Origin of the sequence: Pseudomonas sp. 8AS (assembly GCF_902506505.1) — a bacterium.
GTDB lineage: Bacteria > Pseudomonadota > Gammaproteobacteria > Pseudomonadales > Pseudomonadaceae > Aquipseudomonas.
Genome location: NZ_LR733406.1, coordinates 1,067,638 through 1,292,062, shown reverse-complemented (window position 1 = coordinate 1,292,062; position 224,425 = coordinate 1,067,638). Strand labels below are relative to the sequence as shown.

205 protein-coding genes, 3 tRNA genes and 4 pseudogenes (2 of these 212 running past the window's edge) are annotated in these 224,425 nt (G+C 66.5%); 101 read left to right on the top strand and 111 right to left on the bottom strand.

Features of this window, described 5'->3' with window-relative positions:
- The 9 genes from bamA to rpsB all read right to left on the bottom strand — a co-directional run.
- A protein-coding gene (bamA, locus tag GV001_RS06000) for an outer membrane protein assembly factor BamA (RefSeq protein WP_160078733.1) crosses the window boundary here: on the bottom strand, positions 1 to 1,963 show its 5' portion. It extends 446 nt beyond the left edge of the window; 1,963 of the gene's 2,409 nt are visible here — the first part of the coding sequence; its start codon is at positions 1,961 to 1,963; its stop codon lies beyond the left edge, outside the window.
- A 74-nt stretch (positions 1,964 to 2,037) separates the two neighbouring features.
- A complete protein-coding gene (gene rseP / locus GV001_RS05995; RefSeq protein ID WP_160078732.1) occupies positions 2,038 to 3,390 on the bottom strand; it encodes an RIP metalloprotease RseP in 1,353 nt (450 codons plus the stop codon).
- A gap of 16 nt (positions 3,391 to 3,406) precedes the next feature.
- Entirely contained in the window at positions 3,407 to 4,597 is a 1,191-nt protein-coding gene (ispC, locus tag GV001_RS05990) for a 1-deoxy-D-xylulose-5-phosphate reductoisomerase (protein WP_160078731.1), read from the bottom strand.
- Complete coding sequence (locus GV001_RS05985; protein ID WP_160078730.1) at positions 4,594 to 5,409, bottom strand: phosphatidate cytidylyltransferase; 816 nt, start codon at positions 5,407 to 5,409, stop codon at positions 4,594 to 4,596. Before GV001_RS05985 ends, ispC begins: the two co-directional genes overlap by 4 nt.
- On the bottom strand, positions 5,409 to 6,164 hold the full coding sequence (gene uppS, locus GV001_RS05980; RefSeq protein ID WP_160078729.1) for a polyprenyl diphosphate synthase: 756 nt from the start codon (positions 6,162 to 6,164) through the stop codon (positions 5,409 to 5,411). Before uppS ends, GV001_RS05985 begins: the two co-directional genes overlap by 1 nt.
- A 13-nt stretch (positions 6,165 to 6,177) precedes the next feature.
- A complete protein-coding gene (frr, locus tag GV001_RS05975; protein ID WP_160078728.1) occupies positions 6,178 to 6,735 on the bottom strand; it encodes a ribosome recycling factor in 558 nt (185 codons plus the stop codon).
- A complete protein-coding gene (gene pyrH / locus GV001_RS05970) occupies positions 6,732 to 7,475 on the bottom strand; it encodes a UMP kinase (protein ID WP_160078727.1) in 744 nt (247 codons plus the stop codon). Before pyrH ends, frr begins: the two co-directional genes overlap by 4 nt.
- A gap of 179 nt (positions 7,476 to 7,654) precedes the next feature.
- On the bottom strand, positions 7,655 to 8,521 hold the full coding sequence (gene tsf / locus GV001_RS05965; RefSeq protein ID WP_160078726.1) for a translation elongation factor Ts: 867 nt from the start codon (positions 8,519 to 8,521) through the stop codon (positions 7,655 to 7,657).
- Between the two features lie 122 nt (positions 8,522 to 8,643).
- Positions 8,644 to 9,384: a 30S ribosomal protein S2 gene (gene rpsB, locus GV001_RS05960; protein ID WP_160078725.1), complete on the bottom strand. Its 741-nt coding sequence runs from the start codon at positions 9,382 to 9,384 to the stop codon at positions 8,644 to 8,646.
- Positions 9,385 to 9,636: 252 nt separating this feature from the next.
- Here rpsB and map point away from each other — a divergent pair, with 252 nt between their 5' ends.
- From map to GV001_RS05925, 7 genes are all read left to right on the top strand, one after another.
- Positions 9,637 to 10,437: a type I methionyl aminopeptidase gene (gene map / locus GV001_RS05955; RefSeq protein WP_160078724.1), complete on the top strand. Its 801-nt coding sequence runs from the start codon at positions 9,637 to 9,639 to the stop codon at positions 10,435 to 10,437.
- A 20-nt stretch (positions 10,438 to 10,457) separates the two neighbouring features.
- Positions 10,458 to 13,160: a [protein-PII] uridylyltransferase gene (locus GV001_RS05950; RefSeq protein WP_160078723.1), complete on the top strand. Its 2,703-nt coding sequence runs from the start codon at positions 10,458 to 10,460 to the stop codon at positions 13,158 to 13,160.
- Between the two features lie 49 nt (positions 13,161 to 13,209).
- Positions 13,210 to 14,418 (top strand): succinyldiaminopimelate transaminase, encoded by a 1,209-nt coding sequence (gene dapC, locus GV001_RS05945; RefSeq protein WP_160078722.1) that lies wholly within the window; start codon positions 13,210 to 13,212, stop codon positions 14,416 to 14,418.
- Between the two features lie 19 nt (positions 14,419 to 14,437).
- Positions 14,438 to 14,785 carry an ArsC family reductase gene (locus tag GV001_RS05940; RefSeq protein WP_160078721.1) on the top strand — a complete coding sequence of 116 codons (348 nt, stop codon included), beginning with the start codon at positions 14,438 to 14,440 and terminating at the stop codon, positions 14,783 to 14,785.
- Positions 14,786 to 14,851: 66 nt separating this feature from the next.
- The gene (gene dapD, locus GV001_RS05935) at positions 14,852 to 15,886 is read left to right on the top strand and encodes a 2,3,4,5-tetrahydropyridine-2,6-dicarboxylate N-succinyltransferase (protein ID WP_160078720.1); all 1,035 of its coding nucleotides are present in this window, start codon (positions 14,852 to 14,854) and stop codon (positions 15,884 to 15,886) included.
- 156 nt (positions 15,887 to 16,042) lie between these two features.
- Positions 16,043 to 17,248, top strand: coding sequence for an aminotransferase class V-fold PLP-dependent enzyme (locus tag GV001_RS05930; RefSeq protein WP_160078719.1), 1,206 nt, complete (start codon positions 16,043 to 16,045; stop codon positions 17,246 to 17,248).
- On the top strand, positions 17,245 to 17,652 hold the full coding sequence (locus GV001_RS05925; RefSeq protein WP_160078718.1) for a SufE family protein: 408 nt from the start codon (positions 17,245 to 17,247) through the stop codon (positions 17,650 to 17,652). Before GV001_RS05930 ends, GV001_RS05925 begins: the two co-directional genes overlap by 4 nt.
- A gap of 59 nt (positions 17,653 to 17,711) precedes the next feature.
- On the opposite strand, the gene GV001_RS05920 is transcribed toward GV001_RS05925, so the two are convergent.
- Both GV001_RS05920 and tcdA read right to left on the bottom strand, forming a co-directional pair.
- Complete coding sequence (locus tag GV001_RS05920; RefSeq protein WP_160078717.1) at positions 17,712 to 18,173, bottom strand: DUF1456 family protein; 462 nt, start codon at positions 18,171 to 18,173, stop codon at positions 17,712 to 17,714.
- Positions 18,174 to 18,290: 117 nt separating this feature from the next.
- Positions 18,291 to 19,103, bottom strand: a complete 813-nt coding sequence (tcdA, locus tag GV001_RS05915) for a tRNA cyclic N6-threonylcarbamoyladenosine(37) synthase TcdA (protein ID WP_160078716.1) — start codon at positions 19,101 to 19,103, stop codon at positions 18,291 to 18,293.
- A 252-nt stretch (positions 19,104 to 19,355) separates the two neighbouring features.
- On the opposite strand from tcdA, the gene GV001_RS05910 reads away from it, so the two are divergent.
- The 4 genes from GV001_RS05910 (at position 19,356) to GV001_RS05895 (ending at position 24,412) form a co-directional block, all read left to right on the top strand.
- Positions 19,356 to 21,953, top strand: coding sequence for a glycosyltransferase (locus GV001_RS05910; RefSeq protein WP_160078715.1), 2,598 nt, complete (start codon positions 19,356 to 19,358; stop codon positions 21,951 to 21,953).
- A gap of 89 nt (positions 21,954 to 22,042) precedes the next feature.
- Positions 22,043 to 23,185: a succinyl-diaminopimelate desuccinylase gene (gene dapE / locus GV001_RS05905; protein ID WP_160078714.1), complete on the top strand. Its 1,143-nt coding sequence runs from the start codon at positions 22,043 to 22,045 to the stop codon at positions 23,183 to 23,185.
- Positions 23,179 to 24,030 carry a putative RNA methyltransferase gene (locus GV001_RS05900; RefSeq protein ID WP_160078713.1) on the top strand — a complete coding sequence of 284 codons (852 nt, stop codon included), beginning with the start codon at positions 23,179 to 23,181 and terminating at the stop codon, positions 24,028 to 24,030. Before dapE ends, GV001_RS05900 begins: the two co-directional genes overlap by 7 nt.
- A 10-nt stretch (positions 24,031 to 24,040) precedes the next feature.
- Positions 24,041 to 24,412 (top strand): hypothetical protein, encoded by a 372-nt coding sequence (locus GV001_RS05895; RefSeq protein ID WP_160078712.1) that lies wholly within the window; start codon positions 24,041 to 24,043, stop codon positions 24,410 to 24,412.
- Positions 24,413 to 24,478: 66 nt separating this feature from the next.
- Here GV001_RS05895 and GV001_RS05890 read toward each other — a convergent pair whose 3' ends face one another.
- The 4 genes from GV001_RS05890 to GV001_RS05875 all read right to left on the bottom strand — a co-directional run bounded on the left by GV001_RS05890 (position 24,479) and on the right by GV001_RS05875 (position 28,630).
- Positions 24,479 to 24,688, bottom strand: coding sequence for a cold-shock protein (locus GV001_RS05890; protein ID WP_160078711.1), 210 nt, complete (start codon positions 24,686 to 24,688; stop codon positions 24,479 to 24,481).
- Between the two features lie 449 nt (positions 24,689 to 25,137).
- The gene (locus GV001_RS05885; protein WP_160078710.1) at positions 25,138 to 26,973 is read right to left on the bottom strand and encodes a Gldg family protein; all 1,836 of its coding nucleotides are present in this window, start codon (positions 26,971 to 26,973) and stop codon (positions 25,138 to 25,140) included.
- A 2-nt stretch (positions 26,974 to 26,975) separates the two neighbouring features.
- Positions 26,976 to 27,710: an ABC transporter permease gene (locus GV001_RS05880; protein WP_160078709.1), complete on the bottom strand. Its 735-nt coding sequence runs from the start codon at positions 27,708 to 27,710 to the stop codon at positions 26,976 to 26,978.
- Entirely contained in the window at positions 27,707 to 28,630 is a 924-nt protein-coding gene (locus GV001_RS05875; RefSeq protein ID WP_160078708.1) for an ABC transporter ATP-binding protein, read from the bottom strand. The genes GV001_RS05880 and GV001_RS05875 overlap by 4 nt, the downstream gene beginning before the upstream one ends.
- 236 nt (positions 28,631 to 28,866) lie before the next feature.
- Between GV001_RS05875 and plsB the strand changes: the two genes are divergently transcribed.
- From plsB to GV001_RS05860, 3 genes are all read left to right on the top strand, one after another.
- The gene (plsB, locus tag GV001_RS05870) at positions 28,867 to 31,353 is read left to right on the top strand and encodes a glycerol-3-phosphate 1-O-acyltransferase PlsB (protein WP_160078707.1); all 2,487 of its coding nucleotides are present in this window, start codon (positions 28,867 to 28,869) and stop codon (positions 31,351 to 31,353) included.
- Between the two features lie 89 nt (positions 31,354 to 31,442).
- On the top strand, positions 31,443 to 32,405 hold the full coding sequence (locus tag GV001_RS05865; RefSeq protein WP_160078706.1) for a class I SAM-dependent methyltransferase: 963 nt from the start codon (positions 31,443 to 31,445) through the stop codon (positions 32,403 to 32,405).
- Positions 32,406 to 32,475: 70 nt separating this feature from the next.
- Positions 32,476 to 33,153 carry a DUF4197 domain-containing protein gene (locus GV001_RS05860; RefSeq protein WP_160078705.1) on the top strand — a complete coding sequence of 226 codons (678 nt, stop codon included), beginning with the start codon at positions 32,476 to 32,478 and terminating at the stop codon, positions 33,151 to 33,153.
- A 69-nt stretch (positions 33,154 to 33,222) separates the two neighbouring features.
- Here the strand turns inward: GV001_RS05860 and GV001_RS05855 are convergent, their stop codons facing one another.
- Genes GV001_RS05855 through GV001_RS05840 form a run of 4 tightly spaced genes read right to left on the bottom strand, consistent with a single transcriptional unit; the run spans position 33,223 to position 37,223 of the window.
- Entirely contained in the window at positions 33,223 to 34,401 is a 1,179-nt protein-coding gene (locus GV001_RS05855; protein WP_256664872.1) for a serine hydrolase, read from the bottom strand.
- Between the two features lie 38 nt (positions 34,402 to 34,439).
- Positions 34,440 to 35,558, bottom strand: coding sequence for an extracellular solute-binding protein (locus tag GV001_RS05850; RefSeq protein ID WP_160078703.1), 1,119 nt, complete (start codon positions 35,556 to 35,558; stop codon positions 34,440 to 34,442).
- 53 nt (positions 35,559 to 35,611) lie between these two features.
- The gene (locus GV001_RS05845; protein ID WP_160078702.1) at positions 35,612 to 35,968 is read right to left on the bottom strand and encodes a RidA family protein; all 357 of its coding nucleotides are present in this window, start codon (positions 35,966 to 35,968) and stop codon (positions 35,612 to 35,614) included.
- A gap of 13 nt (positions 35,969 to 35,981) precedes the next feature.
- Positions 35,982 to 37,223 carry a D-amino acid dehydrogenase gene (locus GV001_RS05840; RefSeq protein ID WP_160078701.1) on the bottom strand — a complete coding sequence of 414 codons (1,242 nt, stop codon included), beginning with the start codon at positions 37,221 to 37,223 and terminating at the stop codon, positions 35,982 to 35,984.
- Positions 37,224 to 37,293: 70 nt separating this feature from the next.
- Between GV001_RS05840 and GV001_RS05835 the strand changes: the two genes are divergently transcribed.
- Positions 37,294 to 38,241 carry a LysR family transcriptional regulator gene (locus GV001_RS05835; protein WP_160078700.1) on the top strand — a complete coding sequence of 316 codons (948 nt, stop codon included), beginning with the start codon at positions 37,294 to 37,296 and terminating at the stop codon, positions 38,239 to 38,241.
- A 346-nt stretch (positions 38,242 to 38,587) separates the two neighbouring features.
- Here the strand turns inward: GV001_RS05835 and GV001_RS05830 are convergent, their stop codons facing one another.
- Positions 38,588 to 41,659 (bottom strand): efflux RND transporter permease subunit, encoded by a 3,072-nt coding sequence (locus GV001_RS05830; RefSeq protein ID WP_160078699.1) that lies wholly within the window; start codon positions 41,657 to 41,659, stop codon positions 38,588 to 38,590.
- 4 nt (positions 41,660 to 41,663) lie between these two features.
- On the bottom strand, positions 41,664 to 42,767 hold the full coding sequence (locus GV001_RS05825; RefSeq protein WP_160078698.1) for an efflux RND transporter periplasmic adaptor subunit: 1,104 nt from the start codon (positions 42,765 to 42,767) through the stop codon (positions 41,664 to 41,666).
- Between the two features lie 94 nt (positions 42,768 to 42,861).
- Here GV001_RS05825 and GV001_RS05820 point away from each other — a divergent pair, with 94 nt between their 5' ends.
- Positions 42,862 to 43,503: a TetR/AcrR family transcriptional regulator gene (locus GV001_RS05820; RefSeq protein ID WP_160078697.1), complete on the top strand. Its 642-nt coding sequence runs from the start codon at positions 42,862 to 42,864 to the stop codon at positions 43,501 to 43,503.
- 161 nt (positions 43,504 to 43,664) lie between these two features.
- On the opposite strand, the gene GV001_RS05815 is transcribed toward GV001_RS05820, so the two are convergent.
- Complete coding sequence (locus tag GV001_RS05815) at positions 43,665 to 44,426, bottom strand: class I SAM-dependent methyltransferase (protein WP_178091804.1); 762 nt, start codon at positions 44,424 to 44,426, stop codon at positions 43,665 to 43,667.
- A 124-nt stretch (positions 44,427 to 44,550) separates the two neighbouring features.
- Between GV001_RS05815 and GV001_RS05810 the strand changes: the two genes are divergently transcribed.
- Entirely contained in the window at positions 44,551 to 45,342 is a 792-nt protein-coding gene (locus GV001_RS05810) for a hypothetical protein (protein ID WP_160078695.1), read from the top strand.
- A gap of 21 nt (positions 45,343 to 45,363) precedes the next feature.
- Here the strand turns inward: GV001_RS05810 and GV001_RS05805 are convergent, their stop codons facing one another.
- From GV001_RS05805 to ppc, 5 genes are all read right to left on the bottom strand, one after another.
- Positions 45,364 to 46,230, bottom strand: a complete 867-nt coding sequence (locus GV001_RS05805) for a DUF72 domain-containing protein (RefSeq protein WP_178091845.1) — start codon at positions 46,228 to 46,230, stop codon at positions 45,364 to 45,366.
- A complete protein-coding gene (locus GV001_RS05800; protein ID WP_160078693.1) occupies positions 46,227 to 46,571 on the bottom strand; it encodes a hypothetical protein in 345 nt (114 codons plus the stop codon). Before GV001_RS05800 ends, GV001_RS05805 begins: the two co-directional genes overlap by 4 nt.
- Before the next feature lie 74 nt (positions 46,572 to 46,645).
- Complete coding sequence (gene tsaB, locus GV001_RS05795) at positions 46,646 to 47,326, bottom strand: tRNA (adenosine(37)-N6)-threonylcarbamoyltransferase complex dimerization subunit type 1 TsaB (RefSeq protein WP_160078692.1); 681 nt, start codon at positions 47,324 to 47,326, stop codon at positions 46,646 to 46,648.
- Between the two features lie 88 nt (positions 47,327 to 47,414).
- On the bottom strand, positions 47,415 to 48,062 hold the full coding sequence (gene adk, locus GV001_RS05790) for an adenylate kinase (RefSeq protein WP_160078691.1): 648 nt from the start codon (positions 48,060 to 48,062) through the stop codon (positions 47,415 to 47,417).
- 159 nt (positions 48,063 to 48,221) lie between these two features.
- On the bottom strand, positions 48,222 to 50,858 hold the full coding sequence (ppc, locus tag GV001_RS05785; protein WP_160078690.1) for a phosphoenolpyruvate carboxylase: 2,637 nt from the start codon (positions 50,856 to 50,858) through the stop codon (positions 48,222 to 48,224).
- Positions 50,859 to 51,055: 197 nt separating this feature from the next.
- Between ppc and GV001_RS05780 the strand changes: the two genes are divergently transcribed.
- Positions 51,056 to 51,400 (top strand): pilin assembly protein, encoded by a 345-nt coding sequence (locus GV001_RS05780; RefSeq protein ID WP_160078689.1) that lies wholly within the window; start codon positions 51,056 to 51,058, stop codon positions 51,398 to 51,400.
- A 73-nt stretch (positions 51,401 to 51,473) separates the two neighbouring features.
- Here GV001_RS05780 and GV001_RS05775 read toward each other — a convergent pair whose 3' ends face one another.
- The 8 genes from GV001_RS05775 to GV001_RS05740 all read right to left on the bottom strand — a co-directional run bounded on the left by GV001_RS05775 (position 51,474) and on the right by GV001_RS05740 (position 59,651).
- Entirely contained in the window at positions 51,474 to 51,806 is a 333-nt protein-coding gene (locus GV001_RS05775; RefSeq protein WP_160078688.1) for a hypothetical protein, read from the bottom strand.
- Positions 51,807 to 51,938: 132 nt separating this feature from the next.
- Complete coding sequence (locus GV001_RS05770) at positions 51,939 to 52,688, bottom strand: TIGR00266 family protein (protein WP_160078687.1); 750 nt, start codon at positions 52,686 to 52,688, stop codon at positions 51,939 to 51,941.
- 116 nt (positions 52,689 to 52,804) lie between these two features.
- Positions 52,805 to 54,094 (bottom strand): flavohemoglobin expression-modulating QEGLA motif protein, encoded by a 1,290-nt coding sequence (locus GV001_RS05765; RefSeq protein ID WP_160078686.1) that lies wholly within the window; start codon positions 54,092 to 54,094, stop codon positions 52,805 to 52,807.
- Positions 54,095 to 54,106: 12 nt separating this feature from the next.
- Positions 54,107 to 54,664 carry a hypothetical protein gene (locus GV001_RS05760; RefSeq protein WP_160078685.1) on the bottom strand — a complete coding sequence of 186 codons (558 nt, stop codon included), beginning with the start codon at positions 54,662 to 54,664 and terminating at the stop codon, positions 54,107 to 54,109.
- Between the two features lie 98 nt (positions 54,665 to 54,762).
- Positions 54,763 to 55,476, bottom strand: coding sequence for a TetR/AcrR family transcriptional regulator (locus GV001_RS05755; RefSeq protein ID WP_256664871.1), 714 nt, complete (start codon positions 55,474 to 55,476; stop codon positions 54,763 to 54,765).
- A gap of 138 nt (positions 55,477 to 55,614) precedes the next feature.
- Positions 55,615 to 57,117, bottom strand: coding sequence for a lysine--tRNA ligase (gene lysS / locus GV001_RS05750; RefSeq protein WP_160078683.1), 1,503 nt, complete (start codon positions 57,115 to 57,117; stop codon positions 55,615 to 55,617).
- A gap of 236 nt (positions 57,118 to 57,353) precedes the next feature.
- Positions 57,354 to 58,449 (bottom strand): peptide chain release factor 2 gene (gene prfB / locus GV001_RS05745; protein WP_160078682.1). Its coding sequence is split into 2 segments (ribosomal slippage): positions 57,354 to 58,376 and positions 58,378 to 58,449, totalling 1,095 coding nucleotides; the frame shifts between segments, so codons are not numbered across the junction.
- Between the two features lie 200 nt (positions 58,450 to 58,649).
- The gene (locus tag GV001_RS05740) at positions 58,650 to 59,651 is read right to left on the bottom strand and encodes an autotransporter domain-containing protein (RefSeq protein WP_160078681.1); all 1,002 of its coding nucleotides are present in this window, start codon (positions 59,649 to 59,651) and stop codon (positions 58,650 to 58,652) included.
- A gap of 265 nt (positions 59,652 to 59,916) precedes the next feature.
- On the opposite strand from GV001_RS05740, the gene cax reads away from it, so the two are divergent.
- Both cax and GV001_RS05730 read left to right on the top strand, forming a co-directional pair.
- A complete protein-coding gene (cax, locus tag GV001_RS05735; RefSeq protein WP_160078680.1) occupies positions 59,917 to 60,990 on the top strand; it encodes a calcium/proton exchanger in 1,074 nt (357 codons plus the stop codon).
- A 17-nt stretch (positions 60,991 to 61,007) separates the two neighbouring features.
- Positions 61,008 to 62,756 carry a SulP family inorganic anion transporter gene (locus GV001_RS05730; protein WP_160078679.1) on the top strand — a complete coding sequence of 583 codons (1,749 nt, stop codon included), beginning with the start codon at positions 61,008 to 61,010 and terminating at the stop codon, positions 62,754 to 62,756.
- A 128-nt stretch (positions 62,757 to 62,884) separates the two neighbouring features.
- Here GV001_RS05730 and GV001_RS05725 read toward each other — a convergent pair whose 3' ends face one another.
- Positions 62,885 to 63,646, bottom strand: coding sequence for a tellurite resistance TerB family protein (locus tag GV001_RS05725; RefSeq protein WP_160078678.1), 762 nt, complete (start codon positions 63,644 to 63,646; stop codon positions 62,885 to 62,887).
- Positions 63,647 to 63,874: 228 nt separating this feature from the next.
- Here GV001_RS05725 and GV001_RS05720 point away from each other — a divergent pair, with 228 nt between their 5' ends.
- The 9 genes from GV001_RS05720 (at position 63,875) to GV001_RS05680 (ending at position 73,728) form a co-directional block, all read left to right on the top strand.
- Positions 63,875 to 64,786 carry a LysR family transcriptional regulator gene (locus GV001_RS05720; RefSeq protein WP_160078677.1) on the top strand — a complete coding sequence of 304 codons (912 nt, stop codon included), beginning with the start codon at positions 63,875 to 63,877 and terminating at the stop codon, positions 64,784 to 64,786.
- 134 nt (positions 64,787 to 64,920) lie between these two features.
- Entirely contained in the window at positions 64,921 to 66,375 is a 1,455-nt protein-coding gene (locus tag GV001_RS05715; protein ID WP_160078676.1) for a gamma-aminobutyraldehyde dehydrogenase, read from the top strand.
- 77 nt (positions 66,376 to 66,452) lie between these two features.
- Positions 66,453 to 67,628, top strand: coding sequence for a putative ABC transporter substrate-binding protein YdcS (gene ydcS, locus GV001_RS05710; RefSeq protein WP_160078675.1), 1,176 nt, complete (start codon positions 66,453 to 66,455; stop codon positions 67,626 to 67,628).
- A 287-nt stretch (positions 67,629 to 67,915) separates the two neighbouring features.
- Positions 67,916 to 68,944 carry an ABC transporter ATP-binding protein gene (locus tag GV001_RS05705; RefSeq protein ID WP_160078674.1) on the top strand — a complete coding sequence of 343 codons (1,029 nt, stop codon included), beginning with the start codon at positions 67,916 to 67,918 and terminating at the stop codon, positions 68,942 to 68,944.
- A 1-nt stretch (position 68,945) separates the two neighbouring features.
- Entirely contained in the window at positions 68,946 to 69,893 is a 948-nt protein-coding gene (locus GV001_RS05700) for an ABC transporter permease (RefSeq protein WP_160078673.1), read from the top strand.
- Positions 69,883 to 70,689, top strand: a complete 807-nt coding sequence (locus GV001_RS05695) for an ABC transporter permease (protein WP_160078672.1) — start codon at positions 69,883 to 69,885, stop codon at positions 70,687 to 70,689. The genes GV001_RS05700 and GV001_RS05695 overlap by 11 nt, the downstream gene beginning before the upstream one ends.
- A gap of 75 nt (positions 70,690 to 70,764) precedes the next feature.
- Complete coding sequence (locus GV001_RS05690) at positions 70,765 to 72,189, top strand: gamma-aminobutyraldehyde dehydrogenase (RefSeq protein ID WP_160078671.1); 1,425 nt, start codon at positions 70,765 to 70,767, stop codon at positions 72,187 to 72,189.
- 166 nt (positions 72,190 to 72,355) lie between these two features.
- Positions 72,356 to 72,832, top strand: a complete 477-nt coding sequence (locus GV001_RS05685; RefSeq protein WP_160078670.1) for an ester cyclase — start codon at positions 72,356 to 72,358, stop codon at positions 72,830 to 72,832.
- Between the two features lie 212 nt (positions 72,833 to 73,044).
- Entirely contained in the window at positions 73,045 to 73,728 is a 684-nt protein-coding gene (locus GV001_RS05680; RefSeq protein ID WP_160078669.1) for a transglutaminase-like cysteine peptidase, read from the top strand.
- Between the two features lie 18 nt (positions 73,729 to 73,746).
- Here the strand turns inward: GV001_RS05680 and recJ are convergent, their stop codons facing one another.
- The 4 genes from recJ to GV001_RS05660 form a co-directional block, all read right to left on the bottom strand.
- Complete coding sequence (recJ, locus tag GV001_RS05675) at positions 73,747 to 75,462, bottom strand: single-stranded-DNA-specific exonuclease RecJ (RefSeq protein ID WP_160078668.1); 1,716 nt, start codon at positions 75,460 to 75,462, stop codon at positions 73,747 to 73,749.
- A gap of 126 nt (positions 75,463 to 75,588) precedes the next feature.
- A complete protein-coding gene (locus GV001_RS05670) occupies positions 75,589 to 76,128 on the bottom strand; it encodes a YaeQ family protein (protein WP_160078667.1) in 540 nt (179 codons plus the stop codon).
- Between the two features lie 85 nt (positions 76,129 to 76,213).
- Positions 76,214 to 77,371: a diguanylate cyclase gene (locus GV001_RS05665; protein ID WP_160078666.1), complete on the bottom strand. Its 1,158-nt coding sequence runs from the start codon at positions 77,369 to 77,371 to the stop codon at positions 76,214 to 76,216.
- A 107-nt stretch (positions 77,372 to 77,478) separates the two neighbouring features.
- Positions 77,479 to 78,042, bottom strand: coding sequence for a rhomboid family intramembrane serine protease (locus GV001_RS05660; protein WP_372238510.1), 564 nt, complete (start codon positions 78,040 to 78,042; stop codon positions 77,479 to 77,481).
- A gap of 155 nt (positions 78,043 to 78,197) precedes the next feature.
- Here GV001_RS05660 and GV001_RS05655 point away from each other — a divergent pair, with 155 nt between their 5' ends.
- Positions 78,198 to 79,394, top strand: a complete 1,197-nt coding sequence (locus GV001_RS05655; RefSeq protein ID WP_160078665.1) for a CaiB/BaiF CoA-transferase family protein — start codon at positions 78,198 to 78,200, stop codon at positions 79,392 to 79,394.
- Between the two features lie 24 nt (positions 79,395 to 79,418).
- Here GV001_RS05655 and GV001_RS05650 read toward each other — a convergent pair whose 3' ends face one another.
- The 6 genes from GV001_RS05650 to GV001_RS05625 form a co-directional block, all read right to left on the bottom strand.
- Positions 79,419 to 80,399: a LysR family transcriptional regulator gene (locus tag GV001_RS05650; RefSeq protein ID WP_218582991.1), complete on the bottom strand. Its 981-nt coding sequence runs from the start codon at positions 80,397 to 80,399 to the stop codon at positions 79,419 to 79,421.
- Positions 80,400 to 80,483: 84 nt separating this feature from the next.
- Positions 80,484 to 81,932, bottom strand: a complete 1,449-nt coding sequence (gene lysA / locus GV001_RS05645) for a diaminopimelate decarboxylase (protein ID WP_160078664.1) — start codon at positions 81,930 to 81,932, stop codon at positions 80,484 to 80,486.
- A gap of 44 nt (positions 81,933 to 81,976) precedes the next feature.
- Positions 81,977 to 82,750 (bottom strand): ATP-binding cassette domain-containing protein, encoded by a 774-nt coding sequence (locus tag GV001_RS05640; protein WP_160083196.1) that lies wholly within the window; start codon positions 82,748 to 82,750, stop codon positions 81,977 to 81,979.
- 5 nt (positions 82,751 to 82,755) lie between these two features.
- Positions 82,756 to 83,499: an ABC transporter permease gene (locus GV001_RS05635; protein WP_160078663.1), complete on the bottom strand. Its 744-nt coding sequence runs from the start codon at positions 83,497 to 83,499 to the stop codon at positions 82,756 to 82,758.
- On the bottom strand, positions 83,496 to 84,221 hold the full coding sequence (locus GV001_RS05630; protein ID WP_160078662.1) for an ABC transporter permease: 726 nt from the start codon (positions 84,219 to 84,221) through the stop codon (positions 83,496 to 83,498). The genes GV001_RS05635 and GV001_RS05630 overlap by 4 nt, the downstream gene beginning before the upstream one ends.
- Positions 84,222 to 84,313: 92 nt before the next feature.
- A complete protein-coding gene (locus GV001_RS05625) occupies positions 84,314 to 85,105 on the bottom strand; it encodes an ABC transporter substrate-binding protein (protein WP_160078661.1) in 792 nt (263 codons plus the stop codon).
- 368 nt (positions 85,106 to 85,473) lie between these two features.
- Here GV001_RS05625 and GV001_RS05620 point away from each other — a divergent pair, with 368 nt between their 5' ends.
- Positions 85,474 to 85,947: a hypothetical protein gene (locus GV001_RS05620; protein ID WP_160078660.1), complete on the top strand. Its 474-nt coding sequence runs from the start codon at positions 85,474 to 85,476 to the stop codon at positions 85,945 to 85,947.
- 98 nt (positions 85,948 to 86,045) lie between these two features.
- On the opposite strand, the gene moaE is transcribed toward GV001_RS05620, so the two are convergent.
- The 6 genes from moaE to GV001_RS05590 all read right to left on the bottom strand — a co-directional run bounded on the left by moaE (position 86,046) and on the right by GV001_RS05590 (position 91,411).
- On the bottom strand, positions 86,046 to 86,501 hold the full coding sequence (gene moaE, locus GV001_RS05615) for a molybdopterin synthase catalytic subunit MoaE (protein WP_160078659.1): 456 nt from the start codon (positions 86,499 to 86,501) through the stop codon (positions 86,046 to 86,048).
- 4 nt (positions 86,502 to 86,505) lie between these two features.
- Positions 86,506 to 86,751: a MoaD/ThiS family protein gene (locus GV001_RS05610; RefSeq protein WP_160078658.1), complete on the bottom strand. Its 246-nt coding sequence runs from the start codon at positions 86,749 to 86,751 to the stop codon at positions 86,506 to 86,508.
- Positions 86,748 to 87,224 carry a cyclic pyranopterin monophosphate synthase MoaC gene (moaC, locus tag GV001_RS05605; protein WP_160078657.1) on the bottom strand — a complete coding sequence of 159 codons (477 nt, stop codon included), beginning with the start codon at positions 87,222 to 87,224 and terminating at the stop codon, positions 86,748 to 86,750. Before moaC ends, GV001_RS05610 begins: the two co-directional genes overlap by 4 nt.
- Positions 87,225 to 87,319: 95 nt before the next feature.
- Positions 87,320 to 88,711: a PhoH family protein gene (locus GV001_RS05600; protein WP_160078656.1), complete on the bottom strand. Its 1,392-nt coding sequence runs from the start codon at positions 88,709 to 88,711 to the stop codon at positions 87,320 to 87,322.
- A 347-nt stretch (positions 88,712 to 89,058) separates the two neighbouring features.
- Positions 89,059 to 90,186, bottom strand: coding sequence for a polysaccharide deacetylase family protein (locus tag GV001_RS05595; RefSeq protein WP_160078655.1), 1,128 nt, complete (start codon positions 90,184 to 90,186; stop codon positions 89,059 to 89,061).
- Between the two features lie 64 nt (positions 90,187 to 90,250).
- Positions 90,251 to 91,411 carry a YfaP family protein gene (locus GV001_RS05590; protein WP_160083194.1) on the bottom strand — a complete coding sequence of 387 codons (1,161 nt, stop codon included), beginning with the start codon at positions 91,409 to 91,411 and terminating at the stop codon, positions 90,251 to 90,253.
- 189 nt (positions 91,412 to 91,600) lie between these two features.
- Between GV001_RS05590 and yaaA the strand changes: the two genes are divergently transcribed.
- Both yaaA and GV001_RS05580 read left to right on the top strand, forming a co-directional pair.
- Positions 91,601 to 92,380: a peroxide stress protein YaaA gene (gene yaaA / locus GV001_RS05585; protein WP_160078654.1), complete on the top strand. Its 780-nt coding sequence runs from the start codon at positions 91,601 to 91,603 to the stop codon at positions 92,378 to 92,380.
- A 142-nt stretch (positions 92,381 to 92,522) separates the two neighbouring features.
- On the top strand, positions 92,523 to 93,353 hold the full coding sequence (locus GV001_RS05580; protein ID WP_160078653.1) for an SDR family oxidoreductase: 831 nt from the start codon (positions 92,523 to 92,525) through the stop codon (positions 93,351 to 93,353).
- Between the two features lie 36 nt (positions 93,354 to 93,389).
- Here GV001_RS05580 and GV001_RS05575 read toward each other — a convergent pair whose 3' ends face one another.
- Together GV001_RS05575 and GV001_RS05570 are read right to left on the bottom strand one after the other, a co-directional pair.
- Positions 93,390 to 94,355 carry a PA2778 family cysteine peptidase gene (locus GV001_RS05575; protein WP_160078652.1) on the bottom strand — a complete coding sequence of 322 codons (966 nt, stop codon included), beginning with the start codon at positions 94,353 to 94,355 and terminating at the stop codon, positions 93,390 to 93,392.
- Complete coding sequence (locus GV001_RS05570; protein WP_160078651.1) at positions 94,343 to 94,738, bottom strand: PA2779 family protein; 396 nt, start codon at positions 94,736 to 94,738, stop codon at positions 94,343 to 94,345. Before GV001_RS05570 ends, GV001_RS05575 begins: the two co-directional genes overlap by 13 nt.
- Before the next feature lie 151 nt (positions 94,739 to 94,889).
- On the opposite strand from GV001_RS05570, the gene GV001_RS05565 reads away from it, so the two are divergent.
- The 3 genes and pseudogenes from GV001_RS05565 to GV001_RS05555 form a co-directional block, all read left to right on the top strand.
- A complete protein-coding gene (locus tag GV001_RS05565) occupies positions 94,890 to 95,267 on the top strand; it encodes a hypothetical protein (RefSeq protein WP_160078650.1) in 378 nt (125 codons plus the stop codon).
- 7 nt (positions 95,268 to 95,274) lie between these two features.
- Entirely contained in the window at positions 95,275 to 95,643 is a 369-nt protein-coding gene (locus GV001_RS05560) for a hypothetical protein (RefSeq protein ID WP_160078649.1), read from the top strand.
- Between the two features lie 18 nt (positions 95,644 to 95,661).
- Positions 95,662 to 95,913: pseudogene (locus GV001_RS05555) on the top strand (hypothetical protein); the annotation flags it as partial.
- 16 nt (positions 95,914 to 95,929) lie between these two features.
- Here the strand turns inward: GV001_RS05555 and GV001_RS05550 are convergent.
- Complete coding sequence (locus tag GV001_RS05550; RefSeq protein WP_218573300.1) at positions 95,930 to 96,367, bottom strand: phosphate-starvation-inducible protein PsiE; 438 nt, start codon at positions 96,365 to 96,367, stop codon at positions 95,930 to 95,932.
- Positions 96,368 to 96,604: 237 nt separating this feature from the next.
- On the opposite strand from GV001_RS05550, the gene GV001_RS05545 reads away from it, so the two are divergent.
- Both GV001_RS05545 and GV001_RS05540 read left to right on the top strand, forming a co-directional pair.
- Complete coding sequence (locus GV001_RS05545) at positions 96,605 to 96,865, top strand: YebG family protein (RefSeq protein ID WP_160078646.1); 261 nt, start codon at positions 96,605 to 96,607, stop codon at positions 96,863 to 96,865.
- A gap of 430 nt (positions 96,866 to 97,295) precedes the next feature.
- Positions 97,296 to 98,150, top strand: coding sequence for a DMT family transporter (locus tag GV001_RS05540; protein ID WP_160078645.1), 855 nt, complete (start codon positions 97,296 to 97,298; stop codon positions 98,148 to 98,150).
- 108 nt (positions 98,151 to 98,258) lie between these two features.
- Here the strand turns inward: GV001_RS05540 and GV001_RS05535 are convergent, their stop codons facing one another.
- From GV001_RS05535 to GV001_RS05525, 3 genes are all read right to left on the bottom strand, one after another.
- Positions 98,259 to 99,281, bottom strand: a complete 1,023-nt coding sequence (locus tag GV001_RS05535) for a Glu/Leu/Phe/Val dehydrogenase dimerization domain-containing protein (RefSeq protein ID WP_160078644.1) — start codon at positions 99,279 to 99,281, stop codon at positions 98,259 to 98,261.
- Positions 99,282 to 99,412: 131 nt separating this feature from the next.
- Positions 99,413 to 100,003, bottom strand: coding sequence for an ACP phosphodiesterase (locus GV001_RS05530; RefSeq protein WP_160078643.1), 591 nt, complete (start codon positions 100,001 to 100,003; stop codon positions 99,413 to 99,415).
- Entirely contained in the window at positions 100,000 to 101,040 is a 1,041-nt protein-coding gene (locus GV001_RS05525; protein ID WP_160078642.1) for an AraC family transcriptional regulator, read from the bottom strand. The genes GV001_RS05530 and GV001_RS05525 overlap by 4 nt, the downstream gene beginning before the upstream one ends.
- A 126-nt stretch (positions 101,041 to 101,166) precedes the next feature.
- On the opposite strand from GV001_RS05525, the gene GV001_RS05520 reads away from it, so the two are divergent.
- The 5 genes from GV001_RS05520 (at position 101,167) to GV001_RS05500 (ending at position 105,285) form a co-directional block, all read left to right on the top strand.
- Positions 101,167 to 102,336 carry an alkane 1-monooxygenase gene (locus GV001_RS05520; RefSeq protein WP_160078641.1) on the top strand — a complete coding sequence of 390 codons (1,170 nt, stop codon included), beginning with the start codon at positions 101,167 to 101,169 and terminating at the stop codon, positions 102,334 to 102,336.
- The gene (locus tag GV001_RS05515; protein WP_160078640.1) at positions 102,333 to 102,500 is read left to right on the top strand and encodes a rubredoxin; all 168 of its coding nucleotides are present in this window, start codon (positions 102,333 to 102,335) and stop codon (positions 102,498 to 102,500) included. Before GV001_RS05520 ends, GV001_RS05515 begins: the two co-directional genes overlap by 4 nt.
- Positions 102,501 to 102,682: 182 nt before the next feature.
- Complete coding sequence (locus tag GV001_RS05510; protein WP_160078639.1) at positions 102,683 to 102,988, top strand: helix-turn-helix transcriptional regulator; 306 nt, start codon at positions 102,683 to 102,685, stop codon at positions 102,986 to 102,988.
- Between the two features lie 55 nt (positions 102,989 to 103,043).
- A complete protein-coding gene (locus GV001_RS05505; protein WP_160078638.1) occupies positions 103,044 to 104,213 on the top strand; it encodes an MFS transporter in 1,170 nt (389 codons plus the stop codon).
- Positions 104,214 to 104,235: 22 nt separating this feature from the next.
- Complete coding sequence (locus tag GV001_RS05500) at positions 104,236 to 105,285, top strand: alkene reductase (RefSeq protein ID WP_160078637.1); 1,050 nt, start codon at positions 104,236 to 104,238, stop codon at positions 105,283 to 105,285.
- Between the two features lie 236 nt (positions 105,286 to 105,521).
- Here the strand turns inward: GV001_RS05500 and GV001_RS05495 are convergent, their stop codons facing one another.
- Both GV001_RS05495 and GV001_RS05490 read right to left on the bottom strand, forming a co-directional pair.
- The gene (locus GV001_RS05495; protein ID WP_160078636.1) at positions 105,522 to 105,728 is read right to left on the bottom strand and encodes a SlyX family protein; all 207 of its coding nucleotides are present in this window, start codon (positions 105,726 to 105,728) and stop codon (positions 105,522 to 105,524) included.
- Between the two features lie 3 nt (positions 105,729 to 105,731).
- Positions 105,732 to 106,157, bottom strand: a complete 426-nt coding sequence (locus tag GV001_RS05490) for an HIT domain-containing protein (RefSeq protein ID WP_160078635.1) — start codon at positions 106,155 to 106,157, stop codon at positions 105,732 to 105,734.
- 829 nt (positions 106,158 to 106,986) lie between these two features.
- Here GV001_RS05490 and GV001_RS05485 point away from each other — a divergent pair.
- Entirely contained in the window at positions 106,987 to 108,318 is a 1,332-nt protein-coding gene (locus GV001_RS05485; protein WP_160078634.1) for an OprD family porin, read from the top strand.
- A 66-nt stretch (positions 108,319 to 108,384) separates the two neighbouring features.
- Here GV001_RS05485 and GV001_RS05480 read toward each other — a convergent pair whose 3' ends face one another.
- Positions 108,385 to 108,792, bottom strand: a complete 408-nt coding sequence (locus GV001_RS05480; RefSeq protein ID WP_160083192.1) for a PaaI family thioesterase — start codon at positions 108,790 to 108,792, stop codon at positions 108,385 to 108,387.
- A 102-nt stretch (positions 108,793 to 108,894) separates the two neighbouring features.
- Here GV001_RS05480 and GV001_RS05475 point away from each other — a divergent pair, with 102 nt between their 5' ends.
- Together GV001_RS05475 and GV001_RS05470 are read left to right on the top strand one after the other, a co-directional pair.
- Positions 108,895 to 110,610, top strand: coding sequence for a proline--tRNA ligase (locus tag GV001_RS05475; protein ID WP_160078633.1), 1,716 nt, complete (start codon positions 108,895 to 108,897; stop codon positions 110,608 to 110,610).
- A 25-nt stretch (positions 110,611 to 110,635) separates the two neighbouring features.
- Positions 110,636 to 111,586: a hypothetical protein gene (locus GV001_RS05470; RefSeq protein WP_160078632.1), complete on the top strand. Its 951-nt coding sequence runs from the start codon at positions 110,636 to 110,638 to the stop codon at positions 111,584 to 111,586.
- Between the two features lie 145 nt (positions 111,587 to 111,731).
- Here GV001_RS05470 and GV001_RS05465 read toward each other — a convergent pair whose 3' ends face one another.
- Positions 111,732 to 112,007, bottom strand: a complete 276-nt coding sequence (locus tag GV001_RS05465) for an acylphosphatase (RefSeq protein ID WP_160078631.1) — start codon at positions 112,005 to 112,007, stop codon at positions 111,732 to 111,734.
- Between the two features lie 4 nt (positions 112,008 to 112,011).
- On the bottom strand, positions 112,012 to 112,479 hold the full coding sequence (locus GV001_RS05460; RefSeq protein ID WP_372238508.1) for a TlpA disulfide reductase family protein: 468 nt from the start codon (positions 112,477 to 112,479) through the stop codon (positions 112,012 to 112,014).
- A 30-nt stretch (positions 112,480 to 112,509) separates the two neighbouring features.
- Between GV001_RS05460 and GV001_RS05455 the strand changes: the two genes are divergently transcribed.
- Positions 112,510 to 113,919, top strand: coding sequence for a PilZ domain-containing protein (locus GV001_RS05455; protein WP_160078630.1), 1,410 nt, complete (start codon positions 112,510 to 112,512; stop codon positions 113,917 to 113,919).
- Positions 113,920 to 114,031: 112 nt separating this feature from the next.
- Positions 114,032 to 114,424 (top strand): hypothetical protein, encoded by a 393-nt coding sequence (locus tag GV001_RS05450; protein ID WP_160078629.1) that lies wholly within the window; start codon positions 114,032 to 114,034, stop codon positions 114,422 to 114,424.
- A gap of 55 nt (positions 114,425 to 114,479) precedes the next feature.
- Here the strand turns inward: GV001_RS05450 and GV001_RS05445 are convergent, their stop codons facing one another.
- Complete coding sequence (locus tag GV001_RS05445) at positions 114,480 to 114,677, bottom strand: hypothetical protein (RefSeq protein WP_160078628.1); 198 nt, start codon at positions 114,675 to 114,677, stop codon at positions 114,480 to 114,482.
- A gap of 427 nt (positions 114,678 to 115,104) precedes the next feature.
- Here GV001_RS05445 and GV001_RS05440 point away from each other — a divergent pair, with 427 nt between their 5' ends.
- Entirely contained in the window at positions 115,105 to 115,392 is a 288-nt protein-coding gene (locus tag GV001_RS05440; RefSeq protein WP_160078627.1) for a hypothetical protein, read from the top strand.
- 30 nt (positions 115,393 to 115,422) lie between these two features.
- On the opposite strand, the gene GV001_RS05435 is transcribed toward GV001_RS05440, so the two are convergent.
- Positions 115,423 to 116,058: a response regulator transcription factor gene (locus GV001_RS05435; RefSeq protein ID WP_160078626.1), complete on the bottom strand. Its 636-nt coding sequence runs from the start codon at positions 116,056 to 116,058 to the stop codon at positions 115,423 to 115,425.
- A gap of 4 nt (positions 116,059 to 116,062) precedes the next feature.
- Positions 116,063 to 118,339: a PAS domain S-box protein gene (locus tag GV001_RS05430; RefSeq protein ID WP_160078625.1), complete on the bottom strand. Its 2,277-nt coding sequence runs from the start codon at positions 118,337 to 118,339 to the stop codon at positions 116,063 to 116,065.
- 230 nt (positions 118,340 to 118,569) lie between these two features.
- Between GV001_RS05430 and GV001_RS05425 the strand changes: the two genes are divergently transcribed.
- From GV001_RS05425 to GV001_RS05395, 7 genes are all read left to right on the top strand, one after another.
- Positions 118,570 to 120,192: an acyl-CoA synthetase gene (locus tag GV001_RS05425; protein WP_160078624.1), complete on the top strand. Its 1,623-nt coding sequence runs from the start codon at positions 118,570 to 118,572 to the stop codon at positions 120,190 to 120,192.
- 120 nt (positions 120,193 to 120,312) lie between these two features.
- Entirely contained in the window at positions 120,313 to 120,639 is a 327-nt protein-coding gene (locus GV001_RS05420; protein ID WP_160078623.1) for a DUF485 domain-containing protein, read from the top strand.
- On the top strand, positions 120,636 to 122,315 hold the full coding sequence (locus GV001_RS05415; protein ID WP_256664869.1) for a cation acetate symporter: 1,680 nt from the start codon (positions 120,636 to 120,638) through the stop codon (positions 122,313 to 122,315). The genes GV001_RS05420 and GV001_RS05415 overlap by 4 nt, the downstream gene beginning before the upstream one ends.
- A gap of 123 nt (positions 122,316 to 122,438) precedes the next feature.
- The gene (locus GV001_RS05410; protein WP_160078622.1) at positions 122,439 to 124,211 is read left to right on the top strand and encodes an acyl-CoA dehydrogenase C-terminal domain-containing protein; all 1,773 of its coding nucleotides are present in this window, start codon (positions 122,439 to 122,441) and stop codon (positions 124,209 to 124,211) included.
- A 159-nt stretch (positions 124,212 to 124,370) separates the two neighbouring features.
- Entirely contained in the window at positions 124,371 to 125,237 is an 867-nt protein-coding gene (locus GV001_RS05405) for an MBL fold metallo-hydrolase (protein ID WP_160078621.1), read from the top strand.
- A 76-nt stretch (positions 125,238 to 125,313) separates the two neighbouring features.
- Positions 125,314 to 127,887, top strand: a complete 2,574-nt coding sequence (locus GV001_RS05400) for an EAL domain-containing protein (protein ID WP_160078620.1) — start codon at positions 125,314 to 125,316, stop codon at positions 127,885 to 127,887.
- A gap of 103 nt (positions 127,888 to 127,990) precedes the next feature.
- Positions 127,991 to 128,608, top strand: coding sequence for a hemolysin III family protein (locus GV001_RS05395; protein WP_160078619.1), 618 nt, complete (start codon positions 127,991 to 127,993; stop codon positions 128,606 to 128,608).
- Between the two features lie 81 nt (positions 128,609 to 128,689).
- Here GV001_RS05395 and ftsH read toward each other — a convergent pair whose 3' ends face one another.
- The 5 genes from ftsH to GV001_RS05370 all read right to left on the bottom strand — a co-directional run bounded on the left by ftsH (position 128,690) and on the right by GV001_RS05370 (position 134,422).
- Positions 128,690 to 130,504: an ATP-dependent zinc metalloprotease FtsH gene (gene ftsH / locus GV001_RS05390; protein ID WP_160078618.1), complete on the bottom strand. Its 1,815-nt coding sequence runs from the start codon at positions 130,502 to 130,504 to the stop codon at positions 128,690 to 128,692.
- A gap of 92 nt (positions 130,505 to 130,596) precedes the next feature.
- Positions 130,597 to 131,754, bottom strand: coding sequence for a phosphatidylserine/phosphatidylglycerophosphate/cardiolipin synthase family protein (locus GV001_RS05385; RefSeq protein WP_160078617.1), 1,158 nt, complete (start codon positions 131,752 to 131,754; stop codon positions 130,597 to 130,599).
- Entirely contained in the window at positions 131,751 to 132,326 is a 576-nt protein-coding gene (locus tag GV001_RS05380) for a YceI family protein (RefSeq protein ID WP_160078616.1), read from the bottom strand. Before GV001_RS05380 ends, GV001_RS05385 begins: the two co-directional genes overlap by 4 nt.
- Before the next feature lie 177 nt (positions 132,327 to 132,503).
- Complete coding sequence (locus tag GV001_RS05375) at positions 132,504 to 133,289, bottom strand: MBL fold metallo-hydrolase (RefSeq protein WP_160078615.1); 786 nt, start codon at positions 133,287 to 133,289, stop codon at positions 132,504 to 132,506.
- A 251-nt stretch (positions 133,290 to 133,540) separates the two neighbouring features.
- Positions 133,541 to 134,422 (bottom strand): acyl-CoA dehydrogenase, encoded by an 882-nt coding sequence (locus tag GV001_RS05370; protein ID WP_160078614.1) that lies wholly within the window; start codon positions 134,420 to 134,422, stop codon positions 133,541 to 133,543.
- Between the two features lie 172 nt (positions 134,423 to 134,594).
- Here GV001_RS05370 and olsB point away from each other — a divergent pair, with 172 nt between their 5' ends.
- Positions 134,595 to 135,350, top strand: a complete 756-nt coding sequence (gene olsB, locus GV001_RS05365) for an L-ornithine N(alpha)-acyltransferase (protein WP_160083186.1) — start codon at positions 134,595 to 134,597, stop codon at positions 135,348 to 135,350.
- A gap of 68 nt (positions 135,351 to 135,418) precedes the next feature.
- Positions 135,419 to 136,186 (top strand): lysophospholipid acyltransferase family protein, encoded by a 768-nt coding sequence (locus tag GV001_RS05360; protein WP_160078613.1) that lies wholly within the window; start codon positions 135,419 to 135,421, stop codon positions 136,184 to 136,186.
- Between the two features lie 42 nt (positions 136,187 to 136,228).
- Here the strand turns inward: GV001_RS05360 and GV001_RS05355 are convergent, their stop codons facing one another.
- Positions 136,229 to 137,218, bottom strand: a complete 990-nt coding sequence (locus GV001_RS05355; protein WP_160078612.1) for an NAD(P)-dependent oxidoreductase — start codon at positions 137,216 to 137,218, stop codon at positions 136,229 to 136,231.
- Here GV001_RS05355 and GV001_RS20295 point away from each other — a divergent pair.
- A pseudogene (locus tag GV001_RS20295) lies at positions 137,102 to 138,262 on the top strand (cache domain-containing protein); the annotation flags it as partial. The gene GV001_RS05355 and the pseudogene GV001_RS20295 overlap by 117 nt on opposite strands.
- Positions 138,263 to 138,277: 15 nt before the next feature.
- Positions 138,278 to 139,381, top strand: a complete 1,104-nt coding sequence (locus GV001_RS20290) for a methyl-accepting chemotaxis protein (protein ID WP_372238571.1) — start codon at positions 138,278 to 138,280, stop codon at positions 139,379 to 139,381.
- A 168-nt stretch (positions 139,382 to 139,549) separates the two neighbouring features.
- Here the strand turns inward: GV001_RS20290 and GV001_RS05345 are convergent, their stop codons facing one another.
- Positions 139,550 to 140,440, bottom strand: coding sequence for a LysR family transcriptional regulator ArgP (locus GV001_RS05345; protein ID WP_160078610.1), 891 nt, complete (start codon positions 140,438 to 140,440; stop codon positions 139,550 to 139,552).
- A gap of 163 nt (positions 140,441 to 140,603) precedes the next feature.
- Here GV001_RS05345 and GV001_RS05340 point away from each other — a divergent pair, with 163 nt between their 5' ends.
- The 3 genes from GV001_RS05340 (at position 140,604) to GV001_RS05330 (ending at position 144,242) form a co-directional block, all read left to right on the top strand.
- Positions 140,604 to 141,206, top strand: coding sequence for a LysE/ArgO family amino acid transporter (locus tag GV001_RS05340; protein WP_160078609.1), 603 nt, complete (start codon positions 140,604 to 140,606; stop codon positions 141,204 to 141,206).
- A 179-nt stretch (positions 141,207 to 141,385) separates the two neighbouring features.
- Positions 141,386 to 141,967, top strand: coding sequence for a superoxide dismutase [Fe] (gene sodB / locus GV001_RS05335; protein ID WP_160078608.1), 582 nt, complete (start codon positions 141,386 to 141,388; stop codon positions 141,965 to 141,967).
- Between the two features lie 211 nt (positions 141,968 to 142,178).
- Positions 142,179 to 144,242 (top strand): bifunctional diguanylate cyclase/phosphodiesterase, encoded by a 2,064-nt coding sequence (locus tag GV001_RS05330; RefSeq protein WP_160078607.1) that lies wholly within the window; start codon positions 142,179 to 142,181, stop codon positions 144,240 to 144,242.
- A gap of 258 nt (positions 144,243 to 144,500) precedes the next feature.
- Here the strand turns inward: GV001_RS05330 and lptG are convergent, their stop codons facing one another.
- Together lptG and lptF are read right to left on the bottom strand one after the other, a co-directional pair.
- Positions 144,501 to 145,562, bottom strand: a complete 1,062-nt coding sequence (gene lptG, locus GV001_RS05325) for an LPS export ABC transporter permease LptG (protein WP_160078606.1) — start codon at positions 145,560 to 145,562, stop codon at positions 144,501 to 144,503.
- Entirely contained in the window at positions 145,549 to 146,685 is a 1,137-nt protein-coding gene (lptF, locus tag GV001_RS05320; protein WP_160078605.1) for an LPS export ABC transporter permease LptF, read from the bottom strand. The genes lptG and lptF overlap by 14 nt, the downstream gene beginning before the upstream one ends.
- 144 nt (positions 146,686 to 146,829) lie before the next feature.
- Here lptF and GV001_RS05315 point away from each other — a divergent pair, with 144 nt between their 5' ends.
- From GV001_RS05315 to GV001_RS05240, 16 genes are all read left to right on the top strand, one after another.
- Complete coding sequence (locus GV001_RS05315) at positions 146,830 to 148,314, top strand: leucyl aminopeptidase (RefSeq protein ID WP_160078604.1); 1,485 nt, start codon at positions 146,830 to 146,832, stop codon at positions 148,312 to 148,314.
- On the top strand, positions 148,311 to 148,727 hold the full coding sequence (locus tag GV001_RS05310; RefSeq protein ID WP_160078603.1) for a DNA polymerase III subunit chi: 417 nt from the start codon (positions 148,311 to 148,313) through the stop codon (positions 148,725 to 148,727). The genes GV001_RS05315 and GV001_RS05310 overlap by 4 nt, the downstream gene beginning before the upstream one ends.
- Positions 148,728 to 148,876: 149 nt before the next feature.
- Positions 148,877 to 149,332 carry a DNA polymerase III subunit chi gene (locus GV001_RS05305; protein WP_160078602.1) on the top strand — a complete coding sequence of 152 codons (456 nt, stop codon included), beginning with the start codon at positions 148,877 to 148,879 and terminating at the stop codon, positions 149,330 to 149,332.
- 217 nt (positions 149,333 to 149,549) lie between these two features.
- On the top strand, positions 149,550 to 152,381 hold the full coding sequence (locus tag GV001_RS05300; protein WP_160078601.1) for a valine--tRNA ligase: 2,832 nt from the start codon (positions 149,550 to 149,552) through the stop codon (positions 152,379 to 152,381).
- Between the two features lie 140 nt (positions 152,382 to 152,521).
- A complete protein-coding gene (gene nhaD / locus GV001_RS05295) occupies positions 152,522 to 153,874 on the top strand; it encodes a sodium:proton antiporter NhaD (RefSeq protein WP_160078600.1) in 1,353 nt (450 codons plus the stop codon).
- A gap of 11 nt (positions 153,875 to 153,885) precedes the next feature.
- A complete protein-coding gene (locus GV001_RS05290) occupies positions 153,886 to 154,182 on the top strand; it encodes a helix-turn-helix domain-containing protein (RefSeq protein ID WP_160083184.1) in 297 nt (98 codons plus the stop codon).
- A 235-nt stretch (positions 154,183 to 154,417) separates the two neighbouring features.
- Positions 154,418 to 155,377: a DUF523 and DUF1722 domain-containing protein gene (locus GV001_RS05285; protein WP_160078599.1), complete on the top strand. Its 960-nt coding sequence runs from the start codon at positions 154,418 to 154,420 to the stop codon at positions 155,375 to 155,377.
- The gene (locus GV001_RS05280; RefSeq protein WP_160078598.1) at positions 155,377 to 156,303 is read left to right on the top strand and encodes a MerR family transcriptional regulator; all 927 of its coding nucleotides are present in this window, start codon (positions 155,377 to 155,379) and stop codon (positions 156,301 to 156,303) included. The genes GV001_RS05285 and GV001_RS05280 overlap by 1 nt, the downstream gene beginning before the upstream one ends.
- A 9-nt stretch (positions 156,304 to 156,312) precedes the next feature.
- Complete coding sequence (gene phrB / locus GV001_RS05275; RefSeq protein WP_160078597.1) at positions 156,313 to 157,767, top strand: deoxyribodipyrimidine photo-lyase; 1,455 nt, start codon at positions 156,313 to 156,315, stop codon at positions 157,765 to 157,767.
- On the top strand, positions 157,760 to 158,182 hold the full coding sequence (locus GV001_RS05270; RefSeq protein ID WP_160078596.1) for a nuclear transport factor 2 family protein: 423 nt from the start codon (positions 157,760 to 157,762) through the stop codon (positions 158,180 to 158,182). Before phrB ends, GV001_RS05270 begins: the two co-directional genes overlap by 8 nt.
- Positions 158,179 to 158,943 (top strand): SDR family oxidoreductase, encoded by a 765-nt coding sequence (locus GV001_RS05265; RefSeq protein WP_160078595.1) that lies wholly within the window; start codon positions 158,179 to 158,181, stop codon positions 158,941 to 158,943. The genes GV001_RS05270 and GV001_RS05265 overlap by 4 nt, the downstream gene beginning before the upstream one ends.
- Complete coding sequence (locus GV001_RS05260; protein WP_160078594.1) at positions 158,940 to 160,187, top strand: NAD(P)/FAD-dependent oxidoreductase; 1,248 nt, start codon at positions 158,940 to 158,942, stop codon at positions 160,185 to 160,187. The genes GV001_RS05265 and GV001_RS05260 overlap by 4 nt, the downstream gene beginning before the upstream one ends.
- A complete protein-coding gene (locus GV001_RS05255) occupies positions 160,184 to 161,002 on the top strand; it encodes a DUF1365 domain-containing protein (RefSeq protein ID WP_160078593.1) in 819 nt (272 codons plus the stop codon). Before GV001_RS05260 ends, GV001_RS05255 begins: the two co-directional genes overlap by 4 nt.
- On the top strand, positions 160,989 to 162,263 hold the full coding sequence (locus GV001_RS05250) for a cyclopropane-fatty-acyl-phospholipid synthase family protein (RefSeq protein WP_160078592.1): 1,275 nt from the start codon (positions 160,989 to 160,991) through the stop codon (positions 162,261 to 162,263). The genes GV001_RS05255 and GV001_RS05250 overlap by 14 nt, the downstream gene beginning before the upstream one ends.
- A 79-nt stretch (positions 162,264 to 162,342) precedes the next feature.
- Positions 162,343 to 162,864, top strand: a complete 522-nt coding sequence (locus GV001_RS05245) for a DUF2878 domain-containing protein (RefSeq protein WP_160078591.1) — start codon at positions 162,343 to 162,345, stop codon at positions 162,862 to 162,864.
- 447 nt (positions 162,865 to 163,311) lie between these two features.
- Complete coding sequence (locus GV001_RS05240) at positions 163,312 to 163,620, top strand: YkgJ family cysteine cluster protein (protein WP_160078590.1); 309 nt, start codon at positions 163,312 to 163,314, stop codon at positions 163,618 to 163,620.
- A 204-nt stretch (positions 163,621 to 163,824) separates the two neighbouring features.
- On the opposite strand, the gene GV001_RS05235 is transcribed toward GV001_RS05240, so the two are convergent.
- From GV001_RS05235 to hemA, 6 genes are all read right to left on the bottom strand, one after another.
- Complete coding sequence (locus GV001_RS05235) at positions 163,825 to 164,337, bottom strand: acyloxyacyl hydrolase (protein ID WP_160078589.1); 513 nt, start codon at positions 164,335 to 164,337, stop codon at positions 163,825 to 163,827.
- A gap of 91 nt (positions 164,338 to 164,428) precedes the next feature.
- Positions 164,429 to 165,244: a glutamate racemase gene (murI, locus tag GV001_RS05230; RefSeq protein WP_160078588.1), complete on the bottom strand. Its 816-nt coding sequence runs from the start codon at positions 165,242 to 165,244 to the stop codon at positions 164,429 to 164,431.
- A complete protein-coding gene (locus GV001_RS05225) occupies positions 165,241 to 166,002 on the bottom strand; it encodes a molybdopterin-synthase adenylyltransferase MoeB (RefSeq protein WP_160078587.1) in 762 nt (253 codons plus the stop codon). The genes murI and GV001_RS05225 overlap by 4 nt, the downstream gene beginning before the upstream one ends.
- Positions 165,999 to 166,829: a peptide chain release factor N(5)-glutamine methyltransferase gene (gene prmC, locus GV001_RS05220; RefSeq protein ID WP_160078586.1), complete on the bottom strand. Its 831-nt coding sequence runs from the start codon at positions 166,827 to 166,829 to the stop codon at positions 165,999 to 166,001. The genes GV001_RS05225 and prmC overlap by 4 nt, the downstream gene beginning before the upstream one ends.
- 79 nt (positions 166,830 to 166,908) lie before the next feature.
- Positions 166,909 to 167,991 (bottom strand): peptide chain release factor 1, encoded by a 1,083-nt coding sequence (prfA, locus tag GV001_RS05215; RefSeq protein ID WP_160078585.1) that lies wholly within the window; start codon positions 167,989 to 167,991, stop codon positions 166,909 to 166,911.
- The gene (gene hemA, locus GV001_RS05210; RefSeq protein WP_160078584.1) at positions 167,988 to 169,256 is read right to left on the bottom strand and encodes a glutamyl-tRNA reductase; all 1,269 of its coding nucleotides are present in this window, start codon (positions 169,254 to 169,256) and stop codon (positions 167,988 to 167,990) included. Before hemA ends, prfA begins: the two co-directional genes overlap by 4 nt.
- Positions 169,257 to 169,440: 184 nt before the next feature.
- Here hemA and GV001_RS05205 point away from each other — a divergent pair, with 184 nt between their 5' ends.
- The 11 genes from GV001_RS05205 to GV001_RS05155 all read left to right on the top strand — a co-directional run bounded on the left by GV001_RS05205 (position 169,441) and on the right by GV001_RS05155 (position 176,936).
- On the top strand, positions 169,441 to 171,171 hold the full coding sequence (locus tag GV001_RS05205; RefSeq protein WP_160078583.1) for a tetratricopeptide repeat protein: 1,731 nt from the start codon (positions 169,441 to 169,443) through the stop codon (positions 171,169 to 171,171).
- Between the two features lie 3 nt (positions 171,172 to 171,174).
- Positions 171,175 to 171,789, top strand: coding sequence for a lipoprotein insertase outer membrane protein LolB (gene lolB / locus GV001_RS05200; RefSeq protein WP_160078582.1), 615 nt, complete (start codon positions 171,175 to 171,177; stop codon positions 171,787 to 171,789).
- Between the two features lie 10 nt (positions 171,790 to 171,799).
- Positions 171,800 to 172,666, top strand: a complete 867-nt coding sequence (gene ispE, locus GV001_RS05195; RefSeq protein WP_160078581.1) for a 4-(cytidine 5'-diphospho)-2-C-methyl-D-erythritol kinase — start codon at positions 171,800 to 171,802, stop codon at positions 172,664 to 172,666.
- 18 nt (positions 172,667 to 172,684) lie between these two features.
- Positions 172,685 to 172,759: transfer RNA gene (locus GV001_RS05190), tRNA-Gln, on the top strand.
- Positions 172,760 to 172,810: 51 nt separating this feature from the next.
- Positions 172,811 to 172,885: transfer RNA gene (locus GV001_RS05185), tRNA-Gln, on the top strand.
- Between the two features lie 82 nt (positions 172,886 to 172,967).
- The gene (locus tag GV001_RS05180) at positions 172,968 to 173,909 is read left to right on the top strand and encodes a ribose-phosphate pyrophosphokinase (RefSeq protein ID WP_160078580.1); all 942 of its coding nucleotides are present in this window, start codon (positions 172,968 to 172,970) and stop codon (positions 173,907 to 173,909) included.
- Positions 173,910 to 174,020: 111 nt separating this feature from the next.
- Positions 174,021 to 174,620, top strand: a complete 600-nt coding sequence (locus GV001_RS05175) for a 50S ribosomal protein L25/general stress protein Ctc (protein WP_160078579.1) — start codon at positions 174,021 to 174,023, stop codon at positions 174,618 to 174,620.
- A 35-nt stretch (positions 174,621 to 174,655) separates the two neighbouring features.
- Positions 174,656 to 175,243 (top strand): aminoacyl-tRNA hydrolase, encoded by a 588-nt coding sequence (gene pth, locus GV001_RS05170; protein ID WP_160078578.1) that lies wholly within the window; start codon positions 174,656 to 174,658, stop codon positions 175,241 to 175,243.
- Between the two features lie 36 nt (positions 175,244 to 175,279).
- A complete protein-coding gene (ychF, locus tag GV001_RS05165) occupies positions 175,280 to 176,380 on the top strand; it encodes a redox-regulated ATPase YchF (protein WP_160078577.1) in 1,101 nt (366 codons plus the stop codon).
- 79 nt (positions 176,381 to 176,459) lie between these two features.
- Positions 176,460 to 176,536, top strand: a tRNA-Met gene (locus GV001_RS05160).
- Positions 176,537 to 176,732: 196 nt separating this feature from the next.
- The gene (locus GV001_RS05155; protein ID WP_160078576.1) at positions 176,733 to 176,936 is read left to right on the top strand and encodes a hypothetical protein; all 204 of its coding nucleotides are present in this window, start codon (positions 176,733 to 176,735) and stop codon (positions 176,934 to 176,936) included.
- 110 nt (positions 176,937 to 177,046) lie between these two features.
- On the opposite strand, the gene GV001_RS05150 is transcribed toward GV001_RS05155, so the two are convergent.
- Genes GV001_RS05150 through GV001_RS05130 form a run of 5 tightly spaced genes read right to left on the bottom strand, consistent with a single transcriptional unit; the run spans position 177,047 to position 180,851 of the window.
- Positions 177,047 to 178,048 carry an isocitrate/isopropylmalate dehydrogenase family protein gene (locus GV001_RS05150; protein ID WP_160078575.1) on the bottom strand — a complete coding sequence of 334 codons (1,002 nt, stop codon included), beginning with the start codon at positions 178,046 to 178,048 and terminating at the stop codon, positions 177,047 to 177,049.
- Positions 178,045 to 178,950, bottom strand: a complete 906-nt coding sequence (locus tag GV001_RS05145) for a DMT family transporter (protein WP_256664868.1) — start codon at positions 178,948 to 178,950, stop codon at positions 178,045 to 178,047. The genes GV001_RS05150 and GV001_RS05145 overlap by 4 nt, the downstream gene beginning before the upstream one ends.
- Position 178,951: 1 nt before the next feature.
- Entirely contained in the window at positions 178,952 to 179,596 is a 645-nt protein-coding gene (can, locus tag GV001_RS05140; protein ID WP_160078573.1) for a carbonate dehydratase, read from the bottom strand.
- Positions 179,597 to 179,610: 14 nt separating this feature from the next.
- Positions 179,611 to 180,063 (bottom strand): ribosomal protein S18-alanine N-acetyltransferase, encoded by a 453-nt coding sequence (gene rimI / locus GV001_RS05135; RefSeq protein ID WP_160078572.1) that lies wholly within the window; start codon positions 180,061 to 180,063, stop codon positions 179,611 to 179,613.
- A complete protein-coding gene (locus tag GV001_RS05130) occupies positions 180,060 to 180,851 on the bottom strand; it encodes an energy transducer TonB (protein ID WP_160078571.1) in 792 nt (263 codons plus the stop codon). Before GV001_RS05130 ends, rimI begins: the two co-directional genes overlap by 4 nt.
- Positions 180,852 to 181,024: 173 nt before the next feature.
- On the opposite strand from GV001_RS05130, the gene mksB reads away from it, so the two are divergent.
- From mksB to mksF, 3 genes are read left to right on the top strand one after another with little or no spacing between them, the layout of a single operon-like run.
- The gene (gene mksB / locus GV001_RS05125) at positions 181,025 to 182,272 is read left to right on the top strand and encodes an Mks condensin complex protein MksB (protein ID WP_160078570.1); all 1,248 of its coding nucleotides are present in this window, start codon (positions 181,025 to 181,027) and stop codon (positions 182,270 to 182,272) included.
- Positions 182,269 to 182,970: an Mks condensin complex protein MksE gene (mksE, locus tag GV001_RS05120; RefSeq protein ID WP_160078569.1), complete on the top strand. Its 702-nt coding sequence runs from the start codon at positions 182,269 to 182,271 to the stop codon at positions 182,968 to 182,970. Before mksB ends, mksE begins: the two co-directional genes overlap by 4 nt.
- Positions 182,967 to 185,786 carry an Mks condensin complex protein MksF gene (gene mksF, locus GV001_RS05115; RefSeq protein ID WP_160078568.1) on the top strand — a complete coding sequence of 940 codons (2,820 nt, stop codon included), beginning with the start codon at positions 182,967 to 182,969 and terminating at the stop codon, positions 185,784 to 185,786. The genes mksE and mksF overlap by 4 nt, the downstream gene beginning before the upstream one ends.
- Positions 185,787 to 185,846: 60 nt before the next feature.
- Here the strand turns inward: mksF and GV001_RS05110 are convergent, their stop codons facing one another.
- Both GV001_RS05110 and GV001_RS05105 read right to left on the bottom strand, forming a co-directional pair.
- A complete protein-coding gene (locus GV001_RS05110; protein WP_160078567.1) occupies positions 185,847 to 186,155 on the bottom strand; it encodes a PepSY domain-containing protein in 309 nt (102 codons plus the stop codon).
- A 91-nt stretch (positions 186,156 to 186,246) separates the two neighbouring features.
- On the bottom strand, positions 186,247 to 188,547 hold the full coding sequence (locus tag GV001_RS05105) for a PqiB family protein (protein WP_160078566.1): 2,301 nt from the start codon (positions 188,545 to 188,547) through the stop codon (positions 186,247 to 186,249).
- Positions 188,548 to 189,136: 589 nt separating this feature from the next.
- Here GV001_RS05105 and GV001_RS05100 point away from each other — a divergent pair.
- The 6 genes from GV001_RS05100 (at position 189,137) to GV001_RS05075 (ending at position 195,996) form a co-directional block, all read left to right on the top strand.
- The gene (locus tag GV001_RS05100; protein WP_160078565.1) at positions 189,137 to 189,850 is read left to right on the top strand and encodes an SIMPL domain-containing protein; all 714 of its coding nucleotides are present in this window, start codon (positions 189,137 to 189,139) and stop codon (positions 189,848 to 189,850) included.
- A gap of 503 nt (positions 189,851 to 190,353) precedes the next feature.
- A complete protein-coding gene (locus tag GV001_RS05095; RefSeq protein ID WP_160078564.1) occupies positions 190,354 to 191,955 on the top strand; it encodes an ABC transporter substrate-binding protein in 1,602 nt (533 codons plus the stop codon).
- 138 nt (positions 191,956 to 192,093) lie between these two features.
- Complete coding sequence (locus GV001_RS05090; protein WP_160078563.1) at positions 192,094 to 193,104, top strand: ABC transporter permease subunit; 1,011 nt, start codon at positions 192,094 to 192,096, stop codon at positions 193,102 to 193,104.
- 12 nt (positions 193,105 to 193,116) lie between these two features.
- Positions 193,117 to 194,028, top strand: coding sequence for an ABC transporter permease subunit (locus tag GV001_RS05085; protein WP_160078562.1), 912 nt, complete (start codon positions 193,117 to 193,119; stop codon positions 194,026 to 194,028).
- 10 nt (positions 194,029 to 194,038) lie between these two features.
- Positions 194,039 to 195,028 carry an ABC transporter ATP-binding protein gene (locus tag GV001_RS05080; protein ID WP_160078561.1) on the top strand — a complete coding sequence of 330 codons (990 nt, stop codon included), beginning with the start codon at positions 194,039 to 194,041 and terminating at the stop codon, positions 195,026 to 195,028.
- Positions 195,025 to 195,996: a peptide ABC transporter ATP-binding protein gene (locus tag GV001_RS05075; protein ID WP_160078560.1), complete on the top strand. Its 972-nt coding sequence runs from the start codon at positions 195,025 to 195,027 to the stop codon at positions 195,994 to 195,996. Before GV001_RS05080 ends, GV001_RS05075 begins: the two co-directional genes overlap by 4 nt.
- 15 nt (positions 195,997 to 196,011) lie before the next feature.
- Here the strand turns inward: GV001_RS05075 and GV001_RS05070 are convergent, their stop codons facing one another.
- The 9 genes from GV001_RS05070 to GV001_RS05030 all read right to left on the bottom strand — a co-directional run bounded on the left by GV001_RS05070 (position 196,012) and on the right by GV001_RS05030 (position 207,855).
- The gene (locus tag GV001_RS05070; RefSeq protein WP_160078559.1) at positions 196,012 to 197,154 is read right to left on the bottom strand and encodes an ABC transporter substrate-binding protein; all 1,143 of its coding nucleotides are present in this window, start codon (positions 197,152 to 197,154) and stop codon (positions 196,012 to 196,014) included.
- Positions 197,155 to 197,354: 200 nt separating this feature from the next.
- Positions 197,355 to 198,275 carry a biotin-dependent carboxyltransferase family protein gene (locus GV001_RS05065; protein WP_160078558.1) on the bottom strand — a complete coding sequence of 307 codons (921 nt, stop codon included), beginning with the start codon at positions 198,273 to 198,275 and terminating at the stop codon, positions 197,355 to 197,357.
- A complete protein-coding gene (gene pxpB / locus GV001_RS05060; protein WP_160078557.1) occupies positions 198,272 to 198,949 on the bottom strand; it encodes a 5-oxoprolinase subunit PxpB in 678 nt (225 codons plus the stop codon). The genes GV001_RS05065 and pxpB overlap by 4 nt, the downstream gene beginning before the upstream one ends.
- A complete protein-coding gene (locus GV001_RS05055) occupies positions 198,946 to 199,689 on the bottom strand; it encodes a 5-oxoprolinase subunit PxpA (protein ID WP_160078556.1) in 744 nt (247 codons plus the stop codon). The genes pxpB and GV001_RS05055 overlap by 4 nt, the downstream gene beginning before the upstream one ends.
- 141 nt (positions 199,690 to 199,830) lie before the next feature.
- On the bottom strand, positions 199,831 to 202,203 hold the full coding sequence (locus GV001_RS05050) for a sulfite reductase flavoprotein subunit alpha (protein ID WP_160078555.1): 2,373 nt from the start codon (positions 202,201 to 202,203) through the stop codon (positions 199,831 to 199,833).
- A 106-nt stretch (positions 202,204 to 202,309) separates the two neighbouring features.
- Positions 202,310 to 203,416 (bottom strand): alpha-hydroxy acid oxidase, encoded by a 1,107-nt coding sequence (locus GV001_RS05045; RefSeq protein ID WP_160078554.1) that lies wholly within the window; start codon positions 203,414 to 203,416, stop codon positions 202,310 to 202,312.
- Between the two features lie 2 nt (positions 203,417 to 203,418).
- Positions 203,419 to 204,096 (bottom strand): Fe2+-dependent dioxygenase, encoded by a 678-nt coding sequence (locus GV001_RS05040; protein ID WP_160078553.1) that lies wholly within the window; start codon positions 204,094 to 204,096, stop codon positions 203,419 to 203,421.
- Positions 204,097 to 204,158: 62 nt separating this feature from the next.
- Complete coding sequence (locus tag GV001_RS05035) at positions 204,159 to 206,456, bottom strand: catecholate siderophore receptor Fiu (RefSeq protein ID WP_160078552.1); 2,298 nt, start codon at positions 206,454 to 206,456, stop codon at positions 204,159 to 204,161.
- 235 nt (positions 206,457 to 206,691) lie between these two features.
- Positions 206,692 to 207,855, bottom strand: a complete 1,164-nt coding sequence (locus GV001_RS05030; RefSeq protein ID WP_160078551.1) for a type III PLP-dependent enzyme — start codon at positions 207,853 to 207,855, stop codon at positions 206,692 to 206,694.
- Between the two features lie 435 nt (positions 207,856 to 208,290).
- Between GV001_RS05030 and GV001_RS05025 the strand changes: the two genes are divergently transcribed.
- Positions 208,291 to 209,874, top strand: coding sequence for a peptide chain release factor 3 (locus tag GV001_RS05025; RefSeq protein WP_160078550.1), 1,584 nt, complete (start codon positions 208,291 to 208,293; stop codon positions 209,872 to 209,874).
- 140 nt (positions 209,875 to 210,014) lie between these two features.
- Positions 210,015 to 211,244, top strand: coding sequence for a DUF3422 domain-containing protein (locus GV001_RS05020; protein WP_160078549.1), 1,230 nt, complete (start codon positions 210,015 to 210,017; stop codon positions 211,242 to 211,244).
- Positions 211,245 to 211,292: 48 nt separating this feature from the next.
- Here the strand turns inward: GV001_RS05020 and GV001_RS05015 are convergent, their stop codons facing one another.
- The 14 genes and pseudogenes from GV001_RS05015 to GV001_RS04955 form a co-directional block, all read right to left on the bottom strand.
- Positions 211,293 to 212,525 (bottom strand): EAL domain-containing protein, encoded by a 1,233-nt coding sequence (locus tag GV001_RS05015; RefSeq protein ID WP_160078548.1) that lies wholly within the window; start codon positions 212,523 to 212,525, stop codon positions 211,293 to 211,295.
- A gap of 12 nt (positions 212,526 to 212,537) precedes the next feature.
- A complete protein-coding gene (locus tag GV001_RS05010) occupies positions 212,538 to 213,602 on the bottom strand; it encodes a chemotaxis response regulator protein-glutamate methylesterase (RefSeq protein WP_160078547.1) in 1,065 nt (354 codons plus the stop codon).
- Positions 213,599 to 214,105 (bottom strand): chemotaxis protein CheD, encoded by a 507-nt coding sequence (locus GV001_RS05005; RefSeq protein ID WP_160078546.1) that lies wholly within the window; start codon positions 214,103 to 214,105, stop codon positions 213,599 to 213,601. The genes GV001_RS05010 and GV001_RS05005 overlap by 4 nt, the downstream gene beginning before the upstream one ends.
- The gene (locus GV001_RS05000) at positions 214,102 to 214,941 is read right to left on the bottom strand and encodes a protein-glutamate O-methyltransferase CheR (RefSeq protein ID WP_160078545.1); all 840 of its coding nucleotides are present in this window, start codon (positions 214,939 to 214,941) and stop codon (positions 214,102 to 214,104) included. The genes GV001_RS05005 and GV001_RS05000 overlap by 4 nt, the downstream gene beginning before the upstream one ends.
- Before the next feature lie 10 nt (positions 214,942 to 214,951).
- The gene (locus tag GV001_RS04995; RefSeq protein ID WP_218583055.1) at positions 214,952 to 215,452 is read right to left on the bottom strand and encodes a chemotaxis protein CheW; all 501 of its coding nucleotides are present in this window, start codon (positions 215,450 to 215,452) and stop codon (positions 214,952 to 214,954) included.
- Positions 215,453 to 215,495: 43 nt separating this feature from the next.
- Entirely contained in the window at positions 215,496 to 216,656 is a 1,161-nt protein-coding gene (locus tag GV001_RS04990) for a methyl-accepting chemotaxis protein (RefSeq protein ID WP_372238570.1), read from the bottom strand.
- Positions 216,636 to 217,115, bottom strand: a pseudogene (locus GV001_RS20285) (MCP four helix bundle domain-containing protein); the annotation flags it as partial. The gene GV001_RS04990 and the pseudogene GV001_RS20285, both read right to left, overlap by 21 nt.
- Positions 217,116 to 217,147: 32 nt before the next feature.
- The gene (locus tag GV001_RS04985; RefSeq protein ID WP_160078542.1) at positions 217,148 to 219,367 is read right to left on the bottom strand and encodes a chemotaxis protein CheA; all 2,220 of its coding nucleotides are present in this window, start codon (positions 219,365 to 219,367) and stop codon (positions 217,148 to 217,150) included.
- Positions 219,364 to 219,702, bottom strand: a complete 339-nt coding sequence (locus GV001_RS04980; protein WP_160078541.1) for a lipid asymmetry maintenance protein MlaB — start codon at positions 219,700 to 219,702, stop codon at positions 219,364 to 219,366. The genes GV001_RS04985 and GV001_RS04980 overlap by 4 nt, the downstream gene beginning before the upstream one ends.
- A gap of 11 nt (positions 219,703 to 219,713) precedes the next feature.
- Positions 219,714 to 220,082, bottom strand: a complete 369-nt coding sequence (locus GV001_RS04975) for a response regulator (RefSeq protein WP_160078540.1) — start codon at positions 220,080 to 220,082, stop codon at positions 219,714 to 219,716.
- A gap of 40 nt (positions 220,083 to 220,122) precedes the next feature.
- Positions 220,123 to 220,698: pseudogene (locus tag GV001_RS20280) on the bottom strand (methyl-accepting chemotaxis protein); the annotation flags it as partial.
- A gap of 809 nt (positions 220,699 to 221,507) precedes the next feature.
- Positions 221,508 to 222,149 (bottom strand): response regulator transcription factor, encoded by a 642-nt coding sequence (locus GV001_RS04965; protein WP_160078539.1) that lies wholly within the window; start codon positions 222,147 to 222,149, stop codon positions 221,508 to 221,510.
- A gap of 391 nt (positions 222,150 to 222,540) precedes the next feature.
- Entirely contained in the window at positions 222,541 to 223,809 is a 1,269-nt protein-coding gene (locus tag GV001_RS04960) for a cyanophycinase (RefSeq protein ID WP_178091802.1), read from the bottom strand.
- 107 nt (positions 223,810 to 223,916) lie between these two features.
- Positions 223,917 to 224,425, bottom strand: the 3' portion of a protein-coding gene (locus GV001_RS04955) for a transporter substrate-binding domain-containing protein (protein WP_256664866.1). Its footprint extends 181 nt past the window's final position; only the last 509 of its 690 coding nucleotides appear in the window; the start codon falls outside the window, past its right edge — the gene reads right to left on this strand; its stop codon occupies positions 223,917 to 223,919.

The following is a 224,425-nucleotide window of genomic DNA, read 5'->3' as shown; positions in this document are numbered from 1 at the left end:
CCTCGAAGCCGCGCACCGAGTTGAAGCCGCCGGCGTAGTAGTTCTCGTAGAACGGCAGGTCGGAGGTGGAGCCGTAGCTGTCGCCATAGCCCAGTTCGGTATGGAAGCGCAGGGTGTAGTTGTCGGTCACCGGTTTGAACAGCTGGCCTCGGTAGTCCAGCTTGAAGAACGACAGGTCGCTGCCCGGCACGGTGCTTTCCAGCACCAGGCTCTGGGAGTGGCCGCGGGTGGCCAGCACGCCACGGTTGAGGGTGGACTCGGACCAGCCGATCGAGGCTTTCAGGTTCAGGTAGTCCTCGCCCTCCTCCTCGAGGAAATCGAGGATTTCATCGACGGTGTAGGAGCCCGTATCGATGCTGTCACTCTGGATGGTCAGTCCATAGGTCAGGCGCGATATCTCGCTGATCGGGTAGCCGATGCTCACCCCGGCACCATAGCTGTCCACCGCATAGCTCGACACATCGTAGTCGAGGTCGTCGTAGTCGGTGGTGCGGTAGAAGGCGTTGTAGCCCAGACTAACACCGTCCGGCGTCCAGTAGGGGTCGACGAAGCCGAAGTTGTAGCTGGTCTGGTATTCGCTGCGGGTCAGGCCGACACTGACCTTGTTGCCGGTACCGAGGAAGTTGTTCTGGCTGATCGAACCGCCGAGGATCAGGCCGGCGTTCTGGGCGAAACCGACGCTGGCGGTGATCGAGCCGGAGGCCTGTTCCTCGACGCTGTAGTTGACGTCGACCTGGTCGTCGGTACCCGGCACCTGCGGGGTCTCGACGTTGACTTCCTTGAAGTAGCCCAGGCGCTCGAGGCGGGTCTTGGACTGGTCGATCAGGTAGGTCGAGGCCCAGCCACCTTCCATCTGGCGCATTTCGCGGCGCAGCACTTCGTCTTCGGTCTTGGTATTGCCACGGAAGTTGATGCGATTGACGTAGGCGCGCTTGCCCGGGTCGACCACGAAGGTGATGGCGACGGTCTTGTCTTCGTCGTTGGGCTGCGGCACGCCGTTGACGTTGGCGAAGGTGTAGCCCTCGTTGCCCAGGCGGCGGGTGATCAGCTCGGAGGTGGTGGTCATTACCTTGCGCGAGAAGACCTGGCCCTGCTTGACCAGCAGCAGTTTCTTGACTTCCTCTTCCGGCACTTTCAGGTCACCGGAGAGCTTGACCTCGCTGACGCTGTACTTGTCGCCTTCATCGACGTTGACGGTAACGTAGACGTGCTTCTTGTCCGGGGTGATGGATACCTGAGTGGAGGAGATATCCATGTTGATGTAGCCGCGATCCAGGTAGTAGGAGCGCAGACGCTCCAGGTCGCCAGACAGCTTCTCGCGGGCATACTTGTCATCGTTCTTGAAGAAGGACAGCCAGTTGGTGGTCTTCAGCTCGAACAGGCCGACCAGGTCCTCATCGGAGAAGACCGTGTTGCCCACCACGTTGATGTGCTGGATGGCGGCAACCGAGCCTTCGTTGATCTCGATCTTCAGTGCCACGCGGTTACGCGGCTGCGGAATCACTTCGGCTTCGATGCTGGCCGAATAGCGGCCCTGGGCCACGTACTGGCGCAGCAGCTCGTTGCGCACGCCTTCGAGGGTGGCGCGCTGGAAGATTTCGCCCTCGGCCAGGCCGGACTGCTCCAGGCCCTTCATCAGGTCTTCGGTGCTGATCGCCTTGTTGCCTTCGATCTCCACGCCGGAAATCGACGGACGCTCGACCACGGTGATGACCAGCACATCGCCATCGCGACCGAGCTGGATATCCTGGAAAAAACCGGTTTTGAACAGTGCACGGGTGGCCTCGACCAGGCTGCCGTCATCCGCCTGCTCACCGACGTTGAGCGGCAGGGCGCCGAACAGGCTGCCCGCGGAAACCCGCTGCAGGCCGTTGACGCGAATATCTGAGATGGTGAAGGACTCGGCGTGAACTTCGGCGATCATCAATGCGGCGAGTACCGCAGGTAGCAGCAGACGTTTCATGAAGTCCTTTCTTATTCCAACTGACAATAAAGAAGCCGCCGCAATGGGCGGCAGCTTCGCAATTCAGCGATTTGTTACAGACGGCCCAAGTCGTTGATCAGGGCCAGCAACATCACCCCGAGCACCAGACTGATGCCCACCTGCATGCCCCAACTCTGCACCCGCTCGGACAGTGGGCGACCCCGCACCCACTCGATCAGGTAGAACAGCAGATGCCCCCCATCCAGCACAGGAATGGGCAGCAGATTGAGAACCCCCAAACTAATGCTCAGCAGGGACAGGAAATAGAGGAAATCCCCCACTCCCGACTGGGCTGAAGCGCCCGCCACTTTAGCAATGGTTATCGGCCCACTCAAGTTTTTTACCGACAGCTCGCCGACCAGCATTTTGCGCACCGAATCGAAGGTCAGCAGGGTCATGTGCCAGGTGCGCCGCAGCCCTTCGCCCAGCGCATCCAGCGGACCGTAGCGGACTTCGCGCAGCATCTGCGGCGGCCACTCGACGGCACCGACGCCGACGCCGAGATAACCGCCTCGCGCCTCACCTTCGCCGCGCACGGCAAGATTCACCGTGAACTCCAGCTCGCGCCCGCCGCGCTCGACCAGCAGGCGCACCTGCTGGCCCGGCAGTTCGCGCAGCACATCCAGCACCTGCTGCCAGTCATCGATGCGCTGCTCGCCGATCAGCAGCAGGCGATCGCCCTTGCGCACGCCCGCCGCCTGCGCCGGCCCCTCGGGGTCGATTTCCTGCAGAATCGGCGCCATGGCCGGGCGCCACGGGCGAATACCCAGTGACTGCAGCGGATCGGGCTGCTCGACACCTTTCTGCCAATCACGCAACACCAGCTGGCGAGTGCTCTGTGCCGTCGAATCGGGCTCGCGCAGCAACAACTCGAGCGTGCCGCTCTCGCCGAGACGCCGCACCAGCTGCAGATTGACCGCCCCCCAGCCGGCAGTTGGCTCGCCATCCACGGCCAGGATCTCCTGCCCGGCCTGCAGGCCCGCCGCCGCCGCCAGACTGTCCACCTGCACGGCGCCGATAACCGGCCTGGCCTGCTGACTACCGAGCATGGCCAGAACCCAGAAGAACAGGATGGCCAGCAGGAAGTTGGCGATAGGCCCGGCGGCGACGATGGCGATGCGCTGACGCACCGACTTGCGATTGAAGGATTGCTCGATCTGCTCGGCCGGAACATCCCCCTCGCGCTCGTCGAGCATCTTCACGTAGCCACCCAGCGGGATGGCGGCCACGACGAACTCGGTGCCCTGGCGATCATGCCAGCGCAGCAGGGGGCTGCCGAAGCCCACGGAGAAGCGCAAAACCTTGACCCCGCAGCGCCGCGCCACCCAGAAGTGACCGAACTCGTGGATAGTCACCAGCACACCCAGCGCAACCAGGGTGCCGAAGAACATGTATAGCGCGCTCATCCTACTTCCTCCGGGCTCAGAGCCCGTGGCGACTCAGCCATTCACCGGCCAGCACCCGTGCCCGGGCATCGGCCACCAGCACCGCGTCGAGGTTTTCGACCGCCGCGACCGGTGCAAGATTCAATACTTCATCGATGATACGCGCGATCTCGGGGAAGCGGATGCGCCGTTCGAGGAAGGCCGCCACCGCTACCTCATTGGCCGCGTTGAGCAGCGCCGGGGCACTGCCGCCCGCCTCTGCGGCCTGGCGCGCCAGACGCAAGCAGGGAAAACGCTGCTCGTCCGGACGCTGGAAGTCCAGACGCGCCACGGCGAACAGGTCCAGCGGCGCCACGCCGGAGTCGATCCGCTGCGGCCAGGCCAGGGCATGGGCGATCGGCGTGCGCATGTCCGGGTTGCCCAGCTGCGCCAGCACCGAACCATCGACATAGTCGACCAGCGAATGGATCACGCTTTGCGGATGGATCACCACCTCGACCTGGCTCGGCCTGGCGTCGAACAGCCAGCAGGCCTCGATCAGCTCCAGCCCCTTGTTCATCATGCTCGCCGAATCGACCGAGATCTTGCGCCCCATCGACCAGTTTGGATGGGCACAGGCCTGCTCGGGGCTGACCTGCTCCAGCTCGGCCAGCGGGGTTTCGCGGAACGGGCCGCCGGAGGCGGTCAGCAGGATGCGCCGCACCCCGACCGCCCCCAGGCCGCGGGCGTAGTCGCCCGGCAGGCACTGAAAGATCGCATTGTGCTCGCTGTCGATCGGCAGCAATACCGCGCCGCTGCGGCGCACCGCCTGGATAAACAGGTCGCCGGACATCACCAGCGCTTCCTTGTTGGCCAGCAGCACCTTCTTGCCGGCCTCGACCGCCGCCAGGGTCGGCTTGAGGCCGGCCGCGCCGACGATCGCCGCCATCACCGCATCGACTTCGGGATGCGCCGCCACTTCGCACAGACCGCCCTCGCCCACCAGTACCCGGGTCGGCAATCCGACCTGCTGCAGCGCCGCCTGCAACGCCTCGCCGGCCGCCGCATCGGCAACCACGGCATAGCGCGGCCGATGCTTGACGCACAGGGCCTGGAGCTCGACCAGGCGGGTGAAACCGCTGAGGGCGAAGGCCTGGTAGCGCTCGGGGTGACGGGCGATCACGTCCAGAGTACTCAGGCCAATGGAGCCGGTAGCCCCCAGCACGGTGACCTGTTGCACCCGGCTCACAGCGCGCCCCAGCCGGCCAGCCACAGCAGCACGGCAAATACCGGCACGGCCGCCGTCAGGCTGTCGATGCGATCCAGCACGCCACCGTGACCGGGCAGCAGGTTGCTGCTGTCCTTGATCCCGGACTGGCGCTTGAACATGCTTTCGGTCAGGTCACCGACCACCGAGATCAGCACCACCAGCGCCGCGCCAGCCAGGGCCAGGGCCAGATCCTGGCCCTGCCAGCCCTGCTGCAGACCGACCGCCGCGGTGATCAGCAGACTGGCCAGCAGGCCGCCATACAGCCCTTCCCAGCTCTTGCCGGGACTCACCCGCGGCGCCAGCTTGCGCTTGCCGAAGGTCTTGCCGGCGAAATAGGCACCGATATCGGCCCCCCACACCAGCACCATGACGGCGATGATCAGCAGGTTCGCCTGCGGCCACTGCTTGAGCAGGACCAGGCCCTGCCAGGCCGGCAACAGGATCAGCAGACCGATCAGCAGCTTGCCGGGCAGGCCGCCCCAGTAACGGCTGCTGGCGGGATAGGTCAGTACCAGCAGGGTCGCCAGCAACCACCACAGCACAGCCGCACCGAGCAACCATGGAGCCAGGCCTGGAGCGCGATACAGCCCGTAGAGCAGCGCCGCCACGGCGGCGGCATAAGCCACGCGCTGCGCCTGCCCGGCGAAACCAGCCAGGCGCGCCCATTCCCACGCCCCCACAGTCACCACCGCACCGATGAACAGGGCGAACGGCCCGCCATCGAGCAGGAAGAAACCGCACAGCACGACGGGCAGCATCAGCAGCGCCGTGATGATCCGTTGTTTGAGCATCAGCGACGCGCCTCGGCTTCCACCTGTTCACTGGTCTTGCCGAAGCGACGCTGGCGGGTAGAGAAATCGGCCAGCGCCTTGCGCATGGCCTCGTGTTTGAAATCCGGCCAGAACAGGTCGGAGAAATACAGCTCGGAATAGGCCAGCTGCCACAGCAGGAAATTGCTGATGCGGTGCTCGCCGCCGGTACGGATGCACAGGTCCGGCAACGGCAGATCGCCGGTGGCCAGGCAGCTCTGCAACAGCTCGGGAGTCAGGTCTTCCGGCTGCAGGTGCCCGGCTTGCACATCGCGCGCCAGACGTTGCGCGGCCTGGGCAATATCCCATTGGCCGCCATAGTTGGCCGCCACCTGCAGGACGAAGCGCTTCTCGCCGGCAGTGATCTGCTCGGCTTCGCGCATGGCCGCCTGCAGCTCCGGATGGAAGCGCGAGCGATCGCCAATGATGCGCAGACTGATGCCGTTTTCCTTGAGCTTCTTCGCCTCGCGACGCAGCGCCCCGAGAAACAGCTCCATCAGCGCACCGACCTCTTCGGCCGGGCGCTGCCAGTTCTCGCTGGAGAAGGCGAACAGGGTCAGCACCTCGACCCCCACCTCGGCACAGACCTCGATCACCGCCCGCACGGCGTCGACGCCGGCCTTGTGCCCGGCCACGCCCGGCAGCAGGCGCTTCTTCGCCCAGCGGTTATTACCATCCATGATGATGGCCACATGACGCGGCACTATCGCCGGGGCTTCCTGCTTGCTCTTGACCATGACTAGGGGACCGTCACACCGCCATCAGATCGGTTTCTTTGGCTTCCAGCGCCTTTTCCACCTCGGCGACGAACTTGTCGGTCAGCTTCTGCACCTCATCGGCGGCGCGACGCTCCTCGTCCTCGCTGATTTCCTTGTCCTTGGTCAGCTTCTTCAGCTCGGCCAGGGCATCGCGACGCACGTTGCGCACGGCCACCTTGGCATCCTCGGCAACGCCACGCGCCTGCTTGGTGTAGCCGCGGCGGGTTTCTTCGGTCAGGGCCGGCATCGGCACGCGGATGGTGGTACCGGCACTGCTCGGGTTCAGACCGAGGTCGGAGGTCATGATGGCCTTCTCGATCGCCGCGCTCAGGGCTTTATCGTGAGCGACGATCTTCAAGGTACGCGCATCTTCCACACTGATCGCAGCGACCTGATTCAGCGGCATCTCGCTGCCGTATGCCGGCACTTTGACGCTGTCCAGAATGCTCGGATGCGCCCGGCCGGTACGAATGGAGGCCAGGTTGCGCCCCAGGGATTCCAGGGATTTGACCATGCGCTCCTGGGCGTCTTTCTTGATCTCGTTGATCATTGTGCTTCCTCCTCGATCAGGGTTCCTTCGGCGCCGCCCACCACGATGTTCAGCAGGGCGCCCGGCTTGTTCATGTTGAAGACCCGCAGCGGCATCTTGTGGTCGCGGCACAGGCAGATGGCCGTCAGATCCATCACGCCCAGCTTGCGGTCGAGCACCTCGTCATAGGTCAGACGCTCGAATTTCTCCGCATTGGGGTCCTTGAACGGATCGGCAGTGTACACGCCATCGACCTTGGTGGCTTTGAGCACCAGATCGGCATCGATCTCGATGGCACGCAGACAGGCCGCCGAGTCGGTGGTAAAGAACGGATTGCCGGTGCCGGCGGCGAAGATCACCACTTCCCCGGTAGCCAGGTGACGCAGCGCCTTGCGCCGGTCGTAGTGATCGGTCACCCCGACCATGGAAATCGCCGACATCACCGTGGCCGGGATGTTCGAGCGCTCCAGCGCGTCGCGCATGGCCAGGGCGTTCATCACGGTAGCCAGCATGCCCATATGGTCACCGGTGACCCGATCCATGCCGGCAGCGGACAGCGCCGCACCGCGGAACAGGTTGCCACCGCCGATCACCAGCCCGACCTGCACGCCGATGCCGACCAGCTGGCCGACTTCCAGCGCCATGCGATCCAGCACCTTGGGATCGATACCGAACTCTTCCGAGCCCATCAGGGCCTCGCCGCTAAGTTTGAGCAGAATGCGTTTATAGCGAGGTTGGCGACCACTCACCTGCTGAGCCATGCGTATCTCTCCTGCGGCGTTGTTTTCTAGTCGAAGCACTGCGGCTTCGTATTTTTACCCGGCAATCAGACAACTGCCCGGTGAATTGGTGCGGCGCGACGAACGATTATGCCGCGCTTTGCAAAAGAGGCTGCACGCGCGAGCGGGCAGCCTCTTCGGTACGGCAGTGCAGAACCGTCTTACTGCTTGCTGGCGGCAGCCACTTGAGCAGCAACTTCGTCAGCGAAGTTGTCGACTGGCTTCTCGATGCCCTCGCCTACCGCGAAGCGGGTGAAGGAAACGATTTCAGCGCCGCCTTTCTTGGCCAGGGCACCGACGGTGATTTCCGGATCCTTGACGAACGCTTGCTCAACCAGGCTGGCTTCGGCCAGGAACTTGCTGATACGACCGGCAATCATCTTCTCGACGATCTCGGCCGGCTTGCCCTTCATCTTGTCTTCGTTCAGGGACATGAACACGCTCTTCTCGCGCTCGATGGCCTCCTGGGAGACTTGGGTCGGCAGCAGGAATTCCGGGTTGCTGGCAGCCACGTGCATGGCGATGTCCTTGGCCAGTTCGACGGAACCGCCTTTCAGGGCCACGACCACACCGATCTTGTTGCCGTGCAGGTAGGAACCCAGCACGTCACCCTCAACACGCGCCAGACGACGGATGTTGACGTTTTCACCGGTCTTGCCGACCAGGATCAGACGATCGGCTTCACGGGCTTCGATCAGCGGCTCGACGGTGGTCAGCTTGTCGGCGAAAGCCTGGTCGACGCTGGCGGCGACGAAGGCCTTGAAGTCGTCCTGCAGAGCCAGGAAGTCGGTCTGCGAGTTGACTTCCAGCAGAACGGCGGACTTGCCGTCGTCCTTGATCGCGATGGCGCCTTCGGCGGCAATGTTGCCAGCCTTCTTGGCGGCCTTGATGGCGCCCGAGGCACGCATGTCGTCGATGGCTTTTTCGATGTCGCCGCCGGCCTTGGTCAGGGCCTTCTTGCAATCCATCATGCCTTCGCCGGTGCGCTCGCGCAGTTCTTTAACCAGGGCTGCAGTAATTTCTGCCATGTTCTTGATCCTCTTGAATCGGTAGTCAACCAATCAACCCGGATACCGGGTACAAATTCGTAAGTGGCAAAAAGGGGGCCTAGCCCCCTTTTTGCGCAACGGGTGACCTCAGTCGCCCGCTATCAGCCTTCGCTGGCCTCGGAGGAAGCTTCTTCGACGAACTCGTCGGCGCCGCCGGCAGCATTGTTGCGGCCACGGATCACGGCGTCGGCCATGGCACCCATGTACAGCTGGATGGCGCGGATGGCGTCGTCGTTACCCGGGATGATGTAGTCAACGCCTTCCGGGCTGCTGTTGGTATCGACGATGCCGATGACCGGGATACCCAGCTTGTTGGCTTCGGTGATAGCAATGCGCTCGTGGTCGACGTCGATCACGAACAGAGCGTCCGGAAGACCGCCCATGTCCTTGATACCACCCAGGCTGCGATCCAGCTTTTCCAGATCGCGCGAACGCATCAGGGCTTCTTTCTTGGTCAGCTTGGCGAAGGTGCCGTCCTGGGACTGGACTTCCAGTTCGCGCAGGCGCTTGATCGAAGCACGGATGGTCTTGTAGTTGGTGAGCATGCCGCCCAACCAGCGGTGATCGACGTACGGCGAACCGCAACGTGCGGCTTCGTCGGCCACGATCTTGCCGGCGGAACGCTTGGTGCCCACGAACAGGATCTTGTTCTTGCCCGCAGCCAGCTTCTCAACGAAGGACAGAGCCTCGTTGAACATCGGCAGGGTTTTTTCCAGGTTGATGATGTGGATCTTGTTGCGCGCGCCGAAAATGAACTTGCCCATTTTCGGGTTCCAGTAACGGGTCTGGTGGCCGAAGTGCACACCGGCCTTCAGCATATCGCGCATATTGACTTGGGACATGATAGTTCCTTGATAAGTCGGGTTAGGCCTCCACGCATCCCGCTATCCAACCCTTGCAGGCACCCAGGATAACGTGTCGATACGTGTGCGGATTAAAGCTTCACGAGCCCACAGCCCGTAAAGCGGCGCATTTTATATCACAGAACGGCGCCACAAGCTACCCGCCTCGACTCACCGCGCGCAGGGCGCTTATGGCTTGCAGCCCGAAGCTGTTAACATGCGCCCTTGTCCTGCCTGCGCCCGAGAGCCCATATGACCGTCACCATCAAGTCGCCGGAAGAAATCGAAAAAATGCGCATCGCCGGCCGCCTGGCCGCCGAAGTGCTGGAAATGATCGGCGAACACGTCAAGCCAGGCGTCACCACCGAAGAGATCGACCGCATCTGCCACGACTATATCGTCAACGTGCAGAAGGCCATTCCCGCCCCGCTCAACTATGGCGCCGCCCCCGGCCGCCCGGGCTTTCCCAAGTCGATCTGCACCTCGCTCAACCACGTGGTCTGCCACGGCATCCCCAACGACAAGCCGCTGAAGGACGGCGACGTGCTGAACATCGACGTCACCGTGATCAAGGACGGCTACCACGGCGACACCAGCAAGATGTTCATGGTCGGCAAAGTCGCCGAGTGGGCGGTCAAGCTGGCCCAGGTCACCCAGGAGTCGATGTACAAGGGCATCGCCCTGGTCAAGCCGGGCGCACGCCTGGGCGACATCGGCGAGGTGATCCAGAAGCACGCCGAGAAGCACGGCTTCTCCGTGGTCCGCGAATACTGCGGGCACGGCATCGGCGCGGTGTTCCACGAAGAGCCGCAGGTCCTGCACTACGGCCGCGCCGGTACCGGCCTGGAACTCAAGGCAGGCATGACCTTCACCATCGAGCCGATGATCAACCAGGGCCGCCCGGAAACCCGCCTGCTCGGCGACGGCTGGACCGCCATCACCAAGGATCGCAAGCTGTCCGCGCAGTGGGAACACACCGTGCTGGTCACCGACAGCGGCTACGAGATCCTCACCCTGCGCAGCGACGACACCATCGCGCGCACCTCAGCCTGAGCATATAGAAGGTAGGCCGCATGCCGCAGATGGATCCGGAGTTGTTTGATCGCGGCCAGTTCCAGGCCGAACTGGCGCTCAAGTCCAGCCCCATCGCCGCGTTCAAGAAGGTCCTCAAGCAGGCGCGCGAGGTGCTCGACGGACGGTTCCGCGAGGGCCGCGACATCCGCCGCCTGATCGAGGACCGCGCCTGGTTCGTCGACCAGATCCTGCGCTGCGCCTGGGATCGCTTCGACTGGAGCGAAGACGCCGACATCGCCCTGCTGGCGGTCGGCGGCTACGGCCGCGGCGAGCTGCACCCCAACTCCGACATCGACCTGCTGATCCTGCTCGACAGCGCCGACCACGAAGTCTTCCGCAGCCCCATCGAAGGTTTCCTCACCCTGCTCTGGGACATCGGCCTGGAAGTTGGGCAGAGCGTGCGCTCGGTGGATGAATGCGCCGAAGAGGCGCGCGCCGACCTGACGGTGATCACCAACCTGATGGAAAGCCGCACCATCGCCGGCCCCGAGCGCCTGCGCCTGCGCATGCAGGAGGTCACCGGCGCCGAACGCATGTGGCCGAGCAAGCACTTCTTCCTGGCCAAGCGCAAGGAACAGCAGGCGCGCCACGCCAAGTACAACGACACCGAATACAACCTGGAGCCCAACGTGAAGGGTTCTCCCGGCGGCCTGCGCGACATCCAGACCATTCTCTGGGTGGCGCGCCGCCAGTTCGGCAGCCTCAACCTGCACTCACTGGTGCAGCAGGGCTTCCTGGTCGACAGCGAGTACGGCATGCTCGCCTCCAGCCAGGAGTTCCTGTGGAAGGTGCGCTACGCCCTGCACATGCTGGCCGGGCGCGCCGAAGACCGCCTGCTGTTCGACCACCAGGGCAAGATCGCCGCCCTGCTCGGTTTCAAGGACGGCGACGGCAAGCTGGCGGTGGAAAACTTCATGCAGAAGTACTACCGGGTGGTGATGGGCGTCGCCGAACTCTGCGACCTGATCAACCAGCACTTCGAGGAGGTGATCCTGCGCACCGGCGAACCGGGCCCGGCACAGCCGCTGAACAGCCGCTTCCAGCTGCGCGACGGCTACCTCGAAGTCACACACGCCAAGGTGTTCCGGCGCACCCCGTTCGCCATCCTCGAAGTCTTCGTGCTGATGGCCCAGCATCCAGAAATCAAGGGCGTGCGCGCCGACACCATCCGCCTGCTGCGCGACAGCCGGCACCTGATCGACGACGACTTCCGCCGCGACATCCGCAACACCAGCCTGTTCATCGAGCTGTTCAAGTCGACCCAGGGCATTCACCGCAACCTGCGGCGGATGAACCGCTACGGCATTCTCGGCCGCTACCTGCCGGAATTCGGCCACATAGTCGGGCAGATGCAGCACGACCTGTTCCACATCTATACGGTCGATGCGCACACCCTCAACCTGATCAAGCACCTGCGCAAACTCAAGCGCCCGGAGCAGGCGGAGAAATTTCCGCTGGCCAGCAAGCTGATCGACAAGCTGCCCAAGCCCGAGCTGATCTACCTGGCCGGGCTCTACCACGATATCGGCAAGGGCCGCGGCGGCGACCACTCCGAGCTCGGCGCGGTGGATGCCGAAGCCTTCTGCGCCCGCCACCAGCTGCCCAACTGGGACAGCCGGCTGATCGTCTGGCTGGTGCAGAACCACCTGGTGATGTCGACCACCGCCCAGCGCAAGGACCTGTCCGACCCGCAGGTGATCTTCGACTTCGCCCGGCAGGTCGGCGACCAGACCCGCCTTGACTACCTCTACGTGCTGACCGTGGCCGATATCAACGCCACCAACCCCAGCCTGTGGAACTCCTGGCGCGCCAGCCTGCTGCGCCAGCTGTATACCGAGACCAAGCGCGCCCTGCGCCGCGGCCTGGAAAACCCGCTGGACCGCGAGGAGCAGATCCGCCAGACGCAGAGCGCGGCCATCGACATCCTGGTGCGCGGCGGCACCGACCAGGACGATGCCGAGCAGCTCTGGTCGCAACTGGGCGACGACTACTTCCTGCGCCATACCGCCGCCGACGTGGCCTGGCACACCGAGGCGATCCTCCAGCACCCGGCCGGCAAGGACCCGCTGGTGCTGATCAGGGAAACCGCCCAGCGCGAGTTCGAGGGCGCCACCCAGATCTTCATCTACGCCCCGGACCAGCACGACTTCTTCGCCGTGACCGTGGCGGCCATGGACCAGCTCAACCTGAACATCCATGACGCCCGGGTGATCACCTCCAGCAGCCAGTTCACCCTCGACACCTACATCGTCCTGGATGCCGACGGCGGGCGCATCGGCGACAGCCCGGCGCGGATCAAGCAGATCCGCGACGGCCTGGTCGAAGCGCTGAAGAACCCGGACGAGTACCCGGCGATCATCCAGCGCCGCGTGCCGCGCCAGCTCAAGCACTTCGCCTTCGCCCCGCAGGTGACCATTCACAACGACGCCCAGCGCCCGGTGACCGTGCTCGACATCACCGCGCCGGACCGCCCCGGCCTGCTGGCACGGATCGGCAAGATCTTCCTGGACTTCGACCTGTCCCTGCAAAACGCCAAGATCGCCACCCTGGGCGAGCGGGTGGAAGACGTGTTCTTCATCACCGACTCCCACAACCAGCCGCTGTCCGACCCCGAGCTGTGCGCGCGCCTGCAGGACGCCATCGTCCAGCAGCTGTCGCAGGCCAACGGCGAAACCATCGGCCTCGGCTCGATCAGCATATGAACCCGGCCGGGCCCCGCGCCGCCCGGCACGCACGCGACCAAGAGACGTTATGAACCACGCCCTGACCCAACTGCAGCCCTACCCCTTCGAGAAACTGCGCGCCCTGCTGGCCGGCGCCCAGCCGCCGGCCGACAAGCGCCCGATCGCCCTGTCGATCGGCGAACCCAAGCACAAGTCGCCGGATTTCGTCGCCAAGGCCCTGGCGGACAACCTCGACCAGCTGGCCGTGTACCCGACCACCCTGGGGCTGCCGGCACTGCGCGAAGCCATCGCCGCCTGGTGCGAACGCCGCTTCGGCGTGCCGGCCGGCTGGCTGGATGCCGCCCGCCACGTGCTGCCGGTCAACGGCACCCGCGAGGCGCTGTTCGCCTTCACCCAGGCCGTGGTGAACCGTGAGGTCTCTTCACAAGAACCAGGCCTGGTCGTCAGCCCCAACCCCTTCTACCAGATCTACGAAGGCGCAGCCCTGCTGGCCGGCGCCGAGCCGCACTACCTGCCGTGCCTGCAAGAGCATGGCTTCAACCCGGATTTCGACGCGGTCAGCGACGACGTCTGGCAGCGCTGCCAGATCCTCTTCCTGTGCTCGCCGGGTAACCCCACCGGCGCCCTGATCCCGCTCGAGACGCTGAAAAAGCTGATCGCCCTGGCCGACAAATTCGATTTCGTCATCGCCGCCGACGAGTGCTACAGCGAGCTGTATTTCGACGAGGACAACCCGCCACCGGGCCTGCTGACCGCCTGCGCCGAACTGGGCCGCAGTGATTTTGCGCGCTGCGTGGTGTTCCACAGCCTGTCCAAGCGCTCCAACCTGCCGGGCCTGCGCTCGGGCTTCGTCGCCGGCGACGCCGATATCCTCAAGTCCTTCCTGCTGTACCGTACCTACCACGGCTGCGCCATGCCGGTGCAGACCCAGCTGGCCAGCGTCGCCGCCTGGAACGACGAGGCCCACGTGCGCGCCAACCGCGACCTGTACCGCGAGAAGTTCGCCGCCGTGCTCGACATCCTCGGTCCGGTGCTGGACGTGCAGCGCCCCGACGGCGGCTTCTACCTGTGGGCCAGGACCCCGGGCGACGACCAGAGCTTCACCCGCGAACTATTCGCCCAGCAGCACGTGACCGTGGTGCCCGGCTCCTACCTGTCGCGCGAGGTCAGCGGCGAGAACCCCGGCGCCGGCCGCGTGCGCCTGGCCCTGGTCGCGCCGCTGGCCGAGTGCGTAGAGGCCGCCGAGCGCATCCGCGCCTTCGTCAAAGGACTGTGAGTTTCAAAGGACTCTAACCATGAGCATCACCCTGTACGGCATCAAGGCCTGCGACACCATGAAGAAGGCCCGCACCTGGCTCGACGAGCACGGCGTAAGCTATGCCTTCCACGACTACAAGGCCGCCGCCATCGACCGCGCCAGCCTGCAGCAATGGTGTGCCGAACACGGCTGGGAGACCGTCCTCAACCGGGCCGGCACCACCTTCCGCAAGCTCGACGAGGCGCACAAGGCCGATCTCGACCAGGAGCGCGCCATCGAACTGATGCTGGCCCAGCCCTCGATGATCAAACGCCCGGTCCTCGATCTGGGCGGCAAGACCCTGGTCGGCTTCAAGCCCGAGCTGTACACCGCCGCCCTGAACTGATCCACCCACGAATTCGCCTGGCTGCTGCCGCGCCGGCTTCAACCCAATTCAGCAAGAGGAATTGCCATGTCTACCCAACTGTTCAGCATCGCCTTCGGTGTCGGCACCCAGAATCGCCAGGGCAACTGGCTGGAAGTCTTCTATGCCCAGCCGCTGCTGCACCCGGCCACTGCCCTGTCCGACAAGGTTGCGCAGAAGCTCGGCTACACCGGCGGCAACCAGGCCATCGCCTTCACCACCCAGCAGGCCGCCGAACTGGCCGAAAGCCTGAAAGGCATCGACGCCGCCCAAGCCGCCCTGCTCACCCGCCTGGCCGAGAGCCACAAGCCGCTGGTGGCGACCTTCCTCGATGCCGACATCGCCCTGAGCAGCACGCCCGAGGCCTACCTCAAGCTGCACCTGCTGTCGCACCGCCTGGTCAAACCGCACGGCCTGAACCTGACCGGCATCTTCCCGTTGCTGCCCAACGTGGCCTGGACCAGCCAGGGCGCCGTGGACCTGGCCGAGCTGGCCGAGCTGCAGCTGGAAGCGCGCCTGAAGGGCGAGCTGCTGGAAGTGTTCTCGGTGGACAAGTTCCCCAAGATGACCGACTACGTGGTGCCGGCCGGCGTGCGCATCGCCGACAGCGCCCGCGTGCGCCTGGGCGCCTACATCGGCGAAGGCACCACGGTGATGCACGAAGGCTTCGTCAACTTCAACGCCGGCACCGCCGGCCCGGGCATGATCGAAGGCCGCGTCTCCGCCGGCGTGTTCGTCGGCAAGGGCTCGGATCTGGGCGGCGGCTGCTCGACCATGGGCACCCTGTCCGGCGGCGGCAACATCATCATCAGCGTCGGCGAAGGCTGCCTGATCGGCGCCAACGCCGGCATCGGCATCCCGCTGGGCGACCGCAGCACCGTGGAGTCCGGCCTGTACATCACCGCCGGCACCAAGGTCGCCCTGCTCGACGAGCAGAACAACCTGGTCAAGGTGATCAAGGCCCGCGAACTGGCCGGCCAGGCCGACCTGCTGTTCCGCCGCAACTCGCAGACCGGCGCGGTGGAATGCAAGACCAACAAGACCGCGATCGAGCTGAACGAGGCGCTGCACGCGCACAATTGATGGGTATCGCTGCGCTCGCCCCATCCTACTGATCGCCCGCAGGATGGGCCGAGGTGCGTAGCGCCTACCCATAGTGCAATACAGGCAGCGACAGGCCGGGCCCATGCCCGGCCTGTCTATTTATACTCAGCAGACATTTCAGCGGTGCCGAAGCCCATGTCACTGACTTCTCCCTGGCGCGCCGACTTCCCCGGCATCCTGGCCCTCGACGGCGCAGGCCAGACCTACCTGGACAGCGCCGCCACCGCGCAGAAGCCGCAGGCCATGCTCGACAGCCTGCTGGGCTACTACGCCGGCGGCGCGGCCAATGTGCACCGCGCCCAGCACCTGCCGGGCGAGCGCGCCACCCGCGCCTTCGAGGCCAGCCGTAGCCAGGCGGCGCACTGGCTCAACGCGGCCAGCAGCGAGGAGATCGTCTTCACCCGCGGCAGCACCGAAGCCCTCAACCTGCTGGCCTACGGCCTGGAACATCGGTTCGCCGCCGGCGACGAAATCGTCGTCAGCGCCCTGGAGCACCACGCCAACCTGCTGCCCTGGCAGCAACTGGCGCTGCGCCGTGGCCTCAAGCTGGTGGTGCTGCCGCTGGACGAGCTGGGCCAGATCGACCTGGCGCAAGCCGCCACGCTGATCGGCCCGCGCACCCGCCTGCTGGCCGTATCGCAACTGTCCAACGTGCTCGGCTGCTGGCAGCCCGTGTTTGAGCTGATCGCTCTGGCCCGGGCGCAAGGCGCGCTGACGGTGGTCGACGGCGCCCAGGGCGTGGTGCATGGCCGCCACGATGTGCAGGCCCTGGGCTGCGACTTCTACGCCTGCTCCAGCCACAAGCTGTATGGCCCGGACGGCGTCGGCCTGCTCTACGGCCGCCGCGAGGCCCTGGCGCAGCTGCGCCACTGGCAGTTCGGCGGTGAGATGGTGCTGGAGGCCGACTACCAGCACGCCCGTTTCCGCCCCGCACCGCTGGGCTTCGAGGCCGGCACCCCGGCGATCTCCAGCATCATCGCCCTGGCCGCCAGCCTGGATTACCTGGCCAGCCTGGATCAGGCGGCCGTCGCCGGCCATGAGGCGGCCCTGCACGCCAGGCTGCTGGCTGGCCTGGCCGCCCGCGCGGGCGTGCGCCTGCTCGGCGCGCCCCAGGTAGCCCTGGCCAGTTTCGTGGTGGACGGGGTGCACAGCGCCGACCTGGCCCACCTGCTCAGCGAACAGGGCATCGCCGTGCGCGCCGGCCATCACTGCGCCATGCCGCTGCTGAAAAGCCTCGGCCTGCCCGGGGCGATCCGCGTGTCCCTGGGCCTGTACAACGACGCTGGCGACCTGGAACGCCTGTTCGCCGCCCTGGACAAAAGCCTGGAGCTGCTGCGATGAGCCTGCCCGCCGCCGCCCGCGAAGCGCTGGACGCCTTCGGCCAGTGCCCCGGCTGGGAACAGCGCGCGCGCCTGCTGATGCAGTGGGGCGAAGGCCTGCCAGCCCTGAACGACAGCGAAAAAAACGAAGCCAGCCGCGTGCATGGCTGCGAGAGTCAGGTCTGGCTGGTCGGCGAATGCCGTGATGGATGCTGGCAGTTCCGCGCCGCCAGCGATGCCCGGCTGATCCGCGGCCTGCTGGCCGTGCTGCTGGCGCGGGTCAACGGCCTGGACGGCGGCGAGCTGCAAGGCGTCGACCTGGCCGACTGGTTCAGTCAGCTGGGCCTGGCCCGGCAGCTGTCGCCGTCACGCAGCAACGGCCTGAATGCCGTGCTGCAGCGCATGCGCGAGCTGACGCAGGGTTAGAGCCACGCGTCAGAACCATCGAAGGACAAGGCTGTGCCCATCCACCTTCAAGCAGGTTCTCAGCCGCGCTGGCGCTGGGTCAGGCCACGGAGGAAGTTGCGCAGCACCTGGTCGCCACACAGGCGGAAGTTCTTGTGCCCCGGCTTGCGGAACAGGGCGCTGAGTTCGGCCTTGGTCATCGGCAGGTCGGCGGCCTGGAGGATGGCGTGCATGTCGTCATCCTTCAGTTCGAAGGCCACCCGCAGCTTCTTCAGAATGGTGTTGTTGGTCAGGCGCTTCTCCACCGGCAACGCCGGGCGGCTGTCGTCCTTGCCGCGCTTGAAGAACACCAGGCCATCGAGGAAATGCGCCAGCACCTCGTCGCTGCACGGCGCGTAGCCCTCTTCGTCATCCTTGAGCAGGAAGGCCGCCACATCGGCCTCGGCCAGTGGGTAGTCGGCCAGCTGGCAGATTTCCACCAGCTTGGCGTCGCTGACATCCAGCAGGTAGCGCAGGCTGCGCAGCACATCGTTGTTGATCATGGGAGCATCTCGTTCAGGCCGCAGCCACATCGGCGGGCTGGGCGCGGGGAATCCGGCAGGCGGGCAAGCGGCGATTATAGGGCCTGGCGTCGCCCCGCGCGGCAGAAAAACCGCCCGTTACGCGGGTTTGCCCGCCCGTTCCGCCGGGCGCCGCGCCCCGGCTACCAGCTTGTCGATGATTTTCGCCGCGGCGACCATGCCGAAACTGGCGGTCACCATCATCGCCGAGCCGAAGCCGCCGGCGCAGTCCAGGCGGGTGCCGTCGCCGGGCATGACCTTGCTCAGGCACACGCTGCCGTCGGGCAAGGGGTAGCGCAGCTGCTCGCGCGAGTAGACGCAGGTGATGCTGTAGGTGCGCCCCGGGGTGCGCGAGAAGTTGTAGTCGCGGCGCAGCAGCGAGCGCACCTTGGCGATCAGCGGGTCGTTGACCGTCTTGTTCAGGTCGGCGATCTCGATCTTGGTCGGGTCGATCTGGCCGCCGGCGCCCCCGGTGGCGACGATCTGGATCTTGCGCCGCTTGCACCAGGAAATCAGCGCCGCCTTGGCCGCCACGCTGTCGATGCAGTCGATCACCGCATCCAGCTCCTCGGTGATGTACTCGGTCATGGTCTCGCGGGTGACGAAGTCGGCCACCGCATGCACCACGCAGGCCGGATTGATGGCACGGATGCGCTCGGCCATCACCTCGACCTTGGCCTGGCCCACCGCGCCGCTCAGGGCATGCACCTGGCGGTTGGTGTTGGTGATGCAGACGTCATCCAGGTCGAACAGGGAAATCTCGCCGACCCCCGAACGCGCCAGCGCCTCGGCCGCCCAGGAGCCCACGCCGCCGATACCGACCACGGCCACATGCGCCGCCTGCAGGCGCTGCAACCCTTCTAGGCCGTAAAGCCGGGCAATCCCACCGAAACGCTGATCATCTGTCGCCATGCCACCACCCTCGCAAACCGGCCGGCATTATAAGGGTGGCGGGCACCAGACTCACCAGCGCCGCGCACTGCGCGAGTGCGTTGCGCGCCGTGCCCGGCGAACGTTTCCGCACGGCTGTTGCCCAACGGCAAAGCCCCGCCAACAGCGGGCCCGGCCGGTGCTATACAGCTAACAGGCGGCGGAGTAGCATGCGCGCCGACCGGCGTTCGCCGGAAACTCCCCTGTTCCACCCTGCGGAACCTGAAAACAGCTATGCCAACGCGTAAATTCGGACTCAATCTGGCAGTCTTCGTGGCGGTCGCCGCCCTGTTCACTGGCATCTGGGCGCTCTACAACCGCCCGGTCAGCGCCCCGGACTGGCCCGAGCAGATCTCCGGCTACTCCTTCTCGCCCTTCCGTGCCGGGCAGAACCCGCAGCAGAACACCTACCCGAGCGATGCGCAGATCCGCGCCGATCTGGAACTGCTGAGCAGCCAGACCGACAACATCCGCACCTACTCGGTGGATGGAGAGCTGGCCAAGATCCCCTACCTGGCCGAAGAGTTCGGCCTGCGCGTGACCCTCGGCATCTGGATCAGCCCGGACCTGGAACGCAACGAGCGCGAGATCGCCAAGGCCATCGAAATCGCCAACGACTCGCGCAGCGTGGTCCGCGTGGTGGTCGGCAACGAGGCCCTGTTCCGCCGCGAAGTGACCCCGGAGAACCTGATCGCCTACCTCGACCGGGTGCGCGCCGCGGTCAAGGTGCCGGTGACCACCTCCGAGCAGTGGCACATCTGGCAGGAATACCCGCAGCTGGCCAAGCACGCCGACCTGATCGCCGCCCACGTGCTGCCCTACTGGGAGTTCGTGCCGATGGAGGACTCCACCGAGTTCGTCCTCGAACGCGCCAAGGACCTGAAGAAGCTGTTCCCGAAGAAGCCCCTGCTGCTCTCCGAAGTGGGCTGGCCGAGCAACGGTCGCATGCGCGGCGGCGCCGACGCCTCCCAGGCGGACCAGGCCATCTACCTGCGCACCCTGGTCAACGCGCTGAACGCCAAGGGCTACAACTATTTCGTCATCGAGGCCTTCGACCAGCCGTGGAAGGCCAGCGACGAAGGCTCGGTGGGCGCCTACTGGGGCGTGTACAACCTCGACCGCCAGGCCAAGTTCGCCTTCGAGGGCCCGGTGGTGGCCATTCCGCAGTGGCGCCTGCTGGCCATCGCCTCGGTGGTCCTGGCCCTGCTGACCCTGGCCCTGATGCTGATCGACGGCAGCGCCCTGCGCCAGCGCGGGCGCACCTTCCTGACCTTCGTCGCCTTCGCCGGCGGCTCGGTGCTGGTGTGGATCGGCTACGACTACAGCCAGCAGTACAGCACCTGGTTCAGCACCATAGTCGGCCTGCTGCTCGGCATCGGCGCCTTCGGCGTATTCATCGTGCTGATCACCGAGGCCCACGAGCTGGCCGAGACCGCCTGGACCCGCACCCGCCGCCGCCCGTTCCTGCCGGTGCTGACCGACACCGCCTACCGGCCCAAGGTGTCGATCCACGTGCCCTGCTACAACGAGCCGCCGGAGATGGTCAAACAGACCCTCGATGCCCTGGCCGCCCTCGACTATCCGGACTACGAAGTCCTGATCATCGACAACAACACCAAGGACCCGGCCGTGTGGGAGCCGGTGCAGGCCTACTGCGAGCAGCTCGGCCCGCGCTTCCGCTTCTTCCACGTCGCCCCGCTGCACGGTTTCAAGGGCGGCGCGCTGAACTACATCCTGCCGCACACAGCAAAGGATGCCGAAGTGGTGGCGGTGATCGACTCCGACTACTGCGTCGACAAGAACTGGCTCAAGCACATGGTGCCGCACTTCAGTGATCCGAAGATCGCCGTGGTGCAGTCGCCGCAGGACTACCGCGACGGCAACGAAAGCACCTTCAAGAAGCTCTGCTACGCCGAGTACAAGGGCTTCTTCCATATCGGCATGGTCACCCGCAACGACCGCAACGCGATCATCCAGCACGGCACCATGACCATGATCCGCCGCACGGTGATGGACGAGCTGCAGTGGGCCGACTGGACCATCTGCGAGGACGCCGAGCTGGGCCTGCGCGTGTTCGAGAAAGGCTACGCCGCCGCCTACGCCCACCAGAGCTTCGGCCGGGGGCTGATGCCGGATACCTTCATCGACTACAAGAAGCAGCGCTTCCGCTGGGCCTACGGCGCCATCCAGATCATGAAGGGCCATGCGCGCAGCCTGTTCCTCGGCAAGGGCTCCGAGCTGCAGCCGGGCCAGCGCTACCACTTCATCGCCGGCTGGCTGCCGTGGATCGCCGACGGTCTGAACATCTTCTTCACCATCGGCGCCCTGCTCTGGTCGGCGGCCATGATCATCGTGCCGCAGCGGGTCGACCCGCCGCTGATGATCTTCGCCATCCCGCCGCTGGCGCTGTTCTTCTTCAAGTTCGGCAAGATCCTGTTCCTCTACCGCCGCGCGGTGGGTGTCGACCTGGTGCGCTCGTTCCAGGCCGCCATCGCCGGCCTGGCGCTGTCGCACACCATCGCCAAGGCCGTGTTGTACGGGGCGTTCACCAAGACCATCCCGTTCTTCCGCACGCCGAAGATGGCCAGCAACCACGGCATCCTCGTGGCCCTGGCCGAGGCCCGCGAGGAAGTCTTCATCATGCTCCTGCTGTGGGGCGCGGCACTGGGCATCGGCATCGTCCAGGGCCTGCCCAGCGCCGACGTGAAGTTCTGGGTGGCCATGCTCCTGGTGCAGTCGCTGCCGTACCTGGCGGCGCTGATCATGGCCCTGCTGTCGTCCCTGCCCAAGCCGGTGGAAGCCAGCGAGGACGAGGCCACGGCCCCGGTCTGAGTGGGCCCTGCCTGTCGAAACGGCGGCCTCGGGCCGCCGTTTTGCTTTAAGATGGCGGCCTTTCTGAATTCCGCTGCTCCGGAGCTGCAATGACCACCCTCTCCCCCACCCTCGAGCTTGCCTGCGACCTGATCCGCCGCCCGTCCGTGACCCCGGTCGACGAAGGCTGCCAGGAGCTGATGATGCGCCGCCTGGCCGCCGCCGGCTTCGCCCTGGAGCCGATGCGTATCGAGGAAGTGGACAACTTCTGGGCGCGCCGCGGTGGCGACGGCCCGGTGCTGTGCTTCGCCGGGCATACCGACGTGGTGCCGACCGGCCCGCTGCAGTCCTGGCAGCACCAGCCGTTCGATGCGCTGATCGACGAGACCGGCATGCTCTGCGGCCGTGGCGCGGCGGACATGAAGGGCAGCCTGGCGTCGATGATCATCGCCGTCGAGCGCTTCGTCGCCGACCATCCGAAGCACAAGGGCGCCATCGCCTTCCTCATCACCAGCGACGAGGAAGGCCCGGCCCAACACGGCACCAAGGCCGTGGTCGAACGCCTGCGCGCGCGCGGCGAGCGCCTGGACTGGTGCATCGTCGGCGAGCCGTCGAGCACCACCCTGGTCGGTGACATGGTCAAGAACGGCCGCCGCGGCTCCCTCGGCTGCACCCTCACGGTACGCGGCAAGCAGGGCCACGTGGCCTACCCGCACCTGGCCCGCAACCCCATCCACCTGGCCGCCCCGGCCCTAGCCGAACTGGCCGCCGAGCACTGGGACAACGGCAACGCCTACTTCCCGCCGACCAGTTTCCAGGTCTCCAACCTCAACGCGGGCACCGGCGCCACCAACGTCATCCCCGGCGAGCTGAAAGCGGTGTTCAACTTCCGCTTCTCCACCGAATCCACGGTCGAAGGCCTGCAGCAGCGCGTTGCCGCCATCCTCGACAAGCATGGCCTGGACTACAGGCTGGACTGGGCGCTGTCCGGCCTGCCGTTCCTCACCCAGCCGGGCGAGCTGCTCGATGGCGTGGCCGCCAGCATCAGGACGGTCACCGGGCGCGAAACTACCCCGTCCACCTCCGGCGGCACCTCGGACGGCCGTTTCATCGCCACCCTGGGCACGCAAGTGGTCGAGCTGGGCCCGGTCAACGCCACCATCCACCAGATCGACGAGCGCGTGCTGGCCAGCGATCTGGATGTGCTGACCGAAATCTACTACCAGACCCTGGTCAATCTGCTCGCATGCTGATCTGCCCGATCTGCCAGCAGGCGCTGAGCGTCGTCGACAACGGCGTGGCCTGCCCGGCCAACCACCGCTTCGACCGCGCGCGCCAGGGCTACCTGAATCTGCTGCCGGTGCAGCACAAGAACAGCCGCGACCCGGGCGACAACGTCGCCATGGTCGAGGCGCGCCGGCGTTTTCTCGATGGCGGCCACTATGCGCCGCTGGCCCGGCGCCTGGCCGAGCTGGCCGCCGAGCGCGCGCCGCAGCGCTGGCTGGATATCGGCTGCGGCGAGGGCTACTACACCGCGCAGATCGCCGAGCTGCTGGCGGATGCCGACGGCTATGCCCTGGATATCTCCCGCGAGGCGGTCAAGCGTGCCTGCGCGCGCAGCCGCGCGCGTTCCCTACGCGATGCGGCACTTCCAACATCCCTGTCGGTCGCCAGTCTGACCTGGCTGGTGGCGAGCATGGCCCGCGTGCCGCTGGCGGATGCCAGCTGCAACCTGCTGGCCAGCGTGTTCAGCCCGCTCGACTGGCAGGAGGCGCTGCGCCTGCTCGCCCCCGGCGGCGGCCTGCTGCGCATGGGCCCGACCAGCGAGCACCTGATGCAGCTGCGACAGAAGCTGTACGACGAGGTGCGCGACTATGACGAGCAGAAGCACCTCGGCCTGATTCCGCCGGGCATGCGCCTGGCCCACAGCGAAACCCTGCGCTTTGCCCTGAACCTGACCAGCAGCCAGGCCCGCGCCGACCTGCTGGCCATGACCCCGCACGGCTGGCGCGCCAGCGCCGAACGCCGCGCCGCGGTGATTGCCGAAGACTTCGAAGTCACCGTATCCATTCGCTACGATTGGATCGAGAAACTCTAGGGACACACTCATGCGCCAACCCGATATCGAGATCTACCTCAAGGACGCCGACCACAAGGCCATCGCCGCCTGGCTGGGCCAGGCCATCGGCCCGGTCAGCGAATGGCGCCAGCAGGGCCAGACCTTCAAGTGCCGCGCCGGAGACGTGCCGGTGACCTGGCTGCCGAAGGCCGTGGGCAAGTGGCACAGCCTGTACCTGGAAAGCGACGCCACGCCCTGGGACGACGACCTGGCCTGCGCCCGCGCCGCCTTCGCCGCGCTGGAGGTGGAAGTGCGCTGCGCCCCGGGCGGCTGGGACGAGGAGGAAAGCGTCGAGACCGCCGACCGCTGGATCCGCGTCAGCAGCGATGGCGAAGAAGAGATCATCTGGCGCACCGACTGAAACGCCGCCCCGAAAAACAAAAGGCCCGTCACTGACGGGCCTTTTGCATGCGGCGAGTGGCCTGGATCAGAGCTGGGAAACGTCTTCCGCCTGCAGGCCCTTCTGGCCCTGGATCACGGAAAACTCGACCTGCTGGCCCTCGACCAGCGAGCGATGCCCCTCACCGCGGATAGCGCGGTAGTGGACGAACACGTCCGGGCCGCTGCCACGCTGAATGAAGCCATAGCCCTTGGAATCATTGAACCACTTGACGGTTCCGGTCTCACGATCAGCCATTCGTACTTCCCTCGACTCACATTATTGTTATTGCCCGACTGGGTCTCGGCGGGTCGGTAAAAACGTCTTCGTCTGCTCTCCAGCCCCGGCCGTACAGCATGGAGCGGGGTTGCGAACGGCGTTCCCAATGCGACCGCCTGGCGAGTATAAAACAACTCAAGACGCTGCCAAGGACTTTTTAAAACAGCCCGCAAGCCACGCACGGCGTGGCCTGCAGCCATTTCCACGGAAGCCGCGACGAGCGCAGCGGTCAGCTTTTTTGCCAGATTCGGGAGCTGTTGCGGCCCCGCTCGACAGCCCCGGTCCGGAGTTGTGCAGGGTGCGCCGTGCGCACCGGCAGGACCACACAGGGCCGGTGGCGCGCGCGGCGCACCCCACGCGAAAACGACGTTGGGGGGTTGGTGCATGAGCCAGGCAGGGCGCCTGGCTCACGAACCCCGAACGGCCTGTCAGGCGGCCTTGCGCCGCCGCCACAGCCACAGGGCCAGCACGCCGAGGGTCAGCAGCAGCGGCACCAGGGCGATGTTGACGAACTTCAGGGTGCGCCCCAGTTCCTCGATCTTCGAGTTGAGCTGGAAGCGCACCTCGCGCAGCTCCTTGCGGATGCGCACCTTCTCGGCAAGGAACTGCTGCACGGTGGCCTGCTGTTCCGGGGTCAGCTCCATGACCTTGCTCGGGTCCTGGTTCTGCTGCAGGGCGGCGAGCTTCTGCTCGGTCTCGCCCAGGCGCTTCTGCAGGTCTTCTTCCTTGACCCGGAACTGCGCCTCGGCCTCACGCTGCAGCGCCTCGACCACCTCGAACGGGCGGCTGAAACGGCCGCGCGAACGCACGCTGATCAGCGCGTCGGAGCCGGACAGGTTATCCAGGGCGTTGATGGCGAAACCGGCGTTGTCGGCGAACGGCTGCGGCACGCGCTGGCCGAAGAAGTCCTGCACCTGCACCCACATGCGGTCGGTCAGCAGGTCGGTGTCAGCCACGGCGATGACGTTGATGTTGTCCGCCGCCTTGAGGCCGTCCTTGCGCCCCTCGATGCCGTTCGGGTAGGCCGACTGCACCGGGCCGCTGATGCGCGCGGCGATGGCGTAGCGCTCGCCGGTCGGCTGCAGGTCGCGCAGCAGCTCTTCCGGATTGTTGAGCATGGCAAAACGCGCGGCGTCGAACGGCATGGCGTATTCCGAGCTCTGCAGCAGCGGCAGGAACTGGGTCTTGGCGCCTTCGAGCGGTTCGAGGATGCCGCTGGTGGCGACGTTGATGCTTTCCAGGCCGGCGGTACTGACGTCGTCCTGGTTCAGCGCGCGGGCCTGCAGGCCCAGCCAGCCGGCATGACGCACCGGGCGCTGGCCCTGGCCCATGCCCACGGCCATGGCGTAGGAACCGTCGCCGAGCACCTTGCCCGGCTGCAGGCGCAGGCCCCAGGCCTTGAACAGCGGCTCGAGGTCCGAGGACTTGTCGGCGCCATCGCCCGGCAGCATCGGCATGCCGGTGTCGGCCTCGCTGTAGGGGTCGACGAACACCATCAGCTTGCCGCCGCGCAGGACGAACTGGTCGATGGCGTACAGGGTCTGCTCCGGCAGCTGCTTGGGGTGCACCAGCAACAGCACCGAGACCTTCTCCGGGATCTGGTCGACGCCGATCTTCAGGCTCTCGATCTGGAACAGCTGGCGAACTTCCTCCATCACCATCCAGGGAGCGGTCGGCTGGCGGCTGGCCATGTCGAAGCCGCCATTGATCTGCAGCCCGGACAGCACGCCGACCACCGGCCGCTGCGGGCTGGCCAGGGTCTGCACCAGCTGGCTGACCTGGTATTCGAGCAGCTCTTCCTGGTCCAGCGGGAAGAACGGGATGATCTGCTTGCCGTCCTGGCTATTGGTGCCGGCCAGGCCGAAGTAGATCTGCGCGCCGTCCTGGTTCGCCGGCACGGCCTGCAGGCCGAAGCCGGCGGCCTTGTCCTCGTCCTCGGAGAACGGCTCGGGGTCGACCACGTGCAGGGTGATCTTGCCCTTGGCCGCGCGCTCGTAGGCCTTGAGCAGCTCTTGCACGCGAGTGGCGTAGTTGCGCAGCACAGCCAGGTCGCGGGCCGACTTGTCGGAATAGAAGAAGTACAGGTCGATCGGCTCCTGCAGCTCGCCGAGGATCTGCTCGGTGCCGGCGGAGATGGTGTAGAGCTTCTGCTCGGTCAGGTCGAGACGGGCGTTGTTCAGGGTCAGCCCGGCGAACAGATTGAACGCCAGGAAGGCCGCCGCAATCAGCAGCAGGCCGGCGCCGGAATACATCAGTTTTTTCATCTTCAGTCAGCCTTCTTCAGATCGACCACGATGGCGGTGGCGGCGAGCCAGGCGGCCATCAGGGTGATGAAATAGAGCAGGTCGCGCAGGTCGATCACGCCCTTGCTGATCGCATCGAAGCGGGTCAGGAAGCTCAGCGAGGCCACCGCGTCCAACAGCCACTGCGGCGCCCAGCCGGTGAAGGCATCCAGCACCATGGGGAAGCCGCTGACGATGAACAGGAAGCAGGCGCTGACGGCGAGGATGAAGGCGATCACCTGGTTCTTGGCCAGGGCCGACATGCACGAACCGATGGCCAGGTAGGAGCCGGCCAGCAACCAGCTGCCCAGGTAGGCGGTGATGATTGCGCCGTTGTCCGGCTCGCCCAGGTAGTTGACCGTGATGATCATCGGGAAGGTCAGCAACAGGGCGATACCGGCGAACACCCAGGCGGCGAGGAACTTGCCGGTCACCGCGTCGAAACGGGTGATCGGCAGGGTCATCAGCAGCTCGATGGAGCCGGATTTGCGCTCCTCGGCCCACAGGCGCATGGCCAAAGCTGGCACCAGGAACAGGTAGAGCCAGGGGTGGAAGCTGAAGAAGGCCTTGAGATCGGCCTGGCCGCCTTCGTAGAAGCCGCCCAGGTAGAAGGTGAAGACCCCGGACAGGACCAGGAAGATCAGGATAAACACGTACGCAAGAGGGGTAGCGAAGTAGCTGGCCAGCTCGCGCTTGAATACCACCGGTAGCTGCTTCATGCGGCTTCTCCCCGGGTCAGGCTGCGGAAAACTTCATCGAGGCGGCCGCGCTCCACGTCCAGTTCCTCCACGTGCCAGCCGCGCTGGTGAATCAGCGCGTTGACCTGCGGGAAGATCACCTGGCCCGGCTGGGCCAGCACGGTGAGGCTGTGCTCGCTGCGATTCTCCTCGACCCCGGCCACGCCCGGCAGGGCGGCCAGGGCGGCCTTGTCCAGCTCGCCGCGGCTGACCAGGGTGACGGCCTGGTGGTAGCGCGAGCGGCTCTCCAGCTCCAGCGGCGTGCCGTCGGCGACCAGCTTGCCGGACGCGATCACCACGGCGCGGGTGCACACGGCGCTGACTTCTTCGAGGATGTGGGTGGAGATGATCACGATCTTGTCCTGGGCCAGGCTCTGGATCAGCCCGCGCACCTGGTGCTTCTGGTTCGGGTCGAGGCCGTCGGTGGGCTCGTCGAGGATCAGCACCTTGGGATCATGCAGGATCGCCTGGGCCAGGCCGACGCGGCGCTTGAAGCCCTTGGACAGGGTGTCGATGGACTGGCCGAGGACCTTGTCCAGCTCCACCTGGCCGACCGCGCGCTGCACCCGCTGCTGCTTCTCGGCGCCGCGGAAGCCGCGCACCTCGGCGATGAATTCGAGGAAGCCACGCACCGTCATGTCGCCGTAGCACGGCGCGCCTTCCGGCAGGTAGCCGATCTGCTGCTGGGCCTTGAGGGTCTGGCGCTGGATGTCGCAGCCGAGGATGCTCGCCGTGCCGGAAGTCGGCGCGAGGAACCCGGTCAACATCTTCATGGTGGTGGATTTGCCGGCCCCGTTGGGGCCGAGAAAGCCCAGCACTTCCCCCTGCTGGACGCCGAACGACAGGCCGTCGACGGCCGTGTGTCCCGCAAAACGCTTGGTCAGGTTTCTTATTTCGATCATGGCCTCTCACCATCGCGATAAAGGCCCGCCGCGCCACGCCGCGCGTGAAACGGGCCCGATAAATGCCGGCCGGACTATAAGGAGTCGGTCGTCGGCAATGCAAGACCGCATTGCCTGCGAAAAGTTGCCGGTTTTTTCCCGCCTGTCGGCGCCATATCGGTTTTGCCGCGCGGCGGGTGATGCGGCAAACTAGCGCCCCCGAGCAAATGCTCGCTTGATTGCCCCGCAGAGTCCGTATGACCCGCTCGCCCTTCCGCCGTCTCGCCTTTGGTGCCCTGCGCCGCGTCCTCTATCTGTGGGTGCGCTCGGAAACCATCAACCAGTCCGCCTTCACCCTCAAGCTGGATCGCAGCAAGCCGGTGTTCTACGTGCTGCAGCAGCCCTCGGCGAGCGACCTGGCGGTGGTCGACACGGAATGCCGCAAGGCCGGCCTGCCGCGCCCGGTGCTGCCGGTCACCATCGGCGAGCAGATCGAGCCTGCCGCCTTCTTCTACCTGACGCCCGAGCCGGGCTGGTTCGGCGGCCATGACAAGCGCGGCGCGCCGCCGGCACTGGTGCGCACCCTCGCCGCCCTCGAGCGCAATGCGGTGGACGACGCGCAGATCATCCCGGTCAGCGTGTTCTGGGGCCAGTCGCCGGACCGCGAGACCAGCGCCTGGAAACTGCTGTTCGCCGACAGCTGGGCCGTCACCGGGCGCCTGCGCAAGCTGGTCAGCATCCTGATTCTCGGCCGCAAGACCCGCGTGCAGTTCTCCGCGCCGATCCACCTGCGCGAGCTGCTGGCCCAGGACAAGGGCCTGCAGCGCACCCAGCGCATGGCCCAGCGCATCCTGCGCGTGCACTTCCGCAACCAGAAGGCAGCGGTGATCGGCCCCGACGTGTCGCACCGGCGCAACCTGGTCAAGGGCCTGATCCACGGCCCGCAGGTACGCCAGGCGATCCTCGACGAAGTCGAACGCGAGAAGATCAGCGTGGAGAAAGCCGAGGCCCAGGCCCTGCGCTACGGCAACGAAATTGCCTCGGACTACACCTACACCGCCATCCGCTTCCTCGAAACAGTGCTCAGCTGGTTCTGGAACAAGCTGTATGAAGGCATCCAGGTCAACCATATCGACGCCGTACGCGAAGTGGCCCACGGCCACGAGGTGATCTATGTGCCCTGCCACCGCAGCCATATCGACTACCTGCTGCTGTCCTACCTGCTGTTCCGCAACGGCCTGACCCCGCCGCATATCGCCGCTGGGATCAACCTCAATATGCCGGTGATCGGCGGCCTGCTGCGCCGCGGCGGCGCCTTCTTCATGCGCCGCACTTTCAAGGGCAACCCGCTGTACACCGCGGTGTTCAACGAATACCTGCACACATTGTTCAGCCGCGGTTTCCCGGTGGAGTACTTCGTCGAGGGCGGCCGCTCGCGCACCGGGCGCATGCTGCAGCCGAAGACCGGCATGCTGGCCATCACCCTGCGCAGCTTCCTGCGCTCCAACCGCCTGCCGGTGGTGTTCGTGCCGGTCTACATCGGTTACGAGCGCGTGCTCGAAGGCCGCACCTACCTGGGCGAGCTGCGCGGCGCGGCGAAGAAGAAGGAGTCGATCTTCGACATCTTCAAGGTCATCAGCGCCATCCGTAAACAGCGCTTCGGCAGCGTCTGGGTCAACTTCGGCGAGCCGATCAAGCTGGCTGAGTTCCTCGACGCCGAGCAGCCGGACTGGCGCAGCCAGGACCATGGCCCGCAGTTCCGCCCGGACTGGCTGAACGCCGCCACCAACCGCCTCGGCGAGCGCGTGGCCCAGCACCTCAACGAGGCCGCCGCGGTCAACCCGGTCAACCTGGTCGGCCTGGCCCTGCTCTCGACGGCTAAGCTGGCACTGGACGAGAAGAGCCTGGTACGGGTGCTCGACCTCTATCTGGCGCTGCTGCGCCAGGTGCCCTACTCGCCCCACGCGACCCTGCCGCAAGGCGATGGCGCGGCGCTGATCCGCTACGTGCAGAGCATGGACCTGCTGGCCGAGCAGAAGGACGCGCTGGGCAAGATCCTCTATCTGGACGAGCAGAACGCCGTCCTGATGACCTACTACCGCAACAACGTGCTGCACATCTTCGCCCTGCCGGCGCTGCTGGCGAGCTTCTTCCAGAGCAGCTCGCGGATGAGCCGCGAACAGATCCTGCGCTACACCACGGCGCTGTATCCGTACCTGCAGTCCGAGCTGTTTATCCGCTGGAAACGGGAAGAGCTGGAATCAGTCGTGGATCAGTGGCTGGCCGCCTTCGTCGAACAGGGCCTGCTGCGCCAGGAAGACGACCTGTACATCCGCCCGGCACCGAGCTCGCGCCAGTTCGTCCTGCTCACCCTGCTGGCCCGCGCCATCGTGCAGACCCTGCAGCGCTTCTACATGGCCACCGCCCTGCTGAGCAACGCCGGGCAGAACGTGCTGTCGGCCGAGGAGCTGGAGAACCTCTGCGTGGTCATGGCCCAGCGCCTGTCGATCCTGCATGGCCTGAACGCCCCGGAGTTCTTCGACAAGAGCCTGTTCCGCCACTTCATCCAGACCCTGCTGGACGAAGGCGTGCTGCGCCAGGACAGCGCCGGCAAGCTCAGCCACCACCCGCAGCTGGCCGAACTGGCCGAAGGCGCGGCCAAGCGCGTGCTGCCGGCGGAGATCCGCCTGTCGATCCGCCAGGTGGCGCTGCAACGCGGCGAAGATGGCGACGACGCGGTCTGACCCGCCAGCGCATGCACAGACAAGGGCCGCCACTGCGGCCCTTGTCGCTTCCACAGCCCCTTTATCTCAGACACCGGTAACGATCAGCGATGAACCCAGCCGCCCTCGCCACCCTGCACCAGCACCTGCTCTCGGCCCTGAGCCCGCCACCCGGCGAAGTGCGGCGCCTGTTCCACGGCCGCGGCCGCTGCTGGCCGGGGCTCGAACAGCTGACCGTCGACTGGCTGCAGGGCGTGCTGCTGGTGGCGCTGTTTCGCCAGCCCGAGGCGGACGAGCTGAGCGCCCTGGAGGCCATGCTGCTGGCGCTGACCGCCGCCCCCGCCTGGCAACAGTGCGGGGCGCACAGCCTGCTGCTGCAGCACCGCTACCGCCAGGACAATGGCGCGCAGTGGCTGCTGGGCGAGCCGCTGGAAGGCTGCGTGGTGGTCGAGAACGGCCTGCGCTTCCAGCTGGACCTGGGCCGGTTCCAGAACACCGGACTGTTCCTCGACATGCGCCATGGCCGGCGCTGGGTCCAGGAACGGGCGGCGGGCAAGCGCGTGCTGAACCTCTTCGCCTACACCTGCGGCTTCTCCGTCGCCGCCATCGCCGGCGGCGCCGAGCAGGTGGTCAACCTGGACATGGCCAAGGCGGCCCTCAGCCGCGGCCGGGACAATCACCGGCTGAACCGGCATGACCTCAGCCGCGTCAGCTTCCTCGGCCACGAGCTGTTCAAGTCCTGGAGCAAGCTGAAGAAGTACGCGCCCTACGACCTGATCATCATCGACCCGCCCTCGTTCCAGAAGGGCAGCTTCGTCCTGACCAAGGACTACCAGAAGATCCTGCGCCGCCTGCCGGACCTGCTCGGCGCCAGCGGCAGCGTACTGGCCTGTTTCAACGACCCGAGCATCGGCCCCGACTTCCTGATCGACGGCATGGCCCGCGAGGCGCCCGGCCTGCGCTTCGTCGAGCGCCTGGACAACCCGCCGGAATTCGCCGATATCAGCGAAGGCAGCGCCCTGAAGGCCCTGGTGTTCACCCGCCAGCCGCCTGCCGAGGCCACCAGCCCCTGAGCAGGCGGTTTGGCGCCGCTGCCCCAGTCCGCTAAGCTCGCCTGATCCCCACCGCCATAAGGAAAGCCCCATGCTCCGCCTCACCGCCCTGGCCGCCGGCCTGCTGTTGTCCGCCAATGCCTTCGCCCTGTCCCTCGCCGACCTCAGCCAGACCGACGCCAGCAGCGGGCTCAAGGATGCCCTGACCCAGGGCGCGCAGGTCGCCGTGCAGCAACTGGGCAAGCCCGGCGGCTTCAGCGACAACGAGGACGTGCGCATCGAACTGCCGGGCAAGCTCGGCAAGGCGGCCAAGACCATGAAGATGATGGGCATGGGCGAGCAGGTCGACCAGCTCGAAGCCAGCATGAACCAGGCCGCCGAGGCGGCCGTGCCGCAGGCCCAGGCGCTGCTGGTGGATGCGGTGAAGAAGATGACGGTCAGCGACGCCAAGAGCATCCTCGCCGGGCCGAACGATGCCGCCACCCAGTACCTGAACAAGACCAGCCGCGAGCAGATCCGCGCCAAGTTCCTGCCGATCGTCAAGCAGGCCACCGACCGGGTCGGCGTGGTCCAGCAGTACAACGCCTTCGCCGGCCAGGCCGCAGCCCTGGGCGTGGTCGATGCGAAAAGTGCCAACGTGGAGAACTACGTCACCGAGCAGGCGCTGGACGGCCTGTTCAAGATGATCGCCGAACAGGAGGCGAGCATCCGCGAAAACCCGGCCGAAGCGGCCACCAGCCTGGCGAAGAAGGTGTTTGGCGCTCGCTGACGTCTGCGCCGACTTGTGGGGCCCCGGCAGGCAAATCCAGGGCGACTCACGCTGCAGTTTAAGCTCCCGTTAAAGCTGCTCGATGAACAGCTTTAACAACGAAGCTTCCCACTGACTGAATCCCTTGTGGGGGCGGGTGTTGGCCAGATAGGGATCCTGCGGGTTGGTCCCGCCGATCAACCAGACCAAGGCTGATCGACTTTGCCGATGCAGGTAAAGGCCCGACAGCAATCCATAGGCCGCCCCCGCATGCCCCCACAGGTAGTCATCGTCAGGTAGCGCAACCCGGTGACTGCCAAGCGTGGCCAGGCTGAACAGCCCGTCACAGTCATCCTCTTTCTGGCCGTTTTCGGCTTGCCAGGATGGCTGATCGAGTAATGCCGCATGGCGACTTATACGGGCGTCATCCAGTATGCCCAGAGCAAGCGCGGCTAAACCCTCCAGCGAAGTACGCAATCCGCCCTGGGGCGAGAACGCCGAGCCATTGCTGCCCAGCACGTAACTTTCGCCCAGCCACGGCCCATCGGCGGTGGCTGTTGCGGTCAGGCCAACGTCCGGATTTTCACTGGGCAACTCTTCCAGACGGGGCACGCGCCCTTGCCAGAGATCAATCTGCGGCACCCATGCCCCGGCCTGCCACTGATGCACAGGCGCAAGCTGTTCAATCTCGGCCTGCGAGAACGCTGCAACGTTAAAGCCACCGGGGATACCCAGCGGCTCAAGCAATACCTGCTTAAGGTACTGGTCAAAGCGCACACCCGTGATCCGCTCCATCACGCAGGCCAATAGGCCATAGTTGAGGTTGCAGTAGTTGAAGCACGTCCCCGGCCGGTACTGTTGCGCACTCAGCCAGCGCCCAGAGTCGCGCAGAAGAGGGAGCAGCGGCTGTTGCAGCGGGACGCTATAGCGCGCGCTGTCGGCAAGCAAGCTGGTGTGGGAGAGCAGATGACTAAGACGAATCGGCTCATGGGGCAAATCGGGATGGCGGATAGGCTGGCCAAGCAGTTCGCTGAGATCCTGCTGCAGCGAGACTTGGCCTGACTCCAGCAGCGGAGCCAGTGCCAAGGCTGTCACCAGCTTGGACACTGAGGCGATCCGCATCAGCTGCGCACTACTGAAAAGCGCCTCGCCAAAGCGCCCATCAAGGCCAAAGTGGGAATGCCCATAGGCGCCGCGATACACCACGCGCCCGTCTTGAATGACACAGACACCAAGCGATGCAAGAGGGTGCGCCGCACACCCTTGCATCTGCCGGCACAGTGCTTCCCAGCGTGCGGCCCCGCTTGTCACTGCGTGGTGGTACGCAGGCTATTGAAGGCACGGGTCATGCGGCGCTGCTCCTGCTGGTCCAGATCGACAGTAAACAGGCGTTGCTTGGTTTCAGCGCTCGGGTACTGATAAACGTCGGATCGGAATTCCGCATCCAGCAGCGGCGCTGCAGCCAGGTTCGGGGTGGCATAGCGCAGCTCGTTAGCAATGGTTGCAGCGTTTTCCGGGCGAAGGATGTAGTCGATAAACTTCAAGGCGTTGTCGGCATTGGCGGCACTTGCCGGGATGGCAAAGCTATCCACCCACAGTTTGGTGCCCTGCTTGAGGTCATAGGCATAGCTCAGACGAAGCGGCGACCCCGAGTCGATGAGCTTCTGGTTACCCAGTGCCGCATCCCCACTGTAGCCCATTGCGGCGCACAAATTGCCGCTGGCCAGGTTCACCGTAATCATCGAAGTGAACTGCCGAACATCCGGGCGAATCTTCTTTAACCGCTCAGTGGCGTCCTTGATATCGGCTTCTGTGGCGGTTTGCGCGGGGCGTCCCAGATAGTGCAGGGTGACTGGCAGGGTTTCGAAGGGCGAATCCATCAGGCTCAGACCGCACTGTTTGAGCCGCTCGGTGTACTGCGGGTCGAACAGCAGGCTCATCGGGTTTTCCGGCCATGGCAGGTCGCCGAGTGCCTTGCGCACGGCCTGCTCTTGATACACCACGCCAGTGGTGCCGTACAGGTAAGGCACCGCATGGGTATTGCCGGGGTCCAGCGTGGCCATCTTCGCCATGAGTTCGGGGTCAAGGTTGCCGTAATTGCCCAGTTTCTTTTTATCCAGCTCAGCGTACACACCGGCCTTGATCTGCGGAGCCAAGGTATCGGAGGCGGTGATCACCAAGTCATAACCGGTGTTGCCGGTCAGCATCTTTGCCTGCATGACTTCAATGGAGTCATACACCTGCTGAATCACGTCAATCCCCGTGTCCTTCTCGAAGGCTTCGACGACCTGGGGGCTGATGTAATCTGCCCACGTATAGAAATACAGCTTTTCCTGCTCGGCAGCCCCAGCCAGGCTGGGTAGACAGAAGGCTATAAAGGTGCTGGGCAACAGTGCGTGATGCAGCATGTTTTTGTTCTTTTTCACGACAACTCTCCTCGGGTATGAACAGGCTGAAACGGCGTCAGAGGCTGTTTCGCTTAGTGCGGTAACGCGGCGCTAACCATTACTTCGACTTTGGCTCCCGCTCTGGCCAGTGGGCTCTGCACGGTTGCACGGGTGGGCGGCGGACAACCCTGCAGCCATGTCTCCCAGACGTGGTTGAAGACGGCAAAGTCCGCGTTAATATCGGTCAGCCATATTTGTGCACAGAGCAGGTGCGCCCTCTCGGTACCGGCCTCAGCCAGTAGCGCATCAATTTTGCCGAGCACCTCCAGGCACTGCGCTTCACAACCGGCATCGACCTGATCCGGCACCTGGCCCGAAAGGTATACCAAGCCATTGTGGACAAGCACTGCAGAAAGGCGTGAGTTGGATCGGAGTCTAGTAATGCTCATGTTTGGCGCTCGCTTATGCCGGGATAAATGACAGACATTCGAGGGTTTCTCGCCCTTGAAGCAGACTTTCGCTGAGGATTTGCGCGCAGCCAGCGGCCAATGTGAAGCCCAAGGCGCCATGGCCAGCGTTGTACCAGATGTTTCGATGGCGGCCGCGACCGATGATGGGCATCCCGCTGGGTGTGGCGGGTCGCAGGCCCGCCCAGGCACGCGTATCACCACCGAGTTGCAACTGAGGAAAGGCCTGCTGCGTAAGCTGCTGCAGGTGAGCGATGCGGCGCCCATCAACAGAGCGGTCATAGCCGACGATATCGACCATTGCGGCGGCGCGCAGCGTGTCGCCAATGCGGGCATAGACAATCTTGTTGTCGAGGTCCGTGACGGACACGCTGGGCGCCGCCTGATCGGCGCCGACCGGCACGCTCAGGCTGTAGCCTTTGAGCGGGTAGATGGGCAAGCGCTCGCCCCATTGCCGGGCCAGCTGTGCGACTGCAACTCCATTGGCCAGGATCACCTCGTCACATGGGATATCTCCTTGCGACGACACAACGGCCGCCGCCAGCCCTGCCTGCACGCGTATCTGATTAACACTGCAGTTTTCCAGCAAGGTGAACGTAGGCGCCTCACACAAGCGCTGGAGCACGGCCTGGCAGAATGCATGGCAGTCCGCCACATCATCGCCGGGGGTGAAAATGCCGCCGCAAGCGTCAGCTGCCAAGTGCTTCAAGGCACCATCCAGGGCCAGGCATTGATCTGACGACAGGACTTGCTGCGAGGATTCCAACAACTGCTGGCTGGCTGTTTGCAAATCCGCCGTCTTTCGGTAAAGCACCAGCTTGCCACTGTTACGCCAGGAAAAATCGGCAAGCGATGCTTGTGTTTGCCACGCCGATAACACCTCGCGACTTTTCAGGGCCAAGGCCAACAGGTGCGTGGTGTTTCGGGCATTCACGCGGCGCCGGCAGAGCAGCAGAAACTGCCACAGCCATTTCCACTGAGCAGGATCTAGCGTTGGGGCGAACTTCAGCGGGCTTCGATTACCGGCGGCCATCCAGGCGAGGGCTTTCCACGGCACATGGGCGTCGGCCAGAGGCGATACATAGCGATAACTCAGCTGCCCTCCATTGGCGAAGCTGCAACCTTGCGCCACGCTGCTTGCAGCTTCCAGCAGTGTCACCCGCGCACCGGCCTGTATCAGGGCGTAAGCCGTGGTCAGTCCGATAACACCACCACCTATCACCACGACCTGTTTCATGCTGCGTGAAGCCCTTGTTGACTCAATGCCCCCAAGGTAGGCGCGATCAGCAGGAGTGGAAAATTGCTATATGATCCCAGCCCATAACCTGAAGTTATGGGCTGGGAAAGAGGGAGGGGCAGACATGCGTCTAAGGCATATCGAAGTCATACAGGCGATTCTGGAAACTGGCAGCGTCACTGCTGCCGCAAACCTCCTGCATATTTCTCAGCCGGCCGTGAGCAAGGTGTTACAACATGCCGAGCAGCAAGTTGGCTTTGCCTTGTTCACCCGGGCTAAAGGACGGCTGGTGGCCACTCGAGAGATGACCATTTTGCGGGGGGAGATCAACGGTTTAAGTGAGAACCTGCAGCGCATCCGCGAATTAGCCGGCAACCTGCGCCTCCAGGATTGCCCCCCCTTGCGAGTGATCTGCACCCCCACGCTGGCGAGCAGTGTATTGCCTACCTGCATGCAGCAATGGCGACAGCGTTACCCAGACAAGCACTGCTCACTGGCTACCCAGCACACGGACAACATTCAACGGGCACTGCTGCTAAGAGACTTCGATTTGGGGCTCTCGCTACAGCCATCTTTTCATCCGGCGATTCGCAGCACCTGTCTCACCGAGGGCAGCGTCAAGGCCATTGCGCCGCCGGGATTCTGGCCATCAGGCACCAAGACCCTTGCACTGGAGCAGCTCGCAGGCCTGCGACTGACAGGCCTGGATGCCAGAGACCCGATTGGCATGCGCCTGAATGCCCTGCTGGAAAACCTGCAACCTCCGCCCCAGGTGTGCACGCGCGTGCAAACCTACCAGCTGCAATTGAGCATGGTTGCCAGCGGTGAAGGCATTGCCCTGGTCGACCCCTTCACCGCTACGCTTGCTACCCAGCAAGGTCTTGAGCAGGCCACCCTGGCTCCGCAAATCACAGTCGGTCTGCATGCCTGGTGGCTGGATGAACAGCCGCTGCTGCATTACCACCAGCATTTTTTGGATGTGTTGCGCTCCACTACCTCGAATATCAAGGACGCCTAGCACACTGTTGAAAAACCACCTGCGCGCCTCCTGCGGCCAGCACATCTTGAACCGCCCCGCTTTCTCGGTTCCATGCACGGTGGTGCCAACACCTCTGCCCTGTCCCTTGCCGGCCCAGACCGCCACCAGGAGCAGCCTCAAAGATGCCATGAGCCATGGGAGTGCGAGTCGCCGCCCCGCAACTCGGCCAGCCCGACGGCTTCAGCAGCAACCTGCTCGACGCCCTCTGACGGCATGGTCTGTGTAAGAACGACTTTAGCCGCAATGGCTGGCGAATAAGCCTGTCCCATAAAAACAAAAAGCCCCGCACAGTGACTGTACGGGGCTTTCTCTTGCTTGCTCGAGCTTACGCCTCGACTTCCCTGACCTTGAACCAGGCCGCGTACAGCGCCGGCAGGAACAGCAGGGTCAGCGCCGTGGCGACGATCAGGCCGCCCATGATGGCCACCGCCATCGGCCCGAAGAACACGCTGCGCGACAACGGGATCATCGCCAGCACCGCCGCCAGGGCGGTCAGTACGATGGGGCGGAAGCGCCGCACCGTGGCCTCGATGATGGCGTGCCAGCGATCCTGGCCGGCGGCGATGTCCTGTTCGATCTGGTCGATGAGGATCACCGAGTTGCGCATGATCATCCCCGCCAGGGCGATGGTGCCGAGCATGGCGACGAAGCCGAACGGCTGCTGGAACACCAGCAGGAACAGGGTCACGCCGATCAGCCCCAGCGGCGCGGTGAGGAACACCATCACCGAGCGCGAGATGCTCTTGAGCTGCAGCACCAGCAGGGTCATCACCACCAGGATGAACAGCGGAATGCCGGCATTCACCGACTTCTGCCCGCGCGCCGAGTCCTCGACGGTGCCGCCGACTTCCAGCAGGTAGCCGCTGGGCAGCGCATCGCGGATCGGCTGCAGGGTCGGCAGGATCTGCTTGACCAGGCCGGCCGGCTGCTCGCCACCGTAGATGTCGCCGAGCACGGTGACGGTCGGCAGGCGGTCGCGGTGCCAGATCACGCCTTCCTCGAAGCCGTATTCCAGGGTGGCGATCTGCGACAGCGCCACGCTCTTGCCGTTGCTGATCGGCACCGCCAGGCTCGGCAGCAGCTCCAGCTGCTGGCGCTCGCGCACGGTGCCGCGCAGGAGTATCTCGATCAGCTCGTTGCCTTCGCGGAACTGGCTGACGCTGGAACCGGACAGCGAACTCTGCAGGAAGCGCGAGACATCGGCGGTGCTCACCCCCAGGGCACGGGCGCGCTCCTGGTCGATGTTCAGGTAGATCACCTTGCTCGGCTCTTCCCAGTTCAGGTGCACGTTGGACACATGGCTGTTCTCGCGCACCTTGTCGGCCACCTGGCGGGCAATCGCGCGGACCTCGTCGATATGCTCGCCGGAAACGCGGAACTGGATCGGGTAGCCCACCGGCGGGCCGTTCTCCAGGCGCGAAACGCGGGTGCGCAGGGTCGGGAACTCGTCGTTGAGCACGTCGATCAGCCAGGTACGCAGCGCCTCGCGGTCCTCGATCGACTTGGCCAGCACCACCACCTGGGCGAAACGGGTCGCCGGCAGCTGCTGGTCCAGCGGCAGGTAGAAGCGCGGCGAACCGGTGCCGACATAGGCCACGTAGTTCTCGATGCCGTCGTGTTCCTTGAGGCGCGCCTCCAGGCGCTTGACCTGCTCCTCGGTGGCCTTGAGCGAGGAGCCTTCGGTGAGCTTGAGGTCGATCATCAGTTCCAGGCGCCCGGATGCCGGGAAGAACTGCTGCGGCACGAAGCGGAACAGCACCACCGAGGCGACGAACAGGCCGACGGTGACCAGGATCACCGTGCGCCGGCGGCGCACGCACCACTCCACCACTTCGCGCACCGTCTGGTAGAAGGTGGTCGAATAGGGATCATGGCCGCTGGCGCTGCCGCCGTGCTTCTTCGCATGCAGCTTGGCCAGGTCCGGCAGCAGGCGGTCGCCCAGGTACGGCACAAACACCACGGCGGCGACCCAGGACACCAGCAGGGCGATGGTCACCACCTGAAAGATCGAACGGGTGTACTCGCCGGTGCCGGATTGCGCGGTGGCGATCGGCAGGAAGCCGGCGGCGGTGATCAGGGTGCCGGTGAGCATCGGGAAGGCCGTACTGGTCCAGGCGAAGCTGGCCGCCTTGAGCCGGTCGTAGCCCTGCTCCATCTTGATCGCCATCATCTCCACAGCAATGATCGCGTCGTCCACCATCAGGCCGAGGGCCAGCACCAGCGCGCCGAGGGAAATCTTGTGCAGGCCGATGCCGAAGTAGTGCATCACGGCAAAGGTCATCGCCAGCACCAGCGGGATCGAAAACGCCACCACCAGGCCGGTGCGCAGGCCGAGGGAGAAGAAGCTCACCAGCAGCACGATGATCAGCGCCTCGACCAGCACCCGGATGAACTCGCCGACCCCGGTCTTCACCGCCGCCGGCTGGTCGGAGACCTTGCGCAGCTCCATGCCGACCGGCAGGGTTTGCTGCAGGCGGGCGAACTCCTGTTCCAGCGCCTCGCCGAGGACCAGGATGTCGCCACCGGCCTTCATCGACACGGCCAGGCCGATGGCGTTCTGCTCCATGAAGCGCATGCGCGGCGCGGGCGGGTCATTGAAGCCGCGGTGCACCTCGGCCACATCGCCGATGCGGAAGGTGCGGTCGCCGACGCGGATGGGGAAATCGCGGATCTCGTCGACCGTCTCGAAGCTGCCGGACACGCGCAGCTGCACACGGTCGGTGGTGGCCTCGAAGAAACCCGAGGAAGCCACCGCGTTCTGCTCCTCCAGCGCCTGCTGCACGACCGCCAGCGGCAGTCCGAGGGTGGCCAGCTTGACGTTGGACAGCTCGATCCAGATCTTCTCGTCCTGCAGGCCGATCAGCTCGACCTTGCCCACGTCCTTGACCCGCTGTAGCTGCAGCTGCAGGCGGTCGGCGTAGTCCTTGAGCACGGCATAGTCGAAGCCTTCGCCGGTCAGAGCGTAGATATTGCCGAAGGTGGTGCCGAATTCGTCGTTGAAGAACGGCCCGCGGACATCCGGCGGCAGGGTGTGGCGGATGTCGCCGACCTTCTTGCGGATCTGGTACCACAAATCGGGAATGTTCTTCGACAGGATGTTGTCGCGGGCCATGAAGGTGACCACCGACTCGCCGGGACGCGAGTAGGACATGACCAGCTGGTAGTCGCCGGTTTCCATGACCTTGCGCTCGATGCGCTCGGTGACCTGGCGCGAGATCTGCTCGGCGGTGGCACCCGGCCAGTCGGTGCGGATGACCATGGCCTTGAAGGTGAAGGGCGGGTCCTCGCTCTGCCCCAGCTTGGTGTAGGAGATGGCGCCGACCACGGCGATCACCAGCATGAAGTAGAGGACCACCGCGCGGTTGCGCAGCGCCCATTCGGAGAGGTTGAAGGACATGCGCTTACTCCCCGGCGACCAGCTGGACGGTGCGATTGTCGCGGTCCACCGGCTTGACCTTCTGCCCGTCACGCAGCATCTGCACGCCGGCGGCGACCACCCAGTCGCCCTCCTTCAACCCTTCGAGCACCGACACGCGTTCCTGGCCATAGCGGCCGATGCGCACGGCGGTGCGCACCACCTTGGACTCCCTGGGGTCGACCACCCAGACGAAGGGCACGTCCTTCTCGGCGCTGAGCGCCGACATCGGCACCGACAGCGGCACCTCGCCCTCGGCCTTGATCGCCACGCGGGCGCTCTGCCCCAGCTCGGCCGGCACCGCACCACCGGCAAAGGCCACGCGCGCGGCGAAGGTGCGCGACTGCGCGTCGGCGGCCGGCGACAGCTCGCGGATGCGTCCGGGGAAACGCTTGCCCGGCTGCGACCACAGCTCGACGCTGACCTCCTGACCGATGCGGAAGCGCTCGAAGGCATGTTCCGGCACGCTGATCAGCACTTCGCGCTCGCCATCGGTGGCCAGGGTGAACACCGTCTGCCCGGCGGCCACCACCTGCCCGACCTCGGCCAGGCGCCGCGCCACCACGCCATCCTGGGAGGCGCGCAGCACCGAATAGCCGGCCTGGTTGTTGGCCACGTTGAACTCGGCCTGGATCTGTTTGACCCGCGCCTCGCCGGCGCGGTACTGGTTTTCCACGTTGTCGTACTGCGACTGGCTGATCAGCTGGCGGGCCAGCAGGGTCTTGTAGCGATCACGCTCGGTGCGCACCAGCTTGAGGTTGGCCTCCGCCGCCGCGACCTGGGCGCGCGCGGCTTCCAGCTGCAGCTTGACGTCCTCGGGGTCCAGCTCGGCCAGCGGCTGATCCTTCTTCACCCGCGCACCGGCATCCACCAGGCGCTTGCTGATCTTGCCGCCGATGCGGAAGGCCAGCTCAGGCTCGAAACGCGCGCGCACCTCGCCCGGGTAGGTCTCCATGGCGTCCCCGGCCGGCAGAGGCTGTACCACCATGGCCGGGCGCGCCGGCGCCTCGACGGGCTCGCCGTTGCCGCAGGCAACCAGCAGAGGAATCAGGCATACGGGCACAGCGAGGGACAAGGCATGGCGAAACATGATGGGTGACCTTTCGCAAAGAAACGCTTGGAATACTTATACTGAGCGGTATAGTAAAAATAGCAAACTCACCAGTCCAGTATTAAAACGCGAAATGTCCGACAAACTGTTGCAGTCATCCAGCGGCCCCGGACGGCCCAAGGACCCGGCCAAACGCCTGGCCATACTCGAAGCCGCCAAGCGCCTGTTCATGCGCCACGGCTACGACGGCAGCAGCATGGATGCGATCGCCGCCGAGGCGCGGGTTTCCAAGCTCACGGTGTACAGCCACTTCACCGACAAGGAGACGCTGTTCGCCTGCGCGGTGGAATCGAAATGCGAGGAACAGCTGCCCCAGCTGTTCTTCACCCTGCAGCCGGACACCCCCATCGAGGCGGCCCTGCTGGCCATCGGCCGCGGCCTCAACAGCCTGGTCAACAACGAGGAATCGGTGGCCATGCTGCGCCTGATGATCGCCCAGGCCACGCAGAACCGGCGCCTGTCGGAGCTGTTCTACAACGCCGGGCCGCAGCGCATGCTGGACGCCATGCAGCACCTGCTGGAGCAGGCCAATGCCCACCAGCAGCTGCGCGTGGACAACCCGCAACACGCCGCCGAGCACTTCTTCAGCCTGATCAAGGGCGGCTGCAACTTCCGCCAGCTGATCGGCTGCGGCGCCAGCTTTGCCGACGAGGCGGCGGCCGAGCAGCATGTGCGCGAGATCGTCAGCCTGTTCCTGCGCGCCTATCGGCCCTGAGCCGGGGCGCGGCGCAGCCAAGGGCCTGTTTACGATCTTTTGAGCTAGAGCCAGGCAAGGCGAAATTGGGCGAGGGCGCGCAGTTTACGAGCTGTAAATGAGCAGCCCGAGCCCGATTTCAACGCAGCATGACCAACGATCAAGAGATCGTAGACAGGTTCTCAGGGCTTGAGGGCTTTCTTCGGGTAGATGTCGTAGCGACTGGACTTGCCTTCCAGCGCGTAGCTGGGCTTGGCGCCCTCGATGATCGGCGCCTTGCGCGGGCGCTTGACCACCACCCGATGGGTCGCCAGGGCCAGCGCGGCCTGCAGCAGCGCCGGGGCATCCAGGTCGTCGCCCACCAGTGGGCGGAACAGGCGCATCTCCTTCTTCACCAGGGCGCTCTTGTCGCGATGGGGAAACATCGGGTCGAGGTAGATCACCTGCGGCGGTTCGCCCTGCCACTGCCCCATCAGCTCGATGGCATTGCCACTGAGCAGGCGCATCTGCGCGGCGATCGGCGCCACCTCGGCATCCTGCCTGGCGCGCGCCAGGCCATCTTCGAGCAGGGCGGCGATGATCGGCTGGCGCTCTATCAGGCTCACCTGGCAACCCAGGCTGGCCAGGACGAAGGCATCACGGCCCAGACCCGCCGTGGCATCCAGCACCACGGGACGCACACCGGGCTGCACGCCGACCGCCTTGGCGATCATCTGCCCACTGCCGCCGCCGAACAGGCGCCGGTGCGCCACCGCCCCTTCGACGAAGTCGACCCGCACCGGCCCCGGCGCCTGCGGCCCCAGCTCCGCCAGCTGCAGGCCCTCGCCGCCCAGCTGCAAGGCGAACTCGGCCTCGCCATCCAGGGGCAAGCCCAGGCGCTGCGCCCACTCGGCGCAGGCCGCCTGGTAGGTTGGCGCCAGGGCCTCGGCGCGGATTCTGGCCATATGCCGCTCGTCGCTCATCAGGAAATATGCTCAAAAATTGTTCAATTCGACCGCTTGGCAGCCGATACAGGCATGACGCCGCATTTTGCCAGACGCCGTGGCCGCCAGCCGCATCGAGTTGATCATGTTTGACGTAGTTTCCGCGCCCCATGGCGCCGCCCACCAGGCGCGCCGCGACAATCTGGACGAAAGCCTGGATGCCGGCCTGCGCGACTCGCTGGATTACCAGATCCTGCGGCGCACCCTGATGCCCGACGAGCCGCTGCCGGCCGCGCCGCCCGCAGCCAGCGCCGCCACCGAGCCCGGCAGTGCCCAGGCCAGTGCGGCGACGCCGCCGGTCGAGGCCGGCGCGCAGGTCGCCAGCTTCCAGCAGGTTCTGCAGCAGCGCGAGCTGGAGCTGAACGTCAACGCCAATCCGCCGCCGCAGAAGACCGACCCGCTGGCCCTGGATCTGGCCGGCAACGGCTTCAGCACCCGCGGCCTGAACGATGCCGTGCGCTTCGACCTGGATGCCGACGGCCGCACCGACAGCATCAGCGTGCCCAGCGGCGACGACGCCCTGCTGGCCCTGGACCGCAACGGCAATGGCCGCATCGACGACGGCCGCGAGCTGTTCGGCGACCAGCATGGCGCCGCCAACGGCTTCTCCGAGCTGGCCAGGTACGACGACAACCGTGATGGGCGCATCGATGCCCAGGACGCCATCTTCGAACGCCTGCGCCTGCTGCGCTTCGACACCCAGGGCCGCCAGCAGCAACAGAGCCTGAGCGAGGCCGGCGTCGGCGCCATCCAGCTGCAGGCCCGTGATGTCCGGCAGGCCCTCGGCGCCTATGACGAAATCGCCCAGCTCGGCAGTTTCGACTTCGCCGACGGGCGCCACGGCCAGGCCGCCGACCTGCTGCTGGCGCGGCGCTGAAGCCGCACCCAGGAAAGCCTGCTAGAGCAACCCCAGCTGCATCTCCTGCGCCTGCCGGTGGGCAAATGCCAGCGCCGGCAGGCCTGGCAGGCGCTCACCCAGCTGCTGGTGAAAACGCAACGCCAGGTGCGGCGCCCGCAGGTTGTCCGGGGTGTGCAGGAACACGAACGGCTGCAACCCCGCCTCGATCCAGGCCGCCACCTTGTCCAGCCAGGGCGCCATGAACGCATCGTTGACCGCCAGCTCCGGATGGCCGATGAAGCGCAGCTGCGGCTGCCCGCTGAAGGCGGTGGGGCGTGGCGGTAGACGCGGCTTCTTGGCCTGCGCGTGCAGCACCGCCGGTGCGCTGGAGACGCAGCTGAACAGGGCCCGCGAGTCCAGGCAGATGCGCTCCACCTGGCGCTCGTGGAGCAGGCGATTGAGCGCCCGCTCCTCCTCGCCCCTGGCGAAGAACGCCGGGTGGCGCACTTCCACCGCCACCTTGCCCTGCAGGGTGTCGAGCAGCGCCGGCAGCTCGGCCAGGCGCGCGGGGCCGAAGCTGGCCGGCAACTGCAGCCAGAACGGCGAACAGCGCGCGCCCAGCGGCCGCAGCAGGCTCACGAAAGCCTCGGCGGCCGTCAGTTGCTCGCGCAGATCGCCGCCATGGCTGATATCGCGCGGCAGCTTGGCGCAGAAGCGAAAGCCGGCCGGCATCTGCTGCGCCCAGCGCGCCACGGTCTCGGCGGAGGGCCGCGCATAGAAGGTGGTGTTGCCTTCCACGGCATTGAACAGCTGCGCATAGTGCGCGAGGAAGTCGCCGCTGCGGGCGCTAGCGGGATACAGCGAGCCGCGCCAGGCCGGCTCGCTCCAGGACGGGCAGCCAAGGAAGTAAGGCAGCACGGGGGTCAGGCGTAGAGATCGAGGCCAAGCACTTCGGCGGCATCCCGCTCGCTGGTGAAGCTGGCGGTACTGCCGTAGGCGGCCAGGGCCTGGCTGGCCCTGGCATTCGGCGGGCGCTGCTGGCTGAGTACGTCCTGGCTGCGCGCCGGCAGGCTGTCGCTGCTGGCGCCGCTGGACTGCACCCGGCGCAGCTGCGGCGTCTGCTCAAAGCCCTGGCTGCTGGCCGGGCTGGCGGGCAGCTCGCGGCGCACCTCGACTTCGCGCTGGCTTTCGCGATAAGGCGTTACCGCACTGCCCGGGCGGGGCGTGCGGTCCAGCGAATAAGAGGAGGTGAAGCCATCGATGCGCATCGGTTACTGCTCGAACTACATAGGGGCAATTTAACGACGCCGCCGGCAATTGGCAATTGCCGGCGGACGCCGGGTTACGGCGCCGCCTTGGGAGTCGCCACCTTGTCGCGCAGGTAGACCGGCAGCGCCTGGTCGGCCGGCAGCGCCTCGCCGCGCTCCCAGGCGAAGCCGGCCAGCTGCAACAGGTCCTCGGCGTGCGGCAGCATGCCGGCGTCCTGACCGGCCGGCGTCAGCGCCAGGCGCGCGGCGTAGCTGCCCCAGCCGGTGCCGGCGCCGAACCAGTCGCCCGTGGCGCCGCGCGGCAGGCTGACCTGTTCCGGCGCCAGCACCGCCTCGACGCCCTGCAGACGCATTTCCCCCTGCTCCTCGCGGTAGCAGCCCCAGTACACCTCATCCATGCGCGCGTCGATGGCCGCGGCCACCTGCCGGGCGCCCTGCTCGCGCAGCGCGCGCTGGGCCAGCACGGCCAGGTTGGACACCGGCAGCACCGGCTTGTCCAGGGCGAACGCCAGGCCCTGGACCACGCCGATGGCGATGCGGATGCCGGTGAACGCGCCCGGCCCGCGACCGAAGGCGATGGCATCCAGCGCCGCCAGCTCGACCCCGGCCTCGTCGAGCAGGTTGCGGATCATCGGCAGCAGGCGCTGGGCGTGCAGCCGCGGGATCACCTCGTAATGGCTGAGCACTCTGCCCTCATGCAGCAGGGCAACGGAGCAGGCTTCGGTGGCGGTATCCAGGGCCAGCAGGGTGGTCATCGGGGCAATCCGGTCAGGCAAAAAAGGGGATGCAGTATAAACGCCAACGGCCCGCAAGCGGGCCGTTGGTTCATCCAGGGTGGCAGGCTCAGCTCAGAGCGGCCAGCACCTTGGCGGTGATCTCGTCCACCGAGCCGACGCCGGCGATGGCGCTGTACTTCGGCGTGCCGTCGACGGCAGCCAGCTTCTGGTAGAAGTCCACCAGCGGCTTGGTCTGCGAGTGATACACGGACAGGCGATGACGCACGGTCTCTTCGGTGTCGTCCTTGCGTTGCACCAGGTCGTCGCCGGTGACATCGTCCTTGCCCTCGACTTTCGGCGGGTTGTAGACGATGTGGTAGACGCGGCCGCTGGCCTCGTGCACCCGACGACCGGCGATGCGCTGAACGATCTCTTCGTCGTCGACGGCGATTTCGAGCACGTTGTCGATGACCACGCCGGCTTCCTTCAGGGCTTCGGCCTGGGGAATGGTGCGCGGGAACCCGTCGAAGAGGAAACCCTTGGCGCAGTCGGCCTCGGCGATACGCTCCTTGACCAGGTTGATGATCAGGTCATCGGAGACCAGACCACCGCTTTCCATGATGCTCTTGGCCTTCAGACCCAGCTCGGTGCCGGCCTTGACCGCTGCACGCAGCATGTCGCCGGTGGAGATCTGTGGAATACCAAATTTTTTGGTAATGAAACCAGCCTGGGTACCTTTGCCGGCACCGGGCGCCCCCAGCAGAATCACGCGCATCGATGTGCTCCTCAAGAAATGACTAGAAATCGTCGGATTCGCCTCATGGGGCCAATCTCAATATTCGGGTTTCGGCGTCACTGAGCGGCCAAAAGGTTGACCAAGATACACAGCAGCCCCCTGCCACACAAGCCACCCAAAGTAGCAGTCCGAAAGGCCTTAGCCGGTGTTGCGCAGGCCCGCGGCAATGCCCGCGACAGTCACCAGTAAAGCCTGTTCCAGAGGGCTGTCCACCGGCCCCTGGCGCTGCCTGGAACGGGCCAGGAGCTCGGCCTGCAGCAGGTGCAGCGGGTCCAGGTAGATGTTGCGCACGGTGATCGCCTCGCGGGTCTCCGGACTGTGGGCAAGCAGCTCCGACTGGGCGGTCAGGCCGAGGACGATGGCGCACGACTGCGACAATAAGTCGCGTAAATGTGCGCCCAGCGGTCGCAAATCGTCGGCGACCAGGCGCTGGTCGTAGAGCGCGGCGATCGCCTGGTCGGCCTTGGCCAGGACCATCTCGAGCATGTCGATGCGCGTGCGGAAGAACGGCCACTGCTCGCGCATCTGCGTCATGAGGGCCTGTTCGCCACGCTGCAGGGCGTTGCCCAGCGCCGTTTCCCAGCCCAGCCAGGCCGGCAGCATCAGGCGGGTCTGGGTCCAGGCGAAGATCCACGGGATCGCCCGCAGGCTCTCCACCCCGCCGGCCCGGCGCTTGGCCGGGCGACTGCCCAGCGGCAGGCGGCCGAGTTCCTGCTCCGGAGTGGCCTGGCTGAAGTATTCGACGAACTGCGGGTGCTCGCGCACCACCGCGCGGTAGGCGGCCAGGCCGTCGGCGGCCAGCCGGTCCATGGCCGCGCGCCAGGCCGGCTCGGGCGCCGGCGGCGGTTGCAGGGTGGCTTCCAGCACGGCCGCCAGGTACAGGTTGAGGTTCTGCTCGGCCAGGTCCGGCAGGCCGAACTTGAAGCGGATCATCTCGCCCTGCTCGGTGGTGCGGAAGCGCCCGGCCACCGAGCCCGGCGGCTGCGAGAGGATCGCCGCATGGGCCGGACCGCCGCCGCGGCCGACCGTGCCGCCGCGCCCGTGGAACAGCAGCAGCTCGACCTCGTGCCGGCGGCAGACCTCGACCAGCGCCTCCTGGGCACGGTACTGGGCCCAGGCGGCGGCCAGGGTACCGGCGTCCTTGGCCGAGTCGGAATAGCCGATCATCACCTCCTGCGGCCCGTGCAGGCGCGCGCGGTAGCCGTGCAGGCCGAGCAGGCGGTCGATGGCCGGCGCGGCGTTGTCCAGGTCGGCCAGGGTCTCGAACAGCGGCACCACGCGGATCGGCCGCTGCAGGCCGGCCTCCTTGAGCAGCAGCTGCACGGCCAGCACGTCCGAGGGGGCGCCGGCCATGGAGATCACGTAGGAGCCCAGCGCCGCGGCCGGCGCGCCGGCCACCACCCTGCAGGTGGCCAGGACCTCGGCGGTTTCCGCCGAAGGCCGGTGTTGCGGCGGCAGCAGCGGGCGGCGGTTGTCCAGCTCGCGCAGGAGGAAACCGAGGCGGGTGTCCTCGTCCCACTCGGCATAGCGGCCCAGGCCCAGGTAATCGGTGATCTCGCTGAGCGCCGCGGTATGCCGCGCGGCGTCCTGGCGGATGTCCAGACGCAGCAGGAACAGGCCGAAGGTGGCCGCGCGGCGCAGGCTGTCGAGCAGCGCGCCCTCGGCAACCACGCCCATGCCGCAGGCGTGCAGCGAGTGGTAGCAGAGCTCCAGGGGTTCGAGCAGCTCGCGGTTGTCGTGCAGCACCTCGGGGCCGGGGGCGACTTCGCCGGCCAGCGCCGCCTCGGTCCAGGCGCGGGTGGCGCGCAGGCGCTCGCGCAGCTGCTTGAGCAGGGCCCGGTAGGGCTCCGGATGCACGCCGACCACCCGGCGCAGCTCGTCGCTGGCCTGCTGCATGGACAGCTCGCTGGCCAGCTGTTCGATGTCGCGCAGGTACAGGTCGGCGGCCATCCAGCGCGCCAGCAGCAGCACCTCGCGCGAGACCTGGGCGGTGACGTTGGGGTTGCCGTCGCGATCGCCGCCCATCCACGAGGCGAAGCGGATCGGCGCCGCCTCCAGCGGTAGGCGCAGCCCGGTGGCGGCCTGCAGGGCCTGGTCGGCACGACGCAGGAAGCTCGGCACGGCCTGCCACAGGGAATGCTCGATGACGGCGAAGCCCCACTTGGCCTCGTCCACCGGGCTCGGCCGGCTGCGGCGGATCTCCTCGGTGTGCCAGGCCTCGGCGATCAGCCGGCGCAGCTTCTGCTGCAACAGGCCGCGCTCGCTGGCGGACAGGTCGGTGTGGTCCAGCGCCGCCAGCTGCGCGGTGATCGCATCGTATTTCTGGATCAGGGTGCGCCGCGCCACTTCGGTCGGATGGGCGGTCAGCACCAGCTCGATATCCAGCCGCCCCAGCTGGCGGGCCAGCTGCTCGGGCTTGTGCCCGTCGCCCTGCAGGCGCTGCAGCAGCTCGGCCAGCACGCGATTCTCGAACGGCTCGGCCTCGCCCGGCCGGCGCCGGCGGATGCGGTGGTACTGCTCGGCGATATTGGCCAGGTTGAGGAACTGGTTGAAGGCCCGCGCCACCGGCAGCAGCTCGTCGTCGCTGAGGCCGTCGAGACTGGCGCGCAGCTGCTGCTCGCCGGCGGCCGAGCCCTTGCGCCCGGCCTTGGCGCCCTGGCGGATCAGCTCGATCTTGTCGACGAACGCCTCGCCGCGCTGGCTGCGGATGGTGTCGCCGAGCAACTCGCCGAGCAGGTGCACTTCTTCGCGCAGGCGCGCATCGATTTCCGCCATGGCCGAGCACTCCCCTGGGGTAGAGGCTTCAGCTTGCCCAGCATGGCGATTTCTGACAAGTCCACGACGAATGGCGATACAGCCGGCGAGCGCGAGCTAGGCTGAACATAACGGTCGTCAAAAGCGCCCGCCGGTCGGGCCTGTGCCGTGCCCGGCCAGTACCGTCGCCCACCACGAGTGGGCCTGTAGAGGTGTTTATGAAAATCCGTGAGCTTGCCCGCCACTGGGAGCAGAACGCCAAGGGCCGCCTGACGCCCAGCCACTACCAGATCCACCTGGACCTGGAGTCCGCCGCGCGCCTGGCCGCGCTGGCCGAGATGTATCCGAAGCGCAGCAGCGAGGAGCTGATCGGCGAACTGATCAGCGCCGCCCTGGAGGAACTGGAAGCCAGCCTGCCCTACGTCAAGGGCAGTAAGGTGGTGGCCACCGACGAACAGGGCGACCCGCTGTACGAGGACATCGGCCCGACGCCGCGCTTTCTCGCCCTGTCGCGCCGCTACCTGCAGACCCTGAGCGCCCAGCAGGACGGCGCCAAGCACTGACAGCGCGCGCCCACAGGCTGCGCCATGCACATAGGTGCGATGTGCGGGCCTGTGGTGCAGATTCGCCGCGGTCTTACTGGGCAGCCGGGGCCGGCGGGGTTTCCTCGCCCATGCAGCGCACGGCCTGTTTCTTGTCGTCCACCAACACGCCGGTCAGGCCCTTCTGCTGGGTGTCGAACAGCACCAGTACGCCGTCGATGCAGTGCGCCACCTGGTTGGCCGGTTTCACCGAGAGCTTGTAGTCCTCGCCCGGGATGGTCTTGAGCATGGTGAACTCGGCCAGCAGCAGGGCGTCTTCTTCCTTGGCGAAATGCAGGTAGCCGTAGAACCACAGCACCGCGATGGTGCCGACGATGCTGGCGATACCGGTGAGGATCAGGGGGATGGCGTTACGTTCTTCACTCATGGCGTGGTTCACTGCTCGAACTGGCTGAAAGGGGACCTGGCTGCCGGCAGCCAATGGCGGCGCAGCCTGATACAGGCGTGCGCCATTGGCAAGAGGGCGCGACCGATAGCCGCTGCGGCAGCGGGCAATGGCTCAGGACTTGCCGCCGGCGCGGACTTCCTCGCGGGCGCGGAAGGTCGCCTCGTAGATGCGTTCGGCCAGGCGCGAAAACGGCAGGCTCTGCACCCACACGGTACCGGTGCCCTTGAGGGTGGCCAGGAGAATGCCCTCGCCGCCGAACAGCATGCTCTTCAGGCCGCCGGCCAGACCGATGTCGTAGTCGATGCCGCTGGTGAAGGCCACCAGGCAGCCGGTATCCAGGCGCAGGGTTTCGTTGTTCAGCTCCTTGCGGATCACCGTGCCGCCGGCATGCACGAAGGCCAGGCCATCGCCTTCCAGCTTCTGCAGGATGAAGCCCTCACCGCCGAAGAAGCCGGCGCCGATGCGCTTGTTGAAGCTGATGCCGATCGCGGTGCCGTGGGCCGCGCAGAGAAAGGCGTCCTTCTGGCAGATCAGCTGGCCGCCGACCTGGCTCAGCTCGATGGGCACCACGCTGCCCGGATAGGGCGCGGCGAAACCGACCCGCTGCGGGCCTTGGCCTTCATTGCTGAAATGGGTCATGAACAGCGACTCGCCGGTGAGCAGGCGCTTGCCGGCGCCCCACAGCTTGCCCAGCACGCCGCTGGCCGAACCATCGCCCATGCGCGTCTCGAAGCGGATGCCTTCGGTCATGTAGTTCATCACCCCGGCCTCGGCGATCACCGTCTCGCCCGGGTCGAGGATGATCTCCACGGTCTGCGCCGAGGCGCCGAGGATTTCGTAGTCGAGTTTGTGGCTGGGCATGGCAGGCTCCATGAAAGACGAAGGAATACTGTAGGAGCCAGCTTGCTGGCGATACGTTCACCCGAGGGCAGATGATCGCCAGCAAGCTGGCTCCTACAGATAACGCGGCGCGCGCGTCAGAGAATGTTGGCGTAGTCCGCTTCGATGCGGTCCAGGCTCAGGTGATTGAGGAAGTTGGAGAAGCACATCCAGGCCGACAGCGCGTTGAGATCGCGGAACTGCGGCGGCAGGTACTTGGGCGGCGTGACCAGGCCTTCGTCGACCAGCTGGCGCAGGGTGCGCATGTCTTCCAGGGTGGTCTTGCCGCAGAACAGCAGGGGGATCTGCTCCAGCTTGCCCTTGCGCACGGCCAGCTGGATGTAGTTGTAGATCAGGATGAAGCCCTTGAGGTAGGACAGATCCTTGGTGAACGGCAGGCCATCCGGGGTCGAGCCGCGGAAGGCGCGGCTGGCGTTGCCGTAGCTTTCCTCCAGGCTGAAGCCCTGCTCGCGGTAGAACTCGTGGACCTGCAGGAAGTCGGCGCCCTCCTCGGCCATGTGGATGGCGCGGGTGCGGTTGGTCAGCTTGCGCAGGCGGGTCGGGTAGGAGGCGAAGGCGATCACCTCCATCAGGATCGCCAGGCCTTCCTGGGTCACGGTCGACGAGGGCGGGCCCTTGGCCAGGAAGGTGCAGATCGGCTGGCTCAGGCCGTTCAGCGTGGTGCCGACATGCACCATACCCTCGTGCACCTCCAGGGCGCGCACGTCGCGCTGGTTGAACAGCGCGTCGGCACGCACCTTGATGTAGTCGGCACCGGCCGCCGCGTCGGCGACGATGCCGTCGGACTCGAACACGCGGATGGTGTCGTCGCCGAACACCGCGGCCAGGCGCTCCTGGAGGATGGCCACGGCGTCCTTGGCGGTGAGGGTCTTGGCCTCGTCTTCCAGGTCACCGCGGGCGGCGATGTTGTTCAGGTAGTCGGACAGCATCAGGCCGAGGTCGGCCAGGGTCGGGTCGCCAGCATGGAAGGCGTCCGAGGCGGCGCCGTACAGTTCCTGGGAAATCAGGCCGAAATCCGCGGTGCCGCGTGCCTCGAGCATGCGGATGACCATGCGGTATTCCTTGCACATGCGCCGCATGATCTGCCCGACCGGGTTGAACTGGCCGAGCTGGCGGGTGATGTCGCGCTCGATGTTCTGGAATTCCAGCTTCTTCGCCGTCGAGTCGAAGCTCAGCGGGCGGCTGTCGTAGTAGCTGCGGTCGACCGCCGGCATGGCCTTGCCCTTGGCCTTGATGAAGCCCTGGCGGATGCTGTCGTCCCACTTGATCGCATCGAGCACGCGGATCGGCGTCTGCGCCTCGACCAGACGATCGGACAGGGTGCGAATGGTGGCGTGGTAGTCGTCCAGCGTCTTGCGTCTGCTCATCGACCTGCTCCGTTACTGCCCGCTGCTGCGCTGGTAGCGCGCGACCTCGACGAACACGTCGGCATTGGCCTGGTCGTCCAGGTAGCGGAACACCTGATCCAGCGAACTGCTGACCAGCACGCCCTCGCCTTCCGGGGTTTCCACCGGCTGGCCCTGCAGGGTGCCGCTCTGCATGTCCTGCAGGATGCGCTCGACATCCAGGTTGTAGATCACCAGCTCGTTGCCGGCGGTCAGCTCGAAGCCGGCGATGGCGAAGTTCGCCCCCAGGCGCTTGGGCAGGCCCGCGGAGATGTACCAGCGGCGACCATGGTGAGCCACGGTGAAGCCGTACTCCTCGACACTCTTCAGGTTGTCCTCGCTGTCGACCCAGGTGCGCGCCTTGTAGACATTGGAGCCGGCGCGGCTGATCGCCAGGAACTGGCGCTCGCCCCACTCGTCCTGGCGCTCCCAGTCGCCGAGCAGCGGTATCGGCGCGGCCTCGTTGGCCGGGATCGGATCCTTGAAGGTGACCAGGCAGCCACTCACCAGCAGACAGGCGACGGCAGCTACCGCAAAGCGCCAGGCATTCATTACGCACTCCTTGTGAGATCCGTGAGCCAGGGTCGGCAGCGGCTTTGCCGGCTGCAGAAACAGCGAGCCCCGCAACAGCGGGGCTTGGCCTGCCAATCCTACAGCCCGATGGCCAGGTTCAGAAAGCGCCGCAGCACGGCGCTCTGGCCTGGCAGGTCCAGGTTATCCGCGCCATCGACCAGGGCATGATATTCCATCCGCAAAATAAGCGTAGTCAACACCTGCGCATCCTCGACCGGCGCCGCCGAGCCCAGGGCGCGCAGGGCCAGCTCGGCGAACTGCAGGCGCAACTGCTGGTGGGCCATGGCCAGCGGGGTCAGGGTCGGGTTGGTCAGCGCCTCCTGGCGGAAGGCCAGCTCGGCGAGCAGCTCGGCATTGCCGTCGCGAACCTTGGCCTGGACATGGGCGACGATCAGTTCGATCAGCTGTTCGGCCATCTGCCGGCGCAGCAGCGGATTGGCGTCGACCGCCCCGGCCAGGCCCTGGAAGTCGCGGGCGATATCGGCCCAGAGCAGCGCCAGACTGGCCGAGCTGCGCTCGACGAACAGCACGAAGCTGTCGCTGATCAGGTCCTGGATGTCCTTGAAGTAGTAGGTGGTGGCCGACAGCGGCACGCCGGCCTCGGCGGCCACGGCGCGGTGGCGCACGCCACGCAGGCCGTCGCGCACGATGATGCGCAGGGCCGCGTCGAGGATGCTCAGGCGGCGCTGCTCGCTGCCCTGGCGGCTGGCCTTGCGGCCCTGGTACTGGACACTGTCGGCGAGCTCACCAGCCAGCTGGGCCGGGCACGCAAGGACGGAGCTGTGAGTCACTACGGCTGAATCCCCCACGAATTGCGGACAAAAAACAGGGCCTGCCATGGGCAGACCCTCCTTTTTCGGCACCGGCACACAGTGATAGCCATGTGCCATGCCGCAAGTTCCGCACAGTGCCCGTTGCGGGCACTGCAATCAAGCCTGCGGGCGCATATGCGGGAACAGAATCACATCGCGGATCGATGGCGAGTTGGTCAGCAGCATGACCAGGCGGTCGATACCGATACCCTCGCCGGCGGTCGGCGGCATGCCGTATTCCAGGGCGCGGACGAAGTCGGCATCAAAGTGCATGGCTTCGTCGTCACCGGCGTCCTTGTCGGCCACCTGCTGCATGAAGCGCTCGGCCTGGTCTTCGGCGTCGTTCAGCTCGGAGTAGGCGTTCGCAATTTCCCTGCCACCGATAAACAGCTCGAAGCGGTCGGTGACGCTCGGATCATCGTCGCTGCGGCGGGCCAGCGGCGAGACTTCGAACGGGTAGCGGGTGATGAAGTGCGGCTGCTCCAGTTTGTGCTCGACCAGCTCCTCGAAAATCATCACCTGCAGCTTGCCCAGGCCTTCGAAGCCGAGCACCTTGGCGCCGGCCTTCTTGGCAATTTCGCGGGCCTTGTCGATGTCGGTCAGGTCGGCGGCGGTCAGCTCAGGGTTGTACTTGAGGATCGAGTCGAACACCGACAGGCGGGCGAACGGCTCGCCGAAGTGGAACACCTTGTCGCCGTAGGGCACGTCGGTAGTCCCGAGCACCAGCTGGGCCAGCTCGCGGAACAGCTCCTCGGTCAGGTCCATGTTGTCTTCGTAGTCGGCGTAGGCCTGGTAGAACTCGAGCATGGTGAACTCGGGGTTGTGCCGGGTCGAAACGCCTTCGTTACGGAAGTTGCGGTTGATCTCGAAGACCTTCTCGAAGCCGCCGACCACCAGGCGCTTGAGGTACAGCTCCGGGGCGATACGCAGGAACATCTGCATGTCCAGGGCATTGTGATGGGTCTCGAACGGCTTGGCCGCGGCGCCGCCGGGGATGGTCTGCAGCATCGGCGTTTCGACTTCGAGGAAGTCGCGCTTCATCAGGAAGCTGCGGATGTGGGCGATGACTTGCGAGCGCACGCGGAAGGTCTCGCGCACTTCCTCGTTGACCATCAGGTCGACATAGCGCTGGCGGTAGCGCTGCTCGGTGTCGGTCAGGCCGTGGTGCTTGTCCGGCAGCGGGCGCAGCGACTTGGTCAGCAGGCGCACGTCGGTCATTTCCACGTACAGATCGCCCTTGCCGGAGCGAGCCAGGGTGCCGACGGCGGAAATGATGTCGCCCATGTCCCAGTGCTTGACCTCGGCGAGCTTCTCTTCCGGCAGGGTCTTGCGGTTGACGTAGACCTGGATGCGCCCGCTCATGTCCTGGATCACCATGAACGAACCGCGGTTGAGCATGATGCGCCCGGCCACCTTGACCGGAATCGCGGCCGCTTCCAGCTCTTCCTTGGTCTTCTCGGCGTACTGTTTCTGCAGGTCGGCGCAGTAGCTGTCACGGCGAAAATCGTTGGGGAAGGCATTGCCCTGCTCACGGATGGCAGCAAGCTTTTCCTTGCGCTGGGCAATCAGCTTGTTTTCTTCCTGCAGCAGTTCGTGGTGGTCGAGTTGTTGGTCGCTCATGGTCTTGGTGGTTCCTGGTTAGGCTCTTGCCTGTATGGAAACGGTTTGCGAAACAGGGGTTGTAAAGCGTAGCGAGCGCAGGTCAGGCAAGGCGGGAAATGGCGAGGACGCGGAGTTTACGAGTGTAAATGAGCAGTACTCACTTACGTTCGCCCTACCGGGCCGCCCTTCGGGCGTTCGGTGGCAAGCCACCGTCCGAGCCATTTTCCAACGCCGCCTGGCCAAGCGCAGTAGCTTTACAGCCCCTGTTTGAGGCTGGCCTCGAGGTATTCGTCGATATCGCCGTCCAGCACCTTGTCGCAGTCGCTGCGTTCGATGTTGGTGCGCAGATCCTTGATCCGCGAGGCATCCAGTACGTAGGAGCGAATCTGGTGGCCCCAGCCGATATCCGACTTGGTCTCTTCCAGCGCCTGGGAGGCGGCGTTGCGCTTCTGCACTTCCTGCTCGTACAGACGGGCACGCAGCATCTTCATCGCGGTGTCTTTGTTGGCGTGCTGCGAGCGTTCGTTCTGGCACGCCACCACGGTATTGGTCGGCACGTGGGTGATACGCACGGCCGAGTCGGTGGTGTTGACGTGCTGACCACCGGCACCGGAGGAACGGTAGGTGTCGATGCGCAGGTCGGCCGGGTTGATCTCGATCTCGATGTTGTCGTCGATTTCCGGCGAGACGAACACCGCGGAGAACGAGGTGTGGCGTCGGTTGCCGGAGTCGAACGGGCTCTTGCGCACCAGGCGGTGCACGCCGATCTCGGTACGCAGCCAGCCGAAGGCGTACTCGCCCTTGATGTGCACGGTGGCGCCCTTGATCCCGGCGACTTCGCCGGCGGACAGTTCGACGATCTCGGCACTGAAGCCGCGTTTGTCGGCCCAGCGCAGGTACATGCGCAGCAGGATGTTGGCCCAGTCCTGCGCCTCGGTGCCACCAGAGCCGGCCTGGATATCCAGGTAGGCGTTGTTCATGTCCATTTCGCCGCTGAACATGCGACGGAATTCGAGCTTTTCGAGGATGTCGCGCAGGCGCTCAATTTCGCTGACGATGTCGCTCACCGCGCCTTCATCGTTCTCCTCGACAGCCATGTCGAGCAGGTCACGGGAATCGGCCAGGCTGTCGGTGAGGTCGTCGATGGTTTCGACGATCTGCGCCAGCATGGCGCGCTCGCGGCCCAGGTTCTGCGCGTATTCGGGGTTGTTCCAGACACTGGCGTCTTCGAGTTCGCGGTTTACTTCGACCAGACGATCATGCTTGTGATCGTAGTCAAAGATACCCCCGAATGGTCTGGGTCCGCTCGGACAGGTCCTTGATGCTGTTGAGGATCGGGTTGATTTCCATGGCTGTCAGCACTCGCAGGCGAAAGAGGGACGCAGCAACCCTGTGCGGCCCGGCGAGCCGGCCTGGACGGCCGCTGACCGGGCACGGCGACAGGCCGTGACCCCGAAGTTTCAGAAAAGCCGGCGAGTATACCCGAGTCCGCGCCGCGCGGGCAGCCCGCCACGGGCGCTGAGCAGACCCGGCCTGACCGGCGGAAGCACTCAGAACTGCAGGCTGAGGCGCCCACCCAGCTGGTTGTCGCGGGCATCTTCGGCGTACTGGACGGCGTAGGTCAGGCCCAGATACAGCTGCTCGCTCAGCTGGTAGTCCAGACTCAGGTCCAGGCGCAACTGGTCGCGCTCGAATTCGCGTCCGCTCAGCTCGAAACTCTGCCCGGTCGCCGGCTGCCAGGCCTGGGCCGTGGCCCGGTCATCGAGAAAGCCATGCCGCGCGGCCAGGCTGGCGCGGCCGACCAGGCGCCGTTCGCGCAGCTGCCAGGCACTGGCCAGGCGCCAGCCCAGGGTCAGGTAGGCGCCATCCTGCTGCTCGCCGCTCAGCTGCAGGGCGTCGGTGCCGCCCGTCTCGTGCAGGCTGTCGGCGTCCAGATGGACGTAGGCCAGGCCGGCGAAGGGTTCCAGGGTGAATTCACGGAAATCCAGGGGGTAGCTGGCTTCGCCGAACAGCTGGGTGCTGGCGGCCTGGCTGTCGCCACGCAGGCGTTGCCCGGCGCTGCGGCGCTTGCTGTCCAGCTCATGCCAGCTGTAGGCGGCGCCGAGCTTGAAGCCCAGCTGGTAATAGCGGGTCGTCGCATAGGCGGCCAGGTGATAGCTGTCGACATCGCTGTCGCCGCCCTCATCGGCCTGCAACTCGCTGCGACCGACGCCGGCCAGCGCACCGGCCATCCACATGCCCGCCAGGGGCCGATCGACGCCGACCAGCAGCCCGGCGCCGCGCCGCTCCAGGCGCGGCGAATCGCTGCCGCCATCCCAGGAACCCTGGCCGCCATAGGCGCGCGACCAGCCCCGCAGCTCGCCAGCCGGCGCCGGCCGCTCGCGGAAGGCGAAGCGGATCTGCTGCATGCGATCGAGCGCCGCCTCGCGCGGCAGCCGGCTGTCGTCGAGCAACAGGCTGCGCTGGCTGAGCGGCAATTCGGCCGCCCGCACACCGGCTCCAGCCACGGATAGCAGAAAAATCAACAGCGCAATACTGGAACTGGCTTGCATGCCTGCAGGCTCCCTTTACGATCCGCGAATTCTAAACCCGTACGGACTCCAGAAACTGTCGACGCACGCTGCGCCCGGCGCATATTGCCTCGACGAAGCTGTGGAGCCGGCCGACCAGGCCTGCAACGCCCCGGCAGCCGCCTGGTTCGGTTCTTATGGATGGTGGCAGCCTGGCAAACATAGACTCCAGTCAATTGCCGTTTCCAGCCGATAAGCCATGCTGACAGGGTGTAATTCCTGTCACTTGCCTATGGATGGCAACCCCATGCTCAACTGGCTACTGCTGTGTGTGCCACTGACCCTGGCGCTGGAATACCTGGCGCCCCAGCAGCATCTGGCGATCTTCATCGCCGCCGCCATCTCGATCATCCCCCTGGCCGGCTGGCTGGGCAAAGCCACCGAGCAGCTGGCCGAGCGCTGCGGCGAAGGCGTCGGCGGCCTGCTCAACGCCACCTTCGGCAACGCCACCGAGCTGATCATCGCCATCGCCGCCCTGCGCGCCGGCCTGCATGACGTGGTCAAGGCCTCGCTGGCCGGCTCGATCATCGGCAACATCCTCCTGGTGCTGGGCGCCGCCATGCTCTGCGGCGGCCTGCGTTTCAAGGAGCAGCATTTCAATTCCGAGGGCGCGCGGGCCGAAGCCAGCCTGCTGACCCTGGCCGCCATCGCCCTGGTGCTGCCAGCGGTGTACATGATGCGCGCCGAAGACGCGCCCGAGCTGCTGGGCAAGGTGCAGCACCTGAGCAACGCGATCTCGGTGGTACTGCTGCTCGCCTACGGCCTGTTCCTCTATTACTCGCTGGTCACCCACAAGGCGCTGTTCGCCGGCAATCGCCAGGATGAAAGCGCAGTGGCCGCCAGCTGGCCCATGGGCAAGGCCCTCGGCGTGCTGACCGTGGCCACCGGTCTGATCGCCTGGGTCAGCGAAATCCTGGTCGGCGCCATCGAGCCCAGCGCCGAGGCTTTCGGCCTGAGCAACATCTTCATCGGCGTGTTCGTCGTGGCCATCCTCGGCAACGCCGCCGAACATGCCACGGCCATCACCGCCGCCATGAAGAATCGCATGGACCTGGCCCTGTCGATCGCCATCGGCTCCAGCCTGCAGGTGGCGCTGTTCGTCGCCCCGCTACTGGTGCTGGCCAGCCTGCTGATCGGCCCGGCACCGATGGACCTGGCCTTCACCGCCGGCCTGACCCTGACCGTGCTGCTGGCGGTGCTGATCACCGGCCAGGTGGCTGGCGACGGCCGTTCCGACTGGCTCAAGGGCGTGCAACTGCTGGCCGTCTACCTGGTCTTCGGCCTGGCCTTCTTCTTCATTCCCACCACATCCGCCCCCTGAACCGCGAGCGCACACCCATGACCAGTGAAGCACCGGAGCCAAACCCCGCCCTGCCCATCGTCACCCCGCCGAGCGGCTGGCTGCGCTGGCTGCCGGGCCTGCTGATGCTGAAGAACTATCAACTGGCCTGGCTGCCCAAGGACATCGCCGCCGGCCTGGTGCTGACCACCATGCTGGTGCCGGTGGGCATCGCCTATGCCGAGGCCTCCGGCGTGCCCGGCATCTACGGCCTGTACGCGACCATAGTGCCGCTGCTGGCCTATGCCCTGTTCGGTCCCAGCCGCATCCTGGTGCTCGGCCCGGATTCGGCGCTGGCGGCACTGATCCTCGCCGTGGTGCTGCCGCTGTCCGGCGGCGACCCGCTGCGCGCGGTGATCCTGGCCAGCATGATGGCGGTGGTCGCCGGCCTGGTGTGCATCCTCGCCGGCCTGCTGCGCCTGGGCTTCATCACCGAACTGCTGTCCAAGCCGATCCGCTACGGCTACATGAACGGCATCGCCCTGACCGTGCTGATCAGCCAGGCGCCCAAGCTGTTCGGCATTTCCGTCGACGGCGACGGCCCGATCCGCGATGTCTGGCTGCTCGGCCAGGCGCTGCTGGATGGCCAGGCCAACTGGTACAGCTTCGCCGTCGGTGGCGGCACCCTGGTGCTGATCCTCGCCTTCAAGCGTTTCCAGCAGCTGCCGACCATCCTCATCGCGGTGATTCTGGCCACCGTCGCCGTCGGCCTGTTCGACCTCGGCGCGCAGGGGGTCAAGGTGCTCGGCGAGCTGCCCCAGGGCCTGCCCAGTTTCGTCCTGCCCTGGCTCAGCGGCGTCGACCTGGCCGCCGTGGCACTCGGCGGCGTGGCGGCGGCGCTGGTGGCCTTCGCCGATACCAGCGTGCTGTCGCGCACCTACGCCGCGCGCACGCGCAGCTATGTCGACCCCAACCAGGAAATGCTCGGCCTCGGCGCAGCCAACCTGATCGGCGGCCTGTTCCAGGGCTTCCCGATCAGCAGCAGCTCCTCGCGCACCCCGGTGGCCGAAGCCGCCGGCTCGCAGACCCAGCTCACCGGCGTGGTCGGCGCCATCGCCGTGGCCATCCTGCTGCTGGTGGCGCCCAACCTGATGGAGTTCCTGCCCAACAGCGCCCTGGCCGCCGTGGTGATCGCCGCCGCCATCGGCCTGTTCGAGTTCGCCGACCTCAAGCGCATCTTCAAGGTGCAGCAATGGGAGTTCTGGCTGTCGATGACCTGCTTCGCCGGCGTCGCCGTGTTCGGCGCCATTCCCGGCATCGGCATCGCCGTGGTGCTGGCGGTGATCGAATTCCTCTGGGACGGCTGGCGTCCCTACTACGCCGTACTCGGCCGGGTCGAAGGCATCCGCGGCTTCCACGATATCGCCCGGCATCCCGATGCCCGCCTGGTGCCCGGCCTGGTGCTGCTGCGTTGGGACGCGCCGCTGTTCTTCGCCAACGCCGAGCTGTTCCAGCAGTGCGTGCTCAAGACCCTGGCGCAATCCCCCACCCGCGTGCGCCGCCTGGTGGTGGCGGCCGAGCCGGTGACCAGCATCGATGTGACTTCGGCCGACATGCTCGGCGAACTGGGACAGACCCTCGCCACTGCCGGCATCGACTTCCACTTCGCCGAGGTCAAGGGACCGGTGAAGGACAAGCTGCGCCGCTTCGGCCTGCTCAAGCCGGAAGAGGAGCAGCGCATCCACCCCACCGTCGGCGCCGCCGTCGACGCCTACCTGGCCGATTACCAGGTCGACTGGACGCCGTAAGAAGCGGTTGACGACCGCTCGCGTGGGGTGCGCCGCGCGCACCAAGGACCTATGTGCGGCCGGCGGTGCGCATGGCGCACCCTTGCAAGAGTAGCCAGCCGGCGCTGGTCAGCGGCTGGCGCACTGCATCAGCTGGCCGCCACCGTCTGCCGCACCTGGGCCTCCAGCTCGGCCTTGAGCCCGGGCTCAAGCTTGAGCTGGCGGGCCAGTTCCTCCAGGTAGGCGCGTTCCATGAAGTGTTCCTCGTCGACCATCAGCACGCTGGCGATGTACATCTCGGCGGCCATTTCCGGGGTCGTCGCGGCACGCGCCACCTCGGCCGGGTCGAGCGGCTTGTTCAACTCGGCTTCCAGCCAGTGCATCAGTTGCGGGTCGCCCGCCAGCTGGCCGATCTGTTCCTCGATCAGCTGACGCTCCCTGGCGTCGACATGGCCATCGGCCTTGGCCGCCGCCACCAGCGCCTTGAGGATGGCCTGGCTGTGCAGCTCGGCCTGCGGCGCCGGCAGGCGATCCACGGTCTGCGGCTCATGGGCCGGCTGCGCCGCGCCACCCTGCTGTTGCTGGGCCTGCCAGTTGCCATAGGCCTTGTAGGCGATCACCCCGAGGGCCGCCAGGCCGCCATAGGTCAGCGCCTGGCCACCCAGCTTGCGCGCACTCTTGTTGCCCAGCAGCAGGCCCAGCGCGCCGGCCGCCAGGGCGCCACCACCAGCTCCCTTGAGCAGGGTGCCGAGGTCGCCGCCGCCCTGCCCGCCTTTGCCGGCACCTTTGCCACCGCCGAGCAGGCCACCCAGTGCATCACCGAGGCCGCCGGCAGATGAGCTGCCGGACTTCTGTTGCAGCAGGTCCTGGCCGGATTTCAGCAGTTGATCGAGCAAGCCGCGGGTATTCATGAGCATCTCCTGTGAGTTGTTGCCGTTCCTGGCTACTGACCGATTCTAACCAGTCGGGTTGCCGGGTCGCGGCCGGCAGAGTGCTTCGAGATATTGCGATCAGCCGGCGCAGCGCCAGCGGCCCCGCGCTCACAGGGGATTGCCCTTTAAATTCGATAAAAAAGAAGGCCTTCCTCCATTATCGACAAACCATAATGCTGACAGCCCCGCGCCGCCCGGATGCCCACCATGATGACCCTGCGCCAGATCCGCCATTTCATTGCCGTCGCCGAGACCGGCTCGATTTCCGCCGCCGCCCAGGCGGTGTTCATCTCCCAGTCGACCCTGACCCTGGCCATCCAGCAACTGGAGGAGGAGATCGGCGTCAGCCTGTTCAACCGCCACGCCAAGGGCATGAGCCTGACCCACCAGGGCCACCAGTTCCTGCGCCAGGCGCACCTGATCCTGGCCACCGTGGACAACGCCAAGCGCAGCCTGCAGCAGAGCACCGACCAGGTCGCCGGCAGCCTGACCATCGGCGTGACCAGCCTGGTGGCCGGCTACTACCTGGCCGACCTGATCACCCGCTTCCAGCGCGCCTACCCCAACGTGCAGACCCGCGTGGTGGAGGACGAGCGGCCCTATATCGAGCACCTGCTGGTGGCCGGCGAGATCGATGTCGGTGTGCTGATCCTGTCCAATCTGGAAGACCGCCACGCCCTGCAGACCGAGGTGCTGACCCATTCGCCGCACCGCCTGTGGCTGCCGGCGCGGCATCCGCTGCTGGAGCGCGACAGCATCAGCCTGGCGGATGTGGCCGGCGAGCCGCTGATCCAGCTCAACGCCGACGAGATGGGCCTGCACACCCAGCGCATCTGGAGCCGCGCCGGCATGAGCCCACATGTCACCCTGCGCACCGCCTCGGTGGAGGCAGTGCGCAGCCTGGTGGCGGCCGGCCTCGGCCTGTCGATCCAGCCGGACATGACCTACCGCCCCTGGTCCCTGGAGGGCGACATCATCGAGGCGCGCCCGCTGGCCGATCTCGGCGAAACCCTCGACGTCGGCCTGGCCTGGCGCCGCGGCAGTTCGCGGCCGGTACTGGTCGATCCGTTCCTGACCCTGGCGCGCGAACAGCCGCATAACCGCAAGGTTTCGATTTAATCGAACGCTGCTTTCAATATTTAGAATTTGTCGACCTCTGTGCCGGGGCCTAGTCTCAGTTCCTTATGGACGCAGGCGTTCCGCGCAGTACTGGAGCCGCCATGCAGGCAGAAAGCAAAAGAAGAAGTCCGAAGATGCCCGAACCCACCCTGTACAGCGCCTTGCTGATCGACGGCCAACTGGTCGCCGGGGAAGGTTTGGTCGAAGCCATCATCAATCCGGCCAGCGGCGAGGTGCTTACCCGCATCGCCGAGGCCTCGCTGGAGCAGGTGGAAAGCGCCGTACAGGCCGCCCACCGCGCCTTCGCCGGCTGGTCGCGCACCACCCCGGCGCAACGCGCCACGGCGCTGCTGGCCATCGCCGATGCCATCGAACAGAACGCCGAGCAACTGGCCCGCCTGGAGTCGCTGAACTGCGGCAAGCCGCTGCACCTGGCACGCCAGGACGACATTCCCGCCACCGCCGACGTGTTCCGCTTCTTCGCCGGCGCCGTGCGCTGCCAGCAGGGCCAACTGGCCGGCGAATACGTGCCCGGCCACACCAGCATGGTGCGCCGCGACCCGGTCGGCGTGGTCGCCTCCATCGCGCCGTGGAACTACCCGCTGATGATGGCCGCCTGGAAGATCGCCCCGGCCCTGGCGGCCGGCAATACGCTGATCTTCAAACCCTCGGAACACACGCCGCTGTCGATCCTGGCGCTGGCACCGGCCCTGGCGCAGATCCTCCCGGCGGGGGTGCTGAACATCCTCTGCGGCGGCGGCGAAGGCGTCGGCAGCCAGCTGGTCGGCCACCCGCGGGTGCGCATGGTGTCGCTGACCGGCGACATCGTCACCGGGCAGAAGATCCTGCAGAGCGCCGCGCGCACCCTCAAGCGCACCCACCTGGAGCTGGGCGGCAAGGCACCGGTGATCGTCTGCAACGACGCCGACCTCGACGCCGTGATCCAGGGCATCCGTACCCACGGCTACTACAACGCCGGCCAGGACTGCACCGCCGCCTGCCGCATCTATGCCCAGGCCGGCATCCACGACCGCCTGGTGGCGGAGCTGGGCGACGCCGTGGCCAGCCTGCGCTTTGCCCGCAAGAAGGACGCCGACAACGAAATCGGCCCGCTGATCAGCGCGCGCCAGCGCGACCGCGTGGCCAGCTTCGTCGAGCGGGCGCTGGGCCAGCCGCATATCGAGCGGGTCACCGGCGCCGCCGTGCACTCCGGGGCCGGTTTCTATTACCAGCCGACCCTGCTGGCAGGCTGCAAGCAGGGCGACGAGATCGTCCAGCGCGAAGTGTTCGGCCCGGTGGTCACCGTCACCCGTTTCGACCAGCTGAGCCAGGCCGTGGACTGGGCCAACGACTCCGAGTACGGCCTGGCCAGCTCGGTGTGGACGCAGAACCTGGACAAGGCCATGCAGGTGGCCGGGCGCCTGCAGTACGGCTGCACCTGGATCAACACCCATTTCATGCTGGCCAGCGAGATGCCCCACGGCGGGCTCAAGCGCTCCGGCTACGGCAAGGACCTGTCCAGCGACTCGTTGCAGGACTACAGCGTGGTGCGCCACATCATGGCGCGCCACGGACTACAACTAGACTGACTGATTACACCCGTTCGGCAGCGGTATCGCCGACATTTTGCTGCCCCAATAACAGTCCACAAGAAGAGGGAATCCCGATGTCCGCGCACAAAACCGCAGCGCTCAGCGCACCCAAGATGACTGCATTCAGCGCACTGGCCACCGCTCTGCTCGCCGCAGGCGCCGCCCAGGCCGCCGAACCGCTCAAGACCCTCGGTGCCGCCGAAGGCCAGCTCGACATCATCGCCTGGCCCGGCTACATCGAGCGTGGCGAGACCGACAAGAACTACGACTGGGTGACCCAGTTCGAGAAGGACAGCGGCTGCAAGGTCAACGTCAAGACCGCCGCCACCTCCGACGAGATGGTCAGCCTGATGGCCAAGGGCGGCTACGACCTGGTCACCGCCTCCGGCGACGCCTCCCTGCGCCTGATTGCCGGCAAGCGTGTGCAACCGGTCAACATCGACCTGATCCCCAGCTGGAAGAACGTCGACGAGCGCCTCAAGGATGCCGCCTGGCACACCGTGGCCGGCCAGCATTACGGCACGCCCTACCAGTGGGGCCCGAACGTGCTGATGTACAACAGCAACGTGTTCAAGACCGCCCCGACCAGCTGGTCGGTGGTGTTCAAGGAACAGAACCTGCCCGACGGCAAGAGCAACAAGGGCCGCGTGCAGGCCTATGACGGCCCGATCTACATCGCCGACGCGGCGCTGTACCTGAAGGCGACCCAGCCGGAGCTGGGCATCACCGACCCCTACCTGCTCAACGAAACCCAGTACGCCGCCGTGCTGGAGCTGCTGCGCGCCCAGCAGCCGCTGATCCACCGCTACTGGCACGACGCGACCGTGCAGATGAGTGACTTCAAGAACGAAGGCGTGATGGCTTCCGGCTCTTGGCCGTACCAGGTCAACGCCCTGCAGCTGGAGAAACAGCCGATCGCCTCCACCGTGCCGGTCGAAGGGGCCACCGGCTGGGCCGATACCACCATGCTGCACGCCGAGGCCAAGCACCCGGTGTGCGCCTACAAGTGGATGGACTGGTCGCTGCAACCCAAGGTGCAGGGTGACCTGGCTTCCTGGTTCGGTTCGGTGCCGGCCGTGCCGGCCGCCTGCCAGGGCAACGAGCTGCTCGGCGCCGAGGGCTGCAAGACCAACGGCTTCGACAACTTCGCCAAGATTGCCTTCTGGAAAACCCCGCAGGCCGAGGGTGGCAAGTACGTGCCCTACAGCCGCTGGACCCAGGACTACATCGCCATCATGGGCGGCAGGTAAGCAGGCCTGATGGCCTAGGTAGGATGGGTTGAGCGCAGCGATACCCATCGATGAGCCCAGATCGTCGTCCGCGTGACGATGGGTATCGCAGGCTCAACCCATCCTACGCGCCGCCTCGGCGTAGCCCACTGGGCCGATCTGATGACGGCTGGATAACGCCTTATCCAGCTGCCTATCCAAGCAATTGATTTCACCGTTGTACATCCACCACCGACTCGCCCGTCTTGTGTCGGCAAACCCAACCCGGACGAGTCGGTGGTGGATGGCTTATATCCTGGAGCTTTGCCATGACCCTTGCAGTGCAATTTACCGATGTGTCCCGCGCGTTCGGCGACGTCAAAGCCGTCGACCGGGTGTCCATCGACATCCAGGATGGCGAATTCTTCTCCATGCTCGGCCCTTCCGGTTCGGGCAAGACCACCTGCCTGCGCCTGATCGCCGGCTTCGAGCAGCCCAGCGCTGGCTCCATCCGTATTCATGGGGTGGAGGCCGCCGGCCTGCCGCCCTATCGCCGCGACGTCAACACGGTGTTCCAGGACTACGCCCTGTTCCCGCACATGGACGTCCTCAACAACGTGGCCTACGGCCTCAAGGTCAAGGGCGTCGGCAAGGCCGAGCGCCTGGCCCGCGCCGAGGATGCCCTGGGCATGGTCGCCCTCGGCAGCTACGGCGCGCGCAAACCGGCGCAGCTGTCCGGCGGCCAGCGCCAGCGCGTGGCCCTGGCCCGCGCCCTGGTCAACCGCCCGCGGGTGCTGCTGCTCGACGAGCCGCTCGGGGCGCTGGACCTCAAGCTGCGCGAGCAGATGCAGAGCGAGCTTAAAAAACTGCAGCGCCAGCTCGGCATCACCTTCATCTTCGTCACCCACGACCAGAGCGAGGCGCTGTCCATGTCGGACCGCGTGGCGGTGTTCAACAAGGGCCGCATCGAGCAGGTCGACACCCCGCGCAACCTGTACATGAAGCCGGCCACCCCCTTCGTCGCCGAATTCGTCGGCACCTCCAACGTGCTCAAGGGCGAACTGGCCGCGCAGATCACCGGCTCGCCGCTGCCGGTGTCGATCCGCCCGGAACACACCCGCCTGGGCAATGGCGAGGCGCTGGGCAGCGACGAGGTGGAAGTCAGCGGTTTGCTGCACGACATCCAGTACCAGGGCGCCGCCACCCGCTTCGAGATCCAGCTGGACAACGGCCAGAACTTCTCCGTCAGCCAGGCCAACAACCAGTGGCAGCTGGGCGAGGCGCCGCTGCAGCCGGGCCAGCGGGTCAGCGCGCGCTGGGCCCGCGGCGCCATGGTCGGCCTGCGCGAGGACGTGTGACATGAGCAGCCAGACTCTCACCCTCGCCAGCGCCGGCGGCGGCCTGATGCGCCGGCTGTCCGACCTGCTCTACCGCAAGCCGACGCTGTACCTGTCGCTGCTGCTGATTCCGCCGTTGCTGTGGTTCGGCGCGGTGTACCTGGGCTCGCTGCTGACCTTGCTGTGGCAAGGCTTCTACACCTTCGACGACTTCAGCATGACGGTCACCCCGACCCTCACGCTGGCCAACTTCGCCGCGCTGTTCCAGGCGGCCAACTTCGACATCATCCTGCGCACCGTCGGCATGGCCGTGGCGGTGTCGATCGCCAGCGCCCTGGTGGCCTTCCCCATCGCCTACTACATGGCGCGCTACACCACGGGCAAGACCAAGGCGTTCTTCTACATCGCGGTGATGCTGCCGATGTGGGCCAGCTACATCGTCAAGGCCTACGCCTGGACCCTGCTGCTGGCCAAGGGCGGGGTGGCCATGTGGTTCATCCAGCAACTGCACCTGCAACCGCTGCTGCAGCTGATCCTCGAAGTGCCGGGCGTGGGCGGCAACACCCTGTCGACCTCGCACCTGGGGCGCTTCCTGGTGTTCGTCTACATCTGGCTGCCATTTATGATCCTGCCGATCCAGGCCTCTCTGGAACGCCTGCCGCCTTCCTTGCTGCAGGCCTCGGCGGACCTGGGCGCCAAACCGCGACAGACCTTCATGCAGGTGATCCTGCCGCTGTCGGTGCCGGGCATCGCCGCCGGCTCGATCTTCACCTTCAGCCTGACCCTGGGCGACTTCATCGTGCCGCAACTGGTGGGGCCGCCCGGCTTCTTCATCGGCAACATGGTCTATTCGCAGCAGGGCTCGATCGGCAACATGCCGATGGCCGCCGCCTTCACCCTGGTGCCGATCGTGCTGATCGCCATCTACCTGTCCATCGTCAAACGTCTGGGGGCCTTCGATGCACTCTGAGAAAGCTTCCCTCGGCCTGAAACTGGCCGCCTGGGGCGGGTTGGTGTTCCTCCACTTCCCGATCCTGATCATCCTCCTGTACGCCTTCAACACCGAGAGCTCGGGCTTCAGCTTTCCGCCCCAGGGTTTCACCCTGCACTGGTTCAGCATCGCCCTGGCGCGCCCGGATGTGCTGGAGGCGATCAAGCTGTCGGCGCAGATCGCCTGCCTGGCCACTCTGGTTGCCATGATCCTCGGCACCCTGGCCGCCGCCGCGCTGTACCGCCGCGACTTCTTCGGCAAGGAAAGCATCTCCATGCTGCTGATCCTGCCGATCGCCCTGCCCGGCATCATCACCGGCCTGGCCCTGCTGGCGGCGTTCAAGAGCTTCGGCATCGAGCCGGGCTTCCTGACCATCGTCATCGGCCACGCCACCTTCTGCGTGGTGATCGTCTACAACAACGTCATCGCCCGCTTTCGCCGCACCAGCCACAGCCTGATCGAGGCCAGCATGGACCTCGGCGCCGACGGCTGGCAGACCTTCCGCTACATCGTCCTGCCCAACCTCGGCTCGGCCCTGCTGGCCGGCGGCATGCTGGCCTTCGCCCTGTCGTTCGACGAGATCATCGTCACCACCTTCACCGCCGGCCACGAACGCACCCTGCCGCTGTGGCTGCTCAACCAGCTGGCCCGCCCGCGCGACGTGCCGGTGACCAACGTGGTGGCGATGCTGGTGATGCTGGTGACCATGCTGCCGATCCTCGGCGCCTACTACCTGACCAAGGGTGGCGAAGGCGTGGCCGGCAGCGGCAAGTAACAGCCTTACTCCCCTCTCCCACGCTGGAGAGGGGCTTAATTCAGCCCAAACAATAGCGATAGCGAGGCTTATGCGATGCAAACCAAACTGCTGATCAACGGCGAACTGGTCGACGGCCTGGGTGCCGCGCAGCCGGTGCTCAACCCCTCCCTGGGCAGCACCCTGGTACAGATTCCCGAAGCCACCGCCGAGCAGATCGACGCCGCCGTACACGCCGCCGACGCCGCCTTCGACGGCTGGTCGCAGACCACCCCCGGCCAGCGCTCCGCCCTGCTGCTGGCCCTGGCCGATGCCATCGACGCCAACGCCGACGAGCTGGCGCGCCTGGAGTCGCAGAACTGCGGCAAGCCCTACGCCGCGGCGCGCAATGACGAGCTGCCGGCCATCGCCGACGTGTTCCGTTTCTTCGCCGGTGCCGCGCGCTGCCTGCAGGGCTCCGCCGCCGGCGAGTACCTGCCGGGGCACACCTCGATGATCCGCCGCGACCCGATCGGCGTGGTCGCCTCCATCGCACCGTGGAACTACCCGCTGATGATGGCCGCCTGGAAGCTGGCCCCGGCCCTGGCCGCCGGCAACTGCGTGGTGCTCAAGCCCTCCGAGCAGACCCCGCTGACCGCCCTGCGCCTGGGCCAGCTGATCGCCGGGATCTTCCCGGCCGGCGTGGTCAACATCGTATTCGGCCGCGGCGCCAGCGTCGGCGAGCCGCTGGTGACCCATCCCAAGGTGCGCATGGTGTCGCTGACCGGCTCCATCCCCACCGGCGCCAACATCATTTCCAGCACCGCGGCCTCGGTTAAGCGCATGCACATGGAGCTGGGCGGCAAGGCCCCGGTGATCATCTTCGACGACGCCGACATCGACGCGGCCGTGGAGGGCATCCGCACCTTCGGCTTCTACAACGCCGGCCAGGACTGCACCGCCGCCTGCCGCATCTACGCGCAGAAAGGCGTCTACGAGAAGTTCGTCGCCGCCCTCGGCGCCGCAGTCGGCTCGATCAAGCACGGTCTGCAGGACGACGCCGGCACCGAGCTCGGCCCGCTGATCACCGAGGTACACCGCCAGCGCGTGGCCGGCTTCGTCGAGCGCGCCAGCGCCGTGCCGCACATCGAAGTGGTCACCGGTGGCAAGGCCCCGGCCGGCAACGGTTTCTTCTTCCTGCCGACCGTGCTGGCCGGCGCCAAGCAGAGCGACGAGATCGTCTGCCGCGAGGTGTTCGGCCCGGTGGTCTCGGTCACCCCGTTCGACGACGAGGCGCAGGCCCTGGCCTGGGCCAACGCCTCCGACTACGGCCTGGCCAGTTCGGTGTGGACCCGCGACGTCGGCCGTGCCCACCGCATGGCCGCGCGCCTGCAGTACGGCTGCACCTGGGTCAACACCCACTTCATGCTGGTCAGCGAGATGCCCCACGGCGGCATGAAACTGTCCGGCTACGGCAAGGACATGTCGATGTATGGCCTCGAGGACTACACCGCCATCCGCCATGTGATGTTCAAGCACTGATTTGGGCTACTGCGCTCAGCCGGGCGTTGTTGGCCAGAACCTCGAAATGCTCATGTACTCCAGTACATTGCGCTTTCTTGGCTCTGGCCGCCTAGCCCGGCAGTCGCTCGCTACGCCCAAATCGCTCCGATTTTTCCACCCCCGAAAATCAGCTGGAGCAACAACAATGAAAAATGCACTGCGCAGCATCGCTTTCATCGCCCTCGGCGCCCTTGCCGGCCTGGCACAGGCGGCGGATGACGCCAAGGCCATAGTCGACGGCTACATGGCGGCGTGGAACGCCCACGATGCCAACAAGGCCGGGGAGTTTCTCGCCGAAGACGCCGAGTACTACGACGTGACCGTCGGCACCCCACAGAAGGGCCGCGCCGCCGCCCGCGACAACGTGATCAAGGTATTTGTCGGGGCGATCCCCGACCTGAAGTGGCAGATGACCGGCGCGCCCATCGTCAGCGCCGACGGTATCGCCTTTCAGTGGGTCTTCAGTGGAACCAACACCGGCGCCTGGAGCGCGGAAACCCCGGCTACCGGCAAACCGGTGAAGTTCGAGGGGGTCAGCTTCATCCGCATCAAGGACGGCAAGATCGCCTACCAGGGCGACTACTACGACGCCCTCGGCTTCAACAAGCAGCTCGGCTGGTAAACCTCGCCTGCAGCAAACAACCCCGGCCACGTGCCGGGGTTGTGCGTTTATGCGTGACAGTTCGCCGATTTGCCGGCGAAATCTTGTGCAAAAGGCGGCCAGCGTCACAGCGCGGGCCTAGGCGCTGGCGAACGCGCGTCGATAGCATGGCGGCATAACGATAAACGGCGGCCACCCCGGCCAGCCAATAAGCCGGAAGCGCCCCTGCCACCATGCCCGAACAGCCCCTCCGCGGCGCGCCTGCCCTGCGCCGCCTGTTGCTCTGCGCCAGCGGCCTGCTGCTGTGCCTGGCCGGCGCCCCGGGCCATGCCGAGGGCAGCCGCGCACCGACGGCCCTGGCCGAGGCCCTGCGCGATGCGCGCCTGAGCAGCTGGCAGCAACTGCTGCGGCAATCGGCCGGCGGCGACGAGCAGGCCCGCCTGGAATCGGTCAACCGCTTCATCAACCGCAGCATCGTCTACACCGAGGACCAGCAGCTCTGGGGCAGCGCCGATTACTGGGCCACGCCCCTGGAAACCCTCAACCAGGGGCGCGGCGACTGCGAAGACATCGCCATCGCCAAGTACTTCAGCCTGGTTCGCCTGGGCGTGCCCAGCGCCAAGCTGCGCCTGACCTTCGTCAAGGCCCTGCGGCTCAACCGTGCGCACATGGTGCTGGCCTATTACCCCAGCCCCAGTGCCGAACCGCTGCTGCTCGACAACCTGCAACAGCAGATCCGTCCGGCCAGCCAGCGCCGCGACCTGCTGCCGGTGTATGCCTTCAACAACCACGGGATCTTTCTCGGCAGCGCGCCGCAGCGCCAGTCAAGCCAGTCGCCGCAGCTCTTGTCGCGCTGGCAGGAGGTCAGCGCCCGCGCCCTGGTCGATGGCTCGACGCAGCCGGCACCGCAGGGCTAAGCAGAAGCAAGCCGAGCCTCAGCGCGGCGCGATATGCGCCACCATCAGCTGCACGCTCTCGCGGCCCTGGTATTCGTTGACGTCCAGCTTGTAGGCCAGCTCCACCCAGCGCACGTTGGGGTTGGGCCAGACCTCGCGGTCGATATTGAAGGCGATGCCATCCAGGGTCTGGCCGCCGCATTCGGTCTTCAGCACCAGCTTGAGGTGCTTGTCGCCGACCAGGCGCTGCTGGACGATCTGGAACAGGCCGTGGAACAGCGGCTCGGGGAAGTGCTGGCCCCAGGGCCCGGCATGGCGCAGGGCCTTGGCCAGTTCCAGGTGGAATTCCTCGACGCCGAGCTGGCCGTCGGAAAGCAGGCGCCCGGTGAGGTCGTCTTCCGTCAGCTGGCGGCGCACCTCGGCATCGAAGGCCGCGGCGAACGCACCGTAGTTTTCCTGGGGCAGCGACAGGCCGGCGGCCATGGCGTGCCCGCCGAACTTGCTGATCAGCCCCGGATGCTTGGCCGCCACCGCGTCCAGCGCATCGCGGATGTGCAGGCCCGGCACGGAGCGCGCAGAGCCCTTGAGCAGGCCGTCGCCGGCATCGGCGAAGGCGATGGCCGGGCGGTGGTAGCGCTCCTTGAGGCGCGAGGCGAGGATGCCGATCACCCCCTGGTGCCAGTCCGGCTCGAACAGGCACAGGCCGAACGGCAGGCTGTCCAGCGGCAGGTCCTTGAGCTGGGCCAGGGCCTCGCGCTGCATGCCCTGCTCGATGGCCTTGCGGTCCTTGTTCAGCTCGTCGAGCTGCTGGGCCATGTCGCGGGCCAGGCCCTCGTCGTCGCACAGCAGGCATTCGATGCCCAGGCTCATGTCGTCCAGGCGCCCCGCCGCATTGAGCCTGGGGCCTAGGATAAAGCCGAGGTCGGTGGAGGTGATCCGCCCGTGCTGCCGTCCCGCCACTTCCAACACCGCACGCAGGCCCGGGCGGGCGCGCCCGGCACGGATGCGCGCCAGGCCCTGATGCACCAGGATGCGATTGTTGGCGTCCAGCGGCACCACGTCGGCCACGCTGCCCAGGGCGACCAGGTCGAGCAGTTCGCCCAGGTTCGGTTCGGCCAGGCCGCTGCTGGCGAACCAGCCGATTTCGCGCAGCTTCGCGCGCAGGGCCAGCAGCACGTAGAACATCACGCCGACCCCGGCCAGCGCCTTGCTGGGGAACTCGCAACCCGGTTGGTTGGGGTTGACTATGGCATCGGCCGCCGGCAGTTCCGGGCCCGGCAGGTGGTGGTCGGTGACCAGCACGGTCAGCCCGGCGGCCTTGGCCGCGGCCACGCCGTCGACGCTGGAGATGCCGTTGTCCACGGTCAGCAACAGGTCGGGCCGGCGCTGCAGGGCCACGGCGACGATTTCCGGGGTCAGGCCGTAGCCGTATTCGAAGCGGTTCGGCACCAGGTAGTCGACATGCGCCGCGCCGAGCATGCGCAGGCCGAGCACGCCGACCGAGCTGGCGGTGGCGCCGTCGGCATCGAAGTCGCCGACGATCAGGATGCGCTGGCGCTGCTGCAGGGCCTGCACCAGCAGCTCGACCGCGGCGTCGATGCCCTTCAGCCGCTGGTACGGGATCAGCCGCGCCAGGCCCTTGTCCAGCTCGGCAGCGGACTGCACGCCGCGCGCCGCATACAGGCGGGTCAGCAGCGGCGGCAGGTCACCGAGGTCGGGCAGGTTGGCGGGAAGCGGGCGGGGGTCGATGCGCATGGGGGACGAGCCTAGTGTCTTAATGATGGTTCCTACGCTCTGCGTGGGAACCTCTCCTGGGACGCTTCGCGTCCGCACTGCATTCCCACGCGGAGCGTGGGAACGATCAAACGCCAGAGGTTGAACTCAGCGTTCGCCGACCAGCCACTCCAGGGGAATCTCGTGCTGGCCGCGCTCGTCGGTGACGTACAGCAGGCCGTCGCTGATCATCACGCTCCAGCTCACCGAGCGCGGCAGGTCGCGGGCCAGGTTTTCCAGGGCCTCCTGGTCCACGCCGACCACGTTGATGTTCTTCAGGTTGCGCACGCTGTCGAGCACCTTGGTCTGCCACACGCGCAGGTTGCCGTAGGCCACCAGGCTGAACTTCTCGGTGCGCCGCGAGCACCAGGTGATGCGCTCGGCATCCGGCTGGCCGACCTCGATCCAGTGCAGCACCCGGTCGTCCAGGCTCTTTTCCCACAGTGCCGGCTCGTCGACGTCCGACAGGCCACGACCGAAGGCCAGCTGCTCGTGGTACCACAGGGCGTAGGCGATCAGCCGCACGCACAGGCGTTCCTCGGTTTCCGAGGGGTGCTTGGCCACGGTGAAACGCAGGTTCTCGTAGACGTTGCGGTCGATATCGGTGAGGTTCAGGTCGACTTTGTAGGGCGTGGCTTGCAGGGCCATGGGCGGGCTTCTTGGCTGTTCGGGAAGGGGCGCAAGTCTAGCGCGAATAGCACCGGCATGGGGCGGCTTCCGGTCGCCGGGCCGTTCAGCTGGGCAGCGCCTGGCCCGCCTCGGCGTAGGCCTGCACCCGGTTGCGCCCGCCGCCCTTGGCCTGGTACAGCGCCTGGTCGGCCAGTGACAGCAGGCGCGTCAGGTCATACCCGGCCTGCAGGCTGCTCGCCACGCCGATGCTCACGCTCTGCGGGCGCTGGGCCGGTGCCGCGGCGGCGAACGCGAGGCGGATGCGCTCGGCCAGGGCCAGGGCATCGGCCTGGGTGCCCACCAGCAGGCAGGCGAACTCCTCGCCGCCGATGCGGCCGAACACATCGCTCTTGCGCAACTGCAGCGCCACCCCGGCGCTGAACTGCTGCAGCACGAGGTCGCCTGCCGAATGGCCGTAGCGATCGTTGATCGCCTTGAAGTGGTCGAGGTCGCACAGCAGCAGGGCCACCGGCTGGTGCTGCTCGGCGCACAGGCGCAGCAGGCGCTCGCCGGCGCTGAGAAAGGCGCGGCGGTTGCCGATGCCGGTCAGCGGGTCGGAATAGGCAGCCGCCCGGTACTGCTGCTCGGCCCGTTCCTTGACCATGGACAGCAAGAGGAAAGCAATGCCCACCGCATACAGCATGCTCTCGACCAACAGCATGGCGAAGAGCGGGCTGGGCGCGGCACCCGCAGCACTTGATGGCGCGGGATCGACCAGCATGCGTATCAGGTAAAACAGGCTGTGGGCGCCCATCAGCAGCAATGCGGGCAGGCTGGACACGCCCAGCACATGGCGGCTGCGCCACAGCTCAGTCATGGACGCCAGCATGTACAGGGTCATCAACAGGGTATAGGCGAGCAGCCGCCAGCGGATTTCGCCATAGAACGCCGGCCACAGGCACAGCAGCAGCCACAGCAGGGAGCCCAGGAACATCCAGGGCCAGGCCGTGGCACGACCGCAGAAGGCGCGCACCGCCGCCCAGTTCATCGCCACGCAGAACTGCAGAACCATGTTGCCGAGGATAATCGACAGCCAGTCCAGCCCCATCCCGCGCAGCGAGTTCAGCACCAGCCCGACCGCGGCCAGCAGCAACATGCCACCGCCCCACAGCAGGGTGCGTTCATGGCGGCCGCGCCACCAGCTGAACAGCATCAGCAGGCCGCAGAGAATGACCACGCTGGCATTGGCCAGCAGCAGGGTGGGAATGTGCAACTGCAACATGGGGAAAGGCTCTGCTCCCTGAGCGCCGGACTCGGCGGTAGTGCTACTTAGCCAGCACTGTAGCAAAAGACCTGAACACTCGGTCAGCACGACCGCTGCTCCGCCGCCTAGGCTTCCTCGCCACGGCTGACCAGGTGCTGCTGCAGCGCGGCGAACAGCACTCCGCACAGCGCGCCGAACAGGTGGTACTCGAAAGACACGCCCTGGCTCGGCAACAGGCCGAACCACCAGCCGCCGTAGTAGAACAGCACCAGCACGGCGACCAGCAGATTGCCCAGGCTGCGCTGGAACCAGGCCTGGGCCAGCAGCAGGCCCCACAGGCCGAACAGCCAGCCGCTGGCGCCCAGATGCAGGCCCGGGCGGGCGAACAGCCAGACCAGCAGGCCGCTGCCGAGGATGATGAAGGCGCTGGCGGCGAACAAGCGGCGCAACGAGCCCAGGCTGACCAGCCAGCCCAGCACCAGCAGCCCCGGCAGGTTGTTCAGCAGGTGCAGCCAGCCGGCATGCAGCCAGGGCGCGGCGAGGATGCCGAGCAGGCTGGCCGGATCGCGCGGCAGCACGCCCCAGGCATTCAGGGCATTGCCGCTGAGGCTGTTGACCAGCTGCAGCGCCAGCATCAGGGCGGCGATGCCGAGCAGCACCTGCAGGCGCGGGACTATCCAGGCTTTCACGTTCCGTTGTGCTCCATGGACCGGGCTATCTGTGCGTGCGCCGGCGATTTAAGCGCACAATGCCGGCGCACAACAGCCTCGTCATCCGCCCCGCGCTCCCCAGCCAGCCCGCAATGGCATAGGCTTATGTGCTGCCCTTCTGCCCCGGAGCCGCCATGATCCCCAGCAAACCCCTCGCCGGCCTGAAAGTGGTCGAACTCGGCACCCTGATCGCCGGCCCCTTCGCCTCGCGCATCTGCGCCGAGTTCGGCGCCGAGGTGGTCAAGGTCGAGTCGCCGGATGGCGGCGATCCGCTGCGCAAGTGGCGCAAGCTGTACGAGGGCACCTCGCTGTGGTGGTTCGTGCAGGCACGCAACAAGCAGTCGATCACCCTCAACCTCAAGCATGAGGCCGGCCGCGAGGTGCTGAAGAAGCTGCTGGGCGAAGCCGACATCCTGATCGAGAACTTCCGCCCCGGCGTGCTGGAAAAGCTCGGCCTCGGCTGGGACGTGCTGCATGCACTGAACCCCAAGCTGGTGATGGTGCGCCTGTCCGGCTTTGGCCAGAGCGGGCCGATGCAGGACCAGCCGGGCTTTGGCGCGGTGGGCGAGTCGATGGGCGGGCTGCGCTACATCACCGGCTTCGAGGACCGTCCGCCGGTACGCACCGGCATCAGCATCGGCGACTCGATCGCCGCGCTGTGGGGGGTGATCGGCGCCTTGATGGCGCTGCGCCATCGCGAGGTCAACGGCGGCACCGGCCAGGTGGTGGACGTGGCGCTGTACGAGGCGATCTTCGCCATGATGGAGTCGATGGTGCCGGAGTTCGACGTGTTCGGCTTCATCCGCGAACGTACCGGCAACATCATGCCCGGCATCACGCCCTCCTCCATCCATACCTGTGGCGACGGCAAACATATCCAGATCGGCGCCAACGGCGATGCGATCTTCCAGCGCTTTATGCGCGCCATCGACCGCGATGACCTAGCCGACGACCCAACGCTCGCCGACAACGCCGGCCGCGATGCGCGGCGCGACGAGCTGTACGGGGTGATCGACCGCTGGGCAGCCAGCCTGCCTCTGAGCGAAGTGGAAGCCACCCTGGTGCGCGCCGAAGTGCCGGCCAGCCGCATCTACTCCGCCGAGGACATGTTCAGGGACCCGCAATTCCTCGCCCGCGAGATGTTCCTCTCGGCCAAGCTGCCGGACGGCAAGCCGTTCAAGATGCCCGGCATAGTGCCCAAGCTCTCCGACACGCCGGGCGGCGTGGAGTGGACCGGCCCGGCGCTGGGCGAGCACAACGAGCAGGTGCTGGGCCGCCTCGGCTATAGCGCCGGGCAGATCGCCCAACTGCGCCGCGACAAGGCCATCTGAGTCAGGGCGGCAGGAGCCGCCCGGCTATTTGAAATAGCGCTCGCGGACCGCCGCCACGCTGGCCTCGCGCAGCAGGCCGATAAACAGCTGCTCCACGTCGCTCAGCAGCTGGTTTTCCGGGGTGACCAGGTAGACCTCGTTGACCGGCAGTTCGTCGTAAGGCGGCAGCTGGAACAGCAGCTTCTGCGCCACGAAGGGCTTGGCCCCCTCCACGGTCAGGGCGCCGAAGCCGAGGCCGGCGAGGATCAGGCGGCGCACCTCTTCCTCGTTGGGCGACACCGCCACCAGGCGCCCCCAGAACTGCTGTGCGGTGCGCACCGAGTTGACCGCACTGAGGCCTTCGCCGGGCTGGTCGCTCTCGAAGGAGACATAGGCCAGGCCGCGCAGGTCCGCGGCGGTCAGGTCCGGGCGGCCGAACAGCGGGTGGCGTGGGCCACAGTAGAAGGCCATCTGCTCGTAGCCGAGCAGGTCGAAGTGCAGGCCGGTCTGGGCGGTTTTCTTGTTGCTGATGCCGATGTGCAGGTCACCCCTAGCCACCGCGTCGACTATATCGGCGCTGGGCTGGCAGCTGAGGCTGATCAGCACATTGGGATAGAGGCGGTGAAACTCCGCCAGGCTGTCGTCGAAGGGCTGGCAGCTGACATGGCTGGCGATCTGGATAGACAGCTCGCCGAGCACCGCGCCGGCCTCGCCGGCATACTGCTCGGCCATCTTGCCGATGATGCTGCCGGCCGAGGAAATGTATTCGTAGACCCGCAAGCCCTGCTCGGTCAGGGAGAACAGGCCCTTCTTGCGCTGGATCAGGCGCATGCCCAGGTGTTCTTCCAGACGTTTGAGGGCATTGCTGACGCTGGGCTGGCTGAGCGACAGCTTGCGCGCCGCGCCGGTGATGCTGCTTTCCTCGACTATCACCAGGAAGGTGTACAGCAGGTTCCAGTCCAGATTGCGCAACAGGCGCTCGCGGGGCGACAGCATGATCGACAGTTCTCCCAGGCAGGCCGTCATGGTGGCGGCTCCTGGCAGACCTTAGCACTGTCATCCTCCCGAGGGGCAGCACAAGGCTGCCCCTGAGGCGACACGCCGTTGCGCTCAGTCGACATCGTGGGCCAGCAGGTCGGCATATTCGCCACGGCGACGGATCAGCCGGCTGCCCTGGCGCAGATCGACCAGCGCGGCGGCCGCGGCCTGGCGGCCGCAGTACTGGCTCATCATTTCCAGCGCGTAGGCGCCGACATCCAGCAGCGCGATCACATCGCCCTGGGCCGTGGCCGCCGGCAGCTCGCGCAGGTTGGGCTGGTGCACCAACACCTGCTCCAGCACCGCGCGATGCTGGGCCAGAGCCGGCTGCTCGGCGATCAGCTCGGCCACCGCGCCCTCGCCCTCGATGTCGTAGTAGGTGTCGCTGCTGTCGCACAGCGGGCCGGCCATGCGGAACAGCGCCGTGTCGCGGTCATCGCTGCGCGAGGCGTTGAGCATGTGGAAGTACCAGCCGTTGTACAGGTCGAACAGCACGCTGTAGCCGGCATCCAGGTAGAACACCGGGGTCTGGCGCGCCTTGTGCGCCTCGATGCGGGTCAGCAGGATGGCGGTGTCGCTGACCATGCTGCGCCCCGGCTCGACGATGATCTCGATGCCCTGCCCCAGCGCCTGGCTGATCGGGCGGATCAGCTGCTCGGCCAGGCGGGCGAAGTCGATGTCGGTGCGGTAGTTGTCGCGGTAGTGCGGCGCCACCGTGGCGAAGTTTTCCTCGGCGCTGCTGTAGTTCTTGGCGAAGCCGCCGCCCAGGTTCACATGCTCCAGGGCATAGGGCAGGCGCTCGCTCACCTCGCGCACGTAGTCGATGAGGAAGGCCGCCTCGGCCTGGTACACCGCGATGTCGGTGATCTGGGTGCCGATATGGGCATGCACGCCGACCATCTTCACCGCCTGCGGCTGGGCGAGAATGCGCTCGATGGCCTCGGCCTGCTCGTCGGCGGTCATGCCGAACTTGGAGCTGGAGGTGCCGGTCTGCCAGCCGGCAGCGGCGCCGCCACGAATCTCCGGGATGATGCGCAGGGCCACGCGGGCCTGACGGCCCAGCTCGGCGGCCACAGTGATGATGCGGTCGAGTTCGGACAGCGAGTCGACGTTGATCGAGCCGATGCCCGCCTCGATCACCTCGCGCAGCTCCTGCACCTGCTTGGCCACGCCGTTGAACACCATCTCGCCCGGGGCGAAACCGGCCACGCAGGCCTTGTGGAACTCGCCGCCGGAGTTGACCTCCAGGGCCAGGCCGCAGTCCTTGAACACCTTGAGCACGGCCAGGTTCGCGCAGGCCTTGCTGGCGAAGCAGACGCGGGTATTGGCGTGCTCGCGGCGGAAGTTGTCGAGGATGTCGCGGGCATTCTGGCGCAGGCGCGCCTCGGAATAGACGTAGAGCGGCGAGCCATAGCGCTCGACCAGTTCGACGGCGCTGACGCCATCGATCAGCAGCTGGTTGTCGGCGCTGGTCAGGTGCGCGGCGCGTTTCCACGGGTGCAGGGAGACGACTGAAGTCATGTCGGTACTCTTTCAGTAAAAATTGGCAGTAGGAAAAAGGGAAATCAGTGCTGGGTGGCCAGCAGGCGCCGCAGATTGGCCGACTGCGGGTCGCCGAACAGCTGCTCGGGCGTGCCCTGCTCCTCGATGCGGCCCTGGTGCAGGTAGACCACGCGCGAGGACACCTCGCGGGCGAAGCGCATCTCGTGGGTGACCATGATCATGGTGCGGCCCTCCTCGCCCAGCTCGCGGATCACCTTGAGCACCTCGCCGACCAGCTCGGGGTCGAGCGCCGAGGTGGGCTCGTCGAACAGCATCACCTCCGGGTCCATGGCCAGGGCGCGGGCGATGGCCACGCGCTGCTTCTGCCCGCCGGACAGGCACTCGGGGTAGACGTGGCACTTCTCCAGCATGCCGACCCGCGCCAGCAGGCTGCGCGCCTTGGCCTCCACCTCCTCGCGCGGGCGGCCGAGGACGATGCAGGGGCCCATCATCACGTTCTCCAGCACGCTCATGTGCGGCCACAGGTTGAACGACTGGAACACCATGCCCAGACGCGTGCGCACCCGCTCGATCTGCCGCTGGAAGCGCTTGGAGCGGTTGCCGCGCGAGTCGGCGGCCAGCTCCAGTTCCTCGCCGTGCACCCGCAGGGTGCCGCTGTCGGGGAACTCCAGCAGGTTCATGCAGCGCAGGAAGGTGCTCTTGCCCGAGCCGCTGGAGCCGATGATGCTGATCACCTCGTGCTTGTGGGCGGTCAGCGACACGCCCTTGAGCACCTCGGTGCCGTCGTAGGACTTGTGCAGGTTCTCCACCTCCAGGGCGGCCTGCGGATGGTGCATGGTGGTCATGGGGCCACTCCTGTGGAAAGGCGGTTGAACAGGCCGCGACGCTTGCCCGGCTGGGCGCTGCGGCAGTGCAGATGACGGGTCAGGCAGCGCTCCAGGCGCCGCCAGAGCAGCACGAAAATCGTGGTCATCAGCAGGTAGAGCACGGCGGCCCAGAAGTACACGGACAGGTCGAAGGTCTGCGAGAAGGCGCGGCGGGTCTGGCCCATCACGTCCAGCACGGTGATCACGCTGACCACCGCGCTGCCCTTGAGCAGCAGGATCAGCTCGTTGCCCAGCGCCGGGAACGCGATGCGGTAGGCGTTGGGCAGGATGATCCGGCGGTACAGCTCAAACTTGCGCAGACCCAGAGCGATGCCTGCCTCGATCTGCCCGCTGGGTACCGCACGCAGCCCGCCGCGCAGGATTTCCACCTGGTAGGCGGTGGAATTGAGCACGAAGGTCAGCAAGGCGCAGTAGTACGGGTCGCGGAAGAACCACCACAACCCCGCCTCGGTCAGCGGCACGCGGAACTGCCCGGAGCCGTAATAGACCAGGAACAGCTGGGCCAGCAGCGGCGTACCGCGGAAGAACGACACGTACAGGCGCACCGGCCAGCGCCAGACCACGCTCGGGCTGCGCCGCAGCAACGCCAGCGGCAGCGACAGGCAGCACGCCAGCACGGACGCGATCAGGGTGATCTGCAGGGTCAGCCCGGCGCCGGACAGCAGCTGCCCGGAAAAACGTTCGAGTATGTCGATCATGCTGCGCGCCCCTCGCGTTCGAAGCCCCGGTTGGCGCGCTGCTCCAGGCGGGCCAGGCCCCACTCGCAGAGCAGGCAGATGGCCCAGTAGACCAGGCACACCACGGCGAAGAACAGGAAGGGTTTCTTGGTCACCCCCACCGCCACGTTGGCCATGCGCATCAGGTCGTTCAGCGCGATCACCGACACCAGCGCGGTGTCCTTGATCAGGCTGACCCACAGGTTGCCCAGCCCCGGCAGCGCCAGGCGCAACAGCTGCGGCAGCTCGATCAGGCGGAAGATGGTCAGCCGGCGCACGCCGATGGCCTGGGCGGCCTCCAGCTGGCCGCGATCCAGCGCCTGCCAGGCGCCGCGCCAGACCTCGCTGGAGTAGCCGGCGAACACCAGGCCCAGGGCGATCACCCCGGCCAGGAAGGGACTCAGCTCGACGGGCGCCGCCCCCGGACTGAACCACTTGAGCAGGCTGTTAATCCCAAGGCCCACGCCGTGGTAGATGATGAACAGGGTCAGCAATTCCGGCAGACCGCGGATGGTGGTGCTGAAGCCGACCGACAGGCCGCGCCACAGCGTCCGCCGGCACAGGCCGAGTGCCGCCACGGCCAGCCCCAGGGCCAGGCCGACCGGCAGGCTGGCCGCCGCCAGCGCCAGGGTCACCCCCAGGCCGCGCAGCAACTCGTCGCCCCAGCCGCCGCCGGTGAAACTCAGGTAGGAGAGCCACTCCATAGAACAGCCTCTTCTCGATCAGAAGTAAGAAAAATGCGAGCCCAGCCGCCCACCGGCGAACCCGCTAGGGCTCGCCGGTGGGTGACCGTGGATCACTTCTGCAGGGTCAGCAGGTTGACCGAGAAGTACTTGTCGTTGATGGTCTTGTAGGTGCCGTCGGCGATGATCGCCGCCAGCGCCTGGTTGAGCTGGTCGCGCAGGGCGGCATCTTCCTTGCGCAGGGCGATGCCGACACCCTCGCCCACGTACTTGGCCTCGCTGATGGGCGCGCCGGCCAGCCTGCAGCAGGCGCCGTCCTCGCTCTTGCCCGTCCACTCCAGCATCGGAATCATGTCGCCGACCTGGGCGTCCAGGCGGCCGGAGACCAGGTCCAGATTGACCGCGTCCTGGGTCGGGTACAGGCGCACGTCGGAGTCCGGGAACATGGCCGAGAGGTAGTCGCCCTGGGTGGTGGAACCCTGTGCACCGATGGTCTTGCCGGCCAGGCCCTTGGGCGAGAAGTCCTTGAGGTCGGAATCCTTGGGCACCACGAAGCTCATGGCCGACTTCTGGTAGGGGTTGGTGAAGGCGACCTTCTGCTTGCGCTCCTCGGTGATGAACATGGAGGCGATGATCAGGTCGTACTTGTCGGCCAGCAGCGCCGGGATGATGCCATCCCAGTCCTGGGCGACGAACTCGCAGTCGGCCTTCATCTGGGCACACAGGGCACGGCCGATCTCGATGTCGAAACCGCCCAGCTGGCCATCGGCGGTGAAGAAGTTGAAGGGTGGGTAGGCGCCTTCGGTGGCGATACGCAGGGTCGGCCCTTCGGCGGCCTGGGCGGCAGCGAACGGCAGGGCACCGAGGCTGGCACAGAACAGCAGGGAGCGGAGAGTCTTATTCATCTTGTTTTCCTCTGGAATCGGGGTTCGCTGTGAAACTGGCCGTCAGCCGCAAGCCACTTCACATCGCACTGGATGACCACCCGGTCACCGCCGCGCCCCAAGAATCCGCCCGCCCCAGGCATTTATCAAATGCATATTTATTATGTTATGCATACTCCACGGCTATGCATGAACCTGCAAAACACGCGGCCCCTGACGGCACAGCGGTTCGCCGTCTTCGGCCTGAGCGCCGCGATGCCCGCGCCTTCCCGCCCGCGCCAACTTGCGGCACACTCGCTGCGCACCATTGCCCGGGCGCAGCAGACAGGAGCCCGCGCATAACCGATCCCCCGCCGCCTCCCCGCGCAACACAGCCCCGCGAGTCCGCCATGCCTACCGAAACCTGGGAACTGCTGTCCTACATCGTCACCGTAGTGGCCCTGCCCTTCGCCATCGCGGTGTTCATTTTCGAGCAGCGCAAGGAGCGCGAGAACGAGGAGGAAGCCACCTGGCAGCAGATCTCCGATGCCTACATCGACTTCCTCGAAGTGGTGCTGAACAACCCCGACCTGCGCCTGCGCAGCCAGCGCGCCACCTGCGACCTCAGCGACGAGCAGCGCGAACGCATGTGGGTGATCTTCGACATGCTCATCTCGCTGTTCGAACGCGCCTACCTGCTGGTCTACGAAGACAACATGGACAAGAAGAAGCTGCGCCGCTGGCACTCCTGGGAGGACTACATGCGCGAATGGAGCCGCCGCGAAGACTTCCGCCAGCGCCTGCCGGAACTGCTGCGCGGCGAGGACGAGGGCTTCGCCCGCTACATCCAGCGCCTGGCCGCGGAAGAAGCCGCCCAGGCCTGATGCCGCAGGGCTCGGCACGGGCTATCCGGTGCGCACGGCGCACCCTACGGAGGCCTGCAGCGCCGATATGAGCCCGTAAAAGGGCCAGTGACTGCCTCTCAGGACTTGGCCCAGCGCCCGGCCGCAGCCTGGTCGCTGCAGCGCCCTTCCACCCAGCGCGGGCCTTCCGCGGTGTCTTCCTTCTTCCAGAACGGCGCGCGGGTCTTGAGGTAGTCCATGATGAAGTTGCAGGCGTCGAAGGCCGCCTGGCGGTGGGCGCTGGCGGTGCCGACGAAGACGATCGGCTCGCCCGGCGGCAGCTGGCCGACGCGGTGAACGAGCGCCACCCGCAACAGCGGCCAGCGCTGCTCGGCTTCCTCGACGATCTTGGCCAAGGCCTTCTCGGTCATGCCCGGGTAGTGTTCGAGGAACATGCCGCGCACGTCCTGGCCGTCATTGAAGTCGCGCACATAGCCGACGAAGCCGACCACCGCACCGATGCCCAGCTGGGCGGCGTGCAGGGCGTTCAGCTCGGCGCCGGGATCGAAGGCTGCAGATTCGACGCGAACGCTCATCACACTAGCCCCCGGTTACTGTGGGGAAGAACGCCACTTCATCGCCATCGGCCAGCTCGCTGTCCAGGCTGCACAGTTCCTGATTGCGCGCACACATCAGGTTCTGTTCGGCCAGCACCTGCCATACCCCGCCACGGCTGAGCAGGTGCTGGCGCAGCTGCTCGAGGCTGCTCAGTGCGGCGGGCTGCAACTGCTCGCCATCGATGCCCAGCACCTCGCGGTAACGGGCGAAATACTGCACGCGGATCATGCCTGCTCCTCCGCCACGAAGTGGCCGCTCTTGCCGCCCAGCTTCTCCAGCAGGCGGATGGATTCGATGACCATGCCGCGGTCCACCGCCTTGCACATGTCATAGATAGTCAACGCGGCGACACTGGCGGCGGTCAGCGCCTCCATCTCCACCCCGGTCTGCCCGGCCAGCTTGCAGCGCGCCTGGATGCGCACGCAGTCCTCGCCGCAGGCCTCTAGTTCGACCTTGACGCTGGTCAGCAGCAGCGGATGGCACAGGGGAATCAGGTCGGAGGTCTTCTTCGCCGCCTGGATGCCGGCGATGCGCGCCACGGCGAACACGTCGCCTTTCGGATGGCCGCCGGCCACGATCATCTGCAGGGTGGAGGGCAGCATGCGCACGCGGGCTTCGGCCACGGCCTCGCGGGAAGTCGCGGCCTTGTCGGTGACATCCACCATGTTGGCGCGGCCTTGGGAATCGAGATGGGTCAGCACGGTCTTGCTCCGGAATAGATACGGCCATTGTAACGCCGCCGCCAGCCGAAGCGCGCTTCCCCTCCCCCGAATGGGAGAGGGGAATACCGCGTGATTTACATGTGGGTTTCCGCGTACTCGGCCAGCAGCGAACGCGGCACGCCCTGCAGGGTGATGTGCACGCCGTGCTCGAAGTCCTTGAAGCGCTCGGTGAGGTAGGTCAGGCCCGAACTGGTGGCGGACAGGTAAGGCGTGTCGATCTGCGCCAGGTTGCCCAGGCAGATCACCTTGGAGCCGCTGCCGGCGCGGGTGATGATTGTCTTCATCTGGTGCGGCGTGAGGTTCTGGCACTCGTCGATCAGGATCAGGCTGTGCTGGAAACTGCGCCCGCGGATGTAGTTGAGCGATTTGAACTGCAGCGGCACCTTCTGCAGGATGTAGTCGACGCTGCCGTGGGTGCTCTCGTCGTCCATGTGCAGCGCTTCCAGGTTGTCGGTGATGGCGCCCAGCCAGGGCTCCATCTTCTCGGCTTCGGTGCCGGGCAGGAAGCCGATGTCCTCGTCCAGACCCTGCACGCTGCGGGTGGCGATGATCCTCCGGTAGCGCTTGCTGACCATGGTCTGTTCGATGGCCGCGGCCAGGGCCAGGATGGTCTTGCCCGAGCCGGCGGCACCGGACAGGTTGACCAGGTGGATGTCCGGATCGAGCAGGGCGAACAGTGCCAGCGACTGGTAGATGTCGCGGGGTTTGAGGCCCCAGGCTTCCTGGTGCAGCAGCGGCTCCTGGTGCAGGTCGAGGATGGTCAGGGTGCGCCCCTCGATGCCCTTGACCCAGCCGACGAAACCCTGCTCGTCGATGATGAACTCGTTGATGTGCACGGCCGGCAGGTTGTCGGTGAGCTGCACCTGGTGCCAGGTGCGGCCGTGGCCCTGGCGAGTCTCGACCTTGTTCACCCGGTCCCAGAACGAGCCCGTCATGGTGTGGTAGCCACGCGACAGCAGGTTGACGTCGTCGACCAGCTGGTCGGTGTGGTAGTCCTCCGAAGAGATGCCACAGGCTCGCGCCTTCAGGCGCATGTTGATGTCTTTGGTCACCAGCACCACGCGCACGCCCGGATTGCGGCTGCGCAGGTCGACCAGCTGGTTGATGATCTTGTTGTCGTTGAGGTCTTCCGGCAGCCAGGTCAGCGGCTCGGCGCGCTTGCTCATGAGGATCGACAGGCTGCCGCAGGGCCCGCTCTTGCCACGCTGGATGGGTACGCCTTTTTCCACTTCCTCCGGGCTGGCCTCGCCCAGCACCTGGTCGATCAGGCGGATCGCCTGGCGGCATTCGGCGGCGACCGAGTGCTTGCCGGCCTTGAGCTTGTCCAGTTCCTCGAGCACGGTCATGGGGATGGTGACGTGGTGTTCCTGGAAGTTCAGCAGCGCGTTGGGATCGTGGATCAGGACGTTGGTGTCGAGGACGTAGAGGGTGGGCTGGGTGGAACGGCTGTGTCCGTGATCATCCATACTCGGTCACCTTATCTGCGGGCCATGCGGAGCCGGCAAAGCGCTCCGACGAAGGGCCGCCGACCTCCCGGGCGAAGCCGGGAACGTGCGAGCAAAGGTGATGGCCGATGGCCGCCACCTGTGCTGCAGGGTTCGGCGGTCTGTCTTCGTTAATACTCCATTCGGGATGACAGAAAAAAGAACTTTTTCATCGTGGACAGACTTTTTTATCGGCTCGACGAATAACCCTTGGCGTACCCGAAAGCCGCCGTTAAAGTCGGAAGTCATGCCCCTCGGCGAGCCCGCTCCACCCCGCTCGCCAAGCCCCCGCGACACACCCCGAACACGCCCTCGAGGCAGCGCCCGACTCAGCGATAGTCGCGGCAATCCAGCCAGTTCACCCCGGCCCCGTTGCTGGCCTGCAGCAGCCAGGGCAAGGCGCCGGCCGCCTTGTTGTGGATGTCGTGGAACAGCACGACGCCATGGCGCCACAGCAGCATCAGGGTCAGCACGCGCTGGCCGGCCGCTTCGGCGCCGACCTTGCTGCTCCAGTCCTGCGAGTCGATCTGCCACAGCGCCACCTGCAGGCCCTGGCCGGCGAAGAAGGCCTGGCTGTCGGCCTGGCGCTGGCCATAGGGCGGGCGGAACAACGGCACGTAAAGATCCGGCAACTCACGCTGCAGCAGCTCGCGGGTGCGGCTCACCGAGCCCTGCCAGTCGGCCCAGCCGGCATGCGACTTGTGTTCCCAGCCGTGGGAGGCCACGCACTGGCCGGCATACAGCTGGTTGAGGGCCGCGGCCGAGGTCTTCTGCAGGCGCTGCTGCAGGTTGCTGCCGAGCACATAGAAGGTGCCGTTGAGGCCCTGCTGGCGCAGCCAGGCGGCCAGCTTGTCACTGTTGCCGCCGACTGCCGTGGGGCCGTCGTCGAAGGTCAGGAGGAACTGCCTGTCGGCCAGTTCGTCACCGTTGCGTTCCCGGCTGGAGAACAGCGCGATCTCGCTGCTGATCCGCGGGAACAGCGCGGCCAGGCGCATCTGCTCGTTGAGGTAGCCGAGGTGGAAACGCTGGCTGGCCTCGGCCCAGGCGAAGTAGCGCGAGTCGGGAGCGATCACCCATTGCCGGGCCTGCTCGCGCAGCGCGGCGACATCCTGCGCCGGCTGGCAGAAGTCGCTGGCCGGCGTGCAGCTCTGCCGGGCGTAGCGGTAGTTCTCCAGCAGGCGCTGCCAGAAGCGTTCGCGCACCTGGGCAATCGACTGCAGATTGGCCGACTTCAGCCCCAGGCGGGTTTTCCAGGCGCTTTCGTCGAGCCCTTCGCTGGCCTGCAGGGCCTGGGCGAACATGAGGATTTCCGCGCGCGAGGCGCTATCGAAGGCGGCCTGGCCGTGCAGCGCTTCGGGCCAGGTGCCGCGATCGAGGGTGGCGAAAGTCGCAGGGCCGGCGGCCTGGGCGCTGGCGGCCAGCAGGCCGAGCCCCAGTAAAAGGGTTCTGATCAGCATGAGTTCCTTCCTTAGAATGAAAAACGCGCCCCCGAGGGAGCGCGTTGTCCGGATCGGCGATGGATCAACTGCGATCCTGCACCCGCAGGATGGCCTTGTCGTACACCGGATTGGCCTTCTGTTCCTTGGCCAGGTGGTAGTGGCGCAGGGCGTCGTCGAACTGCTCGGCCGCCTCGTAGATGCGCGCGATGTTGTAGTAGGAGCCGGCACGCACGGTGGCCGCGCTGGCGCCGCTGGCCAGGGCGATGGCCTTGCGGTTGGCCCAGATCGCCTCGGCGGTGCGCCCGGCCTTCTGGTAGGCCAGGCCGAGGTTGCCGTAGGCCTGGCCGTAGTTGGCGTCCAGTTCGATGGCCTGGCGGTAGAAGTCGATGGCCTGATCCAGCTGGCCGGCATGGTAGGCCGTCTCGCCCTGGCGGTTGAGCGCCTTGGCGTCGCCCTGGGCGGCTTGCGTGGCGGTCAGGCTGGCGATGCTCTGGCCTTCGTTCTGCAGCGGCTGGAGGATGCCGCCGATGGCGGCGCTTTCGCCGCTGATGCCCTGCAGCTGGTTGATGTCCTGGAAGTCGCCGTTGCCGGTGATGCGGAACACCGTCCACAGGTTGCCACGTTGGCCCTGCGGCACGTAGTAGGTGCGCACCAGCGACTGGCCGACATAGACGAACACCTTGGCCTGGCTGGCGCTCAGGGCATTGGCCGAGGGGTTGGTGCTGTTGATGAAGTCATGCACGGCGTACACGTAGGTTTCGCCGAAGCGCTTCTTCTGCAGGGTGATGGTTTCCGGGCCGTAGCTGTCGGTGTCGTCGACATCCAGGTTGGCCTGCTCGCCCAGCTTCTCGCCGAAGAACACATGGTTGCCCGGGTAGGCGACATGCGAATCGAGGTCGGCGGGCGCCTGGCCCCAGCTGAGCACCACGCGCATGCCGTCGAGGCTCTGCATCACCGGGCTGATGGCGTAGGTCATGCCCTTGCACGGGCACTTGGCGACCAGGTTGGAGTAGCCGGCCTTCTTGATGATCAGCAGGCTGGCGGCGTCATCGGCAAAGGCGCTGGTCAGGCTGACCTGGCCCTGGGCATTGGTCTTGCCGACCACGCTCTGCGCGCCGTTCTTCTGCAGCAGCACCTCGGCGTCGGCAATGCGCTGATCCTTGACCACGGCGCTGAGTACTTCGATGGGCAGCTGCTCGGCCTGGGCCAGGGCAGCGGTGGATGCGAACAGCAGGGATGCGATGGCGCGAGGGAGATAACTCACTGCGACCTCCTTGTCAGAGCGATGAATGGAAGACGCGGCCGGGCGACCGCGCGGCGGGCACTATAACCGCCAGGCAGCCGCCGCGTCTGTGACCGATCGCCCCGATACTGGAGCCGTACCCCGCAGCCGGCCTGTTAGAATCGCGCCACGTTTTCTGGAGACAACCCGATGCTGCTGGTGATTTCCCCCGCAAAGACCCTCGACTACGACACCCCGCCGGCCACCGCGCGCTTCACCCAGCCGCAGTTCCTCGACCACGCCCAGGAGCTGATCGGCCAGCTGCGCCAGATGAGCCCGCAGCAGATCGGCGAGCTGATGCACCTGTCGGACAAGCTCGCCGCCCTCAACGTGGCGCGCTACGGCAGCTGGCACCCGGACTTCACTCCGGCCAACGCCAAGCAGGCGCTGCTGGCGTTCAAGGGCGACGTCTACACCGGCCTCAATGCCGAGGACTTCAGCGAGGCCGACTTCGACTTCGCGCAAAGCCACCTGCGCATGCTCTCCGGCCTGTACGGCGTGCTGCGCCCGCTCGACCTGATGCAGCCGTACCGCCTGGAGATGGGCACCAAGCTGGCCAACGCCCGCGGCAACAACCTCTACGACTTCTGGGGCGAGCGCATCAGTGGCTGGCTCAATGACGCCCTGGCCGAACAGGGCGACGACGTACTGCTCAACCTGGCCTCCAACGAGTACTTCGGCGCGGTCAAGCGCAAGGCCCTGAAGGCGCGGATCATCGACACCGAGTTCAAGGACCTGAAGAACGGCCAGTACAAGATCATCAGCTTCTACGCCAAGAAGGCCCGCGGCCTGATGGCCCGCTACGTGATCAAGGAACGCCTGCGCGACCCGGCCGGCCTGAAGGACTTCACCTACGCCGGCTACCGCTACAGCGCCGAGCAGTCCAAGCCGGACAGCCTGGTATTCCTGCGCGACCAGCCGCCGGAATAATCGCCGGAGCAAGGCTGTAGGGGTGCCCGCGCCGGCACGCCAGGCCAGTCACTCTGGCCCGCAAGGCAAGTACAGGCGGCAAGGCCCTTGTGTAGGATGCGGGCAGGGGCCAGTCCCCGCCCCATAACAACAAGGAGCCAGCATGAGCCAGCCCGTCGTACTGATCACCGGATGTTCCAGCGGCATCGGCCGCGCCCTGGCCGACACCTTCAAGGGTGCCGGTTACCGGGTCTGGGCCTGCGCGCGCAAAGCCGCCGACCTGGACGCCCTCGGCGCCGCCGGCTTCGTCGCCGTGCCACTGGACGTCAACGACGCCCAGGCCGTGCAGCAGGCCGTCGCCCGCCTGCAGCAGGAAGCCGGGCGCCTCGACGTGCTGATCAACAATGCCGGCTACGGCGCCATGGGCCCGCTGCTCGATGGCGGTGCCGAGGGCATGCGCCAGCAGTTCGAGACCAACGTGTTCAGCCTGGTCGAGCTGACCCGTGCCTGCTTCCCGCTGCTGCGCGCCAGCCGTGGCCTGGTGGTGAATATCGGCAGCATCTCCAGCGTACTGGTGACCCCGTTCGCCGGCACCTACTGCGCCTCCAAGGCCGCCGTGCATGCGCTGTCCAGCGCCCTGCGCATGGAGCTGGCGCCGTTCGCCATCGGGGTCATGGAAGTGCAGCCGGGCGCCATCGCCTCCAGCTTCGGCAGCAACGCCAGCCAGGTCGCCGAACAGCTGCTCAGCGAGCGATCGCCCTGGTGGCCGCTGCGCGACGGCATCCGCGCCCGCGCCAATGCCTCCCAGGACAAGCCAACCCCGGCCAGCCGGTTCGCCGCCGACCTGCTGGCCGCCGTGCAACGCCCCCGGCGCCCCGCCCTGCTGCGCCTCGGCCATGGCTGCCTCAGCCTGCCACTGCTGGCGCGCTGGCTGCCGCGGCGCTGGCTGGAGGCCAGCCTGAAGAAACGCTTCGGCCTCGACGTCGCGCTGTAGCGAGCGGCCTGCGCCAGGCCCGCACGACCGCTCGACTCAGCGCTGCGGGCAGCTCGGCGGGCTGGCGCAGCGACCGCTGCCCGCGCTTCGCGGTTCCAGCGGCACCGCGAAACGCGGATCGTCCGGCGCCAGGCGCCGCACGCAGGCCCGTGCGGCGCTGGCCTGCTGCGGGCAACCGCGCTCGTTGAGCAGCTCGCTCAGGTTGAACCAGCCCACGGCAAAATCCCCCTGGCGACGCAGGCTCTCGCGCAGCGCCATCTCGGCGCCGTCCCGATCGCCGGCGGCGTAGCGCGCATTACCCAGGGCGAAGGCCGGCAACGGCTCGCTCGGCCAGTGCGCCGCCGCCGTGCGGTAGGCCCGCTCGGCGAGGGCGCGCTGGCCGGTTTCCTCCAGGTCGCTGGCCGCCTGCAGCCAGGCCGGCAGGCGGGCCTCCGGCGGCAGCCGGTCTGCCGGCAGGGTGACCACCGCCCAGCGCTCGGCGCGCGCCCAGGTCCTGTCGAAACTGGTGAAGTCGGTGACCCAGCGCCTGACCGTCGCCGAGCGCAGGATCAGTTCGCCACGCGACCGGTCATAGCCGACCAGTACGGCGAAGTGCCACTGCGGGTACCAGTCGAAGCCCAGGTTCTGCATCACCAGCACCGGATTGCCCGCCGCCACCTGAGCCAGCAGGGCATCCAGCTGCGGCTGCAGCGGATAGACCAGCAGCCCGTGCTGGCGCGCGGCGGCGACCAGTTCCAGCTTCAGGCTGCCCTTGCGCCCCGGCAGGTAGACCTGCGGCCGCAGGGCCTCGGGCGAGGTGTTCACCCCGCGCTGCACCAGCAGGGTGGCCAGCGCCGCGGGGCCGCACTGGTAGTCGTCCTGGGCAAAGAACGGCACCTCGTGCAGCTCCACCCGCTCGGGCAGGCGCTCGCTCTGCGGCGGCAGGCGAACCTGCCCGGCACAGCCGGCGAGCAACAGGGCCAGGCCCGCCAGGACAAGGTAGCCGGGCCTCAGCGCACGCATTTGACGAAGCTGAAGATATCCGTGGCGCAGAGCATGTCGGTGATGATGAAGATCACCAGCAGCAGGATGATGACGCCGATGATGCCGCCGGCCGGTTCCTGCGCCAGTTGCTGGTTGAACTGGGCCAGCTCGGCTGTCGTCAGGCGGTTGATGCGCTCTGCCACCTGCTGCCGATCGACCCCCAGTTCCTCCAGTTTCAGCTGCACTTGCTGGTCATCGAGCATGTTCAGCAACTGTTGCCGGTCGACCGGCTGGCGTTGTTCCTGCAGGACTTGCGGCGTGCCGAGCATGGCTGCCTGGGCCAGCGGCAGCTGGGCGAACAGGGCGAACTGCAGGGCCACCAGCACGGCGGCCAGGCGACGCACGAAGGCATGGGTAAGCATGGCGAGACTCCTCTTGGCGGGGTTAGCGGTTGACCGCGCCAGCGCCGCCGGGGTTCCCCGCCGGCATTGCCGGCTCGCCGGCTGCCGCGCACACTAGCGCCAGCCCCGCCGAAGACAGGCTTCGGCCGCCACCACAGGCTCGACCGACGCCATGCTCAGGCTCCATCACTTCGCCCTCTATCGCTACGCCCTGGGCGCCGCCGCGGCGGTGTTCGTCCTCAACCTGCTGGTGCGCGGCCTGCTCAAGCTCGGCGGCTATCCCGCCACCCTGCTGGTGGCCATCGCCGTCGCCCTCGGCCTGCGCTGGCTGTTCGCCCGCCTCGAAGGCCACCTGCCCCACCGTGGCCAGGCCTGGGGCCTGGCGCTGCTCTACGGCGGCGTGCTCGGGGTGCTGTACCTGGGCCTGTGGGGGCTGATGTGGCTGAAGGACGAGCCCGGGCGCATGGGCCAGCTGATCTTCGTCGTGCATTACCTGACCTACCCCATCAGCCTGGGGCTCGCCCTGCACCTGGGCCGGCGCGCGGACTGAGCGCCCGGTGCTGCTCTCGCAAGCCCAGGCCGGCCCGGCGCACACGCTGCCCTGCGAACTGCGCGACTACCCGCAGTGGCACCGCGGGCGCCAGCGCTATGCCGTCTGGTCGATCCCGGTCGAGTGCCCGGCCGTGCTGGCGCGCCTGCAGGTCGCGCGCGAGTTGCTCGGCGACTGGCTGCACCCGGCCTACCAGCGCCAGGCGCATATCACCCTGTTCGTCTGCGGCTTCATCGCGCCACGCCGCCAGCACGCGGACGATTTCACCGCGCCCCAGCTGGAGCGCCAGAGCCAGGCCCTGGCGCAGCTGCGCCCGCGCGCCTTCAGCCTGCAGATCGGCGGCCTGGACAGCTTCGCCAGCGCCGCTTTCCTGTAGGTCGCGGATCCGCGCCAGCAGTTGCCCCTGCTGCGCCGCCAGCTGGCCGGCGGCGCCACGGAAATCCGCCAGGCGCCCTACCACCCGCACCTGACCCTCGGCCTGTACCGCCAGCGCATCGCCGCCGCGGCCTGGCGCGAACGGGCGACCGCCCTGGCCGAGTTGCCGCCGCTGCCTCTGGCCGTGGAGAAACTGCACTACTGCAGCTACCAGGCGCAGCAGCTGTTCGGCCCGCTGCAGGTGGAGCGGCGCCTGCCCCTGGCAGACTGAGGGCGCGCGTTCGGATTCAGCTCTCCCCGGCCTCAGGCTCCCGCCCCCGGCGTGACGACACCTGCACCGAAGGGAAGCGAGCCGAGGCGAAACGCACCACCAGGATCGCCAGGCCGAGCAGCAGAATGGCGCCGGAGACATAGACCACGCCCATGTCCGGGCGATTGTGGTGCGAGACATCGGAAATCAGCAGGCGCGTCAGTGCGGTGATCGCCACATAGATGAGAAAGCGCACCGGCATGTGGTTGGTCTTGAAGTAGATGCCGACCATGGCCCCCAGTTCGAGGTAGATGAACAGCAGCAGGATGTCGTCGACCGTGATGTGGCCCTTTTCCAGCATGCCGAGAAAGGCGACCACCGAGGCCCAGGCGGTGATCGCGCCGATGCCGAACAGCGCCAGGTAGTGGAAGGCCTCCACCAGCAGATTGCCCAGGGACTGCGCCAGGGCATGCATGCCCTCCCGCAAGGAATCGACTTGTTGCAGTTTCACGCGTTCACTCCTGACTGGCTTGGAAAGGCCATGCTGGCCCCAACAGATGACGGTTATGCAGAATGGAGGCCAGCCTGCCGCCCGAGGCGGCGACGGGCAATGCTTCCATGGGAGTAGAAGCCGGGCTTGCACTGGGCCGCCACTTTCCAATACTGTATGCACATACAGCAAACTTGAACCGATACAGGAATGAGGTGATGAATGGCCGTCGAAGTGGTGTACCGCAGCAGCCGCGACCCGGAGCGCTTGTTCATGGATAAGGCCGAAGCCGATCGTTACGACAAGATGCTGGAACTGGCCGAAGCGCTCTCCGAGGCACTGCACAAGGCCGTGCCCAGCCTCAGCGAGCAGCAGGTGGAAGAGCTCGGCATCTTTATGGCGAAGAACCGCGACACCTTCGCCAAGGCCTTCAAGAACCAGCCCGAAGCCCTGGCCGAACTGGGCGCCGAAGCCGCCGAGTAAGCATGAGCGCCTGGCACCAATCGCCGCTGCTCGGCGCCAGCCCCCGCCACACCCTTGTGCGTGGCAGTGGCGAGCTGCGGTTGAAGCCGCGACCAGGAAAGCGCCATACTCGGGGCTGTCCATGGCAGACCAAGGTCTTGCCTAGCCCTTCAGCTCGACCGATAGCCGAACCATGACCCAGCCAACGCACAGCTCTCTTCCCGGTCTTCAGCTCAACGCTGAGCGGGATGCTGCTGCGTGCCTGTCGCTGACTTTCCCACCTGTCGCACCTCCCGCTGCACGCCGGGCCGGCACTCCGCCGCCGCCCCCTGCGTGCTCCGTTGCGGGCTGATACCCAGCCCGACTCCCGGCTCCGCCTCGCCTTCTGGCCGGCCCGTCCCACGTGACGAGCCGGCGGAGCCTGCTAAGCCTTTGCGACAGGTGATTCACCATGTATTTCGACAAGACCTTCTGGGGCGCCTGCGCCTCGACTGCGCTGTTCGTCCTGCTCTGGAGCAGCGGCGCGATCTTCGCCCGGCTCGGCCTGGACCATGCGTCCGCCTTCGCCCTGCTGACCCTGCGCTTCGCCCTGGCCCTCGGCGTTCTGCTGCTGATCGGCAGCCTCACCCGAACCTGGTTGCCGGCGCGCGGCCAGCGCTGGCGCACGGCCGTGACCGGCCTGCTGCTGATCGGCGGTTACTCCATCTGCTACCTGCTGGCGCTGGACCACGGGGTGACGCCAGGCGTGCTGGCCACCCTGCTCGGCGTGCAACCGATCCTCACCCTGCTCCTGCTGGAACGGCGCTTCGCCGCACTGCGCCTGCTCGGCCTCGGCCTGGCCATGGCCGGCCTGGTTCTGGTGGCGTGGCACAGCCTGCAGCAGGCGACGCTGAGCGCAACGGGGCTGGGCTATGCCCTGGCGGCGCTGGCCTGCATGACCGGCGGTGCGATCCTGCAGAAAGGCCTGGGGCAGACGCCCCTGCACACCTTGCCACTGCAATACGCCACGAGCCTGCTGGCCTGCGCCGCGCTGCTGCCGTTCCAGCCGTTCGTGGTGGACTGGTCGCTGGACCTGCTGCTGCCGCTGCTGTGGCTGGCCATCGTGATCTCGGTGGTTGCGCAGCTGCTGCTCTATCGCCTGATCCAGGCCGGCAACCTGGTCAACGTCACCAGCCTGTTCTATCTGGTGCCGGGCGTGACGGCGGCGATGGACTACCTGTTCCTCGGCAATGCCATGGGCGGGCTGAGCCTGATGGGCATGGCGGCGATCGTGCTGGGCCTGCTGCTGGTGTTTCGCAAAACCTAGCGGCTGGACTTGCCCTGCAGCCGCTTGCCAGGTGGCCGTTGGGACCACCCGCCAGACAAAACGCCCGCGGCAGTGATGCCACGGGCGTTTTGTCTGGTCGGTCTAGCGCTAGGTGCCGTACAGCAGGCGCTCGGCCAGCCGGTCGGCGACCCGCGCCGGCGAACACTTCTCGGCCTGGGCGTGGGCATAGAGCTCGTTCAGGCGCAGGCCGATCTGCGCCAGATGGGCGGTGATCGCCGGCAATCCCTCGCCGCGATGCTGCAGCGCCACGTAGATCAATCCGCCGGAATTGATCACGTAATCCGGCGCATAGAGGATGCCGCGCGCGTCCAGCTCGTCGGCAATCTCGCCCGTGGCCAGCTGGTTGTTGGCCGCACCGGCCACCGCCGCACACTGCAGGCCGGCCACCGTCTGCGCATCGAGCACGCCGCCCAGGCCGCAGGGGGCGAGGATGTCGCACGGGCTGCCCAGCAACGCCTCGGGCGCCACCGCACGGGCGCCCAGCTGCTCCACCGCCAGCTGCACCCGCCCGGCATCGAGGTCGCTGACCAGCAGTTCCACGCCGGCCGCCGCCAACTGCTCGGCCAGGGCGAAGCCGACATGCCCCAGGCCCTGCACTGCCACGCGCAGCCCATCCAGGTCAGCGCTGCCGAAACGCACCAGGGCAGTGCTGCGAATCCCCGCATACACGCCCATGGCGGTGTGCGGCGAGGGGTCGCCGGCGGCCGTGGTGCTGGTCACGTGCCGAGTGTGCTGGGCGATGCAGTCCATGTCGGCGCTGGAGGTGCCGCTGTCCACCGCGGTGATGTAGGCGCCGCCCAGCGACTCGATCATGCGGCCGAAAGCCTCGAACAGCGCGCCGCGGTTGTCGACATGCGCCGGGCGGATGATCACTGCCTTGCCGCCGCCCTGCGCCAGGCCGGCCAGCGCCGCCTTGTAGCTCATGCCGCGGGCCAGTTGGATGGCATCGCGCACGGCGCTGTCGGTATCGGCATAGGCCAGGTAGCGGCAGCCGCCGAGCGCGGGGCCGAGGCGACTGCTGTGGATGGCGATGATGGCCCTGAGGCCGGTGACCGGGTCCTGGGCGAGGTGCAAGGCTTCGAGCCGTGCGCTTTCCATCATGGCGAACATGCGAGTTTCCTTGCTGGCTTTACAGGCCAGTATAGGTAGGCCGCCCGGTTTGGCTGGGCTGGCTGGGCATAAGGCGGCCAAGCCTGATAACCGCCGCGCCGCAGATCCGCGGGGTGCGCCACGTGCAGCAACTAGGCACCAGCGCCAGAAGCCAGGGCGTCATCGGCAAAGCGCCGCAGCTCGGGATAGAAGGCGCGGAAATCCTCCTGCAACGGCTGGTACAACCGCTCCAGCTCAACCATCGCGCCGTCCAGCAACTGCGGGCGCGACAGGCGCCGGCTCATGCCCCACAGCACCTGCTCCAGCACGGCGAAATCGCGGTAGCTGCCCAGCCAGTCCTGCTGCGCCATGCGCGGGGCGATATGGGCCAGGCGTGCAGGCAATTGCGCCTGTTCGGCCAACACGGCATAGACCCGCGCGGTGAACTGCGGCAGCGGTTCGGCGGCGTAGTCCTGCCAGTGCCGGGCCAGGCAGTGGTCGAAGAACAGGTCGAGGAGAATCCCCGCAGTACGCCGCCGCTCGGCCGGAAAGCGGGCGCGAGCCTGCTCGGTCAGCGGGTGGCTGTCGGTGAAGGCGTCGATGCGCCGGTGCAGGCGGATGGCGGCCTCGATCTGTGGCGGGAAGCGCCCCTCCAGCCGGCCCTTGACGAAGTCGCCATACAGGCTGCCCAGCAGTTGCGCGGGCTGGTCGCCGCCCAGATGCAGATGGGCCAGGTAGTTCATGGCGCGGGCACGGCGAGCTGGCCGTTGCGCCAGGCATTGGGCGTCATCCCCAGCCAGCGGCGGAAAGTGCGGCTGAAGTTGCTGGTGTCCTGGTAGCCCAGGCGCTCGGCCACCGCCTCGACGCTCAGCGGGGTATTCAGCAGCAGCCAGCAGGCCAGCTCCTGGCGCACCTCGTCGAGCAGTTGCTGGTAGTTGCCGCCCTCCTCGCGCAGGCGGCGGATCAACGTGCGTTCGGACAGGTGATACTCGTCGGCCAGCTGGCCCAGGGTCGGGTAGCGCCCCTCGCAGGCCAGCAGACGCAGCTGCACGCGGGTGGTCCAGTCGCCACCTTCGCGCACGTCGAGCAGCTGGCGCTCGCAGTCGCGCAGGGCGATGCGCGCGGCCTGCGGGTCGGCACTCAGGCTCGGCCGATCCAGCCACGCCAGCGGCAGGCTGACGCTGTAGCAGTCGGCAGCAAACTCCACGCCCGGGCCGAGCAGCTCCCGGTAATGCGCCCCCCAGGCTGGCTCGGCAAAGGGGAAGGTGAAACGCAGCTCGCCCACCGGCAACGCGCCGCAGACCGCCTCGAGCAGACGCAGGAAGGTGCCGGCGATGGTCGCCAGGATGTGTTCGCGCACATCGCCCAGATCGAACTCCTCGTCGGCGCGCACGCAATAGCGTTCGCCCTCCAGGTAACCGGTCAGGCGCAGGCTGCTCAGGCGCAACACGCTGAAGCGCTCGAGCACCTGCAGCACACCACGCAGATCGGCGCAGGCCAGGGCCGCGTAGCCGACCGGGCCGTGGGCGGAAACCTGGGTTGCGCAGCCGACCTGCAGGCCCAGCCAGGGGCAGTCGGTGAGCTGCACGGCGCGCCGTACCAGGCGCTGCACCTGGGCGAAGTTGAGGGAGCGGTTGTCGCCGTGCAGCTGCGCCCAGTCCAGCCCGGTGCCAGCCAGGATCTGCGCCTCGTCGAAGCCGCGCTGGCGCAACGCGGCGCACAGCAGCCGCGCGTAGATCGGGTGCAGGCAGGGTTGCAGCGGGGAGACGGTCGAGCTCATGGCGTGATCCAGCAGCAGCCAGTCGAACTGTCACCTTATGACGATTAATTGCCCGACACAACGGTACGCCCCCTGGCCACGGCGGCGCATGCTGGGTACAGGTCGAAGAACCTCGGAGAAAACAATATGGATACCCTGCACCCCGCCCTGCCCTACCGTGACCGCAAGCGCCACCTGTGGCTGATGTCGCTGTTCGTCCCCAGCCTCGGCCTGATCGGCCCGGCGCTGTACCTGCTGGTTTCGGCCGACGTGTTCTGGCTGTGGCTGTCGCCGCTGTTCTTCTATTTCGGCATCCCGCTGCTCGATGCGCTGATCGGCGAGGATCAGAGCAATCCGCCGGAAGAGGCGGTGCCGGGCCTGGAAGCCGACGCCTACTACCGCTGGATCACCTACCTGCTGGTGCCACTGCTGTGGCTGGGTTTCATCCTCAACGCCACGTTCGTCGCCACCCAGGCGCTGCCCTGGTACGGCGTGCTGGCTATGATCATTTCCACCGGCGGCGGCCTGGGTTTCGCCATCAACCTGGGCCACGAGATGGGCCACAAGAAGAGCGAGCTGGAGCGCTGGCTGGGCAAACTGGCGCTGGCGCTGTGCTGCTACGGGCACTTCTTCGTCGAGCACAACCGCGGCCATCACCGCGACGTGGCCACCCCGGTCGACCCGGCGTCCTCGCGCATGGGCGAGCATATCTACCGCTTCCTCCTGCGCGAGATGCCCGGCGGCTACCGCCGCGCCTGGCAGCTGGAAAAAGAACGCCTGGCACGCTGCAACAAATCGGTGTGGAGCCTGGACAACGAAGTGCTGCAACCAGCGCTGATCAGCCTGGTGCTGTATGGGGGGCTGCTCGCCGTATTTGGCCTGGCGCTGCTGCCCTACCTGCTGCTCACCGCCTTCTGGGGCGGTTTCCAGCTGACCTCGGCCAACTACCTGGAGCACTACGGCCTGCTGCGGCGCAAGCTGGACAACGGCCGCTACGAGATCTGCCAGCCGCACCATTCGTGGAACAGCAACCACCTGTTCTCCAACTGGGCGCTGTTCCACCTGCAACGCCATTCCGACCACCACGCCCACCCGACCCGGCGCTACCAGTCGCTGCGCAACTTTCCCGATCTGCCGCGCCTGCCCAGCGGCTACTTCGGCATGTACCTGCTGGCCTACTGCCCGCCGCTGTGGTTTAGCGTGATGAACCCGCGCCTGCTGGCGGCAGTGAACCGCGATGTCACGCGGATCAACTTCCAGCCTGGCCTGCGCGAGCAGCTGATGCAGCGCTATGGCCTGCGGGAGCACGCGGCATGAGCCAGTACCAGTGCCCGGAGTGTGGCTACCGCTACGACGAAGCCCGTGGCGAACCCCATGAGGGCTATGCGCCTGGAACCACCTGGGAGGAACTGCCGGAGGATTTCACCTGCCCGGACTGCGCGGTGCGGGTCAAGGCGGACTTTTCCAAGCTGGAGGACTAGCGCGCAGCCCTTCTCCCCTCTTCTGCGGCAGCGAATGAATTCGCTGCCGCCATGCCCTTGCCTGCAGCACCCACACCAAACGCATCAGCCCTGTCGATAATCAGTATCGGCGCAAACGATCTCCATATCGGACTGAGCCGATATAGAGTTCGTCCCATCTCGATATACCGGTAACCCGCGTCATGGATACCCCGCTCGACTTCGACGAAATCATCAAGGCCCTGGCCCATCCCGTACGCCGGGAGATCCTGCAGTGGCTGAAGGAGCCGCACAAGCATTTTGCCGACCAGGAACACCCACTGGAATTTGGCGTATGCGCCGGCAAGTTCGAACGCTGTGGCCTGTCGCAGTCGAGCGTGTCAGCCCACCTCGCCACCCTGCAGCGGGCCAACCTGGTGACCAGTCGCAAGGTCGGCCAGTGGAGTTTCTTCAAGCGCAACGAGGAGGTCATTCAGGCCTTTCTGAAAGACTTCAGCACTCAACTCTAAACACCCAGCCTGCCCCGCCAGGCCAATCCGTTCACCCCGTTTCAGGAGCCGGCCCATGCCGCTTTCGCTTCTCGTCCTCGCTTTGTCCGCGTTTGCCATCGGCACCACGGAATTCGTCATCATGGGCCTGCTGCCGGACGTCGCCGCCGACCTCGGCGTGAGCATTCCCGGCGCCGGCTGGCTGGTCACCGGCTACGCCCTGGGCGTGGCCATCGGCGCGCCGTTCATGGCCATGGTCACCTCGAACTGGCCACGCAAGGCCGCCCTGCTGGCGCTGATGGGCATTTTCATCCTCGGCAACCTGCTGTGTGCCACAGCCGGCGACTATGAACTGCTGATGATCGCCCGGGTGGTCACCGCCCTCTGCCACGGCGCCTTCTTCGGCATCGGCTCGGTGGTCGCCGCCAGCCTGGTGCCGGAAAACCGCAAGGCTTCGGCGGTGGCGCTGATGTTCACCGGCCTGACCCTGGCCAACGTGCTCGGCGTGCCGCTGGGCACCGCCCTCGGCCAATACGCCGGCTGGCGCTCGACCTTCTGGGCGGTGACGGCCATCGGCGTGCTGGCCCTGATCGGCCTGTGGCGCGTGCTGCCGGCCAAGCGCGACGAACAGCCGGCCGACCTGCGCAGCGAACTGGCAGCCCTGCGTGGCCTCGGCTTCTGGCTGGCGCTGTCGACCACCGTACTGTTCTCCGCCGCGGTATTCGCGCTGTTCACCTACATCGCCCCGTTGCTCGGCGAGGTCACCGGCGTGTCGCCTAGCGGCGTCACCTGGAGCCTGCTGCTGATCGGCCTCGGCCTGACCCTGGGCAACCTGCTCGGCGGCAAGCTGGCCGACTGGCGCCTGGCGACCACCCTGTGCGGCGTGTTCATCGCCCTGGCGCTGCTCTCCAGCCTGTTCAGCTGGACCAGCCTGGCGCTGGTCCCGGCCGAGATCACCCTGTTCCTCTGGGCCACCGCCGCCTTCGCCGCCGTGCCGGCGCTGCAGATCAACGTGATGACCTTCGGCCAGGCCGCGCCCAACCTGGTTTCGACCCTGAATATCGGCGCCTTCAACCTGGGCAACGCCCTCGGCGCCTGGGTCGGTGGCCTGGTCATCAGCCAGGGCCTGGGCCTGACCAGCGTGCCACTGGCCGCCGCCGTGCTGGCCGGCCTGGCCCTGCTCGCCACCCTGCTGACCTTCTCTGTCGGCAACGCCTCTGGCGCTGCCATCGCCGTCCCCAACTGACCCACCCGCGGAGATCCATCCCATGCCCACCCTCTTCGACCCCATCCAGATCGGCGATCTAGAACTGCCGAACCGCATCATCATGGCCCCGCTGACCCGTTGCCGCGCCGACGCAGGCCGCGTGCCCAACGCGCTGATGGCCGAGTACTACGTGCAGCGCGCCTCGGCCGGGCTGATCATCAGCGAGGCCACCTCGGTCACGCCGATGGGCGTCGGCTACCCGGACACCCCCGGCATCTGGTCGGACGACCAGGTGCGTGGCTGGCACAACGTGACCAGCGCCGTGCATGCCCACGGCGGGCGCATCGTCCTGCAGCTGTGGCACGTCGGGCGCATCTCCGACCCGCTGTACCTGGACGGCGAACTGCCGGTGGCACCGAGCGCGATCAAACCGGCCGGGCATGTCAGCCTGGTGCGGCCGATCAAGGACTTCGTCACCCCGCGCGCCCTGGAAACCGAGGAAATCGCCGAGATCGTCGAGGCCTACCGCAGCGGCGCGGAGAACGCCAAGGCCGCCGGCTTCGACGGGGTGGAAATCCACGCGGCCAACGGTTACCTGCTCGACCAGTTCCTCCAGGACAGCACCAACCAGCGCAGCGACCAGTACGGCGGCAGCCTGGAGAACCGCGCGCGCCTGCTGCTGGAAGTCACCGATGCGGTGCTCAGCGTCTGGGAACCCGGCCGTGTCGGCGTGCACCTGTCGCCGCGGGCGGACCTGCACGACATGGGCGACAGCAACCGTGCCGAGACCTTCGGCTATGTGGCACGTGAACTGGGCAAGCGCCAGATCGCCTTCATCTGCGCCCGCGAGCGGATCGCCGACGACAGCCTGACCCCGCAGCTCAAGGAGGCCTTCGGCGGCGTGTTCATCGCCAACGAGCGCTTCACCAAGGCCCAGGCCAACGCCTGGCTGGCCGAAGGCAAGGCCGATGCGGTGGCGTTCGGCGTGCCCTTCATCGCCAACCCGGACCTGGTCGAGCGCCTGGCCAGCGACGCGCCGCTGAACGAGCCGCGCCCGGAGCTGTTCTACGCCCAGGGCCCGGCGGGCTATATCGACTACCCGCGGCTGTAGCGGTCAGCCGCAACGAAAAGCCCTGCTAGACAGACCGTGTGAAAACCTAGCCGCCTGCGGCCGGGCTGAAGACAAGGCCTACAACCTGACAAGGGCCATCAATCTGCTCGGCGCTCGCCGGCTGATCGAACGGATGGACTGAGTCCCGGCTTTCCATTTTCCACCACCCAGAAACAGCAACGCCCCGAACCAGTCGGGGCGTTGCTGTGGCCTGCGAAGCGGGGCTTGCATCGACATCAATAATGCGGCGGCGGTGCCTCGCCTTCTTCTATACCGAACTGCCCCTGCATCTCTTCCTGGCGGCGCGCCAGGGCTGCCAGCTGCAATTGCAAACGCTCGACCAGGCGCTGCTGCTCGACCAGCACATCGTTGAGGGCGGCAATGGTGTCATCCTGAAAGGCCTGGCGGCTTTCCAGCTCAATGATTCGCTGCTCCAGGCTCATGCCTCACTCCTCGACAAAACGGAAGTCGGCCGCCAGCACCAGGCGCAGGCGCTCGCGCACTGCGGCGATCTGCTCGGCGCTGTAGGCCTTCGCGGGATGCTTGCCCCATACCGGAGCAGGCCAGGCCGCATCCTCGCGGCGGCGCACGATCACATGCATGTGCAGCTGGCTGACCACATTGCCCAGCGTGGCCACGTTCATCTTGTCGGCCACGAATACATCCTTGAGGGTTTCCGCCAGACGCGTGGTCTCCTGCCAGAGCGCCTGCTGGTCGGCCATATCGAGCTGGAACAGCTCGCTGACCGCCTCGCGCCGCGGCACCAAGATGAACCAGGGATAATTGGCATCGTTCATCAACAGCAGGCGACAGAGGGGAAAATCGCCAATCGGCAGGGTATCCTGCTGCAAACGCGAATCCAGGGTAAACATCGGGAGCCTTCCTCGAACAAGAGTCCACGCGGACTTAGACGACAAGGATAACGGGAGAATCGCGCCAGTTCACCCAGGCTCGCAGGCACAGGCCAAACGCGCCAAATCAAGGCAGAGCAGCGACCCTGCACCAGTTCCCCGCAGAGGCAGGCTCGGTAGCCGTCTCAGCCGCGGCAACACTGATACCGTTCGACTCACTGCCACCCACCTCCGGCAAATTCGGGCAGACACCAAGCACAACAATGCTGCACCAGCCCGCAAGCGCACCAAAAACGCGCACACAAGGCCTCTCAGTGGCCGATGGAACGTTACCCGAACCATCCGCAAGAGCGAGTGAACCACTTTCGGTAACGCACACACGGGCCGCCACACGACACGACAAGCAATCGCCGGGCAGCACGATGGGCCCCGGTTATCGGCACGAACAGACCGACATAGGCACTTTTCAGCCTACTGAGCGGTCGGTCAAAGAAGTTTTTCCCGGCACTTGGCATTTTGTGCACGGATGTTGCTTTGTTACACAGACAGTCGGCGATAGCTCCACCCGGATCGGTGCGACGCCCATCGCCAAGTGCCCTGGAAGGGCCTAAGCGATTGGATTTGCAGACCTTTAAGGGGGAGTCGAAGCATGGCTCAAGCGGCAAAAACTTACAGAACTGCGACATCGCAGATGCAGTTTTGCGACGTATCGGTAAATAAAATGTAGGTAGTCGGCGGCAAGTGTCGCCAACAAAGTTGCCGTGCTATAAGTTTAGCGCCGACACAAAAAGAAAGAGCCGCCTTAAATCAATAGGTAGCGAGAATCTTCTAAACCAAAGGAGCAATCACAATGCAAGTGATGAAGTGGAGCGCACTGGCCCTGGCCGTGACCGCCGGTACCACCCAGCTGGCTTTTGCCAGCGCACAGTCCGAATCCAAGGGCTTCGTTGAAGACAGCAGCTTCGATATCTTCAACCGCGCGCTGTACATGAACCGTGATTTCAAGCATGGAGCCGACTCCAGCACCGACGGGTACAACAGCCGTGAGAACGGTTACCTCGAAGAAACCGGCCTGGGCATTCGCCTGCTGTACGAATCCGGCTTCACTCAGGGCCTCGTAGGCTTCGGCGTGGACGCCCACTCCCTGTCCAGCATCAAGATTGACAGCGGTCGCGGCCGCTACGGCACTGGCCAGTTCGACCAGACCAGCGACGGTCGTGGCGACGATACCCAGACCGAAGTTGGCGGCGCGTTCAAGATGCGCCTCTCCGATACCGTCCTGAAGTACGGCAACCAGTTTGTCGCCAGCCCGGTATTCTCCACCGACGACAGCCGCATCCTGCCGGAAGTCGCCACCGGTACCTACATCGTCAGCAACGAAATCGAAGGCCTGGAGCTGAGCGCAGGCCGCTTCACCGGCCTGAGCAGCCAGAAATCGACCGACCGCGACACCGCTGAACTGAAGGCCGCCGACATCGTTGGCGCCAGCTATGCTTTCACCGACAACTTCAGCGCCGCCATCCACGCTGCCGACGTCGAAGACTACTGGAAGAAGTACTACGGCAACCTGAACTACAACCTGCCGCTGGCGGAAGAGCAGGCCCTGAACTTCGACTTCAACATCTACAAGACCGATTACGAAAAGAGCTATATCGAATCCGCCACCACCGAAAAGGATGATGATGGCAATGTAACCACTCCTGGCGTACGCGAGTCTCGCGACAACACCATCTGGAGCCTGGCAGCCGCCTACAGCCTGGGCGCCCACAAGTTCACCCTGGGTTACCAGCAATCCCAGGGCGATCGTGGTTACGACTACGGCGTCGATGGCGGCGGCACCGTGTGGCTGGCCAACTCCGTACAGTTCTCCGACTTCAACGGCGAAGACGAGCGCTCCTATCAGGCTCGTTACGACCTGGACATGGCCACTTACGGCGTTCCAGGCCTGAGCTTCATGACTCGCTACATCACTGGTGACAACATCGAAACCGGTTCGAGCGAAGAAGGCAAAGAGCACGAGTGGAACTTCGAAACCAAGTACGTTGTTCAGGACGGTGCAGCTAAAGACCTGTCCTTCCGCGTTCGTCACGCCGTCTGGCGCGCCAACGATGCTTACAACTCTTATAGCTCCGACCTCAACGACACCCGCCTGATCGTCGAGTACCCGCTGGACGTGCTGTAAGTCCTAGCGCTACTGCAATCAGTGCAAAAAGAACCCGGCCTAGGCCGGGTTCTTTTTTATCCGCACTTAAAGGGGCAAGGCATAGGTGCCCGTCACATGCGCCACCAGCTCCTCCTCTGCCCCGAGCGAATACAGCAGCACCTCGCATACCGCCTGTCGGCGTGACAGGCGCAGAATGCGTGCCTGCGCCAGCAGGTCGACCGGCTTAGGCTTGGCCAGAAAGTTGATGTTCAGGTTGGACGTCACCGCCATCTCCACCCGCCCCAGGCGCCCCAGCACCACCGCATACATGGCCGCATCGGCCAGCGACATGATGGTCGGCCCGGACAGGGTTCCGCCCGGCCGCACCAGTTTGCCGTGAAATGGCACCCTGGCCAGCGCCAGATCCGCGCTCAGGCGATCGATGCGCAGATCGATATCCTCGGCCATCGGCACCCCGGCGCGAATCAGCGCCTGTACCTGCTCCGCAGTCAATTCGGCCACCTTCTACTCCTGGTCTGATCCTGTACGCCACAGGACTGGCACCGTACAATGCCGAGTGATTATCTGCCCTCGCAACCGACAGAACGGCCAAACATGCGTACCAGTCAGTACCTGCTCTCGACCCTCAAAGAAACCCCTTCCGATGCCGTGGTCATCAGCCACCAGCTGATGCTGCGCGCGGGGATGATCCGCAAGCTGGCGTCCGGGCTCTACACCTGGCTGCCCATGGGTCTGCGCGTGCTGCGCAAGGCCGAGGCCATAGTGCGCGAGGAAATGAACGCTGCCGGTGCCCTGGAAGTGCTGATGCCGGCCATCCAGCCGGCCGAGCTGTGGCAGGAGTCCGGGCGCTGGGAGCAGTACGGCCCCGAGCTGCTGCGCATCAAGGATCGCCACGGCCGCGAGTTCTGCGTCGGTCCGACCCACGAAGAAGTGATCACCGATCTGGCGCGCAACGAGCTGAACAGCTACAAGCAGCTGCCGATCAACCTGTACCAGATCCAGACCAAGTTCCGCGACGAGATCCGCCCGCGCTTCGGCCTGATGCGTGGCCGCGAGTTCATCATGAAGGATGCCTACTCCTTCCACCTGGACCAGGCCTCGCTGCAGGAAACCTACGACCGCATGCACCAGGCCTACTGCAACGTGTTCAGCCGCCTGGGCCTGAACTTCCGCCCGGTACAGGCCGACACCGGCTCGATCGGCGGCACCGGCTCCCACGAGTTCCATGTGCTGGCCGAGTCCGGCGAAGACGATATCGCCTTCAGCGATGTTTCCGACTACGCCGCCAACATCGAGAAGGCCGAGGCCATCCCGCGCGAGAAGACGCGCGGTGCCGCCAGCGAGGAACTGCGCCTGATCGATACGCCGGACGCCAAGACCATCGACGACCTGGTGGCCCAGTTCAACCTGGCCATCGAGAAAACCGTCAAGACCCTGGTCGTGCATGCCGCCGAGGAAGGCAAGCTGATCGCCCTGATCGTGCGCGGCGACCACGAGCTGAACGAGATCAAGGCCGCCAACCACGAGCTGGTCGCCAGCCCGCTGATGTTCGCCTCGGAAGCCGAGATCCGCGCCGCCATCGGTGCCGGCCCCGGCTCCCTGGGCCCGCTGAATCTGCCGATCCCCTGCATCATCGACCGCTCGGTGGCCCTGATGAGCGACTTCGGCGCCGGCGCCAACATCGAAGGCAAGCATCATTTCGGCCTCAACTGGGAGCGCGATCTGCCGCTGCCGGCCATCGCCGACCTGCGCAACGTGGTCGAGGGCGACCCCAGCCCGGACGGCCAGGGCAACCTGGTGATCAAGCGCGGCATCGAAGTCGGGCACATCTTCCAGCTCGGCACCAAGTACAGCGAAGCCCTGGGCTGCAAGGTACTGGGTGAAGGCGGCAAGCCCATCACCCTGACCATGGGTTGCTATGGCATCGGCGTCTCGCGCGTGGTGGCGGCGGCCATCGAGCAGAACTGGGACGAGCGCGGCATCCTCTGGAGCGACGCCCTGGCGCCCTTCCAGATCGCCCTGGTGCCGATGAAGTACGAGAACGAAGCCGTGCGCGAAGCCACCGACAAGCTGTATGCCGAGCTGACCGCGGCCGGTTACGAAGTGCTGCTGGACGACCGCGACAAGAAGACCAGCCCCGGGGTGAAGTTCGCCGACATGGAGCTGATCGGCATCCCGCACCGCATCGTGGTCAGCGACCGCGGCCTGGCCGAGGGCAACCTCGAGTACAAGCATCGTCGCGACAGCGAAGCCCAGGCCGTGCCGGCCGGCGAAATCCTGTCGTTCATCAACGGCCGTACGGGTCGCTAATCCAGCGCGTTCATCAAGAGCCATCATGTTCAAGCGAAGTACCCTGCGCCTCGGCGCCGCCCTGAGCGGCGCCCTCTTTCTCGGCGGCTGTGCCAACCACTTGCCACAGCGCAGCGAACAGGAAGAGCGCATCGAGCGCAAACTGCTCGACCACAGCCTGCAGATCGACGTCGGCGAACCGCGCCTGCTCGAACTGCCGCAACGGCGAGTGCGCGTGCATGACCAGAAGACCTTCGAAGTCACCGAGTTCGAGGTCACCCGCCGCTACGACCGCTACACCCCCTACCAGGCCTGGCGCGAACTCTACGAAGTGCCGCTGGGCGTGGTGGCGGTGGTCGCCGGCGTGGGTGCCAACGTGCTCAACGTGGTGATGCTCGGCCGCCTGCCCGACAGCGCGACCAAGGACTGGATCAGCTACGGCTTCGCCGGCATCAACCCGGCAATGAACGTCGAGTCCAACGGCCGTTCGCAGCAAAACCTGGCCAGCCTCGACGAGCGCCAGCTGGACAAGCGCATGGAATACTCCAGCCTGCCGTGGGTCGAGCGCCCGGTCATGGTCAAGGCCGGCGAGACTACCCATGAGCTGAGCACCGACCGCAATGGCGTGCTGCGCCTGAACCTGCTCGACGATCCGTTCGCCGCCCAGGACGTGAGCCGGGTCGGCAACCTGCTGCTGAGCGTGGAAGACCCGCTGGACAACACCCGCGCCGACGCCAGCCTGCTGGTCAGCCGGGCCCTGCGCGGCAAGCTGCAGGAAGCCCACGCGCTGATCTATGACGATCTGGAAGACGACGAAGTGGCGCAGTGGGTGCACCGGGTCAAGCGCCTGTCCGACCTGGGCCTGGAGGAAGAGGCCAGCGAACTGGAGCAGAGCCTGATCGAGCTGACCCGCAACGATCCGGAGCTGCAGCAGGAGTTCCTGCAAAAGTTGACCAAGGAAGCCGGACGCCTGGTCGCCGATCCGGGCAACGACTGAGGCGCTGTACCCGTTATGGGTTGAAGACCTGAACCCTAGGAGCGACCTTGGTCGTGATGCTCTTGTGGGCGCCCCAATCGCGGGCAAGCCCGCTCCTACAAAAGCATGCTCAACCTCTACACGCCCGGGCGCATCTGCCGCGGCCTCAACGGCGCACGATGAACCCGGCGATCCCCTGCAGGGCCTGCTCTTCCAGCTCGACCGCGGTGACCTCGGCCTTGGCCGGGCCGCTGGCCAGCCACTCGACCAGCTCGCGCACCGCCGCCTCCGCACCCTCGGCCAGCACCTCGACCCGCCCGTCCGGCAGGTTGCGCACCCAGCCATTGAGCTCCAGACGCTCGGCCTCGACGCTGGTGCTCTGGCGAAAATACACGCCCTGCACCTTGCCGCTGATATAGCCATGCACACAGATGGTCGCCATCGCCCTACTCCCGCCCCTGCAGTTCGCCCAGCCGCGCCAGCAAGCCGGCGGCGGTCTGTTCCCCGACCAGGCGCTCGCGCACCTGCCCCTGGCTGTCGATGATATAGGTCACCGGCAGCACCTCGTTGCGCGGCAGCCGGTAGCGCGCCGCCGGATCCTGCGCCAGCACGCTGAAGCGGATGCCGAAATCGTCTGCCGCCTGGCGCAACGCCTCGCCCTGCAAGGCATCGAAGTTGACCCCCAGCACCCGGGTGGCGCGCCCCGCCAGCTGCTCGCTGAGGCGGTTCAGCTCGGGGATCTCGGTGCGGCACGGCGCGCACCACTGGGCCCAGTAATTGATCACTAACCACTGGCCTTCCAGCTGCTCAGCCGTTACCTTTCGTCCATGCTGATCGACGCCCATGTCCTCGGCGCAGCCGGCCAACAGCAGCCCGGCCAGTATTCCCACCATAACCTGGAGTCGCATTCCCATGCATTCGATCCTCGTGCACGCAGGGTTGACATGATGCTGGATGCCTTGCGCCTCGAAGTGCCGGACATCCTCGAGGAGAATGCCACAGCCCTGGCCGATCTCTGCACCCAGTTGCAGGCGGCCCGCGCCCTGACGCAGGAGAGCGCCCTGCAACAGGCGCTGAACTTGCTCTTGCGGCTCAATCGCAGCGCCATGACCTTACTGGAAAGGCAGCGCGCCCTGCAAAGCTTCAGCGAGGAATACCGCCATTACGCCGCGGCCTGCAGTGGCAGCACGGCGCCCTCGGCGCTCTTCGTGCACCTCTGCGAGGAGCTGGCCGGCGGCTTCAAACGCCTGCTGCTGCAGATCCTCCAGGGCCGCCAGCCCTCGCGCCCGCACCTGGCCTGGTGCCTGTACATGGCCGAGCACTTCATCGCGCAGACCCTGATGCGCCACTACCAGCTGTACCGCGAACCACCGGCCGGGCTCTGGCGCGACAGCCACCTGCTGTACTGGATCGGCGAGCACCAGGGCTGCCTCGACGAACACGTCGCCGCCGCATTCCAGCCGACACCGGCCGGGACCCTGCGCGGCCTCTACCAGCAGACGCTGCTGCTGGCCATGAGCAACCCCTTCCACCTGGGCGAGGGCGAATGCCCGATCCTCTTCGCCGCGCTCACGCCACTGGCCGGCCTGGCCAGCCTGTTGCCCTGGGAGGCGGACGAAGACAACGAGGCGACCGTCGTCGACCTCTCGCTCGCCCAACCCTGCCTGTCGCTCGAGCAGGCGCCGCAAAGCGATCCCGCCGGCCTGCGCCGCCTCGAGCTGGGCGCCCTGCTGGTCGCCCTGCGCGAGCCCGCCCCGCTGCAGAGCGCGGTCGAGCGCGAGTTGCTCGAACGCGTACAGCCGCACTGGCTCGGCCGCCAGCAGCGCCGCCATCCGCGCGCCGACTTCAGCGCCGACTGCAGCCTGGTCATCGGCCTGGCCGGGATTCACGCGCAGCTGCTGGAAAAGCGCCCGCCGTGCTGCACGGCGCAGATGCTCGACGCCAGCCCCGGCGGCGCCCGCCTGCTGTGCGACGCCGAGCTGGGCGCGCAAGTACCGGTTGGGCAGCTGGTCCTGGTAATGACCGGCAAAGGCACGCCGAGCCTGGCCCTGGTGCGCTGGCGCCACCTCAACGGCGCCGGTCTGCACCTCGGCCTGCGCTACCTGAAAGGCCTGCCGCGCCCGGCCTGGCTGCGGCGCGCGCCCAGCGCACAGACCCACCCCGGCGTGCTGCAGAGCACCCCGGCGCCCGGCAATGGCTGGCACCATGGCCTGTGGCTGCCCTGCGGCCAGTTCGGCGAAGGGGAGAATCTCTGGCTGCAACTGGCCAACGTCAACAACCAGGCCGCGCTGCCGTTACCGGCGGCTAACCTGACCACCCAGACAGTGGTGCGCCACCCGCTGCGCCTGGCCTGAAACTGCGACCAGGGTCACGGCCAATACTGCCCGAGCGCACAGTTTCACGCCCTGGCGCGCCCCTATAATTGCCCCACTCCTACACCTAGAACAGTACAAGTGGAGCCTGCCCATGTCCCAAGTCCCCGACAAGCTGATCGGCCCGGTCCCCTCCAGCATCGTCAATAGCGCCCGCACCGGGGTCACTCCGTACGAAGGGCGAGTGGCCGAGTTCAACGTGGCCGCCTGGCTGCACTTGCCGGGGCTGGCCAACCTGCCGGTGTCGCTGCTGGTCAGCTATCGCGATGGCAGCCAGCAACGCGAAGTGGCGGTCGAACACGGCAAGGTCAACGCGCACAACAAGGTCATGCTCTCCGGCGTGGCGCGCCTGCCGGTGAAACAGAAGATCGAGGACATGCAGATCCGCCTGCGCTCGGCCGTGCCGGCCAAGACCCTGGTGGTCGAGGAACTCTTCGTCCAGCCCGTGGAGCTGCAGAACAGTGCGGGGCGCCAGGCCACGGCCTGAGCCCACTGCGCCACGACGAACCCCGCGCCCTGCCGCGGGGTTTTGCTTTTCTGCGCTAGGCGCTTTCCACGCTGCATGCGGCCGGCTCGGCCGCTTCGTCCGGCGGCGCCTCGCCCGCCGCCTGGCGAGCCAGGGGCGCCAGCGATTGCGGCCAGCGCGCAAAGCGCAAGCCGGTGATGCGGTTGAGGCGTTCCAATGCCCCCTGCGCATCGAACTCGCACAGATGAATCACCTTAGGTCCGGCACTGTCCATGACACCCATTTCCCAGAGCAGCAAAGTTACTGGCAGTCTGCCAGCAAGTACCTGGGAGATAGCCAGAAGCATGCCAGCCCGGCCACCCCGCAATACGGCGGCTCGCCGGCCCGAGCGGGCAGGCCGGGAGCAGCGGCGCGCCGCAAACTGACCTTTTTTGTCACCTTGCAGCCCGGCGTGCCGGCTGCCCCTCGACAAACAGCGCCAAGGCCTCTGCAGCGGCATGCTCGGCCCGCGGCCGTTACGCTTTTTGTCTCGCCTGCGCCCCCGGCTTTGTGCTATTTCTCAGCACGCCATCGCGCCCGGGTAACCGGGAGTGCAACGCAGTCGGCCACCACAAAGAACTGCGGCACGGATGGCACCATTGCTAACAGGGGTTGGCGGGCCAAAAGCCTGCCAGACACAGACAAGCCAACCGGGGACCGTCATGAACAGGCTTGTGCTGCTATTGGTTGTGCTGGCGCTTGCCGGCTGTGCCGCGACATCCAAGAGTTACGAGAAGAAGGGCCGCAAGGGCCTGCACATCAACTGCTCCGGGCTCACCTCGAGCTGGGAGAAATGCGAGAAGAAAGCCGCCGCCGCCTGCGGCAGCAAGGGCTACAAGGTCCTGGCCAAGGCCGGCAGCGACAGCGGCGAAGACGACCCGGCGGACTTCGTCTTCGGCCTCAACCCGGCCGGTTTCTCCAGCCGCAGCCTGATCGTGCTGTGCAAATAGCCCGCCGCCGAAGACCTCCGGCCGGCCCCGTCAGCGCAGCTTGAGCGGGTCGACCAGGCCGGCGGCGATCAGCATGCCGACCAGGTCGGGCAGGCGCTCGGCCTGCATGCGCTTCATCACCCGGGCCCGGTACAGGTCGACGGTCTTCACGCTGATCTGCAGCTGCTCGGCCACTTCGCGGTTGGTATAGCCGCGCACCAGCGGCAGCAGCACGTCGCGCTCGCGCGGCGTCAGGCTGTCCAGGCGCGCCTGCAGTTCGGCATGCCCGCTGTTGCCGGAGCGCCGCGCGTCGATGCGGCTCAGGGCCTGCTGCACGCTGTCCAGCAGCAACTGCTCGTTGTACGGCTTCTCGATGAAATCGTGGGCACCGGCCTTGAACGCGCGCACCACGATCGGCACGTCGGCGTGGCCGCTGACGAAGATCACCGGCAGGTCGAGGCCGCGCGCGCGCATATCCTCCTGCACATTCAGCCCGCCCATGCCCGGCATGCGCACATCCAGCAACACGCAGGCATTGCGGCTGGCATCGCAGGCGTCGAGAAAGTCCCGGCCATTGGTGAAGGGCACGGCCTTGAGGCCGACCGATTCGAGCAGCCACACCGTCGAATCGAGCATGCCCTGGTCGTCATCCACCACATACACCAGCTGCTCGGCTGCAGTCGGCATTCTGTTACTCCTGATCTCGTTGTTGTTCTATGGCCGGCAGGCGACAGCGCATCAGCAGGCCGCCGCCCGTATCAAGCACGCCGTCGAGGGAACCGCCAAAGCCCTCGACTATGCTGCGGCTCATCGACAGGCCCAGGCCCAGGCCGTCCGGCTTGCTGGTGTAGAAGGGGGTGAAGATGCGTTCCAGCTCGGCTTCGCCGACCCCCGGTCCCTGGTCGTGGACGTCGATCTCCAGCCGCCCCTCGGCCAACCCTTGCGCCACCAGCCGGATGCTCGACGGCTGTCGCGGATGCGCCTCGCGGTTGGCCTCGATGGCATTGCGCAGCAGGTTGAGCAGCACCTGTTCGAGCAGCACCCGGTCGGCGTAGACCGGCGGCAGATTGTCCGGCAACTGCTCGTCGATCGCCACCTGGCAGGCGTTGGCTTCCCAGGCACACAGGCGCACCGCCTCGCGTGCCACCTCAGCCACATTCAGCGCCTGCATGCGCCGCTGGCCCTTGCGCAGGAAGGCGCGCAGGCGCTTGATCACCTCCGAGGCATGGTTGGCGTGTTCGGTGATGCGCTCCAGGCCCTGGGCCACCCGTTCGGCGGCCTGCGGGTTGCTGCCCAGCGCCTGCAGGTAGCGCTGGCTGGCGCTGGCGTAGTTGACCACCGCCGCCAGCGGCTGGTTGATCTCATGGGCGATGCCGGAGGCCAGCTCGCCGAGGGTGACCAGCCGCGCGGTATGCGCCAGTTCGTCCTGATGGCGGCGCTGCTGGGCCTCGCGCAGCTCGCGCTCGGTCATGTCGCGCGCCACCAGCGAGTAATAACGCTCGCCGCCGGCGGCGCGGTGCGCCAGCAGCACCAGCGACACCGGCACCGAGGCGCCGCCATCGGCCGGGCGCAGGCGCAGGTCGGTGCTCCACACCCCGGCCTGCTCGGCGCTGCGCCAGCCGTCACGCTGCAGCCGCGCCAGGTCGTCGGCCGCCAGCAGCTCGACCAGGGCCGGCATGGCCTGTTCGGGCGCCAGACGCAGGGTGCGCCGCGCCGCCGGGTTGAGGTAGGTGACGCGGCCGTCCGGGTCGATGAACAGCACCGGGTCGGTGTTGGCCTCGACCACCTCGGCCAGGCGCCGGCGGTTCTCCTCGGCCTGCACCCGCGCGGTGATGTCGCGCGACACGCTGACCACCTCGACCACCGCCCCGGTGTAGGTTTCGCGGATGGCCCGGCTGGCCGTCTCGAACCACAGGTAGTGGCCGTCGCGGTGGCGGATGCGGTAGGTCATGGTGTGGTAGCCGTCCTGCTCCAGCGCATCGCGGGTGCGCTGCACCAGCTGGGCCAGGTCGCGGGCATGGAACAGGCCCTGGGCCAGTTGCCCGCGCAGCTCCTCCGGCCAGTAGCCGAGCAGCGTCCAGGAGGCCGGCGAGGCGTCGAGGAAGCGCCCGTCCGGGGTGTGCCGGGAAATCAGGTCGGTGGTGTTCTCGGTGATCAGCCGGTACAGGCGCCGCGCCTTGGCCGCCTCGCGCTCGGCCAGGACCTGCTCGGTGGCGTCCTGGCAGCGCGCCAGCACGCGCTGCTCCTGCGGGTCGGGGATGAAGGTCCAGACCAGGATGCGCGCGTCGCACTGCGCCTCGACCGCCTCGATGGCGCGGCGCTGCTCCAGGCAGGCGCGCACCAGCGCCGCATGGTTGACCGGCAGCAGGCGCAGCACCTGGCTCATCGGCAGGTCGGCGAGCAGCGCCAGCAGGGCCGCGTTGAGCTCCAGCGGGCGCGCCTGGGCATCCAGCAGCAGGCTCGGCTGCGGGTCGTGGCCGAGCAGCGGCGAGGCGCGCAGCAGGCCGTTGAGCAGGCCGAGCAGGGTGCTCAGCAGCTCCTGCACCCAGCCCAGCCAGTCCAGGCTCACCCCCTCCGCCACCTCGACCAGCAGCAGCCCGCCCTGCCCCGCGGCCAGGCCCAGCTCGAACACCTGGCCGTGGCTGATGGCGGCGCGGCGCAGGCGCCCGGCCAGCCACACATCCAGCTTGCGCACCTGCTCCAGGCTCAGCCGCCCCTCTTGCCCCAGGCGCTCGAACAGCGCCCGGTCGCTGGCCAGCGACGGATCGCCCTGGCCCGGCGGCAGGTGCTGGCCGCTGCCCTCATGGGCATAGATGCCGGCAGCCTCCTGCCAGCTCAGGTAGTACGCCTGGCGCACCTCCGCGCAGCCGCGCAGTACGCGGCACAGCGCATCGGCGCGGGCACTCAGCGGCACGTCTTCGCGCTGCAGGCGCAACCAGGTGTGGAGTCGAAGCGGAATCCGGGACATCGGCAGTCCTGTAGAGGTTTATCTGGCTAGCATATAGGCAGCCTTATGCAGAGGCTGTAGGCATTCAGTCTTATGCCGAGAATGTATAGTACAAATACTATAATACTCAGGTAGTACTTCCATATAAGACGGAGATTCCTATATAAAACACCCCGAATCATCTACTGCCCTTGCCGACCGAGTGAGCCAGGGCAGCATCAGAGCTAACAATCAGCCACCGGGTGCCTAGCATGTCGATCTTTGAACAGGGTCTTGCCCCTGCCGCCGTGAACCACATCGCCCTCAGCCCGCTCAGCTTCATCGAGCGCACGGCCAGCGTTTACCCGCACTACCCGGCCGTGGTCCACGGCTCGATCCGCCGCACCTGGGCGCAGACCTATGCGCGCTGCCGGCGCCTGGCCTCGGCCCTGGCCGGCCGCGGCATCGGCAAGGGCGACACGGTGGCGGTGATGCTGCCGAACATCCCGCAGATGCTCGAAGCGCATTTCGGCGTGCCGATGATCGGCGCCGTGCTCAACACCCTCAACGTGCGCCTGGATGCCGAAGCCATCGCCTTCATGCTGCAGCACGGCGAAGCCAAGGTGCTGATCACCGACCGCGAGTTCCATGACGTGATCCATGCCGCCGTCGGCATGCTCGACCACCCGCCGCTGGTGATCGACGTGGATGACCCGGAGTACGGCGAAGGCCAGGCCGTCAGCAGCCTCGACTACGAGGCCTTCCTCGCCGAGGGCGACCCCGAGTTCGCCTGGCAGTGGCCGGACGACGAGTGGCAGGCGATCAGCCTCAACTACACCTCCGGCACCACCGGCAACCCCAAGGGCGTGGTCTACCACCACCGCGGCGCCTACCTGAACGCGCTGGGCAACCAGATGACCTGGGCCATGGGCAACCACCCGGTGTACCTGTGGACCCTGCCGATGTTCCACTGCAACGGCTGGTGCTACCCCTGGACCATCACCGCCCTGGCCGGCGTGCACGTGTTCCTGCGCCGGGTCGACCCGGCGAAGATCCTCACCCTGATCCGCGACGAGCAGGTCAGCCACCTGTGCGGCGCGCCGATCGTGCTCAACGCCCTGGTCAACATGCCGGCCGAGGCCAAGGCGGCCATCGATCACCCGGTCAAGGCCATGGTCGCCGGCGCCGCGCCGCCCGCCAAGGTGATCGGCGCGGTCGAGGAAATGGGCATCCACGTCACCCACGTCTACGGCCTCACCGAAGTCTACGGCCCGGTCACCCTGTGCGCCTGGCATGCCGAGTGGGATGAGCTGCCGCTGGACGAGCGCGCCGTGATCAAGGCGCGCCAGGGCGTGCGCTACCCGACCCTGGAAGGGGTGATGGTGGCCGACCCGAAGACCCTGGAACCGACCCCGCGCGACGGCGAGACCATCGGCGAAATCTTCATGCGCGGCAACACCGTGATGAAGGGCTACCTGAAGAACCCCAGCGCCACCGCCGAGGCCTTCGAGGGCGGCTGGTTCCACACCGGCGACCTGGCCGTGTGCCACCCGGACGGCTACGTGGAGATCCGCGACCGGCTCAAGGACATCATCATCTCCGGCGGCGAGAACATCTCCACCATCGAGGTCGAGGGCGTGCTGTACCGCCACCCCGGCGTCCTGGAAGCCGCCGTGGTGGCCCGTCCGGACGAGAAGTGGGGCGAGACGCCGTGCGCCTTCATCACCCTCAAGGCCGACCACCAGGCCGTGCGCGAGGCGGACATCATCGCCTTCTGCCGCGAGCACCTGGCCGGCTTCAAGGTGCCGCGCACCGTGGTCTTCACCCAGCTGCCGAAGACCAGCACCGGCAAGATCCAGAAGTTCGTCCTGCGCGACATGGCCAAGGCCCTGTAAGCACACACCGACTCCCGAGCATCACCCCGGTGACAGGCCCGCGCCTGTCGCCAGGGCGCCCTGCGGCCGGCAAACGCCGCGCGGGGCCATCCGGCCACAACAAAAACAAGGAGCCCCACCATGTCCCCCGCTGACTTGAGTCATGCACAGAGTTGCGAGCGCATCCGCGCCAACCCGAAATTCCAGCAGCTGGTGCGCAGCCGTTCGCGCCTGGCCTGGGGCCTGAGCGCCAGCGTGCTCGGTGCCTACTACCTGTTCATGCTGGTCGTCGCCTTCGCCCCGCAGTGGCTGCACGCCCCGCTCGGCGAAGGGCGCCAGCTGACCTTCGGCATCCCGGTGGCGGCGGCGATCATCGTGCTGTCCTGGCTGCTCACCGGCTGGTACGTGCGTAGCGCCAACAGCAAATTCGACGCCCTCGGCGCGCAACTGCTGGAGGAACTGAAATGAACCTGCGCAACCTGCACTGGAGCCTGGCCTGGGCGGCCCTGGCGATCGCCCTGGCGCCCTTCGACGCCTTCGCCGCGCCGACCATAGTCGCGGAAAAACAGCCGATGAACCTGCACGCCATCGGCATGTTCTTCGTCTTCGTCCTCGGCACCCTGATGATCACTTGGTGGGCCGCGCGGCAGACCAAGTCGACCTCCGACTTCTACACCGCCGGCGGCGGCATCAGCGGCTTCCAGAACGGCCTGGCGATCGCCGGCGACTACATGTCCGCCGCCACCCTGCTCGGCCTCTCCAGCCTGGTGTTCGCCAAGGGCTATGACGGTTTCGTCTACACCGTGGCGTTCTTCGTCGGCTGGCCGCTGATCACCTTCCTGATGGCCGAGCGCCTGCGCAACCTGGGCAAGTACACCTTCGCCGACATCGTCTCCTACCGCCTCGACCAGACGCAGATCCGCACCTTCGCCGCCTTCGGCTCGCTGACCGTGGTGTGCTGCTACCTGGTGGTGCAGATGGTCGGCGCCGGCCAGTTGATCAAGCTGCTGTTCGGCCTCGACTACTCCACCGCGGTGATGGTGGTCGGCGCGCTGATGCTGGTCTACGTGATCTTCGGCGGCATGATCGCCACCACCTGGGTGCAGATCATCAAGGCCGTGCTGCTGCTCGCCGGCGGCACCACCCTGGCCGGCCTGGCCCTGGCCGAGTTCGGCTTCAGCCTGGACACCCTGGCCAGCCAGGCGGTCGACGCGCACGCCATCGGCATCGCCATCATGGGCCCGGGCAGCATGCTCGCCGACCCGATCAACGCCGCCTCGATGTCCCTCGGCCTGGTGTTCGGCATCGCCGGCCTGCCGCATATCCTGATGCGTTTCTTCACCGTGCCCAACGCCAAGGAAGCGCGCAAGTCGGTGTTCTACGCCACCGGCTTCATCGGCTTCTTCTTCCTGGTGGTGATGGTGCTGGGCTTCGCCGCCATCGTCATCGTCGGCAAGGACCCGCAGTTCTTCGTCGGCGGCGACACCAAGGGCGCGCTGATCGGCGGCGGCAACATGGTCGCCATGCACCTGGCCAAGGCCGTGGGCGGCAACCTGTTCCTCGGCTTCCTCTCCGCCGTGGCCTTCGCCACCATCCTCGCGGTGGTCTCCGGCCTGGCCCTGGCCGGCGCCTCGGCGATCTCCCACGACCTGTACGCCACCGTGCTGAAGAAGGGCACGGCCAGCGAGAAGGACGAGATGCGCGTGACCCGCATCGCCACCGTCGGCCTGGGCATCGTCGCCATCCTGCTGGGCATCCTGTTCGAGAAGATGAACGTGGCCTTCCTGGTCGGCCTGACCTTCGGCGTGGCCGCCTCGACCAACTTCCCGGTGCTGATCATGGCCATGTACTGGAAGGGCCTGACCACCCGTGGCGCCCTGCTCGGCGGCTTCGTCGGCCTGATCAGCGCGCTGCTGCTGGTGATCCTCTCGCCGGCCGTGTGGGTCACCGTGCTCGGCCATGCCCAGGCGATCTTCCCCTACGACCACCCGGCGCTGTTCTCCATGCCGCTGGCCTTCCTGGTCATAGTCGTAGTCTCCAAGCTGGACCGCAGCGCCCGTGCGGTGCGTGAGCGCGCCGCCTTCGACGACCAGTTCGTCCGTGCGCAGACCGGCCTGGGCGCCGCCGCGGCCTCCAGCCATTGAAACCTGTGACGCCGTCAGGCGGTGACTCGGTGTCCGCCTGACCCTCCGGGCCGTTGCCTGCAACGGCCCTTTTTTCTTCCACCACTCGCCGGGGCTCGCCCCGGCGCCCGATTGAGGTGCCCGATGGCCGAATTCAACGCCCCCCTGCGTGACCTGCGTTTCGTCCTCCACGAAGTGTTCGACGCCCCCGCCCTGTGGGCCCGCCTGCCGGCCCTGGCCGAGACGGTGGACGCGCAGACCGCCGACGCCATCCTCGAGGAAGCGGCCAAGGTCACCGGCACGCTGATCGCCCCGCTCAACCGCAGCGGCGACGAGGAAGGCGCGCAGTGGAACCAGGGCGCGGTCACCACCCCGGCGGGGTTCAAGGAGGCCTACGCCACCTACATCCAAGGCGGCTGGGTCGGCCTGTCCGGCAACCCGGCCTACGGCGGCATGGGCATGCCCAAGATGCTCGCCGTGCAGTTCGAGGAAATGCTCTATGCCGCCGGCTCCAGCTTCGCCCTGTACTCGGCGCTCTCCTCCGGCGCCTGCCTGGCCATCGACGCCCATGCCAGCGAAGCGCTGAAGAACACCTACCTGCCGCCGATGTACGAAGGCCGCTGGGCCGGCTCCATGTGCCTGACCGAAGCCCATGCCGGCACCGACCTGGGCCTGATCCGCACCCGCGCCGAACCCCAGGCCGACGGCAGCTACCGGATCAGCGGCAGCAAGATCTTCATCACCGGCGGCGAACAGGACCTGACCGAGAACATCATCCACCTGGTGCTGGCCAAGCTGCCGGACGCCCCGGCCGGGCCCAAGGGCATCTCGCTGTTCCTGGTGCCCAAGCTGATGGTGGGTGCCGATGGCTCACTGGGCGAACGCAACGCCGTGTCCTGCGGCTCGATCGAGCACAAGATGGGCATCAAGGCCTCGGCCACCTGCGTGATGAACTTCGACGGCGCCACCGGCTGGCTGATCGGCGAGGCCAACAAGGGCCTGGCGGCGATGTTCACCATGATGAACTACGAGCGCCTGTCCATCGGCATCCAGGGCATCGGCTGCGCCGAGGCGTCCTACCAGAATGCCGTGAGCTACGCCCGCGAGCGCCTGCAGAGCCGCTCGGCGAGCGGCCCGCAGGCCCAGGACAAGGCCGCCGACCCGATCATCGTGCATGCCGACGTGCGCCGCATGCTGCTGACCATGAAGGCCATGACCGAAGGCGGCCGCGCCTTCGCCAGCTACGTCGGCCAGCAGCTCGACCTGGCCAAGTTCGCCGTCGATGCCGACGAGCAGCGCAGCGCCGAAGCCCTGGTCGCCCTGCTCACCCCGGTGGCCAAGGCGTTCTTCACCGACAGCGGGCTGGACAGCTGCGTGCACGGCCAGCAGGTGTTCGGCGGTCACGGCTACATCCGCGAATGGGGCCAGGAGCAGCTGGTGCGCGACGTGCGCATCGCGCAGATCTACGAAGGCACCAACGGCATCCAGGCCCTCGACCTGCTCGGGCGCAAGGTGGTGGCGGGTGGCGGCGCCGCCCTGCGCCAGTTCACCGGCGAGATCCGCGGCTATGCCGCCGCGCCCGACACGCCCTACCGCAGCCAGCTGCTGGCCGCGGTCGAGCGCCTGGAAGACGTCAGCACCTGGCTGCTGGAGCAGGCCCAGGGCAATCCGCACGCGGTCGGCGGCGCCGCGGTGGAGTACCTGCAGCTGTTCGGCTACACCACCTACGCCTGGCTGTGGTCGCGCATGGCCCGGGTCGCCGCGCAGCAGCGCAGCGCCGACGAGGCCTTCTATGCCGGCAAGCTGGCCACTGCGGACTTCTACTTCAGCCACCTGCTGCCGCGCACTCTGGGCCTGGAAGCCAGCATCCGCGCCGGCAGCGCCGCGCTGTTCGGCCTTGGCGCCGAGCAGTTCTGAGCGGCACCCCGGCCCCTGCAGGAGTGGCGGCAAGCGCCCCTGCAGGCGGCCAGTACGATTGAGCGTGTTTGCGCGGCGTCCCCCACCGAGGCGTCGCGCTTTTTTATTTCGCCAGCGCGGTGTCGCCGCGCGGCACCCCAGCCACGGAGGCCACTGCCCATGCGAACCCTCACCACCCTGCGCGGCAACAGCCAGAAACTCGATGGCGGCGCCATGTTCGGCAATGCGCCCAAGGCCCTCTGGCAACGCTGGATGCCGGCCGACGAGCAGAACCGCATCGACCTCGGCTGCCGCGCCCTGCTGGTCCAGGAACCGGGCCGCAACATCCTGATCGAGACCGGCATCGGCGCCTTCTTCAGCCCCGAGCTGAAGCAGCGCTTCGGCGTGCAGGAAGACCGCCACGTGCTGCTCGACAGCCTGGCCGAGGTCGGCCTGAGCGATGCCGATATCGACATCGTGCTGCTCACCCACCTGCACTTCGACCATGCCGGCGGCCTGCTCGCCGCCTGGCAGGACGGCCAACCGGCGCGCCTGCTGTTCCCCAACGCGCAGTACCTCACCGGGCGGCGCCAGTGGCAGCGCGCGCGCAACCCGCACCCGCGCGACCGCGCCTCGTTCATCCCCGAACTGCTCGACCTGCTGGAAGCCAGCGGGCGCCTGCAGCTGCTCGACCAGCAAGGCCTGTCGCCGCTGCTGGGCGCCGACTGGCACCTGCACTGGAGCGACGGCCATACCCCCGGTCAGCTGCTGCCGGAAGTGGCCATGGCCGACGGCCCGGTGGTGTTCGCCGGCGACCTGGTGCCCGGCGCGCCCTGGGTGCACCTGCCGCTGACCATGGGCTACGACCGCTTCCCCGAAGGTTTGATCGAGGAAAAGGAGCGCCTGCTCGACAGCCTGCTGGCCCGCGGCGGGCGCCTGGTGTTCACCCACGACCCGCGGATCGCCATGGGCCGCGTGGTGCGCGACGACAGCCAGCGCTACGGCCTGTGCGAGACCCACCCGGCACTGCGCCAACTGGCCGGATAGCTCAGCAGCGCAAGCCAAACGCAGGGTTTTCACCTAAGGTTGCAACTATCTGCACCGGATCGAAGACCACCTGCCCATGCCACTGCGCCTCTGGCCCGCCCTGCTGTTGTGTGCCGCCGCCCTGGCTCCGCCCAGTCTGGCGGAGCACCAGCCTCTGCGCGTAGGTGTCTACGCCAACGAACCGAAACTGCTGCTGGACAACGACAACCAGCTGTCCGGCATCTTCGGCGAACTGCTGCGCGAAATCGCCCAGCGCGAAGGCTGGACGCTGCAGGCGGTGCCCTGCGAATGGCAGCAATGCCTGGAACTGACCCGCGACGGGCGCATCGACCTGTTGCCGGATACGGCCTGGAACGAAGAGCGTGCCCGTTACCTGGACTTCCACCAGTTGCCGGCGCTGTTCAGCTGGTCGCAGATCTACAGCCAGCAGGAGCTGCGCCTGAACTCGCTGCTCGACCTCAACGACCGGCGCATTGCCGTGCTGGCCGGTTCGGTGCAGGAAGAGCACCTCAAGGCACTGCTGCTCAGCTTCGGCCTGCAGGCCCAGCTGCTGCCCGTGCAGAGCCTGGCCCAGGGCTTCGAGCTGGTCAGCAGCGGAGAAGCCGACGCGGCCGTGGCCAACCAGCGCTTCGGCGATTACCACGCCGACCAGTACGGCCTGAGCAGTACCCCGATCATGTTCCAGCCGGCCCGACTGTTTTACGCCACCGGCAAGGACCGCCACGCCCCGCTGCTGGCAGCCATCGACCGCCACCTCAAGGAGTGGCAGGAGCAGCCCGACTCCCTCTACTACCAGATCATCCAGCGCTGGGGCGGCAAGCCCCCGCAACTGCGGGTCCCCACCAGTTTATGGTGGGGCCTGGCCACGCTCACTGCGCTGTTCCTCCTCGCCCTGGGCGGCGCGCTGCTGCTGCGGCGCCGGGTGGCGGAGCAGACCCGCCACCTGAGTGCCAGCGAGCTGCGCCTGAACACCATCCTCGACAGTGTCGAGGCCTTCATCTACATCAAGGACCCCCAGCTGCGCTACCAGTACGCCAACCGCAAGGTCTGCGAACTGTTCGGCCGCTCGCGCGAAGAAGTGCTGGGCCAGAGCGACAGCGCCTTCTTCGACGCCAACACCGTGGACAACCTGCGACGCAATGACCTGCGCGTGCTGCAGCAGGGCGAGCGGGTGCAGATCGAAGAGGTCAACCGCAACCTCGCCGACAACGGCGAGCATGCCTACCTGACGGTCAAGCTGCCGCTGCGTCGCCCGGATGGCACCATCTATGCCCTGTGCGGCATTTCCACCGATATCACCGAGCACAAGAAGAACCTCGAACAGATCCACCAGCTGGCCTTCTTCGACCCGCTGACCGGGCTGCCCAACCGCCGCCTGCTGCAGGACCGCCTGCAGCATGCCCTCGCCCACCACGCCCGCAGCGGCCAGCAAGGCGCGCTGCTGTTCATCGACCTGGACAACTTCAAGAGCCTCAACGACACCCTCGGGCATGCCACGGGCGACCAGCTCCTGCAGCAGGTGGCCCTGCGCCTGCGCAGCCAGAGCCGCGACGAAGACACCCTGGCGCGCCTGGGCGGTGACGAATTCGTGCTGATGCTCGAACGCCTGTCCAGCACCCCGGCCAAGGCCCTGGTCGAGATCGAAACCGTCGCCAACAAGCTGCTCGGCAGCCTGGCCGAGCCCTACGACCTCAACGGCCATGAGCACAGCAGCACCGCCAGCATCGGTGTGGCACTGTTTTCCGATGCCCACAGCACGGTCGAGGAACTGCTCAAGCGCGCCGACCTGGCCATGTACGAGGCCAAATCGGCCGGGCGCAATGTCGTGCGCTTCTTCAACCCGCAGATGCAGACTGCCGCCCTGGCCCGCATCCGCCTGGAAACCGATCTGCGCCACAGCATCGGCGAGCGTCACTTCCTGCTGCACTACCAGCCCCAGGTCGACCACCTGGGTCGGCTGATCGGCGCCGAAGCCCTGGTGCGCTGGCAGCATCCGCAGCATGGGCTGATCCCGCCCGGCGAATTCATCCCGCTGGCCGAGAGCACCGACCTGATCCTGCCGCTGGGTCGCTGGATCCTCCAGGCGGCCTGCGAACAGCTGGTGGCCTGGAGCCGTGACGCCGAGCTGGCCGAGCTGCCCCTGGCGGTCAACGTCAGCGCGCGGCAGCTGCACCATGCGGACTTCGTCAGCGATGTGCTGGCGATACTCAAGCAGACCGGGGCCAACCCGGCGCGCCTGGAGCTGGAGCTGACCGAAAGCCACCTGGCCAGCGACATCGAGGAAATGATCCAGCGCATGCTGCAACTGCAGGCCCATGGCGTGCGCTTTTCGCTGGACGACTTCGGCACCGGCTACTCCTCGCTCGGCTACCTCAAGCGCCTGCCGCTGACGCGCCTGAAGATCGACCGCTGCTTCGTCCGCGACCTGCTCAGCGACCCCAACGACGCCTCCATCGTGCGCGCCATCGTCGCCCTGGCGCAGAGCCTGGACCTGCAGGTACTCGCCGAGGGCGTGGAAACCGCAGAACAGCGCGATGCCCTGCTGCAGATCGGCTGCTCGCTGTACCAGGGCTACCTGTTCGCCAAACCCGGCCCGGCCGAGCAACTGCGTGGCTGGCCCCGCCCGACCCGCCTGGAGCTGACCGAGTAACCGGCCCGCATTCCAGAGTACACCTGTACACTGCAAACCCTTATAGTGACGCCCGGCTGCCCCCGCAGCCGCTTCACCGTCACGCCACGCAGAGGTTCGCACCATGTACCACGGGGAACGTTTCAACGCCTGGACGCACCTGATCGGCGCCCTGCTGGCCTGTATCGGCGCCATCTGGCTGCTGGTGGTGGCCGGCCTCGACGGCGACCCGTGGAAGATCGTCAGCGTGGCCGTCTACGGCCTGGCCCTGGTCCTGCTGTACAGCATCTCCACCCTGTACCACAGCCTGCGCGGACGGGCCAAGCTGGTGATGCGCAAGCTCGACCACCTGTCCATCTACCTGCTGATCGCCGGCAGCTACACGCCGTTCTGCCTGGTCACCCTGCGCGGTGCCTGGGGCTGGAGCCTGTTCGGCATCGTCTGGGGCCTGGGCCTGATCGGCATGCTGCAGGAGATCAAGCCGCGTTCCGAGGCCCGCGTGCTGTCGCTGGTGATCTACGCGGTGATGGGCTGGATCGTGCTGGTGGCCATCGAGCCGCTGCTGGCTGCCCTCGGTCGCGACGGCTTCATCTGGCTGGCCAGCGGCGGCGTGCTGTACACGGTGGGCATCATCTTCTTCGCCTTCGACAGCCGCTTCCGCCACTGGCACGGCATCTGGCACCTGTTCGTCATGGCCGGCAGCCTGCTGCACTACGTGGCGATCCTGCGCTACGTGCTCTGACAAAGACTGCGGGTGCGCCGTGCGCACCGTAGACCCGTGCGGGGGGTGCGCACGGCGCCCCCTACGAGAGCCGCTACGGGCCTAGCTCGCCGGCACCTCGCACAGGGCCTGCAGGGCCTGGGCATCCAGGGTTTCCTCGGCCAGCAGGCGCTGGGCGCAGCGTTCGAGCAGCGCGCGGCGCTCCTGCAGCAGGGCCAGGCTGCGGGCAAAGGCGGCGCCGATCAGCGCCTGGACTTCCTCGTCGATCGCCGTGGCAGTGCTCTCGGCATAGTCGTGTTGGGGCTTCCAGCCCGGCAGGCCCTCGCCGAGGAAGGTGTGCGGGTCGCGCTCCAGGGTCATGTGGCCGAGGCGCTCGCTCATGCCGTAGCGGGTGACCATGGCGCGGGCAATGTCGGTGACCTTGGCCAGGTCGTCCGCCGCGCCGGTGGAGAGCTGGGCGAACACCAGCCACTCGGCGGCGCGCCCGCCGAGCAGCACGGCCATCTTGTTTTCCAGCTCCGGGCGGCTCATCAGGAAGCGGTCCTCGATCGGCCGCTGGATGGTGTAGCCCAGCGCGCCCATGCCGCGCGGGATGATCGACACCTTGTGCACCGGGTCCGAGCCGGGCAGCGCCATGGCCACCAGGGCGTGGCCCATCTCGTGGTAGGCCACCACCTCGCGCTCGCGCGGGTTGAGCAGGCGGTTGCGCTTCTCCAGGCCGGCGACGATGCGCTCGATGGCCGCGGTGAAGTCCTGCATGTCCACCGCCTCGGCATTGCGCCGGGTGGCCAGCAGGGTCGCCTCGTTGACCAGGTTGGCCAGGTCGGCGCCGGTGAAGCCCGGGGTCAGCGCGGCGACTTCCTGCGGGTCGACATCGCGGCCCAGGTGCGCCTTCTTCAAGTGCACGCCGAGGATCTGCACGCGGCCGAGCTTGTCCGGGCGGTCGACCAGTACCTGGCGGTCGAAGCGCCCGGCGCGCAGCAGCGCCGGGTCGAGGATCTCCGGGCGGTTGGTGGCCGCCAGCAGGACCAGGCCGCTGGAGGTATCGAAGCCGTCCAGTTCGGCCAGCAGCTGGTTGAGGGTCTGCTCCTTCTCGTCATGGCCGCCGCCCAGCGGGCCGATGCCGCGGGCACGGCCGAGGGCGTCCAGCTCGTCGATGAAGATGATCGCCGGCGCCTTGCTGCGCGCCTGCTCGAACAGGTCGCGCACGCGCGCCGCGCCGACGCCGACGAACAGCTCGACGAACTCCGAGCCGGAAATGGAGAAGAACGGCACCTGCGCCTCGCCCGCCACCGCCTTGGCCAGCAGGGTCTTGCCGGTGCCGGGCGGGCCGACCAGGAGGATCCCGCGCGGCATGCGTCCGCCGAGGCGGCCGTAGGCCTGCGGGTCCTTGAGGAAGTCGACGATCTCCTTGAGCTCGGCCTTGGCCTCGTCGACCCCGGCGACATCGGCGAAGGTCACCTTCATCTCGGTCTCGACGTAGACCCGCGCGCGGCTCTTGCCGATCTGCAGCATGCCGCCGCCGATGCCGCCGCCCATGCGCTTGAGCAGGAACAGCCAGATGCCGAAGAACATCACGGCCGGCAGGATCCACGACAGCAGGTCGCGCAGCAGGGTGCTCTCGATCTTGCCGGCATAGCGCACCGGGTACTGCTGCAGGTGCTCGGCCAGGGCCGGGTCGATGCGGTTGGCGACGAAGCGCTGGCTGCCATCGGCGCGCGGCTCCTTGAGCAGGCCCTCGATGCGCCGCTCGGAAATCGCCAGCTCGGCGATGCGCTCCTCGCGCAGGTATTGCTCGAACTCGCTGTAGCTGATCTGCGCCACCGGCTGCTGCAGGGCCAGCAGGTACTGGATAGCCATGAACACCAGCACGGCTATGACCCAGTAGCTGATGTGAAACGGTGCCTGCTCCCTCATGGAGTGTCCTCGTGCGCAAACCGACGGTCGGGGGCCGCGGCGCCGGCCCTCCCTTCACCATAGCCAACGCCGCGCATTGCGCAGGCGGCGGCTTAGCGGCGGCGGTCCAGCAGGTTGACCACCAGGCGATCCAGCCAGCCCCACAGGCGCTGGCGCAGACGGCTGCTCCAGGGCTGGCTCTGCCAGTCGTCGAGGCTGATCTCGCGGCTGGCGGCGAAGTCGGCGACGAAGCAGTCGGCCACCTCGGCGCTGAACTGCGGGTCGAGGGCCTCGAGGTTGGCGTCGAGGTTGAAGCGCAGGTTCCAGTGGTCGAAGTTGCAGGAACCGACGCTGACCCAGTCGTCGATGCGCACCATCTTCAGGTGCAGGAAGCGCGGCTGGTATTCGTAGATGCGCACGCCGGCCTTGAGCAGCTTGGGGTAGTAGCGCTGGCCGGCGTAGCGGATCGGCGGGTGGTCGGTGTTGCGCCCGGTGAGCAGCAGGCGCACCTCCACGCCGCGCTGGGCCGCCTTGATCAGGGTGCGGCGCACTCTCCAGCTGGGCAGGAAATACGGGGTGGCCAGCCACACCTGGCGCTTGGCCCGGTTCACGTTGCGCAACAGCGAGTGGACGATGTCCAGGTGCTGGCGGGCGTTGGCGTAGGCCACCCGGCCCATGCCCTGGCCCACCGCCGGGCTGGGCGGCAGGTGGCTGAGCCCGGCGCTGGGCACCGGCCGCCAGGGCAGCTGGCCGGCACAGGCCTGCCACTGGTAGTCGAACAGGAACAGCCAGTGCGCCACCAGCGGCCCCTCGATGCGCACCATCACCTCGTGCCAGGCACTCTCGGCGGCCTGCGGGTTCCAGAAGGCATCGGTGGCGCCGGTGCCGCCGACGAAGGCGCAGGCCTCGTCCACCACCAGGATCTTGCGGTGGTCGCGGTACAGGTTGCGCACCCCGCGGCGCCAGCGCAGCGGGTTGTACAGGCGCAGCTGCACGCCGGCCGCGCCCAGGCGCTGGCGCAGCGCGGCGCCCAGGCCCAGGCAGCCGAAATCGTCGAACAGGCAGTGCACCGCCACGCCGCGCTGCGCCGCCGCCGCCAGCGCGGCGACCAGGGCCTCGCTGCAGCGCCCGTCCTCGGCCAGGTACAGTTCCAGCACCACGCGCTGGCGGGCGCCGGCGATGGCGGCGAGCATGGCGGGAAAGAAGGCCGGTCCATCGACCAGCAGGTTGAAGCGGTTGCCGGCTTTCCAGGGAAAGATGGTGCCCGTCATCGCGCGGTGAAGATCATCACGGCGCCGACCGGCACCGACAGGCTGATGGTCGAGAGCCGGGCCGCCTGGCGCAAGGCCTCGACGCCCTCGCCCAGGCCGAACTCGTCGGCATGCAGGACCAGCGGCGCCAGGGTCACCACCTGGAAGCGCCGGTCGTCCAGGCGGGTGGCCAGCAGCTCAGCCATGTAGCCGTGCTTGCGCCCGCGGATCTCCACCTGGACCGGCAGGCGCAGTTCGAGCTGGGCGCCCGGCGCCAGGTCGGTGATCAGGCCCAGGTCGAGCTGGGCCATGACCTTGGCCTCGGGGAATGAGCCGACGTCGAACAGCAGGCTGCGCAGGCGCTCGTCGCGCAGCGGGATGCCGGTACTCACCGAGTCCAGCTCGATGCGCAGGCGCGCCGCGCCCTGGCCGTCGACCTTGCCGTGCAGGGTGAGGAAGCGGTGCACTTCGGAGAGATTGCCGGCCTTGGTGGAGATGAACGACAGGCGCGAGGACTCGTTGTCCAGGTACCAGTCGGCATGCGCCGGCAGGGCCAGGCAGGTGGCGAGCAGAACAGCGTAGAACTTGGGCATGGGCTGACTTGGCGTGGCGATTTGAGCGCAACGATAGCCGGCCGCACCGCCCTTGCAAACCCGTGTGCGGCTTTGCGCCCATGCCGGGCGCCAGCGCCGGCACGGATCACGGGCGTTCCCAGCTAGGCCGGGGGAGTGTTCCCTGGCACGGGGCGCATGCCGGGGAACGCCGCGACCTCAGTCCGGCAGGCGGTAGTCTTCCTGGGTCATCAGGTCCAGGCCGCAGTCCAGGCGCTCGATCCAGTCGAGGAAGGCATTGATCATCGCCTCGCCGACGAAGGGCCGGCCGTGCTGCGGCACGATCATCGACACGTTCATCTCGCGCACCATCTGCGCCCAGAAGCGGCAGACCTTGTTGCTGGCCATGTAGCGGCGGTGGAAGCCGGCCATGTTGGGGATATGGTTGACGAAGTCGCTCACCGGGCTGGCGTCGTCGACTATCGAGGCGCCCATGTCGCCGGAGAAGAGGATGCGGCTGACCGGGTCGTACAGCTGGAAATTGCCCACCGAGTGCAGGAAGTGCGCCGGCACCGCCTTCAGCTGGCACTTGCCGAGGGGGAACGACTGGCCGCGATCCGGCAGGGCGATGATGCGGTCGTAGGTGTTGATGCCATGGCTCAGGGCCAGGTAGTTGGCCGTCAGGTGCGGCAAAAAGCGCGCCCACAGCTTGGAGCAGATCACCCGCGCCTTGGTGTGCAGCAGCCACTTGTCCAGCGAGGCGATGATGTCCGGATCCTGGTGGGAGGCGAAGATATAGGTCAGCGCCTGCACCGGGATGTGCTTGGACAGCTCCAGCGACAGCGGCGTATAGGTCAGGTCGCCGCCCGGATCGAGCAGCAGGTACTGCTCGTTGTCGGTGATCAGGAACTGGTTGGACTGCACGCCCTCGCCGCTGACCAGGTCATCGAACATCAGGCATTGGTGGCTGCCGTTATCAAACAGCACGATGGGCTCGCGGCGCATGGAAACCTCACAGAAAAATGCGTGGTGACCATAGCCGAAGCCCGCTGCGGCCTCACTGACCTGGATCAAAGCAGGGTTTCACGCCGGTGAGTCAGCCAGCCAGAGGCCTGGCCACGACCATGTGCGACCGGGGAGCAGCCCCGCGACCTCCGGGTTGGCGACGCCTGGTAGGGTGCGCCGTGCGCACCGGGGCCCCGCCACGTGGCTGCCGGTGCGCGCAGCGCACCCTACGCGGAAACGACCCTGACGCCTCAGGCGTGCAACACCAGCAACGCCTTCTCCAGGCGCTTCTCGCGTGCCGTGCGGGCGATTTCCAGCAGGTTGCGATCGCGCTGCCACAGCGCCGCCCACTCGGCCGGGCCGCCGGCCATGGCGGCATCGACCTCGCCACGCAGGGCGGCGAACTGGGCAAACAGCCCGGCCAGCAGGACATGGCTGGCCGGCGCGCCGGGGCATTGCCGCGCCACCTCGGCGCAACCGGCGAGCAGGCCCAGCAGGCGCAACTGCAGGGCCTGCGGCCAGGCGCTGTCCTGACCGACACCGTACAGCCAGGCGGCCACGGCGGTCAGCACGTGCACGTCCTCGATGCTGCGAAAGGGCTTCACATAGGTATCCCAGCCATCGCCGGGCAGCAGCTCGCACAGCGCATGGTCCAGGTGCAGGCGGGCGTGGCCGATATCCGGCATCAACGCCAGCGCCGGCAGCGGCTCGATGCGCACGCCCGGCGCGCCGTTGCGCGCCACGCCCAGGGCCAGGCGCACGGGACTGCCCGCCTCCTCGCAGCGCGCCGCCACCAGCAGCCAGTCGGCGGCCTCGGCGGCGGTGACGAAATCCTTGCGCCCGGAGAGGTGCAGGCCCTGCAGGCGGGTGCTCATGTCTGCCGGGCGGGTGCTCTTGTTCTCGGTCACGCACAGCGCGCCCAGCGACCAGGGCGCCGCCGGCCACAGGGCGCGCAACGCCGCCTGGTAACCGGCCAGGAAGGCTAGCCCCGGCGTCGCCGCCAGGCGCCCGCCGCGCACGGCTAGCTCGAACGGGGTGGCCTCGCCGACCCGCTCCAGCAGGGCGGGGTACCAGCTCTCCAGGTCGCTCGCCGGCAGGCGGTCGCGGGTTTGCAGCAGAGACTGCCAGGGCATGGGGGACTCCTTGTTATCGAATCGACTCTGAGCGGCAGGCACGACGAAATCGGCTGTCACGCAAGCATCACCGAAGATTCACGGTGGTGACACCGGCTCTACCTAGCCTGAGCTTGCCCAACAAAGTCGACTGGCCGCAACTCTTTGAAGGCCGGCTTACGGAGGCTACATGATGACCGAGAGCGCCCGCACCCGCGACACCACTGCCGAACGCCGCCTGCACGCCGAACGCCTGCTCGGGGCCGCCGCCCTGCGCGAAGCCCAGGCCCTGCGCTACAGCGTATTCAGCAGCGAATTCGACGCCAAGCTGAATGGCGCCGAACTCGGCCTGGACATGGATGACTACGACCCGCACTGCCAGCACATCGGCGTGCGCGACCTGAACAGCGGCCGCCTGGTCGCCACCACCCGCCTGCTCGACCACCGCGCCGCGGCCAGCCTGGGCCGCTTCTACAGCGAGGAGGAGTTCTGCCTGCACGGTCTGGCCCATCTCGAAGGGCCGGTGCTGGAACTGGGCCGCACCTGCGTCGACCCGGCCTACCGCAATGGCGGCACCATCGCCGTGCTGTGGAGCGAGCTGGCCGAAGTGCTCAACGAAGGCGGCTACCGCTACCTGATGGGCTGCGCCAGCATCCCCATGCAGGACGGCGGCATCCAGGCCCAGGCGATCATGCAGCGCCTGCGCGAACGCTACCTGTGCAACGAGCACCTGCGTGCCGAACCGAAGAAGCCGCTGCCGAGCCTGGATGTGCCGGGCAACGTCATCGCCGAAATGCCGCCGCTGCTCAAGGCCTACATGCGCCTGGGTGCGAAGATCTGCGGCGAACCGTGCTGGGACGAGGACTTCCAGGTGGCCGACGTGTTCATCCTGCTCAAGCGCGACGAGCTGTGTCCGCGCTATGCGCGGCACTTCAAGGCTGCGGTGTAGCGCCCAGCAGCGCCTGCACACCCCGCCCCTGCGGGCGGGGTGAGTCCCTTCACTACCGGTTGCCGAACATGCCCACACTGCGTCTCTATCTGCGCCTGGCCCGCCTGGCCGGTGTGCTGCTGCTGGGCCTGCTGCTGGCCAGCGGCGTCGCCCTGGCCGAACGCCTGCGCCACCACGACCTGCTCGGCCTGCGCCAGCGCCTGACCTGCTGGTTCCTGCGCCGCCTGAGCAAGGCCCTGCCGTTCGAGGTCGAGGTGCAGGGCGAGCTGCCGCGCGAGCCGATGCTGTGGCTCAGCAACCACGTGTCGTGGACCGACATCCCGCTGCTCGGCCAGCTGCTGCCGCTGTCCTTCCTGTCCAAGGCCGAGGTGCGCACCTGGCCGCTGGCCGGCTGGCTGGCGCACAAGGCCGGCACCCTGTTTATCCGCAGAGGCTCGGGCGACAGCACCCTGCTCGCCCGCCAGCTGCAGCGCTACCTGCAGGGCGGCCATGCGCTGCTGATCTTCCCCGAGGGCACCACCACCGACGGTCAGCAGCTGCGCACCTTCCACGGCCGCCTGCTGACCGGCGCCATCGAGGCCGGCATGCCCGTGCAACCGGTGGCGATCCGCTACCTGCGCGCCGGCCAGACCGACCCGATCGCACCCTTCATCGGCGACGACGACCTGCCCTCGCACCTGCTGCGCCTGTTCGCCAGCGAGCGCAGCAGGGTGCAGATCCAGCTGCTCGCACCGATCGCCAGCCACGGCCTGGAACGCAACGCCCTGGCCCGCCAGGCGCAGCGGGCGGTGCAGGTGGCACTGTTCGGCGAGGACGAGCAACAGCAAGCCGCCTGACGACAACGGGATGGGGTCGGGGCACCCTGCGCACCGGCGGCCTCAGCGCCCCTGCACCTTCCACCAGGTACAGAACTCCTCCAGCGCAGTCCAGATCGGCACCTGCGGATCGTAATCCAGGTACTGCCGGGCGCGGCCGATATCCAGGGAGAAGTCGCGCGCCATCACCGCCACGCCGAGGCGCAACAGGCTCGGCTCCGGGCGCCCGGGCAGCAGCTTGCAGAGCGTCTCGTTGAGGGTCGCCGCCGCATAGGCCAGGGCATAGGGCATGTGCCGGGTCACCGGCGGCAGGTCGAACTGACGGAGGACGAAGTTGACCACGTCCCACAGCGGCACCGGTGCGCCGTTGCTGATGTTGTACACCTTGCCCAGCGCCGGGCCGGCGGCCAGCAGGCTGCTGAACAGGGCGTCGTTGAGGTTCTGCATGCTGGTGAAGTCGACCTTGTTCAGGCCGTTGCCGATGATGAACAGGCGGCCCTTGCGCTGCATCTCGATCAGCCGCGGGAAGATGCTGGTGTCGCCGGCGCCGGTGACGAAGCGCGGACGCAGGGCGATCACTTCCAGGCCGAACTCCTGGGCCTCGAAGACCTTCTGCTCGGCCCGGTACTTGGTCGCGCCGTAGTGATCGACGAACCTCGACGGCAGCTGTTCCTCCTTCAGGCCGACATGCGACTGGCCGTCGAAATACACCGAGGGCGAGGACAGGTGCACCAGGCGCCGCACCTTCTGCCCCAGGCAGCCTTCGATGACGTTCTGGGTCAGCACCACGTTGCCCTGCTGGAAGTGGTCGCGGCTGCCCCACACGCCGACGGCGCCGGCGCAATGCACCACGGCATCGACGTCGCGACACAGACGATGGGCCAGGTCCGGGTCGGCCAGGTCGCCCTGGATGAATTCCGCACCGCGCTTGATCAGATGTTGCACGCCTGCCGCCCGGCGTCCGTTGACCCGCACCAGCAAGCCCTGTTCCAGGGCGAAACGGGCAAAACGCCCACCGATGAAGCCACTCGCGCCCGTCACCAGAATTCTCATTGCCCCGCCTCCCCCAGCGTTCTTGTAGTGCCAGCGACTCTAGCAGGCCCTGCCGGCGAGAACCGTGACCCGCGCGGCCAGAACGCCGGCCCTGCAACCCTGTCGATTAATATCTTTTACAGCCGTCAAACAATTCGCACGTTTCTTGCAGAATATTCAACACCCTGGATTTCTGTAACCCTTTTACCCGCGGAGCCACAGGAAATGCCGTTACGCCTGAAGTTAGCCCTCAGTTATCTGATGATCGGCCTTATTCCGGTCATGGCCATGGCGTTCACCGTCTATCAGCAAGCCAGTCAGGCCTTGCAGGAGCAGACCCTTAACGCCCTGGAGGCCGTTGCGAATATCAAACAACGGCAACTGCAGGACAACTGGCAGTCCCGCCACAACCAGCTCAGCACCCTGGCCAGCAACCTCGGCACCAGCTACGCCGGGCTGGATGCCCAGGCGCTGATCAGCACCGCCAACTATGACCGGCCGATCTTCGAAAACTTCATCAAGACCTTCGGCTACCGCGACCTGAAGCTGATCACCACCGATGGCAAGGTGGTGTTCAGCGTGCTGCGCGACAACGACTACCAACAGAACCTCAACGATGCAGCCTGGCGCGACACCCCCATGGGCCGCCTGGCACAAGGAGGCTTGAGCAACCGGCAGGTGCTGATCGGCGACCTGGCGAGCAACCCGCAGACCGGCGAACCCAGCCAGTTCCTGGTCGCCCCGGTACTCGCCGAGGACGAGTTGCAGGCCCTGCTGATGCTGGAGCTGCCGATCGCCTCGCTGAATGCGGTGATGCAGACGCGCCAGGGCCTGGGCGAGTCCGGGGAAACCTACCTGGTCGGTGCCGATGGCAAGCTGCGCTCCGATTCGGTGCGTTTTGCCGAGCAGCAGGTCGAACGGGATGCGCAGACCGCCGGCAGCATTGGCGGGCAGGCCGTCAGCCTGGCCCGGCAAGGCCAGCAGGGGCGCCTGAGCGAGCCGGGGCTGGACGGCAAGCCGGCCCTCAAGGCCTTCGTGCCGCTGGAGTTCAATGGCCAGCAGTGGGCGCTGATCGCCGAGATGGACCAGGCCCAGGCCTTCGCCCCGGTGCGCGAACTGATGTGGCGGGTACTTCTGCTCGGCCTGCTGACCGTAGCGGCGGTGGCCCTGGCCACCTGGCTGGTCAGCCGCAGCGTGATGCGCCCGCTGGGTGGCGAACCGAGCAACATGGCCGACCTGGCCCGACGCCTGGCAGCCGGCGAGCTGCGCCTGGCCGGCCACGACACCCCGCACAGCGGCCTGATGCAGGCCCTGCACGAAATGGCCGGGGCCTGGCGCGAAGTGATCGAGCGCCTGCGCCAGGCCAGCAGTGCGGTGGGCGATGCCAGTGGCGACATCCTCGGCGCCGCCGGACAGACCAGCAAGCGCCTCGACCAGCAGCAGGAAGCCCTGGAAATGGTGGTCAGCGCGGTCGACCAGATGGCCGCCACGGTTCAGGAAATCGCCAGCAACGCCAGCCAGAGTGCCGATGGCAGCGCCGCCGCGCGGGACGCCTTCGCCACCATGCAAAGTACCCTGCAGCACATGATCGGCCGCCAGGACCAGCTGCTCGACGGCCTGCGCCAGGCCGACCGGGTGGTGCAGAGACTGGCCGGCGACAGCCAGCAGATCGCCTCGGTGCTCGGCGTGATCGGCGCCATCGCTGAGCAGACCAACCTGCTCGCGCTCAACGCCGCCATCGAAGCGGCACGGGCCGGCGAACAGGGCCGCGGCTTCGCCGTGGTGGCCGACGAGGTACGCAGCCTGGCCCTGCGCAGCCGTACCGCCACCGAGGAAATCGTGCAGATCATCGGCGCCCTCGGCGACTCCTCCGACGAGGCCCTGCAGCGCATGCAGGGCTCCACCGACCAGGCCCGCGCGCTGGAAGACGAAACCCAGGCCGTGCTCGGCTCGCTGGATCACCTCAGCCAGTCGCTGGAGGGCGTGCATGCCCTGGCCTTCCAGATCGCCGCAGCAGCCGAACAGCAGGCGGCCACCACCCAGGAGGTCAACCAGCACATGCACCGCCTGCACGAAATGACCGGGGAAAATCGCCAGACCGCCGCCCACACCCGCGACTGCGGCGAACAGCTGCGCAAGGTCGCGGGCTGCCAGGAGCAGCTGGTGGCGCATTTTCAGCTTTGAAGGGGGCTCGCGCGCTATCGGCAACGCCGCAGTGCCGGTGTGAGGTTTGCGGCTGTAGGAGCCAGCTTGCTGGCGATCAGCGGCTCAATGATCGCCAGCAAGCTGGCTCCTACATAAAGGTAACGTCAGCCTGGTAGCCAACGATGCCACTCCCGGATTGCATCCGGGCTACGGTTTGACCAGCCAGCCGGCCACGCCGCGGTGCAGGTGTTCGGTCAGCGCAGCCAGCAGCTCGCCGCCATTGCGCCAGTGGTGCCAGTACAGCGGCACATCCAGCGGCCGGTCGGGGATGACCTCGACCAGCGCGCCGCTGGCCAGCTCGCGCTGCACCTGCAGCTCGGGCACCAGGCCCCAGCCGAAGCCGGCCTCGGTCAGACGCACGAAACCTTCCGACGACGGGCACAGGTGATGGGCAAAACTGCCCTGCACGCCCAGCTGCGCCAGATAGCGATGCTGCAGCAGGTCGTCCGGGCCGAAGACGATGGCCGGAATCCGCGCCAGGCTGCCCGCCTGCACGCCCCGGGGAAAGTGCCGCGCCATAAATGCCGGGCTGGCCAGCGCCCGGTAGCGCATGGCGCCCAACGCCAGGGAGCGAGCCCCGGCCACCGGGCGTTCGGCGGCGCACACGCAGGCGGCCACCTCGCCGGCGCGCATCCGCTTGAGGCCGACGTCCTGGTCCTCCACCACCAGATCCAGCAGCACCCGATGCTCGGCACAGAAGTCGGCCACCGCCAGCGCCCACCAGGTCGCCAGGCTGTCGGCGTTCAGCGCGATGCGCAGGCGCTCGGGCAGGCCGCCTTCGTCCAGCGCCGGCACCTGGCCCTGCAGGTCGCGCTCGAGCAGGCGTACCTGCTGCACATGGTTGAGCAGGCGCCGGCCGATCTCGGTGGGGCTCGGCGGCGTGCCGCGCACCAGCACCGGCTGGCCGACCCGCGCCTCGAGCAGCTTGATCCGCTGCGACACCGCCGACTGCGACAGGCCGAGCAACTGTGCCGCGCGCTCGAAACCACCCTGCTCCACCACCGCCGCCAGAGCCGCCAGGAGTTTGTAATCGAACAAATCAGTTTTCCTAATGGGAGATCAGCATGATTTGTTTTCCTTATACAACAGCAGAACGGAAACTGCCCAGCATCCTTCACCCCTTCTCTATTAAGGAAGCGTCCATGCCCCGCCAGCACCATTACAGCCAACTCGCCGCCAGCCGGGCCCGGGGGTGAACGCCATGTGGCAGAGCTATCTGAACGGCCTGCTGGTCGCCGCCGGGCTGATCATCGCCATCGGCGCGCAGAACGTCTTCGTCCTGGCGCAGAGCCTGCGCCGCGAGCATCACCTGCCGGTCGCCGCGCTGTGCGTACTGTGCGACGCCCTGCTGGTCGCCGCCGGAGTCTTCGGCCTGGCCGCCCTGCTGGCACAGAACCCGCTGCTGCTCGGCATCGCCCGCTGGGGCGGCACGGCCTTCCTGCTCTGGTACGGGGCCAAGGCCCTGCTGCGTGCGATCAAGCCCCAGGCCCTGGAACAGGGCGAGAGCAACGGGCCGCGCTCACGCCGTGCCGTGCTGCTGGCCGCGCTGGCGGTGACCCTGCTCAACCCGCACGTCTACCTGGATACCGTGCTGCTGATCGGCTCCCTCGGCGCCCAGCAGCCGGAGCCCGGCGCCTATACCCTGGGCGCCGCCAGCGCCTCGCTGCTGTGGTTTTTCAGCCTGGCCCTGGGCGCCGCCTGGCTCGCCCCCTGGCTGGCCCGACCCACGACCTGGCGGCTGCTCGACCTCGGCGTGGCGCTGATGATGTTCGCCATGGCCTACCAGTTGCTGGGCACCCCATGAGTCCGCGCAAAGGCCCTGGCACCGGCTTTCCCACACACTTGCTGCGTGGTTAAGGCCCGGCTCGGGTGCTATGATCCGGGGCTCGCGGCGCAAAGAGTACAAACTCGCCGCCGCCAGCCCGGCCGCCCGTGAACGGCCCATGAGCGCATCGCGCCCCCGACCTGAGTAGGAGATAGACCATGGCTTTCGAATTGCCGCCGCTGCCGTACGAGAAGAACGCCCTCGAGCCGCACCTGTCCGCCGAGACCCTGGAGTTCCACCACGGCAAGCACCACAACGCCTACGTGGTGAACCTGAACAACCTGGTGCCGGGCACCGAATTCGAAGGCAAGAGCCTCGAAGAAATCATCAAGACTTCCTCCGGCGGCGTGTTCAACAACGCGGCGCAGATCTGGAACCACACCTTCTACTGGAACTGCCTCTCCCCGAACGGCGGCGGCCAACCGACTGGCGCCCTGGCTGACGCGATCAACGCCACCTTCGGTTCCTTCGACAAGTTCAAGGAAGAGTTCAGCAAGACCTCCATCGGCACCTTCGGCTCCGGCTGGGGCTGGCTGGTGAAGAAGGCCGACGGTTCCCTGGCCCTGGCCAGCACCATCGGCGCCGGCTGCCCGCTGACCAGCGGCGACACCCCGCTGCTGACCTGCGACGTGTGGGAACACGCCTACTACATCGACTACCGCAACCTGCGTCCGAAGTACGTCGAAGCGTTCTGGAACCTGGTCAACTGGGACTTCGTGGCGAAGAACTTCGCTGCCTGAGTCGCCCCCAGCGTTCACAAGAAACCCGGCTAATGCCGGGTTTCTTGCTTTTGCGGCCCGCCGCCCAGGCCGCCCGCGACAGCGACCGCCCGACGGACGCTTCAGTCGGCAAAAGTTCTGCCGATGCAGTAATGGCCCTTTGACGGCTCACGCGCATTTGCCAATACTCACACCGGTCAGCAGCCTCCGGCAGAGAACAAGGAATAAGCATTTGAAGCTGGAATTGAAAAACAGCCTGTCGCTCAAACTGCTCCGTGTTGTCCTGCTTTCGGCCCTGGTCGTCGGCGTGGTCCTCAGTTGTGCACAAATCGTTTTCGATATCTACAAGACCCGTCAGGCGGTGGCCAGCGATGCCCAGCGCATCCTCGGCATGTTCCGCGACCCCTCGACTCAGGCCGTCTACAGCCTGGACCGGGAGATGGGCATGCAGGTCATCGAAGGCCTGTTCCAGCACGAAGCGGTGCGCTATGCCGCCATCGGCCACCCCAACGAGCCGATGCTGGCCGAACGCTCGCGCGAGCTGATCGACGCGCCCAGCCGCTGGCTGACCGACCCGATCCTCGGCAAGGAACAGATGTTCAGTACCCAGCTGGTGGGCAAGGGCCCCTACAGCGAGTACTACGGCGACCTCAACATCACCCTCGACACCGCCAGCTACGGCGAGAACTTCATCACCACCTCGGTGATCATCTTCATCTCCGGGGTGCTGCGCGCCCTGGCCATGGGCCTGGTGCTGTACCTGGTCTACCACTGGCTGCTGACCAAGCCGCTGTCGAAGATCATCGAGCACCTGACCAGCATCAACCCGGACCGCCCCAGCGAGCACAAGCTGCCGATGCTGCGCGGCAACGAGAAGAACGAACTGGGGCTGTGGATCAACACCGCCAACCAGCTGCTGGAATCCATCGAGCGCAACACCCACCTGCGCCACGAGGCGGAAAACAGCCTGCTGCGCATGTCGCAGTACGACTTCCTCACCGGCCTGCCCAATCGCCAGCAACTGCAGCAGCAGCTCGACCAGATCCTCGAGGACGCCGGCCGCCTGCAGCGTCGCGTGGCCGTGCTGTGCGTCGGCCTGGACGACTTCAAGGGCATCAACGAACAGTTCAGCTACCAGACCGGCGACCAGCTGCTGCTGGCCCTGTCCGACCGCCTGCGCAGCCACAGCGGCAAGCTCGGCGCCCTGGCCCGCTTAGGCGGCGACCAGTTCGCCCTGGTCCAGGCCGATATCGAACAGCCCTACGAGGCCGCCGAGCTGGCGCAGAGCATCCTCGACAGCCTGGACACAGCCTTCTCCCTGGAACAGCAGGAAGTGCGCCTGCGCGCCACCATCGGCATCACCCTGTTCCCGGAAGACGGCGACAGCACCGAGAAGCTGCTGCAGAAAGCCGAGCAGACCATGACCCTGGCCAAGAGCCGCTCGCGCAACCGCTACCAGTTCTACATCGCCAGCGTCGACAGCGAGATGCGCCGCCGCCGCGAGCTGGAGAAGGAGCTGCGCGAGGCTCTCAAGCGCAACGAACTGCACCTGGTCTATCAGCCGCAGATCGACTACCGCGACCACCAGGTGGTCGGCGTCGAGGCCCTGCTGCGCTGGCAGCACCCGCAACACGGCTTCGTCCCGCCGGACCTGTTCATCCCCCTGGCCGAGCAGAACGGCAGCATCATCGCCATCGGCGAATGGGTGCTGGACCAGTCCTGCCGCCAGCTGCGCGAATGGCACGACCAGGGCTTCAGCAACCTGCGCATGGCGGTCAACCTGTCCACCGTGCAGCTGCACCACGCCGAGCTGCCGCGCATGGTCAACAACCTGCTGCAGGTCTATCGCCTGCCGGCGCGCAGCCTGGAGCTGGAAGTCACCGAAACCGGCCTGATGGAAGACATCACCACCGCCGCCCAGCACCTGCTCAGCCTGCGCCGCGCCGGTGCGCTGATCGCCATCGACGACTTCGGTACCGGCTACTCCTCGCTGAGCTACCTGAAGAGCCTGCCGCTGGACAAGATCAAGATCGACCGCAGCTTCGTCCAGGACGTGCTGGAGGACGAGGACGACGCCACCATCGTGCGCGCCATCATCCAGCTGGGTAAGAGCCTGGGCATGCAGGTGATCGCCGAAGGCGTGGAGACCGCCGAGCAGGAGGCCTACATCATCGCCCAGGGCTGCAACGAGGGTCAGGGCTATCTGTACAGCAAGCCGCTGCCGGCCCGCGAAGTGACCCTGTACCTGAAGCAGGCCCGCCGCCTGAATATCGCCAGCAACCCCGCCACCCTGTAAGCCAGCAACCCGCACCGACCTACAGCACACCACCAGCCGTAGGTTGGGTTGAGGGGCAGCACGACGAAGCCCAACGATCCCAGACCGCTGGGCTTCGCCACACTCAACGCCAACCTACCGGCACCTGCGCCAGTGCCGCGGACTGCAACCGTGAATAGCGGGGCCCTCCAGGCCCGACCAAGCCCATTCGCCACCTGACAGGGGCTGCACCAACAAAAAGGCCGGGCTAAGCCCGGCCTTTGCACATCCAAACCTCGATCAGGCGGCGCGCCTGAGCAGCACGAAGCCCGCCCCCGCGCAGATCAGGGTCGGCACCAGCACCGCCAGCAGCGGCGAGAAGCCGAACACCAGGCTGGAGGGGCCGAGCAGGTCCTGGGCGATGCGGAACACGAAGCCCACCAACACGCCGGTGAACACGCGCTGACCGAGGGTCACCGAACGCAGCGGGCCGAAGATGAAGGAAATCGCCATCAACACCAGCGCGGCGGTCACCAGCGGTTGCAGCACCTTGGTCCAGAACGCCAGCCAGTAGCTGCCGTTGTTCAACCCCTGCTCGCCCAGGTACTGGATATAGCGCCACAGCCCGCTCACCGACAAGGCCTCTGGCGCCATCACCACGGTGCCGAGCAGCTGCGGGTTGAGTTCGATGTCCCAGCGCTGGTTCGGCTCCTCGACCACCTCGGTGGTGCGTTCGCGAAAATGCGTGGTCTTGACCTCTTCCAGCTGCCAGTGGTCGCCCTGGTACAGCGCACGGCGGGCGAAGCTGGAAGACAGCAGATGACGCTGGTCGTCGAACTGGTAGCGGGTCACCCCGTACAGCCGACCATTGGGCTGCACGGCGTTGATGTGGATGTATTCCTGGCCCTGGCGGTGCCACAGGCCGCGTTTGGAGCTCTGCGCCTCGCCGCCGCCCTGGGCCATCGAACGGTGCGCCTGGGCCAGGTTCTCGCTCCAGGGCGCCAGGTATTCGCCGATCAGCAGGCCGACCAGCATCAGCACCAGCATGGGCTTCATCACCGCCCAGACGATGCGTCCGACCGAGACCCCGGCGGCACGCATGATGGTCAGTTCGCTGTTGCTGGCCAGGCTGCCGAGGCCGATCAGGCAGCCGATCAGTGCCGCCATCGGCAGCATCTCGTAGATCCGCCGCGGCAGGGTCAGCAGCACGTAGACCAGCGCCTCGAGAGTGCCGTAGGAGTCCCCGAGATCGCCCAGTTCGTCGATGAAGGCGAACAGCAGCGCCAGGCCGACGATGATCCCCAGCACCGCCATGATGGCGAAGAACACGCTGGTCCCGATGTAACGATCAAGCCTGACCATGGGCCATCTCCTTCACTGCGCGGCGGCTGGCCAGCTTGAGTTGCACGGGCGTCCAGAAGAACAGCCCCAATCCGATCAACAGGAACAGGCCGTGCACCCACCACAGCCCCAGGTCCTGGTGAATCTTGCCCTTGTCCAGCTGGCCGCGGGCGCCGATCAGCAGCGCCAGGTAGGCCATGTACAGGAGGATCGCCGGCAGCAGCTTGAGGAAGCGGCCCTGGCGTGGGTTGACCCGGGCCAGCGGCACGGCCAGCAGGGTGACGACGAACACCAGCAGCGGAATCGACAGGCGCCACTGCAGCTCGGCCTGGTGCTTGGGGTTGTCGCTGCCGAACAGCTCGCGGGTGGGAATGGCTTCGCGCTCGCCGATCTCGTTGCTCACCGACGGCTTGGGCAGCAGCACGCCGTAGGTCTCGTACTGGATCGCCCGGTAGTCGGCCTGGCCCGGGTTGCCGTCGTAGCGGTAACCGTTTTCCAGGATCAGGTAGCGGCTGCCGTCAGCCTGGATCACCTGGCGTCCGCTTTCGGCGACCAGCACGGTGATGCCGCGCTCCTTGTTCTTCTCGTCCTTGTCGCGGCTCAGGCGCTTCTCGGAGATGAACACGCCGGCCAGCTGGCCACGATCCGCCGACAGGCTTTCGGTATAGGTCACCCGCGAGCCGTCCTTCATCGCCTGGAAGCGGCCGGGCACCAGGGTATCGAACTCGGTCAGGGCATCCTGCTGGTTGAAGATCCGCGTGACCTCGGCCACCCCTTGCGGTGCCAGGCCCAGGCTCAGCCAGGCGGTCAGCAGGGCGACCAGCAGCGCCGGGGCCATAGTGTAGGTCAGCAGGCGTTTGTGGCTCATGCCGGTGGCCGACAGCACGGTCATCTCGCTGTCCAGGTAGAGGCGCCCGTAGGCCAGCAGGATGCCGAGGAACAGGCCCAGCGGCAGAATCAGCTGGAGGAAGCCCGGCAGGCGGTAGCCCATGATCATGAACAGCACGCCGGGGTCGAGCAGGCCTTGCGCCGCCTGGGCCAGGTACTTGATGAAACGCCCGCTCATGATGATCACCAGCAGCACGGCACTGACCGCGCTGAGGGTAAGCAGCACTTCACGGGACAGGTAACGGAAGACGATCAAACCGGACACTCCAGGGTTGTCAGGCTCAGGTGGCTACGCTCAAACTAGCCGGCACCTTTGCCGGCCTGCAGCACGTGCAGGCCCTCGAAAAAATAGCGGCCATTATCCGCCAAACCCGACTCTTTGTCTTGGGGACAGCTCAGCATGGAATTCCTCGTCAAAAGCACCCGCCCGGAAACCCTGAAGACCGCCACCCTGGTGGTCGCCATTGGCGAGGGCCGCAAGCTCGGCCTGGCCGCCAAGGCCGTGGATGAGGCCAGCGCTGGCGCCATCAGCGCCCTGCTCAAGCGCGGCGATATCGCCGGCAAGTCCGGGCAGACCCTGCTGCTGCACAGCCTGCCGGGCCTCAAGGCCGAGCGCGTGCTGCTGGTCGGCAGCGGCAAGGGCGAGCTATCCGACCGCCAGTACCGCAAATTGGTTGCAGCGGTGCACGGCGTACTCAAGGGCCTGGGCGGCGGCGACGCGGTGCTGGCCCTCGGCGAACTCAAGGCCAAGGGCCGCGACGCCTACGCCAAGGCCCGCCTGCTGGTCGAGACCCTGGCCGACGGCGACTATGTGTTCGACCAGTTCAAGAGCCAGAAGGCCGAAGCCCGCGCGCTGAAGAAGATCACCCTGATCGCCGACAAGGCCGAGCAGGCCGACACCGAGCGCGGCAGCCTGCATGCCCAGGCCATCGCCAGCGGCATGGCGTTCACCCGCAACCTCGGCAACCTGCCGCCGAACCTCTGCCACCCCAGCTACCTGGCCGACGAGGCCAAGGCCCTGGGCAAGGCGCACAAGAACCTCAAGGTCGAGATCCTCGACGAGAAAAAGCTCAAGGAGCTCGGCGCCGGCGCCTTCCTCGCCGTGGCCCAGGGCAGCGCGCAGCCGCCGCGCATGATCGTCATGCACTACCACGGCGGCGCCAAGGACGAGGCACCCTTCGCCCTGGTCGGCAAGGGCATCACCTTCGACACCGGCGGCATCAGCATCAAGCCGGCCGCCGGCATGGACGAGATGAAGTACGACATGTGCGGCGCCGCCAGCGTGTTCGGCACCCTCAAGGCCGTGCTCGAACTGCAGCTGCCGATCAACCTGGTGTGCCTGCTGGCCTGTGCCGAGAACATGCCCAGCGGCGGCGCCACCCGCCCCGGCGACATCGTCACCAGCATGAGCGGACAGACAGTGGAAATCCTCAACACCGACGCCGAAGGCCGCCTGGTGCTGTGCGACACCCTGACCTATGCCGAGCGCTTCAAGCCGCAGGCGGTGATCGACATCGCCACCCTCACCGGCGCCTGCATCGTCGCCCTGGGCAGCCAGGTCTCCGGGCTGATGGGCAACAACGAGGCGCTGGTCAAGCAACTCCTCAAGGCCGGCGAGCACGCCGACGACCGCGCCTGGCAGCTGCCGCTGCACGACGAGTACCAGGAGCAGCTGGACAGCCCCTTCGCCGACATCGCCAACATCGGCGGGCCCAAGGCCGGCACCATCACCGCTGGTTGTTTCTTGTCGCGCTTCGCCAAGCAGTACCACTGGGCGCACCTGGACATCGCCGGCACCGCCTGGATCAGCGGCGGCAAGGACAAGGGCGCCACCGGCCGCCCGGTACCCCTGCTGACCCAGTACCTGCTGGACAGGGTCAAGTGAGAGTCGAGTTCTACGTCCTCTCCTCCACCACGCCGGAAGGCCGCCTGCGCGCGGCCTGCCAGCTGGCACTGAAGGCCTGGCGTGCCGGCCTGCCGGTGTTCCTGCGCGGCAGCGACCAGGCCCAGTGCGAGGAGCTGGACGAGCTGCTGTGGCGCTTCAAGGGCGACAGCTTCGTGCCCCACGACCTGCACCAGCACAACCCGCAGGCGCCGGTGGTGCTCGGCCTGGACGAGGCGCCGGCTGCCAGCCAGGGCCTGCTGATCAACCTCCACCCGGCGCTGTCGCCGCACCTGGAGCAGTTCGCCCGGGTCATCGAGATCGTCAACCAGGAGCCGCAGCTGCTGGCCTTGTGTCGCGAGAATTTCCGCCTGTACCGGCAGAAAGGCTATGATCCGCAGCGTGTAGAGCTCTGAGAACCTGTCCATGATCTGCTGCGCGTCGGCCATGCAGCGTTGAAAACAGGCTCAAATGCTCATTTGCCATTCGTAAACTGCGCTTCCTCGCCTGTCTTCGCCTTGCCTGGCTCTAGCTCGCGAGCTCATGAACAGGCTCTGATCGCATCATGGACACCCCGAAACCACCCAAGCCCGGCCATCTGCTGGACGACCTCGAGTCGATCCGTCAGCTGCTGGAAGAGCAACAACTCGAGCCGCCGCTGCTCACCGACAGCCTCGACGGCGAACTGCAGATCCCCCTGCTCTCCGACATCATCGAGCCCGGCCCGGCCGTGAGCCTGCCGCCCCTGCTGCCAAGCGCGGCACCGACGCAGCCCGCACCTGCGCCCGCCGCACCGACGACCCCGGCCGCGCCCGCCAGTTCGGCCATCGGCAATGCCGTCCAGCGCAGCCTCGGCGCCCAGGGCAGCCGCGAGCTGAACCGCCTCGACGGCGAACTGCGCGCCGCCGCGCAACTGCTGCTGCAGGACGTGATCGACGACTTCGTGCCGCAGATCGAGGCCGAACTCAAGCGCCGCCTCGACGCCCGCCTCGACCGCCTGCTGGCCCAGCGCAAGCCCTGATTCGCAAGGTGCGCCGCGCACCACGAACACCGCACAGAGGCCAGCGCTGCTTACCGCAACACCGCCGCCCTCATCTCGCAAGCGCCAAACGCCAGCCTGAAGGGCCCGGCAAACGCCCGCCATCCGCCTCTCGTAGCGCCGGCCTTTGGCCGTCTGGCCTTTGCCGTTATACTTGCCGGCTTTCCCGATCAGTTGCCAATACGGTCCCGCCGCACCCATGGACAAGACCTACCAGCCCCACGCCATCGAAACCGCCCTGTACGAGAACTGGGAGGCGAACCACTACTTCGCCCCGCAAGGTTCCGGCGAGCCCTACACCATCATGATCCCGCCGCCGAACGTCACCGGCAGCCTGCACATGGGCCATGGCTTCAACAACTCGATCATGGACTGCCTGGTCCGCTTCCGCCGCATGCAGGGCCGCAACACCCTGTGGCAGCCGGGCACCGACCACGCGGGCATCGCCACGCAGATGGTGGTCGAGCGCCAGCTGGCCGCCGACGGTATCGGCCGCCACGACCTGGGCCGCGAGAAGTTCCTGGAAAAGGTCTGGGAATGGAAGGAACAGTCCGGCGGCACCATCACCCGGCAGATCCGTCGCCTGGGCTCTTCGGTGGACTGGTCGCGCGAGCGCTTCACCATGGACGAAGGTCTGTCCGAGGCTGTTAAAGAGGCCTTCGTACGCCTGCACCAGGACGGTCTGATCTACCGCGGCAAGCGTCTGGTCAACTGGGACACCAAGTTCCACACCGCCATCTCCGACCTCGAAGTGGAAAACCACGACGAGAAAGGCCACCTGTGGAACCTGCGCTATCCGCTGGCCGACGGCAACACCACCGCCGACGGCAAGGACTACCTGATCGTCGCCACCACCCGCCCGGAAACCATGCTCGGCGACGCCGCCGTGGCCGTGCACCCGGAAGACGAGCGCTACAAGGCCCTGATCGGCACCTTCGTCAAGCTGCCCCTGCTGGGCCGCCGTATCCCGATCATCGCCGACGACTACTGCGACCCCGAATTCGGCACCGGCTGCGTGAAGATCACCCCGGCCCACGATTTCAACGACTATGAAGTCGGCAAGCGCCACAACCTGCCGCTGATCAACATCTTCGACAAGGATGCGCAGGTTCTCGCCAAGGCCCAGGTGTTCAACATCGACGGCAGCGTCAACGCCGAGATCGACGGCAGCCTGCCGGCCGAATACGCCGGCCTCGACCGCTTCGTCGCCCGTAAGCAGATCGTTGCGGCGTTTGAAGCCGCCGGCCTGCTGGAGAAGATCGACGACCACGCCCTGAAAGTGCCGAAGGGCGACCGCTCCGGCACCGTGATCGAGCCGTGGCTGACCGACCAGTGGTACGTCTCCACCAAGCCGCTGGCCGAAAAAGCCATCGCCGTGGTCGAGAGTGGCGAAATCCAGTTCGTGCCCAAGCAGTACGAGAACATGTACTTCAGCTGGATGCGCGACATCCAGGACTGGTGCATCAGCCGTCAGCTCTGGTGGGGCCACCGCATCCCGGCCTGGTACGACGACGCCGGCAACGTCTACGTCGGTCGCGACGAGGCGGAAGTACGCACCAAGCACAATCTGGGCGACGCCAAACTGCGCCAGGACGAGGACGTGCTGGACACCTGGTTCAGCTCCGGCCTGTGGACCTTCTCCACCCTCGGCTGGCCGCAGCAGACCGACTTCCTCAAGACCTTCCACCCCACGGATGTTCTTGTAACGGGCTTCGACATCATCTTCTTCTGGGTCGCCCGGATGATCATGCTGTCCACCCACCTGACCGGGCAGATCCCGTTCAAGACCGTGTACGTGCACGGCCTGGTGCGCGACGGCCAGGGCCAGAAGATGTCCAAGTCCAAGGGCAACGTGCTCGACCCGCTGGACATCGTCGACGGCATCGATCTGGAATCCCTGGTGGCCAAGCGCACCAGCGGCATGATGCAGCCCAAGCTGGCCGAGAAGATCGCCAAGCAGACCCGCGCCGAGTTCCCCGAAGGCATCGCCGCCTACGGCACCGACGCCCTGCGCTTCACCAACCTGGCGCTGGCCTCCACCGGCCGCGACATCAAGTTCGACATGGGCCGCGTCGAGGGCTACCGCAACTTCTGCAACAAGCTGTGGAACGCCGCCAACTTCGTCATCGAGAACACCGACAACCAGGACACCGGCATCAATGGTGAAGCCGTCGACCTGTCGCCGGTCGACCGCTGGATCATCTCCGCCCTGCAGCGCTGCGAGCAGGACGTCACCCGCCACCTCGACGCCTTCCGCTTCGACCTGGCGGCACAAGCCTTGTATGAGTTTATCTGGGACGAGTACTGCGCCTGGTACCTGGAGCTGGTCAAGCCGGTACTGTGGGACGAGAACGCGCCGATCGAGCGCCAGCGCGGCACCCGCCGCACCCTGGTGCGCGTGCTGGAAGTGATACTGCGCCTGGCCCACCCGTTCATGCCCTTCATCACCGAAGAAATCTGGCAGCGCATCAAGCCCCAGGCTGGCGTCAGCGGCGAGACCATCATGCTGCAGGCCTGGCCGGTGGCCAACGAGAGCCGCATCGACGCGAGCGCCGAAGGCGACATCGAGTGGGTCAAGCAACTGATGCTCGGCGTACGGCAGATCCGCGGCGAGATGAAGATCTCCATGGCCAAGCGCATCGATATCATCGTGCAGAACGCGGGTGCCGAAGACCTGCGCCGCCTGGCCGACTTCGAGCCGCTGCTCAGCAAGCTGGCCAAGCTGGAATCGGTGCGCGTGCTGGCGGCTGGCGAGGAAGCGCCGATGTCCGCCACCGCCCTGGTCGGCGAGATGCAGGTACTGGTGCCGATGGCCGGACTGATCGACAAGGACGCCGAACTGGCGCGCCTGGACAAGGAAATCCAGCGTCTGCAGGGCGAAGTCCAGCGCGTGGGCGGCAAGCTCGCCAACGAAGGCTTCGTCGCCAAGGCGCCGACCGAGGTGCTCGACAAGGAGCGCGCCAAGCTGGCCGAGGCCGAACAGGCGCTGGCCAAGCTGGTCGAGCAGCGCGGCAAAATCGCCGCGCTGTGATGTGTAGAAGCCCGCCCATCGTCAGATCGGCGGGCTTTTTCTTGCCAAGCATCAAGGCAGCCGCCGCACGGCGTGATAAAAAAGTCTCGCCTCACCGATAATGACTACACAAATAACAAAAACGCGAAAGGATGCTTCCCATGTATGTCCTCATGGCCCTGCTGTTCATCGCGGGCTACCTGTGCATCGCCCTCGAACACCCGCTGAAGATTGACAAGGCTGCCTCGGCCCTGCTCACCGCCGTGCTGTGCTGGACGGTGCTGGCCCTGGGCGCCGACAGCCTGTTGCCGGCCCTGGCCGCAAGCGAACACGGGCCCGCCGGGGAGCTGCGCCATCACCTGGGCGAGATCGCCGAGATCCTGTTCTTCCTGCTGGGCGCCATGACCATAGTCGAGCTGGTCGATGCCCACGAAGGCTTCAAAGTGATCACCGACCGCATCCGCACCAACAAGCGGGTCACCCTGCTGTGGCTGATCGGCTTCATCACCTTCTTCCTCTCCGCCGTGCTGGACAACCTGACCACCACCATCGTCATGGTCTCGCTGCTGCGCAAGCTAATCGGCGACCAGCGCGAGCGCTGGTTCTATGTCGGCATGGTAGTGATCGCCGCCAACGCCGGCGGCGCCTGGTCGCCGATCGGCGACGTGACCACCACCATGCTCTGGATCGGTCACCAGATCAGCGCCACCGGTATTATCGGCGCGCTGTTCCTGCCCAGCCTGGTCTGCCTGCTGGTGCCGCTGCTGGCGCTGAGCCTGACCATGCGCGGCGAGTTCGAGCGCCCCGAGGAGCTGCTCAGCGAGGCCGAGCGCCGCGACCCGACCACGCCTTTCGAGCGTAAGCTGGTGTTCGCCCTGGGCTTGGGCGCCCTGCTGTTCGTCCCGGTATTCAAGGGCATCACCCATCTGCCGCCGTACATGGGCATCCTCTTCGGCCTGGGCGTGCTGTGGGTGGTCACCGAGTGGCTGCACCGCAGCAAGAACGAGGAAGACAAGCACCCGCTCTCGGTGGTCGGCGTGCTGCGCAGAATCGACACCACCAGCGTGCTGTTCTTCCTCGGCATCCTGCTGGCGGTCTCCAGCCTGGCCACCGCCGGCCACCTGACCCAGGTCGCCGGCGCGCTCAAGGACAGCCTGGGCAACGTCTATGCCATCAACCTGGCCATCGGCCTGCTGTCCTCGGTGGTGGACAACGTGCCGCTGGTGGCCGGCGCCATGAAGATGTATCCGCTGGTCACCCCCGAGGCGGCGGTCGCCGCCGGCGAGCAGGCCGGCTGGCTGTCGCAGTTCGTCGCCGACGGCGTGTTCTGGGAACTGCTGGCCTTCTGCGCCGGCACCGGCGGCAGCTGCCTGATCATCGGCTCGGCCGCCGGGGTGGCGGCCATGGGCATGGAGAAGATCGACTTCCTCTGGTACCTGAAGAAGGTCAGCCTGCTGGCCCTGCTCGGCTACCTGGCCGGCGCCGCCACTTATATAGGGATGGCCGCCCTATGAGCATGGCAAGCGTGGAGGCGAGCAAGACCCGCACCAGTTTCTACCGCCGCCTGTACGTGGCCTGGCTGATCGACAGCGGCAGCGCCACCACGGTGCCGGCGCTGATGGCGGCCACCGGCATGCCGCGGCGCACCGCCCAGGACACCCTGGCCGCGCTCGCCGAGCTGGATATCCTCTGCGACTTCGTCCAGCACGACGGCGCGCGCAACAACGCCGGGCACTACGCCATCCAGGCCTGGGGCCCGATCGACCGGGCCTGGGTCGGCGCCCACCTGCCGCAGATCAAGAGCCTGCTCGGCTACCCCTGAGACCCCGGCTCGGATCGCCTGATCCCAAGCAGCTCTCCCTCCTCCCCTCGCACCCGCGGCACTGACTGATCCTGCATCAGCCAGTGCGCGTGCTGCCGTGCGCGCGCAACAGCTCCGCACAAATTCCTCACGCAAAGCTGTACAAACAATTTGACTTGTACAACGCAAAACCTATGATTAACTCAAGCTGTACAAATAAACCTATCTGTACAAGTAATTCATCGAGGGGCCTGATATGTACAACAGCAGCCAGAAGCCCAGAGTCGGCATCAGCGCCTGCCTGCTCGGCAGCGAAGTGCGCTTCAACGGCGGACACAAGGAATCGCAGCTGTGCAGCCAGGTGCTGGCCGAGCACTTCGAGTTCGTCCCGCTGTGCCCCGAGATGGCCATCGGCCTGGGCGTGCCGCGCCAGCCGATCCGTCTGGTCGGCGACCCGCAGGCGCCGCGCGCGGTCGGCAGCCTGCGCGCCGAGCTGGATGTCAGTGAGGCGCTGAGCGACTACGGCCAGCGCATGGCCGAGCAGCACGACGAGCTGTGCGGCTACATCTTCATGCAGAAGTCGCCGTCCTGCGGCCTGGAACGGGTCAAGGTCTACGACGCCAAGGGCCTGCCGCAGAAAGGCGGTGGCCGCGGCCTGTTCGCCGCCGCTTTCTGCGCCCGCCACCCGGACCTGCCGGTGGAGGAAGACGGCCGCCTCAACGACCCGGTGCTGCGCGAGAACTTCCTCACCCGCGTATTCGCCTACGCCGAATGGCGCCGCCTGCTGGCCGCCGGCCTGACCCGCAAGGCGATCATCGACTTCCACGCCCGCTACAAATACCAGCTGATGGCCAGCAACCCGCTGCAGTACAAGGCCCTCGGCCAGCTGTTGGGCAACCTCGGCGCCCATGACCCGCAGGAAATCGGCCCGCGCTATTTCAGCCAGCTGATAGCCGCGCTGCAGAAGTGCGCCACCCGCGGCACCCACAGCAACGTACTGCAGCACCTGTCCGGCTACCTCAAGCAGGCCCTGAGCCGTGAGGAACGCGACGAGATGCAGCAGCTGATTGCCCAGTACCGCTGCGGCATCATCCCGCTGGTGGTGCCGTTGACCCTGCTCAAGCACCACTTCCGCCGGCATCCGCATCACTACATCGCGCGCCAGGCCTATCTGCAGCCGCACCCGGAAAACCTCAGCCTGCGGAACGCCATCTGATGAACGATGGCTTCGACGCCTACCTGGAGGCCATCGACCGCGGCTACCTGCCGATCCGCGAGGTGACCCGCAGCACCGGGGTCAACCCGGTCACCCTGCGCGCCTGGGAACGCCGCTACGGCCTGGTGGTGCCCTATCGCACGCCCAAGGGCCACCGCCTCTATTCGCCGGAACACGTCGCGCGCATCCAGGCCATCCTCACCTGGCTGGGCCGTGGAGTGGCGGTCGGCCAGGTCAAGGAGCTGCTCGACAACCGCAGCGCGCCGGCCAGCGACGCCAGCAGCGACTGGCAGCGCCAGCGCCAGGCCCTGCTGCAGGCCATCAGTCGCCAGGCCGAACGCCAGCTCGACGAACAGTTCAACCAGGCCCTGTCGCTCTACCCGCCATTTACCCTGTGCGAACTGCTGATCCTGCCGCTGCTGGCCGACCTCGATCAGCGCTGGCAGCACCCGGCACTCGGCCATCAGCTGGAGCGGGTGTTTTTCCACTCCTGGCTACGCAGCAAGCTGGGCGCACGGATCTACCACAACAACCGCCAGCAGAGCGGCGCACCGCTGTTGATGGTCAACCTCTCAACGCTGCCCATGGAACCCGGCCTGTGGCTGTGCGCCTGGCTGGCCAGCAGCGCCGACTGTCCGGTGGAAGTGTTCGACTGGCCCCTGCCGAGCGCCGAACTGGCCCTGGCCGTGGAAGCCATTGTCCCGCGCGGCCTGCTGCTCTATTCCAGCCAGTCCCTGGACAGCCAGCAGGTTCGCCGCGAACTGCCGCGCCTGAACAGTGCCTGCGACGTGCCGCTGCTGCTGGCCGGGCCGGCGGCGCAGATCCACGCCGAAGAACTGCACGACCAGTGCGGCCTGCACCTGGTCAACGACCCCCTTGCCGCCCAGCACAGCCTGCAGCTGCTGGGCCTGCTCGGCCCCCAATAAGGAATGCCCATGCGTCAACTGATCTGGCTGCGCAGCGACCTGCGCGTACAGGACAACACCGCCCTGACGGCCGCGATGGCCGCCGGGCCGACCATCGCCCTGTACCTGCTCAGCCCGCAGCAGTGGCTGGAGCACGACGACGCGCCGTGCAAAGTCGACTTCTGGCTGCGCAACCTGCGCGAGCTATCCGCCGAGCTGGCCGCGCTCAATGTGCCGCTGCTGATTCGCTCGGCGCCGCGCTGGCGCGACGCGCCCGAGGTACTGGCCGAGCTGTGCCGCGAGTTGCGTATCGACTGCGTGCAGGTCAACGAGGAATACGGCATCCACGAAAGCCAGCGCGACCAGGCCGTGGCCGCGCGCCTGCAGCAGCAGGGCTTGCAGTTTCGCCGGCACCTCGACCAGTTGCTGTTCCAGCCCGGCAGCGTGCTGACCCAGTCAGGCGGCTACTTCCAGGTCTACAGCCAGTTCCGCAAGGTCTGTTACCAGCGCCTGCACACGGCCCTGCCGGCCCTGCTCGGCACCCCGCCGGCACAAGCGCCACTGGACATCGCCAGCGACGCCGTGCCGAGTGCAGTAGAAGGTTTTGCCAGCCCCAGCGCCAGCCTGCGTCAGCTCTGGCCGGCCGGCGCAGCGGCAGCCAGCGAACGCCTGGCGCGCTTCGCCGACGAGCAGCTCGACGCCTACCACAACCAGCGCGACTTCCCCGCCCTGCCCGGCACCAGCCAGCTGGCCGCCTATCTGGCCGCCGGTGTGCTGTCGCCGCGCCAATGCCTGCATGCGGCGCTGCGCCACAACCACGGCGAGTTCGACAGCGGCAGCCAGGGCGTCATCACCTGGATCAACGAACTGCTCTGGCGCGAGTTCTACAAGCACATCCTGGTCGGCTACCCGTGCGTCAGCCGCCATCGCGCCTTCCGCCCGGAGACCGAGGCCCTGCCCTGGCGTAACGCACCGGACGAGCTGGCCGCCTGGCAGGAGGGCCGCACCGGCATCCCGATCATCGACGCGGCCATGCGCCAGCTGCTGGCCACCGGCTGGATGCACAACCGCCTGCGCATGGTGGTGGCGATGTTCCTGACCAAGAACCTGCTGATCGACTGGCGCGAGGGCGAGCGCTTCTTCATGCGCCACCTGATCGACGGCGACCTGGCGGCCAACAACGGCGGCTGGCAGTGGAGCTCGTCCACCGGCACCGACTCGGTGCCCTACTTCCGCATCTTCAACCCGCTCAGCCAGTCGCAGAAATTCGACCCGGATGGTCGTTTCATCCGCCACTGGGTGCCGGAGCTGGTCGGCCTGAACAAGCGCGACATCCATAACCCGGCGGCCCCCTCAGCAACCTTGGGCGGCGGGCTGTTCGGCCTGGCCGACTACCCACGGCCGATCGTCGACCTGGCCCGCTCCCGTGAACGCGCCCTGGCGGCCTTCAAGAACCTGCCACAGCGGGAGGCCGCCCATGACTGACTTCCTGCGCCAGTTCGCCGAACGCTTCGCCAGCCTCGATGCCAGCAACCTCGACCGCCTGCGCGAGCTGTACAGCGACGACATCCTGTTCCGCGACCCGCTGCACGAAGTGCACGGCCTGCCGGCGGTACGCGGCTACTTCGGCGAGCTGTACGCCAACGTCAGCGGGCTGCGCTTCGATTTCTATGGTTTCGACCAGAGCGCCGAGGGCGAAGGCTACCTGCGCTGGACCATGAGTTATCGCCATCCGCGCCTGCGCGGCGGTGCCCTGATCCGCGTCGAAGGCTGTTCGCACCTGCGTTGGCGCGACAAGGTCTACCAACATCGCGATTACTTCGATGCCGGCGCCCTGCTCTATGAACACCTGCCGATCCTCGGTCGGGTGATTGCCTGGCTAAAAGGGAGATTGGCATGAAACGTATCTGGCTCACCGGCGCCAGCAGCGGGATTGGCGCTGCCCTGGCGGAAATCCTCCTGCACCAGGGCCATCACCTGGCCGTCAGTGCGCGCAATGCCGGCGCCCTGCAGACCCTCGCCGAACGCTTCCCGCAGCAGGTGCTGCTGGCGCCCGGCGACCTCAGCGATGCCGAGCAGGTCAAGGCCATCGGCGAGCGCATCCACGAGCACTGGGGCGTGCTCGACAGGGTGATCCTCAATGCCGGCACCTGCGAGTACGTGGACAGCCGCCACTTCGAGGCGGCGATGATCGAACGGGTGATGCGCGCCAACCTGTTCTCCGCCAGCTACTGCATCGAGGCCGCCCTGCCGCTGCTACGGCAGAGCGCGCAGCCGCACCTGGTCGGCGTCGGCAGTTCGGTGACCTACCTGCCGCTGCCGCGCGCCGAGGCCTATGGCGCGTCGAAGGCGGCCATGCGCTACCTGTTCGAGACCCTGCGCATCGACCTGGCCGCCGAGGGCATCGCCGTCACCCTGGTCAGCCCGGGCTTCGTCGACACCCCGCTGACGCAGAAAAACGACTTCCCCATGCCGATGCGCTGGCCGGTGGACAAAGCCGCCCGGCACATCGCCGAGCGCCTGGACAAGCGCCCCTACGAAATTGCCTTCCCCGGCCCCTTTATCGCCACCCTGCTGCTCCTTGCCCACCTGCCCAAGGGCCTGCAACTGGCCCTGGGCAAACGCATGGCACGTAGCTCCAACGCGGAATCCAACGCATGAAAATTGCCATCATCGGCAGTGGTATCGCCGGTCTGACCAGTGCCTACCTGCTCAATCGCCAGCACGACATCTGCGTGTTCGAAGCCAGCGACTGGGTCGGCGGCCACACCCACACGGTGGATGTCGAAGTCCAGGGTCGAAGCTATGCGATAGATACCGGTTTTATCGTGTTCAACGACTGGACCTACCCCAACTTCATCAAGCTGCTCGGCCAGCTCGGCGTCGCTTCGCAGCCCACCGAAATGAGCTTCTCGGTGCATGACCCGGCGACCGGCAGCGAGTACAACGGCAATACCCTCAACAGCCTGTTCGCCCAGCGCAGCAACCTGTTGTCGCCGCGCTTCTGGGGCATGATCAGCGACATCCTGCGCTTCAACAAGGAAGCCCTGGCCGACCTCGCCGAACAGCGCATCGCCGCCGATACCATCCTCGGCACCTACCTGCAGGAACGTGGCTACGGCCAGCGTTTCATCGACCACTACATCGTGCCGATGGGCGCGGCAATCTGGTCGATGTCGCTGGCCGACATGCTCAGCTTCCCGCTGCAGTTCTTCGTGCGCTTCTTCAAGAACCACGGCCTGCTCTCGGTCAGCAACCGTCCGCAGTGGCACGTGGTCAGCGGCGGCTCGCGCAGCTATGTGGCGCCGCTGAGCGCCAGCTTTGCCGAGAAGATCCGCCTGAACTGCCCGGTGCAACGCGTCGAGCGCGATGCCGAGGGCGTTACCGTACACAGCGCCTTTGGTGCCGAACGTTTCGACCAGGTGGTGTTCGCCTGCCACAGCGACCAGGCCCTGGCCCTGCTGGCCGAGCCGAGCCAGGCCGAACAGGAGATCCTTGGCGATCTGCGCTACGCCGACAATGACGTGGTGCTGCACACCGACACCCGCCTGCTGCCCGACCGGCCGCTGGCCTGGGCCAGCTGGAACTACCGCCTGGGTGGCCCTGCAGAACAACCTGCCGCCGTCACCTACAACATGAACATCCTGCAGGGCATCCAGGCGCCGCACACCTTCTGCGTCAGCCTCAACCAGACCGCCGCCATCGACCCGGCGAAGATCCTCGGCCGCTACCGCTACGCCCATCCGCAGTACAGCCTGGCCGGGCTCAAAGCCCAGGCGCGCTGGAACGAAATCAGCGGCCAGCAGCACAGCCACTTCTGCGGCGCCTACTGGGCCAGTGGCTTCCATGAAGACGGCGTGGTCAGTGCCCTGCGCGTTGCCGACGCCTTCGGGGAGCGCCTGTGAACAGTGCCCTGTACAGCGGCTGGGTCGGCCACCGGCGCTTCCTGCCGCGCGGTCACGACTTCCGCTATCGCATGGGCATGCTGCTGCTCGACCTCGACGAACAGGACGCCGTGCTGGCCCTGTCGCCCCTGGCCGGGCGCGGGCGTTTCGCGCCGTTCGCCTTCCGCGAAAGCGACTACCTGCCGCAGTTCACCCGCCAGGGCATGCGCCTGATTGACGCGGTGCGCCAGCGCATCGGCGAAGCCCTCGGCCACGTGCCGGGCGGGCGTGTGTGCCTGTTGACTCAGCCGCGCAGCTGGGGCCTGGCCTTCAACCCGGCGAGTTTCTACTACTGCTATGAAGCCGATGGGCGCCTGGCGGCGATCCTCTGCGAGGTCAGCAATACGCCTTGGCGCGAGCGCTATCACTATGTGTTGCCGGCCAGCGACGTGCTGCCGGCCGGTGGCGAAGGGGTTCAGCACTTCGCCGTGGCCAAGGCCTTCCACGTCTCGCCGTTCCTGCCGCGCGAGCTGGAATACCGCATGCGCTTCAATCAGCCGGACGAGCGCCTGAGCATCCAGATGGAGGACTGGCAGGGCGAGGAGCGCCTATTCGTCGCCAGCCTCGGCCTGCAGCGCCAGGCCCTCAACCGCGCCAGCCTGCACCGCCACCTGCTGAGTTTCCCCTGGATGACCGGCAAGACCCTGCTCGGCATCTACTGGCAGGCCCTGCGCCTGCTGCTCAAACACCTACCGATTTTTTCCCATCACGCCGCGCAAGGTGAATACCGCGTGGCCAGCCCCTCTGCTCAGGAGTCTCGCCATGAAAACCCCTAGCCTGACCTCTGCAAAATCCAGCGTACGCGCCGGCAGTGGCCTGGGCGCCTGCCTGCTGCGCAGCGCCGTACTGCGCCAGCTCGGCCAGTTGCGCCATGGCCAACTGGCCGTCTATGAAAACGGCGAACGCCTGCTGTTCGGCCAGGCTGGATCGCCGCTGCATGCGGAGATCCACGTGCACGACCCGGCGGTGTGGGGCCTGGTCGCCGGCAACGGTTCGATCGGCTCCGGCGAGGCCTACATCCACGGCTACTGGAGCACCCCGGATCTGACCGCGGTGATCCGCGTGTTCGTCAGCAACCTCGACGTGCTGGATGCCATGGAAGGCGGCCTGGCCCGCCTCGGCCGCCCGCTGATCCAGGGCCTGCACTGGCTCAACCGCAATACCCGCAAGGGCTCGCAGAAGAACATCGCCGCCCACTACGACCTCGGCAATGCGCTGTTCGAGCAGTTCCTCGACCCGACCATGATGTACTCGGCAGCCATGTTCGAGCGCGAAGACGACAGCCTGGAACAGGCGCAGTTGAACAAGCTCGAACGCATCTGCCAGAAGCTGCAACTCAAGCCCGGCGACCACCTGCTGGAAATCGGCACCGGCTGGGGCAGCATGGCCATCTACGCAGCCAGCCATTACGGCTGCAAGGTCACCACCACGACCCTGTCGAAGGAGCAGTTCGCCTACACCCAACGGCGTATCGAGGAGCAAGGCCTGCAGGAGCGCATCACCCTGCTGCTGGAGGACTACCGCGACCTCACCGGCCAGTACGACAAGCTGGTGTCGATCGAGATGATCGAAGCGGTCGGCCATCGCTTCCTGCCCACCTACTTCAAGCAGTGCGCGCGCCTGCTCAAGGATGATGGCCTGATGCTGCTGCAAGCCATCACCATCCGCGACCAGCGCTACGAGCAGGCCAAGCGCTCGGTGGACTTCATCCAGCGCTACATCTTCCCCGGCGGCGCCCTGCCCTCGGTGCACAAGATGCTGGAAATCGTTAACCGCGAGACCGACATGAACCTGCACCACATGGAGGACTTCGGCCTGCACTACGCCAGGACCCTGCGCCTGTGGCACGACAACCTGCGCCGCGCCCGCCATGCCCTGGAAGAGCTGGGCTACGACGATTACTTCTATCGTCTGTGGGAGTTCTACCTGTGCTATTGCGAAGGCGGCTTCCTCGAACGCACCATCGGCACCGCGCAACTGCTGCTGGCCAAGCAGAAAGCCGTGCCGGCGCCACTGCTCGGGCGCTTCAAAGCCTGAGCCTGTTTCCCCTCTCCCATTTATGGGAGAGGGGCCGTGGGAGAGGCAAGCCTGCCACCAAAGTCCAAGGATCGTGTCCATGCCGCTGTCACCACCTCGCTCGCTACTGCTGAATGCCGTGCTGTTTCAGACCGGCTGGTTCGCCTGCGTGTTCGGTGCGCAACGCCCCTGGCTGCTGCTGGTCGCACTGGCGTGCCTGGCGGCGCATTTCCTCTGGATTGCCAGTTGGCGCCAGGAAGGCCGCCTGGTGGCCAGCGTGATGCTGTTCGGCGCGGCGCTGGACAGTTTCCTGCTCAACCTCGGGGTGTTCGACTTCGCCGGCGACGGCCGCCTGCTCCCCGCCTGGCTGGCGCTGCTGTGGGCGCTGTTCGCCACCACCCTCAATCACAGCTTGGCCTGGACGGCCCGCCCCTGGTGGCTGGGCAGCCTGCTCGGCGCGGTGGCCGGGCCGCTGTCCTACCTGGGTGGGGCAAAACTGGCGGGGGTGGGCATGCCGCTGGGGCTGTGGCCGACGCTGCTGTTGCTGGCGGGGATCTGGGCGGTGGTGATGCTGGTGGTGCATGGGTTTGCGGGGATGTATCGGGCGAAAGCTTCACACTGAAACAAAAATCCGAGATGCACTCAGCCCCTTGATGCGCCCTAGCTGCTTGATAGCTTTGGGCTTTTCATCACACGACCTGTCAGGCAACACCAAACGCCCCTTTCAGGAGGCCGAACGGAATCATTGCGTAAGGGGTTGAGCGACATGGATGTCGCGAGAGCCGCGATGGGCCAGGGATGGCCCTTCGCGGCGGGCCCCTGGAGCGATGATGGAGTGAGGGCAGTCGAGCGCAGCGAGACCCGGATGCAGGGGGCAAGCGTTTTTGGTTACTTTTGCCGCGGTTGGCAAAAGTGACTCGCCCGGGAGGGCGAAACCAGAGCCAACAAGCACCTCAGCAATGATCCCGTCACAGATCGCTCATCCTAGGAAAAAACTCCCGCATCCCCCCAGCACCGCGTCGGTCGGCCAGGCGAGCCATCCATCCCGGCCTGCCGTAAACTGCGCGGCATGAGTCAGATCCCCCTCACCCAACTCCCCGACGAACCCGCCGTCAGCTGCGCCAACTGCGCCGCCTGCTGCTGCCAGCTGGAAGTCATGCTGATCACCGACACCGGCGTGCCGCAGCGCTTCATCGACACCGACGACTGGGGCGGCGAAGTCATGCGGCGCCTGGACGACGGCTGGTGCGCAGCGCTGGATCGCGACAGCATGCGCTGCACCATCTACGAGCTGCGCCCACTGATCTGCCGCGAGTTTGAAACGGGCTCCCCCGAGTGCATCGACGAGCGCCGCGGGATGGGTGCGATCTATCGCTAGCCCCGCTGTGCGCCCATAAAAAACCGGGCCATCGGCCCGGTTTTTTTGTGCCCGCCAGCCGTTAGAACCTGTTTACGATCTCGCGAGCTAGAGCCAGACAAGGAAAAACTGGCCGAGGGAGCGCAGTTTACGAGCTGTAAATGAGCATCCCGAGGCCAGTTTTAACGCGGTATGGCCGACGCGCAGCAGATCGTAAACAGGTTCTTAGAAGCTCAGGCGGTAATGCAGGGTATAGGTCTCCACGCCATCGTTCGGCTCCTTGATGCCACCGTTGGAGTAGTGCATCGCACGGATGCCGATCTCCTGGCCGGAGAAGCGCAGGCCGGCGCCGAGACGGTCCTCGAACTGGAAGGAGGAGCCGAGGTCGTGCTCTTCCAGCTCGGTGCTGTCGAAGAAGGCCACACCGATGCCGGCTTCGAGGTAGGGCTTGACCGTTTCGCCGGCGAACTCGTAAACGAACACCGGGGTGAACGACAGGCTGTGGTTGCTGGCCGCCTTGTCACCGTCCCAGTAGGTGTAACCGGCATCCCAGTAGCCGGTCAGGCGACCGACGTCGCTCTGCATCCAGCTGCGGTCCCAGTTCCACTGGGCGCCCAGGCGATAGACATTGGTGGACTCGCCGCTGCGCCCAACGGCGGCGCTGAAATCGACCGCCTGCGCAGCCAGGCTGCTCAGGCCAAGGGCTGCAGCGGCAGCCAGGGTGAGGATCTTGTTCATGCTAACGTCCTGTAACCAAGAATGATGGGGCTGAACCACGCTCACTCAGGAGTATAGAAACAGCCGTTATCAGTGGAAGGCGGCTTAAGTATTAATACTCAGCCTTGCCTGCCTCTGGCAACGCCTGCACGCTCAGCGCCTCGCCCCACAGTACCGGCAGCACCCGCTGCAACTGCTGCGGGTCGCCGCTGGACCACAGCCGGGTCGGCAGGGCACGTCCCGGTTCGGCACGCAGCCCGCGCTGGTCGAGCAATTGCTGCAGGCGCCGCGCCACCGCCGCGCCGGTATCCACCAGGCTCACGCCCTCGCCCGCCAGCTCGCGCAGCAGCGGCTTGATGAAGGGATAGTGGGTACAGCCGAGAATCAGGGTGTCGCAGTCCTCGGCCAGCAGCGGCTCGAGCCAGCCGCGCAGCAGCTCGCGGGTGCGCGGGCCGCTCAGCTCGCCGGCCTCGATCTGCTCGACCAGGCCCGGGCAGGGCTGGGTGATCACCCGCACGTCAGCGGCGAAACGGTCGAGCAAGGCGGCGAACTTGGCGCTCTTCAGGGTGCCGGTGGTGGCCAGCACGCCGACCACGCCGCTGCGGGTGGCAGCCGCCGCCGGTTTCACCGCCGGCTCCATGCCGACGATGGGCAAATCCGGATAACGCTCGCGCAGCTCGGCCACCGCCGCCGCCGTGGCGGTGTTGCAGGCCAGCACCAGGGCCTTGGCGCCCTGCCCCAACAAAAACGCGGCAATCGCCTGGCTACGCTCGCGGATAAATTCCGCGCTCTTCTCGCCATAGGGCACATGGCCGCTGTCGGCCACATACAGCAGCGACTCGTCCGGCAGGCGCGCACGAATCTCGCGCAGCACCGACAGGCCGCCGACGCCGGAGTCGAATACACCGACCGCCGCGTTGCTGCTCACGGCCGCCCGCCACACACGCTGCAGGCCGGGTCGCGCTTGATGCGCAGCTCGCGAAAGCGCGAGTCGAGGGCATCCACCAGCAGCAGCCGGCCGACCAGCGGCTCGCCGAAGCCGGCCAGCAGCTTGAGCGCCTCCAGCGCCTGCAGGCTGCCGACCAGGCCGACCAGCGGGCCGACCACGCCGGCCTCGCTGCAGGTCAGCGCGCTCTCGTCGCCGTGACCGAACAGGCAGTGGTAGCAGGGGCTGTCTTTGCTCCGCGGATCGAACACGGCGAGCTGGCCCTGCAGGCGGATCGCCGCGCCGCTGACCAGCGGCTTGCCGGCGGCCACGCAAGCAGCATTGACCGCCTCGCGGGTGGTGAAGTTGTCCGAGCAATCCAGCACCAGGTCCACCGCGCTCACGGCGGCGGCCAGGGAGTCGGCGTCCAGGGCGGCGCGATGGGCCAGCAGGCGGATCTGCGGATTGAGCGCCGCCAGCCGACTGATCGCCGAATCGACCTTGCTCACTCCGATCTGGCTGCCGTCGTGGATGATCTGCCGCTGCAGGTTGGTCAGGTCGACCGTATCGAAGTCGGCCAGGTGCAGCTCGCCCACCCCGGCCGCAGCCAGGTACAGCGCCACCGGCGAGCCGAGACCACCGAGGCCGACGATCAGCGCGCGGCTGGCCTTGAGGCGCAGCTGCCCGGCGATATCGATCTGCGGCAGGAGGATCTGCCGGCTGTAGCGCAGCAATTCGTCGTCGTTCAGTTCCACACTCATGTGCCCAGGCTCCCCAGGGAAATCCGTTCATGCCCGCCCAGGTCGCGGCGGCTGTGGACCCGCGCGAAGCCGGCGGCGGCCAGCAACTCGCGTACCGCCGCGGCCTGGTCATAGCCGTGTTCCAGCAGCAGCCAGCCGCCCGGTTCGAGATGCGGCGGCGCCTGGGCGATGATCTGGCGAATGTCGTCGAGGCCGTCGACACCGGAAACCAGGGCGCTGACCGGTTCGAAGCGCACATCGCCCTCGCCCAGGTGGCGGTCAGCGGCGGCTATATAAGGCGGGTTGCTGACGATCAGCCCATAGCGCTCGCCGGCCAGGGCGCCGAACCACTGGCTCGGGCGGAATTCGGCATTGTTCAGTTGCAGCCGCTGGCGATTGCGCTCGGCCAGGGCCACGGCGTCAATGACCCGGTCCACGCCGGTGACCCGCCAGCCTGGCCGCTCGCTGGCCAGGGCCAGGGCAATGGCGCCGGTGCCGGTGCCCAGGTCGAGGGCCCGCAGCGGCGTGGCCGGCAGCAGTTCGAGAGCGGTTTCCACCAGCAGTTCGGTGTCGGGGCGGGGAATCAGGGTATGCGGTGCCACCTCCAGATCGAGGCTCCAGAAGCCCTGCTGGCCGAGGATATAGGCTACCGGCTCGCCAGCGCGGCGGCGAATCAGCAGGGCGGCGAAGGCAGCCTGCTGCTCGGCAGTCGGCTCGCGTTCGGGCCAGGTGCGCAGGTAGCTGCGCGGCTTGCCCAGGACGAATGCCAGCAGCAGTTCGGCGTCCAGGCGGGCGCTGGGCGAGTCGGGCAGGTCGGCGTGGTTCAGCAGCTGCTCGATGGTGGCCATCGGTGGTTCCCGGTGGTGCGCGCGGCGCACCTTACGTGGCACGGGCCTGCGGCTGGGCCGCCACGGCCGGCACCCAGACTCAATCGCCCAGGGCGGCCAGCTGGTCGGCCTGGAATTCCTGCAGCAGCGGCTCGATCACCGCTTCCACGCCACCGGCCAGTACGTCGTCCAGCGCGTAGAGGGTCAGGTTGATGCGGTGATCGGTGACCCGCCCCTGGGGGAAGTTGTAGGTGCGGATGCGCTCGGAGCGGTCGCCGGAGCCGACCAGCAGCTTGCGCGTCTCGGAGATTTCCTTGTGCGCGGCAGCGTCCTGCTGGTCCTGCAGCTTGGCCGCCAGCCAGGCCAAGGCGCGGGCGCGGTTCTTGTGCTGCGAGCGCTCTTCCTGGCACTCGACCACCATGCCGGTGGGCAGGTGGGTGATGCGCACGGCCGAGTCGGTCTTGTTGATGTGCTGGCCACCGGCGCCCGAGGCACGGTAGGTGTCGACCCGCAGGTCGGCCGGGTTGATCTCGATCGCCGCCTGCTCGTCCGGCTCGGGCAACATCGCCACGGTGCAGGCCGAGGTATGGATGCGGCCCTGGGACTCGGTTTCCGGCACGCGCTGCACGCGGTGGGCGCCTGACTCGAACTTGAGCTTGGCGTAGACGTTGTCGCCCTCGACGCGGGCGATCACTTCCTTATAGCCGCCGTGCTCGCCGGGGTTCTCCGACAGCACCTCGACCCGCCAGCCCTGGCGCTCGGCATAGCGCGAATACATGCGGAACAGGTCGCCGGAGAAGATCGCCGCCTCGTCGCCGCCGGTGCCGGCGCGGATTTCGAGGAACACGTTGCGGCCGTCCTTGGGGTCCTTCGGCAGCAGCATGCGTTGCAGGCGGCCTTCCAGCTCCTCCAGCTGCGCGCGGGCGCTGGCGACTTCGTCCTCGGCCATCTCGCGCAGGTCCGGGTCGCTGTCCTTGAGCAGCGCCTGGGCGCCTTCGAGGTCGCCCTGCACCTTGCAGAACTCGCGGTAGGCGAGGATCACCGGCTCGACTTCGGCGTATTCCTTGGAATAGGCGCGGAACTGGGTCTGATTGCTGATCACCTCGCCATCGCCGAGCAGCGCGGTGAGTTCCTCGTAGCGGTCCTGGAGGATGTCCAGCTTGTTCAACAGTGACGCTTTCATGGTTTCGGCTCGCCCTCGTCGAGGGCAAAAAGTTCCTGGGCCACGGCCAGCGCATCGAGGCGGCCATCGGCGGAGATTTTCTTCAGCTGCACGCTGGGCGCATGCAGCAGCTTGTTGGTCAGGCCGCGGGCCAGCTGGGCCAGCACCTCGTCGGCCGGGGCGCCGTTGCTCAGCAGGCGCTGGGCCTTGGCCAGCTCCTCGTCGCGCAGGCGCTCGGCCTGCTGGCGGTAGGCCTTGAGCACATCCACCGCGGCCAGCGCGCGCAGGCGCTGCATGAAGTCGGCGGCACCGGCGCTGACCAGTTCCTCGGCGGCCTGGGCGGCGCCCTGGCGGCTCTTGAGGTTTTCCTCGATGACTTCGTGCAGGTCGTCGACGGTGTACAGGTAGACGTCGTCCAGCTCGCCGACTTCCGGCTCGATGTCGCGCGGCACGGCGATGTCGACCATGAAGATCGGCTTGTGCCGGCGCTTCTTCAGCGCGCGCTCCACCGCGCCCTTGCCGAGGATCGGCAGCTGGCTGGCGGTGGAACTGATGACAATATCGCTGTTGATCAGCTCGTCGGGAATATCGGCCAGCAGGATGGCATGCGCGCCGAACTGCTCGGCCAGCGAACTGGCGCGCTCCAGGGTGCGGTTGGCGACGACGATGCGCTTGATGCCCTGGTCGTGCAGGTGGCGGGCGACCAGGCTGATGGTCTCGCCGGCGCCGATCAGCAGGGCCTGGCTGCGGTGCAGGTCGGCGAAGATCTGCTTGGCCAGGCTGACCGCGGCGAAGGCCACGGACACCGGGTTCTCGCCGATGGCGGTGTCGGTGCGCACGGTCTTGGCGGTGCTGAAGGTGGCCTGGAACAGCCGACCGAGCAACGGGCCGACGGTGCCGGCCTCGCGCGCCACGGCGTAGGCCGATTTCATCTGACCGAGGATCTGCGGCTCGCCGAGGACCATGGAGTCCAGCCCGGAAGCGACGCGCATCATGTGCCGCACTGCGTCGTTGTCCTGGTGCACATAGGCACAGGCGCGCAGCTCGGCGAGGTTCAGCTGGTGGTAGTCGGCCAGCCACTGCAGCACTTCGTCGGCCGACAGCTGTTCCTGCTCCAGATACAGCTCGCTGCGGTTGCAGGTGGAGAGGATCGCCGCCTCCCGACTCGGGGTGGCGTGACACAGCTGCTGCAAGGCCTCGACCAGTTGCTCGGGGGTGAAGGCCACGCGCTCGCGGACGTCCACCGAGGCGGTCTTGTGGTTGATGCCGAGGGCAATGAAGGCCATGCAGGGTCGCTAATGAATAGGGGAAGCGCGCAATTGTCCTACGTCACCGGGGCGAGAACAACTGTCGCAGGTCATTGCCCCCGTCACCCTAGTGCCCAGCGCATCGCGGAACCGATATGGCCCATTGGGCTTGCCAGAGCGCTTGTGTCATGATGCCGACACCGCAGGTTAGTCGCCCTTTCCCATGAATAAATCCTTAGCGTTGCTGACCGCCCTGATGTTTGTTGGCGGCTGCCAGACCCTCGCCCCTTCCGCTCCCGATGGCGCTCCGCCGGTCGAAGACGCGGCGGCCAGCCCGGCCCCGGAAAAACCCAAGGTGTATGCCTCGTTCAACGAGGAAACCCTGTATTCGCTGCTCGCCGCCGAACTGGCCGGGCAGCGCAACCGCTTCGACATTGCCCTCGGCAACTATGTGCAGCAGGCCAACGCGACCCAGGACCCCGGTGTTGCCGAGCGCGCCTTCCGCATCGCCGAATACCTCGGCGCCGAGCAGGCGGCCCTGGATAGCGCGCTGATCTGGGCCAGGAATGCCCCGGACAACCTCGACGCCCAGCGCGCCGCCGCCGTGCAGCTGGCTCGCGGCGGGCGCTATGACGAATCCATGCAGTATATGGAGAAGGTCCTGCAGGCCCAGGGCGACACCCACTTCGACTTCCTCGCCCTGTCCGCCGCGGAAACCGACCCGGACACTCGCAGCGGCCTGCTGCAGAGCTTCGACCGCCTGCTGCAGAAGCACCCGGAGAACGGCCAACTGTTGTTCGGCAAGGCCCTGCTGCTGCACCAGGACGGCCGCCCGCAGGAAGCCCTGGAGCTGCTCGAAGCCCATGCCGCCAGCGAAACGCAAGTGCCGCCCCTGCTGCTGCGCGCGCGCCTGCTGCAAGGTTTGCAGCGCGGCGAAGAGGCCATTCCGCTGCTGAGCAAAGGCATCCAGCAGTATCCGGACGACAAGCGCCTGCGCCTGGCCTACGCCCGCCAGCTGGTCGAGCTGGGCCGCCTGGAAGAAGCCAAGTCCGAGTTCGCCGGCCTGCTCCAGCAGTTCCCGGACGACGACGACCTGCGCTACTCCCTGGCCCTGGTCTGCCTCGAAGCCGAAGCCTGGGACGAGGCGGCGATCTACCTGGAAGAGCTGGTCGCCCGCGGCAGCCATGCCGACGCCGCCCACTTCAACCTGGGCCGCATCTACGAGCGCAATGACGACCCGGAAAGCGCCCTGATCGAATACGACCTGGTCGGCCCGGGCGACGACTACCTCGCCGCCCAGTCCCGGCAGAACGAAATCCTCCTCGACAACCAGCGCGCCGAGGAAGCCGCCAGCCGTCTGGCCCGGGCCCGCGAAAGCCAGCCCGACTATGCCATCCAGCTGTACCTGATCGAATCCGAGGCCCTGGCCGACCGCGGCCAGCTGGAAAAGGCCTGGCAACTGATCCGGCAGGCGCTGCAACAGTTCCCCGGCGACACCAACCTGATCTACACCCGCGCCATGCTCGCCGAGAAACGCGGCGACCTGCCCGGCCTGGAGAAGGACCTGCGCAGCATCATCGAGCGCGAGCCGGACAACGCCACGGCCCTGAACGCCCTCGGCTACACCCTGGCCGACCGCACCACGCGCTACGCCGAGGCCAAGGCGCTGATCGAGAAGGCCCACCAGCTCAACCCGGACGACCCGGCCACCCTCGACAGCCTGGGCTGGGTCAACTTCCGCCTGGGCAACCTGGAGGAAGCCGAACGCTACCTGCGCCTGGCCCTGGAGAAATACCCGGACCACGAAGTGGCCGCCCACCTGGGCGAAGTCCTCTGGGCCCGCGGCAAGCAGCGCGAGGCGCGCAAGGTCTGGGGCGCCGCCCTCAAGGCCCAGCCCGACAGCGCCATCCTGCGCAGCACCCTGCTGCGCCTCACCGGCTCCGAGACCCTCTGATCCATGCTCCGTCAGTTCATCGCCATCGCCCTGCTCGCCCTGCTCGGCGGCTGCACCAGCTTCACCAGCCGCGAAGCCATCGAAGGCCAGGGCAATGCCGCCCAGTGGAAGGCCCACAAGACCCAGATCAGCGCCCTGGATGCCTGGCAGATCAACGGCAAGGTCGGCATCCGCGCGCCCAAGGACTCCGGCAGCGGCACGCTGTTCTGGCTGCAGCGCCAGGACTACTACGACATCCGCCTGTCCGGCCCGCTCGGCCGCGGCGCCGCACGCCTGACCGGCCGCCCCGGGGCGATCCTGCTGGAAGTGGCCAACCAGGGCCGCTACCAGGCCGAATCGCCGGAAGCCCTGCTGGAAGAACAGCTCGGCTGGCGCCTGCCGGTGTCCCACCTGCGCTGGTGGGTGCGCGGCCTGCCCGCCCCGGACAGCAAGAGCCGGGTGACCCTCGACGCCGACAGCCAGCTGGCCCGCCTGGAACAGGATGGCTGGCAGGTGGAGTACCTGAGCTACGCCGAGCAGAACGGCTACAGCCTGCCCCAGCGCATCAAGCTGCACGGCAAGAACCTCGACGTGACCCTGGTGATCAAGGACTGGCAGCCGCGCCAGCTCGGTCAGTAGGCCCGCCGCCATGCATGACGCGCAACTGATCCTGCCGGCCCCGGCCAAGCTCAACCTGATGCTGCACATCCTCGGCCGCCGCGCCGACGGCTATCACGAGCTGCAGACCCTGTTCCAGTTCATCGACCACGGCGACCTGCTGGGCTTCGCCCCGCGCAGCGATGGCGAGATCCGCCTGCACAGCGAGATTCCCGGCGTGCCCCACGACAGCAACCTGATCGTGCGCGCCGCGCGCCAGCTGCAGCAGCAAGCCGGCTGCCCGCTGGGCGCCGATATCTGGCTGGACAAGCACCTGCCCATGGGCGGCGGCATCGGCGGCGGCAGCTCGGATGCGGCGACCACCCTGCTCGGCCTCAACCACCTGTGGCGGCTGGGCTGGGACGAGGAGCGCCTGGCCGCCCTGGGCCTGGGCCTGGGCGCCGACGTGCCGGTTTTCGTGCGCGGGCGGGCGGCCTTTGCCGAAGGCGTCGGCGAACGCCTGCAGCCGGTCGAACTGGCCGAGCCCTGGTATCTGGTGGCCGTGCCGCAAGTCAGCATCAGCACCGCCGAAGTTTTTGCCGACCCCGAGTTGACACGGAATACCCCGCCCATTACAGTTCGCAGCCTTCCCGCGGGGGGTGGTCATAACGACTGCCAACCGGTTGTCGAGAAGCGCTACCCAGAAGTGCGTAACGCTTTGAACTTGCTGAACAATTTTGTTCACGCCAGGATGACCGGGACCGGAGCTTGTGTATTTGGGAGCTTCCCAAATCGGGCCGATGCTGATAAAGTCTCGCGCCAACTTCCGGCCACCCTGCCAAGTTTCGTCGCACGTGGTTGCAATCGGTCTCCGGTTCATCTGCAGCTCGAAAAACTGGCAACGGAAGGGAATGCCTAGCATTCGGTTATACGATACAGGGGCGTCGCCAAGCGGTAAGGCAGCAGGTTTTGATCCTGCCATGCGTTGGTTCGAATCCAGCCGCCCCTGCCATAACCTCCCAGAGGTTTCGTAAACCGGATGGTGCATTAGCGTCAACTCTACAGGGGCGTCGCCAAGCGGTAAGGCAGCAGGTTTTGATCCTGCCATGCGTTGGTTCGAATCCAGCCGCCCCTGCCATACACTCGAGAGCTGTTCAAAGAGCCCTGCTTTTTGAACAGCTTTTTAATTCATCGGACCCACCCTCAGGCAGGTACTGCGCGTGTCCAAGATGATGGTCTTCACGGGGAATGCTAACCCCGATCTGGCGCGTCGCATCGTGCGCCAACTGCACATTCCCCTCGGTGACGCCTCCGTAGGCAAATTCTCCGATGGCGAAATCAGCGCCGAAATCAATGAAAACGTCCGCGGTAAGGACGTCTTCATCATTCAGCCGACCTGTGCTCCGACTAACGACAACCTGATGGAACTGGTGGTGATGGCTGACGCCTTCCGCCGCTCCTCGGCTTCTCGTATCACCGCAGTCATCCCCTACTTCGGCTATGCCCGCCAGGATCGCCGTCCGCGCTCCGCCCGCGTGGCCATCAGCGCCAAGGTAGTGGCCGACATGCTAACCGTGGTCGGTATCGACCGCGTGCTCACCGTCGACCTGCACGCCGACCAGATCCAGGGCTTCTTCGACGTGCCGGTGGACAACATCTACGGCTCCCCGGTGCTGACCGACGACATCCAGGATCAGCGCTTCGAGAACCTGATGATCGTCTCCCCGGATATCGGCGGCGTGGTGCGTGCCCGCGCCGTGGCCAAGAGCCTGGGTGTGGACCTGGCGATCATCGACAAGCGTCGCGAGAAGGCCAACGTCTCCGAAGTGATGCACATCATCGGCGATGTCGAGGGCCGTACCTGCGTGCTGGTCGACGACATGGTCGACACCGCCGGCACCCTCTGCCATGCCGCCAAGGCACTGAAGGATCACGGCGCCGCCAAGGTCTACGCCTACGCCACCCACCCGGTGCTGTCGGGCCGCGCCATCGAGAATCTGGAAAGCTCCGTGCTGGACGCACTGGTGGTGACCAACACCATCCCGCTGTCCGCTGCGGCACAAGCCTGCCCGCGCATCCGTCAGCTGGACATGGCCGCCGTCGTAGCTGAAGCGATGCGTCGCATCAGCAATGAAGAATCGATCAGCGCGATGTTCCGCTAACGCGAACATCCCTGACGACCTGTGCCCCGCCGCCGTGCGGGGCTTTTTGCCCAACCGCCCACAGGCTGGTCGCAAGCGCTGCTGGCGGTTTGGTTATTCTGGAGATGTGAAATGACTGTTGAATTTGCCCTGAATGCCGAAGCGCGTTCCGACCTGGGGAAAGGTGCGAGCCGCCGCCTGCGTCGTATCGCCAGCCTGGTTCCGGCTGTTATCTACGGTGGCGAGAAAGCCCCGCAATCGATCAGCCTGCTGGCCAAAGACCTGGCCAAGCTGCTGGAAAACGAAGCTGCCTTCAGCCACGTGCTGACCCTGAACGTTGCCGGCACCGCCGAAACCGTTCTGATCAAGGCCCTGCAACGTCACCCGGCCAAAGGCTTCGTGCTGCACGCCGACTTCGTTCGCGTCGTTGCCGGCCAGAAGCTGAGCGCCCACGTTCCGCTGCACTTCATCAACCAGGAATCCTCGGTTGGCGTGAAGCAGCAGGGCGGCGAAGTGTCCCACACCATCGTTGAAGTCGAAGTTTCCTGCCAGCCGCAAGACCTGCCGGAATTCATCGAAGTCGACCTGGCCCAGGTCGAAGTCGGTCAGATCGTTCACCTGTCCGACCTGAGCCTGCCGAAAGGCGTCGAGCTGGTGGCCCTGGCCCACGGCAACGACCTGGCTGTTGCCAACATCCACGCTTCGCGCGTGAAGGAAGAAAGCGCCGAGTAATATCTCGCCGCTCTTCCACAATCAGGGCTCCTGACGTGACTGCCATTCAACTGATCGTCGGCCTGGGTAATCCAGGCCCCGAATACGACCAGACCCGGCATAACGCAGGGGCCCTTTTTGTTGAGCGCCTGGCCGACCGCGAACGCGTCAGCCTGAGCCCCGACAAAAAGTATTTTGGCCTGGTGGGCAAGTTCAGCCATCAGGGCCGCGACGTTCGTCTGCTCATCCCCACCACCTTCATGAACCGCAGCGGCCAGTCCGTGGCGGCCCTGGCGAATTTCTTCCGGATCCCGGCGGACGCCATCCTGGTGGCCCACGACGAACTCGACATGCCTCCCGGCGTCGCCAAACTCAAACAGGGTGGCGGGCACGGCGGGCATAACGGGCTGCGCGACATCATCGCCCAGCTCGGCAACCAGAACAGCTTCCACCGCCTGCGGCTCGGCATCGGCCACCCCGGGCACAGCAGCCTGGTCTCCAACTTCGTCCTCGGCCGCGCCCCGCGCAGCGAGCAGGAACTGCTGGACGCCAGCATCGACTTCGCCCTCGGCGTCCTCCCGGAAATGCTCGCCGGCGAATGGACCAAGGCGATGCACAAGCTGCACAGCCAGAAAGCCACCTAATCACTTTTCACCGCCTTATCGCGCGAGGGACACACCATGGGATTCAACTGCGGCATCGTCGGCCTGCCCAACGTCGGCAAGTCCACCCTGTTCAACGCCCTCACCAAATCCGGTATCGCGGCAGAGAACTTCCCCTTCTGCACCATCGAGCCGAACAGCGGCATCGTGCCGATGCCCGACCCGCGCCTGGCGGCGCTGGCCGAGATCGTCAAACCCGAGCGCGTCCTGCCGACCACCATGGAGTTCGTCGACATCGCCGGCCTGGTCGAAGGCGCCTCCAAGGGTGAAGGCCTGGGCAACAAGTTCCTCGCCAATATCCGCGAGACCGACGCCATCGCCCACGTGGTGCGCTGCTTCGAAGACGACAACGTGATCCACGTGTCCAACAGCGTCGACCCCAAGCGCGACATCGAGATCATCGAGCTGGAACTGATCTTCGCCGACCTCGACAGCTGCGAGAAGCAGCTGCAGAAGGTCAGCCGCAACGCCAAGGGCGGCGACAAGGACGCCGTGGCGCAGAAAGCCCTGCTGGAGAAGCTCATCCCCCACTTCACCGAAGGCAAGCCGGCGCGCACCCTGCTGAAGACCCTGGGCGACGACGAGAAGCAGCTGGTCCGCGGCTTCCACCTGCTCACCAGCAAGCCGGTGATGTACATCGCCAACGTCGCCGAAGACGGCTTCGAGAACAACCCGCTGCTCGACGTGGTCAAGACCATCGCCGCCGAAGAAGGCGCCATCGTCGTGCCGGTGTGCAACAAGATCGAGGCGGAAATCGCCGAACTCGACGACGGCGAAGAGAAGGACATGTTCCTCGAAGCCCTCGGCCTCGAAGAGCCCGGCCTGAATCGCGTGATCCGCGCCGGTTACGAGCTGCTCAACCTGCAGACCTACTTCACCGCCGGGGTCAAGGAAGTGCGCGCCTGGACCGTACGCGTCGGTGCCACCGCCCCGCAAGCGGCTGCCGTGATCCACACCGACTTCGAGAAAGGCTTCATCCGCGCCGAAGTGGTCGCCTACAACGACTTCATCCAGTACAAGGGTGAAGCCGGCGCCAAGGAAGCCGGCAAATGGCGCCTGGAAGGCAAGGACTACATCGTCAAGGATGGCGACGTCATGCACTTCCGCTTCAACGTGTAAGCATTTGATCGCGCGCGGAAATTTTCGCAAAACAGGCTTGACAGCCTGACGCCCGACGAGAATAATGCGCGCCTCAAGCGGCTACGTAGCTCAGTTGGTTAGAGCACGGCATTCATAATGCTGGGGTCCGGGGTTCAAGTCCCTGCGTAGCCACCATACAAAACAAAGGCTTACCTTCGGGTAGGCCTTTGTCGTTTCTGGCCTCCAGAAAAACCTCCTGCTCCGCAGCCAGACCGCCCCCTATAATCCGGCCAGTCAACACACCAGCCAGACCCAATGCGGAAAAAGACCGGGATACCGATGCGCAGGACGTGACGAGACACCGGCACGCTCGGACAAACGGAAGATAAAAGTGAAAGACGACTTCGAGAATATCCGGGCGGAACGTGACACCCCGCTCTACCGGCAAACGCCGACCAGCAATCACGCGGGGCTCTGGAAGCAGATCGCCCTGGGCATCATCGTCGGCTATTCGGTGCTCGGCATACTGAGCGCGGTTGGCTGGCTGGTCTTCCTGAAGCTCGCGATGGGCACCCTGCAGATCGACATTCCCTGAAGCCGACATAGGCCAACCGGAAAGCCGAAAACACAGCCACATCAGGAAATGCCAGGGCATATCCCGGCAAAGCGCCCCCGAGGGGAAAGACTCCAGCGCCAGCCGGACAATCAGCCCAGACGCGCCAACACCCCGTGCGCCACCACCCTGGTGGTCTCTCCCGCCAGGTCAGCGCGCCACTCCTCGCGCAGGAAGCCTTCGACCGCTCGCTCCACGCGCTGGGCCAGATCGTCGCGCTGCCAGTGGTGGCGCAGCAGCAGGGCCGCGCTGAGGATGGCCGCCAGCGGGTTGGCCCGGCCGCTGCCGACGATGTCGGGGGCGCTGCCGTGCACCGGCTCGGCCAGGGCCAGGCCATTGCCCCAATTCAGCGAGGGGGCGAGGCCCAGGCCACCGCCCCAGTGGCAGGCCAGGTCGGAGAGGATGTCGCCGAACAGGTTGCTGGTGACGATCAGGTCGAACGCCTCGGGTTGCGCCACCAGCTGCAAGGCCGCGACATCCACCAGGCGCTCGTCCAGCTGGGCGCCCCAGCCGGCCGCCTCGAGCCCTGCGCGGCAGGTGTCGCGGAACAGGCCGCAGGTCAGCGGCAGCACATTGGCCTTGTGCACCAGGGTGATTCGCCGCGCCTGGCGCTGCGCCGCGACCTCGCCCGCCATGCTCGCCAGCCGGCCGCAGGCGACGCGACTGATGACCCGCTCGGCAATCGCCACGCCCTCCTCCTGCCAGTGCTCGCGGCCGCTGTAGAGCCCCTCGCTGTTCTCGCGCAGGATCAGCAGATCCACTCCGGCCTTGGGCGAAACCTGCGGCCAGCTGCGCACCGGGCGCAGGTTGACGTTGAGGCCGAGCCGCTGACGCAGGGTGAGGATGGCGCTGCGATAACCGGGCACCACGCCACTGGGCGAGGAGACCGCGCCGAACAGGCCGGCCCCGCAGCGCTGCATGGCCTGCAGCGTGGCCTCGGGCACCGCGACGCCGTGGCGCTGGAAGCAGTCCCAGCCCGCCTCGGCCTCGACCAGGTTCAGCCCCGGCAGCAGGCGCTGCAATACCGCGACGGCCACCGGCACCACTTCGCGGCCGATGCCGTCGCCGGCAATCACGCAGAGTGAATGGTTCATGCTCGGCTCTCCTGTAGGCGACCAGCCAGCAACAGCCCCAGCAGGATCAGACCACCACCGATCCAGTGGTAGGCCTGCAACCCCTCGTCGAGCAGCAGCCAGGCCAGCAGGGCGGTAAACACCGGCATCAGGTAATTGCTCATGGCCGTGCGCGCCGCGCCCAGCTCGCGCAGACCGATATTCCACAGATGGTAGGCGATCACCGAGGCAAACAGCGCGGTGTAGCCGATGGCGCCGAGATTCGCCGGGCTGGGCTCGAAGCGCGCACCCCGCATCAGATCCCAGGCATACAGCGGCGCGAGCATGAGCAGGCCGAGCAGCACCAGGGCGCCCAGCAGGGTGAACGGCGGCAGCTGGAAGTAACGACTCCAGCGCCGCAGCAGCAAGGAGTACAACGCCCAGTCCAGGGTCGCCAAAAGCATCAGCAGATCCCCCTGGGCGAACGACAGGCTGCTCAGCACGCCCCAGTCGCCCTGGCCGATCAGCCAGAACAGGCCCAGCAGCGCCAGCCCCAGGCCGAACCAGGCACGCCGTGCCGGCCATTCGCCCAGCAGCAGGCCGGCGCCGATGAAAGTCGCCAGCGGCAGGCAGGTGCTGACCAGGCTGAGATTGATCGCCGCGGTACTCAGCGCCGCGGTATACAGCAGGCAGTTGTACAGGCTGATGGCCAGCAACGCCGCCACCCAGAGGCGCCAGCCCGCGGCGCGCAGGACCTGGCGATGGCGCCAGAGCGAGGGGCCGACCAGCGGCAGGAGGATCAGCAGCGCCACCGCCCAGCGCCAGAAGGCCAGCGACAGCGGCGGGATCGGCCCGCTGAAGGCCCGCGCGACCAGCGAATTGCCGGCCCAGAACAGGCTCGCCAGGGCCAGACCGAGCCAGGCGAGGAGCTGCGGGCGCGCCACCTCAGGATTGCCCGAGCGGGCGCATGCGGTACTGGGGCGGCAGTTGTTCGAGGCCGCTGACGGTGACGTTGAGGTTCTTCCAACGACCGTCCTTGATGCCATAGATGCAGCCGTGCACGGCGATCTCCTGGCCGCGGTGCCAGGCGTTCTGCACGATGCTGGTGTGGCTGACGTTGGCCACCTGATGGATCACGTTGAGCTCGCAGAGGCGGTCGACCTTTTCCTCTTCGCTATCGAACTGGGCGAAATGGTCGCGGTGCTCGTAGTAGAGGTCGCGGATCGAGCGCAGCCAGCCGTCTATCAGGCCGAACTGGCGATCCTGCATGGCCGCCCGCACCCCGCCGCAGCCATAGTGGCCGGTGACCAGGATGTGTTTGACCTTGAGCACGTCGACCGCGTACTGGATCACCGACAGGCAGTTGAGGTCGGTATGCAGCACCACGTTGGCCACGTTGCGGTGGACGAACAGGTCGCCGGGCAACAGGCCGACGATCTCGTTGGCCGGCACGCGCGCGTCCGAACAGCCAATCCACAGGTATTCCGGGGCCTGCTGCTTGGCCAGCGTGGCGAAGAACTCCGGGTCTTCCTGATTGATCGTCTCGGCCCAGCGCGCGTTGTTGTCGAACAGGTGCTGCAGATCGTTCATGGCGGCTCCTTGCATTAGTCGATCAGGGTGCAGGCCATCACCAGGGCATCCTCACGCCCGCCCGGCGCCGGGTAGTAGTCGCGGCGCCGGCCGATCTCGTTGAAACCGTAGCGCTCGTACAGGCGGTAGGCCGACTGGTTGCTGGCGCGCACTTCGAGGAAGCACTCGCCGGCGTTCAGCTGCATGGCCCGGCGCATCAGGTGTTCGAGCAACTGCAGGCCGTAGCCCTGGCCCTGGCTCTGCGGGCGCACGGTGATATTGAGCAGGTGCGCCTCGTCGATGATCACCTGGATCACCCCGTGGCCGACCTGCTCCTCACCCTCGAACATCACCCAGCAGTCGTAGGACTTCAGGCCGTCCTCGAAGATGCCGCGCGTCCAGGGATGGCTGAAGGCGGCCGCTTCGATCTGCAGCACGCGGTCGAGATCCGCCGCGGTCATCGGGCGGAAGGTAATGGCGTTGCTCATACGACAGGTTTCCAGCGCTGCATGATCCGGCGCATGGCCTGCCACAGCTCGCGCTTGCGTTCAGGCTCATCCATCAGCAGCTCCAGGCCCGGCAAGGCCCAGGCCGCGCCCAGGCCATCGATAGTCAGTTCACGGTTGAAGGCCTCGGCATCCGCTTCACCGGCGAAGCGCACGGCCGGCAGGCCGATCAGCCACAGGCAGGCACAGGGCTGGCTTTCCAGCTGGCCGGCGAGCACGCCCTGCACATAGTCGCGGGCGGCCTCCGGGCCCTGGTCGAGGTTGCCGCGGGTCAGCAGCGGCCAGCGAATCGGCGAGCCGTCGCCAACCTGCTGCGGGCTGTCCGGCAGGCCGGCGGCGCGCAGCAGGTCTTTCAATAAGAGATAGGCCGGATCGCGGCTCTGGAACGACTCGCCGGTAGGCAACTCGACCAGCAGCGCGCAATCGCCGGCGCGCAGCAGTTGCAGGGCGAAGCGCGGCGGTGCCACGGGCGCTGCCCGGGGCGGCGCCGGGGCTTCTTCTTCGGCAGGAGCCGGCTCGGCCTTGATCATCGGCTTGGGCATCGGCACTGCCGGGCGCGGCACCTCGACGTTCGGGCGTGGCGCCGGCGCCTCCTCAGGTGCGACAGCAGGTGCAGCCGCTAGCGGTGCTGCAGCCGTTGGCGCAGGCTCGGGCAATGGCTGCAGCAGCTCGGCCCGCGACGGCGCGGCAAAGGGCAACACACTGCGCGGCAGCCAGCTGACCACCTGCATGGCGGTCAGATAGGCACGGCGACGAGCTTCTTCGATCAAGGCTGAGAGTTCCTGTGGCGGGCAGCGGGCCCGCACTGATGGGCGGGAATTGTGGCCTGAATCGCCGCTTCGGGGAAGGCCGCCGGGCGTTTCGACACCCGGTCGGCCAGTCCTGCACCTTTGCAGTACAATTCCGCGCTTTATAAGAAAGCGCCTGCCGAACGGATGCCCCGATGATTGACCCCAAGCGCGTATTGCGCGCCCTCGCCGAGCACTGGACGCTGCTCGAACCGCTGTGCGAGCGCTTCGACGCCGGCACCCTGAGCCTGGTGGAGCTGCGCAACCAGCTCGGCACGCAACTGCCCGAGGGCAGCCCCGCCGATATCACCGCCCTGCTCGACCAGTGGATCCGCCTGGACATTCTGGTGCCGGTGGCCAAGAGCCCCAACCGCTTCGAGCTGAACGCGCAGATCCACGACTTCCTCGCCTACCTGCGGCGCGAACACCGCCTGGGCCTGTGCCTGGAGATCGAGGCCTACCTGCGCCACCTGGAGCGCCTGGCCGGCTATATCCAGGACGCCTTCGAAGTGCGCGACGGCAACGACCTGGCGCGCCAGTTGCGCCTGCTCGATATGCGCGTGCGCGACGTGCTGAAGAAACTGGCCAACGACGAGCAGGCACTGGTCGGCGTGGCCGAGCGGGCCAAGACCAGCGACCGGCAGATTCCGCTGCGCCAACGCTACGCCGAGGTGCTGGCGACCTGGGACGAATACGTCGAACCGATGATCCAGCTGGTCGCCGCCGATGGCGCCTTCGAGCAGGGCGTGCGCCGCGTCGAGCAGGTGCTGCTGCGCCTGCTCGGCGAACAGCAGCGCCTCGGCCAGCTGGTCGACGACGACCTGCTGCTACGCACCCACGCGCGCATCCTGGAGATGCAGACCACCGCCCAGCTGACCCTGCGCAAGGCTCGCGAGCTGCTGCTGCCGCTGCGCGAGGAGGCGCGTCGGCACAATGCCGTGACCCGTGGCGCCGCCCTGGCCCTGTCGGTGATCCGCAAGAAGGGCCTGGACGCCCTGCCGCAGGCCTCGCTACCGCTGTTCAGCCGCCCGCAGAGCACCTTCCTCGGCACCGCCAGCCAGGTGGAAAGCTACGTCTACGCCCTCGCCCGCTTCCAGCCCAAGCCCAACCAGTTCCCCAGGGCCAGCGCCACCCGCAAGGGCGCCGCGCCGCAGGCCCCGCGCACCGCCCGCGAGATGATCGAGCGCTGCGAGCAGGCCCTGCCGCTGCCGGACCTGATGACCTGGCTGCTGCAGCAGGAGCCGGAAGGCGCCACCGACGAGCTGCTCTACTGGTTCTCGCGCCTGTCACGCGACGGCCGCTTCCAGCGCGAGCGCCTCGAACGCCGCGACTACCTCACCCGCGAGCATCAGGTCAGCCTGAGCTCCTATGCCCTGATCAAGCCGGCCGGGAAATCCGCATGAATATCGACCTGAAAGAACTGACCCTGCTCGCGCCAATCTTCCGCGAGCTGTTCAAGGGCTACCACATCAGCCGCAGTCACCCGGAGCTGTATACCCAGCTGTCTGCCCAGCAGGACGCCTACCGCGCGCTGTTCAAGTCGCTCGGCTACGAGCTGGTCTGCGACAGTCGCGGCTTCTACTACTTCGTGCCGGAACAGATGGGCGCCCAGGTGAACAAGACCGCCCAGCGCCTGGCGCTGTTCACCTTCATCCTGGTCGAGCATCTGGCGGACCAGGGCCGCGACCCGCTGGCCGTGCTCGATGGCGGCAGCCTGGGCCGCGACGAGCTGCCACCGCTGCTGGACAAATACAAGGATCTGTTCCTCCAGGCCGAGGTCACCAGCCAGGACGAGCTGGAAGAGAAGGTCATGCGCCGCCTGACCCAGCTCGGCTTCGCCAGCGAGGACAACGGCGTGTACCGCTTCCTCGCGCCCATGCACCGTTTCCTCGACGTGTGCCTGGCCGTGCAGCAGGACCGCGACCTGGCGGCCAGCCTGCACAGCAACCTGCCGCTGCCGACGCCGGAGCTGGTGGTCGACGAAGCCGAGGAGGACATCGTGCGCATCGAGCCGCTGACCGATACAGCGGAAGAATCCGAGGAAGAGGCCCTGGCCCGCGCCATGGCCGAGGAACGTGACGCCCAGGAGATCGACGCATGAGCCAGGAACGCTACGGCATCCGCCGCTTCGCCCTGCTGAACACCGCCGGCTACAGCCTCGGCATTTTCCCGCTGGAGAACCCGCTGTCGGTGTACGGTGCCAACAACCTGGGCAAGTCGGCGTCGATCAACGCGCTGCAGTTCCCCATCCTGGCGCGCATGTCGGACATGAGCTTCGGCAAGTACAGCCTGGAAGCCTCGCGCAAGTTCTACTTTGCCTCCGACACCAGCTACATCCTGGTCGAGGTCGCCCTGCCCCACGGCCCGCACGTGATCGGCGTGGCCGGCCGCGGCCCCGGTGGCGGCTTCGGCCACCAGTTCTTCGCCTACCAGGGTGAACTGGATCTGGCCCACTACCAGCAGGACGGCACCTGCCTGCGCCAGCGCGAGCTGTTCAAGAACCTCGGCCAGGCCGGCATCGTCGCCTATGAGCTGAAACCCGAGGAACTGCGCCGCCTGCTGGTCGGCGGCCACACCTCGATCCCGCTGGACCTGACCCTGATCCCGCTGCGCTCCACCAGCGAGCAGAGCCTGAAGACCTTCCGCGCGCTGTTCATCAACCTGCTGCATATGCGCGAGATCACCGCCGCGAAGCTCAAGCAACTGTTCCTCGACGCCTTCGAGCACAGCCTGCGCTCGGGCAGCGTCGACTATATCGCCGCCACCGAAGAGGCCTTCCGCGACGTGCGCCGCATGGAGCAGGACTACCAGGCACTGGTCGCCGCCGGCCCCTTGGTCGAGGCGCTGTCCGGCGGCGTGGCCCAGCGCGAACTGCTGCGCGGCAAGCTGCACCGCCTCTCGCCGCTGCTGGATAATCTGCTGGGCGCCTGGCAGGACTACTCCGGCGCGCGCAAGGAAGAGCTGGTGATCCAGGCCGAGCACTACAAGCGCGAACAAGATGGCCTGCAGAACGAGCAGCGCGGCTCTACCTCCGAGCTGATGCGCCTGGAGCGCGAGATCAGCGAGATCCAGCGCTGGCTCGGCGAGCTGGCGGTGCTGAAGAACCGCTTCGCCCTGGTCACCGACGCCAAGGTGCTGGAAGAGCAGCTGCTCGCCGCCAAGGACGCCCACGACGAGCTGGCCGGCGCCCTGGCGCAGTCGCGCCAGTTCTCCGCCGAGGACCTGGACGAGCGCCTGCGCGATCTGGAGAAACGCCTGAAGTCGGTCAGGCAGCAGCTCGACCACGCCGATAACAACAGCTACTCGCGCCTGCGCGAGGAGTTCAGCCAGGCCGACGTCGACCGCCTGATGCGCCTGTTCAACGGCCAGCTGTTCAGCCTGCCGCTGGGCGAGAAAGGTATCCAGGCCGAGGGCGACGACTGGGTCAAGGCAGTCGAGGCCGTGCTGAACCGCTTCAAGGGCGAGACCTTCGCCGTGCCGGGTCTGTCCATCGACCTCTCGCACATCGAGCCGCCGGCCCTGCAGGCGCTGGCTGACCGCGCCGCCCTGCGCGACCAGCGCGACCGCCTGGAGCGCGAGCTCAAGCAACTGAAGACCCAGCAGGCGGTGGCCAACGACCGCGCGGCGAGCAAGGCCCAGGCCGAGCAGCTGTACCAGGCCGTGCTGGATGCGCAGAAGGCCCTGGAGGACTTCCGCAAGAGCCAGACCCTGGCCGCCGAGGAGCCGGCCAAGCTGGAGCAGCTGGCCGTGGCCGAGGCCGCCCAGGACGAACTCAAGCGCGCCACCGACGCCTTCACCGAGCGGGTGCAGCAGCTGTCCGCCAAGCTGCAGCTGGTCGGCCGCCAGCTGGCCGACCTGGAAGCCAAGGAGCGCACCCTGGAAGATGCCCTGCGCCGCCGCCAGCTGCTGCCGGCCGACCTGCCCTTCGGCACGCCGTTCATGGAGCCGGTGGACGACTCGCTGGACAACCTGCTGCCACTGCTCAACGACTACCAGGACAGCTGGCAGGCGCTGCAGCGCATCGACGGCCAGATCGACGCGTTGTACGCCCAGGTGCGCCTCAAGGGCGTGGCCAAGTTCGACAGCGAGGATGACCCGGAGCGCCGCCTGCAGTTGCTGGTCAACGCCTACGCGCATCGCCAGGACGAAGCCCTGACCCTGGCCAAGGCGCGTCGTGCCGCGGTCACCGATATCGCCCGGACCCTGCGCAATATCCGCAGCGACTACGACAACCTGGAACACCAGCTAGCGCTGTTCAACCGCGAGATCAACAAGCGTCAGGTATCCAATCTGGAGAGCTTCCGCATCGTCCTGGCGCCCAACCGCGACGCGCTCAAGCACATCGACCAGATCATCCACAGTGCCGGCCAGTACGAGGAAGGCGAGACCCTGTCGGTGTTCGACCTCTCCCAGAGCGCCGAGCAGGATGCCAAGAACGAGGAAGCCAAGGACTACCTGTCGCGCCTGGTCGCCGCCAACGGCAACCAGTTGGGCCTTAAGGACCTGTTCGAACTGGCCTTCGAGATCACCAAGGTCGGCGGCGCGCCGGTGATGCACACCGACATCGATGGCGCCGCCTCCAACGGCACCACCATGACCATCAAGGCGCTGACCAACATGTACCTGCTGCTGCACCTGATGGATCGCGAGCAGGCCGGCAAGGTGCGCCTGCCCTACTACCTCGACGAGGCGGCGGACATCGACGAGCGCAACCAGCAGGCGCTGATCGAGACCAGCCTGCAGCTGGGCTTCGTGCCGATCCTGGCGTCGGTGAAGCCGCAGGTCTCGGCCCATGTGGCCATCGACCTGGAAGGTGGCAGTGGGCCGAACGGCATCTACATCGACGAGGCGGACTGGAAGTTCATCAAACGCCGCGAAGTGGTGAAAGCCATCGAGCCGCTAGGCGAACCGGCCTGACCCACCCGCCAGAAACGACAAGGGCCGCGCAATGCGGCCCTTTCGTTATCTGGCGATCGATCAATCGTCGCGATGGTCTTTGAGAATCTGGCCAGTGGTGGCGTCCAGCTCCAGGTCCCACTGCACGTTCTTTGCGTCGCGCAGCTCGACCTGGTAGATGTAGCGGCCGTATTCCTCTTCCAGCTCGGTCTCCTCGACCTTGCTGCCAGGATGCTTGGCCAGGGCGGCTTCGTTGAGCTTGTCGAAGCTCTGGATGGTGCCGGCGTCGCGCAGTTTCAGCGCTTCGTCCGGCCCCAGATCGCGGGCCTGGGCAAAACCGGCAGTGGCGGCCAGGGCGGTGATGGCAAACAGGGCAGTCAGCTTGTTCATGTTCGGTCTTCGCTAGAGGTAGTTGGTTTCGACAGGAACCAAGATAGCCAAGTCGACTTAACTCAAACTGAATCCGCCCGTCTTCCTCGCCTCACTTGTCCAGCACGATCTTCGGCGCCCACTTCAGCCACTCTTCGCTGACTTCATCGTTCAGCGCATAGGTCTGCCCCGGCCTGGCCGGGCCGCCCATTTGCGGGTTGTCCGGGGTGGCGAAGGCGATCCCCCCCTCGAGCAAGGCCTCCAGCGACTCGGTACGCACCTTCACCCCCTTGAACAACCCGGCTTCCACGCCGATGCCACTGGCGTTCCAGAACCGGCTGCCGCTGCGCACCAGGGGCGCATAGCGCGGCTCGATGAGGATATGGACCAGCACCCGGTCGGAAGTCGGGCCCAGTTCAAAATGAGTCACCTTGCCTACCGGCACCTCGCGGTAGCTGACCACCACCCCAGGCTTGATCGAGCCGCGCCGCGCGGTGCTCAGCACCACCCGCAAGCCGGTCTCGCTCACGCCGCGTGTAGGTGCCTCCGCGTGGGCCTCGAAATAGCTCTGGGCTTTGCCCGGCTTGTCCGCCGGCTGAACTTCCAGGTACTGGCCACTGACCAGGGTTTCCAGGTTGGCGGTACGCGCCAGCCCCAGCTCCGGCTTGACCACCCAGAAAGAGCTGCCGACGCTGGCAATCCGTGCGGATGCCTTGGTGATCCGCGCATTGAGCAATACGGCCTGCAGATCCTCGGTCAGTTCCACCGTTTCGATCTTGCCGACCTCCAGCCCCTTGTAGCGAATCGGCGTACCCGGATTGAGGCCGTCACCGCTGCCCACCTTGATCTGGATCGCCACGCCCTCCTGCAGCGCACTCTCGCGGTCGTCATGCAGGGTGAAGCGCTGGATCTTGCGGTTGACCGGCGCCTTCAGATCCGGAGTATCGAAAGACACGCCACCGGCCAGCAGGCTCTGCAGCGACTCGCTCTTGACCTCGATCCCCGACAGCCCGCCCGTGAGGCGGATGCCGCTGGCATTCCAGAAGCGCGTCGAGCTGTTCACCAGATTGGCGTACTCGGGCTCGATATGCGCACCCAGCACGACCCGCTTCTGGTCGCGGGCGAACTGATAGCTCTGGATGCTGCCGACCTTGACCTGGCGATAGAGGATCGGACTGCCCACCTCCAGCGAGCCCAGGTTTTCGCTGAACAGCACTAGGTGCAGTCCAGGCGCGCCCAGGTCCAGGGGCGGCGCCTTGTCCCGGGCGACGAACTCGCGCAGCTGCGCAGCGCCCTTCTCCCCCGGGCGAATGGCGATGTAGTTCCCCTTGACCAGGGCTTCCAGGCCCGTGATACCGGCCAGCGAAATCGAAGGTTTGACCATCCAGAAATCGGTGCCTTCGACCAGATAGTCTTCGGTACGCGGATCCAGCATCAGCTCCACGCTGGCGCCGGTAAGATCCTCGTCAACCTTGAAGGTCTTCATGTAGCCAACCTGGATGCCCTTGTACATCACGGGCGTACGACCCGGTTCGAGGCCTTCAAAGTCGCGCAATTTGAGGGCGACCTTGATGCCTGCCTGGGCATCATCGAAGTCTTCGTAAAGCCGGAACGGCAGGCTAGGATCTGTGGCTGGGCTGTCCTTGCGGTGCTCTGGAGTGGCGAAGGCGATGCCGCCGGCGACGATGCTTGCCAGCGACTCGGTACGCACCTTGACGCCGGAAAGACCGGCGTCGATGGTCATGCCGCTGGCGTTCCAGAAGCGCGTGTGTTTGCGTACCAGGGAGGCATATTCCGGCTGGATGAATACCTTAACCTCGACCGTGCTCTGATCCTCGCCCAGCGTATAACTCTTCACCCGGCCGACCTGGATCTGCTTGTAGAACACCGGGCTGTCGCGATTCAGCGAACCCAGCCGGTCCGCCTTGAGCGTGAGGTGCAAGCCAGGAACAGTATCCGCCAGAGGTGGCGGCTCGGTCAGTGCGGTGAACTCGCGTGCCGGCTCGCCGTCGCCGGGGCTGGCGGTAATGTAGTTACCGGAAACCAGGGTTTCCAGACCGGTAATGCCAGCCAGCGAGACACTCGGCTTGACCAGCCAGAAGCGGGTATTGCTGCGCAGGTGCCGCTCGACCCGCTTGTCCATCTCGATGCTCGCGCGCACCCCGCGCAGCTTGCCGCTGTCATCAATCTCCAGACCGACCACCTTGCCAATCGGCATGCCCTTGAAGATCACTTCGGTCTTGCCGGCCTGAATCCCGTCGCCGCTGGGGAAATACACCTGAATCTCGATGCCAGCCTGGTTGTAGGCACGCCAACCGAGCCAGCCGCCGATCAGCAAGGCAATCAGCGGTAAGACCCAAATAGCCGACCAGTTGGTGGTGCGGCGGGTTTTGGCTGTATTCAGCTCGGTCATGATCGAGATCAGACTCCATTCCAGAACAAACTAGGGCTGGGGAAACGCCCCCGCAGAAGCAACAGTCGGCAGACCACCAAGCCTGCCTGCATGAGCTTGAGTAGAGCAATGAAGCATAAGGTATGGCAAGGCAGGAAGCAGCACCGGCGTCCCGGTTCAACAGTGCCAATCAGTTTTTGTCGCCCAAAGACAAACCCCCGACCATCTTACGATGATCGGGGGTTTGGGATAGGAGCTTGACGATGACCTACTCTCACATGGGGAAGCCCCACACTACCATCGGCGATGCGTCGTTTCACTACTGAGTTCGGGATGGNCCGAACACCAGGGTGGCGGCGATACGGTTGAGCGTGTGCATGGGAACTCCTTGTGCTGGATTGTCCTAGGGTAGACGTTGCCTTCTGACCACTCGGGTTAACCGAGGTTGCATCGGCGCTGCAGGGTGCCCGGCCTGGCCTCCGGGCCTGCGGCAACTCGCCGCAGGCCCGGAGGCCAGGCCGGGCACCCTGCAGCGCCGATGCAACCTCGGTTAACCCGAGTGGTCAGAAGGCAACGTCTACCCTAGGACAATCCAGCACAAGGAGTTCCCATGCACACGCTCAACCGTATCGCCGCCACCCTGGTGTTCGGCGTCATCGCCCTGACCAGCCTGTCGAGCCAAGCCGAAGAGGCCCGCTACAACCAGGTCGCCCTGCGCGCCGAAGTCGGCCAGGAAGTGGCCCACGACCGCATGTTCGTGACCCTCTACAGCGAGGCGCAGGACAGGGATCCGGGCAAGCTGGCCGCGGCCATGACCCAGACCCTGAACCAGGCCGTCGAACGGGCGCGCCGGGTCAAGGACGTCAAGGTCAGCCTGGGCAGCCGGCACAGCTACCCGGTATACGAGGATGAGGGCAAGAAGATCAGCGCCTGGCGCGAGCGTGCCGAAGTGCGCCTGGAAAGCGCCGACTTCGCGCCCCTGGCGCAGCTCAGCGCCGACCTGCTCGGCGAGCTGAAGATGGCCGAGATGAGCTTCGCCGTGGCCGACGAGACCCGGCAGAAAAGCGAAGACGCGCTGATCAAGGAAGCCGTGGCCGCCTTCAAGGCCCGCGCCCAGCTGGCCACCGAAGCTTTGGGTGGCAAGGGCTACAAGCTGGTCAGCCTCAACCTCAACAGCGGCGGCTTCCAGCCGGTGCAGCCGATGCGCGCCATGGCCATGGACAGCGGCAGCTTCAGCAAGAGCGCCCCGGCACAACAGATCGAGGCCGGCAGCAGCAAGGTGAGCATGGCGGCAGACGGGGTGATCGAGGTACAGATGCCCTGAGAACCTGCCTCGGATCTCTTGATCGTCGGCCATGCTGCGTTGCAACGCAGTAACAGCCGCAGGCTGATCAATTGGGCTCGGCAAGCCGCTTGCGGCTAACGCGCTTCAGCGCGACCCGGAGGGCGAGTGAAACGAGTACTGCTCATTTACAGCTCGTAAACTCCGCGCCCTCGCCCGATTTATTCGCTGGCGCTTACCCTTCGGGCCAGCCTGCGGCTGTTACTCCCGCTGGTCGTTGCGCCTTGCCTGGCTCTAGCTCAAAAGACCCCAAACAGGCTCTCAATCTGTGCACGGGCCGTTACCTGCGGTGACTCCGTGGGTAGCGACCAGCCAGGGCAACCACCGCCCGATTTGTAAAAATGCGACACCGACTTACAGCTTCCCCCCGTCTTCTACACTGATCCCGGCTTAACGTTGCCGCCCGGCATATGCCGTGCATGGTTTCGCGCAAGCGCCCACAAGGTGCTCCTCACGATGACAACCACAACAAACCTGAGGTCAACATGCGTAAAAACGCCGTCATCCAGACACTTCTCGCCGCCGGGCTGATCGCCTGCGCACCTTTTGCCAGCGCCGCCAGCAACCTGGTGTTCTGCTCCGAAGGCAGCCCCGCCGGCTTCGACCCCGGTCAGTACACCACCGGCACCGACTTCGATGCCGCCGCGGAAACCCTGTTCAACCGCCTGACCCAGTTCGAGCGTGGCGGCACCGCCGTGGTCCCCGGCCTGGCCGAGAAGTGGGATATCGCCGCAGACGGCCTCAGCTACACCTTCCACCTGCGCCCCGGGGTGAAGTTCCACTCGACCTCGTACTTCAAGCCGACTCGCGAATTCAACGCCGACGACGTGCTGTTCACCTTCCAGCGCATGCTCGACAAGGAGCACCCGTTCCGTAAGGCCTACCCCGCCGAGTTCCCCTACTTCACCGACATGGGCATGGACGCCAATATCGCCAAGCTGGAAAAGCTCGACGACATGACGGTCAAGTTCAGCCTGAACAATGTCGACGCGGCCTTTATCCAGAACCTGGCGATGAGCTTCGCCTCGATCCAGTCCGCCGAGTACGCCGAGCAGCTGCTCAAGGCCGGCCAGGCCGCCGACATCAACCAGAAGCCGATCGGCACCGGGCCGTTCGTGTTCAAGCGCTACCAGAAGGACGCGCAGATCCGCTTCACCGGCAACCAGGACTACTGGCTGCCGGAAGACGTGAAGATCGACAACCTGATCTTCGCCATCAACACCGATGCCTCGGTGCGCATGCAGAAGCTCAAGGCTGGCGAATGCCAGATCACCCTGTTTCCGCGCCCGGCCGACCTGGAGTCGCTGAAAAAGGACCCGAACCTGGCCATGCCCGAGCAGGCCGGCTTCAACCTCGGCTACATCGCCTACAACGTCACCCACAAGCCGTTCGACAAGCTGGGAGTGCGCCAGGCGCTGGACATGGCGGTGAACAAGCAAGCGATCATCGACGCCGTGTACCAGGGCGCCGGCCAGCTGGCGGTGAACGGCATGCCGCCGACCCAGTGGTCCTACGACGAGACGATCAAGGACCCGGCCTTCGACCCGGAGAAGGCCAAGGCCCTGCTCAAGGCCGCAGGCGTCAAGGAAGGCACCGAGATCACCCTGTGGGCCATGCCGGTGCAGCGCCCGTACAACCCCAACGCCAAGCTGATGGCCGAAATGCTGCAGGCCGACTGGGCCAAGGTCGGCATCCAGGCCAAGATCGTCAGCTACGAGTGGGGCGAGTACCTCAAGCGCGCCAAGGGTGGCGAGCATGACGCCATGCTGATCGGCTGGAGCGGCGACAACGGCGACCCGGACAACTGGCTGGGCACCCTGTACGGCTGCGATGCGGTGGACGGCAACAACTTCTCCAAGTGGTGCGACGCCTCCTACGACAAGCTGGTCCAGGCGGCCAAGCGCACCACCGACGTGGCCGAGCGCACCGCCCTGTACAAGCAGGCCCAGCACATCCTCAAGGCCCAGGTGCCGATCACCCCGATCGCCCACTCCACCGTGTACCAACCGATGCGCAAGAACGTGCAGGACTTCAAGATCAGCCCGTTCGCGCTCAACTCCTTCTACGGCGTCAGCGTCGGCAAGTAAGCGCTTGGCCGGCGTGCCCCGCACTGGCGGGGCTCCCGGCCGAACTGGCATCCTGCGCCCCTCGCCAGGGCGCACGCCATAGGTTCGCGCCGTCCACCCGGACGCGCAAAGCCGATCGATGCGGAGTAGCAACACACCATGCTGTCCTTCATAGCCAGACGCCTGGGGCTGCTGATCCCCACCTTCTTCGGCGTTACCCTGCTGACCTTCGCCCTGATCCGCCTGATCCCCGGCGACCCGGTGGAAGTGATGATGGGCGAACGCCGGGTCGACCCGCAGATGCATGCCGAAGCCATGCACCGCCTCGGCCTGGACAAGCCGCTGCCGGCGCAGTACCTGGACTACATCGGCCAGCTCGCCCAGGGCGACCTGGGCCAATCGCTGCGCACCCGCGAAGGCGTGTGGTGCGAATTCATCACCCTGTTCCCGGCGACCCTGGAGCTGTCCCTGGCCGCCCTGCTGTTCGCCGGCAGCCTCGGCCTGGTGGCCGGGGTGATCGCCGCGCTCAAGCGTGGCTCGTTGTTCGACCACGGGGTGATGGGCATTTCCCTGGCCGGCTATTCCATGCCGATCTTCTGGTGGGGCCTGCTGCTGATCATGTTCTTCTCCGTGTACCTGGGCTGGACCCCGGTGTCCGGGCGCATCGACCTGCTCTACGACATCACCCCGGTCACCGGCTTCATGCTCATCGATACCCTGCTCAGCGAGGAGCAAGGCGCCTTCGTCGACGCCCTCCGGCACCTGATCCTGCCGGCCATCGTGCTGGGCACCATTCCCCTGGCGGTGATCGCGCGGATGACCCGCTCGGCCATGCTCGAAGTGCTGCGCGAGGACTACATCCGCACCGCCCGCGCCAAGGGCCTGTCGCCGGCGCGCGTGGTGTTCGTCCACGGCCTGCGCAACGCGCTGATTCCGGTGCTCACGGTGTTCGGCCTGCAGGTCGGCACCCTGCTGGCCGGCGCCGTGCTGACCGAAACCATCTTCTCCTGGCCGGGCATCGGCAAATGGCTGATCGAAGCCATCGGCGCCCGCGACTACCCAGTGGTGCAGAACGGCATCCTGCTGATCGCCTGCCTGGTGATCCTGGTCAACTTCGTCGTGGATGTGCTCTACGGCCTGGTCAATCCACGCATCCGCCATCAACGTTAAGGAGGCCCGGACATGAGCCAATCCACCGCACTGCCCGGCGCCGACCAGGCGCTGCTCTACCCCTCGCCACTGAAGGAATTCTGGCAGGCCTTCGCCCACAACAAGGGCGCCGTCGCCGGCCTCGCGTTCATGCTGCTGATCCTGTTCTGCGCACTGTTCGCCCCCTGGGTCGCGCCGCACGCCCCCAGCGAGCAGTTCCGCGACGCCCTGCTCACGCCACCGGTGTGGCTGGAAGGCGGCCAGGCGCAGTTCCTCCTCGGCACCGACGAGCTGGGCCGCGACCTGCTCTCGCGCCTGATCCATGGTGCGCGCCTGTCGCTGCTGATCGGCCTGACCTCAGTGCTCCTGTCGCTGCTGCCCGGCGTGCTGCTGGGCCTCACCGCCGGCTTCTTCCCGCGCCTGCTCGGCCCCTCGATCATGCGCCTGATGGACGTGATGCTGGCCCTGCCCTCGCTGCTGCTGGCGGTGGCCATCGTCGCCATCCTCGGCCCCGGCCTGCTCAACACGGTGATCGCCATCGCCGTGGTGTCGCTGCCGTCCTATGTGCGCCTGACCCGCGCCGCGGTGCTGGGCGAACTGGGCCGCGACTACGTCACCGCCGCGCGCCTGGCCGGCGCCGGCACCCTGCGCCTGATGTTCGTCAGCGTGCTGCCCAACTGCATGGCACCGCTGATCGTGCAGGCCACCCTGAGCTTCTCCTCAGCCATCCTCGACGCCGCCGCCCTGGGCTTCCTCGGCCTCGGCGTGCAACCGCCCACTCCCGAGTGGGGCACCATGCTGGCCTCGGCGCGCGACTACATCGAGCGCGCCTGGTGGGTGGTGTCGCTGCCGGGGCTGACCATCCTGCTCAGCGTGCTGGCGATCAACCTGATGGGCGACGGGCTGCGCGACGCGCTCGACCCGAAACTGAAGAATGCGCAGTGAGGAGCCCGGCATGAGCCTGCTCGATATCCACAACCTCAGCGTGCGCTTCGGCGATGCCGCGGCCATCCCGGTGGTCGACGGCCTCGACCTGGCCGTGGACAAGGGCGAGGTGCTGGCCATAGTCGGTGAGTCCGGCTCCGGCAAGTCGGTGACCATGCTGGCCCTGATGGGCCTGATCGACGCCCCCGGCATCGTCAGCGCCAGCAGCCTGCGCTTCGACGGCCACGACATGCTCAAGCTCAAGGGCAGGCAGCGCCGGACTGTCGTCGGCAAGGACCTGGCGATGGTCTTCCAGGACCCGATGACGGCGCTGAACCCCAGCTACACCGTGGGCTTCCAGATCGAGGAAGTGCTGCGCCAACACCTCGGCCTCAAGGGCCAGGCCGCCCGCGCCCGCGCCCTGCAGTTGCTGGAACGGGTGGAGATCCCCGCCGCCGCCAGCCGCCTGGATGCCTACCCGCACCAGCTCTCCGGCGGCATGAGCCAGCGCGTGGCGATTGCCATGGCGATCGCCGCCGAACCCAAGCTGCTGATCGCCGACGAGCCGACCACGGCCCTGGACGTGACCATCCAGGCACAGATCATGGACCTGCTGCTCGACCTGCAACGCGATCAGGGCATGGGCCTGGTGCTGATCACCCACGACCTGGCCGTGGTCGCCGAAACCGCCGACCGGGTGTGCGTGATGTACGCCGGCCAGGCCGTGGAGATAGGCCAGGTGCCGGCGCTGTTCGATGCGCCGACCCACCCCTATACCGAAGCCCTGCTCAGGGCCATTCCCGAACACAGCCTGGGCGCCGCACGCCTGGCCACCCTGCCCGGCATAGTGCCCGGGCGCTACGACCGCCCCACCGGCTGCCTGCTGGCACCGCGCTGTCCGTACGCCCAGGAGCATTGCCGCGCCCAGCGCCCGGCCCTGGAAGCCCACGCGCGCGGCGCGGTGCGCTGCTTCTACCCCCTCAACCTGCCTCATAATCCAAGCCCGGAGGTGGCCCGATGAGCATCGTCCTCGAGGCCCGCGAGCTGACCCGCCACTACGAAGTCTCGCGTGGCCTGTTCAAACCCGCCGCCCTGGTGCGGGCCCTGAATGGCGTGTCCTTCTCGCTGAGCGCCGGCAAGACCCTGGCCGTGGTCGGTGAGTCCGGCTGCGGCAAGTCGACCCTGGCCCGCGCCCTGACCCTGATCGAGCAGCCCAGCGCCGGCAGCCTGCAGATCGCCGGCCAGGAAGTCGCCGGCGCCGACAAGGCCCAGCGCAGGCAGCTGCGCCGCGACGTGCAGATGGTGTTCCAGAACCCCTATGCCTCGCTCAACCCGCGGCAGAAGATCGGCGACCAGCTGGCCGAGCCGCTGCTGATCAACACGCCGCTGTCCCGGGCCGAACGCCGCGAGCGGGTGCAGGCGATGATGCAGCAGGTCGGCCTGCGTCCCGAGCACTATCAGCGCTACCCGCACATGTTCTCCGGCGGCCAGCGCCAGCGCATCGCCCTGGCCCGGGCGATGATGCTCAACCCCAAGGTGCTGGTGGCGGACGAACCGACTTCGGCGCTGGACGTGTCGATCCAGGCCCAGGTGCTCAACCTGTTTATGGACCTGCAGGAGCAGTATCAGACCGGCTATGTGTTCATCTCGCACAACCTGGCGGTGGTGCGCCATGTGGCCGACGACGTGCTGGTGATGTACCTCGGCCGCCCAGTGGAGATGGGCCCCAGCGAGGCGATCTACCAGCGCCCGCTGCACCCCTACACCCAGGCCCTGCTGTCGGCCACGCCGACCATCCACCCGGACCCGAGCAAGCCGAAGATCAAGATAGTCGGCGAACTGCCCAATCCGCTCGACCCGCCGCCCGGCTGCGCCTTCCACCAGCGCTGCCCGCACGCCAGCGCGCGCTGCCGCAGCGAGGTGCCGCCACTGCGCCTGCTGGAGGCGCGGCAAGTGGCCTGCCATCACGCCGAACGCATCAATGCCTGAGCCCGTCGCGGCGGGTTAATCGACAGCCTCGACCGGCATGGCCTTGCCAGCCTGGATACGGGTGAGAAAGACCGCATCGGAGCCCTGGTGATCGATCGGCGAGAACTCGACCCTGAAGCCGCCGAGGTCCGCGCCGAGGAACTCCAGGGCATTGATCAGGTTCGCCCGCGTCGGCTCGGCGCCGGCCTGGCGCAGGGCCTGGACGAAAACGGCCGCCCCGACATAGCCCTCCAGCGAGGTGTAGCCGATGTCGGCGTGCGCGATGTCGCGCCGATAATCCCTGATCAGGGCCTGCGAGGCATCCTGCGGCGACGGCATGACCTGGCTGATATAAACCCCGTCGCCATCCGCACCGGCCTCGGCGATGAAATTCTCGGTGCCGATGAACGAAACCGTGAAGAAGCGCGCCTTGCTGCCCAGCGCCCGGGCCTGCTTGATGGCCGTCGCCAGCTGCTTGTAGGTACCGACGAAGAAAATGGCGTCCGGCTCTGCCCGGTGCAAGGCCTCGACGGCCGGGGCAACCTCCAGCGAATTGCGCCGGATCCGCGCCTCCGCCAGGATGTGCATCCGGCGCTTGTGCAAGGCCCCCAGCAACCCGCCTTTGACCGTCTCGCCAAAGGAGTCGTCCTGCATCAGCAGCGCGATGCGCTCGATACCCAGGTCGCGGGTCATGCGCTCGACCATTGCCTCGGTTTCGTCGAAGTAGGAGGCGCGCACATTGAATACCCAGCGGTGTACCGGCGAGCGCAGCGCCTCGGCGCCGGTAAAGGGAAACAGGTAGGGCACCTCGGCCCGCAGGACGATGGGCATGGCGGCCCTGGACGTGGGCGTGCCGACATAGCCGAGCAGGGCGAAGATGCTGCCGGAGTCGATCATCTGCTGGGTGATCGCCGCGCTGCGCGCCGGCTCGTAGCCATCGTCCCGGCTGATCAGGACCAGCTGGCGCCCGTTGACCCCGCCGGCGGCATTGACCCTGTCGAAGTAGGCCTGCACGCCGGCCTTCATGCCGCTGCCCAGCCCGGCAGCCGGGCCACTCAGGGCGTTGACCATGCCCACCCGCACCGCGCCGGCCGTCACCCCGGGCTCGGCCCGGACGGCAACGGCGCCCAGCAGCAGGCCGGCAACCAACGCCAGCCGGCAGAGCTTCCGGCGCCCCATCAGGAAAACTCCAGGATTGCGCATACGGGGTGACGACTGGGGCCAGGCAAGACTGTGCATTCCTCTGGGGACGGACTTAAGCCGGGGGCGCACACGCGCGGCATCCCGGCCGACGAATTTTGTCAGTCTGGCTGAAGCCGGCACAAACTGCACGAGGCGCATGCCGCCCGGCAATCTGTTGCAACGCTTGCGGCAGGCGCTCAGCCGCGGAAGAAGCGGTAGAACTGGCGCAACTGCGCCTGGGCCTCGCCGAGGCCCAGCGGGGTGAAACGCAGCGCCTGCTGCGCCGGGCACTGCGCCAGGCGCCAGAGATCCAGCGGATGCAGCCAGCCGAGCAACGGATAGCCGCCCATGGTCTGGTGATCGGCCTGCAGGATGATCGGCTGGCCATCGGGCGGCACCTGGATGGCGCCGCGGCTCACCCCCTGCGACCACTGCCGCAGCGGTGCGCGCAAGGGCTCGCCCTGCAGACGGGCGCCCATGCGGTCGGACTGCGCGCTGAGCTGCCAGGGCTGGGCGAAGAACGCCTGCAGCTGCGCCTCGGCAAAGGCCGGCGCATCGCCGCCGATGATCACCCGCAGCAGCGGCGCAGCCCGGTAGTCGGGCCGGTAGCGCCAGGGCACGCTGGCGGCGCGGGTGAAGTGCGCGGCGGCGCAGGGCAGCAGGTCGCCGGCGACCAGCTTGCCGCCCTGCCCGTCCAGGCCACCCAGGCCTTCGCGCACCTGGCTGCTGATGCTGCCCAGCACCGGCGCGGCGCGAAAGCCGCCGGCCACCGCCAGGTAGGCGCGCTGGCCACTGCGGGCAAAACCCAGGCGCAGGCATTGCCCGGCGCGCAGGGCAAAGCGCGCCCAGCCCGGCAACGGCCGGCCATCGGTGCTGGCCGGCAGCTCGGCGCCGGTCAGCGCCAGCCAGGTATCGACCTCGGCACGCAGCTCGACATCGCCCAGGGCGACTTCCAGCAGCGGCGTGCCCCAGGGATTGCCCAGCAGGCGGTTGGCCCAGGCCGCGGCCTGCTCGTCCAGCGCCCCGCCGGGCGAGACGCCGAGGTGCTGCCAGCCGCGCCGGCCACCATCCTGCAGCAGGCTCAGCGGCCCGCCGCGCAGCACCCGCAGGCCGCTCATGGCGGACCGCCCGCCGCGCGGTAGGCGGCGGCGTCGATCGGCACGAAGCGCACCCGGTCGCCCAGCTGCAAGGGACAGGGCGGCGTGCGCCCGGCATCGAACAGGCGCCAGGGACACAGGCCGAGCAGGTGCCAGCCGCCAGGCGAGGCCTGCGGGTAGATCGCCGTCTGTCGCTCGGCGATGGCCAGGCTGCCGGCCGGCACCTCGGTGCGCGGCGTAGCCCGGCGCGGCAACTGCAGGCGCTCATCCAGTTCGCCCAGATAGGCGAAGCCCGGGGCGAAGCCGATGGCGCCGACCCGGTACTCGCCGGCCGCGTGCAGCTCGATCACCTGGGCGACGCTCAGCCGGCAGGCCCGTGCCACCTCGGCCAGATCCGCGCCGGCGTACCAGATCGGGATCTCGTGCCGGCGCCCCGCCTCGACCGCCAGCGGCTCGGCCAGCCAGCATTCGAGCAGCGGGGTCAGGCGTGCGGCCAGTTGCAGGTGGTCGGTACGCAGCAGGTCGTAGTGCAGCAGCAGGCTGGTCCAGCCCGGCACCAGATCGCTCAGCAGCGGCCCCAGTTCGGCGCGGATGCGTGCGGCCAGCAGGGCCAGACGCTGCGCCGACTGCGCGTCCGGCGCCTCGGCCAGCACCAGCAGCAGGGCTTCGGCGCCGGCCGGCTCAATGCGGATCATGCGGCGTCCAGCTGGGCCCGCAAACGCCGCAACACGGCCAGCGATTCGGCGTTGTCGCCGTGCACGCAGAGGCTGTCGGCGCGCAGCTGCAGGGGCCGGCCGTCGATGTCGGCGAACGGCTCACCGCGAGCGATGGCCAGCGCCTGTTCGAGGATGCGCGCGCCGTCCTGGTGCACCGCCCCGGCCAGGCGCCGCGGCGCCAGCTGGCCGTCGGCCAGGTAGGCGCGGTCGGCGAAGGCCTCGAACAGCAGGGGCACCCCGGCCGCCTGGGCCAGGCGCCGCTCGCGGCTGTTGTCGGCCAGGGCCAGGACCATCAGCGGCAAGCCCGCGCGGTAGCTGGCGCAGGCCTGCAGCACGGCAGTGAACAGGGCGTCGTCGCGCACCAGGTCGTTGTACAGCGCGCCATGCGGCTTGACGTAGGCCACTTGGGTGCCGGCCGCGCGGCAGAAGGCATCCAGCGCGCCAAGCTGGTACAGCACCAGGGCCGTGACCTCCTCGGCCGAGCAGGCCAGGTGGCGGCGACCGAAGCCCTGCAAATCGGGGTAGGACGGATGGGCGCCGATGCTGACGCCATGCTGCACCGCCAGGGCCACGCTGTGCTGCATGATCTGCGGGTCGCCGGCGTGGAAACCGCAGGCCAGGTTGGCCTGGTCGATCAGCGGCATGGCGTGCAGGTCGTTACCCATGCGCCAGGCGCCGAAGCTCTCGCCCATGTCGCAGTTGAGGAGGATTCTGTTCATATCGCCAAGCTTAGAGCCGCCGGGCGCCGGCGCCTAGCCCGGCAGCAGGCCGTAGGATGGGTTGAGCGCAGCGATACCCATCCCGACATGCGCGATGGGTATCGGCGCTGCGCGCCTCAACCCATCCTACGGCTCTGCGACTCAATACACGTCGCGGCGGTACAGCCCGGCTTCCTGCAGCTGGTCGAGCCGCTCGCCGCTGAGCAGCTCGCGCAGCACCCGGTCGACCCCGCCGGCCATGCCCTCCAGGCTGCCGCAGACGTAGATGGCGGCGCCTTCGGCGACCCAGCGCTGGACTTCGCCCGCCGCCTCGCGCAGGCGGTCCTGCACATAGACCTTGGCCGCCTGGTCGCGGGAGAAGGCCAGGTCGAGGCGCGCCAGCTCGCCCCGCGCCAGCCAGCCCTGCAGCTCGTCGCGGCAGTAGAAGTCGTGGGCCGCGTTGCGCTCGCCGAACAGCAGCCAGTTGCGCGAGCGGCCGGCGGCGATGCGCTCCTTGAGCAGGCCGCGCAGCCCGGCCAGGCCGCTGCCGTTGCCGATCAGCAGCAGCGGGCGGTCTTCCTGCGGCCCATGGAAGCCCGCATGGCGGCGCACCCGCGCCAGCAGCGGCGCGCCGAGTTCGGCCTCGACGCACAGCCAGGCGGAACCGAGACCCAGGCTGCCGTCGCTGCGCCGCTGCTGGCGCACGATCAGCTCCAGCGCGCCGTCGCTCGGCAGCGAGGCGATGGAGTAGTCGCGCACGCCCAGGGCCGCGTCGTTGTTGGGCAGCACTTCGAGCAGGTCGCCGGCCTGCCAGTGCCCGCCCGCCGGAGTCTGCAGGCGCACCAGGAAGGTCGGCGCGCCGCTGCTGCCGGGGTTCAGGCATTCGCGGCCGAGCAGGCGCCACTCGCCGAACGGCTGCTCGACCGGGGCCAGCACGGCCGCGCCGGTCAGCTCGCCGAGCCGCTGCTGCCAGCTGGCCAGGGCGGCCTGGTCGCCGTTGTCCACTTCCACCGGGGCGAACAGGCTGCGCGCGCCTTGCAGGTCCAGCCAGGCGTGCAGGCGGCGGGCGAAGCCGCAGAACTGCTGGTACTGGCGATCGCCCAGGGCCAGCACGGCGTAGCTCAGCTCGCCCAGGGCCAGCTGGCTGCCGAGCAGCTTGCGCTCGAAACCGCGGGCGTTGTCCGGCGCCTCGCCGTCGCCGAAGGTGCTGACCACGAACAGCGCGCGACTGGCCTGCTGCAGCGCCTGTTCATCGACGCGGGCCAGCGGCTGCACCTGCACCGCCAGGCCGGCGGCCTGCAGCTGCCCGGCGGTGCGCCAGGCCAGTTGTTCGGCCAGGCCGCTCTGGCTGGCGAAGCCGATCAGCCAGCTCTCGGCGCCGCCCTGCGCCGCCAGCGTACCGCGGGCGGCGCGGGTCGCGCGCTGCTTGCGCCGGCGGTCGAGGTAGAGCAGCCAGCCGGTGATGAAGAACAGCGGCATCAGGCCCGTGGCCACGGCCATCAGGATGCGCCCGGGCAGGCCGAAGTACTCGCCGACATGCAGGGCATAGACGCTGGCCAGCAGCTGCGCCTTGAAGCTCTTGTCGCCGTAGCGCTCGTGCTGTTTGACCTGGCCGCTGAGCGGGTCGAGGCTGAGCTGGTTGAGGGCGCGCGGGTGGACGGCCTCCTCCAGCAGATAGAACACCATCGCCGGCGCGCCGGCCACGCTTGGCAGGCGCAGGTTCCAGGCCACCAGTTGCGGACCGGCGGCCTGCTGCAGGCTGTGCCACACGGCGTCGTAGTCGACCGTCGGCGGCGGCCCGGACGGTGCCTCGCCACGCCCGCCGCGACGCTCGCCGGGCTTGCCGCCCTGCTGGCCGGCCGGGCTGTCGGAGAGCAGGCGGGTCAGGCCGTCACGGTACCAGTCGTAGGACCAGTACAGACCGGTCAGCGCCGCGCAGAGGTAGAACAGCAGGCACCAGGTACCGAACACTGCGTGCAGGTCCCAGTTGAAGGCACGGCCCTTCCTCGCCCAGTCGAGGGTCAGCCAGGCGCGCCAGTTCAGCGCCTGGCGCGGCCAGCGCAGGTACAGCCCGGACAGGCAGAAGAACACCAGCGCCAGGGTGCTGGCCGCGGTGATCTGCTTGCCGGTTTCGCCCATGGCCAGGAAGCGGTGCAGCTGCAGCATCAGGCCGAAGAACGCCTGGCCGCTCGGCTCGCCGAGCAGCTCGCCGCTGTAGGGGTCGAAGAAGCGCATCGGCCCGCGGCGCTCACCGGCTGGCGGGGTGAAGAACACCCGCGCGGCACGGCCATCGCGCTGATCGACCCACAGGCCGACGACGCTCTTGCCCTCGGTCGCCTCGATCTTCGCCACCAGCTCGGCCGGCGCCAGGATGCCCGACTCGCGCACCTCGACCTTGAGCACCTCGGGGTTGAGGGCACCCAGGATCTCGCCCTCGAAGGCGTACAGCGCACCGGTAATGCCCATCACCGCCAGCACCAGGCCGGCCGTGATGCCGAACAACCAGTGCAGTTGGAAAACAATCTTCTTGAACACGACAAACACCTTGCTCAGCAGGCCACGCCCGGATCGGCGCACAGTTTAGTTGGGAAGCATTTGCATCTGCTTGGGGTTTACCCAGCCTTTACCTTGGCGCTCGCCGTCACAGGTCGCGCACGCGCAGGAGAAGCTCGGGGGTGATCTGCGCCAGCTCGCGGCAACCGCACAGGGCCATGCTCGCCTCCAGCTCCTCGCGCAGCAGCTTGAGCAGATGGGCCACCCCCAACGCCCCGGCCGTGGCCAGGGCATGCACATAGGGCCGGCCGATCAGCACCGCATCGGCGCCCAGGGCGATGGCCTTGAGCACGTCGCTGCCGCGGCGGATACCGCCATCGACCAGCAGCAGGGCCTGCGGCCCCACGGCCTGGCGCATGGCCGGCAGCATCTTCGGCGCCGGCAACTGGCTGTCCAGCACCCGCCCGCCGTGATTGGAGACGATCACCCCGGCGGCACCGGCCTGCAGGGCCAGCTGGGCGTCCTGCGGGTGCAGGATGCCCTTGAGCAGCACCGGCAGCGGGCTGTGCCGGCACAACCAGGCCACCTCATCCCAGCGCGGCGCCAGCGCCAGCAGGCCGTCGAACACCGCGCTTTGCCCCGGCTGCAGCTCGGGCAGACGCAACGCCTCCTCCACATTCACCGCACGGATTCCGTCGGGCAGCTGGAAGCCGGCGCGCTGCTCGCGATTACGCACGCCGCTCACCGGCGCATCCACGGTCAGCACCAGCGCCCGGTAGCCGGCGGCAGCCGCCCGCTCGGCCAGCGCCAGGGTGCGTTCGCCATCGCCCTGCCAGTACAGCTGGAACCACAGCGGGCCCTGGGCCACCTCGGCGACCGCTTCGAGAGAGGTCGAGGCAAACGAGCTGAGCACCGCCGCACCGCCCATCACCCCGGCGGCCATGGCCGTGGCCAGCTCGCCCTCGGCATGGAACAGCCGCTGGTAGGCCACCGGTGCCAGCAGGATCGGGTGCTGCAGCTCCTGCCCCAGCAGGCGGCAACGGCTATGGCCGCCGCGCAGATCGCGCAGCATGCGCGGCAGCAGGGCCCAGTCCTGCCAGACCTGCAGGTTGGCCTGGCAGGTCAGCTCATCGGCCGCGCCGCCCTCCAGGTAGGCCAGCGCATTTTCGTCCAGGCGCTGATGGGCATAACGCTGGTAGTCGGCGGCCGAGACCAGGTCGGCGGGGATCGCACTCAGGGGCGGCAGACGCTCCATGCTCACTCCACCCACTGGCGCAGCAGGTTGTGATAGGTGCTGGTCAGGCCGAGTACTTCCTCCGTATCGCCCAGTTGGCCGCGCAGCTTGAGGATGCTCATGTCCAGGTCGAACAGCAGCTTGCGCTGCCAGGCATCGCGCACCAGGCTCTGGGTCCAGAGGAAGGCGGCGATGCGCGCCCCGGCTGTGACCGGCTCGACCCGGTGCAGGCTGGTGGAGGGATAGAGGATGGCGTCGCCGGCGGCCAGCTTGACCTCGTGCTCGCCGTAGGTGTCCTCGACGATCAGCTCGCCGCCCTCATATTCCTCGGGTTCGCTGAGAAACACCGTGGTCGACACGTCGGTGCGCACCTGCAGGCCGCTGAAGCGGTCGCGCTGCAGGGCGTTGTCCACATGGTTGCCGTACTGCCCGCCGCCCCGGTAGCAATTGAACATCGGCGGCAGGATATGCCGCGGCAAGGCCGCCGAGACGAACAGCGGGTGCCGCGCCAGGGCATCTGCGACGCGCTGCGACAGGCCGGCAAAGGCCGGCGAGTCGGCCGGGAACTGCAGGTTGTGCTTGAGCTGGGCGGCCTGGGCGCCGGAGGTGTGCGCGCCATCGACCCAGTCGTGGGCGGCCAGTTCGGCGCGCAGCGTGGCGACTTCCGCCTTGCTCAGTACCTGGGGGATATGTAGCAGCATGGTGCTCTCCTCGCACAACGCAGGAAGCCCGCTTGCGCGGGCTTCCCAGGGGTGACGGCCGGTTAGAAACTGAACTCGGTGGTCATCATCGCCGAGCGCGGCGTGCCCAGCACGGCCCGTGCCCCACTGTTGTTGAGGGTGGCGATGTACTCCTCGTCGAACAGGTTGTAGAGGTTCAGGCGCAGGTTGAGGTTCTCGTTCACCCGGTAGGCGGCCATGGCATCGGCCACCCAGTAGGACGGGATTTCCGGCATGTTGGTGGTGCTGCGGTCGGCGCCCTCGGCGATCAGGCGGTCCTGGTCGGAGACGTAGCGCGCGCCGCCGCCCAGGGTGAAGTCGCCCAGGGTGTAGGAGGTCCACAGGGTCGCGGTCAGGTCCGGCGACCAGCGCACGCCGGTGTTCTCGGTGATCACGCCCGCATTGCTGCGGCTGACCTGATCGAGCTGCTCGCTGTCCATGCTGGCGATACCGGCCGAGACCTGCCAGAAGTTGGTGATCTGCCCGACCATGCCCAGCTCGACGCCGGTCACGCGGATCTTGCCGTCCTGCTGGTAGCTGTCGCTCAGCGCATCGTAGGACACCTGGTTGCTGTTCTCGGTGCGGTACACCGCGGCGGTCAGGTTCAGGCGAGCATCCAGCAGGTCCCACTTGGTACCCAGCTCGACGTGCTCGGTTTCCTGCGGGTCCAGGTTCGGCTGGTTGTCGCTGTTCTCGGAAGTGGACAGGGCGAAGTTGGCGCTACCAGGTGGAGTCAGCGAGTTGGCATAGGACAGGTAGATGCTGCCGTTTTCGGCTGGTTTGAAAACAACACCGCTGTTCCAGCTAGTCAGGTCGCCCGAATCATTCAAGTTGAAAGGTGTAAGGCTGCAATTGGCAACACACTGATTCGGCCCCAGATTTAACCCCTTGCTATCGGTCGTATAGTGCTCAAAACGCACACCGGCATTAACCGACCACTGTTCATTCAAATGCAGCGTATCGAAAGCATAAAAGGCCGCAGTTTCGGTGGTGCCGTCACTGTAGGCACCGGTCTTGAACGGCTTGATCATGACGTCATGAGCGCTGGGGTCATACAGGTTGGCCGGCGGCAACGCCGTGCCTGGATAGCCGACCCCGTCAATGTTCGTCACCGAAGTTGAACCGCCCTCGGTACGCTGGCTCTCGCGCATGAACTCGACACCAGTGGCCAGGGTATTGCGCAGACCGAAGGTGAAGAACTCGGTGCTCAGGTTGGTCTGGTTGGCAGCTATCTCGTTTTCCTGGTCGGTCAGTTGACGCGAGCGTGCAACAGTCCAGGTTGACGGATCCGCTTGAGGCGCCAACAGAGACGGAGGATTAGTTGCACCGCTGGGGCCGGTCAGCACTCGATCCATACTGCTCTTGCCGATGCGCGAAGTGTTGCGCAGGGTAGTCACGTCATTCAGATCGTGCTCCAGCTTGACGGTAAGCATGTCCGCCTCGACATCCTCATAGTCGCCAGTGCTGCCATAGAAGTTTTCTTCGTCGACCTTGCCACCGCGATTCAAGCGGGCATCGGCATTGTAGAAACCGTCCATGCCGATGGTCGGGATACCGCCATCCGGCACATTTTCCTGGCGCACGTGCTGGCTGTAGATATACAGCCGGGTAGCGCCATCCAGGCCGAAGGCCAGAGCCGGCGCCACAGCGTAGCTGCTGTTCTCCACGTAGTCGCGGCCGTCGACGCCGCCGTCGCTGCGCATCAGGTTCAGGCGCAGCGCCGAGCCCTGGTTCAGGGTCTGGTTGATGTCGGCGGTCAGCGCCGCCTTGTCCGCGGTGCCGTAGCCCAGGGTGCCGCTGATGCTGTCTTCCAGGGTCGGCAGCTTGGACACCAGGTTGATGTAACCGGACGAGGCGCCCCGGCCGATATCGGAGCCGGCCGCGCCCTTGACCACTTCCACCTGCTCGATGTTGAACACGTCGCGGCTGACCGCGCCGAGATCACGGATGCCGTCGACGAAGGTCGAGGTCTGGGTGGAGAAGCCGCGCATCATGAAGGTGTCGCCGGCGGCGGTGTTGCCGTTCTCGCCCAGCTGCATGGTGATGCCGGGGGTGTTGCGCAGCGCCTCCATCAGGCTGCTGGCGCCCTGCTCGCGGAGCATTTCCTTCTTGATCACCTGCACGGTCTTGGGGGTGTCCAGCAGGTTCTCGGTCATCTTGTCGTTGGCGCTGCGCGTGGCCTTGTAAGGCACTTCGGCGGCAGAGGTCACACTGGTAGCCGGCAGGCTCAGTTCTTCCTGCACGCTGTCGCCCTGGGCGGCGAACGCCATGGCGGGAACGGCGGCGGCGATCAGCGCGGCGAGCTGGCTGCTCTTGTGATGCTTGCGGCTACGAATGGACATGGTCTCTCCCCAATTTGAAAGATGCCCCGACTCCCTGTGATGGCTCTGTATTGGCCGTGGCGAGAGGGGGGATGATCTAAAGCGGGCAAGATGATAATAATTTACATTTACCGTGGCAATACTTACTGAAAACAATTCTCGTTAAATTACAAGCCCGGCGCCGAGCCCGCCCTGCGCTGAATCGCAGGCACAAAAAACCCCGCCGATGGGCGGGGTTCTTCAGCTGACACACTGCTTACAGGTAGTAGGCCTTCAGCGGCGGGAAGCCGTTGAATTCCACCGCGCTGTAGCTGGTGGTGTAGGCGCCGGTGGACAGCCAGTACAGGCGGTCGCCGATCGACAGGTTGAGCGGCAGGCCGTACTTGTAGTTCTCGTACATGATGTCGGCGCTGTCGCAGGTCGGCCCGGCGATCACCACCTCTTCCATCTCGCCCTTCTTCTCGGTCCAGATCGGGAACTTGATCGACTCGTCCATGGTTTCGATCAGGCCGCTGAACTTGCCCACGTCCACATACACCCAGCGCTCCACGGCGGTACGCGACTTGCGCGCCACCAGCACCACTTCGCTGACCAGCACGCCGGCGTTGGCGATCAAGGAACGGCCCGGCTCGAGGATGATTTCCGGCAGGTCGTCGCCGAAGTCCTCCTTGAGGAAGCGGATGATTTCCTCGGCGTAGGTTTCCAGGCTGTTGGTGCGGGTGATGTAGTTGGCCGGGAAGCCGCCACCCATGTTGATCAGCTTGAGCTCGATGCCGTCTTCTTCCTTGAGGCGCTCGAAGATCACCTTGACCTTGGCGATGGCCGCGTCCCACACGGAGATGTCGCGCTGCTGGCTACCCACGTGGAAGGACAGGCCGTAGGGCACCAGACCCAGGTCGCGGGCGAGGATCAGCAGGTCCATGGCCATGTCGGTCTGGCAGCCGAACTTGCGCGACAGCGGCCAGTCGGCCGTGGTCGAGCCTTCGGTGAGGATGCGCACATAGACCTTCGAGCCCGGCGCGGCCTTGGCGATGTTGCGCAGGTCCGCCTCGGAGTCGGTGGCGTACAGGCGCACGCCCTTCTCGTAGAAGTAGCGGATGTCCTTGGATTTCTTGATGGTGTTGCCGTAGCTGATGCGCTCCGGGCCGACGCCGGTGGCCAGCACCTTGTCCAGCTCATAGATGGAGGCGATGTCGAAGTTGGAACCCTTGTCGCGCAGCAGCTCGATGATCTCGACGGCCGGGTTGGCCTTGACCGCGTAGTACACCTTGGCGAACTCGAAACCGGCGCGCAGGTCGTCGTAGGCCTGGCCGATGATCGCGGTGTCGATCACCACGAAGGGGGTTTCGTGCTTGTCGGCGAAGGCCTTCATCTTCTGGAAGGTTTCGCGCGGGTAGTAGTCTTCGACCTTGATCGGCATGCAGGAACTCCAAATGGGTAAGGCAAGCTATGGGTGCTTAACAGGGATGATGGCTCGTCGAAGAGCCGCGAACGTCTAATCCGTTTCCCCACTTTGGTTCGCCTACTTCCCAAGGCATGTCGCCGAGGATTGCGGCCTGAAGGGCCTGCAACCTCTCGTCGTCAGTACTTGAGCCGGATGGATCGTTTCCAGCATGGACGTTCGGGCGCGAACTTTAGGACCATGGGGGCCCGAGATCAATCAAAAATTGCCGCCGTTTTACCCCCGATTGTCGCCTGACTGATTGACTGTTTCTAATCCTCAACAAAACGTCAGGAATGCTGCACAAAGCCGCGCCGGCCCTGTGCGCCAGCCGGGCGCCGCGCAGCCCGCGTTTCCCGTTATAATCGCCGCCTTTTTTGACAGACCGACTATCAGTCGACGGGTTCCCCGAGCATGACCATCCAGGCCGCAGAAGTCGCCAAACGCCGTACGTTCGCCATCATTTCCCACCCCGACGCCGGCAAGACCACCATTACCGAGAAGCTCCTGCTGATGGGCAAGGCGATTGCCGTGGCCGGTACGGTGAAGTCGCGCAAGTCCGACCGCCACGCCACCTCCGACTGGATGGAGATGGAGAAGCAGCGCGGCATTTCCATCACCACCTCGGTGATGCAGTTCCCCTACCGCGAGCACATGATCAACCTGCTCGACACCCCCGGCCACGAAGACTTCTCGGAAGACACCTACCGCACCCTGACCGCGGTGGACAGCGCGCTGATGGTGCTCGACGGCGGCAAGGGCGTTGAGCCGCGCACCATCGCCCTGATGGACGTGTGCCGCCTGCGCGATACGCCAATCGTCAGCTTCATCAACAAGCTCGACCGCGACATCCGCGACCCGATCGAACTGCTCGACGAGATCGAGGCGGTGCTGAAGATCAAGGCGGCGCCCATCACCTGGCCGATCGGCTGCTACCGCGACTTCAAGGGCGTCTACCACCTCAAGGACGACTACATCATCGTCTACACCCCGGGCCACGGCCACGAGCGCACCGAGGTCAAGATCATCCAGCACCTCGACTCCGACGAGGCCCGCAGCCACCTGGGCGACGAGTACGAGCGCTTCATCGAGCAGCTGGAACTGGTGCAGGGCGCCTGCCACGAGTTCGACCAGGAGGAATTCCTCGCCGGCCAGCTGACCCCGGTGTTCTTCGGCACCGCGCTGGGCAACTTCGGCGTCGACCACGTGCTCGACGCGGTGGTCGACTGGGCGCCGCAACCGCTGGCGCGGGTGGCCAACGAGCGCACCGTGGAACCGGTGGAAGAGAAGTTCAGCGGCTTCGTGTTCAAGATCCAGGCGAACATGGACCCGAAACACCGCGACCGCATCGCCTTTATGCGCATTTGCTCCGGTAAATACGAGAAAGGCATGAAGATGCGCCACGTGCGGATCAAGAAGGACCTGCGCATCGCCGACGCCCTGACCTTCTTCTCCAGCGAGCGCGAGATGCTCGAAGAGGCTTATGCCGGCGACATCATCGGCCTGCACAACCACGGCACCATCCAGATCGGCGACACCTTCAGCGAAGGCGAGGTGCTCGGCTTCACCGGCATCCCGCACTTCGCCCCTGAACTGTTCCGCCGCGTGCGCCTGAAGGACCCGCTGAAATCCAAGCAGCTGCGCCAGGGCCTGCAGGAACTGGCCGAGGAAGGCGCCACCCAGGTGTTCTTCCCCGAGCGCAACAACGACATCATCCTCGGCGCCGTCGGCGTGCTGCAGTTCGACGTGGTCGCCAGCCGCCTCAAGGAGGAATACAAGGTCGAGTGCGCCTACGAGGCGATCAACGTCTGGTCGGCGCGCTGGATCGAGTGCGACGACAAGAAGAAGCTCGAGGAATTCAAGGACAAGGCCTTCGAGAACCTGGCGGTCGACGGCGGCGGTCACCTCACCTACCTGGCGCCGACCCGGGTCAACCTGAGCCTGATGGAAGAGCGCTGGCCGGACGTGAAATTCCGCGCCACCCGCGAACACCACTAAGCGCGGCGCACCCTACGAGAGCCGATGGAAAGCCCCGCACTGCGGGGCTTTCGCATTTTCCGGACGGCAAACAAATGTGACCAGGTAGTCACAGCATCGCGTCACCCAGAAACCTTCCCTTTCTGGCCCTCCCTTTCACCATGCACCCACTGCGCAAAACCCTGCACAACGAACTGCACGCCCGGCCGTCGATCTATTTCCGCGAGCCGTCGCACGTCTACCACCTGGCCTTCGTCGATGCCGAGCAGGCCTGCGTCGAGCTGGTCGGCCAACTCGAGCGCCTGGCCAGCGAAGTGCTGCCGGCCAACGAGGTCCAGGGCCTGCTGCGCCTGGACGCGGCCACGCTCAAGTGGGAGCGCCACAGCGAGTTCTTCACCCTCACCCTGGTGCTGCCCCGCCCCGCCGGGGGCGAGCCCTGGCCGGCGCTGCCCGAGCCGCTGGCCGGCCTGATCCAGCCGCTGCGGCCCCTGCTGATCAGCGCCGTGCAGGTGCTGGTGGAAGCCGAACGCGACTGGGCCGGCAGCGTCGCCGGCTACGGCTTCAAGGACCCCGCCGGCTCCAGCCTGGGCGACGGCGACGCCACCGTCTGGTCGGACTTTCGACTCGACGAGCACGGCGTCAACCGCCTGCTGCTGGTCAACCGCCGCCTCAACGCCTACCGCCTGGGGCGCATGATCCGCCGCCTGCTGGAGATCGAGACCTACCGCATGATGGCCTCGCTGGCCCTGCCGGTGGCGCAGGACGTCAGCCGCCAGCTGAAGGACTACGACCGCGAACTGGCTGCGCTGTCCGACCGCAACGCCGAAGGCAGCGACAGCGCCAAGGTGCTCTCCGCCGCCATCGCCCGGCTCTCGGCGCGCATCGTCCGCTGCACCGCGCGCACCCGCCAGCGCTTCGGCGCCACCGAGGCCTACGCGCAGATAGTCGGCGAGCGCATCGCCGAACTGCGCGAAAGCCATGTCGACGACTGCCAGCGCCTCGGCGTGTTCATCGAACGGCGCTTCCGCCCGACCGTGCGCTACTGCGCCGCCACCGACCAGCGCCTGGTGCGCCTCGGGCAGAGCGTGGCCAACCTCGGCGACCTGCTGCAGGCGCGGGTGCAGGTGGAAGTGGAAGAGCAGAACTCGGCCATCCTGCGCAGCCTGAACGCCCGCGCCGACACCCAGATCAAGATCCAGAAGGCCGTCGAAGGGCTCTCGATCATCGCCATCAGCTACTACCTGCTGAGCCTGTTCAAGCTGTCCTACGAGGGCCTGCATGGCCTCGGCCTGGCCATCCCGGCGAAGACCGCGATGCTCGCCATGGGCCCGCTGGCGCTGCTGATCCTGCTCGGCATCATGCTGCGCATCCGCCGGGCGCGGCAGCACTGAGGGCGGGATAGCCACAGCGCTCCGCCATCGGCCTAAGGCCCCGGCACCCTATTCGGCGAGCGCACCGAGCATCTGCACGCGATCGCGATTGGCGCGCCACCAGGGCAGCAGGGCATCGCCGGGCATGGGTTTGGCCACGAAGTAACCCTGCGCCTCGCCGCAACCGAGGCTGCGCAGCAGCATCCAGTCCTCGCGGGTCTCCACGCCCTCGGCCACCACGCGCAGGCTGAGCTTGCGCGCGATATCCAGGGCGCTTTCCAGGAGGATGCGCAGGTGCAGGCTCTGGCTGGCGCCATTGACGAAGGCGCGGTCCACCTTGAGCTCCGAACAGGGCACCCGAGACAGTTGCAGCATGCAGGAGAAGCCGGTGCCGTAGTCGTCCACCGACAGGCCGAAGCCCTTCAGGCGCAGGCGCGCCAGGGTGCCCAGGGTGGTGCCGAGATCCACCATGATGGCGCTTTCGGTGATTTCCAGAATCACGTGGTGCGGCGCGATGCCGCTGGCCGCTACCCGCTCGATGATCTTGTCGGCCAGCTTGGAGTCGGCCAGGGAGCGCGCCGAGACATTGATCGAAAAACTCAGCGGCAGTCCCGCGTCGTGCCAGCGCCGGCAATACTGCAGCGACATATCGAGCATCTGCAAGGTGACCTCGGAGATGTACCGGCTACGCTCGACCAATTCGATGAAGTGCACGGGCGCCAGCAGGCCGTGCTGTGGATGCTGCCAGCGAATCAAGGCTTCCACGCCCTTGAGCTGACCTTCGCGCAAACCCACCTTGGGCTGGAAGTAGGCGACAAACTCCCGCTCGCGCAGGGCGCGCTCGATATCCTGCTCGTTCAGCTGCGGCCCTGGTGCCTGGGCTTCGCTATGCTCGGCACGTAACTGCGCGACGGAGAAGCGACTCAGGCTGGAAGCCAGCTGCTCGTACAGCACCGGTTTCTGCAAGACCCCGAGCAGACGCAAGCCCAGGCTCTTGCCCATGCTCTCGACCACGTTGAGCAACACGCTTTCCCGCGCGCTGGCCACGATCACCGCCGGGTCCAGGCCCAGGCGCACCAGCTCGTGCAGCACCTCGACACCGTCCATGCCCGGCATTTCCAGGTCGAGGATGACAGCCTCGATCAGCGGATTGGTCTTCAGCTGGGCCACCGCGTCGAAGCCATCCACCGCCTGCAACACGTTGTCGATGCCCATGTCGCCGCACAGTTCAACCATGAACTGACGCTGCAACTCGCTGTCGTCGATTACCAGCAGATGCTGGGGAAGTCTGTTCGAGATCATCGGATCGTCCTTTTATCGCCAGCTCATGACCACACTGGGAATTTCATCCAACGCAATCACCTGCTCCACGCCCCCCAACTTGATCGCCTCTTTCGGCATACCGAACACCACGCAACTCTCCTCGTCCTGGGCATAGGTCCGGGCACCTGCCTCGTGCAGCTCCTTGAGGCCGCGCGCGCCATCGTCGCCCATGCCGGTCATGATCACCGCCAGGGCGTTCCGCCCAGCCTGCACCGCCGCCGAACGGAACAGCACATCCACCGACGGGCGGTGACGACTGACCAGCGGGCCATCCTTCACCTCCACCAGGTATTGCGCCCCGCTGCGCTTGATCAGCATGTGCCTGCCGCCCGGGGCGATCAGTGCCCGCCCCGGCAGCAGGCGATCGCCATCCTGGGCCTCGCGCACCTCGATGGCGCACAGTGAGTCGAGACGCTCGGCGAAGCTGCGGGTGAACTTCTCCGGCATGTGCTGGACGATGGCAATGCCCGGGCTGTTGACCGGCAACTCACACAGCACGCTTTCCAGGGCCTGGGTGCCGCCGGTCGAAGTGCCCAGCAGGACGATTTTCTCGGTGGTGCGCTGGTTGATCAGGCCACCAGTGGGCGTGCTGACCAGCGCATCGGCAGTCAGCTTTACGGCTGGTTTATGAGAGGCGCTGGCACTCTGCTGCTTGACCCTGGCGCGGGCCGCGGTACGCACGGCGTTGACCATGTCCTGGGCACTTTGCTCGAGGAAATCGCGCAGGCCCGAGGTGGGCTTGCAGATCACCTCCACCGCACCGGCCGACAAGGCCTGCAGGGTGATATCGGCGCCCTTCTCGGTGAGCGTCGAACAGATCACCACCGGGGTCGGCCGGGTGGCCATGATCTGGCGCAAGAAGCTGATGCCATCCATGCGCGGCATTTCCACATCCAGCAGAATCACGTCCGGCCACAGCTTCTGCATCTTCTGCATGGCCAGGATCGGATCCATCGCGGCACCGATCACCTCGATATCCTTATGCGGCTGGAGCAACTGCTGCATGGCTTCGCGCATCACCGCCGAATCATCGACGATCATCACCTTGATGCTCATGACGCCATCTCCTGAAACGGGCCGTCAGCCAGTGAATCGCCATGACGCACCCAGACATAACCGGTATTGAGATCGAAGCGCAGGACCCGGTGGCCATTGCCCCCGACGTCACGCGCGCAGGCCTGCAAACCGGCCCGCTGCAGGCAGGTGTCCGCCAGTTCGACGTTCTTCCTGCCGATATCGCCCCCCCCGTGCGCCGAGCTCGTCTGCAGCACGCGCGAGCCACCGAACAGCTTGATCTCCGCCGCCTCGAGGGGCTGGCCCAGCACACGACTCTGCTGCTGCAGCCACAACCAGGCCTCGCGCCCATAGCGCCCATCGAGGTCACGGCTATGGCTGCGCAAAATACGCCGGCGCTCCGGCAGCATGAAGTGGCAAATCCCGCCCTTGCTGACCTGCGGGTACCACAGGGTAATGGCCACACAGGAGCCGAGCAGGGTCTCCACCAGCGTTTCGCCGCCGAAGAACATCTCGCCCGGCTTGAGGTAACACTTGGCGCTCATCGCAGCGGCTTCCGGTAGATCGACGGCGCCAACTGCTCCAGGCGCATGGGCGGGCCCTGCAACGACTCCGAGTGGCCCACCATCAACCAGCCGCCGGGGCGCAGGCGCTCCAGCACATGCTTGAGCACCAATTGCTTGGTCGGCAGATCGAAGTAGATCAGCACATTGCGCAGCAAGATCACATCGAACAGCCCGAGTTCCGGAGCCGGGCTGGTCAGGTTGTTGGGCCGGAACTCGACGCGCTCGCGCAGCTCACGCTCGACCAAGAAATAGCCCGCATAGCGATCCCGCCCCTTGAGGCAATAGCGCTTGAGGTAATGCGGGGGAATCTTGTCGCCCCGCCCCTCGACGAACAGGCCTTTGCGCGCCGACTCCAGCACCGCCAGGCTGACATCGGTGCCCACCACGCTCCAGGCCTTCGGGCTGCGATGCTGATCGAGCAGCATGGCCAGGGTGTAGGCCTCTTCACCCGTCGAGCTGGCGGCGCTCCACACCCGCAGATCGGCCTGCCCATGCAGCTGGGGCAGGATCTTCTGCTGCAGGTAGTCGAAGTGCTGCGGCTCGCGAAAGAAATACGTCTCATGGGTGGTGATCAGGTCGATGGCGACTTCCAGCTCGTCCGCGCCCTGCGGCGAAACCAGCAACTTGTAGTACTGCTGATAGCTGTCGAGCTGCAACGCCGCCAGGCGCTTGGCCAGGCGACCGCATACCAGCGGCTTTTTCACGGGTGGCAACTGGATGCCGACCTGGTCGTAAAACAGCCGTTGCAGCAGCCGAAACTCGGCCTCCGACAGGGCTATCTGCCGGGCAGAAAAGGAAACGGCTGCACTACTCATGGTCTTTTTCTCAACTGCCAGACAGTTCCAGATCGCCGACCAGTTCGGCCAGCTCATCCAGCGACAGCACCTGGGGAATATCCAGCACGATGACGAACTGCTCGTTCTGCTTGAGGATGCCGGCGATGAAATCGGCGCGGATGCGCGCCCCGAAGGTGGGCCGGTTCTCCAGCTGACTGGGCTCCACCGCCAGCACGGCATTGACCGCATCGACGATGATGCCGAGCAGCTGCAGGCCATCCTGCTGGGCCACTTCGAGAATGACGATGCAGGTGCGCTTGTCGATCGCCGTGCGCTCACGTCCGAAGCGCACGGAAAGATCGATGACCGGCACCACCGCGCCGCGCAGGTTGATCACCCCGCGCAGAAAGGTGGGCATCAGTGGAATCTCGGTCAGCCCGCCAAACTCAATGATCTCGCGGATGTGCTCGATCGGCAGGGCGAACAGCTCATTGCCCAGGGTCAGGGTGAGGAACTGCTGGGTCAACGGCGCTTCCGCCGTTGCCAGCATGCGTCCCGGACTTTGCACCGGTAGATTGCTCATGGCCCAGCTCCTAGTAGCGGGTGAAGGCCGATTCGTCGACCTGTTCGTCCTGCACCGGCCGGCGCGGGCTCAGCGGCTTGGCTTTCTTGCCAGGCTGCACGGGCGCGCGCGCGACATGCCGGCTGGCCTGCTCGTCGGCCAGGCGGAAGAACTGGATCATCTCCTGCAGCTGCAGCGCCTGGGCGCTCATCTCCTCGGAGGTGGAGGACAACTCCTCGGAAGCCGAGGCGTTGACCTGGGTGGTCTGCGCCAGCTGGCCCACCGCCAGGTTGATCTGCTCCAGGCCGGTGTTCTGCTCGCGCGAGGCGGAGGAGATTTCCTGCACCAGGTCGGCGGTCTTGCGAATCGACGGCACCATCTGCTCGAGCAGCTGGCCGGCACGCTCGGCCAGGGTCACGCTGCTGCCGGCCACGCCGCCGATTTCCTGGGCGGCCACCTGGCTACGCTCGGCCAGCTTGCGCACCTCGGCCGCCACCACGGCGAAGCCCTTGCCGTGGTCGCCGGCCCGCGCCGCCTCGATGGCGGCGTTGAGTGCCAGCAGGTTGGTCTGGTAGGCGATGTCGTCGATGATGCCGATCTTGTCGGCGATCTGGCGCATGGCCATGACCATCTCGCGCACCGCCGTGCCACCTTCCACCGCGTCCTTGGACGACTGGCTGGCCATGCCGTCGGTGACCTTGGCGTTCTCGCTGTTCTGCGCCACGGTGGCGGAGATCTGCTCGACCGAGGCACTGGTTTCCTCGACGTTGGCCGCTTGCTCGGAAGCGTTCTGGCTCAGCGCCTGGGCCGACGCGGCGACCTGCTCGGAGGCCGAGGCCAGCGAATCGGCGGTCATCCGTACGTCGCCCATGATGCTGCGCAGCTTCTCGGTCATCTGGCGCATGCTGGCCAGCAGGCTGTTGTTGTCGCCCTGGCGCAGCTGCACATCGACGGTCAGGTCACCGGCAGCGACACGACTGACCACTTCGGCGGCATAGGCCGGCTCACCACCGAGCTGGCGAACGATCATGCGGGTGATGAACAGGCCGAGCGCCAGGGAGATGATGAAGCCGCCGACCATCAGGCTGGTCAGCAGGGTCATGATATTGCCGACTATCACATCCGCTTCCTGGTTGGTGGCGTCGGCATTCTTGGCCATGATCGCCGCCAACTCGGCGCGCATGTCCGCCATGTCGAGATACAGGGGGTATAGATCCTGATTGACGAAGGTCAGCGCCTCGGCCTGGCGCCCCTCATCGAGCAGACGGAAGAGCTGGGAGAGCATGTCGCGGTACTTGGCCATCGCCGGATCGAGCTTGGCGACCACCGCCTGCTCCTCGGGCGACAACAGGGTTGACAGATAGTGCTTATAGCCCTCGTCGATGACCTTGAGGCTGCTCTCGAAATCGCTGCGCACCTTGGCGGCCAGGCTCGAATCCTGGGTGGTGGCCAACAGCATCAGACGCCGATAGTTTTCTGAGCCGTGGGTACGCACGTTACCGATGTCGTTGATCGGTACCAGCTGGTTGGCGTAGATATCGGTCATCATGTCATTGACCGTGTTGACGCTGCGGGTACCGATAAAGCCGATAACCCCGGCGATGGTGGCGACGACCAGAAAAGCCAGAATCAGCTTGGTCGCCAGTTTCATGTCGTTGAACATTGTCATCTCCTGACGTTCCGTTAGTAGGTCGAAACTACGGTTGGGGTGGCCTTGGGCTGACCATTATTAGGATTGCGGGCTGACGCCAGGGCATTGCTGGCCCGCTGAATCAGTTGCGGAACATCGAGAATCAGCGCCACGCTGCCATCGCCAAGGATGGTCGAACCGCTGAGCACCTTGTTGCGCGCGAAGACCTGGCCCAGCGGCTTGATCACCGCCTGGAACTCGCCGACCAGCTCGTCGACCACCACGCCGGCCCGCTCCGGGCCGAACTGCAGCACCACCAGGCTGGCCCGCCCACCGGCCGCGGCCTCCAGGCCGAACAGCTCGCGCAGGCGCACATAGGGCAGCGCTTCGCCGCGCAGGTTGAACAGTTCGTTGAGCTCCTGCTGCGGGCCCAGGTCGACGCACTCGATGACCTGGTCCAGCGGCAGGACGAAGACCTCGCCGGCCACCTTGACCTGGAAGCCGTCGATGATCGCCAGGGTCAGCGGCAGGCGAATGCGCACCGTGCTACCCAGACCGAACTCGCTGAGCACCTCGACCTCGCCACGCAGCTGCTCGATATTGCGCCGCACCACGTCCATGCCCACCCCGCGCCCGGACAGGTTGGTCACCTGCGCCGCGGTGGAGAAGCCCGGCTCGAAGATCAGCCGGTAGACTTCCTGGTCACTGAGCTGCTGGTCAGCCTGCACCAGGCCCTTCTCTATGGCCTTGGCCAGGATGCGCTCGCGATCCAGGCCACGACCGTCGTCGCTGACTTCGATGACGATGCTGCCCGACTCGTGATAGGCGTTCAGACGCAGCAGGCCACGCGCGGTCTTGCCATGGGCCTGGCGTACATCCGAGGGCTCGATGCCATGATCCATGGCGTTGCGCACGATGTGCATCAGCGGGTCGGCCAGCTTTTCCACCATGGACTTGTCCAGCTCGGTGTCGGCGCCGGTGATCAGCAGCTCGATGTCCTTGCCCAGTTCCTTGCTGATATCGCGCACCACCCGCGGGAAGCGCTGGAACACTTCGCCGATGGCCACCATGCGCAGGGACAGCGAAGCGTCGCGGATATGTTCGACCAGGGTCGCCACGCCCTCGTTGGCCTCGGCCATGGCTGCCGTGTCGCCCTGGCGCAGCGACAGGCTGGCCGCGGCACCGGCAATCACCAGCTCGCCGACCAGGTTGATCAGCTGGTCGAGCTTGCCCACCTCGACCTTGATGAACACCTGTTCCTGGTTGCGCTTGTCTTCCACCTGCTTCTGCTTGTGCAGGGCCGCCGACACCACCGGCGGCGCCACCAGTTGCTCCTCGACCAGCAGGGTGCCCAGCGGCGGGGCCGGTTGCCGCGCGCTGCTCTGCCGTTCGAGCACGCGCTGCAGCTCGTGGGTGGTCAGCGCGCCGCTGCGCACCAGCATCTCGCCCAGGCGCCCCGGCCCTTCGGGCAGGCTGGCGATCAACTTGATATAGGCCTCGATGGCACTGTGCGGCGGCAGGATCAGCAGCTGACAATCTTCGCGGATGAACTCGAAGGCATCCTCGATTTCCTGCTTGCTGGCGTTCGACTCGAACTCCAGTTCGTAACCCAGGTAGCTGCTTTCGGCATCGAAGCTGGCGGCAGCCGGCACCCCATCGGTCAGGGTATGCAGGTAGACGATACGCCCCAGCTTGCTCAGGTAACGCAGGAACGACAGCGGGTCCATGCCGTTGCGCAGCACGTCGGCATTGGGCCGCAGGGAGATGTGCCAGAGGTCGCTGCTGACCGCCTCGCCTTCCAGCACATCGACCCGCCCGGTAGTGGCCTGCACTGGGGATACCGCAGTGCTTTCCGCCGCCGGAGCTGCAGCCGCCTCGACGGCGGGTTGCAGGTAGTCATTCAACTGGTTGAGCAGGTGTGTGCGCAGCGCCGGGTTGGGCTCGTTGGCCTCGCTGCGCTCCTCCACCGCGGTAAGCAGGCTGCCGATATAGTCGCCGCAGGTCAGCAGCAGCGAGAGCATGGCGCCGTCGAGGGTCTGTTCGCCGTTGCGCACTTCGTCCAGCAGGCTTTCCACCACATGGGTGAAGTTGATCAGCGACTCCAGGCCGAACAGCCCGGCCGAACCCTTGATGGTGTGCGCCGCGCGGAAAATCGCGTTGACCCGCTCGCTGTTGTAACCGTCGTTCTCGATTTCCAGCAGCGCTTCCTCCATCGCCGCCAGCAGTTCACGCCCTTCCTGCACCAGGGCGCCACGGGCTTGATCCAGGTTCATGGGCGATCTCCAGCAGCGTCCAGCGGGATGACCAGCGGATCGCCCAGTTCGGCGACCAGGTTGAGCAGGTCGAGCACCTCGCGCACGCTGGGGGCATGCTGGGTGAAGGTCAGGCTGCGCCCCTGGCGCTGCGCCTCGCGCTTGAGCATCAGCAGGATCTGCACGCCACTGCTGTCGAAATCCTCGACGCCGCCCAGGTCGATATCCAGCTGCTGGTGGCCGCCCAGCACAGCGAGCAGTTCGTCCTTGAGCTGGGCCGCGCTATAGATGTTGAGCTCGCCCTGCACGGCGGCGATGAATCGCCCCGCTTCTTCACGACTGTGGATTTCGCTCATGGCGCAACCTTTCAGGGCAGGATCAGTTTGGATACGGCATCCAGCAGCACGGGCGGCTGAAACGGCTTGACCACCCAGGCGCGCACGCCGGCGGCCTTGCCCTCGGCCTTCTTCGCCTCGCCAGCCTCGGTGGTGAGCATGATCACCGGGGTGAATTTGTAAGCCGGCAGCTGCTTGGCCGATTTGACGAAGGTGATGCCGTCCATGTTCGGCATGTTCACGTCGGAGACGATCAGGTTGATCTTGCGCCCGTCCAGCTTGCTCAGCGCGTCCTTGCCGTCGCAGGCCTCCAGCACGTCGTAGCCGGCACCCTTGAGCGCGATGCCGACGACCTGGCGAAAACTGGTCGAGTCGTCCACCACCAATACGGTCTTGCCCATAACTTGATTCCTGTCTCGCTCAGATATTCAGGGAGGGTGTTCAGAAGAAAGTGACGGAGGATTGCTCGACCCCCGCCGCAGCCTGCCCGCTATGGGCACGCTGCTGTTCCAGGGTGGTGTAGCTGGACTCCAGGCGCTTCAGCCAGTCGCGGCTGGACGGCACGCTGTCCTCACCCATGCAGCCCTGCAGACGCTGGATGTCCTCGGTGATGTGGGAAATGATCTGGCTGACCCGGTCCTGGAACTGCAGGTCGACCAGCACCGCGTTGACCGTGTGCTCTACCTCGCGGCTGTTGCCCTGCAGCAGCTGCAGGCGCTGTTCGAGCTGGCTGACACCGGTCGCCAGCTCGCTGAGTACCTGGCCGACGATATTCTCGGCCGCCTGGATGGTGTTCTGGCTGATCCTGTCCATCTGCTCGGCCCGGGCCACCATGGACTCCATGGAGCGGCCCATGACCTGCACCTTCTCGGTGATCTTCGCCCCTGTCTCGCCGGACATCGACGACAGCTTGCGCACCTCGTCGGCCACCACCGAGAAGCCGCGCCCGGATTCGCCGGCGCGGGCTGCCTCGATGGCTGCATTGAGGGCCAGCAGGTTGGTCTGCGAGGCGATCTTGGCCACGTCTTCGGCCATGCCATGCAGCTCGCCGACGAAACCGCTCAGCTCGCGGATCTCGACCAGGAAGCGCTGACGCTCGTCGCTGGTCTCGTCGAGCATCTTCACCGCCCGCGGCAGCTCGACTTGGGCATTGCGCAACACCTCGAACACCCCGGCGCCATCCTCGCCCCCCCCCAGCTCGAGGACCTGGTGGATTTGCTGGCTCATGCCGATGAATTTCGAGGTCAGGCCTTCGGCCGCGTTGTAGGTCTGCCCCTGCACCAGCTCGATGTGGCGCACCCAGAGCGGCAGCACCGCCTCCAGCAGCCCGCGCAGGGCCGCCAGGCTGGCCTGGGTCTGCGCCAGCGCCGGCGCGCTGTCGTCGACTGCAGGAGCGAGAGCCAGGGCCGGGCTATTGAGAAACAGCCACAGCCAGGTCAACAGCAATACAGCCGCCAACGCGCCGTGCCACCAGACCGGGGCCAGCAGCACGCAGGCGATGGGGATCAGCAGAATACCGGCAAGCAGCCAGGAACGCGGGGCATGGGCGATCAGCCGCGAACTCGTGACCATGGATGGTTCTCCAGGCAGCGGGAGGGGTTAGCACGCACCCCCTTTTGTTGTTATTTTCGAGCCAACTCGCTCCCCGCTCTGCGCCGGAAATGGTCGACGGTCTGTTCAAAGGTAGCCGAGTTTTGCGCGCCACGGGATGGCACATTGACACTAAAAAATAACGCCTGCAGCATAGTATTAAATTGACGCCAGAATACTTATCAGCGTTTTGGCCGGTCGACCTAGGTAGTTTTACCTAGACAACCAGAGCCTGATCACTCATCCAGCTTGATGATGCCGCGGCGCAGGGCATACATCACCAGACCCGCCAGGTCGCGGATCGCCAGGCGCTCCATGATCTGCGCGCGGTGGGTGTCCACGGTCTTCACGCTGAGATTGAGGATAAAGGCCACTTCCTTGTTGCTCTTGCCCTTGACCAGCCAGTACAGCACCTCCTGCTGGCGATTGGTCAGCAGCTCCAGCGGAGTTGCCTCGGCCACCCCGGCCGCGGCATCGATCACCTGCCCCGCCACCCGCGGGCTCAGGTAGCGGTGACCATCGAGCACGGACTGTAGGGCCAGCTTCAGTTCGATCACCGCGGCGTCCTTGAGCAGGTAGCCGGAAGCGCCCATCTGCATGGCCTTGATCACATAGTCGCGAGTGTCGTGCATGGACAGCAGGATCACCGGCAGCTCCGGCCAGCGCGAACGCACCGTGCTCAGGGCTTCCAGGCCGGAACAGCGGCGCATGGTCAGGTCGAGCAGCAGCACATCCGGACGATGGGTCTCCACGAGCGTCGCGACCTGATCACCATCACTGCCTTCGGCGACCACCTCATAACCTGCCTCCAGCAACAGCGAGCGAATTCCAGCTCTGACCAGTTCGTGATCATCGACCAATACGACCCGCGCGGGCATGCTCTAACTCCTCAGGCGGGGTCTTCTGCCCCAGTGATGTCGGGTACCACCTCTCCCTGGCTTGGTACGTTTCGCGTGCCGGTTGACTGGTGCGACCAGCTCCGGCGAGGGCGGCCATCCTGCTTGATGCGGCAGATGATGGCAATCAGCCAGTTACCGATACGAGCAATGGGCTTTCCCGCAGCCATCATGCGCCTAAATGCCTCGACTGCCGGGAAAAGTGTGCAGCAAATCGGTATGCGCGCCAATCCGGGCGTGACCGATTCACAGCCAAGCCTCATACCCTGACCAAATGGTTAAATATTTTCACGAGGCCCAAATGGGGCGTCGAAATGTCGGCATCCGGCGTCAGAATGCCCGGCCAGAGAACCCGGCCGAGCAGGAGGGAGGATCAGTTGAGGCGCATATCCACCAGCAGACGCAGGTAGGAAGTCAGGCTCTGCCCGCCCACGGTGCCTTTATAGCCATGGCTGTCGAACTGGGTGCTCTTGATCAGGTCGACGCGATAGCGCGGATTGGCCTCATAAGTGCGCCCCAGGGTACTGGTGGAGCGGCTGTTGAACAGGTCGGCACTGACCTTGACGAACTCGCGCGGCTTGTTGCGGCCATTGGCCCCGCTGTTGTTCGGGCTGCTGAAGATGTCGCCGGTGGCGGTCATCGCCGTGCTGTACTGCTCGCGGCCGCGCAGACTGGTCTTGGCGCTGGCGATGACGAACTGGCCGGTCTGCGGACGGTACTTGTCGCCACTGGTCAGGTAGCTGGCCAGCACGTCGTACAGGGCCCAGGTGCTGCCACTGCCCAGCTCGGCATTGCGCAGGTCGAAGACGAACACGCCGCCGGCACCGATGACTTCCATCTCGACCTGGCCGAGGCTGGCATTGTTCTGCACCAGCAGACCGGTGTTCTCGTCCACGCCGAAGGCGAACGGCACATTGGTGTAGTCGGCCAGCCGCACAATGCGCCCCTGGCGACCGCGCTCGCTGAAGTGGGTATCGAGCAGGCCGTAGTTGAAGAAGCCGAAGCCGCCCTGCGGGTCATAGGACAGATCATCACCGGACGGCGTGGTATACGGCCCGTAGCGCAGTGCCTCGTAGCTCTCGCCACCGGTGACCATCGGCCCGTCGACCATGATCGCGGTGCCGGCGCTGGTGCCGGCCAGCACGGCGCCGGCCGCATAGCGCGCGCGGATCGCCGCCAGCGCCGGGGTATCGGCCCGGCTGCTGGTCTGCAGCACCTGGGTCAGACGCGACTGGTCGCCGCCACCGAAGAAGAAACCGGTCATGCCATTGATCTGGCTGACCACCGTCGGGTTGCTGCTGTTGGCGATATTGTCCAGGTCGATGGGAATCCACTGCGCATCCGCCGCGCCATAGGTGGTGCGCAGCAGGTTGGCGTAGTACTCGCCGTTGGCCCGCGAGTTGGCGGCATTGGCGGTGCCGGCATCCGGATCCTGGCTTTCCGGAATAGAGGCGGCGGTGATCACGCCGATCCTGGCCTGGCCAGTGCCGCCGGCAAGCTGGATGAAGCGCTGATAGATGGCAGCGTTGTCATCCTTGAGGCCGCCACCGACCAGCAACAGGGCGCCGGCCGCTTGCCCGAGTCCGGGCAACAGGGCAATGAGTAGCACCGCGTAACGCCATACCGTCTTTCTTATCGTCATCGTGATTTCTCCGAGACGTGCAGTTGCCTGCACTGTGGCTGTGGGTTTCTGTACTGCTGTAGCGGGTTGTCGTAGAACGGAATTGCCTGTCAGGCCGTGCCGCCCCCTCAATAAACGCTGAACTGCTTGAAGTACTGCTTCTCGATGCGCGCATACACGCCGTTGTCGAGAATGGCCACCAGCGCCCGGTTCAAGCGGACCTTGAGCGCCTCCTCGCCTTTGCGCAGGGCAATGCCCTGGCCCTTGCCGAAGAACTTCGGTGCCACCACGGCGTTGCCAACCCGCTCGAAGCCCGCGCCGTTGGCCGTATCGATGAAACCGAAGTAACCGGACACCGCATCGTCCAGCACCAGGTCGACGCGCCCTGCGTGGAGTGCCTGGTAGGTCGCCGCCGCACTGTCGAAACGCTCGATCGCCACATGCTTGGCAAAGCGCTCGCTCAGGTAGCGGTCATAGGTGGTGCCGCGCTGCACGCCCAGGCGTTTGCTGCCGATGCGCCGCGGGGTGATGATGACTTCGTTGACGGTGCCTTCGCGGGCGAAGAAGAACGCCGGCGTCTGCGCATATTTCTCGGTGAAGTCCACCTGCTTGAGGCGTTCCTCGGTAATCGACATGG

What these genes read in the sequence shown, in the direction of transcription:
- GV001_RS05565 (WP_160078650.1), top strand. Translation starts at nt 94,890, where the DNA reads ATGCTCAGGCTCCATCACTTCGCCCTCTATCGCTACGCCCTGGGCGCC.
- GV001_RS05895 (WP_160078712.1), top strand. Translation starts at nt 24,041, where the DNA reads ATGCGCCAACCCGATATCGAGATCTACCTCAAGGACGCCGACCACAAG.
- GV001_RS05305 (WP_160078602.1), top strand. Translation starts at nt 148,877, where the DNA reads ATGGACACCCCGAAACCACCCAAGCCCGGCCATCTGCTGGACGACCTC.
- GV001_RS04985 (WP_160078542.1), bottom strand. Translation starts at nt 219,367, where the DNA reads ATGAACCTGGATCAAGCCCGTGGCGCCCTGGTGCAGGAAGGGCGTGAA.
- GV001_RS05570 (WP_160078651.1), bottom strand. Translation starts at nt 94,738, where the DNA reads ATGCTTACCCATGCCTTCGTGCGTCGCCTGGCCGCCGTGCTGGTGGCC.
- GV001_RS05930 (WP_160078719.1), top strand. Translation starts at nt 16,043, where the DNA reads ATGTCACTGACTTCTCCCTGGCGCGCCGACTTCCCCGGCATCCTGGCC.
- GV001_RS05080 (WP_160078561.1), top strand. Translation starts at nt 194,039, where the DNA reads ATGAGCCTGCTCGATATCCACAACCTCAGCGTGCGCTTCGGCGATGCC.
- GV001_RS05110 (WP_160078567.1), bottom strand. Translation starts at nt 186,155, where the DNA reads ATGAACAAGCTGACTGCCCTGTTTGCCATCACCGCCCTGGCCGCCACT.
- GV001_RS05375 (WP_160078615.1), bottom strand. Translation starts at nt 133,289, where the DNA reads ATGCGCCGCGAGCCCATCGTGCTGTTTGATAACGGCAGCCACCAATGC.
- uppS (WP_160078729.1), bottom strand. Translation starts at nt 6,164, where the DNA reads ATGGTCAAGAGCAAGCAGGAAGCCCCGGCGATAGTGCCGCGTCATGTG.
- GV001_RS05920 (WP_160078717.1), bottom strand. Translation starts at nt 18,173, where the DNA reads ATGATCAACAACGATGTGCTGCGCAGCCTGCGCTACCTGCTGGATGTC.
- GV001_RS05900 (WP_160078713.1), top strand. Translation starts at nt 23,179, where the DNA reads ATGCTGATCTGCCCGATCTGCCAGCAGGCGCTGAGCGTCGTCGACAAC.
- dapD (WP_160078720.1), top strand. Translation starts at nt 14,852, where the DNA reads ATGTCTACCCAACTGTTCAGCATCGCCTTCGGTGTCGGCACCCAGAAT.
- frr (WP_160078728.1), bottom strand. Translation starts at nt 6,735, where the DNA reads ATGATCAACGAGATCAAGAAAGACGCCCAGGAGCGCATGGTCAAATCC.
- GV001_RS05440 (WP_160078627.1), top strand. Translation starts at nt 115,105, where the DNA reads ATGAACAGGCTTGTGCTGCTATTGGTTGTGCTGGCGCTTGCCGGCTGT.
- GV001_RS05630 (WP_160078662.1), bottom strand. Translation starts at nt 84,221, where the DNA reads ATGGAGTGGCTCTCCTACCTGAGTTTCACCGGCGGCGGCTGGGGCGAC.
- GV001_RS05620 (WP_160078660.1), top strand. Translation starts at nt 85,474, where the DNA reads ATGCCTACCGAAACCTGGGAACTGCTGTCCTACATCGTCACCGTAGTG.
- GV001_RS05430 (WP_160078625.1), bottom strand. Translation starts at nt 118,339, where the DNA reads ATGTCCCGGATTCCGCTTCGACTCCACACCTGGTTGCGCCTGCAGCGC.
- GV001_RS05025 (WP_160078550.1), top strand. Translation starts at nt 208,291, where the DNA reads ATGACCATCCAGGCCGCAGAAGTCGCCAAACGCCGTACGTTCGCCATC.
- GV001_RS05625 (WP_160078661.1), bottom strand. Translation starts at nt 85,105, where the DNA reads ATGAATAAGACTCTCCGCTCCCTGCTGTTCTGTGCCAGCCTCGGTGCC.
- GV001_RS05070 (WP_160078559.1), bottom strand. Translation starts at nt 197,154, where the DNA reads ATGGGGCGCCGGAAGCTCTGCCGGCTGGCGTTGGTTGCCGGCCTGCTG.
- yaaA (WP_160078654.1), top strand. Translation starts at nt 91,601, where the DNA reads ATGCTGCTGGTGATTTCCCCCGCAAAGACCCTCGACTACGACACCCCG.
- GV001_RS05055 (WP_160078556.1), bottom strand. Translation starts at nt 199,689, where the DNA reads ATGAACAGAATCCTCCTCAACTGCGACATGGGCGAGAGCTTCGGCGCC.
- GV001_RS05845 (WP_160078702.1), bottom strand. Translation starts at nt 35,968, where the DNA reads ATGAGCATTACTAGACTCCGATCCAACTCACGCCTTTCTGCAGTGCTT.
- GV001_RS05370 (WP_160078614.1), bottom strand. Translation starts at nt 134,422, where the DNA reads ATGCCCTGGCAGTCTCTGCTGCAAACCCGCGACCGCCTGCCGGCGAGC.
- GV001_RS05835 (WP_160078700.1), top strand. Translation starts at nt 37,294, where the DNA reads ATGATCCCAGCCCATAACCTGAAGTTATGGGCTGGGAAAGAGGGAGGG.
- GV001_RS04990 (WP_372238570.1), bottom strand. Translation starts at nt 216,656, where the DNA reads ATGGCGGACATGCGCGCCGAGTTGGCGGCGATCATGGCCAAGAATGCC.
- GV001_RS05550 (WP_218573300.1), bottom strand. Translation starts at nt 96,367, where the DNA reads ATGCATGCCCTGGCGCAGTCCCTGGGCAATCTGCTGGTGGAGGCCTTC.
- GV001_RS05830 (WP_160078699.1), bottom strand. Translation starts at nt 41,659, where the DNA reads ATGTCCTTCAACCTCTCCGAATGGGCGCTGCGCAACCGCGCGGTGGTC.
- lolB (WP_160078582.1), top strand. Translation starts at nt 171,175, where the DNA reads ATGCTCCGTCAGTTCATCGCCATCGCCCTGCTCGCCCTGCTCGGCGGC.
- GV001_RS05400 (WP_160078620.1), top strand. Translation starts at nt 125,314, where the DNA reads ATGCCACTGCGCCTCTGGCCCGCCCTGCTGTTGTGTGCCGCCGCCCTG.
- GV001_RS05270 (WP_160078596.1), top strand. Translation starts at nt 157,760, where the DNA reads ATGACTGACTTCCTGCGCCAGTTCGCCGAACGCTTCGCCAGCCTCGAT.
- GV001_RS05730 (WP_160078679.1), top strand. Translation starts at nt 61,008, where the DNA reads ATGACCAGTGAAGCACCGGAGCCAAACCCCGCCCTGCCCATCGTCACC.
- recJ (WP_160078668.1), bottom strand. Translation starts at nt 75,462, where the DNA reads ATGCGCATCGACCCCCGCCCGCTTCCCGCCAACCTGCCCGACCTCGGT.
- GV001_RS05405 (WP_160078621.1), top strand. Translation starts at nt 124,371, where the DNA reads ATGCGAACCCTCACCACCCTGCGCGGCAACAGCCAGAAACTCGATGGC.
- nhaD (WP_160078600.1), top strand. Translation starts at nt 152,522, where the DNA reads ATGTATGTCCTCATGGCCCTGCTGTTCATCGCGGGCTACCTGTGCATC.
- GV001_RS05880 (WP_160078709.1), bottom strand. Translation starts at nt 27,710, where the DNA reads ATGAAGCAGCTACCGGTGGTATTCAAGCGCGAGCTGGCCAGCTACTTC.
- GV001_RS05580 (WP_160078653.1), top strand. Translation starts at nt 92,523, where the DNA reads ATGAGCCAGCCCGTCGTACTGATCACCGGATGTTCCAGCGGCATCGGC.
- GV001_RS05520 (WP_160078641.1), top strand. Translation starts at nt 101,167, where the DNA reads ATGGATACCCTGCACCCCGCCCTGCCCTACCGTGACCGCAAGCGCCAC.
- GV001_RS05800 (WP_160078693.1), bottom strand. Translation starts at nt 46,571, where the DNA reads ATGCGCATCGATGGCTTCACCTCCTCTTATTCGCTGGACCGCACGCCC.
- GV001_RS05100 (WP_160078565.1), top strand. Translation starts at nt 189,137, where the DNA reads ATGCACACGCTCAACCGTATCGCCGCCACCCTGGTGTTCGGCGTCATC.
- GV001_RS05985 (WP_160078730.1), bottom strand. Translation starts at nt 5,409, where the DNA reads ATGCTCAAACAACGGATCATCACGGCGCTGCTGATGCTGCCCGTCGTG.
- GV001_RS05085 (WP_160078562.1), top strand. Translation starts at nt 193,117, where the DNA reads ATGAGCCAATCCACCGCACTGCCCGGCGCCGACCAGGCGCTGCTCTAC.
- GV001_RS05780 (WP_160078689.1), top strand. Translation starts at nt 51,056, where the DNA reads ATGAAAATCCGTGAGCTTGCCCGCCACTGGGAGCAGAACGCCAAGGGC.
- dapE (WP_160078714.1), top strand. Translation starts at nt 22,043, where the DNA reads ATGACCACCCTCTCCCCCACCCTCGAGCTTGCCTGCGACCTGATCCGC.
- plsB (WP_160078707.1), top strand. Translation starts at nt 28,867, where the DNA reads ATGACCCGCTCGCCCTTCCGCCGTCTCGCCTTTGGTGCCCTGCGCCGC.
- GV001_RS05010 (WP_160078547.1), bottom strand. Translation starts at nt 213,602, where the DNA reads ATGAGCATCAAGGTGATGATCGTCGATGATTCGGCGGTGATGCGCGAA.
- GV001_RS05015 (WP_160078548.1), bottom strand. Translation starts at nt 212,525, where the DNA reads ATGATCTCGAACAGACTTCCCCAGCATCTGCTGGTAATCGACGACAGC.
- GV001_RS05720 (WP_160078677.1), top strand. Translation starts at nt 63,875, where the DNA reads ATGATGACCCTGCGCCAGATCCGCCATTTCATTGCCGTCGCCGAGACC.
- lysA (WP_160078664.1), bottom strand. Translation starts at nt 81,932, where the DNA reads ATGACTTCAGTCGTCTCCCTGCACCCGTGGAAACGCGCCGCGCACCTG.
- GV001_RS05420 (WP_160078623.1), top strand. Translation starts at nt 120,313, where the DNA reads ATGTCCCCCGCTGACTTGAGTCATGCACAGAGTTGCGAGCGCATCCGC.
- prmC (WP_160078586.1), bottom strand. Translation starts at nt 166,829, where the DNA reads ATGGCCACCATCGAGCAGCTGCTGAACCACGCCGACCTGCCCGACTCG.
- GV001_RS05485 (WP_160078634.1), top strand. Translation starts at nt 106,987, where the DNA reads ATGCAAGTGATGAAGTGGAGCGCACTGGCCCTGGCCGTGACCGCCGGT.
- GV001_RS05840 (WP_160078701.1), bottom strand. Translation starts at nt 37,223, where the DNA reads ATGAAACAGGTCGTGGTGATAGGTGGTGGTGTTATCGGACTGACCACG.
- GV001_RS05610 (WP_160078658.1), bottom strand. Translation starts at nt 86,751, where the DNA reads ATGATCCGCGTGCAGTATTTCGCCCGTTACCGCGAGGTGCTGGGCATC.
- GV001_RS05740 (WP_160078681.1), bottom strand. Translation starts at nt 59,651, where the DNA reads ATGCAAGCCAGTTCCAGTATTGCGCTGTTGATTTTTCTGCTATCCGTG.
- GV001_RS05455 (WP_160078630.1), top strand. Translation starts at nt 112,510, where the DNA reads ATGATGCTGGATGCCTTGCGCCTCGAAGTGCCGGACATCCTCGAGGAG.
- GV001_RS05890 (WP_160078711.1), bottom strand. Translation starts at nt 24,688, where the DNA reads ATGGCTGATCGTGAGACCGGAACCGTCAAGTGGTTCAATGATTCCAAG.
- GV001_RS05515 (WP_160078640.1), top strand. Translation starts at nt 102,333, where the DNA reads ATGAGCCAGTACCAGTGCCCGGAGTGTGGCTACCGCTACGACGAAGCC.
- GV001_RS04960 (WP_178091802.1), bottom strand. Translation starts at nt 223,809, where the DNA reads ATGACGATAAGAAAGACGGTATGGCGTTACGCGGTGCTACTCATTGCC.
- GV001_RS05470 (WP_160078632.1), top strand. Translation starts at nt 110,636, where the DNA reads ATGTTCAAGCGAAGTACCCTGCGCCTCGGCGCCGCCCTGAGCGGCGCC.
- GV001_RS05395 (WP_160078619.1), top strand. Translation starts at nt 127,991, where the DNA reads ATGTACCACGGGGAACGTTTCAACGCCTGGACGCACCTGATCGGCGCC.
- GV001_RS05765 (WP_160078686.1), bottom strand. Translation starts at nt 54,094, where the DNA reads ATGAGCAGACGCAAGACGCTGGACGACTACCACGCCACCATTCGCACC.
- GV001_RS20290 (WP_372238571.1), top strand. Translation starts at nt 138,278, where the DNA reads ATGGACCAGGCCCAGGCCTTCGCCCCGGTGCGCGAACTGATGTGGCGG.
- ppc (WP_160078690.1), bottom strand. Translation starts at nt 50,858, where the DNA reads ATGGCGGAAATCGATGCGCGCCTGCGCGAAGAAGTGCACCTGCTCGGC.
- GV001_RS05315 (WP_160078604.1), top strand. Translation starts at nt 146,830, where the DNA reads ATGGAATTCCTCGTCAAAAGCACCCGCCCGGAAACCCTGAAGACCGCC.
- GV001_RS05105 (WP_160078566.1), bottom strand. Translation starts at nt 188,547, where the DNA reads ATGACCGAGCTGAATACAGCCAAAACCCGCCGCACCACCAACTGGTCG.
- GV001_RS05820 (WP_160078697.1), top strand. Translation starts at nt 42,862, where the DNA reads ATGTCCGACAAACTGTTGCAGTCATCCAGCGGCCCCGGACGGCCCAAG.
- sodB (WP_160078608.1), top strand. Translation starts at nt 141,386, where the DNA reads ATGGCTTTCGAATTGCCGCCGCTGCCGTACGAGAAGAACGCCCTCGAG.
- GV001_RS04980 (WP_160078541.1), bottom strand. Translation starts at nt 219,702, where the DNA reads ATGAGCGAAATCCACAGTCGTGAAGAAGCGGGGCGATTCATCGCCGCC.
- GV001_RS05065 (WP_160078558.1), bottom strand. Translation starts at nt 198,275, where the DNA reads ATGAGCGGCCTGCGGGTGCTGCGCGGCGGGCCGCTGAGCCTGCTGCAG.
- pxpB (WP_160078557.1), bottom strand. Translation starts at nt 198,949, where the DNA reads ATGATCCGCATTGAGCCGGCCGGCGCCGAAGCCCTGCTGCTGGTGCTG.
- GV001_RS05040 (WP_160078553.1), bottom strand. Translation starts at nt 204,096, where the DNA reads ATGCTGCTACATATCCCCCAGGTACTGAGCAAGGCGGAAGTCGCCACG.
- GV001_RS05510 (WP_160078639.1), top strand. Translation starts at nt 102,683, where the DNA reads ATGGATACCCCGCTCGACTTCGACGAAATCATCAAGGCCCTGGCCCAT.
- olsB (WP_160083186.1), top strand. Translation starts at nt 134,595, where the DNA reads ATGACCGAGAGCGCCCGCACCCGCGACACCACTGCCGAACGCCGCCTG.
- ychF (WP_160078577.1), top strand. Translation starts at nt 175,280, where the DNA reads ATGGGATTCAACTGCGGCATCGTCGGCCTGCCCAACGTCGGCAAGTCC.
- GV001_RS05950 (WP_160078723.1), top strand. Translation starts at nt 10,458, where the DNA reads ATGCCGCAGATGGATCCGGAGTTGTTTGATCGCGGCCAGTTCCAGGCC.
- GV001_RS05250 (WP_160078592.1), top strand. Translation starts at nt 160,989, where the DNA reads ATGAAAACCCCTAGCCTGACCTCTGCAAAATCCAGCGTACGCGCCGGC.
- GV001_RS05235 (WP_160078589.1), bottom strand. Translation starts at nt 164,337, where the DNA reads ATGAACAAGATCCTCACCCTGGCTGCCGCTGCAGCCCTTGGCCTGAGC.
- ydcS (WP_160078675.1), top strand. Translation starts at nt 66,453, where the DNA reads ATGTCCGCGCACAAAACCGCAGCGCTCAGCGCACCCAAGATGACTGCA.
- GV001_RS05595 (WP_160078655.1), bottom strand. Translation starts at nt 90,186, where the DNA reads ATGCTGATCAGAACCCTTTTACTGGGGCTCGGCCTGCTGGCCGCCAGC.
- GV001_RS05090 (WP_160078563.1), top strand. Translation starts at nt 192,094, where the DNA reads ATGCTGTCCTTCATAGCCAGACGCCTGGGGCTGCTGATCCCCACCTTC.
- GV001_RS05770 (WP_160078687.1), bottom strand. Translation starts at nt 52,688, where the DNA reads ATGCCCAGCCACAAACTCGACTACGAAATCCTCGGCGCCTCGGCGCAG.
- GV001_RS04975 (WP_160078540.1), bottom strand. Translation starts at nt 220,082, where the DNA reads ATGGGCAAGACCGTATTGGTGGTGGACGACTCGACCAGTTTTCGCCAG.
- hemA (WP_160078584.1), bottom strand. Translation starts at nt 169,256, where the DNA reads ATGGCCTTCATTGCCCTCGGCATCAACCACAAGACCGCCTCGGTGGAC.
- GV001_RS05695 (WP_160078672.1), top strand. Translation starts at nt 69,883, where the DNA reads ATGCACTCTGAGAAAGCTTCCCTCGGCCTGAAACTGGCCGCCTGGGGC.
- pyrH (WP_160078727.1), bottom strand. Translation starts at nt 7,475, where the DNA reads ATGGCTCAGCAGGTGAGTGGTCGCCAACCTCGCTATAAACGCATTCTG.
- lysS (WP_160078683.1), bottom strand. Translation starts at nt 57,117, where the DNA reads ATGAGCGACCAACAACTCGACCACCACGAACTGCTGCAGGAAGAAAAC.
- rseP (WP_160078732.1), bottom strand. Translation starts at nt 3,390, where the DNA reads ATGAGCGCGCTATACATGTTCTTCGGCACCCTGGTTGCGCTGGGTGTG.
- GV001_RS05855 (WP_256664872.1), bottom strand. Translation starts at nt 34,401, where the DNA reads ATGCAAGGGTGTGCGGCGCACCCTCTTGCATCGCTTGGTGTCTGTGTC.
- phrB (WP_160078597.1), top strand. Translation starts at nt 156,313, where the DNA reads ATGCGTCAACTGATCTGGCTGCGCAGCGACCTGCGCGTACAGGACAAC.
- GV001_RS05635 (WP_160078663.1), bottom strand. Translation starts at nt 83,499, where the DNA reads ATGATCGACATACTCGAACGTTTTTCCGGGCAGCTGCTGTCCGGCGCC.
- GV001_RS05045 (WP_160078554.1), bottom strand. Translation starts at nt 203,416, where the DNA reads ATGGAGCGTCTGCCGCCCCTGAGTGCGATCCCCGCCGACCTGGTCTCG.
- GV001_RS05150 (WP_160078575.1), bottom strand. Translation starts at nt 178,048, where the DNA reads ATGAACCATTCACTCTGCGTGATTGCCGGCGACGGCATCGGCCGCGAA.
- GV001_RS05415 (WP_256664869.1), top strand. Translation starts at nt 120,636, where the DNA reads ATGAACCTGCGCAACCTGCACTGGAGCCTGGCCTGGGCGGCCCTGGCG.
- GV001_RS05005 (WP_160078546.1), bottom strand. Translation starts at nt 214,105, where the DNA reads ATGAGCGCCAAGTGTTACCTCAAGCCGGGCGAGATGTTCTTCGGCGGC.
- GV001_RS05355 (WP_160078612.1), bottom strand. Translation starts at nt 137,218, where the DNA reads ATGAGAATTCTGGTGACGGGCGCGAGTGGCTTCATCGGTGGGCGTTTT.
- GV001_RS05655 (WP_160078665.1), top strand. Translation starts at nt 78,198, where the DNA reads ATGATCCCCAGCAAACCCCTCGCCGGCCTGAAAGTGGTCGAACTCGGC.
- GV001_RS05705 (WP_160078674.1), top strand. Translation starts at nt 67,916, where the DNA reads ATGACCCTTGCAGTGCAATTTACCGATGTGTCCCGCGCGTTCGGCGAC.
- GV001_RS05410 (WP_160078622.1), top strand. Translation starts at nt 122,439, where the DNA reads ATGGCCGAATTCAACGCCCCCCTGCGTGACCTGCGTTTCGTCCTCCAC.
- GV001_RS05885 (WP_160078710.1), bottom strand. Translation starts at nt 26,973, where the DNA reads ATGAAAAAACTGATGTATTCCGGCGCCGGCCTGCTGCTGATTGCGGCG.
- rpsB (WP_160078725.1), bottom strand. Translation starts at nt 9,384, where the DNA reads ATGTCCCAAGTCAATATGCGCGATATGCTGAAGGCCGGTGTGCACTTC.
- GV001_RS05575 (WP_160078652.1), bottom strand. Translation starts at nt 94,355, where the DNA reads ATGCGTGCGCTGAGGCCCGGCTACCTTGTCCTGGCGGGCCTGGCCCTG.
- GV001_RS05690 (WP_160078671.1), top strand. Translation starts at nt 70,765, where the DNA reads ATGCAAACCAAACTGCTGATCAACGGCGAACTGGTCGACGGCCTGGGT.
- GV001_RS05300 (WP_160078601.1), top strand. Translation starts at nt 149,550, where the DNA reads ATGGACAAGACCTACCAGCCCCACGCCATCGAAACCGCCCTGTACGAG.
- mksF (WP_160078568.1), top strand. Translation starts at nt 182,967, where the DNA reads ATGAGCCAGGAACGCTACGGCATCCGCCGCTTCGCCCTGCTGAACACC.
- GV001_RS05525 (WP_160078642.1), bottom strand. Translation starts at nt 101,040, where the DNA reads ATGAGCTCGACCGTCTCCCCGCTGCAACCCTGCCTGCACCCGATCTAC.
- tsf (WP_160078726.1), bottom strand. Translation starts at nt 8,521, where the DNA reads ATGGCAGAAATTACTGCAGCCCTGGTTAAAGAACTGCGCGAGCGCACC.
- cax (WP_160078680.1), top strand. Translation starts at nt 59,917, where the DNA reads ATGCTCAACTGGCTACTGCTGTGTGTGCCACTGACCCTGGCGCTGGAA.
- GV001_RS05665 (WP_160078666.1), bottom strand. Translation starts at nt 77,371, where the DNA reads ATGTTGCAGTTGCACATTCCCACCCTGCTGCTGGCCAATGCCAGCGTG.
- tcdA (WP_160078716.1), bottom strand. Translation starts at nt 19,103, where the DNA reads ATGGCGACAGATGATCAGCGTTTCGGTGGGATTGCCCGGCTTTACGGC.
- GV001_RS05490 (WP_160078635.1), bottom strand. Translation starts at nt 106,157, where the DNA reads ATGTTTACCCTGGATTCGCGTTTGCAGCAGGATACCCTGCCGATTGGC.
- GV001_RS05810 (WP_160078695.1), top strand. Translation starts at nt 44,551, where the DNA reads ATGTTTGACGTAGTTTCCGCGCCCCATGGCGCCGCCCACCAGGCGCGC.
- moaE (WP_160078659.1), bottom strand. Translation starts at nt 86,501, where the DNA reads ATGAGCGTTCGCGTCGAATCTGCAGCCTTCGATCCCGGCGCCGAGCTG.
- GV001_RS05285 (WP_160078599.1), top strand. Translation starts at nt 154,418, where the DNA reads ATGTACAACAGCAGCCAGAAGCCCAGAGTCGGCATCAGCGCCTGCCTG.
- GV001_RS05175 (WP_160078579.1), top strand. Translation starts at nt 174,021, where the DNA reads ATGACTGTTGAATTTGCCCTGAATGCCGAAGCGCGTTCCGACCTGGGG.
- GV001_RS05035 (WP_160078552.1), bottom strand. Translation starts at nt 206,456, where the DNA reads ATGTCCATTCGTAGCCGCAAGCATCACAAGAGCAGCCAGCTCGCCGCG.
- GV001_RS05205 (WP_160078583.1), top strand. Translation starts at nt 169,441, where the DNA reads ATGAATAAATCCTTAGCGTTGCTGACCGCCCTGATGTTTGTTGGCGGC.
- dapC (WP_160078722.1), top strand. Translation starts at nt 13,210, where the DNA reads ATGAACCACGCCCTGACCCAACTGCAGCCCTACCCCTTCGAGAAACTG.
- tsaB (WP_160078692.1), bottom strand. Translation starts at nt 47,326, where the DNA reads ATGACCACCCTGCTGGCCCTGGATACCGCCACCGAAGCCTGCTCCGTT.
- adk (WP_160078691.1), bottom strand. Translation starts at nt 48,062, where the DNA reads ATGCGCGTGATTCTGCTGGGGGCGCCCGGTGCCGGCAAAGGTACCCAG.
- GV001_RS05280 (WP_160078598.1), top strand. Translation starts at nt 155,377, where the DNA reads ATGAACGATGGCTTCGACGCCTACCTGGAGGCCATCGACCGCGGCTAC.
- GV001_RS05650 (WP_218582991.1), bottom strand. Translation starts at nt 80,399, where the DNA reads ATGACGGCCTGCCTGGGAGAACTGTCGATCATGCTGTCGCCCCGCGAG.
- GV001_RS05910 (WP_160078715.1), top strand. Translation starts at nt 19,356, where the DNA reads ATGCCAACGCGTAAATTCGGACTCAATCTGGCAGTCTTCGTGGCGGTC.
- GV001_RS05240 (WP_160078590.1), top strand. Translation starts at nt 163,312, where the DNA reads ATGAGTCAGATCCCCCTCACCCAACTCCCCGACGAACCCGCCGTCAGC.
- GV001_RS05030 (WP_160078551.1), bottom strand. Translation starts at nt 207,855, where the DNA reads ATGCCGATCAAGGTCGAAGACTACTACCCGCGCGAAACCTTCCAGAAG.
- ftsH (WP_160078618.1), bottom strand. Translation starts at nt 130,504, where the DNA reads ATGAGGGAGCAGGCACCGTTTCACATCAGCTACTGGGTCATAGCCGTG.
- GV001_RS05380 (WP_160078616.1), bottom strand. Translation starts at nt 132,326, where the DNA reads ATGCCCAAGTTCTACGCTGTTCTGCTCGCCACCTGCCTGGCCCTGCCG.
- GV001_RS05860 (WP_160078705.1), top strand. Translation starts at nt 32,476, where the DNA reads ATGCTCCGCCTCACCGCCCTGGCCGCCGGCCTGCTGTTGTCCGCCAAT.
- GV001_RS05545 (WP_160078646.1), top strand. Translation starts at nt 96,605, where the DNA reads ATGGCCGTCGAAGTGGTGTACCGCAGCAGCCGCGACCCGGAGCGCTTG.
- GV001_RS05775 (WP_160078688.1), bottom strand. Translation starts at nt 51,806, where the DNA reads ATGAGTGAAGAACGTAACGCCATCCCCCTGATCCTCACCGGTATCGCC.
- GV001_RS05725 (WP_160078678.1), bottom strand. Translation starts at nt 63,646, where the DNA reads ATGAATACCCGCGGCTTGCTCGATCAACTGCTGAAATCCGGCCAGGAC.
- GV001_RS05815 (WP_178091804.1), bottom strand. Translation starts at nt 44,426, where the DNA reads ATGGCCAGAATCCGCGCCGAGGCCCTGGCGCCAACCTACCAGGCGGCC.
- GV001_RS05640 (WP_160083196.1), bottom strand. Translation starts at nt 82,750, where the DNA reads ATGCACCATCCGCAGGCCGCCCTGGAGGTGGAGAACCTGCACAAGTCC.
- GV001_RS05825 (WP_160078698.1), bottom strand. Translation starts at nt 42,767, where the DNA reads ATGTTTCGCCATGCCTTGTCCCTCGCTGTGCCCGTATGCCTGATTCCT.
- GV001_RS05680 (WP_160078669.1), top strand. Translation starts at nt 73,045, where the DNA reads ATGCCCGAACAGCCCCTCCGCGGCGCGCCTGCCCTGCGCCGCCTGTTG.
- GV001_RS05445 (WP_160078628.1), bottom strand. Translation starts at nt 114,677, where the DNA reads ATGGACAGTGCCGGACCTAAGGTGATTCATCTGTGCGAGTTCGATGCG.
- GV001_RS05435 (WP_160078626.1), bottom strand. Translation starts at nt 116,058, where the DNA reads ATGCCGACTGCAGCCGAGCAGCTGGTGTATGTGGTGGATGACGACCAG.
- GV001_RS05535 (WP_160078644.1), bottom strand. Translation starts at nt 99,281, where the DNA reads ATGTTCGCCATGATGGAAAGCGCACGGCTCGAAGCCTTGCACCTCGCC.
- GV001_RS05715 (WP_160078676.1), top strand. Translation starts at nt 64,921, where the DNA reads ATGCCCGAACCCACCCTGTACAGCGCCTTGCTGATCGACGGCCAACTG.
- GV001_RS04965 (WP_160078539.1), bottom strand. Translation starts at nt 222,149, where the DNA reads ATGCCCGCGCGGGTCGTATTGGTCGATGATCACGAACTGGTCAGAGCT.
- GV001_RS05875 (WP_160078708.1), bottom strand. Translation starts at nt 28,630, where the DNA reads ATGATCGAAATAAGAAACCTGACCAAGCGTTTTGCGGGACACACGGCC.
- GV001_RS05760 (WP_160078685.1), bottom strand. Translation starts at nt 54,664, where the DNA reads ATGAATGCCTGGCGCTTTGCGGTAGCTGCCGTCGCCTGTCTGCTGGTG.
- GV001_RS05495 (WP_160078636.1), bottom strand. Translation starts at nt 105,728, where the DNA reads ATGAGCCTGGAGCAGCGAATCATTGAGCTGGAAAGCCGCCAGGCCTTT.
- GV001_RS05475 (WP_160078633.1), top strand. Translation starts at nt 108,895, where the DNA reads ATGCGTACCAGTCAGTACCTGCTCTCGACCCTCAAAGAAACCCCTTCC.
- GV001_RS05360 (WP_160078613.1), top strand. Translation starts at nt 135,419, where the DNA reads ATGCCCACACTGCGTCTCTATCTGCGCCTGGCCCGCCTGGCCGGTGTG.
- GV001_RS05460 (WP_372238508.1), bottom strand. Translation starts at nt 112,479, where the DNA reads ATGGGAATGCGACTCCAGGTTATGGTGGGAATACTGGCCGGGCTGCTG.
- GV001_RS05530 (WP_160078643.1), bottom strand. Translation starts at nt 100,003, where the DNA reads ATGAACTACCTGGCCCATCTGCATCTGGGCGGCGACCAGCCCGCGCAA.
- GV001_RS05245 (WP_160078591.1), top strand. Translation starts at nt 162,343, where the DNA reads ATGCCGCTGTCACCACCTCGCTCGCTACTGCTGAATGCCGTGCTGTTT.
- GV001_RS05540 (WP_160078645.1), top strand. Translation starts at nt 97,296, where the DNA reads ATGTATTTCGACAAGACCTTCTGGGGCGCCTGCGCCTCGACTGCGCTG.
- mksB (WP_160078570.1), top strand. Translation starts at nt 181,025, where the DNA reads ATGATTGACCCCAAGCGCGTATTGCGCGCCCTCGCCGAGCACTGGACG.
- can (WP_160078573.1), bottom strand. Translation starts at nt 179,596, where the DNA reads ATGAACGATCTGCAGCACCTGTTCGACAACAACGCGCGCTGGGCCGAG.
- GV001_RS05260 (WP_160078594.1), top strand. Translation starts at nt 158,940, where the DNA reads ATGAAAATTGCCATCATCGGCAGTGGTATCGCCGGTCTGACCAGTGCC.
- map (WP_160078724.1), top strand. Translation starts at nt 9,637, where the DNA reads ATGACCGTCACCATCAAGTCGCCGGAAGAAATCGAAAAAATGCGCATC.
- GV001_RS05700 (WP_160078673.1), top strand. Translation starts at nt 68,946, where the DNA reads ATGAGCAGCCAGACTCTCACCCTCGCCAGCGCCGGCGGCGGCCTGATG.
- GV001_RS05020 (WP_160078549.1), top strand. Translation starts at nt 210,015, where the DNA reads ATGCACCCACTGCGCAAAACCCTGCACAACGAACTGCACGCCCGGCCG.
- GV001_RS05940 (WP_160078721.1), top strand. Translation starts at nt 14,438, where the DNA reads ATGAGCATCACCCTGTACGGCATCAAGGCCTGCGACACCATGAAGAAG.
- GV001_RS05600 (WP_160078656.1), bottom strand. Translation starts at nt 88,711, where the DNA reads ATGGATGATCACGGACACAGCCGTTCCACCCAGCCCACCCTCTACGTC.
- GV001_RS05450 (WP_160078629.1), top strand. Translation starts at nt 114,032, where the DNA reads ATGTCCCAAGTCCCCGACAAGCTGATCGGCCCGGTCCCCTCCAGCATC.
- GV001_RS05265 (WP_160078595.1), top strand. Translation starts at nt 158,179, where the DNA reads ATGAAACGTATCTGGCTCACCGGCGCCAGCAGCGGGATTGGCGCTGCC.
- mksE (WP_160078569.1), top strand. Translation starts at nt 182,269, where the DNA reads ATGAATATCGACCTGAAAGAACTGACCCTGCTCGCGCCAATCTTCCGC.
- GV001_RS05465 (WP_160078631.1), bottom strand. Translation starts at nt 112,007, where the DNA reads ATGGCGACCATCTGTGTGCATGGCTATATCAGCGGCAAGGTGCAGGGC.
- lptG (WP_160078606.1), bottom strand. Translation starts at nt 145,562, where the DNA reads ATGGTCAGGCTTGATCGTTACATCGGGACCAGCGTGTTCTTCGCCATC.
- GV001_RS05925 (WP_160078718.1), top strand. Translation starts at nt 17,245, where the DNA reads ATGAGCCTGCCCGCCGCCGCCCGCGAAGCGCTGGACGCCTTCGGCCAG.
- prfA (WP_160078585.1), bottom strand. Translation starts at nt 167,991, where the DNA reads ATGAAAGCGTCACTGTTGAACAAGCTGGACATCCTCCAGGACCGCTAC.
- GV001_RS05425 (WP_160078624.1), top strand. Translation starts at nt 118,570, where the DNA reads ATGTCGATCTTTGAACAGGGTCTTGCCCCTGCCGCCGTGAACCACATC.
- GV001_RS05095 (WP_160078564.1), top strand. Translation starts at nt 190,354, where the DNA reads ATGCGTAAAAACGCCGTCATCCAGACACTTCTCGCCGCCGGGCTGATC.
- GV001_RS05865 (WP_160078706.1), top strand. Translation starts at nt 31,443, where the DNA reads ATGAACCCAGCCGCCCTCGCCACCCTGCACCAGCACCTGCTCTCGGCC.
- GV001_RS05225 (WP_160078587.1), bottom strand. Translation starts at nt 166,002, where the DNA reads ATGAGTGTGGAACTGAACGACGACGAATTGCTGCGCTACAGCCGGCAG.
- GV001_RS04995 (WP_218583055.1), bottom strand. Translation starts at nt 215,452, where the DNA reads ATGCTGGCAACGGCGGAAGCGCCGTTGACCCAGCAGTTCCTCACCCTG.
- rimI (WP_160078572.1), bottom strand. Translation starts at nt 180,063, where the DNA reads ATGAGCAACGCCATTACCTTCCGCCCGATGACCGCGGCGGATCTCGAC.
- GV001_RS05670 (WP_160078667.1), bottom strand. Translation starts at nt 76,128, where the DNA reads ATGGCCCTGCAAGCCACGCCCTACAAAGTCGACCTGAACCTCACCGAT.
- GV001_RS05685 (WP_160078670.1), top strand. Translation starts at nt 72,356, where the DNA reads ATGAAAAATGCACTGCGCAGCATCGCTTTCATCGCCCTCGGCGCCCTT.
- GV001_RS05075 (WP_160078560.1), top strand. Translation starts at nt 195,025, where the DNA reads ATGAGCATCGTCCTCGAGGCCCGCGAGCTGACCCGCCACTACGAAGTC.
- ispE (WP_160078581.1), top strand. Translation starts at nt 171,800, where the DNA reads ATGCATGACGCGCAACTGATCCTGCCGGCCCCGGCCAAGCTCAACCTG.
- GV001_RS05505 (WP_160078638.1), top strand. Translation starts at nt 103,044, where the DNA reads ATGCCGCTTTCGCTTCTCGTCCTCGCTTTGTCCGCGTTTGCCATCGGC.
- GV001_RS05500 (WP_160078637.1), top strand. Translation starts at nt 104,236, where the DNA reads ATGCCCACCCTCTTCGACCCCATCCAGATCGGCGATCTAGAACTGCCG.
- GV001_RS05000 (WP_160078545.1), bottom strand. Translation starts at nt 214,941, where the DNA reads ATGAGTAGTGCAGCCGTTTCCTTTTCTGCCCGGCAGATAGCCCTGTCG.
- GV001_RS05340 (WP_160078609.1), top strand. Translation starts at nt 140,604, where the DNA reads ATGTGGCAGAGCTATCTGAACGGCCTGCTGGTCGCCGCCGGGCTGATC.
- GV001_RS05385 (WP_160078617.1), bottom strand. Translation starts at nt 131,754, where the DNA reads ATGACGGGCACCATCTTTCCCTGGAAAGCCGGCAACCGCTTCAACCTG.